General features: G+C 70.1%; 214 protein-coding genes and 3 pseudogenes (1 of these 217 cut by a window edge). 124 read left to right on the top strand and 93 right to left on the bottom strand.

The window, feature by feature from the left end; all coding sequences use genetic code 11:
* Positions 1-305: the 3' portion of a GNAT family N-acetyltransferase gene (locus AC6CCG_RS27400; RefSeq protein ID WP_496657938.1), read on the top strand. It extends 259 nt beyond the left edge of the window; 305 of the gene's 564 nt are visible here — the last part of the coding sequence; its start codon lies beyond the left edge, outside the window; its stop codon occupies positions 303-305.
* 4 nt (positions 306-309) lie between these two features.
* On the top strand, positions 310-897 hold the full coding sequence (locus AC6CCG_RS27395; protein ID WP_496657937.1) for a GNAT family N-acetyltransferase: 588 nt from the start codon (positions 310-312) through the stop codon (positions 895-897).
* Here the strand turns inward: AC6CCG_RS27395 and AC6CCG_RS27390 are convergent.
* Positions 872-1738 (bottom strand): phosphotransferase enzyme family protein, encoded by an 867-nt coding sequence (locus tag AC6CCG_RS27390; protein WP_496657936.1) that lies wholly within the window; start codon positions 1736-1738, stop codon positions 872-874. The genes AC6CCG_RS27395 and AC6CCG_RS27390 overlap by 26 nt on opposite strands.
* 143 nt (positions 1739-1881) lie before the next feature.
* Positions 1882-3162 carry a citrate synthase gene (locus tag AC6CCG_RS27385; protein ID WP_496657935.1) on the bottom strand — a complete coding sequence of 427 codons (1281 nt, stop codon included), beginning with the start codon at positions 3160-3162 and terminating at the stop codon, positions 1882-1884.
* A 244-nt stretch (positions 3163-3406) separates the two neighbouring features.
* Here AC6CCG_RS27385 and rplM point away from each other — a divergent pair, with 244 nt between their 5' ends.
* The 3 genes from rplM to glmM are packed head-to-tail and all read left to right on the top strand — an operon-like array spanning position 3407 to position 5753.
* Positions 3407-3850, top strand: a complete 444-nt coding sequence (rplM, locus tag AC6CCG_RS27380) for a 50S ribosomal protein L13 (RefSeq protein ID WP_496657934.1) — start codon at positions 3407-3409, stop codon at positions 3848-3850.
* Between the two features lie 21 nt (positions 3851-3871).
* A complete protein-coding gene (gene rpsI / locus AC6CCG_RS27375) occupies positions 3872-4387 on the top strand; it encodes a 30S ribosomal protein S9 (RefSeq protein WP_496657933.1) in 516 nt (171 codons plus the stop codon).
* 13 nt (positions 4388-4400) lie between these two features.
* Entirely contained in the window at positions 4401-5753 is a 1353-nt protein-coding gene (gene glmM / locus AC6CCG_RS27370) for a phosphoglucosamine mutase (protein ID WP_496657932.1), read from the top strand.
* Between the two features lie 76 nt (positions 5754-5829).
* Here the strand turns inward: glmM and AC6CCG_RS27365 are convergent, their stop codons facing one another.
* Positions 5830-6549, bottom strand: coding sequence for a putative endonuclease domain-containing protein (locus AC6CCG_RS27365; protein WP_496657931.1), 720 nt, complete (start codon positions 6547-6549; stop codon positions 5830-5832).
* A 268-nt stretch (positions 6550-6817) separates the two neighbouring features.
* A complete protein-coding gene (locus AC6CCG_RS27360; RefSeq protein ID WP_496657930.1) occupies positions 6818-7648 on the bottom strand; it encodes a MerR family transcriptional regulator in 831 nt (276 codons plus the stop codon).
* 89 nt (positions 7649-7737) lie between these two features.
* Here AC6CCG_RS27360 and AC6CCG_RS27355 point away from each other — a divergent pair, with 89 nt between their 5' ends.
* Together AC6CCG_RS27355 and AC6CCG_RS27350 are read left to right on the top strand one after the other, a co-directional pair.
* Entirely contained in the window at positions 7738-8121 is a 384-nt protein-coding gene (locus tag AC6CCG_RS27355) for a nuclear transport factor 2 family protein (protein ID WP_496657929.1), read from the top strand.
* The gene (locus tag AC6CCG_RS27350) at positions 8118-8567 is read left to right on the top strand and encodes a DinB family protein (RefSeq protein ID WP_496657928.1); all 450 of its coding nucleotides are present in this window, start codon (positions 8118-8120) and stop codon (positions 8565-8567) included. The genes AC6CCG_RS27355 and AC6CCG_RS27350 overlap by 4 nt, the downstream gene beginning before the upstream one ends.
* 82 nt (positions 8568-8649) lie before the next feature.
* On the opposite strand, the gene AC6CCG_RS27345 is transcribed toward AC6CCG_RS27350, so the two are convergent.
* Positions 8650-8841 (bottom strand): hypothetical protein, encoded by a 192-nt coding sequence (locus tag AC6CCG_RS27345; RefSeq protein WP_496657927.1) that lies wholly within the window; start codon positions 8839-8841, stop codon positions 8650-8652.
* A gap of 24 nt (positions 8842-8865) precedes the next feature.
* Entirely contained in the window at positions 8866-9834 is a 969-nt protein-coding gene (gene coaA, locus AC6CCG_RS27340; protein ID WP_496657926.1) for a type I pantothenate kinase, read from the bottom strand.
* A gap of 211 nt (positions 9835-10045) precedes the next feature.
* Between coaA and glmS the strand changes: the two genes are divergently transcribed.
* From glmS to AC6CCG_RS27325, 3 genes are all read left to right on the top strand, one after another.
* Positions 10046-11899 carry a glutamine--fructose-6-phosphate transaminase (isomerizing) gene (gene glmS / locus AC6CCG_RS27335; protein ID WP_496657925.1) on the top strand — a complete coding sequence of 618 codons (1854 nt, stop codon included), beginning with the start codon at positions 10046-10048 and terminating at the stop codon, positions 11897-11899.
* A gap of 7 nt (positions 11900-11906) precedes the next feature.
* Positions 11907-12257, top strand: a complete 351-nt coding sequence (locus AC6CCG_RS27330; RefSeq protein WP_496657924.1) for a holo-ACP synthase — start codon at positions 11907-11909, stop codon at positions 12255-12257.
* A 79-nt stretch (positions 12258-12336) separates the two neighbouring features.
* Positions 12337-13851 carry a serine hydrolase domain-containing protein gene (locus AC6CCG_RS27325; RefSeq protein ID WP_496657923.1) on the top strand — a complete coding sequence of 505 codons (1515 nt, stop codon included), beginning with the start codon at positions 12337-12339 and terminating at the stop codon, positions 13849-13851.
* Positions 13852-13975: 124 nt separating this feature from the next.
* On the opposite strand, the gene AC6CCG_RS27320 is transcribed toward AC6CCG_RS27325, so the two are convergent.
* Positions 13976-14386 (bottom strand): hypothetical protein, encoded by a 411-nt coding sequence (locus AC6CCG_RS27320; protein ID WP_496657922.1) that lies wholly within the window; start codon positions 14384-14386, stop codon positions 13976-13978.
* 96 nt (positions 14387-14482) lie between these two features.
* On the opposite strand from AC6CCG_RS27320, the gene AC6CCG_RS27315 reads away from it, so the two are divergent.
* From AC6CCG_RS27315 to AC6CCG_RS27305, 3 genes are all read left to right on the top strand, one after another.
* Positions 14483-15013, top strand: a complete 531-nt coding sequence (locus tag AC6CCG_RS27315) for an EXLDI protein (protein WP_496657921.1) — start codon at positions 14483-14485, stop codon at positions 15011-15013.
* A 104-nt stretch (positions 15014-15117) separates the two neighbouring features.
* Positions 15118-16077: an ATP-binding cassette domain-containing protein gene (locus AC6CCG_RS27310; protein ID WP_496657920.1), complete on the top strand. Its 960-nt coding sequence runs from the start codon at positions 15118-15120 to the stop codon at positions 16075-16077.
* On the top strand, positions 16074-16856 hold the full coding sequence (locus tag AC6CCG_RS27305) for an ABC transporter permease (protein ID WP_496657919.1): 783 nt from the start codon (positions 16074-16076) through the stop codon (positions 16854-16856). The genes AC6CCG_RS27310 and AC6CCG_RS27305 overlap by 4 nt, the downstream gene beginning before the upstream one ends.
* Positions 16857-16862: 6 nt before the next feature.
* Here the strand turns inward: AC6CCG_RS27305 and AC6CCG_RS27300 are convergent, their stop codons facing one another.
* The gene (locus AC6CCG_RS27300) at positions 16863-17747 is read right to left on the bottom strand and encodes an aminoglycoside phosphotransferase family protein (protein WP_496657918.1); all 885 of its coding nucleotides are present in this window, start codon (positions 17745-17747) and stop codon (positions 16863-16865) included.
* Between the two features lie 40 nt (positions 17748-17787).
* Here AC6CCG_RS27300 and AC6CCG_RS27295 point away from each other — a divergent pair, with 40 nt between their 5' ends.
* The 7 genes from AC6CCG_RS27295 (at position 17788) to AC6CCG_RS27265 (ending at position 25978) form a co-directional block, all read left to right on the top strand.
* Positions 17788-18267, top strand: coding sequence for a RidA family protein (locus tag AC6CCG_RS27295; protein ID WP_496657917.1), 480 nt, complete (start codon positions 17788-17790; stop codon positions 18265-18267).
* Between the two features lie 25 nt (positions 18268-18292).
* On the top strand, positions 18293-19741 hold the full coding sequence (locus AC6CCG_RS27290; RefSeq protein ID WP_496657916.1) for a bifunctional ADP-dependent NAD(P)H-hydrate dehydratase/NAD(P)H-hydrate epimerase: 1449 nt from the start codon (positions 18293-18295) through the stop codon (positions 19739-19741).
* A 29-nt stretch (positions 19742-19770) separates the two neighbouring features.
* The gene (gene alr, locus AC6CCG_RS27285; protein ID WP_496657915.1) at positions 19771-20904 is read left to right on the top strand and encodes an alanine racemase; all 1134 of its coding nucleotides are present in this window, start codon (positions 19771-19773) and stop codon (positions 20902-20904) included.
* On the top strand, positions 20904-22103 hold the full coding sequence (locus tag AC6CCG_RS27280; RefSeq protein ID WP_496657914.1) for an alpha/beta fold hydrolase: 1200 nt from the start codon (positions 20904-20906) through the stop codon (positions 22101-22103). The genes alr and AC6CCG_RS27280 overlap by 1 nt, the downstream gene beginning before the upstream one ends.
* 27 nt (positions 22104-22130) lie before the next feature.
* A complete protein-coding gene (locus AC6CCG_RS27275; RefSeq protein ID WP_496657913.1) occupies positions 22131-23198 on the top strand; it encodes a LacI family DNA-binding transcriptional regulator in 1068 nt (355 codons plus the stop codon).
* A 111-nt stretch (positions 23199-23309) separates the two neighbouring features.
* Positions 23310-24941 (top strand): extracellular solute-binding protein, encoded by a 1632-nt coding sequence (locus AC6CCG_RS27270; RefSeq protein WP_496657912.1) that lies wholly within the window; start codon positions 23310-23312, stop codon positions 24939-24941.
* 32 nt (positions 24942-24973) lie between these two features.
* Complete coding sequence (locus AC6CCG_RS27265; protein WP_496657911.1) at positions 24974-25978, top strand: hypothetical protein; 1005 nt, start codon at positions 24974-24976, stop codon at positions 25976-25978.
* Here AC6CCG_RS27265 and AC6CCG_RS27260 read toward each other — a convergent pair whose 3' ends face one another.
* The gene (locus AC6CCG_RS27260) at positions 25979-26602 is read right to left on the bottom strand and encodes a GNAT family N-acetyltransferase (protein WP_496657910.1); all 624 of its coding nucleotides are present in this window, start codon (positions 26600-26602) and stop codon (positions 25979-25981) included.
* Positions 26603-26954: 352 nt separating this feature from the next.
* The gene (locus AC6CCG_RS27255) at positions 26955-27671 is read right to left on the bottom strand and encodes a hypothetical protein (protein ID WP_496657909.1); all 717 of its coding nucleotides are present in this window, start codon (positions 27669-27671) and stop codon (positions 26955-26957) included.
* A 60-nt stretch (positions 27672-27731) separates the two neighbouring features.
* On the opposite strand from AC6CCG_RS27255, the gene AC6CCG_RS27250 reads away from it, so the two are divergent.
* The 13 genes from AC6CCG_RS27250 to groL all read left to right on the top strand — a co-directional run bounded on the left by AC6CCG_RS27250 (position 27732) and on the right by groL (position 39900).
* Positions 27732-29120, top strand: a complete 1389-nt coding sequence (locus AC6CCG_RS27250; protein WP_496657908.1) for a DEAD/DEAH box helicase — start codon at positions 27732-27734, stop codon at positions 29118-29120.
* A gap of 6 nt (positions 29121-29126) precedes the next feature.
* Positions 29127-30071, top strand: coding sequence for a tRNA (adenosine(37)-N6)-threonylcarbamoyltransferase complex ATPase subunit type 1 TsaE (gene tsaE / locus AC6CCG_RS27245; protein WP_496657907.1), 945 nt, complete (start codon positions 29127-29129; stop codon positions 30069-30071).
* Positions 30061-30732 (top strand): tRNA (adenosine(37)-N6)-threonylcarbamoyltransferase complex dimerization subunit type 1 TsaB, encoded by a 672-nt coding sequence (gene tsaB, locus AC6CCG_RS27240; RefSeq protein ID WP_496657906.1) that lies wholly within the window; start codon positions 30061-30063, stop codon positions 30730-30732. The genes tsaE and tsaB overlap by 11 nt, the downstream gene beginning before the upstream one ends.
* Positions 30732-31196, top strand: coding sequence for a GNAT family N-acetyltransferase (locus AC6CCG_RS27235; protein ID WP_496657905.1), 465 nt, complete (start codon positions 30732-30734; stop codon positions 31194-31196). Before tsaB ends, AC6CCG_RS27235 begins: the two co-directional genes overlap by 1 nt.
* Positions 31196-32239: a tRNA (adenosine(37)-N6)-threonylcarbamoyltransferase complex transferase subunit TsaD gene (tsaD, locus tag AC6CCG_RS27230; protein ID WP_496657964.1), complete on the top strand. Its 1044-nt coding sequence runs from the start codon at positions 31196-31198 to the stop codon at positions 32237-32239. The genes AC6CCG_RS27235 and tsaD overlap by 1 nt, the downstream gene beginning before the upstream one ends.
* Before the next feature lie 2 nt (positions 32240-32241).
* Complete coding sequence (locus AC6CCG_RS27225) at positions 32242-33438, top strand: THUMP-like domain-containing protein (protein ID WP_496657904.1); 1197 nt, start codon at positions 32242-32244, stop codon at positions 33436-33438.
* Between the two features lie 193 nt (positions 33439-33631).
* Complete coding sequence (locus AC6CCG_RS27220; protein ID WP_496657903.1) at positions 33632-34714, top strand: family 43 glycosylhydrolase; 1083 nt, start codon at positions 33632-33634, stop codon at positions 34712-34714.
* Between the two features lie 31 nt (positions 34715-34745).
* The gene (locus AC6CCG_RS27215) at positions 34746-34937 is read left to right on the top strand and encodes a hypothetical protein (protein ID WP_496657902.1); all 192 of its coding nucleotides are present in this window, start codon (positions 34746-34748) and stop codon (positions 34935-34937) included.
* A gap of 193 nt (positions 34938-35130) precedes the next feature.
* On the top strand, positions 35131-36246 hold the full coding sequence (locus AC6CCG_RS27210; RefSeq protein ID WP_496657901.1) for a magnesium and cobalt transport protein CorA: 1116 nt from the start codon (positions 35131-35133) through the stop codon (positions 36244-36246).
* Positions 36247-36324: 78 nt separating this feature from the next.
* Positions 36325-37371 carry an aldo/keto reductase gene (locus AC6CCG_RS27205; RefSeq protein ID WP_496657900.1) on the top strand — a complete coding sequence of 349 codons (1047 nt, stop codon included), beginning with the start codon at positions 36325-36327 and terminating at the stop codon, positions 37369-37371.
* Between the two features lie 74 nt (positions 37372-37445).
* Positions 37446-37814, top strand: coding sequence for a hypothetical protein (locus AC6CCG_RS27200; RefSeq protein WP_496657899.1), 369 nt, complete (start codon positions 37446-37448; stop codon positions 37812-37814).
* Positions 37815-37972: 158 nt separating this feature from the next.
* The gene (gene groES, locus AC6CCG_RS27195; RefSeq protein WP_152362995.1) at positions 37973-38269 is read left to right on the top strand and encodes a co-chaperone GroES; all 297 of its coding nucleotides are present in this window, start codon (positions 37973-37975) and stop codon (positions 38267-38269) included.
* Positions 38270-38289: 20 nt separating this feature from the next.
* On the top strand, positions 38290-39900 hold the full coding sequence (gene groL, locus AC6CCG_RS27190) for a chaperonin GroEL (RefSeq protein WP_496657898.1): 1611 nt from the start codon (positions 38290-38292) through the stop codon (positions 39898-39900).
* Positions 39901-39986: 86 nt separating this feature from the next.
* Here groL and AC6CCG_RS27185 read toward each other — a convergent pair whose 3' ends face one another.
* Complete coding sequence (locus AC6CCG_RS27185) at positions 39987-40643, bottom strand: maleylpyruvate isomerase N-terminal domain-containing protein (protein WP_496657897.1); 657 nt, start codon at positions 40641-40643, stop codon at positions 39987-39989.
* Between the two features lie 23 nt (positions 40644-40666).
* Between AC6CCG_RS27185 and AC6CCG_RS27180 the strand changes: the two genes are divergently transcribed.
* The gene (locus AC6CCG_RS27180) at positions 40667-41149 is read left to right on the top strand and encodes an NUDIX hydrolase (RefSeq protein ID WP_496657896.1); all 483 of its coding nucleotides are present in this window, start codon (positions 40667-40669) and stop codon (positions 41147-41149) included.
* Here AC6CCG_RS27180 and AC6CCG_RS27175 read toward each other — a convergent pair.
* Complete coding sequence (locus tag AC6CCG_RS27175; RefSeq protein ID WP_496657895.1) at positions 41146-42612, bottom strand: MFS transporter; 1467 nt, start codon at positions 42610-42612, stop codon at positions 41146-41148. The genes AC6CCG_RS27180 and AC6CCG_RS27175 overlap by 4 nt on opposite strands.
* An 88-nt stretch (positions 42613-42700) precedes the next feature.
* On the opposite strand from AC6CCG_RS27175, the gene AC6CCG_RS27170 reads away from it, so the two are divergent.
* Positions 42701-43087, top strand: a complete 387-nt coding sequence (locus AC6CCG_RS27170; protein ID WP_496657894.1) for a MarR family winged helix-turn-helix transcriptional regulator — start codon at positions 42701-42703, stop codon at positions 43085-43087.
* 7 nt (positions 43088-43094) lie between these two features.
* Here the strand turns inward: AC6CCG_RS27170 and AC6CCG_RS27165 are convergent, their stop codons facing one another.
* From AC6CCG_RS27165 to AC6CCG_RS27135, 7 genes are all read right to left on the bottom strand, one after another.
* The gene (locus AC6CCG_RS27165; protein ID WP_496657893.1) at positions 43095-44594 is read right to left on the bottom strand and encodes a hypothetical protein; all 1500 of its coding nucleotides are present in this window, start codon (positions 44592-44594) and stop codon (positions 43095-43097) included.
* A complete protein-coding gene (locus AC6CCG_RS27160) occupies positions 44591-46033 on the bottom strand; it encodes an AAA family ATPase (protein WP_496657892.1) in 1443 nt (480 codons plus the stop codon). Before AC6CCG_RS27160 ends, AC6CCG_RS27165 begins: the two co-directional genes overlap by 4 nt.
* An 11-nt stretch (positions 46034-46044) precedes the next feature.
* On the bottom strand, positions 46045-46482 hold the full coding sequence (locus AC6CCG_RS27155; RefSeq protein ID WP_496657891.1) for a nuclear transport factor 2 family protein: 438 nt from the start codon (positions 46480-46482) through the stop codon (positions 46045-46047).
* Positions 46483-46525: 43 nt separating this feature from the next.
* Positions 46526-46867: a hypothetical protein gene (locus AC6CCG_RS27150; RefSeq protein WP_496657890.1), complete on the bottom strand. Its 342-nt coding sequence runs from the start codon at positions 46865-46867 to the stop codon at positions 46526-46528.
* A gap of 57 nt (positions 46868-46924) precedes the next feature.
* Complete coding sequence (locus tag AC6CCG_RS27145; protein WP_496657889.1) at positions 46925-47815, bottom strand: GNAT family N-acetyltransferase; 891 nt, start codon at positions 47813-47815, stop codon at positions 46925-46927.
* A gap of 222 nt (positions 47816-48037) precedes the next feature.
* Positions 48038-49462 (bottom strand): glucuronate isomerase, encoded by a 1425-nt coding sequence (uxaC, locus tag AC6CCG_RS27140; RefSeq protein ID WP_496657888.1) that lies wholly within the window; start codon positions 49460-49462, stop codon positions 48038-48040.
* Positions 49459-50523 (bottom strand): LacI family DNA-binding transcriptional regulator, encoded by a 1065-nt coding sequence (locus AC6CCG_RS27135; RefSeq protein WP_496657887.1) that lies wholly within the window; start codon positions 50521-50523, stop codon positions 49459-49461. The genes uxaC and AC6CCG_RS27135 overlap by 4 nt, the downstream gene beginning before the upstream one ends.
* Before the next feature lie 188 nt (positions 50524-50711).
* Between AC6CCG_RS27135 and AC6CCG_RS27130 the strand changes: the two genes are divergently transcribed.
* The 6 genes and pseudogenes from AC6CCG_RS27130 to AC6CCG_RS27105 form a co-directional block, all read left to right on the top strand.
* Positions 50712-51107 carry an alpha/beta fold hydrolase gene (locus tag AC6CCG_RS27130; protein WP_496657886.1) on the top strand — a complete coding sequence of 132 codons (396 nt, stop codon included), beginning with the start codon at positions 50712-50714 and terminating at the stop codon, positions 51105-51107.
* Positions 51104-51562: a hypothetical protein gene (locus tag AC6CCG_RS27125; protein ID WP_496657885.1), complete on the top strand. Its 459-nt coding sequence runs from the start codon at positions 51104-51106 to the stop codon at positions 51560-51562. Before AC6CCG_RS27130 ends, AC6CCG_RS27125 begins: the two co-directional genes overlap by 4 nt.
* A gap of 105 nt (positions 51563-51667) precedes the next feature.
* Positions 51668-53197, top strand: coding sequence for an IMP dehydrogenase (guaB, locus tag AC6CCG_RS27120; RefSeq protein ID WP_496657884.1), 1530 nt, complete (start codon positions 51668-51670; stop codon positions 53195-53197).
* Between the two features lie 31 nt (positions 53198-53228).
* Positions 53229-54332, top strand: coding sequence for a GuaB3 family IMP dehydrogenase-related protein (locus AC6CCG_RS27115; protein WP_496657883.1), 1104 nt, complete (start codon positions 53229-53231; stop codon positions 54330-54332).
* A gap of 13 nt (positions 54333-54345) precedes the next feature.
* Positions 54346-55890 (top strand): FAD-dependent oxidoreductase, encoded by a 1545-nt coding sequence (locus tag AC6CCG_RS27110; RefSeq protein ID WP_496657882.1) that lies wholly within the window; start codon positions 54346-54348, stop codon positions 55888-55890.
* A gap of 87 nt (positions 55891-55977) precedes the next feature.
* Positions 55978-56646: pseudogene (locus tag AC6CCG_RS27105) on the top strand (DJ-1/PfpI family protein); the annotation flags it as partial.
* Positions 56647-57285: 639 nt separating this feature from the next.
* Here the strand turns inward: AC6CCG_RS27105 and AC6CCG_RS27100 are convergent.
* Positions 57286-58293 (bottom strand): GlxA family transcriptional regulator, encoded by a 1008-nt coding sequence (locus AC6CCG_RS27100; protein WP_496657881.1) that lies wholly within the window; start codon positions 58291-58293, stop codon positions 57286-57288.
* Between the two features lie 112 nt (positions 58294-58405).
* Here AC6CCG_RS27100 and AC6CCG_RS27095 point away from each other — a divergent pair, with 112 nt between their 5' ends.
* Positions 58406-59257 carry an NAD-dependent epimerase/dehydratase family protein gene (locus AC6CCG_RS27095; protein ID WP_496657880.1) on the top strand — a complete coding sequence of 284 codons (852 nt, stop codon included), beginning with the start codon at positions 58406-58408 and terminating at the stop codon, positions 59255-59257.
* Positions 59258-59294: 37 nt separating this feature from the next.
* On the opposite strand, the gene AC6CCG_RS27090 is transcribed toward AC6CCG_RS27095, so the two are convergent.
* Positions 59295-60395: an epoxide hydrolase family protein gene (locus AC6CCG_RS27090; RefSeq protein WP_496657879.1), complete on the bottom strand. Its 1101-nt coding sequence runs from the start codon at positions 60393-60395 to the stop codon at positions 59295-59297.
* A 63-nt stretch (positions 60396-60458) separates the two neighbouring features.
* Between AC6CCG_RS27090 and AC6CCG_RS27085 the strand changes: the two genes are divergently transcribed.
* Positions 60459-61418 carry a helix-turn-helix transcriptional regulator gene (locus AC6CCG_RS27085; protein WP_496657878.1) on the top strand — a complete coding sequence of 320 codons (960 nt, stop codon included), beginning with the start codon at positions 60459-60461 and terminating at the stop codon, positions 61416-61418.
* A gap of 51 nt (positions 61419-61469) precedes the next feature.
* On the opposite strand, the gene AC6CCG_RS27080 is transcribed toward AC6CCG_RS27085, so the two are convergent.
* The gene (locus AC6CCG_RS27080) at positions 61470-63395 is read right to left on the bottom strand and encodes an NHL repeat-containing protein (RefSeq protein ID WP_496657877.1); all 1926 of its coding nucleotides are present in this window, start codon (positions 63393-63395) and stop codon (positions 61470-61472) included.
* A 108-nt stretch (positions 63396-63503) separates the two neighbouring features.
* Here AC6CCG_RS27080 and AC6CCG_RS27075 point away from each other — a divergent pair, with 108 nt between their 5' ends.
* On the top strand, positions 63504-63806 hold the full coding sequence (locus tag AC6CCG_RS27075) for a chorismate mutase (RefSeq protein ID WP_496657876.1): 303 nt from the start codon (positions 63504-63506) through the stop codon (positions 63804-63806).
* Between the two features lie 5 nt (positions 63807-63811).
* Here the strand turns inward: AC6CCG_RS27075 and AC6CCG_RS27070 are convergent, their stop codons facing one another.
* Positions 63812-64312: an RNA polymerase sigma factor gene (locus AC6CCG_RS27070; RefSeq protein WP_496657875.1), complete on the bottom strand. Its 501-nt coding sequence runs from the start codon at positions 64310-64312 to the stop codon at positions 63812-63814.
* Between the two features lie 158 nt (positions 64313-64470).
* Here AC6CCG_RS27070 and AC6CCG_RS27065 point away from each other — a divergent pair, with 158 nt between their 5' ends.
* A complete protein-coding gene (locus AC6CCG_RS27065; protein WP_496657874.1) occupies positions 64471-65064 on the top strand; it encodes a YdeI/OmpD-associated family protein in 594 nt (197 codons plus the stop codon).
* A 42-nt stretch (positions 65065-65106) separates the two neighbouring features.
* Here the strand turns inward: AC6CCG_RS27065 and guaA are convergent, their stop codons facing one another.
* Positions 65107-66681, bottom strand: a complete 1575-nt coding sequence (gene guaA / locus AC6CCG_RS27060) for a glutamine-hydrolyzing GMP synthase (protein ID WP_496657873.1) — start codon at positions 66679-66681, stop codon at positions 65107-65109.
* 89 nt (positions 66682-66770) lie between these two features.
* Between guaA and AC6CCG_RS27055 the strand changes: the two genes are divergently transcribed.
* Positions 66771-68429, top strand: a complete 1659-nt coding sequence (locus AC6CCG_RS27055) for an FAD-binding dehydrogenase (RefSeq protein ID WP_496657872.1) — start codon at positions 66771-66773, stop codon at positions 68427-68429.
* Positions 68430-68870: 441 nt separating this feature from the next.
* Here AC6CCG_RS27055 and AC6CCG_RS27050 read toward each other — a convergent pair whose 3' ends face one another.
* Genes AC6CCG_RS27050 through AC6CCG_RS27040 form a run of 3 tightly spaced genes read right to left on the bottom strand, consistent with a single transcriptional unit; the run spans position 68871 to position 71341 of the window.
* A complete protein-coding gene (locus AC6CCG_RS27050) occupies positions 68871-69650 on the bottom strand; it encodes a PspC domain-containing protein (RefSeq protein ID WP_496657871.1) in 780 nt (259 codons plus the stop codon).
* A gap of 36 nt (positions 69651-69686) precedes the next feature.
* Positions 69687-69863, bottom strand: a complete 177-nt coding sequence (locus tag AC6CCG_RS27045; protein ID WP_496657870.1) for a hypothetical protein — start codon at positions 69861-69863, stop codon at positions 69687-69689.
* A complete protein-coding gene (locus tag AC6CCG_RS27040) occupies positions 69860-71341 on the bottom strand; it encodes a PspC domain-containing protein (RefSeq protein ID WP_496657869.1) in 1482 nt (493 codons plus the stop codon). The genes AC6CCG_RS27045 and AC6CCG_RS27040 overlap by 4 nt, the downstream gene beginning before the upstream one ends.
* Before the next feature lie 197 nt (positions 71342-71538).
* Between AC6CCG_RS27040 and AC6CCG_RS27035 the strand changes: the two genes are divergently transcribed.
* The 3 genes from AC6CCG_RS27035 (at position 71539) to AC6CCG_RS27025 (ending at position 74466) form a co-directional block, all read left to right on the top strand.
* Positions 71539-73131, top strand: a complete 1593-nt coding sequence (locus tag AC6CCG_RS27035; protein WP_496657868.1) for an ATP-binding protein — start codon at positions 71539-71541, stop codon at positions 73129-73131.
* Between the two features lie 19 nt (positions 73132-73150).
* On the top strand, positions 73151-73879 hold the full coding sequence (locus AC6CCG_RS27030) for a response regulator (protein ID WP_496657867.1): 729 nt from the start codon (positions 73151-73153) through the stop codon (positions 73877-73879).
* A gap of 83 nt (positions 73880-73962) precedes the next feature.
* Positions 73963-74466, top strand: a complete 504-nt coding sequence (locus AC6CCG_RS27025; RefSeq protein WP_496657866.1) for a pyridoxamine 5'-phosphate oxidase family protein — start codon at positions 73963-73965, stop codon at positions 74464-74466.
* A gap of 70 nt (positions 74467-74536) precedes the next feature.
* Here AC6CCG_RS27025 and AC6CCG_RS27020 read toward each other — a convergent pair whose 3' ends face one another.
* Positions 74537-74806 (bottom strand): GlsB/YeaQ/YmgE family stress response membrane protein, encoded by a 270-nt coding sequence (locus AC6CCG_RS27020; protein ID WP_496657865.1) that lies wholly within the window; start codon positions 74804-74806, stop codon positions 74537-74539.
* A 143-nt stretch (positions 74807-74949) separates the two neighbouring features.
* Here AC6CCG_RS27020 and AC6CCG_RS27015 point away from each other — a divergent pair, with 143 nt between their 5' ends.
* The 6 genes from AC6CCG_RS27015 (at position 74950) to AC6CCG_RS26990 (ending at position 79595) form a co-directional block, all read left to right on the top strand.
* Complete coding sequence (locus AC6CCG_RS27015) at positions 74950-75309, top strand: hypothetical protein (protein ID WP_496657864.1); 360 nt, start codon at positions 74950-74952, stop codon at positions 75307-75309.
* 13 nt (positions 75310-75322) lie between these two features.
* Positions 75323-75769, top strand: a complete 447-nt coding sequence (locus AC6CCG_RS27010; protein ID WP_496657863.1) for an RrF2 family transcriptional regulator — start codon at positions 75323-75325, stop codon at positions 75767-75769.
* A gap of 194 nt (positions 75770-75963) precedes the next feature.
* Positions 75964-77631, top strand: coding sequence for a DEAD/DEAH box helicase (locus AC6CCG_RS27005; protein WP_496657862.1), 1668 nt, complete (start codon positions 75964-75966; stop codon positions 77629-77631).
* A gap of 98 nt (positions 77632-77729) precedes the next feature.
* Entirely contained in the window at positions 77730-78365 is a 636-nt protein-coding gene (locus tag AC6CCG_RS27000) for a hypothetical protein (RefSeq protein WP_496657861.1), read from the top strand.
* Positions 78365-78982, top strand: coding sequence for a hypothetical protein (locus AC6CCG_RS26995; protein ID WP_496657860.1), 618 nt, complete (start codon positions 78365-78367; stop codon positions 78980-78982). The genes AC6CCG_RS27000 and AC6CCG_RS26995 overlap by 1 nt, the downstream gene beginning before the upstream one ends.
* 7 nt (positions 78983-78989) lie before the next feature.
* Positions 78990-79595, top strand: coding sequence for a hypothetical protein (locus tag AC6CCG_RS26990; protein WP_496657859.1), 606 nt, complete (start codon positions 78990-78992; stop codon positions 79593-79595).
* Positions 79596-79602: 7 nt separating this feature from the next.
* Here AC6CCG_RS26990 and AC6CCG_RS26985 read toward each other — a convergent pair whose 3' ends face one another.
* Positions 79603-80835: a phospholipase D-like domain-containing protein gene (locus AC6CCG_RS26985; RefSeq protein WP_496657858.1), complete on the bottom strand. Its 1233-nt coding sequence runs from the start codon at positions 80833-80835 to the stop codon at positions 79603-79605.
* Between the two features lie 121 nt (positions 80836-80956).
* Here AC6CCG_RS26985 and AC6CCG_RS26980 point away from each other — a divergent pair, with 121 nt between their 5' ends.
* A complete protein-coding gene (locus AC6CCG_RS26980) occupies positions 80957-83476 on the top strand; it encodes a UvrD-helicase domain-containing protein (RefSeq protein WP_496657857.1) in 2520 nt (839 codons plus the stop codon).
* A gap of 233 nt (positions 83477-83709) precedes the next feature.
* Here AC6CCG_RS26980 and AC6CCG_RS26975 read toward each other — a convergent pair whose 3' ends face one another.
* Genes AC6CCG_RS26975 through AC6CCG_RS26965 form a run of 3 tightly spaced genes read right to left on the bottom strand, consistent with a single transcriptional unit; the run spans position 83710 to position 87244 of the window.
* The gene (locus AC6CCG_RS26975; RefSeq protein ID WP_496657856.1) at positions 83710-84606 is read right to left on the bottom strand and encodes a DUF2510 domain-containing protein; all 897 of its coding nucleotides are present in this window, start codon (positions 84604-84606) and stop codon (positions 83710-83712) included.
* A gap of 2 nt (positions 84607-84608) precedes the next feature.
* Complete coding sequence (locus AC6CCG_RS26970; RefSeq protein WP_496657855.1) at positions 84609-85478, bottom strand: DUF2510 domain-containing protein; 870 nt, start codon at positions 85476-85478, stop codon at positions 84609-84611.
* A complete protein-coding gene (locus tag AC6CCG_RS26965; protein ID WP_496657854.1) occupies positions 85475-87244 on the bottom strand; it encodes an NAD+ synthase in 1770 nt (589 codons plus the stop codon). The genes AC6CCG_RS26970 and AC6CCG_RS26965 overlap by 4 nt, the downstream gene beginning before the upstream one ends.
* A gap of 261 nt (positions 87245-87505) precedes the next feature.
* Here AC6CCG_RS26965 and AC6CCG_RS26960 point away from each other — a divergent pair, with 261 nt between their 5' ends.
* Positions 87506-88843 (top strand): glutamine synthetase family protein, encoded by a 1338-nt coding sequence (locus AC6CCG_RS26960; protein ID WP_496657853.1) that lies wholly within the window; start codon positions 87506-87508, stop codon positions 88841-88843.
* A 28-nt stretch (positions 88844-88871) separates the two neighbouring features.
* Positions 88872-90137, top strand: coding sequence for a glucarate dehydratase family protein (locus tag AC6CCG_RS26955; protein ID WP_496657852.1), 1266 nt, complete (start codon positions 88872-88874; stop codon positions 90135-90137).
* Positions 90138-90155: 18 nt separating this feature from the next.
* Here the strand turns inward: AC6CCG_RS26955 and AC6CCG_RS26950 are convergent, their stop codons facing one another.
* Positions 90156-90947 carry a maleylpyruvate isomerase family mycothiol-dependent enzyme gene (locus AC6CCG_RS26950; protein ID WP_496657851.1) on the bottom strand — a complete coding sequence of 264 codons (792 nt, stop codon included), beginning with the start codon at positions 90945-90947 and terminating at the stop codon, positions 90156-90158.
* Positions 90948-91137: 190 nt separating this feature from the next.
* Between AC6CCG_RS26950 and AC6CCG_RS26945 the strand changes: the two genes are divergently transcribed.
* Entirely contained in the window at positions 91138-91974 is an 837-nt protein-coding gene (locus tag AC6CCG_RS26945) for an MBL fold metallo-hydrolase (protein WP_496657850.1), read from the top strand.
* Between the two features lie 72 nt (positions 91975-92046).
* On the opposite strand, the gene AC6CCG_RS26940 is transcribed toward AC6CCG_RS26945, so the two are convergent.
* A complete protein-coding gene (locus tag AC6CCG_RS26940) occupies positions 92047-92814 on the bottom strand; it encodes an alpha/beta fold hydrolase (protein WP_496657849.1) in 768 nt (255 codons plus the stop codon).
* 164 nt (positions 92815-92978) lie between these two features.
* On the opposite strand from AC6CCG_RS26940, the gene AC6CCG_RS26935 reads away from it, so the two are divergent.
* Entirely contained in the window at positions 92979-93419 is a 441-nt protein-coding gene (locus tag AC6CCG_RS26935) for a hypothetical protein (RefSeq protein WP_496657848.1), read from the top strand.
* Between the two features lie 57 nt (positions 93420-93476).
* Positions 93477-96434, top strand: coding sequence for a bifunctional [glutamine synthetase] adenylyltransferase/[glutamine synthetase]-adenylyl-L-tyrosine phosphorylase (locus AC6CCG_RS26930; protein ID WP_496657847.1), 2958 nt, complete (start codon positions 93477-93479; stop codon positions 96432-96434).
* 18 nt (positions 96435-96452) lie between these two features.
* Here the strand turns inward: AC6CCG_RS26930 and AC6CCG_RS26925 are convergent, their stop codons facing one another.
* On the bottom strand, positions 96453-96944 hold the full coding sequence (locus AC6CCG_RS26925) for a hypothetical protein (RefSeq protein WP_496657846.1): 492 nt from the start codon (positions 96942-96944) through the stop codon (positions 96453-96455).
* Positions 96945-97048: 104 nt separating this feature from the next.
* Here AC6CCG_RS26925 and AC6CCG_RS26920 point away from each other — a divergent pair, with 104 nt between their 5' ends.
* Positions 97049-98833 carry a glycoside hydrolase family 15 protein gene (locus tag AC6CCG_RS26920; RefSeq protein ID WP_496657845.1) on the top strand — a complete coding sequence of 595 codons (1785 nt, stop codon included), beginning with the start codon at positions 97049-97051 and terminating at the stop codon, positions 98831-98833.
* Between the two features lie 107 nt (positions 98834-98940).
* On the top strand, positions 98941-99603 hold the full coding sequence (locus tag AC6CCG_RS26915) for a VOC family protein (RefSeq protein ID WP_496657844.1): 663 nt from the start codon (positions 98941-98943) through the stop codon (positions 99601-99603).
* A gap of 128 nt (positions 99604-99731) precedes the next feature.
* Here AC6CCG_RS26915 and AC6CCG_RS26910 read toward each other — a convergent pair whose 3' ends face one another.
* Genes AC6CCG_RS26910 through mshA form a run of 3 tightly spaced genes read right to left on the bottom strand, consistent with a single transcriptional unit; the run spans position 99732 to position 102242 of the window.
* Positions 99732-100472: a peptidylprolyl isomerase gene (locus AC6CCG_RS26910; RefSeq protein WP_496657843.1), complete on the bottom strand. Its 741-nt coding sequence runs from the start codon at positions 100470-100472 to the stop codon at positions 99732-99734.
* A gap of 58 nt (positions 100473-100530) precedes the next feature.
* A complete protein-coding gene (locus tag AC6CCG_RS26905; protein ID WP_496657842.1) occupies positions 100531-100998 on the bottom strand; it encodes an NUDIX hydrolase in 468 nt (155 codons plus the stop codon).
* Complete coding sequence (mshA, locus tag AC6CCG_RS26900) at positions 100995-102242, bottom strand: D-inositol-3-phosphate glycosyltransferase (protein WP_496657841.1); 1248 nt, start codon at positions 102240-102242, stop codon at positions 100995-100997. The genes AC6CCG_RS26905 and mshA overlap by 4 nt, the downstream gene beginning before the upstream one ends.
* Positions 102243-102332: 90 nt before the next feature.
* On the opposite strand from mshA, the gene AC6CCG_RS26895 reads away from it, so the two are divergent.
* On the top strand, positions 102333-102869 hold the full coding sequence (locus tag AC6CCG_RS26895; RefSeq protein ID WP_496657840.1) for a hypothetical protein: 537 nt from the start codon (positions 102333-102335) through the stop codon (positions 102867-102869).
* Here the strand turns inward: AC6CCG_RS26895 and AC6CCG_RS26890 are convergent, their stop codons facing one another.
* Positions 102870-103640 (bottom strand): class I SAM-dependent methyltransferase, encoded by a 771-nt coding sequence (locus AC6CCG_RS26890; RefSeq protein WP_496657839.1) that lies wholly within the window; start codon positions 103638-103640, stop codon positions 102870-102872. It lies immediately after the preceding gene.
* Between the two features lie 141 nt (positions 103641-103781).
* On the opposite strand from AC6CCG_RS26890, the gene AC6CCG_RS26885 reads away from it, so the two are divergent.
* A complete protein-coding gene (locus tag AC6CCG_RS26885) occupies positions 103782-104615 on the top strand; it encodes a DUF4097 family beta strand repeat-containing protein (RefSeq protein WP_496657838.1) in 834 nt (277 codons plus the stop codon).
* Here AC6CCG_RS26885 and AC6CCG_RS26880 read toward each other — a convergent pair.
* Together AC6CCG_RS26880 and AC6CCG_RS26875 are read right to left on the bottom strand one after the other, a co-directional pair.
* Positions 104596-107727, bottom strand: coding sequence for an ATP-binding protein (locus tag AC6CCG_RS26880; RefSeq protein ID WP_496657837.1), 3132 nt, complete (start codon positions 107725-107727; stop codon positions 104596-104598). The genes AC6CCG_RS26885 and AC6CCG_RS26880 overlap by 20 nt on opposite strands.
* Before the next feature lie 40 nt (positions 107728-107767).
* Complete coding sequence (locus AC6CCG_RS26875) at positions 107768-108355, bottom strand: transglutaminase-like domain-containing protein (RefSeq protein WP_496657836.1); 588 nt, start codon at positions 108353-108355, stop codon at positions 107768-107770.
* A 63-nt stretch (positions 108356-108418) separates the two neighbouring features.
* On the opposite strand from AC6CCG_RS26875, the gene AC6CCG_RS26870 reads away from it, so the two are divergent.
* The 5 genes from AC6CCG_RS26870 to AC6CCG_RS26850 are packed head-to-tail and all read left to right on the top strand — an operon-like array spanning position 108419 to position 114471.
* The gene (locus AC6CCG_RS26870) at positions 108419-109816 is read left to right on the top strand and encodes a 3' terminal RNA ribose 2'-O-methyltransferase Hen1 (RefSeq protein WP_496657835.1); all 1398 of its coding nucleotides are present in this window, start codon (positions 108419-108421) and stop codon (positions 109814-109816) included.
* Positions 109809-112331: a polynucleotide kinase-phosphatase gene (locus AC6CCG_RS26865; RefSeq protein WP_496657834.1), complete on the top strand. Its 2523-nt coding sequence runs from the start codon at positions 109809-109811 to the stop codon at positions 112329-112331. The genes AC6CCG_RS26870 and AC6CCG_RS26865 overlap by 8 nt, the downstream gene beginning before the upstream one ends.
* 17 nt (positions 112332-112348) lie before the next feature.
* The gene (locus tag AC6CCG_RS26860) at positions 112349-113068 is read left to right on the top strand and encodes an endonuclease/exonuclease/phosphatase family protein (RefSeq protein ID WP_496657833.1); all 720 of its coding nucleotides are present in this window, start codon (positions 112349-112351) and stop codon (positions 113066-113068) included.
* 56 nt (positions 113069-113124) lie between these two features.
* Entirely contained in the window at positions 113125-113583 is a 459-nt protein-coding gene (locus AC6CCG_RS26855) for a pyridoxamine 5'-phosphate oxidase family protein (protein ID WP_496657832.1), read from the top strand.
* A gap of 9 nt (positions 113584-113592) precedes the next feature.
* Positions 113593-114471 carry an alpha/beta fold hydrolase gene (locus tag AC6CCG_RS26850; protein ID WP_496657831.1) on the top strand — a complete coding sequence of 293 codons (879 nt, stop codon included), beginning with the start codon at positions 113593-113595 and terminating at the stop codon, positions 114469-114471.
* Here AC6CCG_RS26850 and AC6CCG_RS26845 read toward each other — a convergent pair.
* Positions 114455-115264, bottom strand: coding sequence for a DUF3626 domain-containing protein (locus AC6CCG_RS26845; RefSeq protein ID WP_496657830.1), 810 nt, complete (start codon positions 115262-115264; stop codon positions 114455-114457). The genes AC6CCG_RS26850 and AC6CCG_RS26845 overlap by 17 nt on opposite strands.
* A gap of 70 nt (positions 115265-115334) precedes the next feature.
* Entirely contained in the window at positions 115335-116756 is a 1422-nt protein-coding gene (proS, locus tag AC6CCG_RS26840) for a proline--tRNA ligase (protein ID WP_496657829.1), read from the bottom strand.
* A 53-nt stretch (positions 116757-116809) separates the two neighbouring features.
* Between proS and AC6CCG_RS26835 the strand changes: the two genes are divergently transcribed.
* Positions 116810-117358 (top strand): P-loop nucleotide/nucleoside kinase family protein, encoded by a 549-nt coding sequence (locus AC6CCG_RS26835; RefSeq protein ID WP_496657828.1) that lies wholly within the window; start codon positions 116810-116812, stop codon positions 117356-117358.
* On the opposite strand, the gene AC6CCG_RS26830 is transcribed toward AC6CCG_RS26835, so the two are convergent.
* Complete coding sequence (locus tag AC6CCG_RS26830; RefSeq protein WP_496657827.1) at positions 117359-118246, bottom strand: LysR family transcriptional regulator; 888 nt, start codon at positions 118244-118246, stop codon at positions 117359-117361.
* Between the two features lie 70 nt (positions 118247-118316).
* Here AC6CCG_RS26830 and AC6CCG_RS26825 point away from each other — a divergent pair, with 70 nt between their 5' ends.
* Positions 118317-119522 carry an MFS transporter gene (locus AC6CCG_RS26825; RefSeq protein WP_496657826.1) on the top strand — a complete coding sequence of 402 codons (1206 nt, stop codon included), beginning with the start codon at positions 118317-118319 and terminating at the stop codon, positions 119520-119522.
* Between the two features lie 29 nt (positions 119523-119551).
* Here AC6CCG_RS26825 and AC6CCG_RS26820 read toward each other — a convergent pair whose 3' ends face one another.
* The gene (locus tag AC6CCG_RS26820; RefSeq protein ID WP_496657825.1) at positions 119552-120112 is read right to left on the bottom strand and encodes a GNAT family N-acetyltransferase; all 561 of its coding nucleotides are present in this window, start codon (positions 120110-120112) and stop codon (positions 119552-119554) included.
* 74 nt (positions 120113-120186) lie between these two features.
* On the opposite strand from AC6CCG_RS26820, the gene AC6CCG_RS26815 reads away from it, so the two are divergent.
* A complete protein-coding gene (locus tag AC6CCG_RS26815) occupies positions 120187-120864 on the top strand; it encodes a PM0498 family protein (RefSeq protein ID WP_496657824.1) in 678 nt (225 codons plus the stop codon).
* Here AC6CCG_RS26815 and AC6CCG_RS26810 read toward each other — a convergent pair whose 3' ends face one another.
* The 6 genes and pseudogenes from AC6CCG_RS26810 to AC6CCG_RS26785 all read right to left on the bottom strand — a co-directional run bounded on the left by AC6CCG_RS26810 (position 120865) and on the right by AC6CCG_RS26785 (position 126143).
* Positions 120865-121665 (bottom strand): HAD family hydrolase, encoded by an 801-nt coding sequence (locus AC6CCG_RS26810; RefSeq protein ID WP_496657823.1) that lies wholly within the window; start codon positions 121663-121665, stop codon positions 120865-120867.
* A gap of 34 nt (positions 121666-121699) precedes the next feature.
* Positions 121700-122242: an MmyB family transcriptional regulator gene (locus AC6CCG_RS26805; RefSeq protein ID WP_496657822.1), complete on the bottom strand. Its 543-nt coding sequence runs from the start codon at positions 122240-122242 to the stop codon at positions 121700-121702.
* Positions 122243-122497: 255 nt separating this feature from the next.
* Positions 122498-122805, bottom strand: a pseudogene (locus AC6CCG_RS26800) (IS3-like element ISMyma3 family transposase); the annotation flags it as partial.
* Between the two features lie 140 nt (positions 122806-122945).
* Positions 122946-124055 carry a sensor histidine kinase gene (locus AC6CCG_RS26795; protein WP_496657821.1) on the bottom strand — a complete coding sequence of 370 codons (1110 nt, stop codon included), beginning with the start codon at positions 124053-124055 and terminating at the stop codon, positions 122946-122948.
* A 403-nt stretch (positions 124056-124458) separates the two neighbouring features.
* Positions 124459-125208 (bottom strand): hypothetical protein, encoded by a 750-nt coding sequence (locus AC6CCG_RS26790; RefSeq protein WP_496657820.1) that lies wholly within the window; start codon positions 125206-125208, stop codon positions 124459-124461.
* Positions 125205-126143 (bottom strand): ABC transporter ATP-binding protein, encoded by a 939-nt coding sequence (locus AC6CCG_RS26785; protein ID WP_496657819.1) that lies wholly within the window; start codon positions 126141-126143, stop codon positions 125205-125207. The genes AC6CCG_RS26790 and AC6CCG_RS26785 overlap by 4 nt, the downstream gene beginning before the upstream one ends.
* A gap of 175 nt (positions 126144-126318) precedes the next feature.
* Here AC6CCG_RS26785 and AC6CCG_RS26780 point away from each other — a divergent pair.
* From AC6CCG_RS26780 to AC6CCG_RS26730, 11 genes and pseudogenes are all read left to right on the top strand, one after another.
* A pseudogene (locus tag AC6CCG_RS26780) lies at positions 126319-126998 on the top strand (response regulator transcription factor).
* A complete protein-coding gene (locus tag AC6CCG_RS26775) occupies positions 126991-128127 on the top strand; it encodes a sensor histidine kinase (protein ID WP_496657818.1) in 1137 nt (378 codons plus the stop codon). The pseudogene AC6CCG_RS26780 and the gene AC6CCG_RS26775 overlap by 8 nt, the downstream one beginning before the upstream one ends.
* 62 nt (positions 128128-128189) lie before the next feature.
* On the top strand, positions 128190-128873 hold the full coding sequence (locus AC6CCG_RS26770; protein ID WP_496657817.1) for a response regulator transcription factor: 684 nt from the start codon (positions 128190-128192) through the stop codon (positions 128871-128873).
* A 1059-nt stretch (positions 128874-129932) separates the two neighbouring features.
* Positions 129933-132122: a helix-turn-helix transcriptional regulator gene (locus tag AC6CCG_RS26765; RefSeq protein WP_496657816.1), complete on the top strand. Its 2190-nt coding sequence runs from the start codon at positions 129933-129935 to the stop codon at positions 132120-132122.
* 330 nt (positions 132123-132452) lie between these two features.
* Positions 132453-133169 (top strand): DUF5819 family protein, encoded by a 717-nt coding sequence (locus AC6CCG_RS26760; protein WP_496657815.1) that lies wholly within the window; start codon positions 132453-132455, stop codon positions 133167-133169.
* The gene (locus tag AC6CCG_RS26755) at positions 133166-134347 is read left to right on the top strand and encodes an HTTM domain-containing protein (RefSeq protein ID WP_496657814.1); all 1182 of its coding nucleotides are present in this window, start codon (positions 133166-133168) and stop codon (positions 134345-134347) included. Before AC6CCG_RS26760 ends, AC6CCG_RS26755 begins: the two co-directional genes overlap by 4 nt.
* The gene (locus tag AC6CCG_RS26750) at positions 134347-135846 is read left to right on the top strand and encodes a phytoene desaturase family protein (protein WP_496657813.1); all 1500 of its coding nucleotides are present in this window, start codon (positions 134347-134349) and stop codon (positions 135844-135846) included. The genes AC6CCG_RS26755 and AC6CCG_RS26750 overlap by 1 nt, the downstream gene beginning before the upstream one ends.
* Complete coding sequence (locus AC6CCG_RS26745; protein WP_496657812.1) at positions 135834-136568, top strand: class E sortase; 735 nt, start codon at positions 135834-135836, stop codon at positions 136566-136568. The genes AC6CCG_RS26750 and AC6CCG_RS26745 overlap by 13 nt, the downstream gene beginning before the upstream one ends.
* A 498-nt stretch (positions 136569-137066) precedes the next feature.
* Positions 137067-138848 (top strand): hypothetical protein, encoded by a 1782-nt coding sequence (locus AC6CCG_RS26740; protein ID WP_496657811.1) that lies wholly within the window; start codon positions 137067-137069, stop codon positions 138846-138848.
* Between the two features lie 119 nt (positions 138849-138967).
* Positions 138968-139768 (top strand): hypothetical protein, encoded by an 801-nt coding sequence (locus AC6CCG_RS26735; protein WP_496657810.1) that lies wholly within the window; start codon positions 138968-138970, stop codon positions 139766-139768.
* A 158-nt stretch (positions 139769-139926) separates the two neighbouring features.
* Positions 139927-140526 carry a hypothetical protein gene (locus AC6CCG_RS26730; protein ID WP_496657809.1) on the top strand — a complete coding sequence of 200 codons (600 nt, stop codon included), beginning with the start codon at positions 139927-139929 and terminating at the stop codon, positions 140524-140526.
* A 219-nt stretch (positions 140527-140745) separates the two neighbouring features.
* Here the strand turns inward: AC6CCG_RS26730 and AC6CCG_RS26725 are convergent, their stop codons facing one another.
* Positions 140746-142077, bottom strand: coding sequence for a peptidoglycan DD-metalloendopeptidase family protein (locus tag AC6CCG_RS26725; RefSeq protein ID WP_496657808.1), 1332 nt, complete (start codon positions 142075-142077; stop codon positions 140746-140748).
* A gap of 448 nt (positions 142078-142525) precedes the next feature.
* On the opposite strand from AC6CCG_RS26725, the gene AC6CCG_RS26720 reads away from it, so the two are divergent.
* From AC6CCG_RS26720 to AC6CCG_RS26710, 3 genes are all read left to right on the top strand, one after another.
* Positions 142526-143266 carry a hypothetical protein gene (locus tag AC6CCG_RS26720; RefSeq protein WP_496657807.1) on the top strand — a complete coding sequence of 247 codons (741 nt, stop codon included), beginning with the start codon at positions 142526-142528 and terminating at the stop codon, positions 143264-143266.
* 641 nt (positions 143267-143907) lie between these two features.
* Positions 143908-146532, top strand: coding sequence for an alpha/beta fold hydrolase (locus AC6CCG_RS26715; protein ID WP_496657963.1), 2625 nt, complete (start codon positions 143908-143910; stop codon positions 146530-146532).
* Between the two features lie 762 nt (positions 146533-147294).
* Entirely contained in the window at positions 147295-148044 is a 750-nt protein-coding gene (locus AC6CCG_RS26710; protein ID WP_496657806.1) for an SDR family oxidoreductase, read from the top strand.
* A 200-nt stretch (positions 148045-148244) separates the two neighbouring features.
* Here AC6CCG_RS26710 and glnA read toward each other — a convergent pair whose 3' ends face one another.
* Both glnA and AC6CCG_RS26700 read right to left on the bottom strand, forming a co-directional pair.
* Positions 148245-149666, bottom strand: coding sequence for a type I glutamate--ammonia ligase (gene glnA / locus AC6CCG_RS26705; protein WP_496657805.1), 1422 nt, complete (start codon positions 149664-149666; stop codon positions 148245-148247).
* Between the two features lie 198 nt (positions 149667-149864).
* A complete protein-coding gene (locus tag AC6CCG_RS26700) occupies positions 149865-150833 on the bottom strand; it encodes a sugar-binding transcriptional regulator (RefSeq protein WP_496657804.1) in 969 nt (322 codons plus the stop codon).
* A 133-nt stretch (positions 150834-150966) separates the two neighbouring features.
* On the opposite strand from AC6CCG_RS26700, the gene AC6CCG_RS26695 reads away from it, so the two are divergent.
* Both AC6CCG_RS26695 and AC6CCG_RS26690 read left to right on the top strand, forming a co-directional pair.
* A complete protein-coding gene (locus tag AC6CCG_RS26695; RefSeq protein ID WP_496657803.1) occupies positions 150967-152286 on the top strand; it encodes an MFS transporter in 1320 nt (439 codons plus the stop codon).
* Between the two features lie 4 nt (positions 152287-152290).
* A complete protein-coding gene (locus tag AC6CCG_RS26690; protein WP_496657802.1) occupies positions 152291-153739 on the top strand; it encodes a sulfatase family protein in 1449 nt (482 codons plus the stop codon).
* Between the two features lie 11 nt (positions 153740-153750).
* Here AC6CCG_RS26690 and AC6CCG_RS26685 read toward each other — a convergent pair whose 3' ends face one another.
* Positions 153751-155124, bottom strand: coding sequence for an FAD-binding oxidoreductase (locus AC6CCG_RS26685; RefSeq protein WP_496657801.1), 1374 nt, complete (start codon positions 155122-155124; stop codon positions 153751-153753).
* 84 nt (positions 155125-155208) lie between these two features.
* On the opposite strand from AC6CCG_RS26685, the gene AC6CCG_RS26680 reads away from it, so the two are divergent.
* The 3 genes from AC6CCG_RS26680 to AC6CCG_RS26670 all read left to right on the top strand — a co-directional run bounded on the left by AC6CCG_RS26680 (position 155209) and on the right by AC6CCG_RS26670 (position 157677).
* On the top strand, positions 155209-155859 hold the full coding sequence (locus AC6CCG_RS26680; protein ID WP_496657800.1) for a PadR family transcriptional regulator: 651 nt from the start codon (positions 155209-155211) through the stop codon (positions 155857-155859).
* A 61-nt stretch (positions 155860-155920) separates the two neighbouring features.
* Positions 155921-156919, top strand: coding sequence for an ATP-binding cassette domain-containing protein (locus AC6CCG_RS26675; RefSeq protein WP_496657799.1), 999 nt, complete (start codon positions 155921-155923; stop codon positions 156917-156919).
* 2 nt (positions 156920-156921) lie between these two features.
* Entirely contained in the window at positions 156922-157677 is a 756-nt protein-coding gene (locus AC6CCG_RS26670; RefSeq protein ID WP_496657798.1) for an ABC transporter permease, read from the top strand.
* Here the strand turns inward: AC6CCG_RS26670 and AC6CCG_RS26665 are convergent.
* Genes AC6CCG_RS26665 through AC6CCG_RS26655 form a run of 3 tightly spaced genes read right to left on the bottom strand, consistent with a single transcriptional unit; the run spans position 157665 to position 159441 of the window.
* Positions 157665-158609, bottom strand: coding sequence for an ATP-grasp domain-containing protein (locus AC6CCG_RS26665; RefSeq protein ID WP_496657797.1), 945 nt, complete (start codon positions 158607-158609; stop codon positions 157665-157667). The genes AC6CCG_RS26670 and AC6CCG_RS26665 overlap by 13 nt on opposite strands.
* On the bottom strand, positions 158606-159007 hold the full coding sequence (locus AC6CCG_RS26660) for a hypothetical protein (protein ID WP_496657796.1): 402 nt from the start codon (positions 159005-159007) through the stop codon (positions 158606-158608). Before AC6CCG_RS26660 ends, AC6CCG_RS26665 begins: the two co-directional genes overlap by 4 nt.
* Positions 159008-159009: 2 nt before the next feature.
* Positions 159010-159441, bottom strand: a complete 432-nt coding sequence (locus tag AC6CCG_RS26655) for a hypothetical protein (protein WP_496657795.1) — start codon at positions 159439-159441, stop codon at positions 159010-159012.
* 219 nt (positions 159442-159660) lie between these two features.
* Here AC6CCG_RS26655 and AC6CCG_RS26650 point away from each other — a divergent pair, with 219 nt between their 5' ends.
* The gene (locus AC6CCG_RS26650) at positions 159661-161127 is read left to right on the top strand and encodes a lysyl oxidase family protein (RefSeq protein ID WP_496657794.1); all 1467 of its coding nucleotides are present in this window, start codon (positions 159661-159663) and stop codon (positions 161125-161127) included.
* 134 nt (positions 161128-161261) lie between these two features.
* Positions 161262-162098, top strand: a complete 837-nt coding sequence (locus AC6CCG_RS26645; protein WP_496657793.1) for a polysaccharide deacetylase family protein — start codon at positions 161262-161264, stop codon at positions 162096-162098.
* Here AC6CCG_RS26645 and AC6CCG_RS26640 read toward each other — a convergent pair whose 3' ends face one another.
* From AC6CCG_RS26640 to AC6CCG_RS26625, 4 genes are all read right to left on the bottom strand, one after another.
* The gene (locus AC6CCG_RS26640) at positions 162099-163868 is read right to left on the bottom strand and encodes an ABC-F family ATP-binding cassette domain-containing protein (protein WP_496657792.1); all 1770 of its coding nucleotides are present in this window, start codon (positions 163866-163868) and stop codon (positions 162099-162101) included.
* Between the two features lie 4 nt (positions 163869-163872).
* Positions 163873-164535, bottom strand: coding sequence for a response regulator (locus tag AC6CCG_RS26635; RefSeq protein ID WP_496657791.1), 663 nt, complete (start codon positions 164533-164535; stop codon positions 163873-163875).
* Positions 164532-165689 carry a sensor histidine kinase gene (locus AC6CCG_RS26630; protein WP_496657790.1) on the bottom strand — a complete coding sequence of 386 codons (1158 nt, stop codon included), beginning with the start codon at positions 165687-165689 and terminating at the stop codon, positions 164532-164534. The genes AC6CCG_RS26635 and AC6CCG_RS26630 overlap by 4 nt, the downstream gene beginning before the upstream one ends.
* A gap of 78 nt (positions 165690-165767) precedes the next feature.
* Positions 165768-166364, bottom strand: coding sequence for a TetR/AcrR family transcriptional regulator (locus AC6CCG_RS26625; protein WP_496657789.1), 597 nt, complete (start codon positions 166362-166364; stop codon positions 165768-165770).
* A 468-nt stretch (positions 166365-166832) separates the two neighbouring features.
* On the opposite strand from AC6CCG_RS26625, the gene AC6CCG_RS26620 reads away from it, so the two are divergent.
* From AC6CCG_RS26620 to AC6CCG_RS26590, 7 genes are all read left to right on the top strand, one after another.
* Positions 166833-167096: a DUF308 domain-containing protein gene (locus tag AC6CCG_RS26620; protein ID WP_496657788.1), complete on the top strand. Its 264-nt coding sequence runs from the start codon at positions 166833-166835 to the stop codon at positions 167094-167096.
* 115 nt (positions 167097-167211) lie between these two features.
* Positions 167212-167700 carry a DUF1707 SHOCT-like domain-containing protein gene (locus AC6CCG_RS26615; RefSeq protein WP_496657787.1) on the top strand — a complete coding sequence of 163 codons (489 nt, stop codon included), beginning with the start codon at positions 167212-167214 and terminating at the stop codon, positions 167698-167700.
* A 76-nt stretch (positions 167701-167776) separates the two neighbouring features.
* Positions 167777-169030, top strand: coding sequence for an MFS transporter (locus AC6CCG_RS26610; RefSeq protein WP_496657786.1), 1254 nt, complete (start codon positions 167777-167779; stop codon positions 169028-169030).
* A gap of 88 nt (positions 169031-169118) precedes the next feature.
* Positions 169119-171113: an alpha-L-arabinofuranosidase family protein gene (locus AC6CCG_RS26605; protein ID WP_496657785.1), complete on the top strand. Its 1995-nt coding sequence runs from the start codon at positions 169119-169121 to the stop codon at positions 171111-171113.
* Between the two features lie 114 nt (positions 171114-171227).
* The gene (locus AC6CCG_RS26600) at positions 171228-172082 is read left to right on the top strand and encodes a phytanoyl-CoA dioxygenase family protein (RefSeq protein WP_496657784.1); all 855 of its coding nucleotides are present in this window, start codon (positions 171228-171230) and stop codon (positions 172080-172082) included.
* Positions 172083-172120: 38 nt separating this feature from the next.
* On the top strand, positions 172121-172492 hold the full coding sequence (locus AC6CCG_RS26595) for a ClpX C4-type zinc finger protein (RefSeq protein ID WP_496657783.1): 372 nt from the start codon (positions 172121-172123) through the stop codon (positions 172490-172492).
* Between the two features lie 3 nt (positions 172493-172495).
* A complete protein-coding gene (locus AC6CCG_RS26590) occupies positions 172496-173755 on the top strand; it encodes an MFS transporter (RefSeq protein ID WP_496657782.1) in 1260 nt (419 codons plus the stop codon).
* Positions 173756-173869: 114 nt separating this feature from the next.
* Here AC6CCG_RS26590 and AC6CCG_RS26585 read toward each other — a convergent pair whose 3' ends face one another.
* Positions 173870-174655 (bottom strand): DUF4191 domain-containing protein, encoded by a 786-nt coding sequence (locus tag AC6CCG_RS26585; RefSeq protein WP_496657781.1) that lies wholly within the window; start codon positions 174653-174655, stop codon positions 173870-173872.
* 44 nt (positions 174656-174699) lie between these two features.
* Positions 174700-175599, bottom strand: a complete 900-nt coding sequence (lipA, locus tag AC6CCG_RS26580; RefSeq protein WP_496657962.1) for a lipoyl synthase — start codon at positions 175597-175599, stop codon at positions 174700-174702.
* Positions 175600-175777: 178 nt separating this feature from the next.
* Between lipA and AC6CCG_RS26575 the strand changes: the two genes are divergently transcribed.
* Positions 175778-176233 (top strand): YybH family protein, encoded by a 456-nt coding sequence (locus AC6CCG_RS26575; RefSeq protein WP_496657780.1) that lies wholly within the window; start codon positions 175778-175780, stop codon positions 176231-176233.
* Between the two features lie 30 nt (positions 176234-176263).
* Here AC6CCG_RS26575 and AC6CCG_RS26570 read toward each other — a convergent pair whose 3' ends face one another.
* From AC6CCG_RS26570 to AC6CCG_RS26535, 8 genes are all read right to left on the bottom strand, one after another.
* Positions 176264-176794: a hypothetical protein gene (locus AC6CCG_RS26570; RefSeq protein WP_496657779.1), complete on the bottom strand. Its 531-nt coding sequence runs from the start codon at positions 176792-176794 to the stop codon at positions 176264-176266.
* Between the two features lie 2 nt (positions 176795-176796).
* Complete coding sequence (lipB, locus tag AC6CCG_RS26565) at positions 176797-177507, bottom strand: lipoyl(octanoyl) transferase LipB (protein ID WP_496657778.1); 711 nt, start codon at positions 177505-177507, stop codon at positions 176797-176799.
* Positions 177508-177550: 43 nt separating this feature from the next.
* Positions 177551-178447 carry a TIGR01777 family oxidoreductase gene (locus AC6CCG_RS26560; protein WP_496657777.1) on the bottom strand — a complete coding sequence of 299 codons (897 nt, stop codon included), beginning with the start codon at positions 178445-178447 and terminating at the stop codon, positions 177551-177553.
* A gap of 7 nt (positions 178448-178454) precedes the next feature.
* Positions 178455-180371: a 2-oxoglutarate dehydrogenase, E2 component, dihydrolipoamide succinyltransferase gene (gene sucB / locus AC6CCG_RS26555; protein ID WP_496657776.1), complete on the bottom strand. Its 1917-nt coding sequence runs from the start codon at positions 180369-180371 to the stop codon at positions 178455-178457.
* Between the two features lie 803 nt (positions 180372-181174).
* Positions 181175-181726 (bottom strand): GNAT family N-acetyltransferase, encoded by a 552-nt coding sequence (locus AC6CCG_RS26550; protein ID WP_496657775.1) that lies wholly within the window; start codon positions 181724-181726, stop codon positions 181175-181177.
* A 5-nt stretch (positions 181727-181731) separates the two neighbouring features.
* Positions 181732-183135 carry a dihydrolipoyl dehydrogenase gene (gene lpdA / locus AC6CCG_RS26545; RefSeq protein ID WP_496657774.1) on the bottom strand — a complete coding sequence of 468 codons (1404 nt, stop codon included), beginning with the start codon at positions 183133-183135 and terminating at the stop codon, positions 181732-181734.
* Between the two features lie 20 nt (positions 183136-183155).
* Positions 183156-183455: a DUF2510 domain-containing protein gene (locus AC6CCG_RS26540; RefSeq protein WP_496657773.1), complete on the bottom strand. Its 300-nt coding sequence runs from the start codon at positions 183453-183455 to the stop codon at positions 183156-183158.
* A 69-nt stretch (positions 183456-183524) separates the two neighbouring features.
* Positions 183525-183956 (bottom strand): Lrp/AsnC family transcriptional regulator, encoded by a 432-nt coding sequence (locus AC6CCG_RS26535; protein WP_496657772.1) that lies wholly within the window; start codon positions 183954-183956, stop codon positions 183525-183527.
* A 124-nt stretch (positions 183957-184080) separates the two neighbouring features.
* Between AC6CCG_RS26535 and ddaH the strand changes: the two genes are divergently transcribed.
* The 5 genes from ddaH to AC6CCG_RS26510 all read left to right on the top strand — a co-directional run bounded on the left by ddaH (position 184081) and on the right by AC6CCG_RS26510 (position 188164).
* The gene (gene ddaH, locus AC6CCG_RS26530; protein WP_496657771.1) at positions 184081-184950 is read left to right on the top strand and encodes a dimethylargininase; all 870 of its coding nucleotides are present in this window, start codon (positions 184081-184083) and stop codon (positions 184948-184950) included.
* Entirely contained in the window at positions 184947-186152 is a 1206-nt protein-coding gene (gene rocD, locus AC6CCG_RS26525) for an ornithine--oxo-acid transaminase (protein ID WP_496657770.1), read from the top strand. The genes ddaH and rocD overlap by 4 nt, the downstream gene beginning before the upstream one ends.
* Before the next feature lie 101 nt (positions 186153-186253).
* A complete protein-coding gene (locus AC6CCG_RS26520) occupies positions 186254-186928 on the top strand; it encodes a TIGR03089 family protein (RefSeq protein ID WP_496657769.1) in 675 nt (224 codons plus the stop codon).
* Positions 186929-186986: 58 nt separating this feature from the next.
* The gene (locus tag AC6CCG_RS26515; RefSeq protein WP_496657768.1) at positions 186987-187328 is read left to right on the top strand and encodes a hypothetical protein; all 342 of its coding nucleotides are present in this window, start codon (positions 186987-186989) and stop codon (positions 187326-187328) included.
* An 11-nt stretch (positions 187329-187339) separates the two neighbouring features.
* Complete coding sequence (locus AC6CCG_RS26510; RefSeq protein WP_496657767.1) at positions 187340-188164, top strand: LLM class flavin-dependent oxidoreductase; 825 nt, start codon at positions 187340-187342, stop codon at positions 188162-188164.
* 3 nt (positions 188165-188167) lie between these two features.
* On the opposite strand, the gene AC6CCG_RS26505 is transcribed toward AC6CCG_RS26510, so the two are convergent.
* Together AC6CCG_RS26505 and AC6CCG_RS26500 are read right to left on the bottom strand one after the other, a co-directional pair.
* On the bottom strand, positions 188168-189334 hold the full coding sequence (locus AC6CCG_RS26505) for a sialidase family protein (RefSeq protein ID WP_496657766.1): 1167 nt from the start codon (positions 189332-189334) through the stop codon (positions 188168-188170).
* Positions 189335-189464: 130 nt separating this feature from the next.
* Positions 189465-190961: a leucyl aminopeptidase gene (locus tag AC6CCG_RS26500; RefSeq protein ID WP_496657765.1), complete on the bottom strand. Its 1497-nt coding sequence runs from the start codon at positions 190959-190961 to the stop codon at positions 189465-189467.
* An 87-nt stretch (positions 190962-191048) separates the two neighbouring features.
* Between AC6CCG_RS26500 and gcvT the strand changes: the two genes are divergently transcribed.
* Positions 191049-192161, top strand: coding sequence for a glycine cleavage system aminomethyltransferase GcvT (gene gcvT, locus AC6CCG_RS26495; protein ID WP_496657764.1), 1113 nt, complete (start codon positions 191049-191051; stop codon positions 192159-192161).
* Positions 192158-192445, top strand: a complete 288-nt coding sequence (locus AC6CCG_RS26490) for a hypothetical protein (RefSeq protein WP_496657763.1) — start codon at positions 192158-192160, stop codon at positions 192443-192445. The genes gcvT and AC6CCG_RS26490 overlap by 4 nt, the downstream gene beginning before the upstream one ends.
* 113 nt (positions 192446-192558) lie before the next feature.
* Here the strand turns inward: AC6CCG_RS26490 and AC6CCG_RS26485 are convergent, their stop codons facing one another.
* From AC6CCG_RS26485 to AC6CCG_RS26475, 3 genes are all read right to left on the bottom strand, one after another.
* Positions 192559-193038 (bottom strand): NUDIX hydrolase, encoded by a 480-nt coding sequence (locus AC6CCG_RS26485; protein WP_496657762.1) that lies wholly within the window; start codon positions 193036-193038, stop codon positions 192559-192561.
* A 50-nt stretch (positions 193039-193088) separates the two neighbouring features.
* The gene (locus AC6CCG_RS26480) at positions 193089-193901 is read right to left on the bottom strand and encodes a DUF899 family protein (RefSeq protein WP_496657761.1); all 813 of its coding nucleotides are present in this window, start codon (positions 193899-193901) and stop codon (positions 193089-193091) included.
* Positions 193902-193976: 75 nt separating this feature from the next.
* Positions 193977-194993, bottom strand: coding sequence for a DUF418 domain-containing protein (locus tag AC6CCG_RS26475; RefSeq protein ID WP_496657760.1), 1017 nt, complete (start codon positions 194991-194993; stop codon positions 193977-193979).
* A gap of 118 nt (positions 194994-195111) precedes the next feature.
* Between AC6CCG_RS26475 and AC6CCG_RS26470 the strand changes: the two genes are divergently transcribed.
* Together AC6CCG_RS26470 and AC6CCG_RS26465 are read left to right on the top strand one after the other, a co-directional pair.
* On the top strand, positions 195112-196248 hold the full coding sequence (locus AC6CCG_RS26470) for a sensor histidine kinase (RefSeq protein WP_496657759.1): 1137 nt from the start codon (positions 195112-195114) through the stop codon (positions 196246-196248).
* Positions 196245-196883, top strand: coding sequence for a response regulator (locus AC6CCG_RS26465; RefSeq protein ID WP_496657758.1), 639 nt, complete (start codon positions 196245-196247; stop codon positions 196881-196883). Before AC6CCG_RS26470 ends, AC6CCG_RS26465 begins: the two co-directional genes overlap by 4 nt.
* A gap of 15 nt (positions 196884-196898) precedes the next feature.
* Here the strand turns inward: AC6CCG_RS26465 and AC6CCG_RS26460 are convergent, their stop codons facing one another.
* Complete coding sequence (locus AC6CCG_RS26460) at positions 196899-197570, bottom strand: winged helix-turn-helix transcriptional regulator (RefSeq protein WP_496657757.1); 672 nt, start codon at positions 197568-197570, stop codon at positions 196899-196901.
* 48 nt (positions 197571-197618) lie between these two features.
* Between AC6CCG_RS26460 and AC6CCG_RS26455 the strand changes: the two genes are divergently transcribed.
* Positions 197619-198038, top strand: coding sequence for a DUF1761 domain-containing protein (locus AC6CCG_RS26455; protein WP_496657756.1), 420 nt, complete (start codon positions 197619-197621; stop codon positions 198036-198038).
* 36 nt (positions 198039-198074) lie between these two features.
* The gene (locus AC6CCG_RS26450; protein WP_496657755.1) at positions 198075-199094 is read left to right on the top strand and encodes a phosphotransferase family protein; all 1020 of its coding nucleotides are present in this window, start codon (positions 198075-198077) and stop codon (positions 199092-199094) included.
* Here AC6CCG_RS26450 and AC6CCG_RS26445 read toward each other — a convergent pair.
* From AC6CCG_RS26445 to AC6CCG_RS26400, 10 genes are all read right to left on the bottom strand, one after another.
* Positions 199087-201192 carry a heparinase II/III domain-containing protein gene (locus AC6CCG_RS26445; RefSeq protein ID WP_496657754.1) on the bottom strand — a complete coding sequence of 702 codons (2106 nt, stop codon included), beginning with the start codon at positions 201190-201192 and terminating at the stop codon, positions 199087-199089. The two genes, AC6CCG_RS26450 and AC6CCG_RS26445, sit on opposite strands and share 8 nt — an antisense overlap.
* 25 nt (positions 201193-201217) lie before the next feature.
* Positions 201218-202297, bottom strand: a complete 1080-nt coding sequence (locus AC6CCG_RS26440; protein WP_496657753.1) for a glycoside hydrolase family 130 protein — start codon at positions 202295-202297, stop codon at positions 201218-201220.
* Positions 202294-203328, bottom strand: a complete 1035-nt coding sequence (locus AC6CCG_RS26435; RefSeq protein ID WP_496657752.1) for a LacI family DNA-binding transcriptional regulator — start codon at positions 203326-203328, stop codon at positions 202294-202296. The genes AC6CCG_RS26440 and AC6CCG_RS26435 overlap by 4 nt, the downstream gene beginning before the upstream one ends.
* Before the next feature lie 10 nt (positions 203329-203338).
* The gene (locus tag AC6CCG_RS26430; protein WP_496657751.1) at positions 203339-204982 is read right to left on the bottom strand and encodes an extracellular solute-binding protein; all 1644 of its coding nucleotides are present in this window, start codon (positions 204980-204982) and stop codon (positions 203339-203341) included.
* An 82-nt stretch (positions 204983-205064) separates the two neighbouring features.
* The gene (locus AC6CCG_RS26425; protein WP_496657750.1) at positions 205065-205697 is read right to left on the bottom strand and encodes a phosphatase PAP2 family protein; all 633 of its coding nucleotides are present in this window, start codon (positions 205695-205697) and stop codon (positions 205065-205067) included.
* 4 nt (positions 205698-205701) lie between these two features.
* The gene (locus AC6CCG_RS26420) at positions 205702-206958 is read right to left on the bottom strand and encodes a glycosyltransferase family 4 protein (RefSeq protein WP_496657749.1); all 1257 of its coding nucleotides are present in this window, start codon (positions 206956-206958) and stop codon (positions 205702-205704) included.
* Positions 206955-207719, bottom strand: coding sequence for an FkbM family methyltransferase (locus tag AC6CCG_RS26415; RefSeq protein WP_496657748.1), 765 nt, complete (start codon positions 207717-207719; stop codon positions 206955-206957). The genes AC6CCG_RS26420 and AC6CCG_RS26415 overlap by 4 nt, the downstream gene beginning before the upstream one ends.
* A 94-nt stretch (positions 207720-207813) precedes the next feature.
* On the bottom strand, positions 207814-208995 hold the full coding sequence (locus tag AC6CCG_RS26410) for a sensor histidine kinase (RefSeq protein WP_496657747.1): 1182 nt from the start codon (positions 208993-208995) through the stop codon (positions 207814-207816).
* Complete coding sequence (locus AC6CCG_RS26405; RefSeq protein WP_496657746.1) at positions 208992-209657, bottom strand: response regulator; 666 nt, start codon at positions 209655-209657, stop codon at positions 208992-208994. The genes AC6CCG_RS26410 and AC6CCG_RS26405 overlap by 4 nt, the downstream gene beginning before the upstream one ends.
* Positions 209654-210880, bottom strand: coding sequence for a sensor histidine kinase (locus tag AC6CCG_RS26400; protein WP_496657745.1), 1227 nt, complete (start codon positions 210878-210880; stop codon positions 209654-209656). Before AC6CCG_RS26400 ends, AC6CCG_RS26405 begins: the two co-directional genes overlap by 4 nt.
* 52 nt (positions 210881-210932) lie before the next feature.
* On the opposite strand from AC6CCG_RS26400, the gene AC6CCG_RS26395 reads away from it, so the two are divergent.
* Complete coding sequence (locus AC6CCG_RS26395; protein ID WP_496657744.1) at positions 210933-212003, top strand: glycosyltransferase family 4 protein; 1071 nt, start codon at positions 210933-210935, stop codon at positions 212001-212003.
* Between the two features lie 110 nt (positions 212004-212113).
* Positions 212114-213847 (top strand): glycoside hydrolase domain-containing protein, encoded by a 1734-nt coding sequence (locus AC6CCG_RS26390; RefSeq protein ID WP_496657743.1) that lies wholly within the window; start codon positions 212114-212116, stop codon positions 213845-213847.
* A gap of 27 nt (positions 213848-213874) precedes the next feature.
* Here the strand turns inward: AC6CCG_RS26390 and AC6CCG_RS26385 are convergent, their stop codons facing one another.
* Entirely contained in the window at positions 213875-215209 is a 1335-nt protein-coding gene (locus tag AC6CCG_RS26385; protein WP_496657742.1) for a family 4 glycosyl hydrolase, read from the bottom strand.
* A gap of 104 nt (positions 215210-215313) precedes the next feature.
* Between AC6CCG_RS26385 and AC6CCG_RS26380 the strand changes: the two genes are divergently transcribed.
* Both AC6CCG_RS26380 and AC6CCG_RS26375 read left to right on the top strand, forming a co-directional pair.
* Positions 215314-216381 carry a carbohydrate kinase family protein gene (locus AC6CCG_RS26380; protein WP_496657741.1) on the top strand — a complete coding sequence of 356 codons (1068 nt, stop codon included), beginning with the start codon at positions 215314-215316 and terminating at the stop codon, positions 216379-216381.
* Positions 216381-217028, top strand: coding sequence for a hypothetical protein (locus AC6CCG_RS26375; RefSeq protein WP_496657740.1), 648 nt, complete (start codon positions 216381-216383; stop codon positions 217026-217028). The genes AC6CCG_RS26380 and AC6CCG_RS26375 overlap by 1 nt, the downstream gene beginning before the upstream one ends.
* A 44-nt stretch (positions 217029-217072) precedes the next feature.
* Here AC6CCG_RS26375 and AC6CCG_RS26370 read toward each other — a convergent pair whose 3' ends face one another.
* A complete protein-coding gene (locus tag AC6CCG_RS26370; protein WP_496657739.1) occupies positions 217073-218038 on the bottom strand; it encodes a helix-turn-helix transcriptional regulator in 966 nt (321 codons plus the stop codon).
* A gap of 56 nt (positions 218039-218094) precedes the next feature.
* Here AC6CCG_RS26370 and AC6CCG_RS26365 point away from each other — a divergent pair, with 56 nt between their 5' ends.
* The 3 genes from AC6CCG_RS26365 (at position 218095) to AC6CCG_RS26355 (ending at position 220046) form a co-directional block, all read left to right on the top strand.
* Entirely contained in the window at positions 218095-218772 is a 678-nt protein-coding gene (locus tag AC6CCG_RS26365) for an alpha/beta fold hydrolase (RefSeq protein ID WP_496657738.1), read from the top strand.
* A complete protein-coding gene (locus tag AC6CCG_RS26360) occupies positions 218769-219197 on the top strand; it encodes a hypothetical protein (protein WP_496657737.1) in 429 nt (142 codons plus the stop codon). Before AC6CCG_RS26365 ends, AC6CCG_RS26360 begins: the two co-directional genes overlap by 4 nt.
* Before the next feature lie 87 nt (positions 219198-219284).
* The gene (locus AC6CCG_RS26355; protein ID WP_496657736.1) at positions 219285-220046 is read left to right on the top strand and encodes an SDR family oxidoreductase; all 762 of its coding nucleotides are present in this window, start codon (positions 219285-219287) and stop codon (positions 220044-220046) included.
* Between the two features lie 78 nt (positions 220047-220124).
* On the opposite strand, the gene AC6CCG_RS26350 is transcribed toward AC6CCG_RS26355, so the two are convergent.
* The 3 genes from AC6CCG_RS26350 to AC6CCG_RS26340 are packed head-to-tail and all read right to left on the bottom strand — an operon-like array spanning position 220125 to position 222839.
* Positions 220125-220325, bottom strand: coding sequence for a hypothetical protein (locus AC6CCG_RS26350; protein WP_496657735.1), 201 nt, complete (start codon positions 220323-220325; stop codon positions 220125-220127).
* Positions 220325-221338, bottom strand: a complete 1014-nt coding sequence (locus AC6CCG_RS26345; RefSeq protein WP_496657734.1) for an aldo/keto reductase family protein — start codon at positions 221336-221338, stop codon at positions 220325-220327. The genes AC6CCG_RS26350 and AC6CCG_RS26345 overlap by 1 nt, the downstream gene beginning before the upstream one ends.
* A 49-nt stretch (positions 221339-221387) precedes the next feature.
* Positions 221388-222839: a glycoside hydrolase family 76 protein gene (locus tag AC6CCG_RS26340; protein ID WP_496657733.1), complete on the bottom strand. Its 1452-nt coding sequence runs from the start codon at positions 222837-222839 to the stop codon at positions 221388-221390.
* A 137-nt stretch (positions 222840-222976) separates the two neighbouring features.
* Between AC6CCG_RS26340 and AC6CCG_RS26335 the strand changes: the two genes are divergently transcribed.
* Genes AC6CCG_RS26335 through AC6CCG_RS26320 form a run of 4 tightly spaced genes read left to right on the top strand, consistent with a single transcriptional unit; the run spans position 222977 to position 227166 of the window.
* Complete coding sequence (locus AC6CCG_RS26335; RefSeq protein WP_496657732.1) at positions 222977-223918, top strand: carbohydrate ABC transporter permease; 942 nt, start codon at positions 222977-222979, stop codon at positions 223916-223918.
* Positions 223915-224841: a carbohydrate ABC transporter permease gene (locus AC6CCG_RS26330; protein WP_496657731.1), complete on the top strand. Its 927-nt coding sequence runs from the start codon at positions 223915-223917 to the stop codon at positions 224839-224841. The genes AC6CCG_RS26335 and AC6CCG_RS26330 overlap by 4 nt, the downstream gene beginning before the upstream one ends.
* 10 nt (positions 224842-224851) lie before the next feature.
* The gene (locus AC6CCG_RS26325; RefSeq protein ID WP_496657730.1) at positions 224852-226123 is read left to right on the top strand and encodes an ABC transporter substrate-binding protein; all 1272 of its coding nucleotides are present in this window, start codon (positions 224852-224854) and stop codon (positions 226121-226123) included.
* Entirely contained in the window at positions 226120-227166 is a 1047-nt protein-coding gene (locus AC6CCG_RS26320) for a glycoside hydrolase family 76 protein (RefSeq protein WP_496657729.1), read from the top strand. Before AC6CCG_RS26325 ends, AC6CCG_RS26320 begins: the two co-directional genes overlap by 4 nt.
* The last annotated feature ends 382 nt before the right edge of the window (positions 227167-227548 follow it).

Raw genomic sequence — 227548 nt, 5'->3', positions numbered from 1 at the left:
CGGTCGGCGTCGTCGGCCTGCTGCCGGTCGACGGTGAGGTTGCCGAGGTGAAGCGGATGTTCGTGCAGCCGGGCGCCCGCAGCCGCGGCATCGCCCGGCGGCTGCTCACCGACCTGCTCGCTGCCGCGGGCGAGCTGGGCTACCGCCGGGTCCGGCTGGAGACGGCGGTCTTCATGACCGAGGCACAGGCGCTCTATCGTTCGCTGGGCTTCCGGGACGTCGCCGCCTACCCGGGTGCCGAGTCCGCGTTGTCCGGCTTCGGCCGGCACGTGATCTTCCTGGAGTGGTCCGGTCGGCGAGAATGACCGGGTGGCCGCGAGTCAGGAGGAGTCCTTGTTCACGAAGTCCCTGGGTGACGATGCCGAACTGAGTCCGCTGGAGCCGTGGCAGGCCGAGGAGCTGCTGGCCCACATGGACCGTGGGCGGGAGTTCATCGGCCGTTACATCGGGCTCGCGCACGCCGTTCGTGATCTTGAGTCCGCCCGCTCCTTCCTGCGCTCGTACGCGGACAAGGCGCGGGACGACACCGGCCGGATCTACGGCATCCGGGTCGGCGGCACCCTGGTCGGCGGCGTGCTGTTCCGGGTGATGGACGTGCCGCAGGGTACGGCCGAGGCGGGTTGCTGGCTGGAGCCGGCGGCGGTGGGCCGCGGCCTGGTCACCCGGGCGTCCCGGATGATCATCGACTGGGCCATCCGGGACCGCGGGATCCACCGGGTGGAGTGGCTGGCCGCGGTCGGGAACACCGCGAGCATCGCCGTCGCGAAGCGGCTCGGCATGGTGCGCGAGGGCGTACTCCGGCAGGTCTATCTGCACCCGGGCGGCGAACGCCTCGACCTCGAGGTCTGGTCCGTCCTCGCGCCGGAGTGGATCAGTCGCGCGACGGGCGGCCGGTGACGGCGGCGGCCAGGTCGAACAGGGTCCGGTCGGCGGTGTGGACGGCGGCTCCGTCGGCGTCGGTGAGCCAGCGGAGTTCGCCCAGGACGCCCAGCCGGGCGAAGGGCAGCAGGAGTTCTTCGTCGGCCGGGTCGAGCGGTCCGCCCGCGGCCAGGTAGTCGCGCCAGACCTGGCCGGGATCCACGTCCTCGTCGGTGTAGGCGAGGTTCGCGACCTCCCAGATCAGCGGGTCGACGCGAAGATCATCGGTGTCGATGATCGCGACCAGGCTGTCCTCCAGATAGAGCTGGTTGCGCGGGTTCAGGTCCCCGTGGATCGGCGCCCGCCCGGCCAGCCGGCCGGACTCGGTCCAGCCGTCGAGTTGTCGATCAAGCTCTTCGATCGCCCGGTCGATCACGCTCACCGGTCCGAGGATGTCGGCGCCCCGGCCGAACCGGTCCAGCACCGCCGGCCGCGCCACGGCCCAGTTCGACCAGCGTGGCTGCTCGTCGATCGAGGTGAAGCCGGGCCGCTGCTCCAGGCCGAGACCGAGGGAGACGCGGTGCATCGCCGCGACGACCGGGATCAGCGCCCGGCTGCGATCCGCGCTGGTCACCGAGAGGCCGGAGAAGCCTTCCACGTAAGGGAAGACGGTCAGGACTCGATCATCGACGACCGGTACGTCCTGATGCTCCGCGGCGACCACGACCGGCGCCGCCTCGGCCCAGGCTCGGACCACCGGGAGTTCGTACGCGACCTGTTCGGCGGTCCGCTCGGACCGCCCGACCCGAAGCACCCGATCATGATCGGAACACTCGATCTTCCAGGTCTGGTTGAGCAATCCCTCGGCCAGCAGACCCACCCGGGTCGCCGGCAGGCCGCGATCCTCGGTACAGAAGGCGAGGACCTGATCCGGGGTCAGCCAGAGGTCCTGCCAGCCCCAGTCGGGTCCGTCGTAGTACTGCGTACCGTCGGGCGAGAGTTCCGCCCGACGCGGGTGCTCGGTCAGCGCTGCCCGATCGGCACGAACTCGCGGGTCCGGTGCCCGGTGTAGATCTGCTTGGGCCGGGCGATCTTCTGCTCCGGATCCGTGATCAACTCCGACCACTGGGCCAGCCAGCCCGAGGTGCGCGGGATCGCGAACAGCACGGTGAACATCTCCGGCGGGAACTCCAGCGCCTCGTAGATCAGGCCGGAATAGAAGTCCACGTTGGGATACAGCTTGCGGGAGACGAAGTACTCGTCCTCCAGGGCGATCTTCTCCAGTTCCTGGGCGATCTTGAGCAGCGGGTTGACCCCGGTCACCTCGAAGACGTCGTCACAGGCCTTCTTGATGATCTTGGCCCGCGGGTCGTAGTTCTTGTACACCCGGTGGCCGAAGCCCATCAGTCGTTCCTTGCCGGCCTTCACACCCTCGATGAAGCCCGGGATGTTGTCGGTGGAGCCGATCCGGCGCAGCATCCGCAGCACGGCCTCGTTGGCGCCGCCGTGCAGCGGGCCGTAGAGCGCGGCGATGCCGGCGGCGACGGCCGAGTACGGGTCGACCTCGGTGGAACCGACCGCACGGACGGCGTTGGCGGAGGCGTTCTGCTCATGATCGGCGTGCAGGATGAACAGCACCTCGAGCGCCTTGACCAGTCGCGGGTCCGCCTTGTACTCCGGCTCGCTCATCTTGAACAGCATGGCCAGGAAGTTGGCCGTGTAGGAGAGGCCGTTGTCCGGGTAGACGTACGGCTTGCCCTGCTGATGCCGGAACGCGAACGCGCCGAGGGTCGGCATCTTGGCGATCATCCGGGTGATCTGCAGCTGCCGGTTCTCGGCGTCGTCGATCTGCACGGCTTCGGGGTAGAACGTGGACAGCGCGCTCACGCCGGCCATCAGCATCGCCATCGGGTGCGCGTCGTAGCGGAAGCCCTGGATGAACTGCTTCAGGTTCTCGTGCACGAACGTGTGGTACGTGACCTCGTGGGTCCACTCGGCCAGCTGGTCGGTGGTCGGCAGCTCGCCGTTCAGCAGCAGGTAGGCCACTTCGAGGTAGGTCGAGGACTCGGCCAGCTGCTCGATCGGGTAGCCGCGGTACTCCAGGATGCCGGCCTCACCGTCGATGTAGGTGATGGCGCTGCGGCAGGAAGAGGTGTTGACGAATCCGGGGTCGTACGTCGCCAGCCCGGGCTGTCCCTCGACGGCGATCTGTTTCAGGTCGGCGGCGCGGATGGTGCCGTCCGTGATCTCCAGCTCATAATCCTTGCCGGTGCGGTTGTCCCGTACGGTGAGCGACTCGGTCATGGCGACAACCTACGCGGGCGTAGCGGCGAGTGGCCAGCGGGGGACGGCGATGTGCGCTGGCTCACTCAGCCCCCGGAGGGCCGCCGAAATCGGCCGTTTTGACCGGCATCGGAGCGGCCGGTAATCTTGACCGCTGTTGCGCCAATGCGCACTCACTTCCTTGCATCATGCACCGGCCGGAAGTCCGGGGGTGCTCGCAGGGATCCTTCAGCAGCACACCAGAGAGAGATTGGCAGGGCGAGGAGTGTCCACGTACAGTCCCAAACCGGGTGAGGTCACCCGTGAATGGCACGTCATCGACGCCGATGACCTCGTGCTGGGCAAGCTCGCCGTGACTGCGGCCACGCTGCTCCGGGGTAAGCACAAGCCGACGTTTGCGCCGCATGTCGACGGGGGTGACTTCGTCGTGGTCGTGAACGCGTCGAAGATCGCGCTCACCGGCAACAAGCGCGAGGACAAGATCAGCTACCGGCATTCCGGCCGGCCCGGTGGGCTCAAGTCCATCGCGTACGGAAAGCTGCTCGACACCGACCCGCGCAAGGCGGTCGAGCAGGCCGTCTGGGGCATGTTGCCGAAGAACCGGCTGTCCCGGAAGTTGATCAAGAAGCTCAAGGTGTACTCCGGTCCGGAGCATCCGCACTCGGCTCAGAAGCCGCAGCCGTACCAGATCACCCAGATCAGCCAGTAAAGACAAGGAAGCTCTTCGACCGTGTCCGAAACCGTGACCGAGAACCTGGACGACGAGGTTCGCCCGTTTACCGAGGGCGACCGCGAGATCGCCTACCGCTCCGAGGCCAACCCGCAGGCCACCGGGCCGACCAGCCGTCCCGCCGTCGTTGCTCCTGGCTCGGCGACCGGCCGGCGCAAGGAGGCCGTCGCCCGTGTCCGGATCGTTCCGGGCAGCGGCACCTGGAAGATCAACGGCCGCACCCTCGAGGAGTACTTCCCGAACAAGGTGCACCAGCAGATCGCCTCCGAGCCGTTCGGCACCGCCGGTGTCGAGGGCTCCTATGACGTGATCGCCCGGGTCCATGGCGGTGGCATCACCGGCCAGGCCGGTGCGGTGCGCCTCGGGGTGGCCCGTTCGCTGAACGCCGTCGACGCCGAGGCCAGCCGGTCCGCGCTGAAGAAGGCCGGCATGCTGACCCGGGACGCCCGGATCAAGGAACGCAAGAAGGCCGGCCTGAAGAAGGCCCGTAAGGCTCCTCAGTACAGCAAGCGCTGACGTCGTCCTCGCGATGGGGCGACTGTTCGGGACCGATGGAGTCCGTGGTCGGGCCAACGAGTTGTTGACCGCCGAATTGGCGCTCGACCTCTCGGTGGCCGCGGCCCATGTCCTCGCGGAGAGCGGTGCCTTCGGTGGGCACCGCCCGTCCGCGGTCGTGGGCCGGGATCCGCGGGCGTCCGGGGAGTTCCTCGAAGCTGCGGTGGTGGCCGGGCTGGCCAGCGCCGGCGTCAATGTGCACCGACTCGGTGTGCTGCCGACGCCCGGCGTGGCGTACCTGACCCGGTCCACGAAGGCCGATTTCGGCGTCATGCTGTCGGCCAGTCACAACCCGATGCCGGACAACGGCATCAAGTTCTTCGCGCGTGGCGGCGAGAAGCTGGACGACGCGGTCGAGGACCTGATCGAGGCCAGGCTGCGGGAGCCGTGGCCGCGGCCGACCGGGGCCGATGTCGGCCGGGTCTGGAACGACACGGCACTGACCGATTCGTACGTCCGGCATCTGGTTCGGACCGTTGCGCCGACCCGGTTCGACGGCATCACCGTGGTGCTGGACTGTGCCAACGGCGCTGCCCATCGGGCCGGCCCGGAGGCGTTCGAGGCGCTCGGGGCGAAGGTGATCCGGCTGCACTCGGAGCCGGACGGCATCAACATCAACGAGGCCTGCGGCTCCACCCACCCCGAAGATCTGCAGGCGGCCGTCGTCGAGCACGGCGCCGACCTGGGGCTGGCCGTCGACGGTGACGCGGACCGCTGCCTCGCCGTGGACGCGGCCGGCGAGGTCGTCGACGGCGACCAGATCCTGGCCGTGCTGGCGCTGGCGTTGTCCGAGCAGGGCCGGCTGGCCGGCAACACCCTGGTCGCGACCGTGATGAGCAACCTCGGCCTGGTCCAGGCCATGCACTCGGCCGACATCATCGTGCAGCAGACCAAGGTCGGCGACCGCTACGTGCTCGAGGCCATGAAGGCCGGCGGGTACGTCCTCGGCGGCGAACAGTCCGGCCACGTCGTGCTGTCCGAGCATGCGACGACCGGTGACGGGATCCTGACCGGCCTGCACCTGGTCCGCCGGATGGCCACCTCCGGCCAGCCGCTGGCGAAGCTGGCCTCCGTGATGACCCGGCTGCCCCAGGTGCTGATCAACGTTCCCGGCGTGGACAAGACCCGCGCCGACTCCGACCCGATCCTGACCCGGGCCGTCGCCGACGCGACCGCCGAACTCGGCACCACGGGCCGCGTCCTGCTCCGCCCCTCCGGCACCGAGTCCCTGGTCCGCGTCATGGTCGAGGCCGAGACCGCCGACCGGGCCACCGCGGTGGCCGAGCACCTGGCCTCGGTCGTCCGCACCACACTGACCCTCACCTGATTCCGGCGCTGCTCGGTCTCCTGATCGCCGGGTGTGACGGTTCCCACCGCGACATCGCGAATCACGGTCGCAACCGTCACACTCGACGCTTCTCGAAGAGGGATCGCCAGAGTGGGGTGAAGGAGGGGTGGGGGCCGGAATAGCCGCGAGCGGTCAGGGCGGCGTGGACGGTGTCGGCGATCTCGCGGGGGTCGACCATCCGGCCGTGCGTGACTCGGATGATCCGGTAGCCGGCCGCCACGGCGGCCTCGTGGCGGGCGATGTCACGGCTCCATTGCAGCGGGTCGGTGCGGTGTTGATCGCCGTCGTACTCGACGATCGTCTGGTACCCCTCGAGGACCAGGTCCATCCGGCCGATCGGTGCAGTTCGGGTGCCGATCGTGGGGTTACAGCGGGGCTCCGGCAGCCCGGCCAGGGTCAGCAGGAGCCGCAGCGCTGTCTCCTTCGGCGAGTCCACCCCGGCCCGGGCCAGGGCCGCCGCGTGCCGGGCCAGCCGGCAGCCCCGACCGGAGGCGTCGGCCGCCACGTCCCGGAGGGTTGCGGGCGTCGCGCGACTCAGCCGGATCAGCCAGTCCGCCGCGGCGACCGCCTCCACCAGGTCGAAACCGGCGCAGGCGGCGACCCAGGCGGCGGGCGGGGTTGCGAGTCGGCGGTGGAACTCGGGGAGGCGTTCGACCCGGCTCAACCGGATGGTGGGGCGCCGGGTCTGGCCGGTGGTTCGGGTCGCGGCCCGGAGCGGCAGGGGGTTGCCGATCTCGATGCCGTGCAGCCAGAGCGCCGTCGTCCCGGTGATCACGGCGTCCGGGGGGCAGCACCAGCAGGGCGGCCGCGGCCCGTTCCGTGAGCGTCGGTTCGTCCGGTCCGCTCGCGTACACGCCACGCTCGAGTCGCCGGAACCTGGTCGGTCGGCCCAGCTGGCGTGGTGTCAGCCCGTGCCGGCGGGCGCTGCGCAAGGTCAGCAAACGAGGCGTTTCCATGCCTCGACCCAACGCCCGGCCCCGATCTCACCGCGACCCCAACCCCGCTCCCGCCGGGCACTTTTCGTGTCGGCGCCGTCCCTTCGGCTAGGCGGTTCTGGGGAGGGAGTAGGCGAGCTCGATGCCGGTGGGGGTGCCGGCCTCGTCGGTGATCCCGACCTGTCGGAGCAGGCCGAGGTTCAGGTCGAGGTCGCGGCGCTCGACCTCCTCGACCAGCGCGATCGCGGCCGGGTGCATGGCGCCCTCCGCCGGATCGGTGCCGGTGAAGGTCCAGGCGGCGACGATCTCCTCCCGCTCCGGCAGCGTGCCGACCTCCACCCGGTGTTCGGGCAGCGCGAAGCCGGGCTCCGGTTCGCGGGCCACCGGCCAGCTCAGCACGAGCTGCACGTGTTCCGGGTCCTGCGCCGAGCGGATCGTGCTCCAGAAGCTGCCCGTCGGCGGGTTGCCGGCAGCGGACAGCGCGTGCCAGAGGAGGGTGAAGGCACCGTTCGCCAACTCGTCGTCGGCCTCGGTGGCGTCCTCACCGGACAGTTCGACCAGCACGCCCGCGTACGGCTGGGCCGGCGCCGGCCGGACCTCGACGCCGACCTCCGTCTCCAGGTCGGCCAGCACCCGCCGGGCCTGCTCGGCCGCGAGGTCCTCGGCCCGGCGGGCAGCCGCGACCCGCTCCCGGTGTGCCTCGAGCAGTCCGGCGGCCCGGTCCGGCGCGGCGACGGCGCCGGCCACCTCGGCCAGCGGTACGCCGGCGTCCCGCAGCGCCTTGACCATGATCGCGTCCCGGAGCTGACCCGCGGAGTAGCGGCGGTAGCCGGAGAAGGGGTCGACCTCGGCCGGGGCGAGGATCCCGCGCTCGTCGTACAGCCGCAGGGCCTTGACGGTCAGGCCGGTCCACTGGGCGAACTCTCCGATGTTCAGCATGATGACTCCATTCTGTCGTCCTGCCTCGAGCGTGCAGGCTCCTCCAGGGGGAGGGTCCACTGTCAGTGCGCCGGGGCATGATGATCGGCATGACGACGCCAGAGCACGCGGCCGGATCCGGTCGCCAGGACACGGTGCAGCGCTACTTCGACGGGTTCCGGCGCAGTGATCATGCGGCGATCCTGGCGCTGCTCACCGACGACGTGATCTGGGACCTGCCCGGCTTCCGCCACCTGCAGGGCAAGGAGGCGTTCGACGGCGAGATCGAGAACGAGGCCTTCAGCGGCAGCCCGACCTTGATCATCGATCGGCTGATCGAGGGCGACGACGCGGTCGTCGCGCTGGGCACGGGGCAGGGCACCTTCGTCGACGGCCGGGTGCACCGGTTCGCGTTCAACGACGTGTTCACGTTCGCCGGCGACAAGATCAGCCGGGTCGAGTCCTATCTGGTGCCGCTGACGAACGCCGGATGAACGAGCATGACCGGGCCGACCTGCTGCACTACCTGCAGGCGCAGCGGGACAGCGTGGTGGCGATCGTGGACGGGCTGGACGAGGCCGGGCTGCACCGGTCGGTGGTGCCCAGCGGCTGGACACCGGCGAGCATGATCATGCACCTGACCGGTGCCGAGCGCTACTGGTGCCACGGGCTGCTGGCGGGCGAGGAGGTCGGCCCGGACCCGGTCGGGATCGGCCCCGTGCAGGCCTATCGCGAACAGTGGGTGCAGTCGGACCGGAGGCTGTCCCGGCTCGCGCTGGACGACCGGCCGCGGGGCCGAGTGCCGCCCGAGCACATCCACCTGTCCGCATCGGTACGGACGGTGCTGCTGCATCTGATCGAGGAGACCGCGCGGCACGCGGGCCACCTCGACGTGGCCCGGGAGCTGATCGACGGCACGACCGGCCTCGGACCCCGCTGATCGTCCGACGGTCGGGCTGGGATCCCTGTCGGGCAAGGGATTCCCGGCGATCACGACGACATCGTCGTGGGCCCGGCCTCGGTCAGCGGGGGAAGGGCAGCTGGGTCTGGACGCCGAAGACCATGAAGAGGACGGCGCTGATCAACAGCATGATCACCGAGATGATCAGCGAGAACAGCACCACGCCGAACGCGGCGAAGAAGCCGAACTTGATCGCGGTGCCGGCGCCGATGATCACCTTGGTCTCGGACGGCGGTTGATACGGGTTGCTCATGGCTGCGACGCTATCGCCTCCCGATCAGACTTTCCGGATTCGTACCCACTTCACTCGGTGGTCGGAATCCTTGCGCAGGATCGCAGTCGCGCGGCCGCGGGTCGGCCGGATGTTGGTCCACAGGTTCGGCCCGTTGATCGTGTCCCAGATCCGGCCGGCCTCCGCGACCGCCTCCTCCTCGGTGAACCGGCCGTACTTGACGAAGTAGGAGCGCGGGTCCTGGAACGCGGTGTCGCGGAGCGACAGGAAGCGCTGGATGTACCAGTCCCGGACGTCGACCGGGTCGGCGTCGACGTACACGGAGAAGTCGAAGAAGTCGCTCACCGCCAGCCCGGTGGTCCCGTCGGCGCGGACCCGGGCCGGCTGCAGCACGTTGAGACCCTCGATGATCATGATGTCCGGGCGCCGGACCACAGCCTGCTCGCCCGGCACGATGTCGTAGGTCAGGTGCGAGTAGACCGGCGCGGTGACCTCCTCCTTGCCGGACTTCACGTCGATCACGAACCGGAGCAGCGCCCGGCGGTCGTACGACTCGGGGAACCCCTTGCGATGCATCAGGCCGCGCCGCTCCAGCTCGGCGTTCGGCAGCAGGAAGCCGTCGGTGGTGATCAGCGTGACCCGCGGATGCTCCGGCCAGCCGGCCAGCAGTTCCCGGAGCAGCCGCGCCATCGTCGACTTGCCGACCGCCACGGAGCCGGCGACCCCGATGACGAACGGCGTCCGGTCCACCGAGAGCCGGAGGAACTCGTTGGTCGAGCGGTAGAGGTTGCCGGTGTGCCGGACGTACTCGCTGAGCAACCGGGTCAGCGGCAGGTAGACCTCGCTGACGTCGATCAGCCGGGTCGGGTCGCGCAGACCCCGCAGCTTCTCCAGGGTCGCCGCGTCGAGGGTGAGTGGGGTGGACGCCGCCAACTCAGCCCAATCGGCCCGGTCGCGCTCCACATAGGGGCCGAGGCCGTTGCCGTTGCCGTTTCCGGTGAACCGCTGAACCACAAGGACGCATTCTGCCGAATCGGCGCCGCCGGTACGAAACCCGGGCACCGGCCGCGGTGCACCGCCGACCGTTCCGCACGGGACTTCCGGCACGGCATTTTCTCCGCCGCGGGACGGCCCGAACTGGGCCGGCGGCCACCGATCGGACCATTTCGGGGCTCCTGCCGCGCGGGCGCGGCTCCGGCGTGGAGTGTCCACTAGCCTGTCGCACATGTGTGGAATCGTCGGATACGTCGGAACCAAGCCCGCCGGCTCGGTGGTGGTCGAGGGGCTGCGACGCCTGGAATATCGCGGGTACGACTCCGCCGGGGTCGCCGTGGTCGACGACGGCGACACCCGGGAGCTCCGCTGCGTCAAGAAGGCCGGCAAGATCGCCAACCTGGACAAGGAACTCGCCGACCACCCGCTGCCGCAGACCGGCCAGGGCATCGGCCACACCCGCTGGGCCACCCACGGCGCGCCGAACGACACCAACGCCCACCCGCACCTTTCCGCCGACGGCCGGGTCGCCGTGGTGCACAACGGCATCATCGAGAACTTCGCGGCGCTGCGGGCCGAGCTGGTCGCCGCCGGGATCCCGCTCAGTTCCGACACCGACACCGAGACCGTCGCCCACCTGATCGGCCGGCTGCTCGAGGAGGGCGTCGATCTGGCGACCGCGATGCGCCGGGTCTGCGTCCGGCTGGACGGCGCGTTCACCCTGGTCGCGGTGGACCGGGACACGCCGGACCTGGTGGTCGGAGCCCGCCGCAACTCGCCGCTGGTGGTCGGCGTCGGAGAGGGAGAGAACTTCCTCGCCTCCGACGTCGCCGCCTTCATCGAGCACACCCGGGACGCGATCGAGCTCGGCCAGGACCAGGTCGTCCAGATCACCTCGGCCGGGGTCACGGTCACCGACTTCGAGGGCCGGCCGGCCGACGTGCGCCCGTACCACGTCGACTGGGACCTGACCGCCGCCCAGAAGGACGGCTACGACTGGTTCATGCGCAAGGAGATCTACGAGCAGCCGGACGCGGTCGCCAACACGCTGCTCGGCCGGCACTCCAAGGAGGGCAAGCTGGTCCTGGACGAGCTGCGGATGTCCGAGGACGACCTGCGCAAGATCGACAAGATCATCATCGTCGCCTGCGGTACGGCGTTCTACGCGGGCCTGGTCGCCAAGTACGCGATCGAGCACTGGACCCGGCTGCCCTGCGAGGTCGAGCTGGCCCACGAGTTCCGCTACCGGGACCCGATCGTCGGGCCGACCACGCTGGTCGTCTGCATCTCGCAGTCCGGCGAGACCGCCGACTCGCTGATGGCGGTCCGGCACGCCCGCGAGCAGAAGGCCCGGGTGCTGGCGATCTGCAACACCAACGGCTCCACCATTCCGCGCGAGTCCGACGCGGTGATCTACACCCACGCCGGGCCGGAGATCGGCGTCGCCTCGACCAAGGGCTTCATGACCCAGCTGGTCGCCTGCTATGTGCTCGGGCTCTACCTGGCCCAGGTGCGCGGCACGAAGTTCGACGACGAGATCGCCGCCACGGTCAGTGAGCTGGAGGGGATGCCGGCCGCGATCCAGTCGGTGCTGGACGACATCGAGCCGGTGATCAAGCTCGCCGAGGAGTTCGCCGACGAGCCGTCGGTGCTGTTCCTGGGCCGGCACGTCGGCTACCCGGTCGCGCTGGAGGGAGCGTTGAAGCTCAAGGAGCTCGCCTACATCCATGCCGAGGGCTTCGCCGCCGGCGAGCTGAAGCACGGTCCGATCGCCCTGATCGATGATCAACTTCCGGTGTTCGTCGTGGTACCGCCGCGCGGTCGTGATCAACTGCACGACAAGGTGGTCTCCAACATCCAGGAGATCCGGGCCCGCGGCGCGCGGACCATCGTGCTCGCCGAGGTCGATGATCAAGCCGTCGAGCCGTACGCGGATCTCATGATCAAACTGCCGAAGGTGTCCACCCTGCTGCAGCCGATGCTGGCCGTGGTGCCGCTGCAGGTGTTCGCCTGCGAGCTGGCCACCCGGAAGGGTCACGACGTCGACCAGCCGCGCAACCTGGCCAAGTCGGTCACGGTCGAGTGAATCGAGCATGATCATCGGGGTCGGGATCGACGTCTGTGACGTGTCCCGGTTCGCCGAGACGATCGAGCGCCGGCCCGGCTTGATCAACCGGCTGTTCACGCCGGCCGAGGCGAAGAAGTCGACCGCCTCGCTGGCCGCGCGGTTCGCCGCCAAGGAGGCCTTGGCCAAGGCGCTCGGTGCGCCGAGCGGGATGATCTGGACCGACGCCGAGGTGGTCACCGACGCGGAGGGGCGACCCTCCTTCAAGATCATCGGTACGGTCGCCGGCCGGGCCGAGCAACTCGGCGTCGGCACCATTCACCTGTCCATCTCGCACGACGCCGGCATCGCCTCGGCCATGGTCGTCTGCGAGTCCTGACCCCGAGCGGACGGATTCGCCGGCGTCCACCCTGGGTACGGGGCGAGGGGACCACTGCAGGCCACGACGGGAGAGGATCGTGTCCAGTCGAGGACCGGAGGCCCGGGGCGGCTTCCGTACGCCGGCGAGGATCACCGGGCTCGCGGTCGCGCTGCTGCTCGCGATCGCCGCAGGCTTGCTGACGGCACCCTGGCCGGTGTCACCGAGCGGTTCCGTCACCGGCACCGACGCCGCGCTCGCCGATCGAGTCCGGGCCCTGACGGCGGGCTCCGGCCGGGTCGGCGTCTCCGTCGCGGTGATCGAGGACGGCCGGCTGCGGACGGCCGGCCTCGGCGACACCGGTACCGGGCGGCCGGTGACCCCGGACACCGCGTTCGAGATCGGGTCGGTGACCAAGCCGTTCACCGCCTCCCTGTTCGCCGACCTGGTCGCCGACGGTGTCGTCGAACCCGACGACACCGTCCGCGAGGTGCTGCCCGAACGGGACTGGCAGCCCGGCGGCGGCGGAGACGCAACGCTGGCCGAACTCGCCAGCCAGCGGTCAGGCCTGCCGCGGGTGCCGGTGACCGCGCGGACGGCCCTCGGGATCGCCGGCTCCACCTTCGGCGGCGGTGAACCGGCCATCGGCGATCCGGAGCAGGTGATCAGCGAGGCCGCGGCCGCACGCCGGTCGGGCGTCGGCGAGTACGCGTACTCCAACCTCGGCTTCGCCTTCCTCGGTCACGTGCTGGCCGAGAAGGCGGGCCGGCCGTATCCGGACCTGCTCCGCGAACGGGTGCTGGGGCCGCTGCAGCTCCGGGCGACGTCGATCCCGACCAGCCAGGACGCGATACCGTCCGATTCGGTCGGCCACGACCGGAGCGGCCGGGTCATCCCCTCCGACGTCAGCACCGGCGACATCCCGGCCGGCGCCGGGGTCTGGTCGACGCCGACCGACCTGGCCACCTTCGGACAGCGTGTCATGGCCGGCGACACACCCGGCCACGATGCGGCCGAGCCTCGCTTCCCGGCCGGCGAGGGGCGGATCGGGTACGCCTGGAACTCGACCCCGACCCCCGACGGCGGCACCGTCGTCTGGCACAACGGCAGGTCCGGCGGCTACACCGCGTTCCTCGGCTTCGACCGGGAGGAACGGCGGGTGGTGGCCGTCCTCAACAACAGCAAGGCCGGCGTCGACGAGGTGGGCATGCAGTTGCTCAGCGGCACCGCCAACGGTCGCGACGATGCCCCGCGGCTGGTCGAGCTCGTGGTCGGGGCCGGGCTGCCGCTCGCCGCCGGAGCGTCGATGCTGGCCGCCTCGCTGGGCGGCTGGTACGGCCGTCGCCGGCGGACGCCGGACCGGGCCGGCCTGCTCGGCACCCTCGGCTGGTCGCTCCTGGTCTTCGCGGTCGGCCGGGCGGCCGGCATGGTCGCACCCGTCGCGATCGCCGGCTGGCTGGTCGGAGCCGCGCTGGCCGGAGCCGCGATCTTCGTCGCCGCGGTCCGCTGGAGGGGGCTTCCGTGGAGCGGGACCCGGCGGTCGCGACTGCAGTGGGCCGGCACAGCGCTCGCGCTCGCGGCCGGTCTCCTGGCGACCGTCCTGGTGATCAGCTGACCGGCTACGGCTTCCGTACGACCTCGAACCGGTCGAGTTCTCGCCAGGAGATGGCGTCGACGGCTTCGTAGACCTCGGTTCGGGGCTCGGAGCACCATGTGATCGGGATCCGTGGCCAATAGCCTTACCCGCTGGCGTCGATCAGCAGGAGGTGGACCGCGATGAATCCCCTGGCCGGACAAGCCTCGTTCCAAGAGTGTGGTCCGTCGTCCGGCAGGGTCAGGGCGGTCAGCAGCTCGGGCGCCAACTCACCGGAGAGCTCGCGCACGGTGTAGACGAGCCGCCCGTCCTTGCGGGTCAGGGGCCCGTCCTCCAGGCACCGGATCGCTCGGGTCGCCACGAAACCTGCCGGTGCCAGTCCACCCTCCACGACATTCGGATGGATGAATCCGTCGCCGTCGCGCGGACAGCGCCCCTCCACCAGCGGCGCAACCTTCGGTGCCGGCCGAGGGTTCCAGGTGGAGATCGGAACGCAGCCGTACGTGATCATGAGCAGGGCGGCGACCAGCCAGCAGCCCCGCAACCTCCGGGCCATGTCACGAGCGTAGATTCGCCGCCTCCGTCGCGTCCGGTTCGAGATCGGATCGACACCTCTTGCGACCTACGCATATGTATATGTATAGTTCTGCGTATGCCGAACAAGACGATCTATGTCTCCGACAGCGACCAGGAGCTCTTCGCCCGGGCTCAGGAGCTGGCCGGGGGCAGTCTCTCGCAAGCCATCACGACCGCTCTCCGACAGTACGTCGAGCTGGAGGAGGGCAAGCTGGAGGGCTTCGAGGAGATCGTCGTCAAGGTCGGCCTCGGCGTCGGTCGCAAGGTCCGGTTCTCCGGGCAGCTGCTGGTCGAATGGATGGACACCACCGCGACCAAGGTGGATACGTACCGGGTCTACCGGAGCCGGACCGGCAAGTTCGTGGTGCACACCGAACGGTCGCCGGAATGGAAGGACCAGTCCGAGAACGCCGAGAAATGGAGTCAGGGCTGGCGGGCGTGGGTCGGCAACCTCAGCGCCAACCAGAGCTGGAGCTTCACCCAGGGCGAGTCGACGCTCGACGTCGTGGACACGCTCGAGGAACTGAAACCCAAGATCCCGGCCAAGCTGTACGACCTGGTCGCGTCGTCCGAAGATCATCCGCTGATCGAGGACCTGGACATCTGAGCTAGGCCGCCACCCCCTACCTACACCGCAACCGAGGGACGACGGGCGCCCTCCGGTCTTCCGAGCCTGCCCACCTCGCACCCACACCTTGAAAGGGCGCAGCCATGCCCACAGCCATCGAGGCCGTCGGCCTCCGCCGCAGTTACGGCGACCTGACCGTGCTCGAAGGGGTCGATCTGACCGTCGCCACGGGGACGATCTTCGCCCTGCTCGGCCCGAACGGTGCCGGCAAGACGACCACCGTCAACATCCTGTCCACCTTGATCACGCCGGACGCGGGGCAGGCCCGGGTGGCCGGCCACGACCTGGCCACCGAACCCGACGCGGTACGGGCCGCGATCGGCGTCACCGGCCAGTTCTCCGCGGTCGACGGGCTCCTCACCGGCGCCGAGAACCTCCGTCTGATGGCCCGGCTGCACCACCTCGACCGGGCCGAGACCGAGGCGACCGTCGCCCGGCTGCTGGAGCAGTTCGATCTTGTCGACGCGGCCAAGAAGGCCGCCGCCACCTACTCGGGCGGCATGCGGCGCCGGCTCGACCTGGCCATGACCCTGGTCGGCGATCCCAAGATCATCTTCCTGGACGAGCCGACCACCGGTCTCGACCCGCGCAGCCGGCGGACCATGTGGCAGATCATCCGGGAGCTGGTCGCCGGCGGCGTGACGATCTTCCTGACCACCCAGTATCTGGAGGAGGCCGACGAACTGGCCGACCGGATCGCCGTTCTTGATCACGGCCGGCTGATCGCCGAGGGCACGGCCGCCGAACTGAAGAGTCGGATCGCCGGCGGGCACCTGCTGCTCCGGTTCGACGACGCCGAGGCGCTCGGCGCGGCGACGGTGGCGCTGGACGGTTCGGTGCCGAATCTCGAGGCGCTCACCCTGCAGGTGCCCAGCGACGGCGGGGTCCGTTCGCTGCGCACGGTGCTGGACCGGCTGGACCGGTCCGGTATCGAGATCGCCGAGCTCTCCGTGCACACGCCGGATCTCGACGACGTGTTCCTGGCCCTGACCGGCCAGCCGAAGGAATCCCTGATCACGAACGAGAAGGAATCTGTCCGATGAGTACGCTCACCTACGCGGCCGCCGACACGATGGCGATGGCCCGCCGCAAACTCCTGCACATCGTCCGCTACCCGAGCATGACCCTGCTGCTGATCGGGATGCCGATCATCTTCCTGCTGCTCTTCGTGTACGTGTTCGGCGGCACCCTCGGGGCCGGCATCGGCGGCAGCCGCGGCGACTACCTCAACTACGTGGTGCCCGGCATCCTGGTGATGGGCGTCGCCGCCAGCGCCCAGGGCGTCGCGGTGTCGGCCGCGATGGACATGTCCGAGGGCATCATCGCCCGGTTCCGGACGATGGCGATCTTCCGGCCGTCGGTGCTCGCCTCGCACGTGATCGGCGGCGTCGTCCAGACGTTGTTGATCTCCGCGGTGGTGATCGGCGTCGCCCTGCTGATCGGCTTCCGGTCGCCGGCCGGGCCGCTGCAGTGGCTCGGCGTGATCGGCGTGATCACCATGATCGGCTTCGCCCTGACCTGGCTCTGCGTGGCCCTCGGCCTGGTCGCCAAGACCGTCGAGTCGGCGAGCAACACGCCGATGCCGCTGACCCTGCTTCCCTTCCTGGGCAGCGGTTTCGTGCCGACCGAGTCGATGCCGCTCGGGCTGCGCTGGTTCGCCGAGTACCAGCCGTTCACGCCGATCATGGAGACCCTGCGCGGCCTCCTCTTCGGCACCCCGATCGGCAACAGCTGGAGCCTCGCGATCGGCTGGTGCCTGGTGATCTCGGTCGGCGGCTTCCTCTGGTCGCGGCACCTGTACCGCCGCGATCCCAGCCGCTGAGCGGTGTCAGGCGGGGAGGAACAGGTCGAGCAGGCGGCGGCAGCGGGGCGGGTCCTCGGTGAGGCCGTGTCGCAGACCCCAGAAGAGGTAGTCGGCGGCCCGGAAGATCACCCAGCAGCGGGCCCGCTCCGCGCGCAGGCCGGCCACCTCGACCACGGTCCGGAGATGATCATGGACGTCCCGGTCGGTCATCTCGTCCAGCCGGCTCCACAGGATCCGGGCGAGGTCGTACTCGATGTCGCCGCGGACCAGCACCGGATCGACGACCAGCCAGGGTTCCCGCTCGCCGGCCAGCACCTGGTCGTAGTGCAGGTCGCCGTTCACGGCCCGTTCCTCGCCCGGTTCGGTGATCAACCGGCCCGTCGCCTCGAGCACGCCGTCGAGGAGGCGGGCCGGGAACGGCCGGTCGAGCCCCTCCCACTCGCGGCCGAACCGTTCGGCGCCGCTGCGGAGCCAGGAAGCCGTCGTCGGTACGCCGTCGGGCGGGTCCACCGCCAACCGCCGCATCACCCCGGCGATGATCGGCACCGCCTCGGCCAGCGGGAGCGAGGAGAGGGAGCGGCCGCCGTCCAGCCGCTCCAGCAGCATCGCGCCCGCGGCCAGGTCGGCCTCGTGCAGCAGTACGGTTCCGCGGCCGGCCCAGAATTCGAGCGCTGCGATCTGGGCGGGGAGATCTTGATCATCGGGCGGGTTCAGCCGGAGCGCGTACGGCAGCCCGTCCCGCCGGACCGGCAGAACCAGAGCGTTGGAGCCGTGCCGGGCCGGCCCGTCGATCGTCAGCCGCAGCCGCCGGCAGGTCTCGGTGATCAACTCCGGGAGCAGGTCCAGCCACTCGGTACCGCCGTGCCACCACCGCGGCATCGCACGGAAGCTCGCCGGGATCTCCACCACGAGGACCACCCTACGGGCACCGCTCGTGCCAGACTGGGCCATGACCTTCGAAGCACGGCTGGCGGAGCTCGGCGTGGAGTTGCCGCCACCCACCACCGCGCCGCCGGGCGTGCGGATCCCGTTCGAGTGGGTCCGGGTCGTCGGCCGGCGATGTCTTCTCAGCGGTCACGGCGCGATCGGCCCCGACGGAGCCCCGGCCGGACCGTTCGGCCGAGTGCCCGACGTGGTCGGCCTGGCCGAGGCGCAGGAGTCGGCCCGGCTGACCGGTCTCGCCATGATCGCCGCGCTCCGCCGAGAACTGGGCGACCTCGACCGGATCGAGGCCTGGTTGTCGATCAGCGGGTACGTCAACGCCGCCGAGGGCTATCCGCAGACCACCGCGGTGATCAATCCGGTGTCGGAGCTGGTGCTGGAGATCTTCGGTGACGTCGGCCGGCATGCCCGCACCGCGATCGGCGTCTCGGCGCTGCCGCTGAACCTCCCGGTGGTGGTCGCCGCGGAGGTGATGCTGAGGTCCTGACGGACGGCGCCACTAGCCTGGGGCCATGGAGCAGCGCGCCTATTCGACCGCGACGGTCCGCGAGGTGGAGCAGGTCGAGATCTCCGCGGTCGGAGCGGAACCGCTGATGCGGCGCGCCGCGGCCGGGGTCGCGGCGGTGGCCCGGCGGGAGTTGATCATGGACCGCAGGCGGGTCTACGGCGCCCAGGTGTTGATCTTGGTCGGCGGCGGCAACAACGGCGGCGACGCGCTCTTCGCCGGGGCGCTGCTGGCTCGCCGGGGCGCCAGGATCCTCGCGGTGAGCTGCATCGGAACGCCGCACGCCGCCGGCCGGGCCGCGCTCGAACAGGCCGGTGGGCGGCTGGTCGCGCTGCCGGACCTCCCGGACCGGAACTGGGATCTGGCGATCGACGGCATCCTCGGCATCGGTGGCCGGCCGGGGCTGCCCGAGCCGGTCGGCGAACTCGCCGGACGCCTTGCGGGACAGGGGGTTCCGGTGATCGCGGTGGACCTGCCGTCCGGGGTGGAGACCGACTCGGGTGCCGTCGGTGACCGCTGGCTGCGGGCGCGCCGTACGGTCACGTTCGGCGCGGCGAAGCCGTGCCACCTGGTCGAGCCCGGCCGGTCCGCCACCGGTGAGCTGACCATGATCGACATCGGGCTCGACTTCACCGCGGCGCGGCCCGAGCTGATCGCCCTCGACGTCGCCGGGCTGGCTGCCCTGTGGCCGTACCCGGGACGACACGTCGACAAGTACGCCCGCGGCGTGGTCGGCCTGGACACCGGTTCGGACCGCTATCCCGGTGCCGGGCTGCTGTCGACGCTCGGCGCGGTCTATGCCGGCGCCGGCATGGTCCGGTTCCTCGGTGCCGACCACCCGACCTCGCTCGTCGGCGCGGAACTGCCGGACGTCGTGTTCGCGCCGGGCCGGGTGCAGGCGCACGTGTTCGGCTCCGGCTGGGGCGACCGACCGGACGGCGCGCGGCTGATCAAGGACGCGCTGGACGCCGGCACCCCGGCCGTGGTCGACGCCGACGGACTGGCCCACCTGCCCGACCGACTGCCGTCCAGCTGGCTGCTCACGCCGCACGCCGGCGAGCTGGCCCGGCTGCTCGGCTGGGACCGCTCCGCGGTCGAAGCCGCACCGATCCGCGCCGTCCGGGCCGGCGCCGAGCAGACCGGCGCGACGGTCCTGCTCAAGGGAGCCACCCAGTTGGTCGCCTCGCCCGACACGGCACCGGTCTGGGTCGCGGTGGCCGGGCCCTCGTGGACCGCGCAGGCCGGCTCCGGCGACGTCCTGGCCGGGATCTGCGGCACCCTGCTCGCGGCCGGGCAGCCCGCGTTCCGGGCCGGCCAGCTCGCCGCCTCCCTGCAGGCGTACGCGGCGGCCCGGCACCCCGGTCCCCGCCCACCGCAGGATCTGGCCCGGCTGCTCCCGGAGACCATCGCCGAGTTGGCCGCAACGGCACGAATCGGGACGGGACGTTCCGGCTGAGCCGGTCGCGGCTGCGGTAGAAAGGATTCGTGGACCATCAGACCGCGAGCGCCGAGATCGACCTCGCCGCGATCCGGCGCAACGTCAGCACGCTGCGCGAACTGGTCGCGCCGGCGGCGGTGATGGTCGTGGTCAAGGCCGACGGGTACGGGCACGGCATGGTCCCCGCTGCCCAGGCGGCTCGCGCCGCGGGCGCCGACTGGATCGGCGCCGCGATCCCCGACGAGGCGCTCGGGCTGCGCGCCGCCGGCGACACCGGCCGGGTGCTCTGCTGGCTGTACGGCCCCGACGAGGACCTGACACCGCTGGTCGCCGCCGACGTCGACGTCTCGGTCCAGTCCACCGACCAGCTGGCCCGGGTCGCCGCGGCCGCCGAGTCGACCGGCCACACCGCGCGGATCCATCTCAAGATCGACACCGGGCTGACCCGGAACGGCTGCGACGCCGCCGACTGGCCGGCCCTCTGCGCCGCCGCCCGGACCGCCCAGGACCGGGGCGGGGTCGAGGTCGTCGCGGTCTGGTCCCACCTGGCCGCCGCCGACGAGCCCGGGCACCCGTCGGTCCCGCTGCAGCAGCAGGCCTTCGACGCCGCGTACCAGGAGGCGCGCGCGGCCGGTCTCGACCCGCAGCGGCATCTGGCCAACTCGGCCGGCGCGATGATCCTGCCGGACACCCGGTTCGACCTGGTCCGGATCGGCATCGCCGCGTACGGCATCGACCCGGCCCCCGGCCTCGCCGCCCTGGCCGGGATCACGCTCACTCCGGCCATGACGCTGCGGGCCCAGCTGGCCAACGTCCACCCGATCGGGCCCGGCGTCTCGATCTCGTACGGCTGCCGCTGGACCTCCACCGAGGACACGGTGGTCGGCCTGGTGCCGCTCGGCTACGGCGATGGGGTGCCCAGGCACGGTACCAACCGGATCGAGGTCGAGGTGGCCGGCCGACGGGCCCCGAACCGGGGCACGATCTGCATGGACCAGTTCGTCGTCGACCTCGGCCCGGACGGCGGCAAGCTCGGCGACGAGGCGGTGTTGTTCGGGCCCGGTACGGCCGGCGAGCCGACCGCCGAGGACTGGGCCGCCTGGTGCGGCACCATTGCGTACGAGATCGTCACCAGGATCGGCGCCCGGGTGCCGCGGCGCTATCGGAACGGTACCGACTGATGCCCAAGCCACGCCCGCAACCGAAGCCGCGTCCGGACCCCGCCCCGGCCCGTCGCGCCGCGACCCCGCCCGCCCGGTCCGGGATCGGGATCGGCGAGGGCCTCGGCCTGCTGGCCGGCTTCGCCGCGCTGGCCGCCGGCGGGATCGCCGCCGGACTGGAACTGGAGCGCCGGTTCGTCAGCAAGCGGATCCACCGTCGCTCCGACCGCGCCGACGAGGACTTCTTCGGGCTGCGCTCCGACGGCCCGATCCTGACCACGGCCGACGGCGTACTGCTGCACACCGAGATCGACGAGCCCGAGCAGGACGATCCGGACCGGCCGACGCTGGTCTTCGTGCACGGGTACGCGCTCAGCCTGGACTGCTGGCACTTCCAGCGGAAGTACTTCCGCGGCCGCTACCGCCAGGTCTTCTACGACCAGCGTTCGCACGGCCGCTCCGGCCGGTCCGACCCGGAGCGCTGCCGGATCCCGCAGCTCGCCGATGATCTTGCCGAGGTGCTGGACGAACTGGCCGGCGACCGGCCGGTGATCCTGATCGGCCACTCGATGGGCGGCATGACGATCATGGAACTGGCCGCGACCCGGCCGGAATGGTTCGGCAGCCGGGTCCGCGGCGTGGCGCTGTTCGCCACGTCGGCGGGGGAGATGGCCGACCACTCGCCGATCCGGGCCCTGCCCGGCCGGGCCTTCTCCCGGATCGCGCCGCCGCTGATGGCGACCCTGAACCGGATCCCGGAACTGGTCGAGAAGGGCCGCCAGGCCGGTTCCGACATCGGCTACGTGGTGACCCGCCGGATGGCCTTCGGTTCCGCCGACCCGCCGGTCTCCTGGATCGAGTTCGTCAGCGAGATGCTCGGCCGCACGCCGCTCGAGGTGGTCGCCGACTTCTATCCGGCGTTCGCCGAACTCGACGAGTACGAAGCGCTCCGGGTGCTCCGGCGGATCCCGACCGCGGTGGTCGGCGGCGTGGACGACGTGATCACCCCGATCGAGCACACCGACAAGATCATCGCGCTGCTGCCCGACGCCGAGGCGCACCGGCTGGAACGCTGCGGCCACCTCGGCATCATCGACCGGCACGCCGAGATCAACCCGGTGCTGGACCGGTTGATCGCCCGATCCCAGGAGCCCACCGATCTTGATCAGGCCCGCGCTCTTGATCAAGAACGCACAGGTGATCAGGAACCGGGCCGGTAAGCGGCGCCGAACGGCGCGACGGCCCCGATGAGCACAGCCGAGGACCGGCGGACCGGCCTGATCCGCAGCGTCGGCCGGACCGGCTCCGCCCGGCTGACCGAGCTGGCCGACGAGTTCGGTGTCTCGATCGCCACCATCCGGCGTGACGTCGAGGAACTGCGCCGGCGCGGCCGGCTGCGTCGCCGGCACGGCTCGGTGGAGCTCGAACCGCACTCGGCGGGCCGGCGGTCGGTGCGGCCGGCGACGATCGGGATGATGCACTCCGACAACCGCTACCTGGCCCTGATCGCCCAGGCCGCCCGGCGCGAGGCCGAACGCCGTGATCACCGGTTCCTGATCGAGCCGGTGGAGACCCAGGCCGACGCGGACCGGGCCGCCCGGGCCTTGACCAAGGCCGGGTGTCTCGGGCTGATCTATGCGCCGCAGTGGCGCAGCGAGGCCGAGCTGGCAGAGCCGACGCCCTGGCTGGACCGGCTGACCGTGCCGGTCGTGCTCGGCGGCCGGGACGTCGATCCCGAGCATCCGCTGTTCCGGCTGGACTCGGTGATCGCCGACCACGCGTATGGCATGCGTCTCGGTCTTGATCATCTTCAGCTGCTGGGCCACCGCCGGATCGTGGCGACGATCCACGACGAGTCGCCGCCGGGCCGACTGCTCCGCCGCTACTTCGTCGACCAGCTCGACCGACGCGGCCTGCCGCAGCTGTTGCCGCCGATGCTGACCCCGCCGCGGCCCAGTCCGGCGGCGCTGGCCCCGATGGTCGACTCCGTGATCATGGCCGAGGCCTCGGCGATCGTCGTGCACACCGACTCCACCGCGCAGGCGCTGGTGCCACTGCTCCGGCGGGCCGGGAGGCGGGTGCCGGAGGACGTGTCGGTGCTGGCGTACGACGACATCGTGACCCCGGGGCCGGACCTGGCGCTGACCTCGATCTCGCCGCCGAAGCACGAGCTCGGCATCGAGGCGGTTGCGCTGCTGCTGCGGCGGCACCGGGTCCGCAGCGCCGGCCTGGACCCGCCACCGGTGGCGCACGTACGGCTGCTCCCGGTGCTGGTGGTACGGACCTCGACCGGCCCCGCTCCCCGTACTCGTTGAGCGATTTGAGCGATCTGGCTCCCGTCGACCGGCCCGGCGTCCTTAGCGTCGGCTCGTGGTGATCACTCGGTTCATGATCACCGGTTCGGTCCGACGGCGAGGAGGCCGCAGATGACACCCGCACCCGAGATCACCCGTCGCGTCCTGCTCGGTGGCGCCGCCGGACTCGCCACGGCCTCGGCCGGTGGCCTGCTGGCCGGCTGTGGCAACAGCGGCGACGCCCCGGGCACGGCTTCGGGACCGGTCCCGTTGCCGGTCACCCAGCCGTACGACGGCGCCGTGCCCGACCTGAAGGGCACCGCCTCGGGCATCCCGGACGGCTACCTCGGCTATCCGGCCGATCCGGCGGCCTCGGTGGCGGAGCGGCCCGGCGCCGGCGGGCCGGTGGTGGCCCTGCTCAGCAGCTACGCGGTCACGCCGACCTCGGCCCCGGCGAACAGGTACCTGGCCGAGCTGAACACCAGGCTGAACGCCGAACTGCGGCTGCAGGTGGTGCCCGCGCCGGACTACGAGGCGAAGCTCGCGACGACGGTCACCGGCAACCAGTTGCCCGACCTGCTGGAGATGCTGCCGACCCAGCCGCAGCTGCCGCAGCTGTTGAAGGCGGTCGCGGCCGACCTGACCGGTCACCTGTCCGGCGAGTCGATCAAGGACTACCCGAACCTCGCCGCCTTCGCGCCGGACATGTGGCGGACGACGATCTTCGGCGGCAGGATCTACGGGCTGCCGGTGCCGCGGCCGATCCAGTCCGGCGTGCCGTTCATCCGGACCGACCTGTTCCAGCAGCGTGGGCTGAATCCTGATCCGCGGAGCTGGTCGGAGTTCCGTGATCTCTGCGCCGCGCTCACCGCGCCGAAGGAGTCCCGGTACGCCCTCAGTCTGCCGCCGATGGCCTATCTCAACGGAGCCCTCGGCGGAATCAACGAGTGGGGCGAGGTGGACGGCCGGTTGGTCCGCTGGCAGGAGACCGAGCAGTACCGGCAGGCGCTGAGCTGGGTGGCCGAACTGGCCAAGGCCGGCTTCCTGCACCCGGACGCGTTCGCCGCCAACGCGACGGTGCTCGGCAAGCAGCGGCTCGTCGGCGGCCAGATCGGGATCCATCCGGACGGCTACTCGGCCTGGGGATCGCTGGCCCGGTTCCTGCCCGAGGGCCGGCAGGAGGTGATCGGCGGGCTCACCGTGCGTGGCTTCGAGGGTGCGACGCCGACGTACGCGATCGGCGCCGGGTCGACCAATTTCACGGTCCTGACCAAGGCCGACGACGACCGGATCGTGGAGCTGCTCAAGATCATGAACTTCCTGGCGGCACCGTTCGGCTCGGCGGAGTTCCTCTATCGCAAGTACGGCAACGCCGGTGATCAGCACACCGCCGAGGGCGACAACCCGGTGCTGACCAAGCGCGGCACCGACGAGATCACCCCGGTCACCGAGGCGCTGGACTATCACCTGGCGGACGGGGTCAAGGTGGCCTACGAAGGGTCGCTGACCAAGATCACCCAGGCCAAGTATGACTTCGCGCGGCAGGCTGAGCCCGGCTATCGGCGCAGCGCCGTGATCGGCCTGTACTCGGAGACGCAGGCCCGCACCGGCAACACGTTCGGCAAGACCTTGACCGACCTGCAGAACGGCGTGATCACCGGACGGAAGACGCTCGATGATCTTGCTGACGCACTGCGTACCTGGAATTCCGGCGACGGCCAGAAGATCAAGGCCGAGTTCGCCGCGGCCCGAGCCGATCAGTAGATCATGATCACGACGAGAGGGAATCTTCGCGCATGCCCCGGTACCGGCACGACCTGACCGAGTTCATCGACTTCCTGCGGGATTGGCTGGCCGGCTACAACCTGGGCGAACCGGGCCGCTACACCCGTCACCTCCGCCGGGAGGGGTACGACAGCGCTGCCGCGGACGCCTACGGCTGCGCCGATGCGGCGAATCTGCTGGCCATGATCGGCGAGCTGCCGTACCGGGCCGAGGAACGGGCGGCCTGGGTGCACAGTCTGCAGAGCTTCCAGCGGCCGGACGGCGAGTTCGTCGACGAGAGCCACTCGCGCTACCACACCACCGCCCACGTGACGGCTGCCCTGGAACTGTTCGATGCGCGACCCCTGCATCGGTTGGAGTTCCTGGCCGAGCTGGCCGACCATGATCGACTGCGGCAGTTCCTGGACCGGCTCGACTGGGATCATCCCTGGCCGGCCTCCCATGACGCGGCCGGTGCGGCGTCCGCGTTGGCGATCACGGGCGAGGTCGGGCCGGACTGGTTCGAGGCCTACTTCGACTGGTTCGACGCCGAGGTCGATCCGGCGACCGGCCTGTGGCGACGTGGCCGGATGCTGCCGGCCGACACCTGGCCCGGCTTCTTCGCGAACCTGGGCGGCTCGTTCCACTATCACTTCGTCTACGACTATCTGAGGCAGCCGTGGCCGGCGGTGGACCGGTTGATCGACAGCTGCCTGATCCTGCTCCACGAATCGGCCGGCCGGTTCGCGCTGGACACGGTCGGCTTCGCCGAGATCGATTTGATCTTCTGCCTCAGCCGGGCCCGCCGGCAGACGGCGTATCGGTTCGACGAGGTGGGCGTCGCCCTGGACCTGCTGGTGGAACGGGTCGTCGCGCTGCTGACCGATCGGGCCTATCGGGATTCGGCCGCGTTCGACGACGTGCACTCGACGTTCGGTGCCGTCTGCGCGCTCGCCGAACTGCAGCGGGCGGTGCCCGGGTCGATCGGCACGCCGGTGCCGCTGCGCCTGGTGCTCGACCGGCGGCCGTTCATCTGATCATGGCCGGTAGTAGGCGCCGACCAGGCCGCTGAGCTCCCGCCAGCCGAGGCTGCGATAGAGCTCCCGGCCCTCGGTCGTCGCCGACAGCACGGCGGTCCGGGCTCCGCTGTCGTACGCGAGCCGCTGCAGTTCGCCCATCACCGCGCGACCGAGGCCGCGGCGCCGGTGCGCCTCCTCGGTGACGATCCGGTCCGGCACCGCGTAGGGCCGGACCAGTCCGGCCTGGCCGGAGGCCGCGAGCTCGCCGGACCGGTCCACCACGCGCACCATGATCAACTCGGGCTCCGCGGTCACCTCGAGCCGGTAGCCGTCCGGCACTGTCGCTGGCTGCTCCGGCTCGAGGTCGCGGGCCATGAACCAGCCGAGGTCGTCCTCGACCCAGCCCGGCCCGAACCGCGGCATCCACTCCTTCGGGTCACCGGCGAACTTCACGCACCCGGACTCCGGCACCGGCCCGGCCAGGATCTCGGCCAGCCGCTCCGGGTCGGACTCGGTCAGCACCCACCGGCACGCCTCCCGCTCGGTCCCCGTCCGGATGAACCAACCCCCGTCGACCGCCTCGGCCGAAGGCGGGCGCCGTGACTTGATCCACCCGGTCACCCAGGCCTCGACGAACCACATGCGCCGGACCCTAACCCCGACTGCCGACACAGGAGATCGCCGAGTGTGGAGTTGGGTACCACCGAGATCGATTTCGACGGTTCGTTTCGTCACACTCGGTGAGTACGGCCCCGCTGCGGAGACGCCGGATTCGTGGGGAAGCGGGTCAGGTTGCTAGAGTGGGGGTCTCCCCGGGACGATTTCCGCTCCTGGGCCATGCGTCCGCCGAGCGCGGACCACCGGTTCTCTCTTCTTCGTGCCCCTGTGGTCGATCGATCGTGTGAGCGAACCGAGCGATCGCCCGCCTATGGGCAGAGAAGTGAGCAGCATCAAGATGTCGAGCACTGCCGCGGGTTCCCGCGCGCGCCCGAAGTCAGCCAAGAACCTCAAGACCAAGAAGGACCGCTGGACCGCCAAGGAGCGGGCCGAACGCGGCCGCCGGCCGAGCCGCCGGCCGGAGCGGGACCAGGGCTTCCGCAGCGAGCGGACCCGGGACGACCGGACCGGCCGCGACGACAACGCTCGCCCGGACAAGTTCCAGGGCGACCGCAAGAGCAACGATCGGTTCCGCGAGGAACGTACCCGCGACGACCGTCCCCAGGGCAGCTGGTCCCGGGACGACCGCGATCGCGGCGACCGCTTCCGGAACAACAGCGACGATCGTCCCCGCGACGATCGCGGCCGCGGCGACCGGTTCCGGGACGACCGGGGCCGTGACGATCGCGGCGGGCGCCGGGACGACCGGTCCGGTGGCGATCGGTTCCGCCGGGACGACCGTCCCCGCAACGACCGCGCCCGCGACGACCGGCGGCCCTTCGACCGCCAGCGCGACGACCGCCGGCGCGACAACCGCTTCGGCGACGATCGCCCCCGCAACGATCGCTTCGGCGATGACCGTCCTCGCAACGACCGGTTCGGTGACGAGCGCCGCCGGGACGACCGGCCGCGCGGTGACCGTTTCCGCGACGACCGCCCGCGCGACGATCGCTCCCGCGACTACCGGTTCGGCGACAACCGGTTCGGCGAGAATCGCTCGCGGCGTGACGATGCCCCTGGCGACCGCTACGGCAACACCCGCGGGCCCCGCCATGATCGCTTCGGCGACCGGGAGCGCCCGGCTCGCCCCGCCGACGAGGCCGACCAGGACCTGATGACCTGGTCCGGTCCCGAGGAGACCGCCGAGGCCGACGCCAGCGGTTCGGGCTTCGCCGACTTCGGGCTGCCGGAGCCGCTGCTCGGCGTTCTGGCCGGCGCCGGGATCAAGGACCCGTTCCCGATCCAGGCGGCGACCATCCCCGACGCGCTGGCCGGCCGGGACGTGCTCGGCCGCGCCCAGACCGGGTCCGGCAAGACGCTCGGCTTCGGCCTGCCGCTGCTGGCCCGTCTCGCCGGTACGTCCTCGCGGCAGCCCCGTGGCCTGATCCTGGTCCCGACCCGTGAGCTGGCGCTGCAGGTGGCGGATGCCATCGCGCCGCTGGCCAAGTCGGTCGGCCTCTCGGTCACGCTGATCGCCGGCGGCATGCCGTACGGGCCTCAGCGGCGTGCCTTCGAACAGGGCGTCGACGTGATCGTCGCCACCCCCGGGCGTCTGATCGACCTGCTCGACCAGGCCATCTGCGACCTCAGCAAGATCCAGATCACGGTCCTCGACGAGGCCGATCACATGGCCGACCTCGGCTTCCTGCCCGCGGTGACGACCCTGCTCGACACGGTGCCGGCGGGCGGCCAGCGGCTGCTCTTCTCGGCCACCCTGGACTCGGGCATCAACCGGCTGGTCCGGACCTACCTGTCCGACCCGGCCACTCACCAGGTCGATTCCGACCGGGCCAGCGTCGCGACGATGAGCCATCACGTCGTGCACGTCCAGCCGAAGGACAAGACGGTGCTGACGGCCGAACTCGCGGCTCGCAAGGGTCGTACGGTGATCTTCGTCCGGACCCAGCGGGCGGCCGACCGGATCGCCGGTCAGTTGCGCGAGGCTGGGGTGACCGCCGGTGCGCTGCACGGCGGCCTGACCCAGGGCGCCCGGACCCGGATCCTGGCCGCGTTCAAGGAGGGCCGGGTCCCCGCGCTGGTGGCGACCGACGTCGCCGCGCGCGGCATCCACGTCGACGACGTGGGCCTGGTGCTCCAGGTCGACCCGCCGAACGGCCCGAAGGAATACCTGCACCGGGCCGGCCGGACCGCCCGCGCCGGTGGCAGCGGAGCCGTGGTCACCCTGGCTCTGCCGCACCAGCGCCGCGAGCTCGATCGGCTCACCCGGCAGGCCGGCGTGAGCGCCACGCCGGTGGTCGGCGAGTCCGGCGATCCGGCCCTGGCCGACGCGACCGGCGCCCGGACCCCGTCCGGCGAGCCGATCAGCGACGCCGACTACCAGCGTCTGATCAGCCCGCCGAAGCCGCCGCGCGGCGCGGGCCGTTCGGGGCAGCGTCCGTTCCGTGGCCGCCAGGGATCCGGGGGCCGCAAGGGCTTCGGCGATCGGCGGGGTTCCGGGGACCGACGCCGCCCGCGCCCAGACGATGCGGCCGCACTACGATGACCGCTGGTGAACGCATCCGTACCTGAACTCGAACTCCGGCAGGCCGATCCCGAGGACGCCGCCGGAATGGTCGAGGTCATCCATGCCGCCTTCGGGGCCCGGCCGCCGCTCGACCCGCCGTCCACGGCGATCGACGAGACGCCGGCCACGGTCGCCGAGGCGCTGCGTCGCGGCGTCGGGGTGTACGCCACCGTGGCCCAGAAGCCGGCCGGCGTGATCTTGATCGGCGGTACGGTCGGGCAGCGGGCCAGCCTGCAACGGGTCTCGGTGCATCCGGCGTTCCAGCGCCACGGCGTCGCGTCGGCCATGGTGCGCGCCGCCGAGGAACTGGCCGCGGCCGAGGGCCATACCGAGGTGGAGCTGTTCGCCCGGGCCGAGTTCCCCGAGCTGATCGAGTTCTGGCGGCATCGCGGTTACCGGGTCGAGCGGGAGGCGCCGCACGGCGTCTACCTGATCAAGCCGCTGCCGGTCGTGATCATGGTCCCGGACGCCGACGCCATGCAGGCGCTGGGCCGCCGGCTGGCCGGTCTGCTGCAGGCCGGCGACGTGATCATCGCCTCCGGCGAACTGGGTGCCGGCAAGACCACACTGACCCAGGGCGTCGGGCAGGGCCTGGACAGCCAGGGCCCGATCATCTCGCCGACCTTCGTGATCTCCCGGATCCACCCGTCCGGGTCCGGCGGGCCCGACCTGGTGCACGTCGACGCGTACCGGATCGGCGGCGAGGACGAGCTCGATGATCTTGATCTGGACTCCCGGGTGGCCGACTCGGTGACCTTGATCGAATGGGGCGAGGGGCTGGCCGAAAGGCTGTCCACCGAGCGGCTGGAGATCGGGATCCACCGGCCGCCCGGCACCGACACCAGGACCGTGCTGCTGCGCGGCATCGGGACGCGCTGGGACGACGCCGACCTGACGGCGCTGCGGGAAGGGGCGAGTGATGCCGACTGAGGCGTACGTGCTCGGGATCGACACGTCGACCGTCGCGACGGTCGGTCTGGCCCGCGGCGGTACGGTGCTCGGCCGCGCCACCGCCCCGGACCGGATGAAGCACGCCGAGCAGTTGATCGGCCTGGTCGACCAGGTCTGCGCCGAGGCCGGGATCGATCCGCGGGACCGGGCCGTGGAACGGCGGCTCGTGGTCGGCGTCGGCCCGGGCCCGTTCACCGGCCTCCGGGTCGGGATCGTCACCGCCCGCACGCTCGGCCTCACTCTCGGCATCGAGGTCCGTGGCGTCTGCAGTCTGGACGTGCTGGCCGCCCAGGCCGTCGCCGACGCCGCACCGGCCGGCGAGTTCGTGATCGCCACCGACGCCCGGCGCCGCGAGGTCTACTGGGCCCGCTACGACACGGCCGGCCGGCGGCTGGCCGGACCGGACGTCGGCCCGCCCGACAATGTGCCGGAACTGCCCTGCTACGGCCCGGCGACCGCGGTCTATCCGGACCGGCTGAACAGCGCCGGACCTGAGTTGATCTTGGACGGCGGGACCCTGGCCGGGACCGGACCGGAGCTGCCCGACGTCGGCCTGGAACCCTTGTATCTCAGGCGTCCCGACGCCGTCGAGCCGTCCCGGCCGAAGTCGGTGCTGGCCACCAACCGGAGGCGCTCGTGATGATCACGATCAGCCCGGCGGGACCGGCCGACCTGGCCGCGATCATGGATCTGGAGCGGGCCGGCTTCGACTCCGGCGAGCAGTGGGGCGAGGCGAGCTGGCGGGACGAACTGTCCGGCGACGGCCGGACCGTGCTGACGGCCGCCGACGATCAGGCCCTCCTCGGCGTGATCACCCTGCGTGCCACGGGTGAGCTCGCCGATCTGCACCGGATCGTCGTCGCCGATGATCATCGCCGGCAGGGGATCGGACGCCGCCTGCTGGACGCGGGCCTGGCGGCGGTCCGCGAGCTCGGGGTGCGGTCGGTGCTGGCCGAGGTCCGCTTCGACAACGAGGCGGCGATCGGGCTCTACCAGCGCAACGGCTTCGAGCAGCTCGGCGCCCGCCCCGACTACTACGGACCCGGCCGGCACGCGTTGATCCTGAAGCGGTACGACCTCGACCTCGACCCTGGAGCGTCATGATGAGTGGCCCGTTGATCCTGGGCATCGAGACCTCTTGCGACGAGACCGGTGTCGGCATCGTGCGGGGCCACGAACTGCTGGCCAACGAGGTCGCCTCCAGCGTCGAGGAGCACGTCCGGTTCGGCGGCGTGGTGCCCGAGGTGGCCAGCCGGGCCCACCTGGAGGCGATGCTGCCGACGCTCGAGCGGGCCTGCGCGACGGCCGACGTCGACCTGACCGAGATCGACGCGATCGCGGTCACCGCAGGCCCCGGCCTGGTTGGTGCGCTGGTGGTCGGGTTGTCCTCGGCCAAGGCGCTGGCGTACGCGCTGAACAAGCCGCTGTACGGCGTCAACCACCTGGCCGGGCACGTCGCGGTCGACCTGCTCGATCATGGTGAGCTGCCGAGCCCGTGTGCCGCCTTGCTGGTGTCCGGCGGACACACGTCGCTGCTCACCGTCGAGGACATGGCCAGCAAGATCACCGAGCTCGGCTCGACGATCGACGACGCGGCGGGGGAGGCGTACGACAAGGTGGCTCGGCTGATCGGGCTGCCGTACCCCGGCGGGCCGCACATCGACCGCGCGGCGGCCGACGGCGATCCGACCGCGATCGCGTTCCCGCGCGGGCTCAGCACCAACCGCGATCTGATCAAGCACCGGTTCGACTTCTCCTTCTCCGGTTTGAAGACCGCGGTCGCCCGCTGGGTCGAGGAGCGCCGGCTGGCCGGGCAGGACGTACCCGTCGCCGACGTCGCGGCGAGCTTCCAGGAAGCCGTCTGCGACGTGCTGTCGGCCAAGGCGATGGACGCCTGCCGAGCGACCGGCGCCACCGACCTGCTGATCGGCGGCGGGGTCGCGGCCAACGGCCGGCTGCGGGCTCTGCTCGCCGAGCGGGCCGCCGAGAACAAGATCACGTTGCGTACCCCGCGACCCGCCCTGTGCACCGACAACGGCGCGATGATCGCCGCCCTCGGCGCCGAGGTGGTGAGCCGCGGGCTGCGGCCGTCCGGCCTCGATCTCGGTGCCGACCCGGGTCTGCCGGTGTCGACGATCGTCGTCTGATCATGGACGCGGCGACGGCGACGGCGCTGACCACCATCGAGGGCGCGGCCGCGATCGAACTGGCGATGGAGCAGGACGACCCGGACAGTCTGGCGGCCGCAACCGCCCTGCGCCGGGCGTTCCGGCCCGACCTGGCCGCCGCCGCGCTGACCCAGGCGTCGCTGTGGCGGGCCGCTCGGCCGAAGCTCGGCGAACTGCTGGATCTGCTGCCCGGTGGGCTGCTGCTGTCGCCGGACGGGCTGCAGCAGGCGTCCCGGGTCGACGTCTCCGGCCACCACGCCGACCGGTTCACCGCGGCCGGAACCCTACGCGTGTTCGATCTGGGCTGCGGCATCGGAGCCGACGCGATCGCCTTCCTGCTGGCCGGGATCTCGGTCGTTGCGGTGGAACGGGACCCGGCGACGGCGATCCTGGCCCGGCACAATCTTGATCTTGCCCGCCGGGTGGCCGACGCCGAGGACCTGACCGCCGAGGTGATCATCGCCGACGTCACCGAGGGCGCGGTCCGGCCCGGTCCGGAGGACGGCGTCTTCCTCGATCCGGCCCGCCGCAACGCCGGCCGCCGGGTCTGGAACCCGGACGACTTCAGCCCGCCGTGGGACTTCGCCGCGGAACTGCTGCGGCGCCCCGGCGCGACCGGGATCAAGCTCGGCCCCGGCCTGCCGCACGACCGGATCGACGACTCGGTCGAGGCCGAATGGCTCAGCTCGGGCGGCGAGGCGGTCGAGCTCGGCCTGTGGAATGGGCCGGGCACCGCGCCCGGCCGCTGGTCGGCGTTGATCATGCCCGAGACCAGGATCGTCCGCGAGCCGGTCCAACTGCCCGTGTCCGGACCGCTCCGGTACGTCTACGAACCGATCGGAGCCGTGATCAGGTCCCGCGCGATCGGTACCGTCGGCATGATGCTCGGCGCCTCCCTGCTCGATCCGCAGGTCGCCTACCTGACCTCGGACGAACTGATCGACACGCCCACTGCCGCGGCCTTCGAAGTGATCAAGGAACTGCCGTACAGCGAGAAGGTGCTCCGGGCCTGGGTCCGCGACAACGGCATCGGCACGCTGGAGATCAAGCAGCGCGGGATCAGCCTGGACCCGGCCCTGCTCCGGGTCCGCCTGAAGCCCCGCGGCCCCGCCTCGGCCACGCTGTTGATCACCCGAACCCCCTCCGGCGCCCGCGCCCTGCACGTCCGTCGCGTCTGACCGCGCTCCAACGCCCGCCCGTCGGCTGCGGAGAGGGTGAGATCGCGCGACGGCGGAGGGCGAGGTCGCTGCTGCGGGTGAGGTGAAGCCGGTGGGCCGTGATGTCCGTGGAGGCGACGGAGGGCTGGTGGTCGGCGGCGCCGCCCGCTATCGTCTCTGCCACGTGGCAGAACCCAGGGGTAGGGAGATGATCATGGATCGACGTCGATCGTGGAAGCGTGCTTGGCTGGCCGGGTTGCTGACCGTGGCCGGGCTGCTGCTCGGGTCGGTGGTGCCGGCCTCCGCGGGTACGCCGGAGCCGCCCGAACCGGTGTTCGCCGGCACGGTCGCCGCCGATCCGGGGGTGATCTTCGCCGACGGCGCCTACTACGCCTTCACGACGGGCGCCGGTGCTCCGTACCTGAAGGCGCCGACGCCCGCCGGCCCGTGGCAGGCCATGGGCCCGGCGCTGACCGGGACCGGCGGCTGGGCGCTGGATGCGCCGATCTGGGCGCCGGACGCGGTCCATGTCGGCGGCGATCGGTACGTGCTCTACTACTCGGCCCGGGTCGACGGGCTGGCCGCGAACCAGCGCTGCATCGGCGTCGCCGTCTCCGAGACCGGGCCCGCGGGGCCGTACCAGCCGACCGACCGGCCGGTCAGTTGCCCGGCCGGTGCCCGCCGGCACGACAACGGCGAGTTGATCAACGCCAGTGATCAGCCGCCGACGCCCAATCCCGGCGACGGGCTGATCGACGCGTCGCCGATCCTGACCGAGGACGGCCGCAGATTCGTGCTGTACAAGACACAGCGGCCGAATCCGCTGACCACGCTGCGGATCGTCGAGGTGGACGCCGGCTGGACCACGGCGATCGCGCCGAGCGTCGAGTTGCAGCGGTACCAGGGCCAGATCGAGAACCCGGCGATGGTGCAGCGGGGTGGCAAGTTCGTCCTGTTCGCATCGAAGTACAACTACCTCAGCTGCGACTACGCGACCGTCTGGTGGCGCTCGAACTCCCCGACCGGCGGGTTCACCTCCGGCCCGGAGCGGAGCCTGCTGACGACGAAGAAGACCGGGGTCTGCGGTCCGGGCGGAGCTGACCCGACGCCGACCGGGACGCCCGGCGAATGGCGCCTGGTGCTGCACGGCTGGGTCTGCCCGGCGCTCTCCACCACGGCCTGTGCGGACGTGTTCCCGCTGCCGGCCGACAAGCGGCGCGTGATCTATGCGGCCACGCTCGGCTGGGGCGCGGACGGCGCGACCCCGGAGGTCAAGCGGTTCCTCGACCCCGCGTGATCATCGGGCCGGCCGTTCCGGGATGTCGATCATGCTGCGCAAGATCGAACTGGTCGACACCATGATCACGAACTCGGGCGGCCGGACCGGCCACCGGCCCGCGGTTGAGCGCCGCGGAGCGCGCCGGGATCGGCCCGTCCAGCCAGGCGGAGCGCGCCGGCTGCGGGACCGGGCGGGCAGCGTGTCGGGGTGTGATCACCGGTTCGGCTTGTTGTCGCGTTGACCTGGGGATACCCTGGCCGCGTAATGGATCGGCGCGTGCGTGCCCCGAGGCGAAGGAGGTGAGGACCATGAGTCCTGGTCAAAGTACCCAGCTCCGTCCTCAGACCGCCTCGGATCCGGCCACCAGCACGGGCGATTGATCAACTCGCCGCGATGCTGGACGTTCGGGTCTGCCGACGCAGCGGGAGTTCCCGATGTCCATTCTTCGGCTTTTCCGGGTTTCCAAGACCCTCACCCATCATGACGGCGCACTGATGCCCGACGACCTCGAACCGACGACCGAACGCCGTGGCGGTGTCGTCGACAACGCGATCTACGTGAACGGCGTCCGGACCAGCAGCCCGGCCAGCCTCGACGAGACGTACGAACTCCTCCGGGAGCGCCGCGGCCTGGCCTGGATCGGCCTGTACCGCCCGACCGAGGACGAGATCCATTCGGTGGCCAACGAGTTCGGCCTGCACGATCTCGCCGTGGAGGACGCGATCACCGCGCATCAGCGGCCGAAGCTGGAACGCTACGGTCACACGCTGTTCGCCGTGCTGCGGCCGGCCCGCTACCTGGACGACGTGGAGCGGGTCGAGTTCGGCGAACTGCACGTGTTCATCGGCCCCGAGTTCGTGGTCACCGTGCGCCACGCCGAGTCGCCGAACCTGGCCCACGTACGGCGTCGGCTGGAGGAGAACCCGGAGCTGCTCTGCCGGGGCCCCGAGGCGATCCTCTACGCGATCTTGGACCAGGTGGTCGACGAGTACGAGCCCGTCGTGGCCGGCCTGGAGAACGACATCGACGAGATCGAAGATCAACTTTTCAACACCGGCGACGAGACCGTGTCCCGACGGATCTACGAACTCTCCCGCGAGGTGATGGAGTTCCAGCGCGCCACCCGGCCGCTGCTCTCGATCCTGAACGCTCTGGAGCGCGGCTTCGAGAAGTACCGCGTCGACGTCGAACTGCAGCGCAACCTGCGCGACGTCCAAGATCACGTGATCAGGATCGTCGAGCGTGCGGACGCCTACCGCGCCCTGCTGCAGAACGCGCTGACCGTGCACGCGACGCTGGTCGGGCAACGGCAGAACGCCGAGATGCAGCACCTGACCGAGTCCAGCCTGGCGCAGAACGAGGAGGTCAAGAAGATCTCCGCCTGGGCCGCGATCCTGTTCGCGCCGACGCTCGTCGGGACGATCTACGGGATGAACTTCGACTATCTGCCGGGCTCCGACTGGATCTTCGGCTTCCCGGTCGCGATCCTCGCCACGCTCGCCACCGCGATCGTCCTCTACCTGGTCTTCAAGCGCCGCCGCTGGCTCTGACGCTCAGCAGATTGGTCTGGGATCGGTGGCGGGGATTGGATCGGGTGGGCAGGCCGTTTCGCTTCTAGATTCGCTCGTGTGAAGACGCGATTCCTGCACAGCGCAGACACCAGACTCGAAGTGAGCGCCCTCTGCCTGGGCGTGATGTTCCTCGGCGTACGGGAGGACGAACGGACCTCGTACGCGATCCTGGACCGGTTCTACGAACAGGGCGGCCGGTTCTTCGACACCTCGAACAACTACGGCGGCTGGACCGAGGCGACCCTCGGCACCCGGTCCGGCGACAGCGAACGGCTGCTCGGCGGCTGGATCGCCAGCCGGAAGGTGGCCGACGAGGTGGTCGTGTCCACCAAGTGCGGCGCCGGCAAGCGCGACCCGGGTCGGCCGCTGTCCATCGAACCGCCGACCAACTACGAGGGCCTGGGCCCGGAGGTGGTCCGGACCCAGTTGACCGGGAGCCTGCAGCGTCTGGGCCTGGACCGGGTCGGGGTCTACCTCGGCCACGTCGACGATCGGGACCGCGACATCACGGAGATCGCCGACACCTTCTCCGCCCTGGTGGACGAGGGCCTGGTCGCGATCCCCGGCCTGTCCAACACGGCGACCTGGCGGCTGGCCGTCGGCCGCCAGCACAGCCGGGTCGCCGGCCGGGCCGAGTTCGGCGCCTGGCAGCAGCAGCACTCGCTCTACTGGCCGGCGCCGGGCGCGGACGAGGCCACCCGGGTCACGCCGGAGGCGGTGGACTACGCCGCGGACCAGCCGGACCTGACGATCATGAGCTACTCGCCGCAGCAGGGCGGTCAGCTGGTCCGGCCCTGGATGCCGTTCTGGGACCCGTACAACCATCCGGGCAGCGAACGCCGGCTGCGGCTGGCGCACCGGATCGGCCACGAACTCGGCGCGACCGCGAACCAGGTCGTGCTGGCCTGGCACCTGGCCGGGGTCCGGAGCACACTGCACTACGTGCCCGGCAGCAGCCAGCACGCCGCGGCCGACCTGCCGGCCCGGCGAGCAGCGATGATCCCGGTGTTCAGCGCCAGCTCGGTGGCCCAGCTGGACGAGGCACTCGGTGCGGTCGACCTGAAGCTCGGTGACGAACACCTGGCCGAGCTGGACACTCCCTGACCCGGGGCTGCGACAGCTGGACCGTTCGCCCGGCAGCGCGGCGGCCCGGCTAGGCTCTGCGCCGGAGGTGGAGCGTGTCGCCGCTGAATGTGCTGTTGGTGGTGCTGTACGTCGCGGCCGGCGTCGCCGCGGCGTGGGAGGCCCGCCGGAAGGGCTATCACGACCTGATCTTCACGATCCTCGGCGTGCTGCTCGGCCCGATCCTGTTGTTGATCATGCTCTTCCTGCCGCCCCGGCCGCTCAAGGTCGGCCAGGCGGTACGGCCGGCGGCGCCCATCGCGCTCGAGGACGGCCGGCGGCTCCGGACCAACCACGTGACCGTCGTCCGGGCCGTCAAGGTGGTCGACGGCGAGCTGGTCTGCCTGATCACCTCGCCGGAGGGATCACGGCACTGGGTCGCCCAGGAAGCCCTGTCCCGGGTCGGCGGAACACCGAAGCGCTGAACGTTCCGTTCGGTCGTTGGCACTCGTCCAGGGTGAGTGCTAATGTCGGATTGGCACTCTCCAACCGAGTGTGCCAACTCAACCGGGGCGGCACCGCGACGACGGCTCGGCTGAGCTATCCCATGCACATACATTTCACCTGTGAAAGGGGTTTGAACGTGGCAGTCACGATCAAGCCGCTCGAGGACCGCATCCTCATCGAGCCGCTCGAGGCCGAGCAGACCACGGCGTCCGGGCTGGTCATTCCGGACACCGCCAAGGAGAAGCCGCAGGAAGGCAAGGTCCTGTCCACCGGACCGGGCCGGATCGACGACAACGGCAACCGGGTTCCGCTGGACGTCGCCGAGGGCGACGTCGTGATCTTCAGCAAGTACGGCGGCACCGAGGTCAAGTACGACGGCAAGGACCTGCTGCTGCTCAACGCGCGGGACATCCTCGCCGTCGTCACCAAGTGATCCGGTAAGGGGACTCAGCTATGCCAAAGATCCTTCAATTTGACGAGGAGGCCCGTCGCTCCCTGGAGCGCGGTGTCGACATCCTCGCCAACACCGTGAAGGTCACCCTCGGCCCCAAGGGGCGCTACGTCGTCCTGGACAAGAAGTGGGGCGCGCCGACGATCACGAACGACGGCGTCACCGTTGCTCGCGACGTGGAGCTCGAGGATCCGTACGAGAACCTCGGCGCTCAGCTGGCCAAGGAAGTGGCGACCAAGACCAACGACGTCGCCGGTGACGGCACCACCACGGCCACCGTGTTGGCGCAGGCGCTGGTGCACGAAGGTCTCAAGGCCGTCGCGTCGGGCGCCAGCCCGGTCGGGCTGAAGCGTGGGATCGACGCCGCGGTGACTGCGGTGGAGGAGCGGCTCCGGGAGAACTCCCGTGAGGTGCAGACCACCCAGGACATGGCCTCCGTCGCGACCATCTCGGCCCGTGACCCGCAGATCGGCGAGCTGATCGCGGAGGCCTTCGACAAGGTCGGCAAGGACGGTGTGATCACCGTCGACGAGTCGCAGACCATGGGCACCGAGCTCGAGTTCACCGAGGGCATGCAGTTCGACAAGGGCTACCTGTCGCAGTACTTCGTCACCGACGCGGAGCGGATGGAGGCGGTTCTCGACGATCCGTACATCCTGATCCACTCCGGCAAGATCAGCTCGATGAACGAGCTCCTTCCCCTTCTGGAGAAGGTCATCGGCGCCTCCGGCACCCTGTTCATCGTGGCCGAGGACGTCGAGGGCGAGGCGCTGTCCACCCTGGTCGTGAACAAGATCAAGGGCACCTTCAACTCGGCCGCCGTCAAGGCTCCGGCCTTCGGCGACCGGCGCAAGGCCATGCTCGAGGACATCGCGACCCTGACCGGCGGTCAGGTCGTCACCCCGGACGTCGGCCTCAAGCTCGACCAGGTCGGGCTCGAGGTGCTGGGCCGGGCCCGTCGCGTGGTGATCAGCAAGGACAACACCACGATCGTCGACGGCGCCGGCTCCAGCGACGAGGTCCAGGCCCGGGTGAAGCAGCTGCAGGCCGAGATCGAGCGCACCGATTCCGACTGGGACCGGGAGAAGCTGCAGGAGCGGGTGGCCAAGCTGGCCGGCGGCGTCTGCGTGATCAAGGTCGGCGCTGCCACCGAGGTCGAGCTCAAGGAGAAGAAGCACCGGATCGAGGACGCCGTGTCCGCGACCCGGGCCGCGATCGAGGAGGGCATCGTCGCCGGTGGCGGCTCCGCCCTCGTCCACGCGGCGCAGGCGCTCGAAGGCGGGCTGGACCTGTCCGGCGACGAGAAGGTCGGTGTCTCGATCGTCAAGAAGTCGCTGGTCGAGCCGCTGCGCTGGATCGCCGAGAACGGTGGCGAGCAGGGCTACGTCATCGCGTACAAGGTCGCCGAGCTGCCCGTCGGGCAGGGCTACAACGCCGCGACCGGCGAGTACGGCGACCTGGTGGGCGCCGGCGTGATCGACCCGGTCAAGGTGACCCGGTCCGCGCTGGCCAACGCCGCGTCGATCGCCTCGCTGCTGCTCACCACCGAGACCCTGGTGGTGGACAAGCCGGAGGAAGAGGACGCGCCGGCCGCTGCCGGGCATTCCCACTGACCTTCGGTCAGAACGCACATCAAGGAAGGGCCCCGGGCCCTCCCCGACGATTACGTCCGGGAGGTGCTCGGGGCCCTTTCGCCGGTCTACCCCAGGATCAGCGGGAGCCGGGCCTCCCATCCGCCCAGGGCTGTCGCTTCGGCGTCGGTCGGCTCCCGTCGCCCGGTGCCGATCAGCAGGGCGTCGGTGTCGGACAGGCTCACCGGAAACGCGGCTCCGGCGAGCTGCTCCAGCATCAGCCGGGTCCTGGCCAGCGCTGCGGGAGGCGGCCCGCCGGCGCCGGGCAGGTGGGCGACCAGGTCGAGGTGGTGCAGGGTCCATTCCAGGACGTACGCGGAGAGGTAGTCGCCGGCGGTGAGCACCTGGTCCTGGGTGCGGACCCGGAGGGCGGGATCGGCCAGTTCGGCCGCGCGGCCGGCCGCCGAGCCGACGTCGTCGAGGTGGTACGTCAGCAGAGCCGGGTCCTGATAGGCGGCGGCCAGCCGGACCGTCAGCGCGTCCAGCGGGTCGGTGCCGGTCGGCGGGGTGTCGCCGACCTCCCAGTAGGTGATCGCGTCGCGGGTCGGCTCCTCGTCCGCGGGTGTGACGAGCGTGATCAGCACGTCCTGGGCGTCGATGATCAAGTGGCAGACGAGGTCCCGGACCAGCCAGCCGGTGCAACCGGACGGCCGGGTGAAGTCCTCGCCGGAGAGCTCGGCGACCGCACCCCGCAGGGCCGTCCACGAGAGTGAGAAGAGGTCCACCGCCACAACACTAGGCTGCTGCCGTGATCGAGGAGCGGGTGCGGCGCAGCGCCAGGGTCCTGCTGGTGGACCCGGCCGAGCGGATCCTGCTCTTCTCCGTGACCGACGACGGCGCGACGCGCTGGTTCGCGCCGGGCGGCGGGCTGGTCGACGGGGAGACGTACCCGGAGGCGGCGGCCCGCGAGCTGTGGGAGGAGACCGGGCTGGCGGTCGACCCCGCCGACCTCGGGCGGGAGGTGTGGCGCGGCCGCCCCTGGGCGTCGGTCCGGGAGGGCATCCCGTACCGGAACTTCCAGCGCTACTTCCTGCTCCGGACGCCCGCCTTCGAGCTCGACACGTCGAGGTTCGAGGCGCTGGAGCGGGCCGCGATCGACGGGCAGCGGTGGTGGACCGTGCCGCAGCTCCGGTCCACCACCGACTGTCTCCGCCCGGCCGGGCTGCCCGACCTGCTCAGCGACCTGCTGAGCGGCGGGGCTCCGGCCGAGCCCGTCCTCGTCTCGGGCTAGACCCGCTCGAGTTCCGGCGTCGGCTCGGGCTCCGGGTCGACCACCGGAGCCCCGCGCCGCGGCAGCAGGGCGATCACCAGGCCGGCCGCCGCCACTGCGAGGGACAGGAACAGGCCTGGCCGGAACTGGGCCAGCATCTCCTGGGCCGACGGTGCCGGGGCACCGTGGCCGCCGCCGACCACCAGCGCCGTCGTCACGGCCAGCACCAGCGCCGCGCCGACCTGGGTGCTGGTCTGCAGCAGCCCGGCGGCCAGTCCCTGCTCGGAGTCCCTGATCCCCGAGGTCGCCTGCACGCTGATCGACGGGAAGCCGAGCGCGAAGCCGATCCCGAGCAGGATCACCGACGGCAGAATGTCGACCAGGTAGTTCGGGCTGGTCCCGACGCGCAGGAACAGGACGTAGCCCAGAGCCAGGGCGCCCAGTCCGACCATGATCAGCTTGCGGCTGCCGATCCGGTCGATGAACCGGTCCGCGAAGGGCGCCGTGAACGCCACCAGCAGGCCGGCCGGCAACAGGGCCAGGGCCATCGACAGCGGCTGCCAGCCGAGCACCGACTGCAGGTAGAGGGTGACGATGAACTGGAAGCTCAGGTACGAGCCGAACAGGGCCACGATGCTCAGATTGGCCCGGGCGACCCAGCCCTGACGCAGGATGCCGAACCTGATCAACGGGTGCCGGACCCTGGTCTCGATCACGCCGAACGCGGCCAGGATCACCGCAGCCAAGGCGAAGCCGCCGATCGTGCGCGGCGCGAGCCAGCCGACCTCCGGTGCCGAGACCAGGGTGTAGACCAAGATCAACATGCCGGCGGGCAGAGTGATCGCCCCGGCAAGATCATGGCCGCCGCCCGGTTCCGGTCGATCCTTGGGTACGAAGATCGCGCCCATGATCACGGCGACCAGGGCGAACGGCACCGAGAACAGGAAGGTCCAGCGCCAGCTCACGGTCGTCATCAGACCGCCGACGATCAGGCCGAGTGAATAGCCGGAGGCGCCGAAGGTGGAGAAGATCGAGATCGCCTTGTTGCGGGCCGGGCCCTCGGCGAAGTTGGTGGTGATGATCGAGAAGCCGGTCGGCGCGGTGAACGCTGCGGCGACGCCCTTGACGAAGCGCATCCCGATCACCAGCAGCGGATCGGAGACCAGGCCACCGATCAGCGACGCCAGCGCGAACACGGTGAGGGCGATCAGGAAGATCCGGCGCCGGCCGAGCAGATCGGCGAGCCGGCCGCCGAGCAGCAGCAGGCTGCCGTACCCGAGCACGTAGCCCGAGACGATCCACTGCAGGGCCGCCGTGTCGAGTCCGAGTTCGTGGCCGATCGAGGGGAGGGCCACGCCGACCATCGAGACGTCCAGTCCGTCCAGGGCCAGCACGACGCTGACCGTCAGGAGCAGGATCCAGCGGCTGCGGGGCCACCGGACGGGTTCCGCGGCGATCGCCGCGGCGGAAGCAGATGAAGTCACGAATCGAGAAGATATATGCGTACGCATCCAATGCGCAAGCATCTTATGAGGTTGCATGTTGTTCTGTTGCGTGGTAGGAATGGGGTTCATGAACGGTGCTGTGGCCGACACAGGTCTGGTTGAGCGTTGGCGCGAGTTGCAGGGCACCTATCTGCGGACATCGATGGCGATCGACCGCGCGCTGACCGCCGAGTACGGCATCGGGCTGAGCGAGTTCGAGGTGCTCGACCTGGTCTGGGAGGCGCAGGATCCGGACCAGCCGTGCCGGATGAAGGATCTCAGCCACCTCACGTCGATGACCCAGAGTGCGTTGTCCCGCGTCGTCGATCGGCTCTACAAGGCCGGGCTGGTGGATCGGATGACCTGCGATGACGACCGGCGAGCGCTGCTGGTCGGGCTGACGGTGGCGGGAAAGAAGCTCCACACCAAGGCGGTCGTGTCACATCGTAACCTGCTCGCCGAGCATCTGGGCTGAACGCCGGTCAGTCCCGCCCGGCCCAGAAGTCGATCATGAACTCGACGGCCTGCCGGGCCGTGGTCGTGACCCGCTCGCCGGCCGTGGCGCCGGAGCCCGGGGCGAGGCCGATCGCCCACCCCCGTTGATCACCGCGACGACGGAGCGCTCGCACCGCGGCAGGGTCCACGGCGTCTGCCCCATGATCACCGCCCAGGACGAGGACCGCGGCCCGGTCGGCCGCGGTACGCGCCACGGCACGGGCGATCCGCTGAGGGAACCCGGTGGCGTCCATGATCACCGCGACGCTGTCCCCGGGCCGGTGCCGGCGGACCAGCTCCCGGATCGCGAGTTCCGCGGCCCGCGAGGCGCTGCCCGAGTCCGTCACCAGGACGACCGCCGCCCGATCCTCCGGTACGGATTCGGCGAGCAGGCCGAGCCGCCGGCGCAGCGACGGAGTCAGGGCACGGCGGAGGGCCGCGGCCGGTAACCGCCGCCGCACCCGAGCGGCCGTGTCGTCGTTGGCCGGTACCCGCCGGGCGAACGCGTTCAGGTCGGCCAGCCGGCGCCGGGCCGCGTCGCCGAGCAGCCGGAGCACCGCTTCCGGGTCGACGTCGTCCAGGCTCGCCCCCGGATAGTCCTGGCCCAGCGCTCGGTCCAGCAGGTCGAGATCAGCGGATTCCGCGACCGGATCGAGCACGTCGGCGAACAGGTAGAGCGCCACCCGATCGTCGGGACGGTCCGGATCGAGGCCGTTCCGCAGCACCGTCAGCCGCCGGTGGAACGCGGTGACCGCGGCGAGCCAGGCCGGCCGCCGCGCGGTCAGCGCCGACCAGGCGGCGGCGAGCCGGCGCCGGCCGGGTTCGTCGAGGACGGCGAGGAGCCGGTGCTGGGCGGACCAGCGCCAGGCGAACTCGTCGGCCAGCTCGTCCAGCTCGAAGACGGCCGGATCGGTCCGGCCGGCCAGCGGCTGCAGCCGGGCCCGGTCCTGGTCGGTGCCGGGACCGCGGTCGCCCTGGCCGGCCAGCGCACCGAAGTACTCCAGGGCCATGATCATCGGCTCGGCCTCGGTGCCGGTCACGGCACTGAGGCGGCGTACCGCGCGATCGACCAGGACGGCCTGGACGGACCGGTGCACCGTGGCGGCGGCGTCGGCGAAGATCGCCTCGGCGGCGGCCGAGTGCCAGCGCCGGCTCGACAGCAGCTGGTACGTCGCCGCGGCCGAGCCGGGGAGCTGGCGCAGCTCGGCCTCCTCGAGCCGGGCCAGGTCGTCCGGATCGGCGAACAGGGTCCGCAGCTCGACCCGTACCGCGTCGTCGACCACCGGCTCGATCTCGGCGAGGACAGGCTCGACGGCCAGCACGTCGTCGACCACGGCGCGCCGCGCGGCGACATGCGGCCGCAGCGCGTCCAGACCGGTGAGCCCGGCCGGATGGCCGTACCTGATCATGGTGCTGACGGCCTGCTCGACGGACCGGCCGTCCAGCACCAGCTCGGCGACCAGATCGACCGCCGGCCGGGAGGTCACGGCGTGCCGGCCTGGCTGGCCGCGCGATAGTTGATCATGGTCCCGGTGCGCCGCCGGACCAGCTGATGCCGCGCCGCGAGCCCCTCCAGGGCGAACTCGACGGCGCCGGCGGCGAGGCCCGGCGTCTCGGCGCCGTCGTTGACGCCGAGCTGCTGCAGCAGCTGGGAGAACCGGGGCACCGTGCCGAGTTGATCGAGCAGCTCTCGCGACCCGGTGTCCGGGCCGGAGTCGACGCTCACGCCGGCATCGATCCGTGTCCCGATGATCGTCAGATCCGCCTCGGTGAGCCGGGCCCGGCAGGTCTGCGCGATCGCGTCGTCCAGCAGGTCGTCCAGCAGGAACCGTTCCTGCTCGAGATCGCCGTCCGGGACGTGCAGCCGCAGGCTTGCGCCGGTCAGCAGCGTGGCCAGGTCCGAGGGCCGGGCGATGGCGTCCTCCTGGCACAGCGAGGCGCGCCGGGCCGCCGAGCCGCCGAGCAGTTCCAGGGCGGCGATACCGAACCGGACGCTGCCTGCCTGCTCCGGGTCGAAGGTCGTGGTGCCGCGGACCGCCCGGGCGAACCGGGCCACGATCTCCACCAGGTAGTCGGGGATCCGCGGAATGAAGAGATTGGAGTCGAGCGGCCCGATCACCGACTGCCGGCGCAGCACCTCGACCTCGTCGTCGAGCGTCGGCGGATAGTGGGTCGTCACCACGCCGGCGAACCGGTCCCGCAACGGAGGGATCAGCCGGCCGTCCTCCTCGTAGTCGACCCGGTCCATGCTCGCCATGATCAGCACATCGAGCGGCAGTCGGCTGGCATCGGCAGCCACGGCGAGCTCGCGGTCGGCCAGCGCGCCGGCCAGGGCGGACTGCACCCGCGGCGGCAGCGCACCAAGATCATCGATGATGATCACACCGCGGTTCATCGCGGCCAGCAGGCCCTGCCCGGCCGCCGGATCATGATCACCGAGCAGGTCGCTCACCGTCGTCGCGGCGGTGGCCCGCACCTCGGCGAGCCGGGCGTCGCGGTGGACCCAGTCCACCGGGGTGTCGTCGCCGTGCTCGGCGAGCAGGTCCTTGGCCCAGCGGCTCTGCGGGTTCATCGGGTGCTCGTGCAGCACGCTGCCCTCGATCACCGGCGCCCACACGTCCAGCAACTCCCGCAGCCCGCGCAGCAGGGTCGACTTTCCCTGGCCCCGGTCGCCGATCACGATCACGTCGTGCAGGGCGAACAGGGACCGCTCCAGTTCCGGGAGCACGGTCGTCTCGAAGCCGATCAGGTCGGGGACGGTGGGCCGGCCCATGCTGAGCTTCGCGACCAGGTTGTGCCGGATCTCGGTCCTGACGCTGTGGTACCGATAGCCGGCACCCCGCAACGCTCCGAGCGTCGTCCGGCCCGGTGGGACCTCGGGGCCGCCAGGCATGCCGTACTCGTCGAATCCCCCGGACATCTCCATGGCGGTGCAGGTTACCCGTCGGAGGCGTCCGGGGCGACGGCCGAGGCCGTACGGCCGCCGAGCGGGGCCCGCCGGGCCACGACCGTGCGGCGCGTGATCAGCCAGCGGCCGTCGATCCGCCGCAGGTCGTCCAGGTAGGTGACCGTGCCCAGCGAGCCGTCGGTGTTCACCCCGAGGCCCTTGGACCGGGCCGCCGCACGGTCCCCGTCGATCGAGTCGATCACGGTGTTGGTGACGAGGTGCGCGAGCGGGTTCGCCGCGCCGAGGGCGAGCGAGGCCTCGATGATCGCCGGGAGCCCGGTCAGCACGCCGCCGCCGAGATCGGAGACGTCGTAACTCACGTCCTCGGCCAGGATCTCGCCGAGCCGTTCCAACTCCCCGTCGTCGACGAGATGCCCGTGCCGGGCGATCACCGTCATGATCGCCAGTTGATCTTCGATCTCCGTCATGGCACCTCCGTCGGTTCGCTGATCACTGCAGGGCGCACCGGCGTCAAGGCTGCCCCAGGTCGTCGGTCCGGCGGCGCCCCTGGACGAGGTTGGCGACGCCGAGCGTCCCGACGCCGGCCAGTCCGGCCAGGACGGCGCCGGCGATCCGGCCGGTGACGCGTTCGTGGCACTCCGCGCCGATCAGCCGGGCGGTGTCGGTGCCGACCCGGTGCTCCCGCGCCTCCCGGGTCACCACGTCCTCGTCGAAGAACAGCGGCACTCCGCAGGAGAGGTCCATCCGGTTCACCTCGGAGGAGTAGTTCGGCGGGATGATCAACAACAGGACTCCGATCAGGACCGCCGCCAGGGCGATCAGGCCGGCCCGGTTCCCGCGCGCTCCGCTCATCGCCGGGAGGCTAGCAGGAGACGGTGAGCCCTGCCGTGGGCCAGCGCCCGACCGGGCTCACCCGGGTCGGATCGCCAGGTTGGCCATGTCGACGACGGCGCGGTAGCCGATCGCCTCGTAGATCTTGTTCGAGGTCGGGTTGGCCTGGTCGGTGAACAGGCACATCCGGGTGCCGGCGGCGAGGCCGCGCGCGGTCAGCTCGGCGACCACGTACGAGGCGATGCCGCGGCCGCGGTGCTGCTTCGGGGTGTAGACCGGTCCGATCCGGCTCACCCCGAAGGCCGGCGGGTTGATCCCGGTCAGGTGCGCGGGTTCGCCGTCGGCGTCGATGAACAGCCAGAACTCGCGGCCGGCCAGGACCTGTTGGCGGACCACCTCGCGGTCCGGGGCGTGACCGAGTTCGGGCTCCCGGCCGCCCTGCTCGGCGGCGTCCCGGCCGAAGGCGTCGCACCAGTCCACGACCAGGTCGTCGTCGGCCGCCTCGGCCGGGCGCAGGGTCCCGGCCCGCGCACTCGGCCGGACCACCTCGCGGCACTCGAACAGCCGGGAGTGCATCGCCACCTCGACGGTCCCGCCCAGGCGCCGTACGGTCTCGTCGGCGACGATCCGGGCCGCGGGCAGGGCGCCGTTGCAGCCGCCCGGATGTTCGCCGCGGTCCAGCAGCGTGGTGGCGAGCAGCCGGGCCGCCTGGTCCGGCATGGGCAGGACGAACATCGGGTGCGGCGGGTGCGGCATCGTCCGCATGGCGACCCCGACCACGTCCGCGCCGTCGGTGACCGTGGCCCACCAGAAGGGCCGATCGGTCGGTTTCGGCTCGCCGGCCGCCCGCTGCCGGACCACCCGCCCGGTGTGTGTGGCGACGACGCTGCCGACCACCGGGTCCGCGGCGAGCACCGGCCCGGCCACGGCGAGGAACTCGGCCGGGTCCTCGTAGAACTGGACGTCCATAGCCGCCGACCCTAATCTCACGCCGGCCGGCCGGCCCAGTGGATTTCGCGGCCTCACAGGCAGGCGCGTGGGAAAGTCGACAACCCGGCCGTTCTGGTCGGATTCTGCGTGGGAAAGTCGACAATCCCACGTGGTGCGGGTCGCCCCAACCCACGCCCGACCGGTCAGTTCCGCAGCGACACGCCGCCGAAACGCCTGCTTGGTGACCGGTCGGCGGATTGGTCAGAGGCGGAAGACGGACTGGGGGATGGTGGTGACCAGGTCGCGGGCGATGGTGTGGGCCTCGGCCAGGTCCAGTTGATGGGTGGCGACCAGCTCGGCCAGGTATGCGGCGTCGGTGCGCCGGGACATGTCGTGCCGGGCCGGGATGGACAGGAAGGCGCGGGTGTCGTCGATGAAGCCGGAGGTCTTGTAGAAGCCGGCGCTGTCGGTGACCGCGGCCCGGTAGCGGCCGATCGCGGCCGGGGTGTCCAGGAACCACCAGGGGGCGCCGGCGTAGACGCTCGGGTAGAAGCCGGCCAGCGGGGCGATCTCGCGGGAGAACGTGGTCTCGTCGACCGTGAACAGCACCAACCGGAAGTTCGGGTCGGTGCCGAAGTCGTTCAGGATCCGGCGCAGCGGTTCGGTGTAGCCGCCGACCGCCGGAAGATCATGGCCGGCGTCGGTCCCGTAGCTGGCCAGCGACGGGGCGTGGTGGCTGCGGTGCACGCCGGGATGCAGCTGCATCACCAGGCCGTCGTCGGCCGACATCGCGGCCAGTTGGTAGAGCAGGTTGCGCCGGTACGCTGCGCCGTCCTCGAGGGTCGCCGTGCCGGCCAGGCCGGCGGCGTGGATCCGCTCCGCCTCGGCGTCGGGCAGCGGCGTGCCCCAGGCGTCGAACGGGCCGTTGTCGGTGGCCGTGGCGCCGTGCTCGATGAAGTAGCGGCGGCGGGCCCGCAGGGCGTCGATCAGTCCCCGGTACGAGTCCGTGGCCGATCCCGCGGCCTCGGCCAGCCGGGCCAGCCGGTCCGGCCAGCCGACGACGCTCGGGTCCAGGTAGCCGTCGGCGCGGAAGGTCGGCAGTACCCGGCCGGTGAACGTCGGGTCGGCGGCCAGCGCCCGGTGCGCGGCAAGATCATCGGCCGGGTCGTCGGTGGTCGCCAGGACCTTGATCCTGAACCGGTCGAACAGCGTCCGGGGCCGGAACGCGTCGCTCTGCAGCAGCTCGGAAAGCTCGTCGTACAAGCGATCCGCGGACTCCTCGCTCGGTCGCACGGTGACGCCGAGGATCTCCGCCAGCTGCGACTCCAGCCAGTACCGGACCGGGGTGCCGGCGAAGACGTACCAGTTCTTGCAGAGCAGCCGCCAGATCTCCCGGCCGTCCGGAGCCGTGCCGTCGGTGCTGCCCCGACCAAGATCACCAAGGCTGACCCCGGTGGCGTGCAGCAGCCGCAGCACGTAGTGATCAGGAGTGATCAACAACTCGGCCGGGTCGCCGAACGGTGCGTTGTCCAGCAGCAGGGCCGGGTCGACGTGCCCGTGCGGGGAGTAGATCGGCGCGTCGGCCACGGGTTCGTACAGCTCCCGGGCCAGGGCCCGGATCGTGGGATCGGCCGGGAACAGCCGATCCGGGTCCAGTTGCAGCGTCGGGGTGGCGGTCTCGGTCACACGCGGTCCTTGTCTCTCGAACTCTCGGCAACAGCAGGCACGGGGGCGGGTCCGGAGGAGGACCGGATGGTCAGGTGGGTCGGCACCAGGGTCAGGCTGCGCCGCGACTGGGCCCGGCCGACCAGGCCCGGATTGATCTGGGACAGCAGCATCGTGGTCGCCACCTGGCCGACCCGTTCGATCGGTGCCGTACAGGTGGTCAACGGCGGATGGCAGAACGAGGCACCGAAGATGTCGTCGCAGCCGACGATGCTCAACTGGCCGGGCACGTCGATGCCGCGGGCCCGGCAGCGTTCCAGCATCCCGATCGCGATCAGGTCGTTGAAGACGATGCAGCCGGTCGCCTCCGCGTTGAGTACGGCCTCGACGGCCGGGCCGCCCGACGTCATGGTCGGCGCGAACGGCCCGAGCCGGACGATCTCCAGCCCCGGCCGGGCCGACAGTTCCTCGGACAGGGTCTTCCAGCGCAGGCCGTTGGAGAAGGAGTTGACCGGCCCGCCGAGGTAGGCCAGCCGCCGGTGTCCCAACGCCAGCAGGTGATCCAGCGCCTGGCGCAACGCGGTCGGGGTGTCGATGACGACCGTCGGCACCGTACCGGCGTTGCGGTTGATCGTGACCATCGGCCGGGTCCGGTGGGTGGCGATGATCTGCTCGTCGGTCAGCCGGGAGGCGGTCAGGATGACCCCGTCGGTCGCCGTCCGCAGCCGGTCCAGCGCCTCCGCCTCGACCTCGGCCGACTCCTCGGTGTCCACCAGCAGCTGGGTGTAGCCGGCCGCCTTCAACTGGTGCTGGGTGCCCCGGATCAGGTCGAAGTAGAACGGGTTGGTGATGTCGGGGACGAGCAGCGCGACGGTCCGGGTCCGGCCCGAGGACAGTGCGCGGGCCTGGGTGCTCGGCACGTAGTTGAGGTCCGCGGCGATCTTCTCGATCCGTTCCCGGGTGCGCGCGTTGACCCGGCCCGGGTTGTTCAACGCCCGGGAGACCGTGGACGCGGCGACACCCGCCGCGGCGGCCACATCGCCGATCGTGGCCGGCCGGTCGGCCCCGCCTGCTTCTGACAACGCCTCGATCCTCCTCGATCCCTCGATCTCGGTGAAGGAACGGTCCCTTCAGATCCCCGCCGGCGCTCGCTGCGCACCTGTGCTTGCACAGGCAGAAAAGCACACTCGGCAACCGGTGACAAACGATTGCCATGACTTGCCACAGTCGGTGCCGCTGAGTTCCGGCCGCGGCACGAGTCGGCTTCCTCATGCAGACCCACACCCTGGCGACCCCCGAGGTCGACCTCGTCTACGACGTGCGCCCCGCCGACTCCGAACACCGCCCGCTGCTGATGATCGGCCAGCCCATGGACGCCGGCGGCTTCACCGCCCTCGCCGCCGAGTTCACCGACCGGACCGTGATCACCTACGACCCGCGCGGGATCGGGCGGAGCGTGCGCAAGGACGGCCGGGTCGACCAGCACCCGGAGGTCCAGGCCCGCGACGTGCACGCGGTGATCGAGGCCGTCGGTGGGCCGGTCGACCTGTTCGCCAGCAGCGGGGGAGCGGTGACGGCACTGGCCTTGGTGACCGCGTACCCGGACGACGTGGCGACCCTGGTCGCCCATGGGCCTCCCTCTATCTCGAACTCCCCGACGCGGTGAACGCCGAGCGAGCCGGCCGGCTGTTCCGCGACGCGTACCAGGCGAAGGGCTTCGGCGCCGGGATGGCCGCCTTCATGGCGGTCACCTCCTGGACCGGCGAGTTCACCGAGGATTTCTTCGCCCGGCCGCTGCCCGACCCGGCGGCGTTCGGGATGCCGGCCGAGGACGACGAGCGGCGCGACGACCCGCTGCTGTCCGACGCGGCGCTCGCGATCGGGACCTACCGGCCGGACGCGGAGGCCCTTGCCGCCGTACCGACGTGGGTGCTGATCGCCGTGGGCGAGGAGTCGGCCGAGGTGCTGACCGGCCGGGCCGCGATCGCGACCGCTCGCCGGCTCGGCCAGGAGGCCGTGGTGTTCCCCAGCCACCACGGCGGTTTCATCGGTGGGGACGGCGGCTGGACCGGCCAGCCGGAGGCGTTCGGCCGGCGGCTGCACGAGGTGCTGGACCACTGATCCGGAGTGGTCGCCGAACGGCGGCGGGGGACCCGTCGACCGCGATTGGGGTCGGCGGGCGCAGGGCACTAGCATGAGGTCCTTACTGCGCGCGAAAGGTGTCTCGTGTCCCAGCCTCCCGGTGATCTGACGGCGGCCGGCGTTCCGAATCCGTTCAACACGCTCGGCCTGACCTTCGACGATGTGCTGCTGCAGCCCGGCCTCAGTGACGTGAACCCGTCCGAGGCCGATACGACCTCGCGGGTCTCCCGCCGGATCTCGATCAAGGTGCCGCTGCTGTCCTCGCCGATGGACACCGTCACCGAGTCGCGGATGGCGGTGGCGATCGCCCGGCAGGGCGGCCTCGGCGTCATCCACCGCAACCTCTCCATCGAGGAGCAGGCGCACCAGGTGGACGTGGTGAAACGCTCCGAGGCCGGCATGGTCGACGAGCCGATCACCATCTCGCCGGACGCGACGATCGGCGAGGCCGACGCGATGTGCGGCCGCTACCACATCTCCGGCGTCCCGGTCGTGGACGCCGACCTGAAGCTGCTCGGCATCGTCACGAACCGGGACATGCGGTTCGAGACCGACCCGACCCGGCTGGTCGGCGAGGTGATGACCAAGATGCCGCTGGTCACCGGCCATGTCGGGATCAAGGGCGACGAGGCGATGAAGCTGCTCGCCCAGAACAAGATCGAGAAGCTGCCGCTGGTCGACGACCAGGGCCGGCTGCGCGGCCTGATCACGCTGAAGGACTTCGTCAAGTCCGACCAGTTCCCGAACGCGTCCAAGGACGACCAGGGCCGGCTCCGGGTGGCCGCGGCGGTCGGCTTCTACGGCGACGCCTGGAAGCGGGCCATGGCGCTGATCGAGGAGGGCGTCGACCTGCTCATCGTCGACACCGCCCACGGGCACTCGCACGGCGTGATCGACATGGTGCGCCGGCTGAAGGCGGAGCGGGCCGCGGCGGGCGTCGACATCGTCGGCGGCAACGTCGCCTCGTACGAGGGTGCCAAGGCGCTGGTCGAGGCCGGCGCGGACGGCGTCAAGGTCGGCGTCGGGCCCGGCTCGATCTGCACCACCCGGGTGGTCTCCGGCGTCGGCGTGCCGCAGGTCAGCGCGATCTACAACGCCTCCCGGGCCTGCAAGCCGGCCGGGGTGCCGGTGATCGGCGACGGCGGGCTGCAGTACTCGGGCGACATCGCCAAGGCGCTGGTCGCCGGGGCCGACACGGTGATGCTCGGCTCGCTGCTGGCCGGCTGCGACGAGAGCCCGGGCGAGTTGATCTTCGTCAACGGCAAGCAGTACAAGGCGTATCGCGGAATGGGGTCGCTCGGCGCGATGGCCAGCCGGGGCCGCCGGACGCCGTCGTACTCGCGGGACCGCTACTTCCAGACCGATGCCGATTCCGATGATCATCTGATCGCCGAGGGCATCGAGGGTCAGGTGCCGTACCGGGGCCCGCTGGCCGCGGTGGCGTACCAGCTGGTCGGCGGACTGCGGCAGTCGATGTGGTACGTCGGCGCGCAGACGGTGCCCGAGTTGCAGGAGCGCGGCACGTTCGTCCGGATCACGTCGGCCGGGTTGCGCGAGTCGCACCCGCACGACATCCAGATGACCGTCGAGGCGCCGAACTACTCCGGCAAATAGCCGCTGCGGCCGTCCAGACCCGAGGAGTTCCATGATCGACATCGGTCGGAGCAAGCGCGCCGAACAGGCGTACGCGTTCGACGACATCGCCATCGTCCCGTCCCGCCGGACCCGTGGTGAGGAAGAGGTCTCGCTGTCCTGGCGGATCGACGCCAACACGTTCGACCACCCGCTGATCGCGGCGCCGATGGATTCGATCATGTCGCCCGCGACGGCGATCGCGGTCGGCCGGCTCGGCGGGCTCGGGGTGCTCAACCTGGAAGGCCTCTGGACCCGGTACGAGGACCCGGAGCCGCTGCTCGAGGAGATCGCGGCGATCACCGACCCGATCGAGGCGACCCGCCGGATGCAGCAGATCTACTCGGCCGAGATCAACCACGAGTTGATCTTGAAGCGGGTGGCCGAGATCAAGGAGGCCGGAGTCCCGGCGGCCGGCGCGCTGTCGCCGCAGAACACCGCCGAATACGCCAAGGCTGTCGTCGAGTCCGGCGTCGACTACTTCGTCATCCGCGGCACCACGGTGTCCGCCGAGCACGTGTCCAGTTCGCGGCAGCCGCTCAACCTGAAGCAGTTCATCTACGAGCTGGACGTGCCGGTGATCGTCGGCGGCTGCGCCACCTACCAGGCCGCGCTGCACCTGATGCGGACCGGCGCCGCGGGCGTGCTGGTCGGCTTCGGCGGCGGCGCGGCGTACACCACCCGGTCGGTGCTCGGCGTCGCCGTACCGATGGCGTCGGCGACCTCGGACGTCGCGGCGGCCCGGCGGGACTACCTGGACGAGTCCGGTGGTCGCTACGTGCACGTGATCGCGGACGGTTCGGTCGGCCGGTCCGGCGACATCGCGAAGGCGATCGCCTGCGGTGCCGACGCGGTGATGGTCGGTTCGCCGCTGGCCAAGGCGGAGGAGGCGCCGGGCCGGGGCTACCACTGGGGCGCCGAGGCCTGGCACGCGGAACTGCCGCGCGGCGAGCGGGCGAAGTTCGACACCGTCGGCACCCTCGAGCAGATCCTGCGCGGCCCGTCCACGGTGCCGGACGGCACGATGAACCTGGTCGGCGCGCTGCGCCGGGCCATGGCCACCACCGGCTACACCGACCTCAAGGAGTTCCAGCGGGTCGAAGTGGTCCTCGGCTGACGCTGTCTCCTCGATGGACGGACGGCTGAACGTCGACCAGCGGGCTGCGGCGCTGGTCGAACTGCCCAAAACGCGGTACGACCTCGTCGTCGTGGGCGGCGGCGTGCTCGGCGCCGGGATCGCGCTCGACGCGACCACCCGCGGGCTTCGGGTGGCGCTGATCGAGGCGGCCGACTGGGCCGGCGGCGCGTCCGGACGGACCGGCAAGATCATGGCGGGCCGCCCGCGGACCCGGACCGAGGATCTGCGCGCGATTCCCGTGCTGCGGCGGGAACGGACCCGGCTGCTGGACCGGCTGGCCCCGCACCTGGTCCGCCGGGTGCCGATGCTGCAGCCGGTCGCCTCACCCTGGGACCGGGTCGCGATCGCCGCCGAGCTGATCGCCCAGGACGCGCCGGTGCCGCGGACCGGCCGGGCCGGGCTGCTGCCCGCGCACCGGCAGCTGCCGCGGCGGGCGGTGCGCCGGATCGCGCCGGCGCTGCGGCCCGAGTTGATCACCGGTGGTGTGCAGTACTTCGAGGCCGAGTGCGACGACGCCCGGTTCGTGCTGGCGCTGGTCCGCACCGCCGAGCTGTACGGCACCACGCTGGCCCACCACTGCCCGGCGTTGGAGTTGATCACCAGCGACGGGACGGTGACCGGCGTCCGGGCCCGGGACGCCCTGTCCGGCGAGGAGTTCTCGATCACCGCGGCGACCACCGTCGTCGCCGCCGGGGCACACACGCCGATGCTGGTGGGCGACCGGATCTCACTGCCCCGGATCGAACGGCAGCGGCGCGCCTACCTGGTGCTGCCGCGGGACCGGATCCGTGCCTCCACCGGGATCCTGCTCGACGATCATGGCATCTCGCTGGTGCCCTGGGGCCGGCACTGGATCGTCGGGCCGACCCGCTCCCCGGTCGGCGACGGCCCGATCCGGCCGTTCGATGATCATGACCGGCGGCTGATCCTGGATGCGGTCAATCCGCAACTGGCCCGGCCGCTCGGTGCCGCCGACGTCGAGGCCGGCTATGCCGGGAGTCATCCGGTGATCACCGACGCGGCCGGTCATGATCGTGATCGCTGGGTCGGCACCGCGCCCGGTCTGGTCACCGCGGTGACGGCCGAGGCGGCCGGCTACCGGGACCTGGCGGCGCGCGCGGTGGACGCCGCCGCCGGGCTGATCGGCGGCCTGGTGCCGAAGCCGATCACTGACCGGGTGCCGCTGCTCGGCGCCGACGGCTACTTCGCCCGCTGGAACCAGCGGCATCTGCTGGCCCGCCGAGCCGGCCTGCACGTGGCCCGGGTGGAGCACCTGCTCCGCCGGCACGGCTCCGCCCTGGACCCGGTGCTCGAGTTGATCATGGACGACCCGGAGCTGGCCCGGCCGCTGCCCGGTGCGGAGGACTACCTGGCCGCCGAGGTCGTCCACGCCGTCACCCACGAGGGGGCGATCACCGTCGACGACGTGCTGCACCGCCGGACCGGCATCGCGTACGAGACGGCCGACGGCGGCCGTACCGCCACGACGGCGATCGCCGACCTGATGGCGCGCTGCGCGACGACCGACCTCGGCTGACCCTCGCGCCGGATCGGCCCGCGATTCGGGCCACCTTGGCCAGGATTCGCGCCACGGGCCGCCGATCGTCTCCCGTCCGGCGGCACGATGATCATGCTTGGAGGCATGCGAACCGGATCGGTGCTCCGTAAGGTCGTCGCCGGGATCGGCCTGCTGGCCGCCGCCCTGGCGCTGCCGGCGGCGGTGCTCGGCGTGGGCGCGGTCGGCTTCGAGCGCTACCGGTACGCCCCACCCGAGCCGCCGCGCTCGGCTCCGGTCGACCCGCCGGCCCACGTCGCCGGTCGGCCCACCGCGGTGGTGGTAGTCGGCAACGGCGGCGCCAACGCAGCCGACGTGCTGGCTCCGTACGAGGTGCTGGCCGCGACCGGCGCCTTCAATCTGTATGTCGTCGCCCCCGAGCGGCGCCCGGTCACCCTGCTGGGCGGGCTGGACGTGATGCCCGACCTCAGCTTCGCCGAGCTGGCCGGCCGGCTCGGCGGCAGCGCGCCGGACGTGACCGTCGTGCCCGAGCTGCCGAACGTCGCGGCCTCCGACCTGCCCGTGGTCGACTGGCTGCGCGGCACGGCGGCCCGCGGCCTGGTGCTCGGCGTGTGTTCCGGCGCCCGGCTGGTGGCCGACGCCGGCCTCCTCGACGGGCGCGAGGCCACCTCGCACTGGTACCGGCTGAACGAGATCGCCCCCAGCCATCCGGAGGTGCGCTGGCGCCGCGGGGTGCGCTACGTCGACACCGGCGACGTGATCACCACGGGCGGTCTGCTCTCCTCGGTCGACGGTGCCCTGCGCGTCGTGGAGCGGCTCGTCTCGGCACAGGCCGCCGCCGACGCGGCCCGGGCGGTGCACTGGCCCTACTACTCTCCGGGCGGCCCGGCCGAGATCCCGATCTCGGAGATCACCTGGCCCGAACGCCTGCTGCACCTGATCAACCTCGGCTACCGGTCCCCGGCGACCACCGTCGGCGTGGTGATCACCGAGGGCGTGGGCGAGCTCGAACTGGCCGCCGCCTTCGGCCCGTACGCCGAGGTCCGCTCCGCCCGCACGCTGGCCATCGGGCCCGAGACCGTACGGACGCGTCACGGGCTGACCTTCCTGCCCCGGGCCGGACTGGACGCGGTCGGGACGACCGGCCTGGTCCTGGTGCCCGGCGGCGGCCGGTCGGCCGACATCGACGCGGCGGCCCGGGCCGGTGCAGTCCCGGTCAGCTACCTGCACAGCGACACCCGGTTCGCCTTCGACCCGGCGCTGGAGACGCTCGCTGCGACCAGCGACGTGCCGACGGCGCGGTGGGCGGCGAAGATCTTCGAGTACGCCCCCGCGGACCTGGAGCTGGACGGGCCGGCGGTCCCGTGGTCGGGCGTGCTGCCGCCGCTGGTGCTGGCGGCCGCCGGCCTGCTCGTCTCAGCCGGCGGGTTCTTGCTGGTCCGGCGTCGGCGCGCCCGCAGAACCGATCATGGCCCGGAACGCGCTCGGGCTCACCTCGTGCCGGGCGACGAACGCCTGCCGCAGGGTCTCGATCGAGCTGAAGCCGCAGCGGCGGGCGATTCCGCCGAGCGGTAGGTCCGTGGTGGCCAGCAGCCGGGTCGCGATCTCCAGCCGGATCCGCCGGACCACGGCGGCCGGGGTCTCGTTCTGGTGTTCCCGGAACAGCCGGCTCAACTGGCGCGGGCTCACGTTGGCGACCGCCGCGAGCGCCGCGACGCTGAGGTCGGAGCTCGGCTCGGCCACGATGTGGTCGATGACCGTGCGGAGCACCGCGTGGTCGGGTCGCCGGGTCGCGGTGAACACGCTGAGCTGGGCCTGGTGACCCGGGCGGTGCAGATAGGTCACCATTCCGCCGGCCACCCAGCGGGCCAGTTCCGGTCCATGATCGTCCTCGATCAGCGCGAGGGTCAGATCCAGCGAAGCGGTGGCGCCGCCCGACGTGGCGATCCGGCCCTGCCGGATGTAGACCGGGTCCGTCTCGACCCGGACCGCGCGGTAGCGCCGCGCCAGGTCGTCGGCGTAGTACCAGTGCGTGGTGACGCGAAGATCATCCAGCAGCCCGGCCTCGGCCAGCACGAACGCGCCCGTACACACCGAGACCACCCGGCGAGCCCCGGCGGACAACCGCTGCACCTCCATGATCAACCGGCGGTCCCGCAGCGCGTCGAGATGGCCCCAGCCGCCCGAGACGATCAACGTGTCCGGTGGGTCGACGAGCTCGGCGAGCCGGAGGTCGACGCTCAGCGACAGGCCTCCGGCCGTGGTGATGGCGGTCCCGTCGACGCTGCCGACCTGGACCCGATAGCCGGGGTCGGCGCCGAGCCGGGTCGCCCAGAGGAGGGCCGAGGTGACGCAGGCGAGGTCGACCAGCTCCGCGCCGTCGTACCCGACGACGAGCACGGTTCGGGGCTCGGCCGTCGACACGGCGCGTGCTCCTCGCGGAGCCGTCTCCTCCCACACGGCACCCATTGTGGCCGGGCCGGGCTCGGCCGAGCGTCCGGGCTAGCCTGGCCGGCGTCGAAAGGAGACGCTCCTCATGCACGTGTTCCTCGCCGGTGCCACCGGCGCCGTCGGCCGCCGGATCGTCGAGTTGTTGATCAAGGAAGGGCATCTGGTCAGCGGCACCACCCGGCGTCCCGAGAAGTCCGGCCTGCTGCGATCCCTCGGCGCCGAGCCGGTCGTCGTCGATGCGTACGACCGCGACCGGTTGCACGAGGTCGTCGCGGCGGCCCGGCCCGACGTGGTGATGAATCAGCTGACCGATCTGGTCGAGTACGACGTCGCGGCCAACGCGAGGCTGCGCCGGGAGGGCACCCGGCACCTGGTCGACGCCGCGCTGGCGGCCGGGGTCCGCCGGTTCGTTCAGCAGAGTCTCGGCTGGATCTACGCGCCCGGGAGCGGCCCGGCCGACGAGGACGAGCCGCTCGATCTGGACGGCGACGAGGCCCGGCGGTCCATGGTCGGCGCCGTCGCCGCGGCCGAGCAGGCCGCGGCGGAGGTGCCCGAGGCCGTCCTGCTCCGGTACGGGCTCTTCTACGGGCCGGACACCTGGTATGCCCCGGCCGGGCTGAAGGCCGAGGAGGCGCGGGCCGGCAGGCTCGTGGCCGGCCGCGACGTGACCAGCTTCCTGCACGTCGACGACGCCGCCGCGGCCGCGGTCCAGGCGCTGCGCTGGCCGAGCGGGCCGGTCAACGTGACCGACGACGAGCCGGCGCCCGGCACCGACTGGGTGCCCGCGTTCTGCCGGGCCGTCGGGTCGCCGGTGCCGGAGACCTCGACGGCCGAGCCCGCCGGCTGGGCGCGCCGAGGGGTGTCCAACCGGAAGGCCCGCGCCCTCGGCTGGACGCCCGTACATCGGTCCTGGCGGGACGGCTTCGCCGCGTTCTGAGCGCCCGGTCGGAGCCGTCGAAGGTGCCCACCTGAGGTCAGAGGCCCGCGAAGAAGGCGGCGATGTCGGTGGCCAGGGCGGCGGGTTGCTCCATCGCGATGAAGTGGCCGCTGCCCGGGTTGTCGGTGCCCCAGTGCCGGACGTCGTTGCCCAATTCGGCGAGCCGGCGGATCCCCGGTGGGCCGCTGTAGAGGCCGGTCGGCGCGGCCTGCTGGCCGCCGGGCCAGACGAAGCGCTCGCTGTTGAACATGAACCAGGACGACGAGGCCGCAGTCTGGGTGAACCAGTAGATCGAGGCGTTGATCAGCAACAGGTCGCGATCGATCGCGTCCTGCGGCTCCGGCACGACGTAGGTGAACTCGTGGAACTTCTGCATCAGCCAGGCCAGCAGGCCGACCGGTGAGTCGTTCCAGCCGTACGCCAGCGTCTGCGGGTAGTGCCGCAGCAGCAGATGATGATCAACGCCCTGTCCGGCCCACTGCTGCATCTGGTCGTGGACGGCCCGCTCCTCGGCGTTCAGGTCCGGCAGCAGGTCCTCGGTCGGCAGCCCGATCCCGCTGTCCAGGTGGACGCCGACCACCTGCTCCGGGGCGGCCTTCGCGGTCTCCTGGGCGACGTAGACCCCGAGGTCACCGCCCTGTACGCCGTAGCGCTGGTGGCCGAGCCGTCGCATCAGTTCCGCCCAGAGCCGGCCGACGTCCGCGACGCCGAACCCGGCCTTCTGCGGCTGGCCGGAGAACCCGAAGCCGGGCACGTGCGGCACCACGACGTCGAACCCCCGCGTGATCAACTCCGGGATCAGGGCGACGAACTCCGCCACCGAGTTCGGCCAGCCGTGGGTGATCAACAACGGCAGCGCGCCCGGGACCCCGGACCGCACGTGCAGGAAATGCACGTCGATGTCCTCGATCGTCGTCACGAACTGCGGGAAGCCGTTCAGTCGGGCCTCCTGGGCACGCCAGTCGAACCCGGTCCGCCAGTACTCGGCGAGCTCGCGCAGGTAGCCGGTCGGCACGCCGCGACGCCAGCCGTCACCGGGCAGGCTGAGCGGCAGCCGGGCGTTCGCCAGGCGGGACTGCAGGTCGTCCAGGTCGGCCTGGGGGATCTCGATGCGGAAGGGCCTGATCTCTGTCGTCATACCGACGAGCCTAGGATTCGTATAGGACGGATCCTGTCCTACACCGTGAGGAGTCTGGAGGCCATGGGCGATCCCTCGGAACGACTCCTGAGCCTGCTGTCGCTGCTGCAGACGCCGCGGGACTGGCCGGGCAGCGAACTGGCCCGCCGGCTCCGGGTCACCACCCGGACCGTACGGCGCGACATCGATCGGCTGCGGGCGCTTGGCTATCCGGTGCGGGCGGCGATGGGGCCGGACGGCGGCTATCGGCTGGTCGCCGGCACCGCGGTGCCGCCGCTGCTGCTGGACGACGAGGAGGCGGTGGCGATCGCGATCGGCCTGCGGATCGCCGCCGGACAGGCCGTGACCGGCATCGAGGAGACGGCGGTACGGGCGCTGGCGAAGCTCGAACAGGTGCTGCCGAAGCGGCTCCGGCGCCGGGTCGGCACCCTGGGCGCGGCCACCGTGCCGTTCAGCCTGCGCACCGACCCGGCGGTGGAGCCGGAGCAGCTGACCCGGCTGGCCGGGCTGGTCGAGAACACCGAGCGGGTCCGGTTCGACTACGTGGCCGCGGACGGTACGTCGACCGACCGGAACGTCGAGCCGCGCAACCTGGTCGCACAGTCCGGCCAGTGGTACCTGCTCGGGTACGACCTCGACCGCGACGACTGGCGGACGTTCCGGGTGGACCGGATCGGCGTCCTGCGGCCGACCGGGCACCGCTTCCGGCCCCGGGAGCTGCCGGACGGGAGCGTCGAGGCGCTGGTCCGCAGCCAGGTGTACGCGCGGGCGCCGGTGTTCCGAGCCGTGGTCTCGCTGGCCGCGCCGCTCGACCGGGTCGCCCGGCTGTTCGGCGGCCGGGACGGGCTGACGCCGGAGGGCGGCGGCTGCCGGTACGTGAGCCACGAGGACACGGTCGAGTTCCTCGCCTTCCGGCTGTTCCGGCTCGACTGCGAGTTCCTGGTGCACGAGCCGCCCGAGTTGATCGACCACCTCCGGCGGCTCAGCGAGCGGGCGCTCAGGGCCGCCGGCCCACCGAGTTGATCAAGCTCCGTCCGAGTTGATCAAGCTTCGGTCCGCGTTGATCAAGGCCGGTCAGGGCAGGTCGATCAGTGCGAGCTCGCGGTTGATCGCGGTCCAGCCGGCGGCTCCGCGGCCGGCCGGGATGATCCGCGGCACGGTGTACCAGTTCGTGCCGATCCCGGAATGGAGCACCTTCGCCTCGGTCAGGCCGGGGCCGAGCTGATACAGCGTGTCACCGAAGTTCGCGCCGGCATAGACCCGGCCGCGATGGGTCGTGATCACTCCGTAGCCGGTCAGCTTGCCCTGCGCGATCACGGTCCTGCGGGCGAGGTCGTACGCGATCCAGGTGCCGGAGGTCCGCTTGTACGACACGTACAGGATCCCGTTCAGTACCGCGACGCTCTGGATGCTCGGCATGCCCGGCAGCGGCGCGATCCGGCCGACCACCTTGCGGGTGATCACGTTGAAGACGGCCACCTCGCTGGTCGGTTCGGTCGGCGGGGTGCCACCGCCGCCCCAGGTGTCGCCGGCGATATAGGCCAGGTCGCCGTCCAGGGCGATCGACGTCAGGCCCTGGTTCTTCAGGATGTCCAGCCGCACCTCGAACGTGCCGGAGACCGGGTCGAGCAGGGTCAGCCCGCCCTGCAACGAGCCGGTCGGCGGAGCGCTCGCGATCAAGATCGTTTCCGACTTCGGGTGCCGCACGACGGACCACGGCCGCTGCTGGCCGTTCAGGATCCGGCCGTAACTGCTGACCTTGCCGGTGTCCGGCCGGAGCAAGATCAACTCGGTGCTGGGGTAGATCGCCGCGATCACGCCGCTGCGCCAGGGGATCATGTCCTTCGGCTCGCCGCCGACGTGGAACCGCCGGCTGGTCCGGCGGTCCGGGTCGTGCACGGTGATCGAGAAGTGCCCGCCGACCGCCACGGTGCCGCCCGGTCCGAGGCTCATCGACTGCAGCAGCTCCGGGCCGGCCGCGTCAGCGTTCTCGACCAGATCGCTGGTCTGCACGGTTCCGGTGGCCGGATCCAGGACGAAGAGCAGACCGCTGCCGCAGGCGCCGATGATCTTGCCGTCCGGCAGCACCGCGACACCGCGGGTCTCGTCGCCGCCCGGGGCCTGGCCGATCACGGCCATCGTGTTACCCTCCCGGCGCAGGATGCTCCCCGTCCTGCGGCCCAGCCCGATCACCGCGCCGTCGGCGTCGAAGGCGAGCGAGTCGATCAGGTATTCGTCGGCGGCCGGCAGGTCGACGAAGCCGGAGCCGTCCCGGTTGATCTCGATCACGCCGTTGCCGACGCCGGCGTACACCTTGCCGTCGCGGACCGCCAGCGAACCGAAGCCGCGGCTCAGCGTGGTGTCGGCCGGCATGATGTCGACCTTCTCGCCGCTGACCCGGTCGATCCGGATCAGATGCGAGGGGATGGTGCCGACATAGACGTACCGGTCGTCGGCGGCCAGCACCCGGGCGTACTGCGAGCCGGCGACCGCCTGGCCGAGGTTGGTCAGCGCACGGGTCGCGGGATCGAACGACCAGACCTCGCCGCGCGGGTAGGTGCCGAGGTAGACCACCCCGTCGGGTGCCGGTGCGGTCTGCCAGGGGATGGTGCCGGTCGGGCCGATCTGGCCGATCGTGGTCGGGGTCCCGGTCGCCGGGTCGTACTCGACCAGGTCGCCGAACGAGTAGGTCCCGATGTAGACCTTGCCGCCCGACAGCCCGGCCGCCCAGGCGCCGTCGCCGCGCTCCAGCGGGACCACCTTGGTCACCGTGCTGGAGGCGATGTCGTACGTGATCACCTTCGGCGGGGTCTGGCCGCGGCTGACGCACCAGGCCGTGCTGCCGTCGGTCGCGAAGCCGACGATGGCCGCGGAGAGCGCCGCCGTCCCGTACAGCTTCGGCGGCTGGGCGGCCGCGGCCGGAAGCGTTCCGGTGCCGGCCAGCGTCGCGCCCGCCAGGGCCGCCAGTCCACCGGTCTTGATCAGCTGACGTCGATCCATTCAGTCACGCTAGAGCCGCCGCGATGTTTCAGCAATACCCAAATTATCGTTTCGGTCATCCGCTATGCAGCCGTTGGGTCGCTGCGGTACGGGACTACGCTGACCCGCGTGACCGATCAGGTGATGACCGAACTCCACCGGCTGCGGGACAGTATCGACAACATGGACGCGGCGCTGGTCCATCTGCTGGCCGAGCGGTTCAAGATCACGCAGCGGGTGGGGGAGTTGAAGGCGCAGTACGGGCTGCCGCCCGCCGATCCGGCCCGCGAGGCCCAGCAGATCAGCCGGCTGCGTGAGCTGGCCGAGGAGGCCAAGCTCGATCCCGAGTTCGCCGAGAAGTTCCTCAACTTCATCGTGGCCGAGGTGGTCCGGCACCACCAGGCGATCGCGGAGCACCACGCGGCCTCCTGAGCCGTTCACGCCGCCCGAGGCGCGGGTACGGGATCGCTCCGCAGCTGGTCGGCGAGCGCGGCGCGGCCGCGTGACAGCCGGGCCTTGATCGTCCCCTCCGGCGCCCCCACCTCGAGGGCCACCTCGGCCACCGACAGGTCACAGAGGTGGTGCAGCACGATCGCCCGGCGCTGCTCGGCGGGCAGGCCGGCCAGGGCGCGAGCCAGCGCGATACCGGTCACGTCCGGCTCCGGCGGGGTCCGCTCCGGCTGCTTGGCCCGGTCCGGCGGGAGCAGGGCCCGCTTCGCCCGGCGCCAGCGCGAGACCGCGAGCCGGTACGCGACCGTGCGCACCCAGGCCTCCGGGGCCAGGTCGGGATCGAGCGAGTGCCGCTTGTCCCAGGCCCGGACGAACGCCTCCTGGACACAGTCCTGGGCCTCGGCGAGGTTTCCGCACATGGCATAGACCTGACCGACCAGGCGGCCGAACGACGTTGTGTAGAAGGCGTCGAACGCTTCAGGATCCATGACCTTCCCCCGCGATTGGCAGGCGTCCGGGCCGAGCGGGGACGAGCGCTGGGGCTTCGCGGCGCGCCTGAGGAACCATGTCTACGCCACGGCTGCATTCGGGTTGTACGTCGAATGCATTTCCGGCGGGCCGTCGCAGCGGTGGCAATATGCGAGCCATGGCTGACCTGGACGTGCTGACGGTGCCGGACCCGGCCGCCTGGCGGGCCTGGCTCGACCGCCATCATGCCGACACCGCCGGGGTCTGGCTGGTGCTGGCCAAGAAGGGCGTCACGGAACCGACCTCGGTGACGTACGAGCTCGGGCTGCTGGAGGCGCTCTGCTACGGCTGGATCGACGGCCACACGAAGAGCCGGGACGCGGCCACCTACCTGCAGCGCTACACCCCGCGGCGGCCGCGGAGCCCGTGGTCGCTGAGCAACACGGAGCGGGTCCGGGCGCTGATCGAGCAGGGCCGGCTGCGCCCGGCCGGGCTGGCCGAGGTGGAGCGGGCGCAGGCGGACGGTCGCTGGGAAATGGCGCTGGCCGGATCGCCGGAGCTCTCCGTACCGGATGATCTTGAGGCGGCGCTGGCCGGCGAACCGCGCGCGGCCGAACTGTTCGCGATCCTGACCAAGGAGAACCGGTTCGCCGTGCTGCACCGGCTCGAGCAGGCCGTCGCCGACCGGGCCGAGCGGCTCGCCGAACTCACCGCGATGCTCGGCCGTGGCGAGACGATCTACCCGCAGCGGCGCCGGCTCAAGGGAAGTTGATCTTGACGTTCGCTGAGCCTGTCGAAGGGCCCAGAACGATGATCATTCCCACTCGATGGTGCCCGGCGGCTTGCTGGTGATGTCCAGCACGACCCGGTTGACCTCGGCGACCTCGTTGGTGATCCGGGTGCTGATCTTCTCCAGCACCTCGTACGGCAGCCGGCTCCAGTCGGCCGTCATCGCGTCCTCGCTGCTGACCGGGCGGAGCACGATCGGGTGCCCGTAGGACCGCCCGTCGCCCTGCACGCCGACCGAGCGCACGTCGGCCAGCAGCACCACCGGGAACTGCCAGATGTCGCGGTCCAGGCCGGCCGCGGTGGTCTCCTCGCGGGTGATCAGATCGGCCTGGCGGAGCAGGTCGAGCCGCTCCCTGGTCACCTCGCCGACGATCCGGATCGCCAGTCCCGGGCCGGGGAACGGATGCCGCCAGACCATCTCCGGCGGCAGGCCCAGCTGCTCGCCGACCTTGCGTACCTCGTCCTTGAACAGGGTCCGCAGCGGCTCGATCAGCCGGAACTGAAGATCATCCGGCAGGCCGCCGACGTTGTGGTGGCTCTTGATGTTGGCCGCGCCCTCGCCGCCGCCGGACTCGACGACGTCGGGGTAGAGGGTGCCCTGGACCAGGAACTCGACGGTGTGCCCGTCGCCGGACTCGGCGCTCGCCACGACCTCCCGGGCGGCGGCCTCGAAGGTGCGGATGTATTCCCGGCCGATGATCTTGCGCTTGGCCTCCGGATCGGTCACCCCGGCCAGCTCGGACAGGAACTGATCCTGGGCGTCGACGACCTTGAGGTCGGTCTTGGTGTGCGCCACGAAGTCGCGCTCCACCTGCTCCACCTCGCCGGCCCGGAGCAGCCCGCCGTCGACGAAGACGCAGGTGAGTTGATCACCGATGGCGCGTTGCACCAGCGCCGCCGCGACCATCGAGTCGACTCCGCCGGACAGCGCGCAGAGCACCTGCTTGTCGCCGACCTCGGACCGGATCCGCTCCACCTGCTCCTCGACGATGTTGGCCATCGTCCAGGTCTGCCGGCAGCCGGCGATGTCGATCAGGAACCGCTCCAGCACCTGCTGGCCGTGCTCGCTGTGCAACACCTCCGGGTGCCACTGCACACCGGCCAGCTTCCGGTCGGTGTCCTCGAAGGCCGCGACGGTGGCCCGCGGCGAGGTGGCGTTGACGATGAATCCCTCCGGCGCCGCGGTGACCTCGTCGCCGTGCGACATCCAGGAGCTCAGCTCGCCGGGCAGCCCGTTCAGCAGCACGCCCGGCGCCTTGACCGTGACCGGCGTGCGGCCGTACTCCCGCATGCCGGTGTGCGCGACCGTACCGCCGAGGGCCTGGGCCATCGCCATGAAGCCGTAGCAGATGCCGAACACCGGCGTCCCGTTGGTCAGCATCGCCGGGTCCAGTCCGGGCGCGCCGGGAGCGTAGACCGAGGCCGGTCCGCCGGACAGGATGATCGCCTTCGGAGCGCGGGCCGTGATCTGCTCCACCGAGGCGGTGTGCGGCATGATCTCGGAATAGACGCCCGCCTCCCGGACCCGGCGCGCGATGAGCTGTGCGTACTGGGCGCCGTAGTCGACGACGATCACCAGGTCATGATCAAACGAGGTCATAGGGTTCGAGGCCTTCTCGGACGTCACCGGTGGGAAGCCGGAAGTCTATCCATCACCCTTCCACCCGAAAACCTGGCAGCATGCAGGGCATGGACGCTGATGTGATCGTGGTCGGCGCCGGCCTGTCCGGCCTGGTCGCGACGGCGGAACTCGCCGAGGCCGGAAAGTCCGTGCTGCTGCTGGACGCGGAACCGATCCAGTCGCTCGGCGGCCAGGCGCACTGGTCGTTCGGCGGGCTGTTCCTGATCGACACCCCGGAGCAGCGCCGGCTCGGTGTCCGGGACTGCGAGGAGCTCGCGCTGGCCGACTGGTACGGCTCGGCCGGCTTCGACCGGGACGAGGACTACTGGCCGCGCAAGTGGGCCGAGTCCTTCGTCCACTTCGCGGCCGGCGACGCGCGCAGCTGGCTGCACGGGTTGGGCGTGCGCTGGTTCCCGCTGGTCCAGTGGGCCGAACGCGGCGGCTACACGACCCCCGGGCACGGCAACTCGGTGCCCCGCTTCCACGTCACCTGGGGCACCGGTCCCGGGCTGGTCGAGCCGTTCGCGAACCAGGTGCTCGCCTCGCCGCGGGTACGGCTCCGGAACCGGCACCGGGTCACCGGGCTGGAGGCCGGCGCCGGCGGGGTCACGGTGACCGGGTCCGTGCTGACGCCGTCCGATGCGCCGCGCGGAGTCCGTACCGAACGGACGGAGGTGGCCGAGTTCGCCTTCTCGGCGCAGGCCGTCGTGATCGCGGCCGGCGGCATCGGCGGCAACCTCGACCTGGTCCGCAAGAACTGGCCGCGCGCCTGGGGCGAGCCGCCGCAGAACATGATCATCGGCGTACCCGACTACGTCGACGGCTCGATGCTCGAGGTCGCCCAGGCCGCGGGCGCCCGGGTGATCAACCCGGACCGGATGTGGCACTACCCGGAGGGCATCGTCAACCACTCGCCGGTCTGGACCCGGCACGGCATCCGGATCCTGCCCGGCCCGTCCTCGCTCTGGCTGGACGCCGAGGGCCGGCGGCTGCCCGCGCCGCTGTTCCCCGGCTTCGACGCCCTGGGCGCGCTGCGGGCGATCACCGCTGCCGGCCACGACCACTCCTGGTTCGTCACCGACGCCGAGACCGTCGGCAAGGAGTTCGCGCTCTCCGGCTCGGAGCAGAACGCCGACCTGACCGGCAAGAACCTGCGCCTGCTGGCCGGCCGGGTCGCGCCCGGCCCGACCCCCGAGGTGCGGGCCTTCCTCGACCACGGCGTCGACTTCCTCACCGCCCAGACCGTGGCGGAGCTGGCCGCGAAGATGAACCAGCTGACCCCGGAACACCGGATCGACCCGGACGGGCTGCGCCAGACGATCGAGCTGCGCGACCTCCAGGTCGGCAGCGGCCTCGGCAAGGACCCCCAGATCACCGCGATCGCCGCCGCCCGGCAGTTCGTCGTCGACAAGCTGATGCGCGTCGCGCCGCCGCACACCCTGCTCGACCGCAAGCATCCCGGCCGAGCCGGCACCGGCGGCCCCCTGGTCGCCGTACGGCTGCACGTCCTCACCCGGAAGACCCTCGGCGGCCTGGAGACCGACCTCGACGGCCGCGTCCTGATCCCGGGCGGCGACGTCCTCCCCGGCGTCTACGCGGCCGGCGAGGCGGCCGGCTTCGGTGGCGGCGGCATGCACGGCTACCGAGCCCTGGAAGGCACCTTCCTCGGCGGCTGCCTCTTCAGCGGCCGCACCGTAGGCCGCTCCCTCGCCGGCGCCCTCGCCTGATCCCGACCTCGACACTGCTCGAAGAGGGATGTCGGGGCGGCGTGGACGGCGACCCAAGCCGCGGGTGGGGCAGCGAGCTGGCGCCGGCGGGAGACGTTCGACCCGACTCAACCGGATCGTGGAGCGGCGGGTCTGGCCGGCGGTTTGGGTCGCGGCCCGGATCGGCAGGGGATCCCCGATCTCGACGCCGTGCAGCCAGAGCTCGGTCCCCCCGGTGATCACCGAGTCCGCGGGCAGCACCAGCAGGGCCGCGGCAGCCCGTTCCGTAAGCGTCGGTTGCGCCGCTCCGCTCTCGCCGGTGAATGTGAGCAAGCCCGCCGAGTGTGACCATTCCTACCGCGACATCGCGATCCGAGGTCGGAACCGCCACAGTCGACGGATGCCTGGACATGGATCAGCCCGGGCCGCGCGTGGCGCGACCCGGGCTGAGGGTGATCGTGGCTAGCTGGAGGAGCTGGATCCGCTGTCCGAGCTGCTCGAGCTGCTGCCCGAGTCGGACGAGCCGGAGTCGGAAGAGCTCGAGTCGCTCGAGCCGGAGTCGTACGAGCTCGACTCGGTGGTGCCGGTCTCGGTCGAGGGCGAGTCGAAGGAGCTGGTCGCGGACGAGTCCTGGTCACCGGAGGTGGAGCCCAGGCTGGACTCGCCGAGGCTGGAGTCGGAGAGGCTCGAGGTCGGCTCCGCGGCCTTGGGCTCACCGGGCTCCGGCGCCGGCGGGAACGGCTCCGGAGCCGGCGGAGTCGGTTCGGGCTGCGGGGTGGGCTCGGGGGTCGGGGTCGGCTCCGGGCCAGGCGGGAACGGTTCCGGCTTGGGGAACGGCTCCGGCTGCGGAGACGGCTGCGGCTGCGGGAACGGGCCGGGCTGGGTGTTCTGCTGCGACTGCTGCTCCCACGGCGCGCCCGAGCTGCCCCAGACCGGGTCGGCGCCCTGCTGCTGCGGCGGCTGGTACGGCGCGTACGACTGCGGCTGCTGACCCGGCTGCGGGCCGTTCACCGACGGGTAGCCGCCGGGCGTCGTGTTCTCCGGTACGGCCAGCGCCATCACGATGTAGACGATCACGCCGACGCCGCCGCCGGTGACCAGGGTGAGCACGACCCAGAGCACCCGGACCAGGGTCACGTCCATGTTCAGGTACTCGGCCAGCCCGCCGCAGACGCCGGCCAACACCTTGTTCGAACCGCTGCGCATCAGGCGCTTCTGCGGGGGCGGGTACGGGTTGCTCATTGAAGTTCTCCTTTGTTCCGGTCGTTGGCCATAGGTCTATTCCCTGCCCCGCGAGAGGGCGAGACCGAGCACGCCGACCACCACCAGGGTCAACGGTCCGGCCACCCGCAGTACGCCCCATTCGATCTTTCCCGCGATCGTCGTCCACAGAGCGAAGACGGCGATCGTGCTCAACAGAAGTCCCGCGATCAACGAAACGACGTCGCGCTTCATCGCGTCACCTCCAGATAACCTTGGTCGAGTTGCAGGTCCAGCGTCAACGTCGGCGCCTTCGGATCCGTCGTCACCGGCACCTCGTCGGCCAGATCGCTGCCGGACTGGTCGCGCCGGTCCAGCACCCGTACGTTCCCGTTGTCGACCCGGTAGCGGACGTTCAGGTTCACCCCTTCGGGCACGTGCACCCGGAGCGTGCCGACGTCCACGTTCGCCTTGACCGTCGTGTTCTTGGTCAGGTCGACCTGGCTGAGGTCGAGCTCCAGCCAGCCGAACTCCTTGACGATCGGCGTGGTCGGCAGGTCGGCCGGCGTCGCGTACACCCGGACGTCGCGGGCCATGTCCTGCACCTGCTGCGCGGCGCCGGCGACCGACACCGCGGCCAGGGCCAGAGCCAGGGCGATGCCGACCGGCAGGATGCCCCGGGCGCGGCCGAGCCAGGTCGCGGCGACCAGCGTGATGCCGACGACGAGCAGGGCGGCGGCGAAGTAGACCGTGGCCGTGATTGGCGCCCCCAGCGCGTCGGCGATACCGAGCCCGGCCAGCACCAGCCCGAGCACGACCACGCCGATCAGCCGCAGCCGGCGGGCCGAGGGACGGTCGGCGGGGCGGGCCGGGGCGACCGGCACCGGCAGCGCCGGCTCGGGGTGATAGAGCCCGATCGGGTCGGGGTTGCTGAAGTACGCGGCCCGGGCCTGCGCGTCGGCGGCCGCCGGATCGGGCTGGGGCTTCGCCCAAGGCGGCTGCTGGAAGTCGGTGGGCGCCGACGACTGGGCCGGGCCGACGGGTTCCGTGTGCCGCGCGGTGCCGGGATCGGCCGCCGGCCGGGCGTGACCGGCCGAGGTCGGCTGCCCGGACGCCTCGGCGACCCGGCGCCGCCAGGCCTCGGCGGCCTGGGCGAACGGGCTGTCCGCGTTCGGGGTCTGCCCGGACTGGCCGGCCGGGTTCGACCGGGTCTGGTCCTGGCCGTACCAGGACTGGGCGTTCGGGTTCTCGGTGTTCGCGTTCTGGGCGTACGGATGCTGGGCGTACGGGGGCTGCGGGCTCTGGCCCACCGGTGGGATGGTCGGCTCGTCGGTCGGCGGACGGCTGTCGTTGCTGCGACCGCGGTGATAGCCGAAGTACCAGATGCCGGCCAGGATCAGAGCCGGGCCGAAGCCGAACGGCAGCAGCGATCCGAACACGCTGATCGAGATCACGCTGGCGACCACGACGATCGCGATCCACGCCTCGCGGGGCACCTTCCGGACCCGTGGCCCGACGAGTTCCTCGAGCTTGGACCGCTCCGAGCCCTGCTCGGGGATGAGCAGCCAGCCGGCCAGGTAGAGCACCAGGCCGACACCGCCGCTGAGCGCGAGCAGGACTCCGCCGATCCGGACCAGCAGCGGGTCGATGCCCCAGTGCGCGGCGATGCCGCCACACAGACCGGTCAGCTTGCGGTCAGCCGTGCTGCGCCGGATCGTCCAGATCGAACCCATGGGGCCATCCTTCCCGGCCTGCGCGTTCGGACCATCCGGGAGCACCCCCAATTCCGCCCGGCTGCCCCCAATCGCTGTCGCCCCCATGACGGCCAGCGGGGTTTAATGGCGGCAGACGGCCCGATGAGTGCCGCGTGCCTGATGCTAGCCGGGTGCCGCGGCCGGCGACAGGGCCAAGACCGATGGCCAAGGAGCCCATGTCCGCGACTGAACCGCGATCGATGCCCGGCCCGGGCGCCCCCGACGCGGACCGCCCCGGGAACGGTCGCCCCCTGCCCTCCGCCGCCGCTCCCGCCGCCGACGTTCCGGTCGACGACGCTGCTGCCGACTCCCCTCAGGCTGCCGACTCCGGTTCCGCTCACGTCGCCACGCCCGGCGCCGAGGCCTCGGCCCAGAACACCCAGCCGGCCGACGCGGCCCTCGGCCCCGATCCCGAAGCCCAGCCCGGCGAGTTCGACCAGACCGTGCCCCCGGCCGGGGACCAGGCCGCGCTCGCCGTACCGACTCCCTCCACATCCGCTGTCCCGGCCGCTCCCGCGCCGCCGGACGTGTCGGAGGAACGGCCCCGGGCCACCCGACTCGCCGGCACGGCGATGCTCGGCGGCGTCTGCGCCGGCCTGGCCCGGCACCTCGGCTGGCCGGTGATGGTGCTCCGGGTCGGCTTCGTGGTCCTGATGTGCATCCAGTTCGTCGGCGTGGTCATCTACGGCCTGCTCTGGCTGCTGCTCCCACCGGAACCGATCCGCGCCGCGCCCGGCCTGGAGTCAGCGGCCCGGAGCGGGATGCGGGATCCGGCCGCGCAGCTCCGCCGGTTCGACTGGGGCGCCATGTTCGCGCTGGTCGCCCTCGGGGTCGGGCTGCTCTGGATGATCCAGATCAGCGGGCTCGGGATGGCCCAGCAGATCTTCTGGCCGGTGCTGTTCGCCTGCGCCGGGGTCGCGCTGGTCTGGCGGCAGGCCGACGTCAGCCGGCAGCGGCAGGCCCTGGCCGAACTGGCCGCCCGGCCGCGGACCGCTCGTTCGGCGGCCCGGGAACGTACCCTGACGACGGTCTCGCTGATCCTCGGCCTGGCCCTGGTCGGCATCGCGTTCGCGCTGGTCCTGGTCCAGCAGGGCAACTTCGAGCAGCTGCCGAACGTGCTCGCGATGACCATGCTCGCGCTGGCGGCGCTGGCGATCGTGCTGGCGCCCTGGCTGCACAAGTCGCGCGCGGAGCTGAACGAGGCCCGGGCGGAGAAGGTACGGGCCGAGACGCGGGCCGACATGGCGGCGCACCTGCACGACTCGGTGCTGCAGACGCTGGCCCTGATCCAGCGACAGGCCGACGACCCGAAGGTGGTGCAGCGGCTCGCCCGGCGCCAGGAGCGGGAACTCCGCGGTTGGCTGTACGACGACGAGACCGAGCAGGTGACCTTCAAGGCGGCGCTGGCCGCCGCGGCCGCCGACGTCGAGGACGACCGCGGCACCCCGATCGAACTGGTCACCGTCGGCGACAGCCATCCCAGCGAGGCGGTGCAGGCGATCGTCGCCGCAGCCCGGGAGGCGATGGTCAACGCAGCCAAGCACTCCGGTGCCGACAAGATCGACGTCTACGCCGAGGTCTTCGACGACGAGCTCGAGGTGTTCGTCCGGGACCGCGGCCAGGGATTCGACCCGTCCGGCGTGGGCGCCGACCGGATGGGGGTCCGGCGCAGCATCATCGACCGGATGGAACGTCACGGCGGCAGCGCCGAGATCCGCAGCGAACCGGGAGACGGCACCGAGGTCCGGCTCAAGATCGACAACCATTGATGATCACCGAAGGATGACGATGACCCAACCACCGAACCCGTCCCAGCCGCAGCGACCCGCTCAGCCCGGATCGCCTTCTCCCCAAGGGCAAGCCGGTCAGCCCGCGCCGGCCCGGCGCCGCGTGGTCGTCGTCGATGATCATGCGATGTTCCGGACCGGCGTCAAGGCCGAGATCGGCCGCGCCGTCGAGGTGGTCGGCGAGGCCGCCGACGCCGACACCGCGATCAAGGTCGTGCTGGCCACCCAGCCCGATGTCGTCCTGCTCGACGTCCACCTGCCCGGCGGTGGTGGGATCGAGGTGCTCCGGAAGGTGCACGAGAAGAACCCGGAGCAGAAGTTCCTCGCCCTGTCGGTGTCGGACGCCGCCGAGGACGTGATCGGCGTGATCCGCGCCGGCGCCCGCGGGTACGTGACCAAGTCGATCGCCGGCAACGAACTGATCGACGCGATCCGCCGGGTGGCCGAGGGCGACGCCGTCTTCTCGCCGCGGCTGGCCGGCTTCGTGCTGGACGCGTTCTCCGGCGCGATCGACATCGCGAGCGTCGACGAGGACCTGGACCGGCTCTCCCAGCGGGAGCGCGAGGTGCTCCGGCTGATCGCGCGCGGCTATGCGTACAAGGAGGTCGCGAAGGAACTGTTCATCTCGATCAAGACCGTCGAGACCCACGTCAGCAGTGTGCTGCGCAAGCTCCAGCTGTCCAACCGGCACCAGCTGACCCGCTGGGCCACCGATCGCCGCCTGGTCTGAGAATTTCTCCGGAGCATGTAGAAACGCGGTGGTGGGCTCCGTTCCCCAGGTGTCAGCAGAGAGACACGACCAGGGAGCCCACCATGAACGCCACCGAGATCGCCGAAGTCCTGAACCATCCGTACAGCCAGGAACTGCTCAGCCGGGACATCACCCGGCTCGCCTACGTCGCCAAGGACGGCACGCCACGGAACATCCCGATCGGGTTCACCTGGAACGGGACCGAGATGGTCGTCTGCAGTCCGAAGAACGCTCCGAAGCTGCACTCGCTGCGGCGCAACCCCGCGGTCGCCTTCACGATCGACACGGAGGTCCACCCACCGAAGATCCTGTTGCTCCGCGGCAACGCCGAACTGGACCCGACCGACGGCATCCCGCAGGAGTACCTGAAGGTCGCGACGACGTACCAGATGACGCCGGAGCAGCGGGTCGAGTGGGAGGCCGGCATCCGATCGCTCTACGCGGACGGCATGGTCCGGATCGTCGTCAGGCCGACCTGGGCGAAGTTGATCGACTTCGAGACGACGCTGCCGACCCCCGTCGCGGAACTGATCGAACGGCAGGCCGCACGGGCTGCGGGGCGGTGACCGGCGGACACAGCAGACCCGGCCGGCAGCAGCCGGCCGGGTGCGATTTCCCCGCGGTGGTGGGGAAAGCTCAGCTGCGGACCGACTTGCGGCCCTTGATCACGCCGTAGATCGCGAGCACGACGAGGCTGCCGGCGAGCGCGAGCAACCAGGTCCAGAGCGAGAAGAAGCCGCTGATCCCGCGGTTGAAGATCAGGTCGCCGAGGAACCCGCCGACGACCGCTCCGACCACGCCGACGACCAGCGTGCTGATCCAGCCGCCGTTGACCCGGCCGGGGAGGATCGCCTTGGCCAGCGTGCCCATGACCAAGCCGACGATGAGGTACGAAAGGATGCCCATGGCCGTGACGCTACCCGCGCCGCGACGGCCGTCCCAGGCCTCGGAGCCGAAATCAGGGGAGCCCGAAGTCCGAACCAGGGAAGACCAGGACGGCCAGTGGTGTCTGGGCTCCTGGTCCGGCCGCCAGCACTAAGCTCGAGGTCATGGAGGTTGCCCACCAGATCGTGCTCTTGATCACGCTGCTGGGCTTCGCTGCGACCTGCGGCGGGCTCCTCGGGCAACTCCGTTCCCGCGATCCCGAGGTCACCGGCGGCATGCTGATCGGCGGCTGGGTGCAGTTGATCGGCTGGGTCGCGCTCTCGGCCTGGCAGCTGATCGGGCTCGCCCCGTACCCCGAACCGTCGAGCCGGTACCTGCAGCCGATCGTCGTCACCGTGATCATGATCCTGCAGTTGATCTTGCTGGCGAAGAACCGGAAGTTCACCTCGATCCCGCGCGGCCTGTGGGGAATTCTCCTCATCATGTCGCTCGCGGAATCGGCGATTGCCGTGATCTGGCAGTAAGGTCTGCGACAGGATGCGCCTCTCAGCCCGAGTCGATTACGCCCTCCGCGCCGCCGCAGAACTGGCCGCCGCGGGGGAACCTCGTACCGTCGATCAGTTGGCCGCCGCCCAGCAGATCCCCGCGAAGTATCTTGAGAGCATCCTCGGCGAGCTGCGCCGGGGTGGCCTGCTGCGCAGCCAGCGCGGCCCGGACGGCGGCTACCGGCTGGCCCGGCCCGCCGCCGAGATCAGCATCGCCGACGTGATCCGCGCCCTCGACGGCGAACTGGCCAACATCCGCGGCAGCCGGCCCGAGCACCTGGAGTACGTGGGCGCCGCGATCACCCTGCAGAAGGTCTGGATCGCCCTGCGCGCCTCGGAGCGGTCGATCCTGGAACAGGTCACCCTGGACCACGTCGCGAAGGCGAAGCTGCCACGGACCGTCGCCAACCTGGCCGACAATCCGGACGCCTGGGTCTGAGGCGATTCGTCGCACCAGCTCCGGCTCGGTAGACTGAAGGTCTTCAACTCGTCGAGTTCCTGCCGCGGGTTGATCGCACGTCGAAGCACCTGGCAGCTGCTCCGTGCGTAATTCGCCGGACACATCCGGCCGGATTGTCGGCGGGACGTACTCACAGATGGTGTAACCCTTTGACCTCCTTCACCCACCTGGGCGTGCCTGCACGCCTGGCCGCCGTCCTCACCGAGCTCGGCTTCGACACCCCGACGCCCATCCAACAGGCCACCCTGCCGGACGCACTCGCCGGGCGGGACGTGCTCGGCCGGGGCCGGACCGGGTCGGGCAAGACGCTCGCCTTCCTGCTCCCCCTGGTCGCGCGGCTGTCCGGCCCGGGCCGCGCCAAGCCCCGCTCCGGGGCGCCGCGGGCCATGATCCTGGCACCGACCCGGGAGCTCGTCGCCCAGATCGACGCCGCCCTGCAGCCGCTGGCCAAGGCGGCCGGGCTCACGTCGCGTACGGTCTTCGGCGGCGTCGGTCAGGGCGCCCAGGTCGCGGCGATCCGGCGCGGCACTGACATCCTGGTCGCCTGCCCCGGCCGGCTCGAGGACCTGATCGACCAGGGCCTCTGCTCGTTGTCCGACATCGAGATCTCGGTGCTGGACGAGGCCGACCACATGGCCGACCTCGGCTTCCTGCCGGCGGTGCGCCGGCTCCTCGCCGACACGCCGAAGAACGGTCAGCGGATGCTGTTCTCGGCGACCCTGGACCGTGCGGTCGACGCCCTGGTCCGGCAGTTCCTGGTCGATCCGCAGGTGCACCAGGCCGATTCGGCCCAGTCGCCGGTGAGCACGATGACGCACCACGTCCTCCAGGTCAGCCGGGAGAACCGGCTGCCGATCTTGGTCGACCTGACCAGCGCGCCGGGCCGGACCGTCGTCTTCACCCGGACCAAGCACGGCGCCAAGGGCCTCGCCCGCAAGCTCAACCGGAGCGGCGTCCCGGCCGTCGAGCTGCACGGCAACCTGAACCAGAACGCGCGGACCCGCAACCTGGAAGCCTTCCACAGTGGGCGTGCGACGACTCTGGTCGCGACCGACATCGCCGCCCGCGGCATCCATGTCGATCATGTGGCGCTGGTGATCCACGCCGATCCGCCGGTCGATCCGAAGGCCTACCTGCACCGTTCCGGGCGTACCGCTCGCGCGGGCAACTCCGGGTCGGTGATCACGCTGGCGACGCCGGACCAGGCGCAGGAGGTACGGCAGCTCACGCGGTCGGCCGGCATCACCCCGACGACCACCAAGATCAACTCGGACCGGCACGCAGTGCTCAGCGAGCTCGCGCCCGGGCCCCGGGTGCTCCAGCCGTCGGCGGACACCCCGGCCGCGCCGAGCCTGCCAGTCGACGAGCAACCGGACGGTCGGTCGGCCGAGGATCGACCGGACGGTCGGTCGGCCGGGGCCGGCAACGGTCGGGGTCGCCGGCGCGGCGGAAGTCGCGGCCGGGCCGGACGGACCGCTGCGGCGGAACGGGAGGCCGAGCACGGGACCGAGACCGCGGAGCGCGGGCGCAGGACCGGGGACCGCCAGAGCAGGATCGCCGGGCGCGGAAGCGGGTCCGCCGGGCGCAACGGCGGGGCCGCTGAGCGTGGCGGCAAGAACGCCGGTCGCGAGGGCAGGACCACGGAGCGTGGCAGCGCGATCGCTGGGCGGGAGACTTCCGCTCGGTCGGCGGGTGGCTCCCGGAGCCGCCGTCGGCGCCGCCCGTCGTCCTCGTCGAGCCCGGCGGCGGCGCCTTCCCACAACTCCGCCGCGCCCTCGAACCACGGTCCTGCGGCGACCCCGACGCACAGCGCCGCGGCGTTCAGCGCGCGTCGGCGCTGAGCGACTCCCGCAGCCGGTGAACCGCCCGGAGCCCGTACCCCGTAACGATTCTGCGGGATCGGGCCCGCGGGCGGCGCGCCCAACTTACGCTTCTCGCCATGGAGTACCTGAGCGCCTCTGCGGGCTTGCGCGCCCAGCGCCCCGGGCCGGGCCGCGGCTGGCTCGCGGTGATGGTCAGCGGCGGCGCGTTGATCATGGCGTCGCTGTTCGTGCTGGCCGGAGCCGTGGGGACGCGACTGGTCACGCCGGCTCCCGTGCCTGGGCCGGCTTCGACCACGTACCGACTGAGTGACAAGGCGGACCGGGTCTCGGTCGAACTGCCGAAGACCTGGTGGGAGGCGACATCGGTCAACGCGGGTCGGGTGGTCAGCGACGACACCGGTGACTGGGTCGTTCCCGATCTCGAGGCCTCCGGCGAATCGCCGCGCTGGCTGTCGGTCTGGATCGACCGGCCCTGGGACGAGGACAGCGCGCTGGCCCGGCAGCACGAGACCTTCGTGACCGAAGGCGGTTGCCCGCCGGACGTCTGCTTCGCCGACACGGCGGCCGAGGTCACGATCGACGGGCATCGCGGGCTGCGGCAGTTGGCCCACTTCGACGACGGTCACCTCGCCGTGCTGACCACCCTGGACACCGGCGACTGGATGATCTTCGTGACCGCCGATGGTGTGGAGACCGCCGACGGTGCGGCCGAGTTGATCACCATCTCGGACTCGATCCGGCTGGTCGGCTGATGAGTACGCCGGGCGCGCGGCTGGCCCCGCGCCGCCGCCGCTGGGGCCGACTGGTGATGGGGATCGGTGCCTGCGTGGTGCTCGTCGGGGTCGTCGCCATGATCATCATCCTGGTCACCGGACAGTCCAACCGGCTGCTCTCGCCACCCTCCGCCGACCCGGAGCTGTTCCACCTGCTCGACCCGGAGGGACGGGTCGCGATCCAACTCCCGACGTCGTGGTGGGACACGACCGGCTTGGACGCCGGCGGCTCGGTCAGCGACGACACCGGTGACTGGCTCGTCGCCGCGCTCTCGGCCGCGAGCGATGCGCCGCGCCGGCTCGCGGTGTGGTTGGACGCTCCGCCGGGCAGCGGGGACGGGCCGACCGGGGCGCACGCCGACTTCCTCGCGGCCACCTGCTCCGACGCCAACAGTTGCACGCCGGACGCGGCCGCCGCCGTCACCGTCGACGGCCGGCCGGGGCTACGCCAGACGCTCCGCTTCGCCGACGGCCACCTCGGAGTGATCACGACCGTCGCCACCGACCAGTGGTTGATCTTCGTCATGGTCGAGGGACCGGACGACGCGGCGGGGGAGTTGCTCATGATCGCCGACTCGGTCCGGCTGATCGGCTGAGCCGGCCATGGTGCCCTCGAGCGCGCCCGTCGGCCGGCCCGGCCCCGGTCGCGGCCGGCTCGCGATCATGATCATCGGCGGCGGGCTGCTGATGGCCGGGCTGTTCCTGCTCACGGCCGCCGTCGCGACCCGGCTCATCGTGACGCCGGACCGGTCCGAGGTGCTCCGGCTCGGCGACGGCGAGCAGCGGGTCTCGGTCGAGCTGCCGCGGTCCTGGTGGGACGAGACCCCCGGCGACGCCGGCGGCAGCCGGACCGACGAGACCGGCGTCTGGGCTGTCCCCGACATCGAGGCGGGCGGTGCCGCGCAACGCTGGCTCTCACTGTGGATCGTGGAGCGGCAGCCCGGCGAACAGAACATCGCCGAGCAGCACGAGACCTACGTCGAGACCAACTGCGAGGAGTTCGGCTGCACGCTGGAGGCGTCGGTTGACCTCCTGGTCGACGGGCAGATCGCCTGCCGCCAGGAGGGCCGGCGCGAGGACGGCTCGCGGATCGTGTTCACCACGATCCAGACCAACCGGTTGATGATCTTCGTCGTGGTCGACGGCGAGGACTCCGCGGCCGGCCTGGCCGAGATCACCAAGATCAGCGACTCGGTCCGGGTCCGCTGACCGCGGCTCAGATCAACGGGCGGAACGGCGACAGCACGGCCTCGGAGAACTTGACCATCAGGTTGCGCCGGTTCCACGACTCCAGGGTGAGCTCGATCGTGTTGGACGAGTCGATCGAGAAGATCTCCTCCATCTGGCGCGCCACCCCGGGATCGAACACCTCGAGGTTGATCTCGTAGTTGCCGAGCAGGCTGAGCCGGTCGATGTTGGCGGTGCCGATGGTGGACCACTGGCCGTCGATGGTCGCCGTCTTCGCGTGCACCATCGCGCCCTGATAGAGGAACAGCCGGACGCCGGCACTGAGCAGCTGGTTGTAGAAACCGCGGGACAGCCAGTCGGCGACGATGTGGTTCGACTCCTTGGGCACGATGATCCGCACGTCCACGCCGCGCCGGGCGGCCCTGGTCAGCGCGGCCAGCATGTCCTCGTCCGGAATCAGGTACGCATGCGTCAGATAGACGTGGTGCGAGGCGCGGTCGATCGCCTCCAGATACATCCCGCGGATCGGGTACACCAGGTTGCGCGGGATGTTGCGGTGGATCCGGATCGTCGGCGTCCAGATCGGCGCCCCGCTGTCGGGCAGGGCCGGCCGGCGGCGGTTGGCGAAGAGGTTCCAGTAGTCGATGAACGCGTTCTGCACGTCCCAGACCATGTCGCCGGTCAGCCGGGCATGGGTGTCGCGCCAGTCCGTGGCGTACAGCGAACCGATGTTGTAGCCGCCCAGGAAGGCGGCTTTGTCGTCGACGACGAGCAGCTTGCGGTGGTCCCGGCCGGAGTTGCGGATGATCCGCAGCGGGCTGGCCACCAGCGGATGCCGGCGCACGTGCAGGTGGCTCGGGAAGCTGAAGAAGCGGCGCGGGACGACCAGGTTGGCGAACTCGTCGAACACGATGTAGACCTCGACGCCCCGGTCGGCGGCGTCGAACAGGGCCTGCTTGAAGGCCTGCCCGACGGCGTCGGACTTCCAGATGAAGGTCTCGAAGAAGACCCGCTCCTTCGCCTGCCGGATCGCGTCGAGCATGTCGGCGTACAGATCCTCGCCGTACGTATAGACCGTCACCTCGGACCCGCCGACCGTGACCGAGCGCGGTGGCAGCCGCGGGAACACCGCCGGCGCCCGCTTCCGCTTCCGCCACACGTCCACGATCCGCAGCCCGATCAAGGTCGCGCCCTGGATCGCGGCGATCACCAACAGGATCCGCCTGATGATGGTGCCGATCCGGAGCCGACCGATCTTCATGGAGACAGAGTAGTGGGGCGTCCCGACAGGCGGACCGGGCACGGAGCGGAGCGGGGATCTGAAGGGGTCGTCCCCTCACCAAATCGCAACTGTCGGTGGCCGGCATTAGTGTGGTGGGGTCATGAACTCCTCGAACTCGGCAGCAGCAGCGGACACCCGGATCGATGTCGTCGCGTCCGCGGCGGAGGAGGTGGCGCGCGCGATGGGCGACGTCCAGGACGACCTGTTCGGCGCGGTGGCGGAGCCGCGGCCGAAGCGGAAGCCGAAGTTCGACCTGGACGCATTGCTGGACGGGCTGAACCCGCCGCAGCGCCAGGCCGTGCTGCACGACGGCGGCCCGGTCGTCGTGGTGGCCGGTGCGGGCTCCGGCAAGACCCGGGTGCTGACCCGCCGGATCGCTTACCTGGTGGGCGAGCGGAAGGTTCACCCCGGTTCGATCCTGGCGATCACGTTCACCAACAAGGCCGCCGCCGAGATGCGGCACCGGGTGATGGACCTGGTCGGCAACCGGGCCAAGCTGATGTGGGTCTCCACCTTCCACTCGGCGTGTGTCCGGATCCTGCGCGCGGAGATCAGCCGGTTCGGCATGAACCGGACCTTCTCGATCTACGACGACGCCGACTCCAAGCGGCTGATGCAGCTGGTGGCTCGTGATCTTGATCTGGATCCGAAGCGGTTCGGTGTCCGGACGATCATGAACTGGGTCTCCAACTGCAAGAACGACCTGGTCGATCACGACTCCGCCCGGGCCCGGGTCAACGGACCGGACGAGGAGCGTTTCCTCGAGGCGTACCAGGAGTATCAGCGGCGCCTGGTCGCGGCGAACGCGCTCGACTTCGACGACCTGATCATGACCACGGTGCACCTGTTCCAGGCCTTCCCGGAGGTACGGGAGCAGTACCGGCGCCGGTTCCGGCACGTGCTGGTGGACGAGTATCAGGACACCAACCACGCTCAGTACGCGTTGATCAGGGAGCTCTGCGGGTCCGAGCTGTCCGCGATCGACGGTCGGCCGGAGCAGCGGGAGGCGGACCCGCCCGAGCTGATGGTGGTCGGCGACTCCGACCAGTCGATCTATGCCTTCCGCGGGGCGACGATTCGCAACATCCTCGACTTCGAGTCCGACTTCGCTGGTGCCAGCACGATCGTGCTCGACCAGAACTACCGGTCCACCCAGACCGTGCTCAACGCGGCGAACGCGGTGATCACCAAGAACGAGGGCCGGCCGGACAAGCGGCTCTGGACCGACGCCGGCGACGGTGATCTGATCGTCGGGTACGTGGCGGACTCCGAGCACGACGAGGCCCAGTTCGTGGCCAGCGAGATCGACAAGCTCAGCGACGACGGCAAGAGCCGGTACGCGGACTGCGCGGTGTTCTACCGGACCAACGCTCAGTCCCGTCCGTTCGAAGAGGTGTTCATCCGGGTCGGGCTGCCGTACAAGGTGGTCGGCGGGGTCCGGTTCTACGAGCGGCGCGAGGTGCGCGACGCGATCGCGTACCTGCGCGCGATCAACAACCGCGACGACGACGTGTCGGTGCGCCGGATCCTCAACGTGCCGCGGCGCGGGATCGGCGACCGGGCCGAGGGTGCGGTCGAGGAGCTGGCCCGGGAGAAACGGATCAGCTTCGGCGAGGCGCTGCGCCGGATCGACGAGATCAACGGTCTGGCGACCCGGTCGGCGAAGCAGCTGCGGCTGTTCGTCGACTTCCTCGACGCACACGAGAAGATGGTGGCCGACGGGCAGCCGGCCGACCAGATCCTGACCAGCGTGCTGACCGAGTCGGGCTACCTGGCCGAGCTGCAGGGCTCGACCGACCCGCAGGACGAGACCCGGATGGAGAACCTGGTCGAGCTGGTCGCGGTGGCCCGAGAGTTCGTCGCCGGGACCGTCGGGGTCGAGGCCGAGCTGGAGCCGGGGGCGCTGTCGGCCGATCTACCGGCCGACTTCGACATCACCGCGGAGCTCGACCTCGCCGGCGGCGCGCCGGAGCCGGACCCGTCGCTGGGCGCCTTCCTGGAACGGGTCGCGCTGGTCGCCGACTCCGACCAGATCCCGTCCACCGACGCCGACGACGCCGGCGTGGTCACGCTGATGACGCTGCACACCGCGAAGGGCCTGGAGTTCGACACGGTGTTCCTGACCGGGCTCGAGGACGGCGTGTTCCCGCACCAGAGGTCGCTGACCGACACGGTCGAGCTGTCCGAGGAGCGCCGGCTGGCGTACGTGGGACTGACTCGGGCCCGGAAGCGGCTCTACCTGAGCCGGGCCGCCGTCCGTGCCGCCTGGGGTGCGCCGCAGCACAACCCGCCGAGCCGGTTCCTCGGCGACATCCCGGACCGGCTGGTCGACTGGCGCCGTACGGAGAGCGCCCTGACCTCCTGGCGGAACACCTCCGCGACCTCCTCCCGGCAGTCCTCGGGCCGGCAGTCCTGGAACTCGCAGCCGACCCGGCCGAGGCCGACCGAGCGCGAGATCCCGTCCCTGGCCCCGGGCGACAAGGTCCTCCACCCGACCTTCGGTCTGGGCAAGGTCGTCGCCACGTCGGGAGCGGACGACAACGCCAAAGCCGATGTGGACTTCGGGTCGGCGGGCCTGAAGCGACTGGCTCTGAAGTACGCGCCGCTGCAGAAGTTGTAGGGGCGGCGCGGCGGGGGCTGGGGAGGTCTGTGCGCCGCGCCCTTGGCCTGCCTCCCCGGGTTGGGACGGACCCGAGCCGAGCGCTGATCAGGATTCGAGTGGGTCGGGATCACCGTGCGGTGGTCTTGATCGCGCGAGGATCCGTGCCCTGAGCTCGTCGAAGGGCAAGGCCCCGGCCACGGCTCTCGTGTCTCGCGCGGCCCTGTGCCGGTTGGCGCGAGGGAACGGGGTGGTCAGTCGACGCGGAGGTCGCGGACGACCTGGTTCAGCTGGTTGGTGAGGCCGGTGTTGCCGATCGGGACGGCGCCGAAGAACATGCCCCAGTTGTCGCCGTCGGGGATGACGAGGAAGATCACCTTGTCGCCGGGGAAGGGGAGGCCGGGCTTGTCGACGGTGATGTCGGCTTCGATCAGCCAGCCCTGCTGACCCGAGATGGTGATCGCTTCGCTGCGGAGGTCCTTCCGGGTCGGGTTGTAGGGCTGATACATGTCCGTCGTGACGCCACACTGCATGATCAACTCCGCGATCGCCTTCGGTTTGCCGGGGAAGTCGGAGCCGAGCAGTCGGCCGACGGCGAGCTGGGCGATCCAGCCGGGGCTGTCGTTCACGCCGAGGTATTGCTGCGTGACGTCGTAGGCGAAGCTCAGCCGCGGTTCGGGGGCGGCGGGCTGGAAGTTGCCGGCGGCCGGGAAGGACAGGTTGCCGCCGTGCACCCGGCCGTCCTCCGGATGCGCCTCGCGTCGGTTCGGATCGCCCAGCGGGCAGGGGCGGTCGCCGTCCGGGCTCGGGCTGGGCGAGACGCTGGTCGGCTCGTCGGTCGGCTCCGAGTCGTCCCAGCCGCTCACGGTCGAACTGGGGTACGTACGGTCGGTGATCGGCGAGCCGGCGGTCGTGGTCCGGAAGATCATGACCGCGGCGATCACGATCACCACGACGAGGACCAGTGCAGCGATGATCAGATAGGCCGCGCGGGAGCGCCCGGGCCGCGGCCCTGCGGGGCCAGGACCACCGGCTCCGGGTCCGGGTTGCCGCGGGTCGGTCGTGGTCTCCGCCGACCAGGAACGACCGTCCCAGTAGCGGTAGGCGCCGGGCTGGCCGCCCGGATCCGGGTACCAGCCGGGAACGGACATGATCAGTTCACCGCCAGCGAGTTCGTGGCGGCGTCCAGCTCGGCGATCAGGTCGTCCCGCTCCATCGGCACCGCGTGGAAGTAGTACGTCCTCGGGGCCGAGTCGACGACGATGATCCGGATCAGCGAGCCCTTGGTCCTCAACTGTGGATGGGAGAACGTGAGCATGGCGTCCAAGCGGGTTGCCGGGGTGGTGCCGATCTTGACCGGCTTCGTCTCGTTCTTCGCGATCGTGACGTCGACGCTGGTGTAGAAGTCGCTGGTGACCAGGCACTGGAGCAGCCGCGAGGTGGCCTCCTCGCCCTTCGGGTCGTCCTCGAAGGTGAGTACGCCGACCTGGGCCGAGGCCTCCCAGCCGAGTTCCTCCCGCATCCGCTGGGTCTGCACCTGCGCATCCCGGCTGTACGGGAAGCGCCGGGTCGCGACCGGCGACTGCCAGCTGACCGGCAGTCGCTTGAACGCCAGCGGCCCGCCGTGCACCAGGTCGTCCCGCGGCGGGTCCGGCAGCTGGTTCGGCGTGGTCAGGTCACAGGCCACCGGGCGGGCGCTCGGGGTACCGCTCGGCTCGGCCGACGACGGTTCCTCGGTCGGACTGGAGTCGTCCCAGCCGCTGACCGACGAGCTGGGCAGGGCGGCGTCGGTGAAGGCACCGCTGGTCTGCCGGGTGAGCACGACGACCCCGGCGACGATGATCAACAAGACGATGACGCCGCCGGTGATCATGGCCGCCAGCCGGCCGCGGCGGGGGCCGGGCGCCTTCCGTACGTTCGCCGTCCAGGTCCGCCCGTCGTAGTAGCGGAGCCGGCCCGGGGTGCCGTCCGGATCCGGATACCAGCCCGGTTGCGGACCGATCCCCGGCGGCCCGGCGCTCATCGGGTGGCCTGCAGGGCCGGATGCTCCTCCCGCCACCCGTTGGTGATCGGCAGCCGGCGGTCCCGGCCGAACGCCTTGAAGGAGATCTTGGTGCCCGGCGGGTACTGCCGGCGCTTGTACTCGGCCCGGTCGACCATCCGCATCACCCGGTCCACCAGCTCGGCGTCGTACCCGGCCGCGATGATCTCGGCCCGGCCCTGATCACCCTCCACGTACTCGGCGATGATCTTGTCCAGCACCTCGTACGGCGGCAGGCTGTCGGTGTCCTTCTGGCCCGGCCGCAGCTCGGCGCTCGGTTCCTTGGTGATCGAGTTCTCCGGGATCGGCGGCTGCTCGCCACGCGCCGCGGCATGATCATTACGCCACTTCGCGAGCCGCCAGACCCACGTCTTGGGCACGTCCTTGATCGGCGCGAAGCCGCCGACCGCGTCGCCGTAGATGGTGCTGTACCCGACCGCGAGCTCGCTCTTGTTGCCGCAGGCCAGGACGATCGACGGGTTGTGCTGGTTGGACTCGGCCATCCAGATCACCGCCCGGATCCGCGCCTGCAGGTTCTCCGCCGCGATCCCGTCGATGTCGATCAAGGAATGGAAGGCGTCCACGGCCGGTGCGATCGGCACGGTCGTGAAGTTCAGCCCGAGCCGCTGGGCGAGATCGGCGGCGTCGGTCTTGGAGTGTTCCGAGGAGTACGCGCTCGGGTTGGAGATCCCGTACACGTTCGCCGCGCCGATCGCGTCGCTGGCGATCGTGGCGACCAGGGTGGAGTCGATCCCGCCGGACAGCCCGAGGTAGACGCGTTCGATCCCGTTCTTGCCGCAGTAGTCGCGCAGCCCGACCACCAGCGCCGAGTAGACCTCCTCCTCGGCCGACAGCCGCGGAAGCCGCGGCGCGTCGACCGGGGTCGCCGGCGCCGGGTAGGCGTCCGTGACATGGTGCCGGCTGATGATCAACTTCTCGGCGCTGGAGACCGTCGGCCCGTCCACCGCTCGGGCGTCGGGCAGATCGAGGTCGGCGATCACGAGATCCTCGACGAACTGCGGCCCGCGGACGATCAACGTACCGTCGGCGTCGGAGATCATCGAGTCGCCGTCGAAGACCAGCTCGTCCTGGCCGCCGATCAGATTGACGTACGCCAGCGCGCAGCCGGCCTCCCTGGCGCGGCGGGACACCAGCTCGCCGCGGGTGTCGTCCTTGTCCCGTTCGTACGGGCTCGCGTTGATCACGGCCAGCAGCCCCGCTCCGGCCTCGGCCGTCGCCGCCACCGGCCCGCCGTCCTGCCAGAGGTCCTCGCAGATCGCCACCGCGACGTCGACCCCGCCGACGGTCAGGACCGCCAGCTCGTGGCCCGGCTTGAAGTACCGGAACTCGTCGAACACCCCATAGTTCGGCAGGTGGTGCTTCGCGTACCGGGCCACCACCTCGCCCCGGTGCAGCACCGCCGCCACGTTCTGCGGATGCCCCTTCTTCGGATGCTCCGGCTCGTCGGTCCGATCCAGATACCCGACCACGACGACGAGCTCGCCGAGCCCCTCGTCGGCGAGCCGGCCCGCGAGCCGGACGACGCTCTGCCGGGACTCCTCGATGAAAGACTGCCGCAGAGCCAGGTCCTCGACCGGGTACCCCGTGAGAGCCGTCTCGGGGAACAGGACGAGCTGAGCCTCCTTCTCGGCGGCGCGCCGAGACCAGTCGAGGATCTTCTCGCCGTTACCCGTGATGTCGCCGACGATGACGTTCAGCTGGGCCAGGGCGATGCGCAGGTTTGCCACGAGCATGAGCCTAATCGGGATCGTGGTTCGTCGGGTTCGGGGATCATCGCGCTGCGCGGTACGGAGGTCTGTGCGCGGGCAACCATCGGCCGCGATGGTCCGGGGAGCCCGCATCGCAGTACTGCGGCAGCGGCACTCAGGCCATCGCGGGCGGATGGTTGTCCGCGCACAGACCCCCAAGACCCCATCGCGGGATCCCCTTTTTCAGGCTTGGCGAGGGTTGTAACGCGTCTGTTACACGGTGGCAGGCAGACTCAGGCTATGGACAAGCAGACCGAGTTCGTTCTTCGTGCGATCGAGGAGCGGGATGTCCGGTTCGTCCGGATGTGGTTCACCGATGTGCTCGGTTTCCTCAAGTCGGTGGCGATCGCACCGGCGGAGCTGGAGGGGGCGTTCAGCGAGGGGATCGGGTTCGACGGGTCGGCGATCGAGGGCTTCGCCCGGGTGTACGAGTCCGACATGGTGGCCCGGCCGGATCCGTCGACGTTCCAGATCCTGCCCTGGCGGGACGCCAACCCGGCGACGGCGCGGATGTTCTGTGACATCACGATGCCGGACGGGTCGCCGTCGTACGCCGATCCGCGGTACGTGCTCAAGCGAGCGCTGCAGCGCGCGGCCGATCTCGGGTTCACGTTCTACACCCACCCCGAGGTGGAGTTCTTCCTGTTCAACGACCCGCTGCACCCGGACCGGCCGCCGACCCCGGTGGACCAGTCCGGCTACTTCGATCACACCCCACAGAGCACCGGCAGCGACTTCCGCCGCCGGGCGATCACGATGCTCGAGCAGATGGGCATCTCGGTCGAGTTCTCCCACCACGAGGGTGGGCCGGGGCAGCAGGAGATCGATCTTCGGTACGCGGACGCCCTGTCCACCGCCGACAACCTGATGACGTTCCGGGTGGTCGTCAAGGAGGTGGCGCTGTCCCAGGGCATCCACGCCTCCTTCATGCCGAAGCCGTTCACCGAGCATCCCGGCTCCGGCATGCACACCCACGTCTCGCTGTTCGAGGGCGACAACAACGCCTTCTACGACGCGAGCGCCGAATACCACCTGTCCAAGATCGCCCGGCACTTCATCGCCGGTCTGCTCCGGCACGCCAGCGAGATCACCGCGGTGACGAACCAGTGGGTGAACTCGTACAAGCGGCTGGCCGGCGGCGGCGAGGCGCCGAACTACATCTGCTGGGGCCGCAACAACCGGTCGGCGCTGGTCCGGGTCCCGATGTACAAGCCGAACAAGGGGGCGTCGGCGCGGGTCGAGCTGCGCTCGCTCGACTCGGCCTGCAATCCGTACCTGGCGTTCGCGCTGACCCTGGCGGCCGGCCTGGCCGGCATCGAGGGCGAGTATCCGCTGCCGGAGGGCGCGGAGGACGACGTCTGGTCGCTGACCGAGCGGGAACGGCAGGCGCTCGGCATCGAACCGCTGCCGCGCAACCTGGACGAGGCCATCCGGGCGATGGAGAACTCGGAACTGGTCGCGGACACGCTCGGCGAGCACGTGTTCGACTTCTTCCTGCGCAACAAGCGGGCGGAGTTCGAGGAGTACCGGCGCCAGGTGACGCCGATCGAGTTGCAGCGGTTGCTGCCGGTGCTCTGATTCTTCTTTCCTACATGGGGGTTCTCGGATGTTGATCAACGATGTCGTCGTCACGCCGATCGCGTTTCGCGACCCGCCCCTGCTGAACTCCTGGGGTGTGCACGAACCGCTGGCGCTGCGCTGCATCGTTCAGGTCGTGCTGGCCGACGGCACCGTCGGCCTCGGTGAGTGCACCGGCGGCACGACCCGTACCGAGGAACTGCTCAAGGTCCGCGAGGCGGTGATCGGCTGCGACGTCTTCGCCACCGGCGAGATCGAGCGGCGGATCGACGCCGTGCTCGGCGACCGGCCGGGCATCGGCGGCGGGTTCATCGGGATGCCGTCCAAGGCCGCGCGGGCGGTGTTCTCGCCGATCGAGGTGGCCTGCCTGGACGCGCAGGGCAAGCTGCTCGGGGTGCGGGTCTGCGACCTGCTCGGCGGCCCGGTCCGGGACGCGGTGCCGTACAGCGCGTACCTCTTCTACAAGTGGGGCGAACATCCCGACCTCGACGGCCAGGGAGTGATCACGGACGACTGGGGCCCGGCGCTCGACCCGGCCGGGGTGGTGGCCCAGGCCAAGATCATGATCGACCGGTACGGCTTCGAGTCGATCAAGCTCAAGGCCGGGGCATTCCCGCCGGACCAGGAGATCGCGGCGATCAAGGCCCTGGCCGAGGCGTTCCCCGGGATGCCGTTGCGGATCGACCCGAACGGCGCCTGGACGGTCCCGACCTCGATCATGGTCGGCGAGGCGCTGGTTGAGGAGCTGGAGTACCTGGAGGATCCGACGCTCGGCCAGGACGGCATGGCCGAGGTGGCCAAGCAGGTCTCGATGCCGCTGGCCACCAACATGTGCGTGATCGGGTTCGAGGACGTGCCGGGCGCGGTCGCGAAGGGCTCGGTCGGCGTGGTCCTCTCCGATCATCACGTCTGGGGCGGCCTGCGGCACAGCCTCGAGCTGGCCGCGATCTGCGAGACGTTCGGGCTCGGCATCTCCATGCACTCCAACTCGCATCTCGGCATCTCGCTGGCCGCGATGACCCATCTCGGTGCGGCGATCCGCAACCTCGGCTACGCCTGCGACACGCACTACCCGTGGAACAGCGAGGACGACGTGATCAAGAACGGGCCGCTGGAGTTCACCGGCGGGACGCTGGCGATCCCGGACGGTCCCGGCCTCGGCGTCGAGCTTGATCACGACAAGCTGGCGGCCCGGCACGAGGATTTCCTTGCCTCCGGTCGAACCAAGCGGGACGACACGTCCTACCTCCGGCGGGTCCAACCGGACTACGACCCGACGCTGCCACGGTTCTGAGCCCGTGTCGGCTCGGGGTCAGGAAAGGACGGGAAGCGCCGGACTGAGGTCGGCGCGCTGCCCGGACGCGCTGACCCGGCCGCCGGCCATCGCCTCGGCCCAGGCGAGCCTTCCGGTGGTCAGCCGGAGGAAGGTGACCGGGTCCGTCTCGACGACGTTCGGTGGCGTGCCGCGGGTGTGGGTCGGTCCCGGCTCGCCGATGCCGCACTGGACGGCGGCAAACGGCGGCACCCTCACCTCGATCGACCGGCCCGGCTGCTGGGCGGCCAGAATCGCTGCCAGGGTACGGGTGCAGGCCGCGACCGCCGGCCTGGGCGAGGCGATCGCCGGCCGGTCCGGCAGCGAGCGGGAAAGATCATCGGCGTGCACCACCAGGTCGACGATCCGGGTCGCGACGAAGTCCGTGGTGCGGCCCGGACCCCGCGGCGTCATGATCACCTTGGGCAGCACGGTGCCGGGCCGCAGTGCCTCGGCGGCCTCCTCGATCGCCGTGCCGAGCCGGGCGACCAACTCGGGGCCGGTGTGGTCGCCGGTCAGTTGCTCGGTCCAGTCCATGATCATCGTCACATCGCGGCGATACCGGCGGACCAGTTCGTGCACAGGTACGGCCGGTTGCCGGGACGGCTGGCGCAGGGCCTCGGTGAGCCGGCTCACGACCCCGACCAGATGCCCCGTCAATGTCCGTACATCCCAGGCGTCGAGGATCGTCGGTCGGTCGAACTCCTCGACGGAGAGTTCGGAGAGCCAGTCCCGGACGATCCGGGCCTGGTCCAGCAAGTGCTGCTCTGGTTGGATTTTCGGGCCGGCCACGGCGGCGACGTTAGCATCAGCCGCGTTCCGGCAACGGCGCGCGGCGTCCCCGGGATCGGCGGTACCTGCGGGTTATAGTCCACCCGACGACGTTCTTCTCCTCCGCTGCGCTCGCCCGAACGCCATCGAGGCGGGCCCGGAAGGAAGTGCGCGGAGCGACGGGGACTTGACGGGTCGGCAGGTGTAGAGAGTGAAGTTGACGGTCTTGGGTGGCAGCGGGGCATGGCCCACTGCCGTCGCGGGCTGCAGCGGCTACCTGGTCCGGCACGAGGACACCACGATCCTCATCGATCCGGGCTACGCGATCTTTCCGCGGCTGCTGGAGGAGTGCCGCGCCGGCGACATCGACGCCGTCTTGATCAGCCACGCGCATCCTGATCACTGCGCGGACCTGAACCCGCTGCTGCGGGCGCGGGTGCTCGGCGACGAACGGCCGCCGGTCCTTCCGGTGTACGCGCCGGAGGGTGCCCTGCAACGCATTCTTGATCTTGATCCGGTACGGGTGGTCCGGCGCGGCGTCGAGCTGAACGCGCTGGCCGACGGCGGTTCGGTCCGGATCGGCCCGATCCGGGTCCGGGCCCGGACGCTGCCGCACCACGCGACGAACCTCGGCTACCGGCTGGAGGCCGAGGGGGACGTGCTGGCCTACACGGGGGACAGCGGCGACTGTGCGGCGCGGATCGAGTTGGCCCGCGACGCCGACGTGTACCTGGCCGAGGCGACCTACGTGGACCAGGTGCCGGGCGGCGACGCCCCGTACCTCTGCACGGTGCGGCAGGTGGCCCGGCAGGCCTCGATCGCCCGCCCGCAGCTGACCGTGCTGACCCACCTGTGGCCGACCGCATCCGCCGATCATGCCTTGGCCACGGCCCGGGCCGAGGGCCTGGAGAGCGTCCAGATGGCCCGGCCCGGTCTGACCGTCGACCTGGCCCGAATCGGGGTCGCCTCACTGCCGCGCCGAGCCGCCGGCGAGCAGGTCCCGCCCGACGCGATCACCGCCCTGCCCCGCCGCGCCCGCCGGATCTGACGTGCCCTGAGCCAGTCGACGGGCCAACCCCCGGTCTGGCTCGCCCTTCGACGAGCTCAGGGGACGTTGTGGTCAGCCGGCGGCCAGGAACCTCGTGATCATCGGCAGCACAAGATCAGGATTCGAGACGACCCGCATGTGCGTCGTGCCGGGCAGGATGGCCAGCTGAGCGTTCGGCAGCGACTGCTTCATCTCGACCGCGTGCTCCAACCGGATGAAGTCGGTGTCGCCGATGATGATCAACACCGGCATGGTGATCCGGGCGAGCTGCTCGGCGGTCCAGGGCTCGAACGCGTGCACAGCCGGCTGGATCCGTTCCAGGAAAGGGAAGAAGTCGTCCCGGTTCGGGGCCACCTCGTCGTAGGCGGCCTTCATGGCGGCGAAGTCGGCCTCGGTCGGCAGCCGCGGCGAGTCCTGCTCGGGTGCCGTGATCTCCGGGTAGTACGCATCGGGATGGAAATGCGCTGCCGCCAGCACGACCCGCCGGACCCGGTCCGGAGCCAGCACCGCGACCTCGGTGGCGGTCAGTCCGCCCAGGCTGTAGCCGAGCAGATCGGCCTGCTTGAGGCCGAGGTGGTCCAGCAGCGCGATCACGTCCTCGGCACACTGCCGGATCGAGAACGGCCGCTCGGGCGCCGCGGCGGTGTGTCCGTGCCCCTGCAGCTCGACGCCGATCACCTTCCGGTCGGCGACCAGGTCCGGCAGCAGCGGGTCGAAGCTCAGCTGAAAGGTGAGCACACCGCCGTGCAGCATGATCAACGGCGGTCCGTCGTGCTCGGCCCCGTGGATCTCGTAGTAGAGGTCGATGCCGTTGACCGAGGCGTACCTGCCCTGCGTCATGAGGTTCCTTCCGTCCGGAGTGTGGCGTCGACGGTATCGACCTCGGCCGGTGGCGGAACTCATCGGCCGTGCCATAGCGATGGGATAGCGCCGCTATAGCGGCCCGGGTGACGGTGGGAGCCGACCGGGCGACCGACGCCCGGATGCGGACAGGAAGGCAACACATGCGCAACGTGATCGGTCGGATCGCGGCCGGGGGAGCGGCGTTGGTCGCGATCTCGGCCATCGCCGTGGTGACGGCACCGCCGAGTTACGCGGAGAGCCGGGGGAGCAACGCCACCGCCCGGCACGGCGCGTACAAGGCCGTCTTCAAGCACTCCGGCCCGGAGGGCGAGACGCTCCAGGTCTACGACGACGCCACTGACGGGTACGCCGCGGTCGCCTACGTCAAGTTCTTCGGCCAAGCGCCGGAGGGCCATATCCCGCCGGTCTGGGACTACGACCGGTTCGTCGTCTCCGACGGCTACGAGAACCTCAACCTGCGCTACGGCGACTCGGGATCGTACGACGTGCCGGAGGGCCGGGGCGTGGAGATCATGATCTGCCGGGGCTACAAGAGCACGCCGGGCGACAACTGTTCGCCCTGGGAGGGCGCGCTCGCCTGACCCTCGACCAGGACCGGCCGGGCCGGGCGCAGCGCTCCCGGCCAGTAGGGTCGGGTTGTGGCACGCATCGAAACGCGCGAGGGGGCGCTGGCGCGGCGCGGCTTCACCGCCGCGGAGTCCGCGGTCAGGATTCTCGGCGGCTGGGACGAGCGGTACGCGCCGCTGCTGGACCTGGTCTCCGGAGCCGCCGACCCGGACCACGCGCTGGCCGCGCTGGACCGGCTGCGGGACGCCGATCCGCAGGTGCTGGACCGGTTGATCGAGCGGCCCGGACCGGCCGGGCGGGCGATCGCCGTGCTCGGTGCCAGCGCGACCCTGGCCAACGACCTGGTCGCCCATCCGGACCGGCTGGACCGGCTGGACGGGCCGGCCGGGCGGGTGCCCGCCGCGGAGCTGCGCGCGGAGTTGCTGACCGCGGTCGGCGCCGATCCGGCGGCGGCGTCGCCGGTCGCGACCGACCTGACCGGTGACGCGCTGCGGACGGCTTACCGGACGGCGGTGCTGCGGATCGCAGCCCGGGACCTGACCGCGGACGACCCGACCGAGGTGGTCGACGACATCGCCGGCGAACTGGCCGACCTGGCTGACGCGACGCTGGAAGGCGCCCTCGCGGTGGCCCGGGCCAAGGTCGGCCCGGATGCCCTGCTGTGCCGGATCGCGGTGATCGCGCTCGGCAAGTGCGGCGCCCAGGAACTCAACTACGTCAGCGATGTGGACGTCCTCTACGTCGCCGAGCCGGCCCTGGACGACGCCGGTGAGCCCATGATCAACTCCGACCGGGCGATCATGATCGCGACCCAGCTGGCGTCCGAGCTGAGCCGGATCTGCTCGGCCCACACGGCGGCCGGGACGATCTGGCCGGTGGACGCCGCACTGCGGCCGGAGGGCAAGGCCGGGCAGCTGGTCCGGACGCTGACCAGTCACCGCGGCTACTACGAGAAGTGGGCCAAGACCTGGGAGTTCCAGGCGATGCTCAAGGCCCGGCCGAGCGCCGGCGACCTGGCGCTGGGCCAGGACTTCGTCGACCTGGTCACGCCGCTGGTCTGGCGGGCCGGCGAGCGGCAGAACTTCATCGCCGACACCCAGGCGATGCGGCGCCGCGTGGTGGACCTGATCCCGGCCCGGGATGCCGAACGGGAACTGAAGCTCGGCGAGGGCGGCCTGCGCGACGTGGAGTTCTCGGTGCAGCTGCTGCAGTTGGTGCACGGCCGGGCCGACGAGCGGCTGCGGACCCGGGCCACGCTGCCGTCGCTGCAGGCGTTGATCGACAACGGGTACGTCGGCCGCGAGGACGGCCGCCGGCTGGACGAGGCGTACCGCTTCCTGCGGGCGCTGGAGCACCGGATCCAGCTCTACCGGCTGCGCCGGACCCATGTGCTGCCGCAGGCCGACGACGATCTGCGCCGGCTCGGTCGCTCGCTCGGGTACGCCGATCCGGTCGCGACGCTGCTGAGCACCTGGCGGTCGTACAGCCGGCAGGTGCGGCGGCTGCACCAGCGGATCTTCTACTCGCCGCTGCTGGATGCGGTGGCCCGGATCCCGTCCTCGGCGCTCCGGCTGACCACCGATGCCGCGGTGGACCGGCTCCGGGCGCTGGGCTATGCGGATCCGGACGCCGCGCTGCGGCACATCGCGGCGCTCAGCCAGGGCGTGTCCCGGTCGGCCGAGATCCAGCGGCAGCTGCTGCCGGCGATGCTCGGCTGGTTCGCGGAGGGGCCCAATCCCGATCATGGTCTGCTGGCGTTCCGGCAGGTGTCGGAGGCGCTCGGCTCCACCCCCTGGTATCTCCGGGCGCTCCGCGACGAGGGCCTGATGGCGGAGCGGCTGGCCCGGATCCTCGCCTCCAGCCGGTACGCGGTGCAGCTGCTCACCCGGTCGCCGCAGACGGTGCAGATGCTGTCCGACGACACCGCCCTGACGCCGCGTCCCGTCGACGATCTTCGGGCCGAGATGCGTGCCGCCGCCGGCCGGCACGAGACGCCGCGGTCCGCCGTCGAGGCGATCCGGGCGATCCGGCGCCGGGAACTGTTCCGGATCGCCGCCGGCGACCTGCTCGACGTGAACGACGTGGACACGGTCGGCGAGGCGCTCACCGATCTGGCGGCGGCGACGATCGACGTCGCCCTGACTGTCGCCCGGAACTCGATCACCGGGCCGGTGCCGGAGATGGCCCTGATCGCGATGGGCCGTTGGGGTGGCCGGGAGCTCTCGTACGCCTCCGACGCGGACGCCATGTTCGTCATGGCCGACAGCGCCGATCCGGAAGCGACCGACCGGGCGGTCGCCGTGATCAGCGCGCTGCGCGACCTGCTGGCCAAACCGGGCGTCGATCCGTCCTTGATCATCGACGCGGCGCTGCGCCCGGAGGGCAAGCAGGGTCCCTTGATCAGATCGCTGTCGGCCTACCAGAAGTACTACCGGCAATGGTCGTCGACCTGGGAGCTGCAGGCGCTGGTCCGGGCCGACGCGCTGGCCGGTGATCATGATCTCGGCCGGGCGCTGCTGGCCGAGATCGATCTTCGGCGCTGGCCGGAGGACGGGCTGACCGACGCTCAGCTGCTGGAGATCCGGCGGCTCAAGGCCCGGGTCGAATCGGAGCGGTTGCCACGCGGCGCCGACCCGGCCAAGCACACCAAGCTCGGCCCGGGCGGGCTGGCCGATGTCGAGTGGACCGTCCAGCTGCTCCAGTTGCAGCACGCCGGCACCGAGCCGTCGCTGAGGACGACCCGTACCCTCACCGCTCTGGACGCCGCCGAGCGCGCCGGGCTGATCCTGGCCGACGACGCGGACGCCCTGCGGCAGGCCTGGCTGTTCGCCAGCCGGGTCCGCAACCAGCTGATGCTGCTGCGCGGCCGTGGCTCCGACTCGCTCCCCTCCGACACCAGGGAACTCGCCGCGCTGGCCCACCTGATGGGCTTCGGCCGCAATGATTCGTCCCACCTCGAGGCCGAGTACCGCCGGCTCACCCGCAGGGCCCGTGCCGTCGTCGACCGCTTGTTCTGGAACAACGCCTGACAGCCGGAACCGGCGCGGTCAGCGGATGCCGTCGGAACCGATGGTGATCTTGGCCTGGTGGGCGCCGGCCGGGCAGTCCGGCCCGTTCGGATGGGTGGCGGCCGCCATCACGGTGGCCTTGCTCTCCGGCTGCCGCTTCATCTCCTTGATCACGACGGCGGTGACGTCGATCGGGCCGGCCGGCAGGCCTTCGATCTGGGCGAAGCCGACCAGGGTCCCGTTGGGTACGGCGCTCGCGGAGCAGGTGGAGTCCGGATCGTCGCCGTCGCAACCCTGGTCGACCGCGTCGGTGCCGGGCCGCAACTCGACCTCGGCCTCCCGGCACGGGTCGCCCTTCCAGCAGACCTCGAGGCGGAGCCCGTCGACCCCCTTCGCGGCGGTCTCGTCGATCGTCACGCTGACCCCGGGGACACTGCCGATCAAGGTGCACGCCTTCGGCTCCATCGCCGCGCACCCGACCAGGGCGACCGCGGCGAGGATCATCCCGGCGATCCCGACTGCGCTGCGCATTGGCCCACCATAGGCGAACTGTCAGTGCGTGTCCGCGCGCGGAGCGGGGCGGGGGACCGGAAGGGGGTCGTCCTCCTTCCCCCGACACTGTCAGACTGGCCGTCATGCCGTTGCCGATTGAGGACTACGCATTGATCGGGGACTGCCGGACGGCCGCGCTGGTGGGGCGGGACGGCAGCATCGACTGGTTGTGCCTGCCCCGGTTCGACTCCGCCTCCGTGTTCGCGGCGCTGCTCGGCACCGAGGAGCATGGTCGCTGGCAGATCGCGCCGACCGGACCGGCCCGGGTGGAGCGGCGCTACCGGGGTGACACGTTCGTGCTGGAGACGACGTTCCACACCGAGTCCGGGGTGGCCCGGCTGACCGATCTGATGCCGATCGGATCGCCGTACCCACAGGTGATCCGGCGGATCGAGGGTGTCTCCGGCACCGTCGAGCTGGCGCAGGACCTGGCCTTCCGGTTCGGCTACGCCGAGGCGCTGCCCTGGGTCCGGCGTACGGCAGGCGGGCTGCTCGCCGCGGCCGGCCCGGACGCCCTGTTGTTGCGCGGTGATCAACTGCCGGTGGCGCGCGGGCACCGGCACCGTGGCGAGTTCCGGGTTGCCGCCGGGGACCGGTACGACCTCACGCTGGCCTGGCATCCCTCGTACCAGCCGCCGCCGGAGCCGGTCGACGTCGACGCCGAACTGGCCCGGACCGAGCACTGGTGGACCTCCTGGGCGGATCGGTCCGACTGCGGCGCCGATCCGCACGACCGCTATCTCGCCCCGGTGCAGCGTTCCTTGCTGGTGTTGCGGGCCCTGACCCACGTCGAGACCGGCGGGATCGTGGCGGCCGCGACGACGTCGCTGCCGGAGGCGTTCGGCGGGCCGCGGAACTGGGACTACCGCTACAGCTGGCTGCGCGACGCCGCACTCACCCTGGAGGCCCTGCTGGCGCACGGCTACTCGGCCGAGGCGGTGGCCTGGCGGGACTGGCTGCTGCGCGCCGTCGCCGGCGATCCGGAGGACATCCAGATCATGTACGGCCTCGCCGGCGAGCGGGACCTGCCGGAACGGGAACTGCCCTGGCTGCCCGGCTACGCCGGCTCGGTCCCGGTCCGGGTCGGCAACGGCGCCGTTGATCAATACCAGGCCGACGTGATCGGCGAGGTGATGGTCGCCCTGGATCTCAGCCTGCGCAGCGGAATCCCGCATCCGGGCCACGCCTGGCCGCTGCAGCGCGCGTTGCTCGAGCGGGCCCGGTCGACCCTCGGCCAACCCGACTCGGGGATCTGGGAGATCCGCGGCGCGCCGCGCCGGTTCACCCACTCGGCGGTGATGACCTGGGCCGCGTTCGACCGTGGTGTCCGCGGCGTCGAAGATCACGGGCTGCCCGGCCCGGTGGCCGAGTGGCGCCGGATCCGTGACGAGTTGCGGACCGAGATCGAACGCGACGGAGTCGATCATGAACGGGGCTGCTTCACCCAGTACTACGGCGGCCGCGGCGTCGACGCAGCCCTGCTGCAGCTGCCGCAGGTCGGGTTCTGCGCGCCGGACGATCCGCGGATGCTGGCGACGGTGGCCGCGATCGAAGGGGAGTTGATCAACGACGGGCTGGTCCACCGGTACCGGACCGAAGAAGGCGTGGACGGCCTGCCGCCGGGCGAGTATCCCTTCCTGGCCTGCTCCTTCTGGCTGGTCGAGCAGTATGCGCGGACCGGCCGGACCAAGGACGCCCAGACCCTGATGGACCGGCTGCTGTCGTTCGCCAATGATCTTGGTCTGCTGAGCGAGGAATACGACCCGGCCGGGCAGCGGCAGGCCGGCAACACGCCCCAGGCCCTGTCCCACCTGGCCCTGGTCCGGGCCGCGGACGCGATCACCGGGCACCATCCGCCGGTCCGTTGATCATGATCCCGTACCGGTCCTTGTAGGGTGCTGATCATGAGATCACCCCACGACGTGCTTCTCCTCCGCTGCGCTCCCCCGACCAACACCGCGGGAACCCCAGAAGCATGACGGCGACGTTCAAGGACCTCTGCATCGACGCACGTGACCCGGTCCGGCTGCAGTCCTTCTGGGCTTCGCCCCTCGGCCTGCGGCCGGAGTCCCGCGGTGCGACCAATCTGCTGCTGACCGGCGATCGTCCGGAGCGTACCGTCTGGGTCAACGAGGTGCCGGAACCGCACTCGGTGAAGAACCGGGTCCATTTCGACATCAACACGGGCTCGATCGAGGAACTGGTCGAGCGCGGCGCCCGCGTCCTTGATCAGCGTCACCCGTGGACGATCATGGTCGATCCGGAGGGCAATGAGTTCGACGCCTTCGTCCGCGAGCCCGATCAACTGGACGGCTACCGCCTCCACGAATTGGCGATCGACGGCACCGACCCGCTGGCCATCTGCACCTGGTGGGGCGAACGGTTCGGGCTGCGGCCGCGGCAGGAGGCCGATCAGCCGGTGTGGGCGATCGAGGGCGGCACCCTGCCCTGCCCGATGGTGTTCGCCCAGGTGCCGGAACCGAAGACGGTGAAGAACCGGGTGCACTGGGACGTCGTCGGCGTCACCCAGGAGTTCCTCGACGCCGGCGCCCGGCTGTTCCGCGAGGCCGACCAGGAGGTCGCCTGGGACCTGCTCGCCGACCCGGAGGGCAACGAGTTCTGCGTCTTCCGCCCCTGAGCCTGTCGAAGGGCTGGTTCGGCCGGTGCCCTGAGCCTGTCGAAGGGCTGGTTCGGCCCGTGCCCTGAGCCTGTCGAAGGGCTGAGTCAGGTGTGCTCTGCCCTTCGACACGCTCAGGGAGCGGCGGTTCAGCGGCCGAGCTTGGCCCGTTCGATCGTCACGCCCAACGCGGGCGCGCCGTCCTCCGGCGTCCCCTCGGCGCCCGGATCGATCCCGCCGGCGGCGATCTTGTCCAGCACAGCGAGGCCCTGTTCGGTGACCCGGCCGAACACCGTGTAGTCCGGGCGCAGCCGGGAGTCCTGGTAGACCAGGAAGAACTGGCTGCCGTTCGTGTCCGGCCCGGCATTCGCCATCGCCAGCGTGCCGCGCGCGTAGTTGCGCCGCTCCGGGGCGCCCGGCCACGGTTCGAGCGCCCGCGCAGAGTCCAGCTCGTCGGCGAAGCTGTAGCCGGGATCGCCCCACCCGGTGCCGAGCGGATCGCCGCACTGCAGCACGGACAGGGCCGCCGGCGGCGTCTGGTACGCGGTCAGCCGGTGACAGGAGGTCTGGTCGAAGTACTTCTGGTGCAGCAGGAACAGGAAGGACTGCACGGTGCAGGGCGCCAGGCTCCGGTCGAGCTCGAGCCGGACGTCGCCGTGCTCGGTCCGCAGCGTCACCCGCAGCGTGCCGCGATCCGGCGTGTGCCGTGGATCCGGCGGCAGCCCGACCCAGGTCGAGTAGGTCTGGTCCGCCAACGGGGTGAAGGCGCAGGCTCCCTTGGTCGGCTCGGTCTCGCCCGGCGGATCGGGCGCCGCCTGGGCCGGCAGCGCGATCGCACTCCCCGCGGCGATCATGATCAAGACAACGAGCCCGCGCAGAACCCTCCGCATGGCGCCCTCCTTTGGACGACGGCTGAACCGCCTCGCAGTCTACGCAGCCGGTCGTCGGTCAGGCGAGGGTTGCGATGGCGCGGGCGAGCAGCTCGGCAAGATCATCGGGGTAGACCTGGTCGGTGGTGGCGGCGAGGTCGGCGGCGGACCACCAGGCGTAGCGGTCGATCGAGGCGTGCTCGATGGCGTCCTGGCCGGCGAAGGTGATCGGGGCGGCGGCGATCCGGACGGCGTAGTAGGTCTGCTGCTGCAGGTAGCGCACGGAGTCGAACCAGAACTCGATGGTGGCCTCGGCGAGCGGGCCGACCAGCCGGTCCGGGGCGGCGGTCAGGCCGACCTCCTCGGCGAGTTCGCGGACCGCGGCCTGGGGCGGGGTCTCGCCGGGTTCGAGGCCGCCGCCCACCGTGAACCAGTACGGTTCCGCGGGCCGGGCGGGATCGAAGCCGTGCAGCAGCAGGACCCGGTCCTCGTCGTCGATCGGCAGCACGCGGACCGCGGTGCGCCGCTGGGTCCGGGCCTCGGTCATCCCCGTGCCGTCCGGTACGCCCGCAGCGTGGCCTCGGCCGAGGCATCCCAGCTGAACCCGCGGGCATGATCGATGCCGGCCCTGCCGAGCCGTACCGCGCGGTCATGATCATCGAGCAGCGAACCGAGCGCGCCGGCCCAGTCCGCCGCACCGTGGCCGGCGACCAGGATGCCGGTCCGCCCGTCGGCCACGGCATGCCGCAGTCCGCCGACGTCGGCGGCGACCACCGGCCGGGTGCAGGCCTGTGCCTCCAGGGCGACCAGGCCGAACGACTCGTTGTGCGAGGGTACGGCGACGATGTCGCTGGCGCAGTACCAGCGGTACAGCTCGAGCCGCTCGGAGTGCGGCCGGAACTCCACGAGTTCGCCCACCTGCAAGGAATCCGCCAGCCCGGGCAGCGTGTCGGCCCAGTCCCGGTCCGGGCCGGACGGGCTGCCGATGATGATCAACTTGAGCCGGTCCCGGCGCCGCGGCTGCTGCTTGATCAACTCGGCGACCGCCCGGATCAGCACGTCCGGCGCCTTGAGCGGCTGGATCCGGCCGACGAACAAGATCACCTCGGCGTCCGCACCGATGTCGAGCAGCGCCCGGGACTCGCGCTGCGAGCACGGATGGAACACGTCGAGATCGACGCCGGGCGGGACGATCGTGATCCGGTCCGGGTCGGCACCGTAATGATCACGAAGTTCGGCGGCCTCCTCGTCGGTGTTCGCCGTCAGGCCCTCGGCAGTCCTGACGATCAAGGACTCGCCGTCGGCCCGCGGTTCCGGCTCCGCCTGTTGATCATCGGCGAGCGCGGCGTTCTTGACCCGGGCCATCGTGTGCATGGTGTGCACCAGCGGCGGGCGTACCGAAGCCGGTTGATCTTGGTCGAGTCGCAGCGCGGCCAGCCCGGACAGCCAGTAGTGGGAGTGGAACAGGTCGAAGCGACCCGCCAGCGGGCGGAGCGAGGCGGCGAACTCGTCGACGAGCCCGGGCAACTGCTCCTTGGCGATCGGCGCCGGGGGGCCGGCGGCGAGATGGCGGACCGTCACCCGTTCGGCCAGCGGCACCACCTCGGGCGTGGCCGGATCGGACCGCCGGGTCATGATCTCGACCTCGACCCCGTGCCGGCCGAGCGCGGTCGCCAGCTCGGCCACGTAGACGTTGAGCCCGCCGGCATCGCCGACACCGGGCGTCGCCAGGGGAGAGGTGTGCAACGAGATCATCGCGACCCGGTCCGGCTTCGGGCTGCTCCTCGGCACGTCACCAGGCTAACGGTGTCAGTGGTACCGCCCACACTGGGGACCAGCAGGTGAGCCAGGGGAGGCGCGCTTGTCGGGAAGGAGTGGGGGATGATCAGCAAACTGCGGCCCGTGCCGGGACAGTTCCGGGCGTTGTGCTGTGTCTGCGGAGAGGTGCGCCGGTTCAGCTCCCGCTACGGCGGCGGCGGACGGATCGACGACCAGGGCCGGCCCGACCAGCGCTGCACCATCGACCTGAAGTGCGACATCTGCCGCCGGCGGACCCGGCACGCCTTCCTGCTCGACTTCTCCGTCCACCAGGACGACGCGGAGCGGAGCAACCCGAGCGTGCCGCCGCACGGCTACGACCCGTTCCAGGCGGCGGCCGAGCGCTGGCCGGACTGGAACTTCACCGAGACCCCGCTGCCCGACGGGATCATCGAGATCATCGACCTGGACCGCCGCGAGGCCTACTTCGACCGGGCCGGCTGGGCCGGGGACGCGATCCGTGGCCTGGCGCACGTGCTGGCCCACCTCGACCTCGGCCACCACGAGCTGTACGAGGCCGGCTTCGGTTCCGACGAACTGGAGGACGAGGCCGAGGAGACCGCGCGGGAACGGCTCTCCGATCCGCGCGGCGGCTGGTGATCATGGACGCTCGGCGACCAGGAGGTACGCGGCGGGAAGCGCGGCCGCCGCCGGGCCGAGGCCGTCGTAGAGCTCCGGCTGCGCGTACTCCTCGAGCGAGCGGATCACGAGTCCGGCACCGAGCAGTGCGGTCACCACCCGGCCGAGGGACCAGACGAAGCTGGTGTGCTCCGGCAGCGGTTCGGTCCGGCCCCAGGTGACCTGAGGCGCCTTGCGCGGATCGCCGTAACCGGCGCGGTACGGCTCGAGGTAGTCGGCCGTCACCTCGAGCCGGCCGGCGCCGCGGACACTCAGCACCTCCCAGAGCGGGTGGTGTTCGCTGATCACCAGCCGGCCGCCGGCGACCAGCCGGTCGGCGACGGTGCCCGCCCAGGCGCCGAGGTCAGGCACCCAGCAGAGCCCGCCGCCGGAGATCAGGACCAAGTCGAAGCCGGTCAGCGCCGGGTCGAGCGCGGTCAGGTCGCCCTCGCGCAGGTCGACCCGCAATCCGAGCTCGGCGGCCTTGGCCCGACCGGTGGCCAGATGGGTCGGTGAGATGTCGACGCCGACGACCTCAGCCGCTCCGAGCTGGGCCAGGCTGAGCTCCTCGTCGCCGACCGAGCAGGCCAGGTGCAGGGTCCGGCGGCCGGTGACGTCGCCGATCGCGGCCAGCTCCCGGTCGTCCAGGGCGCAGCCGCCGGCGCGGAAGAACTCGACCGGCTCGCCGGTCCGCCCCGGGGCGATGGCCTCCCAGTAGGCGCGGTTGCGGCTCGTGATCTCAGCGGTCTCCATCCGGCGACCGTAGGCGTACCGACGCCGGGGCCGCCAGCCGATTTCGGGGTGTCAGCGACCGTGTCAGGCGCGTGTCAGGCGGGTGGCAGGCGGTCCGCCGAGGCTGGTCCCATCAGCGACACCGAGCGAGGAGCAGCCACCATGACCACCTTCAGCACCCCCAGCCCGATCAAGGCCGTCGTCCAGGTCGCCGGGGCCCGCGTCACGATCAACGCGACCGAGCGCACCGACACCGCGGTTCGGGTCGAGCCGATCGATCCCGGCAACCCGAAGCACAACCAGGTCGCCGAGCGGACCACGGTCGAGTTCTCCGTCGGCGAGCTGACGGTCAAGACCCGCAGGGCCGGGGCGAAGGGCGGATCGGTGGCGATCACGATCGACCTGCCGACCGGTTCGAGTCTGGAGTACAGCGAGGCGTACGCGAGTCTGCGGACCGTCGGCCGGCTCGGCAGCACCGAGGTCAACCTGGCCTCCGGCCGGGTCCAGCTGGACGCCATCGAGGATCTCCGGGCCAGCCTGGCCGCCGGTGAGCTCGAGGTCGGCCGGATCTTCGGCCGGGCCGCGATCCAGGGCGGGTCGGCGTCGATCCGGATCGGCGAGGCCGGCGGGGCCGTGAAGCTGATCGGTTCCTCGGGGCCGGTCTGGATCGGCGAGGCGGCCGGCGAACTCGACCTGACCAACAGCAGCGGCGGTTTCGAGATCGGCAGCGCCCGGGCCAGCGTGACGGCGATGGTGGGCGGCGACGCGGTGATCAAGATCGGCCGGATGAGCCAGGGTCACGCGTTCCTGACGAACGCCTCGGGCAACATCGAGGTCGGCGTCGGGGCCGGCTGCGAGGTCCGGCTGGAACGGGCCGAGAGCAAGTACGGGACCGTACGGAACTCGCTCCGCAACGCGGCCACCCCGGCCGCCGACCTGGTCACGGTCGACGCCCGGACCCGCCGCGGCGACATCGTCATCCAGCGGGCCGGCTGAGCGTGGCGTCGGCCAACTCGGCCCAGTCCGCAGCAGCACCTTCCCGCGTCACCTCGGCGAACCGCTCCTCGCCGAGGTGGCGCCGTACCGTCTCCTCGATCCGGTCGGCGTCCGGCCGGGACCGATCCGGCCCCCCGCGCACGGCGACCGCGGACGCGAGCAGCCGGGCCGCCTGTTCGTCGTCCCCGAGCCGCAGGGCGAGGTCGGCGACGCCGACCAGCAGCCGGGCGATCTGAGTCGGTCCGCCCGCCTCGGCCGCCACCTGCCGGGCCGCCAGCCGATGCTGCCGGGACTCCTCGACCTCGGTGGCCAGGTAGCCGAGCAGATCCTGCACCTGCAGCCGGATGTTCGGCCCCTCGGCCGCGTCACCGAGTAACCGGGTGGCGAGCTCGAGTTGCCGTCGGCCCTCGGCGGCGTCGCCGTCCAGGCGGGCCAGTTCGGCCTTGGCCAGGGCGAGCCCGATCAGCGCGTACGGCCAGGTCACGCCCTCGGCACTCCGCTCCGCAATGGCGATCGCCGCGGCCGATGCGGCCGGATCCCCGGCGAGCCGGTACAACACGGCCTGCTGGGTGCGGACCTCGATGACGTCCTCGACGGCGCCGATCTCGGCGAGCACGACGGCAGCCTGGTCGAGCCGGGCGGTGGCGGCGGCGAAGTTGCCGAGCCGGGTCAGGTAGGCGGCCAGCTCGGACAGGGTCAGGTAGGTCCCGAATCGCTCGCCCAGCCGCTGGAACTCGGCCAGCGCCTGCTCCAGCGTCGGCTCCTCGTCGTAACCGGACAGTCCGAGGACCGACCGCATCTTGGCACTCTGCCAGCGACCCATCGCCCGGACCCAGGGGTCGGTACTGTTCAGCAGCGACTCGAACGCCTCCGGCGCCTCCTCGGGTGCGTCGAGCAGTCGCATCAGCGGGGTCGCGAAGTCCAGCAGCGGGTGGATGCCGGCGGCCTGCTGGCTGAAGCGGTAGCCCTTGCGGATCCAGTCCTCGCCGATCGTCTCGTCGCCCGGCCCCGAGGTCAGGAACAGCACGACCATCCCGTACGCGAGCGCTCGGGTGACGTCGGAGACCTCGCCCGGCAGCGATGCCGCCGCGATCAGCAGCGCCTGGCCCTCGCCCCGCCGGCCGCCGAGCCACCAGTACCAGCCGGTCGCCGCGGCGAGCCGCATCGCCGCCTGCGCGTCACCGGCCGCGATCACCCCGCGCAGCGCGGCGCTCAGGTTCTCGTGGTCGGCCTTGAGAACGGCCAGCCACTCCAGTTGCTCGGACCGGCGCAGGTGCGGTTCGGCGGTCTCGGCGAGTTCGGTGAAGTACGCGAGGTGGGCCAGCCTGGTCGCGTCGACCTCGCCGGCCTCGGCGAGCCGGTCGTGCGCGTACTCCCTGATCGTGGTCAGCATCCGATAGCGCGGCGCGTCACCGCCGGCGGTCACCAGCAGTGACTTCTCGGCCAGCGAGGTCAGCACCTCCAGCACCTCGTCCGGCTGGACCGGACCGCTGCCGCAGACCTGCTCGGCAGCCTCCAGCGTCGCGCCGCCGGAGAATACGGAGAGCCGGCGGAGGACGGTGCGCTCGGCGTCACTGAGCAGTTCCCAGCTCCAGTCGACGACGGCGCGCAGGGTGCGGTGCCGCGGCAGGGCGGTCCGGCTGCCGCCGGTGAGCAGCCGGAACCGGTCGTCCAGGCGGTTGGCCAGTTGGTCGATCGTCATCGTGCGTAGCCGGGCCGCGGCGAGTTCGATGGCCAGCGGCATGCCGTCCAGGGCCCGGCAGATCCTGATCATGGTCGCCAGCGTGTGCTCGTCCGGCTCGAAGTCCTGGCGCACCGCGCCGGCCCGCTCCCGGAGCAGCCGGATCGCCGGCGAGGCGACCGCTTCGCGCGGATCGGAGCCGTCGGGCAGCGGCAGCGGTTCGACTCCCCAGAGCGCCTCACCGGTGATGCCGAGCGGCTCCCGGCTGGTGGCCAGGATCCGCAGCCGCCGGCACTCGCCGAGCAGCCGCTCCGCCAACGCCGCGACCGGCTCGATCACATGCTCACAGTTGTCCAGGATCAGCAGCATCTCGCGATCCCGGAGCGCGGTGGCCAGGCCGTCGACCGGGTCCGCCGACGACGCCGTACCGACCAGGGTGTCGCGGAGCCCGAGCGCCGCGATCGCGGTCTGGGCGACGTCGCCGTCGGCACCGATCGGTGCGTACTCGACCAGCCAGACGCCGTCCGGCAGCTCACCCTGCAACTCCAGCGCCGCCTCCGTCGCCAGCCGGGTCTTGCCCGAGCCGCCGGGCCCGATCAGCGTGATCAGCCGATGCTTCGTGATCATGGTCCGCACCGCGGCCAGGTCCGCCTCCCGACCGACGAAGCTGGTCAGGCCGGCCCGCACGTTGGTCTTCCGGCTCTCCTCGCGGCGGCCGAGCTCACCGCGCAGCAGCGAGACGTGCAGGGCCGACAGCTCCGGCGAGGGATCGGCGCCGAGGGTGTCGGCCAGTGCCTCCCGCGTCCGTTCGTACGCGAGCAGGGCCTCGGCGTCCCGGCCGGCGGAAGCCAGCGCCCGGATCAGGGCGGCGACCAGCTGTTCCCGCAGCGGATCCGCGGCGACCGCCTCGGTCAGTTCCGGGATCAGGTCGGCACCGTGGCCGGCCGCGACCTCCGCGACGTAGCGTTCCTCCGTCGCCGCCGCGTGCAGGTTCTCCAGCCGGGTCACCGCCGCGTCGAACGCCTCGCTGTCCTCCAGCCCGACGTCCTGCAGCGGCGCGCCGCGCCACAGGCCGAGCGCCTCCCGCAACAGCCGGACCCGGTCCGACCCTTCCTGCTGGCGGGCCCGGACCAGTAACCGTTCGAACCGTACGGCGTCGACGGATTCGGGGTCGACCGCCAGCCGGTAGCCGCCCGCCTGGCCCTCGATCGCTCCGCCGGGCAGCACCTTGCGGAGGCGGGAAGCCAGCCGCTGCAAGGCGTTCGAGGCGTCGGCCGGCGGGTCCTCACCCCAGATCCAGTCGATCAGGGCGGCCTTGCCGACGGCCCGGCCCGGCTCCAGGGCGAGCGCGATCAGCAGGCCGCGCAGCCGGGCGCCCGGCACGTCGGCGACCGTACCGTCGTCCGCGCGCACCTGAAAGGGACCCAACATGCCGATCTGCACCGGCCGATCCTCCCACGCCCGCGCGCATTCAGAAGTCGCCGGGCAGCCCGCCGTGCCGCAGCCGCAGGATGTCGTCGGTGGACCGGAGCGTCGTGATCACCGACGCCAGCGGAGCGGCATGGAGTCGCGGGTCGTCGCGCTCGCCGAGCTCCGGCCGCACCGGCCAGGCCAGCCGCTCCTCGGTCAGCGAGAACCGGGCGTCCACCGAGCCGGTGTTGCCGCGCGGATCCTGGCGGTGCCAGCCGCCGTCGAGGTGGACCGCGATCAGCCCGTGCACGGTGTACGTGCTGCCGTCATCGGTCAGCCGCTGGTAGCAGAGCGCGGTCGGGATGCCCTGGCCGCGGAGCAGCGCGGCCAGCAGGTGCGACTTCGCGAAGCAGAGTCCGACGCCGTTCGCGAGCGTCTCCGAGGCGGTCACCGAGACCCGGGGATCGCCGGCGTCGAAGGAATGGAGGATCTCGTCGCGGACGTGCTCGCAGGCGGCGCGGGCGAACGCGTGATCATCCGGGTGCGCAGCCCGCAGTTCCTGACCGAGCTCGGCGACCCGCGGATGATCACCGTCGATCACGGCGTCCAGGCCGAGATAGCTCTGCGACGGTTCGGCTGTCAAGATCATCTGCCGAGCCTAACCCCGGAATATCGGCTGACCTCGGTGCCATTCGGCAGGCAAGATGGCCGGGTGTACCTGACCCTGACGACGACCCACCGGCCCGCGACCGACCTCGGCTTCCTGCTGCACAAGCATCCCGAGCGGGTGCAGCAGTTCGAGCAGGCGTTCGGTACGGCCACGGTCTTCTACCCGGAGGCGTCGGAGGAACGGTGCACGGCCGCCCTGCTGCTGGAGATCGACTCGGTGCGGCTGGCCCGTACGGTCGGCCGGGACACGCCGGACTTCAGTCTGGCGCAGTACGTCAACGACCGTTCCTATGCGGCCTCGTCCTTGCTCGGCGCCGCGCTGGCGGACGTGTTCAGCACGGCCCGCGGCGGGCGGTGCCGGTCCCGGCAGGACCTGGCCGATTCGGCGATCCCGTTGGTGATCACGATCCCGGCGCTGCCCTGCCGGGGCGGCCCGGGGATCGCGGTCCGGATCTTCGAACCGCTCGGCTGGCGGGTGACCGCGGAGGCGATCCCGCTGGACGAGGAGTACGAGGACTGGGGCGACTCGCGCTACGTCCGGCTCACCCTGACCGGGACGCTGCGGCTGGCCGAAGCGCTGAACCAGCTGTACGTCCTGCTGCCCGTCCTCGACGAGGCCAAGCACTACTGGCAGGGACCGGACGAGGTCGACAAGCTGCTCCGGTCCGGCGCCGGCTGGCTGGCCGGTCACCCGGACCGGACCATGATCACCAGGCGCTATCTGGGCCGGCGCGGTGCGCTGACCCGGGCCGCCCTGGCCCGGCTGGCCGAGCTGGACGGCGACCGTGAGCAGACCCTCGAACCGGACGTGGAGGAGGAGACCGCCGAACCGGCGGAGCGGCGGCAGCCGCTGAACCAGCAGCGGCACGACGCGATGCTCGCGGTGCTGCGCGACCTCGGCGCGACGTCGGTGATCGACTGCGGCTGCGGCACCGGCCAGTTCCTGACGAAGTTGATCAAGGAACGGTCGCTGACCCGGATCGCCGGCATGGACGTGTCCGCGCGGGCACTGGAGCTGGCCGGGCGGCGGCTCCGGCTGGACCGGCTGTCCGATCGGGAGGCCGGTCGGATCGAGCTGTTCCAGGGCGCGCTGACCTACACCGACGAGCGATTGGCCGGTTACGACGCGGCCGTGCTGATGGAGGTGATCGAGCATCTCGACCCGCCGCGCCTCGGCGCCCTGGAGCGGGTCGTCTTCGGCGACGCCAGGCCGGCCGCGGTCCTGGTCAGCACACCGAACTCCGAGTACAACCCCCACTACGAAGGACTTTCCGGCCTGCGCCATCCTGATCACCGGTTCGAATGGACCCGGGCCGAATTCGCTGCCTGGGCGCAGCGGGTTGCCGCTGATCACGGCTACGGGGTCGCGCTGTCCGGTATCGGCGAGCCGGACGCCGCGCTCGGCGCCCCGACCCAGCTGGCGGTGTTCCGCCGTGGCTGATCCCATGATCGACAACCGGACCGTGATCAACGTCCCGGCGATGGGACTGGTGGTTCTGGTCGGCATCTCCGGCAGCGGCAAGTCGACCTTCGCCCGGACCCACTTCAAGCCGACCGAGGTGATCTCGAGCGACTTCTGCCGCGGCCTGGTCTCCGACGACGAGACCGACCAGTCTGCGACGGCGGACGCGTTCGACGTGCTGAACTACATCGTCGGCACCCGGCTGCGGCGCGGCCTGCTCACGGTCGTCGATGCGACCAGCGTCCAGCCCGCCGCCCGGGCGTCCTTGATCAAACTGGCCAAGGAGCACGACGTGCTGGCGGACGCGATCGTGCTCGACGTCGGCGAGGCGGTGGCGAGCGCGCGGAACCGGGAGCGGCCGGACCGGGACTTCGGTGACCGGGTGATCAACCGGCAGCAGCGCGACCTCGACCGGTCGCTGCGCCGGCTCCGCAAGGAAGGCTTCCGGCGGGTGCACGTGCTGCACGGGACTGCCGAGGTGGATGCGGCGACGGTGGTCCGGGAGCGCCCGTGGAACGACCGCCGTGAGCTGGCCGGCCCGTTCGACGTCGTCGGCGACGTGCACGGGTGTGTCGCCGAGCTCCGTACCCTGTTGGCGGAGTTGGGCTGGCAGCTGGTCCTCGATGATCAGGGCCGGGCCGTCGACGCGTACCATCCGGACGGGCGGATGGCCTTGTTCGTCGGCGATCTGGTCGATCGCGGCCCGGACACGCCGGGCGTCCTGCGGCTGGTGATGGGGATGGTCGCGGCCGGCCACGCGCTCTGCGTCTGCGGCAACCACGAGGCGAAGTTGATCAGGGCGCTGCGCGGCGCGAAGGTGCAGCTGCGGCACGGGTTGGCCGAGTCGCTGGAGCAGCTGGAAGCGGAGCCCGAGGCGTTCCGGGCCGAGGTGCTCGCCTTCCTGGACGGGCTGATCGCCCACTACGTGCTGGACGACGGCCGGCTGGTCGTGGCGCACGCCGGGCTCAAGGAGGCCTACCACGGACGGTCGTCCGGCCGGGTCCGTTCCTTCGCCCTGTACGGCGACACGACGGGCGAGACCGACGAGTACGGGCTGCCGGTCCGCTACCCGTGGGCCCGCGACTACCGAGGCTCGGCCATGGTCGTGTACGGCCACACGCCGACCCCGGAGCCGGAATGGATCAACAACACGATCTGCCTGGACACCGGCGTCGTGTTCGGCGGCAGCCTGACCGCGCTGCGCTATCCGGAGCGGGAGCTGGTCGCCGTACCGGCCGAGCAGGAGTGGTACGAGCCTGCCCGGCCGTTGATCAAGGTCGTCGAGCGGGAACCGGCAGCACTCCGGCTGGACGACGTCCAGGGCACCCGGTGGCTGGAGAGCGAGCACGCGGGCAAGATCAAGATCGACGAGGAGCACGCCGCCGCGGCGCTGGAGGTGATGAGCCGGTTCGCGGTGGACCCCCGTTGGCTGATCTACCTGCCGCCGACCATGGCCCCTGCGGCGACCTCGAAGCTGGACGGGTTCCTCGAGCATCCCGAGACCGCGTTCGAGGAGTTCGCCGCGGCCGGGGTACCGGAGGTCGTCTGCGAGGAGAAGCACATGGGCTCGCGGGCGATCGCGGTGATCGCGCGCGATGCGGCCGCGGCGGAACGCCGGTTCGGGGTGACCGACGGCAGCACCGGGGTCGTCTACACCCGGACCGGGCGGCCGTTCTTCGCCGAGGTCGGCGAGCTCGTGGACCGGATCAGGACCGCCGTGCGGCCGCTGTTCGACGAGCTCGGGACCGACTGGCTGGCCCTGGACGGGGAACTGCTGCCCTGGTCGGCGAAGGCCCTGCCGCTCATCCACGATCAGTACGCGGCGGTCGGCGCGGCCGCCGGAGCCTCGCTGCCCGCGGTGGCTGCCGGGCTCGACGCGGCCGCGCGGCGAGGGTTGGATGTCGCTGCGCTGGTCGACCGGACGGGCCGACGCCGGGCCAACGCCGAGGCCTACCGGAGGGCGTACCGGAGCTATGTCCGGCCGACCTCGGGGCTCACCGGCGTCACCTACGCACCGTTCCAGATCCTTGCCGCAGAAGGGAAGGCGCTGGCCGTCACGGAGTCGCATCGGTGGCACCTCGAGCAGCTGGGCCGGGTCTCGGGCGAGTTGATCACGCCGACCCGGCACCGGTTCGTCGACCTCGGCTCGGCCGAGCAACGGGCCGCGGCGACCCGGTGGTGGCTCGACCTGACCGAGGCGGGCGGCGAGGGCATGGTGATCAAGCCCGTGGCGGCCAGGCGCGGTGTGCAGCCGGGCTTGAAGGTCCGCGGCCGGGAATACCTCCGGATCATCTACGGCCCGGACTACTCCGACGCCTTGGACCTGCTGCGCAACCGGGGCCTGGGCCGCAAGCGCAGCCTCGCGTCCCGGGAGCACGGACTCGGTCTGGACGCGTTGATCACGTTCGTGGCCGAGGAGCCGCTCTGGCGGGTGCACCAGCTCGTCTTCGCGGTGCTCGCGCTGGAGTCCGAGCCGGTCGATCCGCGGCTGTGATCAACTATCCTGAGCCGATGCTTCGGGTCCTCACCTTCAACATCCGGGCCGGCCACGACCTGGCCAACCGGCTCGACCTCGGCCGGACCGCGGACGTGATCGCCGCGGTCCGGCCCGACATCGTCGGCCTGCAGGAGGTGGACCGCCACTTCGACGCCCGCAGTGATCATCGCGACCAGACCGCCGACCTGGCCGAGCGGCTCGGCTGGACCGGCGTGTTCGCCCCGGCGCTCGACCTGGACCCGGCGCCGGGTCGTGATCAACGTCGGCAGTACGGCGATGCGATCCTCACCCCGCACCCCCTGATCGATTTCAGACCGTACCGGCTGGAGAACCTGCCGTCCGACGACGCGGATCTGGAGCAGCGTTCCGTGGCCAGGGCGACCGTCGACGTGGCCGGGCGGCCGGTCGACGTGATCGTGACCCACCTTGATCACGTGTCTGCCGAACAGCGAGCGCACCAGGCCCGGCAGGTCCGCGACCTGGTGACCGGCGACGGACCGGTGATCTTGATGGGCGACTTCAACGCCGGCCCGGACGAGGCGTCGGTCACGACCATTGCGGAGGGTTTGGACGACGCGGCCGCAGAGGTGAACGGCTATCTCACCTACCCCAGCGACGTTCCGGAGCTGCGGCTCGACCACATCTTCGTCCGCGGCCTGCGGCCCGTCGGCGCCGCCGTGCTCGACGTACGTGCCTCCGACCATCGGCCCCTGCTGGTGGAACTCGCCTGGTAGACCGCCGAGTGCCACTGCCTCCTGCTTCAGGACGGCGAATGTTGCAGGATGGGCGGGTGACGATTGAGGAGCCCCGCTCGACCGCGCAGCGCCGCGAGGACACGCTGCACCGGCTGGAACACGATGTCGATCTCTGGGTGGCCACGGCGGAGGCCGCGACCGGGGCGCCGGCGCTGGTGCCGTTGTCGTTCCTGTGGGACGGCGAGGCGATCATGATCGCCACGGTCGCGAGCAGTCCGACCGCGCGGAATCTGACGGCCGGCGGCGCCGCGCGGCTGGCGCTGGGGGAGACCCGTGACGTGATCATGATCGATGTCACGGTCGTCGAGACGGTGCCGGCCGCCGAGATACCGGCCAAGGTCGGGGATGCGTTCGCGGAGAAGGCCGGTTTCGATCCTCGTCAGGACACGGACCCCTTCCTGTACTTCCGTCTCCGGCCGCACCGGATCCAGGCCTGGCGGGAGGCGAACGAGCTGGCCGGGCGGACCTTGATGATCAAGGGCCGCTGGCGCTGAGGAGGGCCCGTGTTCGACGGCTTCGACACCTTCACGATCCAGACCAGCAGGACCACGATCTTCGGCCGGCGCGGTGGCTCCGGCCCGCCGCTGCTGTTGCTGCACGGCATCCCGCAGACGCACCTGATGTGGCGCCGGGTGGTACCGGAGCTGACCGATCGCTTCACCATCGTCGTCACCGACCTGCGCGGGTACGGGGCGAGCGGCCACCCTGCTGGCGACGACGATCATGCCGCCTATGCGATGCGTGAGCTCGCGCAGGACCAGCTCGAGGTGATGGAGCAGCTCGGCTACCCGACGTTCGGCGTCGCCGGCCATGATCGCGGCGCTCGCTGCGCGTATCGGCTGGCCCTCGATCATCCCGACGCGGTCACCGCGCTGGCCGTACTCGACATCGTGCCGACCGCCGATGCGTACGCGCGGGCCGACCGGGACTTCGCCGTCGGCTACTGGGTCTGGTCATTCCTCGCCGCCCCGGCGCCGTTACCCGAGACCTTGATCACCGGCGCCCCGGACTTCTTCGTCGATCACCTGCTGGACAGCTGGGCCGACGACCCGGCCGCGATCGGCGAGGACGTCCGGCCGTTCTACCGGGACCAGTTCCGCGACCCGGCTCGGGTCCACGCCATTTGTGAGCAGTACCGGGCCGCCACGACCCACGACATCGCGCACGACGAGGCCGACCGCCACCGCGGCCTCTCCTGCCCGCTGCTCGCCCTCTGGAGCGAGACCGGCGCGGTCGCCCAGTGGTACGACCCACTGCAGCTCTGGCGTGCCTGGGCCCCTCATGCCTCCGGCGGGCCGGTGCCCGGCGGCCACTTCCTGCCGGAGGAGGCACCGCAGCAGACGGCCACCCTGCTGCGCAACTTCTTCAGCTCGCCGCGCTAGGTCGCCCGAACCGGGCCACCAGGTGCCAGAGCTTCTTGATCACCTGCGGATCGTCGCGACCGGAGCGGGCGGCGACGCCGATGGCCCGAGCGGTGAGTTGATCATGGTCGGCGATGGCCGGGCCGATGATCAAGGGTTCGGGGCCGCGGAAGTCCGGGTGGCGGAGCAGTTCGGCCACCGAGAGGACGCGGCCGGCGGTCCATTCGATCACCGGATGGGCCAGCCGCGCTGCGTCCTCCACCTCGGTGCCGCGGAAGGACGGGTCCAGCACGATCGCCTCGACGTCGCGGTCGAGCAGCACCGGACCGTGGACGTGGGCCTCGATGTAGCTGTCCAGCAGGCCGCCTTCGCTGCTCTCAGTACGGTCCGTGTGCGGGCGGGCGTGGAAGGCGTCGGCGGCGGCGGCAAGATCACAGCGTGCCGCGGTGCCGTAGGCGGTCGGTTCGAAGACCGAGTCGGGGAAGCAGAACGTGGACCGGTCGAGTACCCCCTCGGTGAGCCGCAGGTGGCAGGACCCGAACCGGATCGCGCCGCCGGCGTCGGCCCGGCGATGGTTCAGCGCGCCGTACCGCGGTCGTGACTCCGGCGGTGCGTCGTCGTACGCACCGCCGAAGCTGCGCTGCTCCCAGCGCCAGCGATCGCCGCCGGGGAAGGCGGTCAGGCCGCCGTTGCTGATCTTGGTCTCGAACTGCGAGCGATAGACCCGGTCCTCGGCCAGTCCTTCGATCACCGTACGGTTGCCGACGAGCCGGTCGGGATGGAAGTTCAGCGTGACCCGCAGGGACCGATCCAACGGAGCTCCGCGGCTGGCGCGGGCGACGTGATCAAGGGCCGCCCGCGCCCAACGGCTCGGCTCCGCGGAGTCAGTAGGCACGAGCGGCGATCGCCACCAGATCCGGTTCGGCGGCCGGATCGTCGGTGTCGGGTACGCGACCGTCGGGATGCACCAAGCAGCGCACGGTGACGCCCTGGGCAGCCAGTTCGTCCTCGCCGGTCTCGCCGAGCAGCCGCCACGGGATCCGCGCCCACCCCGACCGGGCCGCCTCGATCGCGTCGCCGACCGTGGCCACCTCGACGGTCCGGTCGTTCCGGAAACGCTCGGCCTCGGCCAGCAGCTGGTCATGATCATCCGCGAGCGCCCGTACGGTGGCGGACACCACGTCGGGCACCGGACATGGCGTCTTGGTGCCGAGCACCCGACGGACCAGGGTCGCCATGCCGTCGACGAGATCGCGCGGCCCGATCTCGATCCGGACCGGGATGCCCTTCAGCTCGTGATCGACGGCCCGGCGCCCGTACGGGAGGTCGGTCCGGTCGTCCAGCTCCACCCGCACTCCGGCGGCGGTCAGCCCGTCCCGCAGCTCAGCGGCGACCGCGGCCGGAGACCCGTCGCCGTCCTTGATCACCGTGATCATGGCCTGGGTCGGCGCGACCCGGGGCGGCACCCGGAGCCCGTCGTCGTCGCCGTGGCACATGATCAGGCCGCCGAGCATCCGGGTCGACGAACCCCAGGAGGTGGTCCAGGCGAGCCGGCTGCGCTGCTCGGCGTCGGTGAAGGTGATGTCGAAGGCACGGGCGAAGTTCTGCCCGAATTCGTGACTCGTCCCGAGCTGCAGCGCCTTGCCGTCGCCCATCATCCCCTCGACGGTCATCGTGTTGACCGCGCCGGCGAACCGTTCCCGGCGGGTCTTCCGCCCCGGGACGACCGGAATCGCGAGCTCGGTGCGCAGGAAGTCCGCGTACGCCTCGTGCAGGATCCGCCGGGCGTAGTCGCGCGCCTCGGCCTCGCTGCCGTGGGCCGTATGCCCTTCCTGCCAAAGGAACTCGGTGGTCCGCAGGAACACCCGCGAGCGCAGCTCCCAGCGCACCACGTTGGCCCACTGGTTCAGCAGCAGCGGAAGATCACGATGCGAGTTGATCCACTTCGCCATGAATTCGCCGATCATGGTCTCGCTGGTCGGCCGGACGATGATCGGCTCCTCGAGCTGTTTGCCGCCGGCATGGGTGACCACGGCCAACTCGGGCGAGAAGCCCTCGACGTGATCGGCCTCCCGGCTCAGGTACGACTCCGGGATGAACAGCGGGAAGTACGCATTGCGGGCGCCGGCCGCCTTGATCCGGGCGTCCATCGCCGCCTGCATCCGTTCCCAGATCGCGTAACCCCACGGTCGGATGACCATCGTGCCCCGGACCGGCCCGTTGTCGGCGAGCTCGGCCTTGGCGATGACATCCTGATACCACTGCGGGAAGTCCTGCGCCCGCGGGGTCAACACGGTTCTGGCCATCGCTCGAGCCTAATCAGGGTTCGCGGCGACGTCCTCCGAATTACGATCGGCCGATGGAGTTGATCTACCTGTACGGGCCGCCGGCGGCCGGCAAGCTCACGGTGGCGACCGAGCTGGCCCGGCGGACCGGGTTCCGGGTCTTCCACAATCATCTGAGCATCGACTGCGTCCGGCCGGTCTTTGACTTCGGGACTGAGCCGTTCTGGCGTCAGGTGCGCTCGATCAGGGAGAACATCCTGGCCGAGGCCGCCCGGACCGGTACGAACGTGATCTTCACGACGGTCTACGCGGGCCCGGCCTCGGAGCCGCAGACCAGCGAGCGGTTCGAGGTGGTGCGGCGCAACGGCGGCCGGGTCCGTCCGGTCCGGCTGATCTGTGATCGGCTGACCGCCGAGTCCCGGGTGACCGATGAGCGCCGGCACGAGCTGGGCAAGCTGGCCACCGTCGACGGATTGCGGCGAGCCTGGGAACAAGACGATCTCGCAGCCGTCATCCCGGACGTGGAGAGCCTCACCTTGGATTCCGCGGTGCTGGACCCCGCGGCGGCCGCGAGCAAGATCATCGAGGCGTTCGGCCTGCCGGTCGCCGCTGTCACTCCTTGATCAGGATCCTGCGGCCAGATGCTCGCGGAACGCCTCGAGCGTCGCGCGAGCACCGGCCGACGGAGCGGGACGGGTCCGCCAGACGACGCCGAGCCGCGAGGTCGCATGCTTGGAGTTGATCTTGAGCCGGACCAGGTCGGTCGGCAGGTCGGCCCGGGAGCTCGTCAGCACGGCCACGCCCAGTCCGCGGGCCGCCAGCGCCCGAGCCGTCGTGGGCAGGGTGACCTCCCAATGGACCGGAGCGGGCAGACCCTCGGCCCGCATCATGGCGTCGTACGAACTGCGCATGCCGGTGCCCGGCGCCAGGCCGACGATCGGCTGATCGAGCAGGTCGGCCGGCGTGATCCTGGTGCGGCCGGCCCACGGGTGGTCGGTGCCGACGGCCGCGATCACCCGCTCCTCGAGCGCCACCCAGGATCCGAGACCCTCCCCGGGCCGGTCCACCCAGGTCGCGACCGCCAGGTCGAGCCGGCCCGCCGCGACGTCCTCCTGGAGGTCGACCGACTTGGCCTCGCGCAGGGTCAGTTCGAGCCCGGGATGGGTCCGGTGCACCTGCTGCAGCGCGTCGAGGAACGCCGGCCAGCCGAGCCCGGCGACGGCGCCGATGCTCACCGCGCCGCGGACCAGCCCGTTGAGCTCGTCGGCCACCGACCGGACCCGGTCGAGCTCGGTCAGCGCCCGCCGGAGTTGATCAAGAACCGGCTCGCCGGCCGGGGTCACCCGGACGCCGCGGGCCGACCGGTCGAACAGCGTCAGCCCGAGCTCGCGCTCCAACAGGGCGACCTGGGCACTGACGCCGGACTGGCTGACGTGCAGCAGTTGCGCCGCGGCTGTGAACGAGTGTTCGTCGGCGACAGCGAGCGCGTACCGGAGCTGGTGTACTTCCATCAGCTCTGATGATAGTAGCCAGCAGAAGTATCTGTTGGACCGATGGCAAGGAGCGGCCGAGGATGGAGCCATGAGAAGGCTCACGGACCGCCGGCTGATCGGCGCCCTCCAGTTCGGCACCGCCACCGTCGAGGGCGTTGTGCTGTCGACGATCGTGCTGCAGGTCGCGCTCGAGCTCGACCTGCCCGCCCCGGCGATCGGGATGATTCTGGCGCTCGGCGCCGCCACCTCGCTGGTCCTCGCGGTGCCGCTCGGTGGCCTGGCCGACCGGCTCGGGCTGAGCCGCGCCGCCGCCCTGTTCGCCGCGGTGATGGCGGTCGCGGTCGCCGGCTATGCGATCACCGACTCGGCAGCCGGGTTCGCCGTCGCGGCCATCGCCTTCGGGATCGCCCAGTCCACCTCGGCGGCGGCCCGTCAGGCGCTCGCCGTCGACGGGGCCGCGCCGGCCGATCGGCTCACGGTCCGCGCCACCATGAACCTGCTGCTCAACGCCGGCATCGGGCTGGGTACGGTGCTCGGCGCAGCGCTGGCAGCCTCCGGTCTCGGCCCGACCACTCGGCTCGCGTACGGCGTCGGGGCGGTGATCATGGTGCTGACCGCGGCCGCGGCCCTCACGCTGCGGCGTCCGGCCCGGGCGGTCCGTCGGAGCGGCTGGGCCGGGACCTTGATCGCACTGCGGGACCGCCGGTTCGCCGCCGCCACCGGCTTCGCGGCGGTGATCCAGCTGACCATGCCGGTGCTGTCGGTGATCCTGCCGATCTGGGTGCTGGAGCAGACCGCAGCTCCGCTCTGGCTGTCCGGCGTGGCGCTCGGCCTGAACACGATCCTGGTGATCATCGGGCAGCGGCCGTACGCAGCGCGGGTGCGGACCACCCGGGCCACGGTGCGGACTGCCCTGATCGCGGCCGGCGGGCTCGGTGTCGCCGGGGCTCTGCTCGCCGCCTCGGGCGCCGTGCGATCGCCGAACGCGGTGGTGGTCCTGATCCTGGCCGGCATCGTCGCCCTGACGGTGGGAGAGGTGTGCGGCGGCATCGCGACCTGGCGGGTCGCCCTCGATCACGTACCGGATGGGGCCGAGGGTCGCTTCCAGGCGGCGTTCTCGATGTCGACCAGCGCCGCCCGGATCGTCGGTCCCGCGGTCGCCCTGCCGCTGGTGATCATGCTCGGCCCGGCCGGCTGGTTGATCCTGACCGCGGTGATGGCCGCCGCCTGCCTCGGCATCGCCGCCCTGGCCCAGGCGCCGGCGCCGCAGGACGCCGCCGCGCCGGCGATCTGACACCGGCTGCCGAACTCACCGGGAGTTGATCACCGAGGTGGCCACTCCTCGCGGAGCAAGGCGTAGCGGAAGCCGTCGTGCCAGGTGCCGTCCCGGTGCAACGCGGTGGCGCGACTGTGCTCCTCGCGCCGCATGCCGAGGCGTTCCATCAGCCGCCAGGACGCGGTGTTGTCGGCGAAGCATCCCGCGTGGACCCGGCGCAGCCGCAGCGAGGTGAAACAGAGCCCGATGGTGGCGCGTACGGCCTCGGTGGCGAAGCCCCTGCCGCCGTGGCCGGGATCGAACATCCACCCGAGTTCGGCCTCGAGCCCCTTGGCCTGCACTGCGACGTCGGTCTGGGCGAAGCCGTCCCGCGGCATGATCATGATGTGGCCGATGATCATGGGGCCGAGCCGCACCACGACGTGGGTGGTGGCGCTCGCCTCGTTGTCCATCGCCCGGCTCAGCTCATCGCGCGTCGTCGGCGCCCAGCCGAGCCAGTGTTGGACCTCGGGCAGCCGCTCGAAGGACCAAAGACCGTCCACGTCGCCGGGTTCGTACGGCCGGAGAGAGAGCCGCTCGGTCCGGACCGGCCAGGCGATCGACGTCACCTCGGCAGGGTAACCGGATGCCGTCAGGAAATCCGGTGGAGTCGGCCGATGGCGTCTGTGACCATCGTGGAGTGATGAACGTGCGGCTGAACGACGCGGCGGTCGCGACCTTCGAGAGGGCCGGCCTGCCGCCGGTCTCGCCTGCGCCGGAACTTGTCCCGGAGCTGCGCGAGATCGTCGCCGCCGGCTTGGTCTGGCACGGCGAGGCTCTGCTGTTTCCGCACAGCTGGGTGGTCAAGGAGAAGTACGCACTCACGCTGGACTTCAGCGGGCGGGCTGGAAGCCATCCGGACCTGACCGGCTGGGAAGCCGACCTGAACAGCTTCCACCTCGACGATGTGGTGCCCGTCCGCGTCGACACGACACCCGACGGCGGCCCCTTGATCAGCGAGCCCGATCAGGTGCTGATGCTGCGGCAGGGCCTGAGGTTCGCCTATGAGGTCGTCCGACTGGCCCGAGAGCTGCCCAACCCGACCTCCGTCCGATGCTTCGTCGGCGCCGCGAGCGACAGCGGCAACTTCCGGTTCCATCGGGTGCGGTGGGGCGAGAGTTGGGCCATTGCCGATCTCGACACGTACACCTTCGGAACACCGAACTTGATCGAGGTCGACAGCGGTCCGCACGACCTCATCTGTGATCACCTCAGCGGTGATCAGGGTTCGTCGACGGGGACCGAGGAGCCCGGCGGCGGATCGCGGGACCGCCCGCCCTCCTACCGGAATTGTCGCCAACGGCGGGCCCGTCGAAGTTGATCATGCCGTCGCGGCGGTCCGCGGCGGGAAGTCCGCGGTGAGCAACTCCGCGACTCCGACACCACAGTCGCCCTCGGCGATCCGACCGCCGGCAGCCCGGACCCAGGACTTCACGTCCTCGTTGGCGTTGGCGACGGTCGCCGACGCGAAGCCGTGCCGGCCGTCCAGCATCGGCTGGTCGTTGTAGCCGTCGCCGAAGGTCAGCACCTCGTGGTGGGCGAACCCGAGGTGTTCGGCCAGCGCGGTCAGGGAGGTGCCCTTGTCGCGGGCCGCGTCGAAGACATGCACGATCGTGCCGTTGGAATTGCAGGCCAGGGCGCTGCCCGCCAGCTGGGGCTGCAGCCACGCGGCCAGGTCCTCGGCTTGCTCGGCCCTCTCGAGGGAGATCGCCCAGATGCCGCGGCGGTGCGCGGTCTCCGCATCGGAGACCCTGCCGACCCAGCCCCGCTGCCGGGTCTGCTCCTCGAGCTCCCGGCACCAGCCCTCGGCGATCGGCTCCAGCTCGGCCCAGTTGGACCGGACCTCGGCATTCCACGGATCGAGCGGTCGCAGCTCCGGATCTGTACCGGCGCCGTCGAGGAGGTGCACCCACCGTTCGTCACCGATCAAGGCCGTGAAGTGCTGCAGCAGGTCGTACTCGCTCAGCAGGTCCACCTGGAAGCCGACCGAGCGCCCTGAGTTGATCACGCAATGCACGCCCTCCCCGGCGATGCGGGCGATCACCTCGGCGAACTCCGCTGCGATGCCGTTGCGATCGAAGATCGTCCCGTCCAGGTCGAAAGCGACGAGTCTGATGGTCACGCGGAGTCCCTTCCACTGCAGAGTCGAACCAAGATCACGCCTCGCCGGCCGCCGCCGCGATCCGCTGCAAGGCTTGCGTCGCGGCTTCGTCGGCGGGCAGATAGAGCAGCAGGTGCTGGGGTTCGTCGACGAACAGGTCGAGCGTCTCGTACGTGAGCCGGACCAGCCCGGCATCCGGATGGTTCAGCCGCACGTAGCCGTGGCGTTCCGGCATCGACAGCGGAGCCGCGATCCGGTCGGCGAACTCGGCTCCGGCGGTCCGCGACATCTCCGCGATCAACGGCTCGGTCTCGTCGCAGGTGTCGAGCCGGAGCTGGGTCGCCACGCGGTCGGCGACCGAGTCCCAGTCCGGGAAGGCGGCCCTGGCGCGGGGATCGGTGAAGACGTACCGGCTCAGGTTGCTGGGCGACGCGTCGAGCATCCCGATGGGCCCGAAGAGGAGGTGGCCGACCGGAGTCGCCGCGATCACGTCGCCGATCCTGTTGATCACCAGCGCCGGAGCCGAGTCCAGCCGGTCGAGAATGAACTCGAGCCGCGGTGGCCTCGTTCCGTCGGCGCCGTCAGCACTGGTCGACACGGCAACTCCTTGTCCTCGCCGAGCTCGAGTATTCGTGAGTTCGAGGACCGAGTGTACGAGACATAGGACGTCTCGTGTTGTTTAGGCGACGCTGCCTAGAGACGCGATCCGGCCGGCGCCCCCGCAGACTGCGTCCGGCATCGGGCTGTGCCGTGCGGCGGCGTCCCAGGTCAGACGCCGTTCGCGGCGGCGGGGCCCAGTGACCGACCCGCCGGTCGATCGGGCAGGGGCGGTTTCACCTAGCTGCGGTGTGGGCGGTCGAGCTCCGCCGCGAAGAAGCTCGCTGCCGCTTTCAAGATCTCGTTCGCCCGGCGAAGCTCGACGACCTCCTTCTTCAACGCCTTGACCTCGGCCGCTTTCTCCGACGTCACCCCTGGCCGCTGACCATGATCAACTTCGGCCCCGGCGGACTCACTTTCGCAGCGCCTCCGCCGACCCGATCCCGAGCTTCGTCGCAACCGCTGTCATGCACTCGAACTCCGACCCGTAGCTGCCCTTGGTCTCGGCAACCAGCCGGGCAGCCCGCTCCCGCAACTCGCGGGGTAAGACGATGGACGTGACATAAGACTTCATCCTTCCAACGAATGAAGTCTCCGGACATCCCGGGGCGGCTCACCGGCCTCGTTGCGAACCTCCTCGGCGCGGCCTACAACCTCGTCCAGCGTCGCCCGGTGATGCACTGGGTTCAGAGGGTCTCCGCCGGCTACTGTTCGCCGGTGAAGGTGACGGTCGCGATCAGGCCGCCGGCGGGGCGCGGCTTGAGGTCGAGTTCGGCGTCGTGGGCGCGGGTGATGGAGACGACGAGGGCGAGGCCGAGGCCGGCGCCGACGTGGTGATCGGACGAGGCGCGGGTACGTCCGGCACCGCGGCGGAACGGGGCGGTGAGTTCGGCGACCTCCTGCGTCGAGAGCTGCGGGCCGGTGTTCTCGACGCTGATTCGCGGGTGTGCGGGTTCGCTGCCGACGCTGATCCAGACGTGACCGTTGTCCGGGTCGTTGTAGACGATGGCGTTGCGCACAAGGTTGCTGACGAGTTGTTCGAGGAGAATGGTGGAGCCGTTGACGTGTCTGACTTCGGTGTCGATGTCGATGGAGACGCCGAATTGATCGGCGAGTTTCGTGTTCGACTCGGTGACGTTTTCGGTGATGAGGGAGAGGTCGACCCGTTCGAATTCGAACTGGGCTGCGTCGATGCGACTGAGGAGGAGTAGAGCTTCGGTGAGTTCGATGGCTCTGTTGTTGGCGGCCTCGATCTCCGCGAGTACCGCCTGAGTATCGGCGCGGGGATCCGCGCGCGCAATCTCCACCAGTGCGCGTGAGGCTGCGAGCGGCGTTCGGAGTTCGTGCGAGGCGTTGGCGGCGAAGCGCTGGTGTTCGCCGATACTGTGCTCGACGTGGGCGAGCATTTTGTCGAAGGCGTCGGCGACCTCGCGGAATTCATCGTCGCGGCCGGCCAGACGGATACGGTGGCTGAGTGAGCCCTCAGTGGTCAGGCGGGCCGCTGTTCTGATCGCTTCAAGTGGGCGCAACATCCGACCCGCCAGGAACCAGCCGCCGAGTACGCCCAAGATGATGAGGCACAGGGGGAGCCATGCCATCACTCGCGCGTAGGCCCAGTAGGTTTCAAAATACTGGTTTGCAAAATAGAGGAACCATCCCTCTGGCGGGGGATTCCCTCCGACTTGAAGGTTTGTATAGCTCAGTAGGGAGAACAGAATGCCGGAAGCCTCCATCGCGGCGACAACGACGAGGACGAGAACGGCGTAGCTGAGCGCGAGCCTGAATCGAGCGCTCCGAGTGGGGCGTCGAGCCACCGTGTACCTCCGTAGTCGAGCCGAACTCGATCCAGTATCCCAGCAGGGCTGCACTATCACCGAGCCCCGGGCCGCCGGATATGACGCTCTCCCACGCTCATCCGTCGATGTTTCCTCTCTGTGTCCACCAGCCAGGATCGCCGCCCCGAGCCCTGCGATCGCAGTTGCGGCTGATTCCGAGTGGTAGCACCGCACTACCCGTATCGGGAAGTTCGCCGCTCTGGCTTGGGCCGTCCTCCTTCTCGGGGATGGCGGCTGCCTCCGAGGGGGTCTGTGCAGGGGGAGCTGGAGTACGGGAGGTGTGGGTGGAGGTGCCGCTCGGTTCGGTCAGCGCGGTCTGGGTAGGCATTCGTTCGGCGGAGGTGGGTTCACCGGACCTGGGCTGAGCGGGGGTGGTTGAGGCCTAGGTGGCGTCGCGGTTCAGGTGACGCAGGTAGCCGAACGTGAGGGGAACGAGTATCCAAAGTCCGGCAGACGTGAGTGCCTGGGCTGCCGAACCATCGCGAGTGAAGAAGTCGAGAACGGCTGACGGCCGGAAATAGCCTGGCACTGGTCCGGGCAGGAGGGCGAGTGGGACTTCGACGACGAGTGCCTGGACGAATACGGCGACGATCGCCAGGGGAACGCTGAGCAGAACGCTGGCCAGTGCGGCGCCGGTCATGGCACCGATCAGCGATGACGCGATCAGTGCGCCGATGGCCGCGGAAAGGTCAGCGAGCTGCCAGGGCGTTCCGGTTATGGCTGAGATCGCAAGCGTGACCGACAGGGAGATCGCGATCACCACGATGGCCGCCGACAACGCGATGACGATCACCGCAATCAATTTCGCGAAGTACGTGGAGAGCCGTCGCGGGTCCAGGAGAAATACGCTGATGATCTCGCGATGCTGCCAGTCGCTCGCGAAGATCAGCACGCCCGCAAGGGATGCCGCGACGCTGACGATCAGTGTCAGAGAGCCGACGGTCGTGGCAGCATCGATCGCGGCTGCTGGTCCGCTCAGTCCGATCAGCACAGACGCGGCGATCAGGCCCGCGCTCACGATGAGGGAAATCAGAAGCAGGATTCTCGTTGACCGGGTGACGAGGAATTTCCACACCTCCAGGGCGGCAAGGTGCAGGATCCGAGGAATGGGTGCCGCACCGTACGTCTTCATCTTGGGCCGCCTGCGGTGGGGATCGGCAGCTCGCCGTTGGTCGACGAGAGGTAGAACCCCTCCAACGCGCGACTTCCACCGGGAATCAATGCGGTGATGAGAATACGGTTCTCGATGGCCATGGTCCCCACGGTGGCGCTGCTGGCGTTCACCCTGAATCTGCACTGATCCAACTCCTCGAACTCGACTCCGCGGCCCCGGAGCGCGACCGTGAAGCTTCCGGCATCTCGGACGGTGACCTCACAGTGTTCGGCGACGGTGAGGTCGGCTGCGGTGGATTCAGCCACGACACGCCCTTCGCTGATCACGACGTACCGGTCGGCGTAGGCCTGGAGTTCCTGCAAGAGATGGCTCGAGATCAGGACAGTCCCGCCGCGGGTGTGGGAGAAGGCGATGATCATCTCTCGCAGCCACCGCGCGCTTTCAACGTCGAGCCCGTTCATGGGCTCGTCGAGGATGAGGAAGCGCGGGTTCCCTATGATCGCAATCGCCATTCCGAGACGCTGCTGCATTCCGAGGGATAACCTGCCGAACGGACGCTTCGCGATACCGGCGAGGCCCATGGATTCGAGGACGCGATGTGCGTCCGCCTCGGCGACTCCGATCATCGCGGCGGCGATTCCGATGGTCTGCTGTACGGTCCGTCCACGATGGTGGGCCGACGGGTCGAGCAGAACTCCCACTTCTTTCCCGGGATCGCGTAAGTCTCGATATCGGGTCCCGTCGAAGGTTGCGTCACCGTGATCGGATCGCGACAGACCGGTGATCAGGCGCATGATCGTGGACTTGCCAGAGCCGTTCGGACCCAGAAGACCCGTGATCGTTCCTGGTGGGCATCCGAAACTCACCGACGTGAGTACCTGTCTCCGTCCGTAGCTTTTTGCCAGGTCGTTGACCTGGATACCGACGCTCTGGCGCCGGCGTGCAGTGTACATGTTCTTCGCCGCCCCTAGATTCGATCAGATGGATGCAACCCATGGGTCTCGGTATCGGCGACGATACTTGGAGAGGTTTTCGATTGCGTAAAAGCGATTTCGAATACCTAGGTAATGGACCGCCCGTGCGGATTCTTTACTAGGACGTGCTGTGCCTCGGGTTAGCGTGTCGAACGTGCGAGTCCTGGTGCTGGAAGACGAGCCGGTCATGGCGAAGGTGATTCGCGACGGCCTACGGCTCGAAGCGATCGCGGCGGACGTGGCTGCGGATGGCGATGCCGCGTTCGAGCTGCTCGAACTCAATGTCTACGACGCCGCGGTGCTCGACCGTGACGTACCTGGTCCTTCGGGTGACGAGGTCGCGGCGGCGATCCTGGCTTCCGGCAAGGGTGTTCGATCCTGATGCTCACTGCCGCGGACCGGCTCGACGACAAGGAGAGCGGGTTCGAACTCGGCGCGGATGATTACCTGACCAAGCCATTTCAGCTGCGCGAACTGGTGCTGCGGCTGCGCGCCCTGTCCCGGCGCACGACGACCGCGGCTCCGCCGATCCGGGAGGTCGCAGGGCTCCGGCTCGATCCGTTTCGTCGAGAGGTGTCGAGGGACGGTCGTCGCGTGACGCTCAGCCGTAAGCAGTTCGCAGTGCTGGAGGTGCTGATGGCCGCCGGCGGCGGCGTTGTCAGTGCCGAGGAGTTGTTGGCGCGCGCCTGGGACGAGCACGCGAATCCGTTCACCAACAGCGTCCGCGTCACCGTGTCGACGCTACGGAAACGGTTGGGCGAGCCATCGCTGATCACGACCGTCCCCGGGGCCGGGTATCGGATCGAGCCGCCGGACGATCATTCCGATGCTTAGTCGCATCACCGGTTCGGCACGGTTCGGTCTTGCGCTGAGCTATGCCGCGCTCACCGTGACCACCGGCGGCGCCCTGATGGTCGTGGTGTTCCTCTTCCTCCTGCGGTACGTGCCCCGGCGCGGCTACTACGTGAACGGTGGTGGTCATTGGGCGCCCGGCCGGACCGATCTGCTGGAGGCCTTCCTGCCCAAAGCGATCGGAACGCTTGGCGTGCTGATCTTCCTCGGTGTGGTCGTCGGCTGGGTGCTCGCCGGTCGAATGTTGCTTCCACTGCGCGAGATCGAGTCCGCCGCACGACTCGCCGCCGAGGGCTCGTTGAGTCACCGCATCGCCTTGACCGGGCCGTACAACGAGTTCCGGCGCGTGGCCGACACCTTCGACATGATGCTGGCCCGGATCGAGCGCACTGTCGGCGAACAGCAAAGGTTTGCGGCCAATGCTTCACATGAGTTGCGGACCCCGCTGGCCATCACCCAGAACGTGATCGAGCTGGCTCGCGTGAACCCTGACCGCGACATCCACATGGTGCTTGCCGAACTGGGGGCGATGAACGCCAGAGCGATCAGCCTGACCGAGGGACTCTTGCTCCTGGCCAAGATCGAACGCCAGCCCATCGAGTTCCAACCTGTCGATCTGGCACTGGTGGTCGAAGAGGCCGCAGAGACGCTTACTCTGATGAACTCGTCCGGCGACGTCTCCGTTCAGCTCACGACCGAGCCGGCCTGGATGACGGGCGCCCCGGTGCTGCTGGAGCAGCTGGTCGCCAACCTGCTCAGAAACGCGGTCGTGCACAACGATGGCGCCGATCCCGTTGTCACTGTCCGGACCGGTGTGGCCACGAATGGGTGCGCGCGAATCACGGTTGAGAACACTGGCGCCCAACTCAGCGAGGAGCAGGTGGCCACGTTCGTCGAGCCGTTTCAGCGCGGCTCGGGGCGCACGCGCACTACCGGGACCCACCAGGTTGGCGCCGGGCTCGGGTTGGCCATCGTCGTCTCCATTGCCCGGGCACACGAGGCTGAACTGACCCTGCGGCCACGGCCCAGCGGCGGACTGGTTGCGACGGTGTGCTTCCCTCCGGCAGTCAGGGGCTCAACGTGGCAAGGCAGGTTGATGACTGGCACCTGACCAGCCCTGATCCGCGTCGTCGCCTCCCAGCGGGTTGAGAGCCGACGTACTATCCTCGCGCTATGCGGGTCCTGGTACTGGAGGACGAACCGTCCCTCGCGAACGCGATCCGGACTGGTTTGCGTTTGGAAGCGATGGCGGTGGACCTCGCCGACACCGGGGATGTGGCACTCGAGTTGCTCGGCTTGAGCAGGTACGACGTGGCGGTTCTCGACCGTGACGTACCGGGCCCCCGGGGAGAGGATGTCGCTCGGGCCATCATCGAATCCGGCACGGGCACGCCGATCCTCATGCTGACCGCCGCTGACCGGCTCGACGACAAGTCGACCGGGTTCGAGGCGGGTGCCGACGACTACCTGACCAAGCCCTTCCATATGAAGGAACTCGTGCTCCGAATTCGGGCCTTGGGTCGACGGTCCGCCCAAGCCGTACCACCGGTGCTGGAGCTGTCCGGCCTCCGGCTCGACCCATTCCGGCGCGAGGTCTATCGCGACGGTCAATACATTGCCCTCACGCGTAAACAGTTCACCGTGCTCCATGTTCTGATGCTGGCCGGCGGGGGAGTGGTCAGCGCCGAAGAACTCCTCGAGCGCGCGTGGGACGGCGATGCAGACCCGTTCACCAATGCCATCCGCGTCACGGTTTCTACCTTGCGGAAGCGTCTTGGGAACCCTTGGATCGTGACAACGGTGCCGGGCGCCGGCTATCGGATCGGTACGGACTCCGGGCCAGCCGGGAACACCTGAGCGTAGACCCGGCACTGAACCCTGCGGGAAAAGCTGCGGTCGCTCGAGGCGAATTCCGCGAGACTGCTGACGTTCTCGGGTCGTGGTGTCGCGACGGGCGATCCCTTCTGCCTGGCTACCTAGGTACGAACGCCCAGAAGGCTAGGTACGAGCGCTTGCCGGGCGGTAAGTCAAGTGCGAGCATCGGATGCAGCGGAGCCAACCTCACGATGATCTTGTGTTCGCAATGTGAATTCTCGACGGTCTCCGCGTGACTGAATTCAAGCCGTACCTTCACGCCGCACAGTTTTATCGCTCCGTCCCCGTACGAGTCGGTATGCCTCGGGAACGCTGCTGCCGATTCGTCACCTGTCTGTAATTGAATAGCGATCTGGAGTCCCGGCCCTGAGACGGATCAGCGGCCCCAGGATTTCCAGAGCAGAACGTGCTCGAGCTACTCGCCGAGCCGGCGGCAACGATGCCGCAGTTGCCCGAGTCCGTCCGTTGGCGAGGAACTCCCTACCTTTCTCGGCCAAGGCGGACCGGGCCTCCTCCAGGGCCAGCCCTCAGCCCCCATCCCTACTCTGAGGGCTGGCCCCTGGCGACAACCAGCCCATCGCGGTCGGTTGGTGACGGATAAACGGCGCATAAAAACTTTTGCTGACGGCCGTTTTACGCAGTCGAAGCTTTACTTGTTGGAGCTAGTGGTCGCCGTAGGGACCTATGCGGGTGGGGACCAGGTGAATAGCAGGCGGTGGCTGCTGGGGTGATGTGAACGCTTCGGGATGCGAATTGCACAGGGCAGGGGAGTTTGTGTTACACGCGACAACGCGTGCTGCGGTACAGCCGGGTCGTGCGCGGTCGGCTGTGCTTGAGCCAGCACGCACGACAACCATGGGGAACAGGCCGACTCGTCCGGGAGGTGGAGCAGCTCCTAGAGCTTGGCTCGGACCGTGCGGTGCCGAAACCACGGAAAGGGCGCGGGAGGCCCTGGAGGTCAGAGGAGTCGTCGCTCTGGTCGGGAAGCCCGGCAGCGGCAAGCGCGCATCACTGGAGCGGATCGTTCCAGCCGGCGAAGTCGTGTTCGACGCGGAACTCTCAGCGTCGGAACGTCGGGAGATCATCTCCCAAGGGGAGATCGCAGAGCACCTCCTCAGCCTTGCCGGCCGACCCCTGGTCGTCGCGGCAAGCCCATCCGCTGCGTTCGACCGGGGCACGATCAGGCGCCTTCTCTGGATGGCACGCGCTGGACGGATCAGGCTGGCCATCCTGGCTCAGGACGACCAGGAACTGCCCGACGAGATCGCGGCCGCTGAGCGGTTCGACATCTCGCCCTTCGATCGAGCCCGCGCCGCAACCGTGTTCGACCACCGATTCGGAGTGCCGCCGTTCGGGCCGACGCTGGACCACCTCCTGGCCCGCACCAACTGCACGTACAGGGTGTTCTGCGACCTCGTGGACGCCATGGCCAGGCGGGGCGCCTTCCTGGAACTGAACGGCTTCCTGGTGGCTCGGCGGATCGATCTCGCCGACGGCGCGCTTGATCTCAGCTCCCGGTATGACTGGTGGCGGCCCGGACCGGAAGCGCCCGCCGGCGCAGCCGACCTGGTGGATCTCGTCGCGCTCACGGGCGGGGCTGATTCCATCGACATCATGGAGATCTTCGGGGTTCGCGCCGTGAAGTATCTGTTGCGCCGCGGCACCCTCAGAATGTCGAGGAGTGAACGCAGGGTGCTGCCGAGTTCAGCCTTGCACGGGCAGACTCTCGCCGCGTCCTTGTCGCTGTCGCGCAAGTTCGAACTCTATTGCTCGTACGGGCAGAAGCTCGTCAGGTCGTGCAGCGATCCCACGACTGCCTTCTCGATGTGGCAGTGGATGACACAGCTCGGTCGTCAACCGGCCTCCGGAATTGCCGCCATCGCTGCGAATCGGGCCAGCGCGACGGGTGCTGATTTCCGGGATTCGTCGGACAAGAATGCAACGTGGAAGATCGCCAAGGCCTTCCGTGCTGCTGAGGAGGATGGCCTCGAGTCGGCCCTCAAGTATGCGCGCGAGGCGAGCGTCGAACCCGCGAATGGGCCGGCGAGATATCTGAGAAGCATTCTCAGTTCCGGAGACTATCTCGGAGCAGAGAGGTACGCCGACGACGGCACTGAACTGCCGCCGGATTTCGTGGGCCATCAATCACTCGTCGACGCACTTGACCTGTTCCGGAACGGGTCGGTCACGGAGGCCGCGACGATCGTGAGGACGCTCAACCTCAAGCGGATGTCGCTCCGGCCGTTGCTCCTCACGGCCTTCATGCGCCTCCAGTTCGCGCACCTCAGCATGGATCAACGGCTGGCCGACCAGGCGGTTCAACTCATTGGGTCCGCAGTCGGCTGGGATCGAGCCACGAATTCTGTGGCTCATTTCGCGGCGGCGCTCAACGATATCGAACAGGGCAAGGTGAACTCGGCGGCTGTTGGTGCGAGCATCTTTCTCGATTCGATCAGGTCTGACACGCGGCACCTGCTCCGAGCACCGGCCGAAGCGATCCAGTCTGTCGGCCTGGGCCAACCGCTGCGTTCTCCTGGCCTTGGAAGCAGCCCAGCCATTCACTCGGCTGTCGACCTGTGTGTCGGGCTGCACAGGTTGGCGGGGCTCAGGGCGTTGCGCAGCGAGTTCGACGAACCCCCAGTGAGGCGAGGGATAGCGGACCAACTGGGCGCGACGAGCCCCGAGCGGGATCCCTTCCTGTACATCAACGTGGCCATCACCGGCGCGGCGCTGGGGGTCGAAGTCCAGCTGGACGTGGCTGAGCGAGCGCTCAACGCGATTGACTCGGTGGGGTTCGTGACGCTGTGGAGGCGCGTCCTCACTGCCTACGGTCTGGGCCAGATCGGTCCCATCGTTGAGGCAGCCGACGAGCTGAACACGCGGGGCTGTTGTCTGGAGAGTCTGCGCATGGCCAGGATCGCCCGCCATCTGCTGCGCCAGCGCGGGGCCCTGTCTGCCTCGGATCGAGAGCGCAGATCGGTGACTGCCCTCGCAACCCCAGCCTGGCTGGCGCCGGCGCCGCCGGCGGGCCCTGAGAGTCCGCGACAACTCACGGCGCGTGAAACCGAGATCGTGGAAATGATCCAAGAAGGGCTCGCGGACGCGAAGATCGCTGCGCTCTTGGGCCTGTCGGTCCGAACCGTCCATGCCCATGTGCGGAACATCCTTTCGAAGCTCGGAGCATCGAACAGGCGTGAAGCGGTCCGAATCTGGGTCAGGCGCCGGCGCTAGCCGAAGATCGTATCGAGGTCATTGCAGGGGTGCGTAGGCAATTCCAGAAGTGCGTAGGTAATGGGAAACGTTGCACGCTGGGCCGTTGGGTGATGGCGATTTAGGATGCGAAAGAATTCTCGTTATTCGGACCCCGGCGTCCCCGGCGATCGCCACGCTGACCTTGGCCGCGCGAGGAATCAGATCAACGCGAGGAATCAGATCAAGGAGCCTCGAACGCCGTAACGTTCGACGCTTGGGTGGGAGTATTCAGTGAAGGACGCAAGAGGGTCGCGTTTGCATGGCCGAGTTGGGCGGCGAACACGGTGGATCAAGCCGACGATCGTGGGCATGCTGGCCGCGTTCACGGCATGGCACATCTTCGCCACGTTCCTGTGGATCGCACCACCGTCGGCGATTCGCAGCATAGTGCCCGGAAATCTGCTTTCCAGCTACATGCTGCCGATGTTCGGCCAGAGTTGGAGCGTGTTCGCTCCCGTGCCGATCAACGGCGATCACCGGCTGGAAGTCCGGGCCAGCGTCGAGACTGCGGGCGAGTCACGCAACACCGAGTGGGTCGACGCGACTCGAGCCGAGCTCTCGATGTTGCAGCGCCATCTGTTCCCGGCCAGAGCCTCCATCATGGCGTCGCAAGTCGCCTCGGACGTCAAGCAGGAATGGGAGAAGCTTTCCGAGGGACAGAAGAAGACGGCAGCGGTGGGATTCTTTCGCGGTGCTGACTGGGAGTCTCGGTTCAAAAGGGATTTAGGAGTCAAGGCGAACCGTCCCCAGACCATTGCGGCTCGTTATGCGAAGGCTGACCACGTCGCCACCGCCTACGCGACTCAGGTCGCCTATGCCATGTGGGGCGACGGTGTGCGGGCCGTTCAGTTCCGGGTCACGAGACAGAACGTCATCCCATTCGAGGATCGCAACGTGCCGGGCGTCAAGCCGCCGGCAGTGCAAATCGTCCCGACCGGCTGGCGCGGCACGATCGAGGAACCAGGACAATCGCGGGAGAGGTTTCGGGAAACCTTCCGACGAGCGGTGTTGGAGTCGGGCCAGTGAAGCGATCATCCGAGGGAAAGACGACGGTGTTCGGTCGCCTGAGATACGCGATCGGTACGTGGATCGGCGGCATCTGGGAGGTCGTACGTGACACGGTGGGGAGAATCGTCTCGTTCTCCTACAGCTGGTTGACCGACGGCAAGCACGCCCTTTATGGACTGGCGGTCGGCCGTGTCGTGCTCGGGGTCACCGGAATCGGTCTGCTCCTGACGAATTTCTCCACCCGATACTACTTCGCCGGCTCCGGTTCGGCCTGGAACGGCGAAGGCGTCGATCCGCTCAGTAGTTTTCCGAAGATCTGGATCTTCAGCCTGTTCCGCACCGTGGCCTTCAACGATGTCGTCTTCACTCTGCTGTACGTCGTGCTGGGCATGCTGGCGGTCCTCGTGATCGTCGGGTTCAAGTCCCGGATCGTCATCCCGGTGTACTTCGTCGGCTGGGTGAGTTTCATTGAGCTCAACGACGCAGTCGGCGACCAGGGCGACAACATGTATCGCATCGTGCTGCTCACCCTGATCTTCACCGACACGTCCGCACGCTGGTCGGTCGACGCCTGGCTCCGGACGCAGCGTCCGAACAGCCGGCTCAATTTCGGGGGACTGCGCACCATTGTCCCCGACTGGGTGAGTGCGACGGTTCACAATCTCGCCCTCGTGTCCATCGCCTGTCACGTGTGTTTCGTCTATGCATCCGGTGCGCTGTTCAAGGCCGGTGGCGAACCGTGGCGAAGCGGCTATGCCATCTACAGTCCGCTGAAGACGATCCGGTTCGGCGTGTGGCCCGAACTCAGTGACCTCGTGCTGGCGTCGGCGCCACTGGTGGCCGCGATCTGCTGGTCCACGATCATTCTCCAGATGATCTTTCCGGTCGCGCTGCTCCATCGTGTCAGCAGGATCATCGTGCTGGCGGGTATTACGGGGTTTCATATCGGCATCGCTGTTCTGATGGGCCTCCCGTGGTTCTCCTTGGCGATGATCGCGATCGACACGATCTTCATCCGCGACGTGACATGGCGGGCCACCGGTGAACTCTTCCGGCGGGGCATCCAGGTCGATCGGCGCAGCGGTGCGGACCTGGATGAGTCGAGTTCCGTGGGGCCGGTCGCGGCTGGCCGACGTACGGCTGCATCAGGCAGGAAGATGGCTCGTCCTACGGCGCCCACCAAGGTCGGCGTCTGATGCGCGGCAGGCTCACACTTCAGCGGCGGGGACTGAGCGGACACGTCAATGTCATCGGGGCGGGTCCCAACGGCCTGGCCGCGGCCGTGGTGCTCGCCCGGGCAGGGATCTCGGTCCGGGTCTTCGAGGCCGAGGACACGCCGGGCGGTGGAGCCAGGACCGAGGAGCTGATCGAACCCGGCACATCACACGACGTGTGCTCGGCAGTTCATCCTTCGGCCTTCGCCTCCGAGTTCTTTCGTCGGTTCGGGCTCACGGAACGGGTCGCGTTCGTGATTCCGGAGGCGTCCTTCGCTCAGGCCAGGCTTGGCTCGGCGGCATGCGTGGCGTACCGCGACCTGGAGCGGACGGCCAGCGAGCTCGGCCGGTCCGGGCTGAGGTGGAAACGGGTGTTCCAGCCGCTGGTCGATGAGGGTCAGGTCCTTGCCGACATGGCGATGGGCGACCCGCGGCTGGCTCTCCGGACGCCTGTCCAAGCGCTCCGTCTGGCGTCGAGCGTTGCCCTCGAGCGTGCCGGGTATCTGCGAGGTGCAGCGGCGGATCTCTTGAGCGGTGTATCGGCGCACTCGGCGCAGCCTCTTTCCAGCGCCAGCGCGGCCGTCACGGGATTGGTGCTGGCCACCTACGGCCACGGCTTCGGATGGCCGATCCCGGTCGGCGGCTCGGGCCGGATCGTCGCTGCAATGGTTGCGGATCTCGAGTCATACGGCGGCGAGATCACGACCGGTTTCCGCGTGTCCGATCTCGACGATCTGCCGCCGGCCGACGCAACGGTGTTCGACACGTCGACACGGGCGATGCTGAGAATCGGTGGTCGAGAGATTCCGGACCGCTACAGCTGGATGGCCGGTCGGCAGGTACCCGGACCGCCGGTCTTCAAGCTGGATCTGGTCCTCGAGGGCCCTATTCCCTGGAGCGACGCCCCGGTTCACGAAGCCGGAACGGTCCATCTCGGTCAAAGCCGCAGCGAGGTCGGGGTGCGGCTCCATGAGGTCCATCACGGCCGGCGGCCCCTCCATCCCTTCATCATCCTGAGTCAGCCGACGACCTACGATCCGACGCGAAGCGCGCGAGGTCGTACGGTCGTGTGGGCCTACGCGCATCTGCCCAAGGGAGACCCCGGCCACGGGGCTGGTCCCTGGATCCGGGACGAGATCGAACGGTACGCGCCAGGATTCCGAGACCTCATCGTGCGGTCTCGGGGCACCGGCCCGGGCGAGCTCGAAGCGAAGAACGAGAACTACGTCGGCGGCGACATCTACTCGGGAGCATTGACTCCTTGGCAGCTGGCCGCCCGGCCGGTGCTGTCGGCGGACCCGTGGCGAGTCGCTGACACCTCACTGTTCTTGTGCTCATCCGCCGCGACGCCCGGTCCGGGGGTGCACGGCATGGGCGGATTTCACGCGGCATCGTCGGTGCTTCGGAACATCTACCGTGACGACCGCATCCCGCCTCTGAAGCCGCGAACGTCGCCCTCAGGCTCCCGGTGGTCATCGTGAACCGGTACTCGCGCGCCAGGCCAAAGCGGAGGGAAGGCCGACGGTCGCTCTCCGGAAGATCGCCACGGCGGGGGCCGTCCGTTCTCACCGTCCTCGGCGTCCTGCTTCTGGTGACTGGTCTCGTATGGGCGGGCTGGATCGGTTACCAGTTCGTCGGGACCAACATTGAGGCACAGCAGGCGTACGAAGAGGGAAAGTCGGAACTTCGCCGGAAATGGGAGAACCCTCCACGTCAGACGAAGAAGAAGGACTCCGCTGAATCGGGTGTGGAGAAGCTGACTGAGGGAAGCGCGTTCGCGCTGATGCGGATTCCGCGGATCGGGCTGATCGACGTTCCCATCCGTTCCGGAGTGGATTCCGACACCCTGGCCAAGGGCATCGGGCACTTCCCGAAGTCCGCTCTGCCGGGCGAGGTCGGCAATTTCGCGGTCGCCGGTCACCGCATCACGCATGGCGAGCCATTCAGCCGGCTCCTCGAACTCAAGCCGGGGGACGAAGTGCTGGTCGAAACGGTCGACCGTATCTTCACCTACCGGATCTATGCAGCCCCGAGTGAACGCACGGTCGCAGACACCGAAACGTGGGTTGTCGATCCGAACCCGCGAGATCCAGGGAAGCCGCCGACCGAAAAGCTGTTGAGCCTGATCACCTGCGAGGATCTCTTTCGCTCACCGGACCGGTCTGTCGGGTTCGCGAAACTGATTTCCGAGGTCGCCAAATGATCGAGGAACGTCTGGCCTGACGTTGACCTAGGTAATGGCGGACGTATGCCTAGGTAAATAGTCCTTTCCGTGATTTTGGTTCAAGAACTGCGAAATATAGCTTCAACCTGAATCGACGGGTGTCGGTGCGAGTGCCGCTGTACCGATACCGCACAGAGGGGAAGCTGATGCGATTGTCGAAATATTGACAGGTCTGTGAGTCGGGGAATGTGAATCCTCGGCTCTCGCAGAGTCAGGTGTTGACCATTAACACGAAGAGGAAAGTATATGGAATCACAGTCGAGTCGAGCCTCCGGGCCACCAGGGCGCCGGAAGGATTCGTCGACTAAGCGGATCGCAGGGTTGGGCAGGGTCAGGAACCGACGCCGCTCGATTCTTCGGTCGCTGACTTCGATCGCTGCAGCAGCCGGATTGGTATCGGTGGGTGCTTTCGGGGGCTCCGTAGCGCCGGCAAATGCGGCTGACCTGAGTGACGATGCGGCTTCGTTCAGTGGAGCCGTGCGCAACTATGGAGCGTTCGCGTCGGCAGGGGCAGTCCTCAACCTCATCAACCTACGCGCCAATGTCGCCGAGAGTGTCGTCGTGGCGAATTCGGCCGGCCTGGCGGATTACGCCGGAACCGGACCTGGTGAGTATGCGGTGCCTCCCGACGTTGCCCAGGACCCTGAGTCCCGAGTGTATGCGCGTGCCGCTCCGGTTGGAGTTGGTGCAATCGGGCTCCCGATCAATATCGTGAAGGCCGAGGCCCGCTCGACCACCAGGATCCCGAACGCAAGCCAGGATCAGAAATGGGGCGATTTGAATGCCGGTCCGCTAGGCAGATTGCAGGGACTCAATGGTAGTGCGGAGTCCCATTGGACCAAGGAGGTGTTGTCCAAGGGTGGGACGCTGGCCAAGGCCGAGCAGAATACCGGCGCTCTGACGCTGATCCCTTCTCTGCCGCTCGTCGACTATATTCCGGGAGTCAACCGCATCTTCCCTGCGCTCAAGGCAAACCTGGGTCAGAACTCCAGTGAGGTGAAACTCGTACCGGCGGCAACGGCAACCTGTCCTGACGCTCTGGCCGTTGAAGCAACGGCGTCATGGAACTTCGCCGATATCAGCGTTCTGAACGACACGGTCGCGATTTCATGGGGCGGAGACGCCGTCGGCGAAGCGGGCACGGTTACAGTGCGCGCCAACGGCCGGCCGGGTGGCGCAAAGGTTGAACAGTCGAAGATGCCGACGATGCTTATCCGTGCATTCGGCCAGAATCTCAAGCTCGATCCCGGCCTGAGTCTCGAACTGAGCGACATCTTTGTCGGCGAGGGCATCGGTGAGGTCCTCAGCATCATCGCCGATGGCCAACTGACCTATGGTGGCACCACAAACGATGTACCGGAGGCGGACGGTACGAGGGCCACGGCGTCCATGAACGGCCTCAATCTTGACCTCAGCCTGATTAATGTCAAGATCCCCTTTACCGGTATTTCCTTGGGATCGGCCGCAAGCGTTGAATTCGGTGTCGAACGGGCAGATCTCGAGGCCACGATGAGCAGTGGCGGTCTGAACGGAGGCCCGAACTGCGACGAAGAGAATGACGAATCCGCCAATGCTGATGCTGATCAGAAGGCTGATGCTGATCAGAAGGCTGATGCTGATCAGAAGGCTGATGCTGATCAGAAGGCTGATGCTGATGCTGGTGTGAATGCGAATGCTGCTGCGTCGGCTGCTGCTTCGGCGAAGGCTGATGATGACAGTAATGCGGCGGCTGAGGCTGCTGCGGAGGCTGCGGCGTCGCCGGAGGCGGAGTCGGCTGCTTCGGCTGCTGCTGATGTGGATGCGTCGGCTGCTGCTGATGCTGCGGCGACGCCGGATGCGTCGTCGAAGGCTTCGGCGGATGTGTCGTCGGAGGCGAATGCGTCGGCGGCTGCTGCGGCTGAGGCGGCGGCGAAGGCGGATGCTTCGGATGATGCGAATGCTGAGGCTTCGGCTGCTGCTGATGCCGATGCTGCTGCTGCGGCGGAGGCTGCGGCGACGGCTGATGCGTCGTCGTCGGCATCCTCGGACGCCGCCGCCGACGCCGATCAGAAGGCTGACGCGGCGTCGAATTCGAAGGATGCGACGTCCGATTCGAGGGGTAATGAGCTCGTGACCTCTTCGAACGGCGATGTCAACCTTCCGAACACCGGCGCTGACATCGGCCTGCTGCAGATCGCCGGTGCGGCGGGCGTGGCCCTGGCCGGCGCCGGAGTTGTCACGGCCGGCCTGGTGCGTCGCCACCGTCAGCGGACTCGGTAGCAAGAGTCGGGTTCAAAGAACGGGCTCGTTGTAGATGAGCCACCCGGTGGGTCGGCCAACGTTCAGGCCGGCCCACCGGGGTTTATCCCTTAAGAGGCAGGAACGATGAGGAGCGAACGTTGAGCAGGAAATTTGGAGTGATCGGCGCCGCTGCAGTGGCGATGGCACTCGTACTGGGAGCGTGCGGGACGACGCAGTCAGCTGCGCCCGATCCGGCAGCCGGTGAGACTGAGGCGACCCGGACGGTGGCACCGGCTTCACCGAGCAAGTCGCCATCACCGAGCAAGTCGCCATCACCGAGCAAGTCGCCGGCGCCGACTCAGGCGAAGCCGAGCCCCGAAGGCAGCTCGACGACCAAGCCACATGAGACCAAGCCGTCTCGGACCACGCAGCCGAAGGACTCGAAGCCGACCGATCGTTCCACCAGGGAGCCCGAGGAGGAGAAGAAGGCGGATCCACGACCTTCGAAGTCTCCTGCGGATCCGTCGGACCGCCGGCGGAGTGTTCCGGAGAAGGAACTGACCAAGGAAGAAAAGGGTACGAATCCCGCCAAGGGGACCAGCTATTGCGACGTGTTCAAACGGCTACTCACTCTCGGCAAGGAGACCGGCTCGCTCACGGAAGAGCAGAACCGGCGTGCGCTCTATTACCGGCTGGCAACAATCCGTGACTCCGTCAAGAAGCTCGCCAGCTACTCCCGTGGAACTGAGAAGAAGACGTGGATCAATCTCGCCGGAAAGTATCAAGTACTCCTGGACTTCTACGACAGCACTGGGCGGCAGAGCGAAACTACCGACAGCGTAGTCCTTCTTGCCGAGGCGTTGGAGGCCAGTGATAAGGCGTTCGGTTCGGTCCGAGAAAAGGTAGCCTCTGAATGCAAGTTGAAGCTGGCGCCGGGACTGCCGAAGAAGAAGAAGTAGTGGCCAGCTACCCGTTGCGGCGCCCTGCAGTCGTGGCCATTCCTCTTATGTTCCTCACCCTTCTCGTGGGGTGCTCGGCGCCGTCCGATCCTCCCACAGGGTCGCCGAGTTCGACGCCAACGGTTGCCTCACCCGCGCCGTCGAGATCGACGGACTCCGTGGCGGCGAAGGTCTTCGCGAAGGGCAAGGGCAAGATCAAGTCTCTCCGGACAGCCCACGTGACCGTGACCGTCAAGGCATCCGGTGTGGACCAGGATTGGAAGTTCGACATTGATCTGAAGTCTGGCGCCTTCCGCGGTTCGATCGATGTCAAATCCAATGCGGTGCCGGTCATGTCTCTGAAGATCGTGCGAGCAAAAGGTTTTACCTGGCTGATGGCACCCGAGAAGTTCTGGACAAGTTCCGGCTATACGGCGGACGGGGCCGCGAAGGCGCGGGGCAAGTACGTCGTCTTCAACGTGACCGAGGGAAATGGGCTCGCAGAACGCTATTCGGTGCAGCGAATCATCCAGGCTGCCGCGAAGATCGAGGAGCAAGATGTCGCAATCGTGCCGGCCGAGTCGGATTCGGCGAAGATCACGTTGGTTGCAAACTCCGGAACGGCGAACGAGGTTCGTCTGGCCTTCAATCGGTCGGATTCTCGGCTCGTGGAACTTCGGAGCGACGTAGGCGGTGTGAAAACGAACCTTCGGCTCTCGAAGCACAATGAGCCGCTGGAAGTGAAGTTTCCGGCGCCCAAGGATGTCCTGCAACCGTAGGAAATGCGGCGCGCAATCGCGAGACGATGAGCGAAGACCTCCAGTTCGGACGGATGGCGACGCCTTCCCCCCCGCGTGGCTGGAGGTCTTCGTGAGTCCCCTTCGGGCGCCATTGACTGCTATCCGCGGAATCATGGAAGCGCGGTTGTGGCGGTAGTGCAGCACCGCCTTCGGCTAAGGCATCCGAACCAGGGCTTGGGGTCAACGACCCGCTGATGGTCAGAACCAGGTCATCGGGTTCTTCATGTCACCGTCCAGCCAGACCATCAGGTGGAGGTGGCAGCCGGTCGAGTAGCCGGTGGTGCCGACGTAGCCGATCACCTCGCCCTGTTCGACTCGCTCGCCGACGCCGACGGTGTAGCGGATGGCGTGGTTGTAGGCGGTGGTGACGTAGCGGCCGTCGACCTTGCCGTGGTCGATGATCAGCCGATTGCCGTAGTCGGACGTGGAGTAGCGCTCCTCGACGCGGCCCTTGTACGGGGCGCGGATGGCGGTGCCGCAGCCGGCTCCGAAGTCGGTCCCGTCGTGCAGCTTCCAGTAGCGCAGCACCGGGTGGAACCGCATCCCGTACGGCGAGGTGATCGGCGCGTCGACCGGGAAGTCGAAGCCGTGCGAAGCCGACGAGTTGGACGACCTCTTCTTCTTCCTGGCCTGCTTCTTCGGCCTGGCCTCGTCGCCGGATTCGGAGCTGCGGTTCGCCCGCTCGGTCTTCTCCCGTGCGGCGGCGGCCTTGCGGGCGACTTCGGCCTTCTCGCGGGCGATCCGTTCCGCGATCCGCTTCTCCACGCTCTCCCGCTCGTTGACCTGCTCCTGGTACTGCTGCTTGTCCGCGGCCAGCTGATCGGACGCGGCAGCCTCGGCGGCCTGCTTCGCATCCAGCAGCGAGGCGACCTCGTCGGCCTCCGACTGGGCCTTGGCCTCCAACTCCCGCTTCAGCACCAGGTTCGCCGCCGCAGCCTGGCGATTGGCCTGGTCCTGCTTCTCGATATCGGTCTGCTTCGCCCGCGCCGCGTTCAACGCACGCTGGGCCTCGGTCAACTCCAAGATCTGGGCATTCGACGTCTCGATCATCGTGTGCGACCACTGCACCCGGGTCTGCAAGTCCGCCAGCGACGTGCTCTCCACCAACAACGCGATCGGCAACAGATTCGTCTGCTGCTGAACCTGCTGACGCACCACCGCGGTCGCCTGCGCCTCCTTGCGGTCCAACTTCAACTGACCGGCCTCCACCGCAGCCTTCGCCGCCTTCAACGCCGCCTGCGACTCCTTCAGCTTCGCCGCCATCCGCTCATCGACCCGCTTGGCCTCGGCCAACTCCGCCTGCGTCCGGGCCAACTTCGCCTGCGCCGCCTCCACCGCAGCCTGCGCCTGCTCCACCGCCGCCACCGCCTGCTGCAACTGCTGGCTGGACTCGTTGAGCTGCTGCTTGGTCTGCTTCAACTGCGCCTCGATCTTGGCCTTCTGGTCATCAAGATCATCAGCGGTCGCCAGACCACCCGGCAACGCGACCACGACAGCGGTCGCCACCACGATCACCAGCCACGCCCGCACACGACGAACCAGCGGCGACCGTGACCGGCAAGGGGGACGACCCCCTGGAACCCCCGCCCCGCTCCGCGAACGGACCGGGACGTTCTCACGTCGCCGAGAGGCGACTCGACCGGCGCCGCCCGCGGCGGACACCTGCTTCGGCCGGGCGAAGCGACCATCACTCTTCGGTGCTTCGCTGTCGCCCGGAACGCCCTTGCGGGCGTAGGGAAGATCCGGAACCACAGCTTTCCCCCAATCACAGATTTTCGAAGGAAACGTCAGCAACCACCCTGACGGCATCAAGGGCACATAGCCCAACCGAACTTCCGTGAATACCTAGGTACTGTGGCGACAATCCATACGCTCCGGTTACAGCACGCACGGTCAACTGGGTATCTCAGAGATGCCGGCAACCTTGCCCGTGGTCGCCAAGGCGAGGCAACAGGTCTCAGGCCGAAGGAGTACGTACATGCCGAACTCCGATCACATCCGTGCCGCCCTGGAACGCACCGTCAACGCAGGGACGGCCCGCATCGTCTACACGGTCGATACTGACTGGTCGCTCCCGAACCGACCCGTGAGCCAAGACCAGGACGGCATCCGGCCGGTCCTGGCGCGGGGCGTCCTGCTCGTTGGAAAAGCGCTCGGCAAGACGCTGTTGCGACTGATCGCGCGCGGCCTCGACTTTCGGCATATGGAGGGCGACGGCGTGCTCGATCTTTCCCGGCGCAGATCGATGGTGGACTTCGGCACCTACGCTCAGCTCCAGGCCTGCGGACAGGAGTGGATGGGACGATGCGGGCAGCCGTTGGACACAATTTCCCCGGATTCAGCCCACGTGGGGTCGCCCCTATGGTTGATGGATCTGCTCGGCGGCGTCACGGCCGCTGGTGAACCAGACGTGCAAGAGCTGCCGGCCCTTCGCCACTTCAGTGCGACGATCAATCTGGCTGATGCATCGGCCGCCGCCCCGGACGGCATGCCAAGCCCTGCGCAGGATCGCTTCGAGACGTTGAACCAGCTCCGGGCTGAGGTCTGGCTGGACGAATCCCACGTCCGAAGGATTCGCTTCGTCGACGGCCGGCGGGCCTACACTCTTGCGCTCAGCGACTTCGGAATCGACCTCTATCACGTTGATTGGAGTCGGCTCCCTTCCTCCGAGGCGTCCAAGGAGACAGGAAGCGGAGCGTGCGGTGGGCGCCGTGAATGACGCCGGACTGCCTAGGTATTCATTCTGTATCGGATAGGTAGTCGAATTTGGGTCTCCTGTGTGCCCTTGGATACTACTGGAGCATTGCATTCCGGCGTTGGAGAATGGGCTCGGAATGCGATTACGCAGCTCGGCTGAGCCTGCTGTGTAGAGGGGGTCGGGGCAGCTCCCCCGCAGTCGGCCGACCCCCTCACTTCTCCATCGACCCGGAAATGGCGTGACTCGCGGCGGCGTCTGGACTGCCGGCGGAACTGGGCGTCGCCATCACCGGCTCTGGGAGGGCTCGGCCCAGCGCTCAACGGCGCCGAATTGGCGCGACGCCCAACGAAATTCCGCCGCGGTGCGCTTCGCCGAGCCAGGCACTCAAACACTGTAGGCATCCGCTCACGCTGCGTCATTTTCTTTACGATCACCACACTCGGAGATTGGTACCGTCCGCGGAGACGCGCACCTGAAGGGTGTGCCGACCTGACGAGCGGGCTGCGACCCGCGATACACAAATCGTGCCAAATCGGCTTCGGGACGCACCGGCACAAGTGCCGGTCCTACGGAGCGCGCTTGCCGATTCTAGAGGAGGAATCATCGTCATGGGCGGAATCGGTACTGGACGTACCCCGCGCGCCATCGGGGTGATCGTGATCATGCTCATCACCATCACGTCGGTCCTGTGGCCAACGACCGCTGCTGCGAAACCGAAGGACGAGGGCCCACCGAACCGATCGGCCGATTCACGAACCTCCGCGGAGGCCGCGCCAGAACGGGACTTCCCGGACCGTAACAATCAGGAGATCGCCGACACCTCTGATCCGATCGCCGATATCACGCCGCGAAGCATCTACGACAAGTTCGGCACGGGGGAGAGGGACAAGTTCAAGATCGGCCGCCCGACTCCGGGCGGATCGGTCACCGGGCCAGCGGTGGACGAGGCTCTGCGTCCGTTCTACGAACAGAAGATCGAATGGGGATCGTGCACGCAATTCCGGATCGGAATGAGCCCTGAGCTCGTTCAGAAATTGTCACAGAAGCGCTATTCCTGTGGCTACGGGATCGTGCCCATGGACTATGACAAGCCGGGCGGTCCGACCGTGGCGGTCGCGTTGACGCGGCTGAGCGTTGGCGATCAGCCGAAGAAAGGCACGATCTTTGTCAATCCGGGCGGTCCGGGAGGATCGGGCATGGGAATGGTCTGGGGCAGCGAGGAACGTCTCTACGAACTCGGGCTGCTCAACGACTACGACGTGATCGGCTTCGACCCGCGGGGCGTGGGGTCGTCTGCTCCTTCGATCCAGTGCATATCCAGCGCCTATTTCGACTTCCTTCGTGAAACCGCTCAACAACCCGAAACGAACATGAGGAACTGTGTCCGGGACACGGCGCGCGGATTCGAGGGGATCGACTCCGCCGAGTTCCTCCGCAACGTGGGCACGAACAACGTCGTCAGGGACCTTGACGTCTTCCGCAGTGCTGTCGGTGATGAGCGGCTCAACTACCTCGGCTACTCCTACGGGACCACCATCGGGTATGCCTTTGCTCAGCGCTTTCCTGAACGAATTCGTACCATGGTCATCGATGCCATCACCAACCCGTTCAAGAACAACCCGGAGGAAGCGGCTCGGTATGGGGACTTCACCAAGAACGACGAGGAAGAGAGTGAAGAGGTCTTCCAGCAGTTGGCTGCCAAGTGCGTAGAGAACGATGGTTTCGAGTTCGAGGGCAGAAAGGTCCCTTGCGCACTCGGTGACGACGCCGATCTGGCAGAGGCTGAGTTCGAGAGGATTGCTTCCATTGCGAAGGATCCGATCTGGAGCTCTGAAATTAAGCGTTGGGTGTTCACCGGTGATTCTGGGTTCGGAGAGATTCGGAATGCTCGGACGATGGCCGAATACAGCGAGTCCTTGTGGCCTGCACTCAATGCGGGGCTCGATGCAGTCAAGCATGGAAAGGATCCTGCGGAGATCCTCCGTTTGGCTGACCGCTACTACGATCGGGCCGCAGATGGAAGCTACCGTGACAATGGAACGGCAAAGCTGATGGTGATCCGGTTCTGCGCAGACCGAGAAAATGAGATGTCGGCTCTCCGGTATTGTCCCGACAGTGATATCAGTGCGCGTGAACCGTTGGCCAAGAACCATCCGATCAAGGCGTTGACGAATATTTTGGCCATCGCCGGAACCTATGACAACGCGACACCGTATTCTGGAGGAGTGATCGCCGCAAAGGCGTCCGGGGCAACGTTGATTTCGGTCGCGTCGAACTCGCATGGCTCCTACATGTCTGGCATCGAGTGCGTCGACCAGTTGACGACGAACTACTTCCGCACGCTCAAGGTGTATCCCACCCCGGGTAAGGCGGGCGTGCCCACGAAGGACATCTACTCGAAGAAGATGATCAGCGACCAATGTCGGGTGGACACGCGATGGCGGCCCCAGCCCAAGATCGCCGGACCTGACTCCATCAGTGCGGGCGAGAATCTGTCCGTCGACGGGTCCGGCCTCACCCGCGGAGGGCTTTACCGGGTTGAGCTCGTCGATGACGCCGGGCGTCCCCGGCTGTTCTCCTCCGAGGATCCCCGTGCGAACGACTCCGGCACGCTGACCGGCACCATCGCCGTCCCGGAGTCCTTCCCCAGCGGCACCTACACAGTTCGGATTCGGGGCATCGAAGACATCACCGAAGTGCTCGAGGACGCCACAGCTCCCGTTCGGATCGTGCCAGCCGCGGACCAGGAAGCCGGCACTGACACGGGCAAGGAGGACACGGGCAAGGAGGACACGGGCAAGGAGGACACGGGCAAGGAGGACACGGGCAAGGAGGACACCGGCAAGGAGGACACCGGCAAGGAGGACACCGGCAAGGAGGACACCGGCAAGGAGGACACCGGCAAGGAGGACACCGGCAAGGAGGACACCGACAAGGAGGACACCGACAAGCGGAAGCGCCAGCCGGAAGACTCCTCTCGCACCTCGGGGAACCCCGAAGGTGACTCCGACGCTGACGACAACGGTGAGCTGCCCAACAGGGGTCAGAGTGGGCAATCGGACGGTGGCGAGTCAGCTACTGCCGACGGAAACTCAGCGGATCCGCGAGAACGACAGGCCGGCGCTCCAAGGGATGAATCCGGTGGCGGTCGAGACGGCCATACCGATTCACCGACGATGACGACGACGCTGCCGAATACCGGAGGGATCTCACCGCTGTTCGCACTCCTAGGTATCGCAGCGGTGGGAATCGGCGCCGCTGCCATGGCTATCGCCCGTCGACACTGACCCTGGTGGGGGGGGGGGGGGGGGGGGGGGGACGGGGAGGANGTCCCGCCGGCGGCGGGACGCCACCAAGCCGAACCCCAGCGGCCGAGAAGGAGCGGCGATGGGATTCAGATCTCGCGGCCGGCACTTGTCACGCATTTCACCCCCCATGGCCCGAATAGAAATTCTTTACGCTGCCGAAACCGGCGTGATGATCTACTGAGAACCATGAGCGTTCGGACCAAGAACGAACGCTCAAGATGCACGAATCGGTGACAGTGGCCACCTGGGGGAGCCACTGCCACCGATTCGTGTCCCTATCGAATTGAATAGCGGCTGGAATCACGCTGAATCCAAGTCTCCACACCACTGGCTCTGCGAAGGTGGTGGACTTGAGAGAGTCGAACGACGAAATTCCAGAACGAACGCGCTCGGGTATTCCCGAGCCGGGTGGCGCTGAGCGACGCCACCGCCCGAATCCGGCCTATGGTGAGGTTCCCCTGCTTCTTGTCACCATCGGTTGGATCGGGCCTTCCCCCGGGGGCCAGCCCCTAAGCCCCCACCCCAACCCCGGGGGCTGGTCCCCTCGGAGGGTCGGCGACTCCGGCTGGCGATCCTACGTCGCAGGCAGTCAGTGGCTCCGTTGCCACGGCTTGGTGAGCACAAGGACGAGGCGTTTCTCGCCGCGGATGACCGGCTCGCCCGCGTGGACAGCTGGGCTACTCCGGTGCCGTTGTCGGGTGGCGACCCGCACTCGAAGAACCTACGAACAGGAGCAGCAGCATGACCCCTCTTCAGGACAAGACCGTGCTCGTCGCCGCCGGCGCCAAAAACCTGGGCGGGCTGATCAGTCGGCAGGCGGCCGGCGCCGGCGCCGATGTCGCCATCCACTACAACTCCGAGGCCACGCGCCCGGTTGCGGACGCGACCTTGGCCGCCGTCGAGGCAGCCGGCCGGAAGGGTGTCATCCTCAGTGGCGATCTGACCCGGCCGGAGAACGTCGAGCGCCTCTTCGCCGAGGCGGAGGCGGCGCTCGGCCCGGTCGACATCGCCGTCAACACGGTCGGCAAGGTGCTCCGGAAGCCGATCGTCGACACCACCGAGGCCGAGTACGACGCGATGTTCGACATCAATGCCAAGGCCGCCTACTTCTTCATCAAGGAGGCCGGCCGGCGGGTCGCCGACGGAGGCAAGGTGATCACGATCGTCACCTCGCTGCTGGCCGCGTTCACAGACGGCTACTCCACCTACGCGGGCGGCAAGTCGCCGGTCGAGCACTTCACCCGCGCCGCCGCCAAGGAGTTCGCCCACCGCGGCATCTCGGTCACCGCTGTGGCCCCGGGTCCGATGGACACGCCGTTCTTCTACGGTCAGGAGACGCCGGAACGGGTCGAGTTCCACAAGTCCCAGGCGATGGGCGGGCAGTTGACCAAGATCGAAGACATCGCCCCGATCGTGAAGTTCCTGGCCACCGACGGCTGGTGGATCACCGGCCAGACGATCTTCGCCAACGGCGGCTACACCACCCGCTGACGCTCCGAGAGCTCGGGGCCGGCGGCCCGAACCGTTGTGGCGGGATCGGAGCAGCCCAGGTCCTCGGCCAACGAAGGATCGACATCGATCAACCGGCCCGCGACAAGCGGAACGGCGGTTGACCGTGAGCCCGCTGCGAGGCAGGGCTCCGGCCAACCGCCGTTCCGGTTGATCTTGGGCGTCGCTAGGCCGCCCACCGATCAGACGTCGTAGTACAACTCGAACTCGTGCGGGTGCGGGCGCAGCCGGATGGCGTCGATCTCGGCCCGCTTCAGCTCGATCCAGGTCTCGATCAGGTCGGAGGTGAAGACGTCGCCGGCCTGCAGGAACTCGTTGTCCGCTTCCAGGGCGTCCAGCACCGAGGCCAGGTCGGTCGGGACCTGGGGCACGGAGGCGTGCTCCTCGGGCGGCAGCTCGTAGAGGTCCTTGTCGATCGGCGCCGGCGGCTCGGTCTTGTTCTGGATGCCGTCGATGCCGGCCAGCAGCAGGGCCGAGAAGGCCAGGTACGGGTTCGACGACGGGTCCGGGCAGCGGAACTCGACGCGCTTCGCCTTCGGGTTGGAACCGGTGATCGGGATTCGCATCGCGGCGGACCGGTTGCGCTGGCTGTAGACCAGGTTGACCGGGGCCTCGAAGCCGGGCACCAGGCGGTGGTACGAGTTCGCGCTCGGGTTGGTGAACGCGAGCAGGGCCGGGGCGTGGGTCAGGATGCCACCGATGTACCAGCGGGCGATGTCGGACAGACCGCCGTACCCGGTCTCGTCGTAGAACAGCGGCTCGCCACCGTTCCAGACCGACGAGTGCACGTGCATGCCGGAGCCGTTGTCACCGAAGATCGGCTTCGGCATGAAGGTCGCGGTCTTGCCGGCGGCCCACGCGGTGTTCTTGACGATGTACTTGAACTTCAGCAGGTTGTCGGCCGTGGTGAGCAGCGTGTCGAACTTGAAGTTGATCTCTGCCTGGCCGGCGGTGCCGACCTCGTGGTGGGCCCGCTCGACGACCAGCCCGGACGCCTCGAGGTGCTTGGTGATCACGTCACGGAGATCGGAGAAGTGGTCGATCGGCGCGACAGGGAAGTAGCCGCCCTTGTACCGCACCTTGTAGCCGCGGTTGCCGCCGTCCTCGATCCGGCCGGTGTTCCAGGCGCCGGCCTCGGAGTCGATCGAGTAGTAGCCGGAGTTCTGCTTGGTCTCGAACCGGACGTCGTCGAAGACGTAGAACTCGGCCTCCGGAGCGAAGAACGCGGTGTCGCCGATCCCGGTGGAGGCGAGGTACGCCTCGGCCTTGCGGGCGATGTTGCGCGGGTCCCGGCTGTACGGCTCCTTGGTCAGCGGGTCGTGCACGAAGAAGTTCAGCGCCAGCGTCTTGGCCTCGCGGAACGGGTCGACGAAGGCCGTGGTCGGGTCCGGCAGCAGGGACATGTCCGACTCGTGGATCTTCTGGAAGCCGCGGATCGAGGAACCGTCGAAGGCCAGGCCCTCGGTGAACACCTCCGGGCCGAAGGAACCGGCCGGCACGGTGAAGTGCTGCTGGATGCCGGGCAGGTCGGTGAATCGGACATCGATGATCTCGATGCCCTCATTCTTGACATAGGCCAACAGGTCGTCGGCTCCTTGGAACATCTGTCCTCCGGTGAGAGTTGTCGGCGGATGGTCGGAGCCCGGCGGGCGCCGACCATCGACCAGGGCTGGACGAGCGGCCGGTGAGTTCTCGCTCGGTGCTCACCGAGGCTAGACATCCGGAATTTCCGTCCAGTTGCGCGATTGTTTCACGGATGTAACAGCCGGGAGTGTCGCCGGCCACCGCGGGTCGGATCGTGATCAGTCCTCGCTGAGTACGTGAGCGAGGGCGTCGTCGATGACCAGGGTGCTGACCAGGCCGGCCCGGATCGCCGCGACGATCGCGTCCCGGCGTTCGGCGCCGCTGCCGGTGGTCAGCCGGACCTCGGCGGCCCGGAGTTGATCAAGGGTGGCGCCGACGATCCGGCGGTCCAACTCGGTGATCACCGGGCAGCCGTCGGTGTCGAGGACCCGGCCGCTGACCTCGCCCACGGCCCCGTGATCGCGCAGCGCCTCCCGGTCGGCTGCGGGCAGCAGGTCGTACACGGCGGAGGAGCCGGATCGCCAGGCCCCGACGGACAGCACCGCCACGTCCAGCCGGTCGCCGCGACCGAGAGCGGCGGCGATCTCGGGCTGTCGGCGCAGGCCGTCCGCGGTCTCGGCGTCCGGGACGACCAGCGGGGCATAGAGGATGTGCGCGGTGCCGCCGGCCGCCGCCGCGACCTCCCGGGTCACCTCGACCGAGCCGGGCAGTCCGCCCGGCGGGTAGATCGCCCCGGACAGCTGGACCACGGTGCACGGCGGCAGCCGCCGCAGCCCGCGCGCCATCGCCGGCGCGGCCCGGCTCCAGGCGAGTCCGATCACGGCGTCCTCGGCGATCAGCCGCTCCAGTTCGGCGGCGACGGCGGCCCCGATGAAGTCGAACGTCGCCTGGGGCGAGCTCGGATGGGCCTCGACGACGATGACGCGGGACAGGCCCCAGCGGTCCGCGACCCGGGTCGACAACTCCTCGTCGACATGGCCGGGCGAGCCGATCTCGATCCTGACCAGGCCGGTCCGCCGGGCTTCCTGGAGCAGCCGCGCGACCTGGAACCGGCTCAGCCCGAGCTCGCGGGCGATGTCGACCTTGGACTGGTCCTCGCGGTAGTAGCGCCGGGCGATGGTCAGCATCAGCGCGGTCTCGTCCGCCCCGTCAGCGGGCGCACCGCCCGGGCCCTTCGCCGTCACCACCGGTTCTCACCTGCCTTCGCTTCGAGTCCACAGTCTGGCGTACGGGGAGCGAGGCCTTGACGGTCCGCTCGCACTCTGCCTAACCTCGTGCACATCTGAGAGTAAGTATCGCTCATATGAGAGTTCGGAGACGATGATGTCCGACACCAGCACCAGCGCCGGCCGGCGGCTCCCGGCTGCCGTGCGGACCAGGAAGGCCCTGACCGCTGCGGTGTCCGGCTCGTTCCTCGAGTGGTACGACTTCAACCTGTTCGGGATCGCCGCCGGGCTGATCTTTCCGCGCATCTTCTTCCCGGGCGCCTCGCCGACCGCGGGCCTGATCGAGTCCTTCGGCGCGTTCGCGGCCGGGTTCGTGATGCGGCCGGTCGGCGCCGTCGTGTTCGGCCACTTCGGTGACCGGATCGGCCGCCGGCGGATGTTGTTGATCACCGTCGCGATCATGGGCGGCTGTACGTTCCTGATCGGGCTGTTGCCGACGTACGGGACGATCGGCGTGCTGGCGCCGATCCTGCTGGTGCTGCTGCGGCTGGTCCAGGGGCTCGGCATCGGCGGCGAGTTCGGCGGCGGTGCCCTGGTCGCGCTGGAGAACGCACCGACCGGCCGCCGTGGCGTGATGGGCAGCGTGCACCAGCTCGGCACGCCGGCCGGACTGCTCGCCGCGACCGGCATCTTCGCCCTGATCCAGCTGCTCCCCGAAGATCAACTGCTGTCCTGGGGCTGGCGGATCCCCTTCCTGCTCAGTGGGTTGTTCCTGTTCGTCGCGCTCTACATCCGACGGGCGCTGCCGGAGACCGAGGTGTTCAGCACCGATGCCGAGCCGACCCGGCGGATGCCGCTGCTGGCCCTGCTGCGGCACCATCCGAAGAACGTGATCCTGGCCGTCGGGGCCCGGCTCGCCGACGCGGTGACGTACAACGTGATCAACGTCTTCGGGATCGCCTTCGCCACCGCGCATCTGGGCATGGACAAACAGTTCATGCTGACCGGCTTCGTGATCGCCGCCGCGGTGGAGATCGCCGTCATCCCGCTGATCGGCGCGCTGTCGGACCGGATCGGGCGGCGGCCGGTCTACGCGTTCGGGATCGTCGTCTGCGGCGTGGTCGGCTTCGGCTACTTCCCGGCACTCGAGTCGGGCAACCCGGTGCTGGCCTGGCTGGCGATCGTGATCATGCTCGCGATCGGCACCGGCTGCATGTTCGCGATCCAGGGCACCCTGTTCGCCGAGATGTTCAGCACGCACACCCGCTACACCGGCATCGGCGTCGCGTACCAGGCGTCGGCCCTGATCGGAGGCGGCCCGACCCCGCTGATCGCGGCCGCGCTGGCGGCGGCCTTCAGCCAGTCCTACTGGCCGGTGGCGATCTACCTCGCCGCGGTCTGTGTGATCAGCCTGGTCTGCATCCTGCTCTCCCGCGAGACCTATCGCGGTTCGTTGACCGAAGAAGGGAACTGATCACGTGACCCGACCTGGCCCGACCCGGCCGAATGTCGTCTTCATCATCACCGACCAGCAGCGGTTCGACACGATCAACGCGCTCGGTCATGATCATGTCGACACCCCGAACCTTGATCGTCTGGTACGGGAGGGCACCTGCTTCACCCGGACCTATGTCAGCGCACCGTCCTGCGCGCCGTCCCGGTCCAGCCTGTTCACCGGGCTCTACCCGCACTCGTTCGGCGTGCTGCGGAACGAGGAGGTGTGGCGGCACTCGTGGGTCGAGCGGCTGGCCGACAGCGGCTACCGGTGCGTCAACGTGGGCAAGATGCACACCCATCCGTGGGAGACGCCGCTCGGCTTCCACGAACGTACCGTGGTCGAGAACAAGGATCGGTTCCACCCGAACGTGCCCTACTACCATGATCAGTGGGACAAGGCGTTGTGGACCCACGGGCTGACCAAGCCGACCCGCGAGGTGCACCGGACCAAGCCCGACTACGCCGAACGGCTGGGCGCCTTCGAATGGGAGCTGCCGGACGACCTGCACTCGGACAACTTCGTCGCCGGTCACGCCCGGTGGTGGCTGGAGACCTACCCCGGCACCGAGCCGTTCTTCCTGCAGATCGGGTTTCCCGGCCCGCACCCGCCCTACGACCCGGTCGACCGGCACCTCGACGCGTACCGCGACCGGGACGTGCCGCTGCCGGTCCGCGACGACGTCGACCTTGATCAACAACCGGAGGCGCTGAAGGAGTTGCGCCGGCACCACCAGGAGAACGATCATGACTCGGTGGTGCACCTGGCCGACCCGACCGAGGAGCAGTCACTCCGGCAGCGCCGGCACTACCTGGCCAACGTGACCCAGATCGACGAGCAACTCGGGTTGATCATGGACGCGCTGGAGGATCGTGGCGTCCTGGACGACACGGTGATCATCTTCACCTCCGACCACGGCGACTGCCTCGGTGATCATGGCCACAGCCAGAAGTGGACCATGTACGAGGCGAGCGTCCGGGTGCCGGCGATCGTCTGGGGTCCGGGCGTCGCGGCAGGGCAGCGGATCGACGCGCTGACCGCGATGATGGACCTCGGACCGACCGTGCTGGAGCTGGCCGGCCTCGAGGTGCCGCACTGGATGGAGGCGCGGTCGCTGCTGCCGGCCCTGCGCGGCGAGCCGTGGGACGGTCGGGAGCACGTCTTCTCCGAGCACGCCCGGGACATGATCTTGACCGGCACCGAGCTGATGACCATGGTCCGCGACGACCGCTGGAAGTACGTCGAGTTCGTCGACTCGGACCAGGGCCAGCTCTTCGACCTGGCCGCGGATCCGGACGAGCTCCGTACCCTCTGGGAGGCGCCGGTCGACTCCGAGGCGGGCCGTGCGAAGGCCCGGCTGGCCGATGTGATCAATCGCTGGCGGGCCCGGAGTGCCTTGCACACGGTGGATTTCTGGCGCGACCACCGCTGACGGCCGGCGGCTCAGGGGCCGAGGATCGCGCCCGGGTTGAGGATGTTGTCCGGGTCGAGGGCGTTCTTGATCTTGCGGGTCAGGGCCATCACGTCGGGGCCAAGCTGATCCGGCAGCGCCGGGCTCTTGGCGCGGCCGACGCCGTGCTCGCCGGTGATCGTCCCGCCGAGCTCGATCGCCAGCGCCATCACTTCGTAGAACGCGATCAGGGCACGGTCCCGGGCCCCTTCCTCGGCGGCGTTGTAGACGACGTTCGGGTGGGTGTTGCCGTCGCCGGCGTGCGCCACGACCGGGATCTCGACCTGGTGCTTGGCGGCGATCTCGCCGATGCCCTCGACCAGCTTCGGCAGCACCGGGACGGGCACGCCGACGTCCTCGAGCAGCAGGGCGCCGCGGGCGTCCAGGGCATCGAAGCAGGCCCGCCGACCGGCGACGAACAGTTCGCCCTCGTCGGCGTCGTGGGTCAGGAAGACGTCCATCGCCGCAGCCTTGGTGAAGGCCTGCTCGATGATCGCGATCTCCGCCTCCCGGGCGCCCTCGGGGGCGTCGGACTGGGCGATCAGCATCGCGGCGGCGTCGCGGTCCAGCCCCATCGGCCGATAGTCCTCGACCGCGTTGATCGAGGTCTGGTCCATCAGCTCCAGCATCGAGGGGCGGAGCGAGCGGCCGATGTCGACGACGGCCTCGGCGGCCGCGACCACGGTCGGGAAGGTGCCGACGATGGTCGAGCGCGGCGGCTGGGCCGGGATCAGCCGGAGGGTCGCGCGGGTGACGATGCCGAGCGTCCCCTCGCTGCCGACGAACAGCTTGAGCAGCGACAGGCCGGCCGAGTCCTTGACCCGCTTGCCGCCGAGCGTGATCGCGGTGCCGTCGGCCAGGACCAGGTCGAGCCCGAGGACGTAGTCGGTGGTGACGCCGTACTTCACGCAGCAGAGACCCCCGGCGTTGGTGGCGATGTTGCCGCCGATCGAGCAGATCTCGTACGAGGACGGGTCGGGCGGGTACCACAGCCCGTGCTCCGCCGCGGCCGCCTTGACCTCGGCGTTGAGCAGGCCCGGCTCCACCACCGCGACCCGGCTGTCGGTGTCGATCTCGATCTTGCGCATCCGCTCCAGGCTGAGCACGATGCCGCCGTCGACCGCCGAGGATCCGCCGGACAGCCCACTACCGGCGCCGCGCGGGACGATCGGGACCTTGTGCGCCGCCGCCCACGTCACGGCCGCCTGCACCTGGCCGGCGTCGGTCGCCCGGACCACCGCGATCGGCGTACCGGCGGACGGATCGCGGGACCAGTCGTGGCGGTAGTTCTCGATCGTCGCCGCCTCCGTGGTCACGACGCCGGGCGGCAATGCGGCGACCAGTTCCTGCAACGGCGACTCGGGCATGGTTTCACGGTACGTCGTCCGTCCCCGGCGCACCGAGACCTGGTCCGCCCAGCGGCACGGCCCGCCTTCACTAGAATCCGCCGCATGGCGAGTGCCGCGGTGACCCGGATGCTCGTCCTCGGCGTCGTCTCGTTGTTCCAGCCGGTCAACGGCTACCAGGTGCTCCGGGAGCTGGGTTCGTGGGCGGTCGAGGACTGGGCCGAGGTGCGGCCGGGCTCGATCTACTCGATGCTCAATTCCCTGTCCAAGCAGGGAATGCTGACCCGGCACGAGCTCACCGAGGCGGACCGCGCGGTGGCCGTCTACGAGCTGTCACCGACCGGCGTCGACGAGTTCCCGGTCCTGGTCCGGCGGGCGCTGGACGGCTCGGCGGGACTGAACCAGGTGATGTTCCAGGTGGGCATGTCGTTCGCTCCGCTGCTGCCGCGCAAGGACGTGGTCGCGGCGATGCGGGGCCGGATCGAGGCGGTGACCCGCTACCGGGACGATCTGCGGTCCAAGATCGGCAACATGAACGTGCCGAGCCATGTCCGGCATGCCCTGACCCTCAATCACACGGTGGTCGAGGCGGAGCTCAGCTGGGTGACCGAGTTCGCCGACATGGTGCAGAACGGGTTCCTCTGGTTCTCCGGTGAGACCGGTGACCCCTGGCAGCCGCCCGAGGACGATGCGGGCTGGGAGATGGTCGAGCAGGCGCGGCGGTACCGGGAGGAGCTGGCGAAGCGGAAGGCGTAAGCATTCAAATTTGACTGTCGGCATTCAAATTTGAATAATTGGATCGAAGGAGGAGCGATCCATGATTCATGCACGCCAACTCAGCCGGACCTTCCTGACCCGTCGCGGTCGCGAGAAGGTCGAGGTCAACGCCGTCGACGGGGTCGATCTCGACGTCGCCGAGGGAGAGATCGTCGGCTTCCTCGGCCCGAACGGGGCCGGCAAGTCGACCACGCTGAAGATGCTCACGACCCTGCTGCGGCCGACGTCGGGCACCGCGACGGTGGCCGGGTACGACGTCGCCAGGGAGCCCGTCCAGGTCCGCCGTTCGATCGGGTACGTCTCCCAGTCCGGGTCGGCCTCCAGCGAGGCCAGGGCCGGCGACGAACTCGTCGACCATGCCCTGCTCTACGGCATCGACCGCGCGACGGCGACCGCCCGGGCCCGCGACCTGCTGACCCGGTTCGACCTGGACGGCATCTGGACCCGCACCGGGCGCAGCCTGTCCGGTGGCCAGCGGCGCCGGCTCGACATCGCCATGGGACTGGTCCACGAGCCGAAGTTGATCTTCCTCGACGAGCCGACCACCGGGCTCGACCCGCAGGCCCGGGCCAACCTGTGGCAGCACATCGCCGCGCTGCGGGACCGGCTCGGCAGCACCGTCTTCCTGACCACCCACTACCTGGACGAGGCCGACGCCCTGTGCGACCGGATCTTCGTCATCGACCACGGCAAGATCATCGCCGCGGACACCCCGGAGGCCCTGAAGTCAGCCGTCCGCGGTGACCTGATCGAGCTGACGCTGGCCGATCCGGGCCGGCTCGGGCCGGCGATCGAGCGATTGCGGGACGTCCCGGGCGCGGTCGAGATCGCGGCGGTCGAGACCACCGTGGCGGCGCGGATCCCGAAGGCCGGCGCGGTCCTGCCCGGGCTGCTGCGTGATCTTGATGCCGACGGCATCGGGCTGGCGGCGGTCGAGGTGCGGCGGCCGACCCTGGACGACGTGTTCCTCACCCTGACCGGGCACTCGCTGCGCGACGACACCGCACCGAGCCCCGAACTCGAAGCCGCAGGAGTCTGATCATGACCTTCTTCCGTGACACGTTCATCGTGTTCCGCCGGCAGTTCCGGCTCGCCGTCCGGAACCCGGCCTGGGTGATCATCGGGATGTTGCAGCCGGTGCTCTACCTGGTCCTGTTCGGCCCGCTGCTGGAGCCGATCGCCGGCCAGCTCGGCACCGCGAACGCGTACACCCTCTTCGTGCCGGGACTGCTGGTGCAGCTGGGCCTGTTCGGCGCGCTGTTCGCCGGCTTCGGGCTGATCGGGGAGTGGCGTGACGGCGTGATCGAGGCCGAACGGGTCACCCCGGCCAGCCGGGTGGCGCTGCTGCTGGGCCGGGTGCTCCGCGACGTGCTGCAGCTGACCGTGCAGGGATTGATCTTGATCGGGCTCGCCTTTGCGTTCGGGCTGCGCGGATCGATCGGCGGGATGCTGCTCGGGCTGGTGTTGGTGATCCTGGTCGGGACGGCCTGTGCCTCGAGCTCGTACGCGCTCGCGCTGGCGACCAAGAGCGAGGACGCGCTGGCCCCGATCCTCAACATGGTCACGCTGCCGTTGCTGCTGCTCAGCGGCATCCTGCTGCCGATGACGCTCGGCCCGGGCTGGCTGCAGACGATCAGCAACGTGCTGCCGACCAAGCACATCGTGGACGGGGTGCGGGCGGTCTTCCGCGGTGACCTGCTCACCGGCCAGACGTTCTGGGGTGTGCTGTGGGCGATCGTCCTCGCCGCGGCGGGGCTCTGGATCGGCACCCGGACGTTCCGCCGTCAGAACGCCTGACCGTCGAGTTCCACCAGGTGTCTCCCCATCGTGGCGGCGATGGGGAGACCGGTCAGGATCTCGACATAGAGGAACTGGCCCTGCGGGTTCAGCTCGAGGAAGTAGAGCGTGCCGTCCCAGCCCTCCTTGAGATCGATCGTCGCGTACGCCAGCCCGAGCGCCGTCATCAACCGCACCAGTGAGGCCTGGACCCCCGCGGGCAGGTCGTACCGTGTCACCGGCACGTCGAGATCGAGCCGGGAGTCCACCGGGCCCGGGTTCCGGCCGCGGTCGAAGGCGACGGCGAGCGCCTCGGTTCCGATCATGGTGACCCGGATGTCGCGCGGACCCTCGACGAGTTCCTGGAAGATCGTCGGCGCCAGCCGAAGTCGATCAAGGTCGGCCCGGTGCCGCTCGTCCCAGCGGGACGTGGCCAGCAGCCGGTCGGCGGGTCCGGTCATCACCTTGTGCACGACCCGCCCGGCGTGGTCGTCGATGAAGGCGGCCGCGTCCACCGGATCGCTGGTGATCAAGGTCTCCGGGATCAGAAGTCCGGCGCGCGGCGCCAGCGCGAGCTGGGCCGGTTTCGTCGCGGCCCGCTGGGCACCGAGCGGGCTGACGGCGGTCGGGCCCTCGGCGAGGCCGTACAGCAGATCGCGCCATTCCGCCGCCGCGAACCGGCGCTGTTCGGTGTCGATGATCGCGGGCGCGACGGTGGCCGCACCGACCCGCCGGGTCCAGACCGCTCCGGCGTCGTCGAGGTCCAGCGCCCGAGAGTCGTCGCTCGCTCGAATCGATCTTCGCAGCCGCGGGCCGGCGTAGTGCAGCGACGCCATCGCTCCCGAACCCGCGGTCCGCCAATCGACGATCTCCACCCGGCCACCGAGCCGTACGATCTCCTGGGAGACCCGCCGGGCGTGAACGTCCGCCGCCGGGGCGAGGATGATGATCAACCTTCGTCCGTGAGGTTCCAGCGACGGGTGTAGTCCCGTTCCAGCTCGCGGTAGGTGGGCGAGGCGAAGGTCGGGCTGACGTCCCGGCGAGCGGCGTAGGGAAACGTGGCCTGGCCGAACGCGTCGCCGGCGAACAGGGCATCGGCGTCCTGAACCGCCAGCACCGAAGCACCTTCCGCGAGGACCAGTTCGACTCGTGCCGCCTCGGCGCCGGGCAGGGGCTCGATCGTCCGGCAGTCCGCCACGTCCGGCGCGGCGAAGTCGACGCAAACCTCCGTCAGCAGGAGTCGGACCCGCCCGGGCGGCGCGCCGATCGCGAGCCCGGTGATGACCACCCGGTCCTGGTCGGGCTCGCCGAGGCGGGGGAGTCGGTCCAGCCACTCTTGATCTTGAGCCATGCTCAGAACCAGATCTCCTCGGCTTCGACGACGTGGGAGTCGTCCCCCTCCGAACCGTGGATCCCGTCGTCGGTCATGTCGTGTTCCAACGGATCCCCGGTCAGCGTCGCGGTCTCGCTGTGGATCGGGATCGTCCAGGTCGTGTGGCTCGAATCGAAGGCGAGGCTCTCTCCGCCACCGCGGGGAAACACCTGGACCCGTCGGAGTTGGGTGATCATCGCCGGATCCTTCACGTCGACCTCGACGACCTCCGAGGACGCGCCGGGAGCCTCCACCCGCCGCAGGTCGGTGATCTCCTCGACCGGGACCCCGATGATGCCGGTCCGGACCGCGAGGTGCACGTAGCCATCGCTCTTGCCGACGGCGAATCCGGTGATGGTGATCGTTTCCGGGGCCTGTTGGAGCCGGCCCAGGAGATCGTCGAGCTCAGTCATCGTTGACTCCGATCAGGGGTGGACCGCAGGTCCCGCCGCCCTGCGCTGGATTCCTCTCCATGGTCCACCAGGAAAGGGGTGCTGTCAGTCGAACCGCGAACTCCGGACCGTCGACCCCGAAACCCCACAGAAATTGTTCGGTTCGGCGTGCAACGGATCCGGTCGCCGGACCGTATCGGTCGTGAGCGGCACGGGGCCGCTCGACATCGAGGGGGTCTGATGACCAGATATCGACTGCGGCGGGCGACTGTGGGCGCCCTGACCGCGGTGGCCATGAGTGCGGGGATCGGTGGAGCGGCGTACGCTCCCGCGGCTGCGGCGCCGAAGGACCCGCAGCTCAAGCTCGAAGCGGCGACCAAGAACATCACTGCGGAGAACTGGGACGGCGAGACCGCCGTCCCGCTCAACCTCTATGCGGTCGCCGGCCCGCGACCATTCGAGATCCGGGCGTACCGGACCTCCTACAGCCGGCCGATCAGTGCCTGGCAGGTGAAGCCGGGCGCCGATCGGCGGATCCCGGAGAGTTCGGTGCCGACGTTCGGCGGCCTGCGGAAGTTCTTCACCGTGCGGATTGTCGACGCGAAGGGGAAGCAGGTCCTGGAGCGCAAGCTCGACTTCTGTCCGAGCGCGTCGGAACAGGTCCGGCGCCGGCCGGACGCACCGGCCACGTCGCCGTATCCGGTCGGGTGCCTGGCGAATCCGTACACGACCGGGGCGGTGTGGGGGATCGAGCGGGGCTTCGCGGTCCGCGCGGTCGACTACCTCGAGACGAAGCTCAAGCCCGGTGCGTACAAGATCACCACGACCATCCCGAAGGGCTACCGGGACCTGTTCGAGATCCCGGCCGCGGCCGCGACCAGCACCGTCAACCTGAAGGTGATCAAGGGCGCCGAGGAGAAGCTGCTGACTCACCGGCGGGAGCGTACGGCGCCGCCGGACCAGCCCGCACCGGTCCGGCCGACCGGCCGTTCCTTGATCACCAAGCCGACCGGGCCGCTGCCCGATCTGCGGTCCCTGCCGGCCTGGGGGATCATGATCGACCGCGGTCGCTATCTCGATTTCTCTGCCACGGTGTGGAATGCGGGACCCTCCCCGCTGGTCGTGGACGGCTTCCGTCAAGATCAGAACGAGGACCTGATGGACGCCTATCAGTACTTCTTCAACAGCTCGGGGAAGCAGATCGGGCATCGCCGGGTCGGCACCATGGAGTGGGACGCACGGGACGGTCACGAGCACTGGCACTTCACCGACTTCGCCCGCTACCGGCTGCTGGACGAGAACAAGAAGGTGGTCGTGCGCAGTCAGAAGGAGGCGTTCTGCCTGGCCAACACCGACGCGATCGACTACACGATCAAGGGCGCGAACTGGAAGCCGGAGAACACCGACCTGCACACGGCCTGCGGCGACCGCTCGTCGATCGGCATCCGCGAGGTGCTGGCCAGCGGCTCCGGCGACACCTACGTCCAGTCGCTGCCCGGCCAGTCCTTCGATCTCAAGGGATTGAAGAACGGCGTCTACTACATCGAGGTGACGGCGAACCCGGAACGGAAGCTGGTCGAGACCAGCACCGGGAACAACACCACCTACCGCAAGGTCACCATCGGCGGCACGAACGGTCATCGCACGGTGAAGGTCGCCAAGATCGGCGTGATCACCGAGCCGCCGCCGGACGGCGAGGAGCACTGAGCGCGTCCAACGCGCGCTGAGCCTGTCGAAGCATGTCCTGAGCCTGTCGAAGGTGCCGAGCCCGATCGGGCTTTGCCCTTCGACAGGCTCAGGGAAACGTGGTCGAACCCATCTCACGGGAGTAGGGTCAGCCCGTGCGTATCCAAGGGTCCGCGCCTGTTTCTGCGGCTGCGGCGTTCGTGCTCGGGATGTCCCTGCTCCTCGGCGCCTGCGGCGGCGCTCCGCCCACCGCCACGGCGCGGTCCGCAGGAGTCGTCTCCGAGGCGTCCGCCGGCCGGCCGGTCGAGCCGCTGACCGTGGCGGCGGCGTCGCCGAAGGCGGCTCCGAGGGCGGCCGCGAAACCGGCTCGGCGGGCGGTCGACTGCAAGAAGCGGAAGTGCATCGCGCTCACGTACGACGACGGGCCGAGCCCGAGGAACACTGCCAAGCTGATCAAGATCCTGAAGAAGCACAAGGCGAGGGCGACGTTCTTCCAGCTCGGCCAGCTGGCCCGGCGGTATCCGAAGCTGGTCCGGAAGGTCCATCAGGCCGGGTCCGAGGTGGCGAACCACTCGTGGGACCACGACTCGCTGAACCGCAAGTCGGTCCGGGGCGCCCGACAGGACCTCAAGCGGGCTTCGGCGGCGCTCGAGAAGGGCTGCCGTTGCCGGGTCAGGCTGATGCGACCGCCGTACGGCGCGACCGACCGGGGCGTGGACAAGGCGGCCAGGAAGGCCGGCCTGGCTGAGATCCTGTGGGACGTCGACACGCTCGACTGGTCCAGCCGCAACCCGAGCAAGATCAAACGCAAGGTGCTGCGCGGGGCGAAGCGGAATCGGATCGTGCTGATGCACGACATCCACCGGACCACCATCGCCGCCCAGGAGGGCATCATCAAGGCCCTGAAGAAGCGCGGCTACACGCTGGTCACGGTGAGCGAACTGCTCGGCAAGCCCAAGGCCGGCAAGCGTTACCCCAAGTCCTGGCGCTGATCAGCTGAGCCGCTCGGCGGTCTCCAGCCACTCCAGCTCCAGCGTTTCCCGTTCGGACGTCAGACCGTCCAGGTCACGCTGGAGTTCGGCCAGCCGCTGGTAGTCCGCGGCGGCCTCGGCCATCTGATCATGAAGCTTGCCGATCGCGGTCTCGGCCCGCTGCAGCCGCTGCTCGATCCGGGCCAGGTCCTTCTTCGTCTGCCGCTCCTCGGCCGCCGAGAGCTTCGGGGCGGGGGCCGATTCCGGCGCCGACTCCGGGACCTCGGCCGTCGCCGGGGCGTTGCGGCGATGATCAAGGTACTGGTCGATCCCGCCCGGGAGCAGGACGCAGCGGCCGTCACCCATCAGCGCGTACGTCACGTCGCAGACCCGCTCCAGGAAGTAGCGATCATGGGTGACCACGATCAGGGTTCCCGGCCAGCGATCCAGATAGTCCTCGATCACCGTCAGGGTGTCGATGTCGAGATCGTTGGTCGGCTCGTCGAGCAGCAGCACGTTCGGCTCCGCGAGCAGGATCCGGAGGAACTGCAGCCGCCGGCGTTCGCCGCCCGACAGGTCGCCGACCCGGGCCATCAGCTTGTCGCCGGTGAAGCCGAAGTCCTCCAACAGCGAGGTCGCGCTGATCTCCTTGCCGGAAGCGAGCTGGGTGACGTTGGCGCTGACCGAGTCCCGGACCCGGTCGTCCTCGGGCAGCTCGCCGACCGTCTGGCTGAGCTGGCCGAGCTGGACGGTCCGGCCGCGCTTGATGGTCCCCGCGTCCGGTTCCCGTTCGCCGGCCAGCAACCGGAGCAGCGTGGTCTTGCCGGCGCCGTTGACCCCGATCAGGCCGATCCGCATCCCGGGCCCGATCGACCAGTCCAGGTTCGTGATCAACTCCCGGTCGCCGACCCGCAGCGCGATCCGGTGCAGGTCGAACACGTCCTTGCCCAGCCGGCTGGTCGCCAGCCGGCTCAGCTCGACGGTGTCCCGGGGCGGCGGCTCGTCCTCGATCAGCACGGTGGCCGCCTCGGTCCGGAACTTCGGCTTCGAGGTGCGGGCCGGCGCTCCGCGGCGCAGCCAGGCCAGCTCCTTGCGGAGCAGATTGGCCCGCCGGGACTCGATCTGGGCGGCCTGCCGGGCCCGTTCGGCCCGGGCCAGCACGTACGCCGCATAGCCGCCGTCGTAACCGTCGACGACGCCGTCGTGGACCTCCCAGATCCGGGTGCAGATCGCGTCCAGGAACCAGCGGTCGTGGCTCACCACGAGCATCGCGGTGCGGCCCTGCTGCAGCGCGCGGAGATGCTCGGCCAGCCAGGCGACCGCCTCGACGTCGAGATGGTTGGTCGGCTCGTCCAGCACCAGCAGGTCGTGGCCGGCCAGCATCAGCCGGACCAGCGCGGTCCGGCGTCGCTCACCCCCGCTCAGTGTCGCGATCCGGGTGTCGAGATCGACGTCGCCGAGCAGGTGCTGCACGATCGAGCGGGTGACCGGGTCGGCCGCCCAGACATGATCATCGGCGCCGCCGACGATCACCGTGCGGACGGTCTCGTCGGGCGCGAAGTCGTCGGTCTGGTGCAGGTAGCCGATCGAGGCGCCGCCGGACCGGGTGACCCGGCCGCTGTCCGGTTCCAGGGTGCCGGTCAGGATGCGCAGCAGGGTGGTCTTGCCGTCGCCGTTGCGGCCGACGACGCCGATCACATCGCCGCGGTCCAGGCCGAGGCTGACCTCGTCGAGCAGGGTCCGGGTGCCGAAGGCGATGCTGATCCGCTCGGCGTTCACGAGGTTGGCCACGGGTTCAGCGCTCCCCGGCCGTGACCAGGCCACTCTCGTACGCGACGACGACCAGTTGGGCGCGGTCCCGGACGCCGAGCTTGCTGAGCAGCCGGCTGACGTACGTCCGCGCGGTGGCCGGGCTGATGAACAGGACGGCGCCGACCTCGTCGTTGGACCGGCCGCGGCCGACCTCGGCCAGCACCTCGCGCTCCCGGTCGGTGAGTTCGGCGACGAGTTCCGGCCGTGCCTTCGGCGACCTGGCGCGGGCGATCTCGGCCAGCACCTTGCCGGTGACCGACGGTGCCAGCAGCGCCGAGCCGGTGGCGACCAGGTGCACCGAGCGGCGCAGTTCGTCGGGCTCGACGTCCTTGAGCAGGAAGCCGGCCGCGCCGGCCCGGATCGCGCCCAGCACGTGCTCGTCCTCGTCGAAGGTGGTCAAGATCACCACCTGGGTCCCGTTCAGCTCCGGGTCGGCGGTGATCATGGTGGTCGCCTCGATGCCGTCCAGCACCGGCATCCTGATGTCCATCAGGGCGACGTCCGGGCGGGTCCGCCGGAGCAGCGCGATGCCGTCCTTGCCGTTGCTGGCCTCGCCGACGATCGAGATGTCGGGATCCCTGTCCAGCAAGGAGATCAGCCCGGTCCGGACCATGGCCTGGTCGTCCACGACCGCGACGGTGATCATGATCCCTCCTCGTCCAGGGGCAGTGATGCGGACACGGTGGTGCCGGCGGACTCGGATCGTACACCGAGGGTGCCGCCGAGGGCCGAGGCGCGTTCGGCCATACCGCGGATCCCGTGCCCGGCTTGGGATCCGCCGGCTCCGACCCCGTCGTCGGTCACTTCGATCCGCAGCACCGGCCCGTCGGTGCGGACCTCGATCGTGACGTGCTCGGCCCGAGCGTGCTTGATCACGTTCGTGGTCGCCTCTTGCACGATCCGGTACGCCACCGCGGACACCCCGCCGGGCAGCTCCGGCGCCGAGATCCGTTGTGTGACGTCGATCCCGGCCTCACGCAGCGTTGCGACGATCCGGTCCAACTCGGCCAGCGTGGCCTCCGGTGCCGTCGGCACCGGCTCATCGGTCCGGCGCAGCACCTTCACCGTGCCGCGCAACTGCCGCAGTGCCTCGGTCGCGGCCCGGCGGACGTTGTGCAGCGAACTGCGGGCGGACTCCGGGTCGTCGGCGACCGCCTCCTCGGCGGAGGCGGCGTGCAGGGCGATCACCGACAGGCTGTGTCCCAGGTCGTCGTGCAGTTCCCGGGACAGCGCGAGCCGTTCGTCGGCGCGCTCCCGTTCGGCCTGGGCCCGAGCCTCCCGCTCCCGGAGTTCGCCGAGGCGGCGCAGTTCCCGTCGGGACCTGGTGCCGTCGCCGAGCGCGATCGCCGCCGCCATCAGAGCCGCCGTCGACACCAGCTCGAAGCCGAGCAATTCGACCGGGTTGCGGCCGTCGCGGAGCTGGAACACGATCGACAAGATGATCATGGCGAGCCCGGTCAGCGCGGCCGCCAGCGAGAGGCCCTTCTCGGCGGCGGAGTAGAGCGCGGCGGCCATCGGCAGCGCGAGCCCGATCGCCGGATAGTCCAAGGTGTAGTAGACGCACATCCCCAGCGCCGTGATGATCAGCACCGGCAGCGGGAAGCGCCGGCGGAACATCAACAGCGCGCCGAAGAGGACCGCGAACAGATAGGCGCCGACGGTCGGCCCGGTGGGACTGGTCCGGTTGGTGGCGACGCCGATCGCGATGACGATCACGACCGCGGCCCCGAGCAGGGCGTCCAGCACCGGCGCGGGCACCTCGGCGGCGCCGCGACGGACGGCATCCCCGGGCGCGTTCACGGGCCGAGTCTAGGGCGTGGCACCGCGCACTGAGCTCGTCGAAGTGCCGGGCCGGATCGGGCCAGCCCTTCGACAGGCTCAGGGAACGTGGTCGACACCACGGTCCTGACGGCGACCCTGCCTGCTCCGGTACGTGAGCAGGCCCTCGACGCCGCGCAGCAGTGTCTCGCCGACGGGCCGTGGATCGGTCAGGCAGCCGGCCGCCATGGCGCCGTCGCGGAGCATGACGAAGTGCCGGGCGGCCGGTTCGGGGTCGATCTTCCCGATCCCGGTGAACAGCTCGATCATCGTGGTCAGGAACCACTCCCGGTGCTCCAGGACGGCCCGGTGGACCGGATGGCCGGGATCGGGATACTCGGCGGCGGCGTTGAGGAACGCGCAGCCGCGGAAGCCTGGTCGCCGCAGGTCGTCGGCGATCGTCCGCGCGACGGCCCGGATCAGGTCGGCCGGCTTGGCCTGCTCGGCCCGAGCCGCCTCCAACCGCGCCCGGATCGCCGCGTCGGCACCGTTCAGATAGGCGACGAGGAGATCGTCCTTGCTGCGGAAGTGCCGGTAGAGCGTGGCCCGGGTGACCTGCGCCTCGGCGATCACGCGGTCGACGCCGACGGCGTGCAGCCCCTCGGCGTAGAAGAGTTCGGTCGCCGTGGTCAGCAGCCGGGTCCGTGCCTCCGACATCCGGTCCTCCCTTCTCGGTGACGGCGGATCGAGACTAGCAGATAGAACGGTCGGTCTTGACAGTGGTGATCAGGTGGAGCATGCTCAGGTGTACTGATCGTTCTGTCTCTTCTGATCGACCTCCTCACCCCGCGAAAGGGGATCCGATGTCCAGCTCGACCGACGCCCTCGAAGGCCAGGGCACCGTCGCCGCGACCGGCGCCGCCAGGGCGCTGCGCAACCTCTACTCCGTCCGCTTCGCCTTCGCGGCGATCTGGGCGGTCCTCGTCTTCGCCCTGGGCCGGACGATCGATCCGGCCACGATCGTGCTGCTGGTGATCTATCCGCTGTTCGACGTCGCGGCCGCGGTGATCGACTTCCGTACCTCGGGGGCGGCGCGGCCCAGCCTGCCGCTCTACCTCAACATGGCCCTCAGCCTGCTCACCGCCGTCGGCCTCGCCTTCGCCGTGAGCTCCGGGATCCCCTGCCGTGCTTCGGGTCTGGGGTGTCTGGGCGATCACCGCCGGCGTCGTCCAGATGATCGTGGCGATCCGGCGCTACCGCCTCGGCGGGCAGTGGGCGATGATCCTCAGCGGCGGCATCTCGGTTCTCGCCGGCACCAGTTTCGTCGTCATGGCGGGCGGTCCGAACGCCTCGCTCACGACGGTCGCGGGCTACGCGACGCTCGGCGGGATCTTCTTCCTGATCTCCGCGATCCGGCTGCATCGGTTGAGCTCGCGCGGGGCGCGTTGAGGATCCGGGACGCCGATACGACCGTGGTCTTGGATTGCCCGACAGCGGTCCGGCCCCGGTCTGCGGGTGGGCGATCCCGGTTCCCTGGGCCGGGGTGCCCGCAGAGACTGAGGCCGTGGACCTTCACCCGATTCATGACGGCGGCGCCGGGCTGACCAAACGCGTCGGTGACCGGGAACGCTCCGATGTCTGTGACGAACTCGCCGCGCACTTCGCCGCGGGCCGGCTGACCGGCGAGGAACTGGACGATCGACTGGCCCGGGCGATGCGGGCGCAGACCGTCGTCGACCTGATCGAGCTGGTCTCCGATCTGCCGCGCCGGGCTCCGGTGGCGTCGGCAACGGTTCCGGGCCCGCAGCCCGGCTCCATTCCGGTTGACCGGACCCTGGCCTGGAACGGCTTCGACGTCATCTGCCTGCTGCTGCTCATCGGCGGGCTGATGGTGTCGGGACTGCTGCTCCTGGTGGCCGGGGCCTGGCAACCGGCCGCCTTCGTGGCGGCGTTGGTCGGGGGCACCGCGGCGGCGGTCGGCGGGGCCGCCGCGATGCACCTCGGCCACCGGGCGATGGCCCGGCACGACCACCGGGTCGCGGCCCGGCGCTGACCCGGTTCGACCCGCGGGCCGGCGATCGAGGGAGGCCGGTTCGCGGATTGTCGGTCCGACTTGTCACGATGTCCGCGTGAACAACGAGGCAGGCCTGCCAGAGACGCGGGGGCGGGGCAGGCTGGCTGCCCTGATCATCAGCCAGGTGTTGGCGGGAGTCGGCGTCGCCAGCGGCATCGCGGTCGGCGGTCTGCTGGCCGAGCGGCTGTCCGGCACGGTCGCGCTGGCCGGCTTCGCGCAGACCTCCTCGGTGCTCGGCGCCGGCCTGTGGGCGATCCCGCTGGCCCGACTGGCCGGCCGTCGCGGCCGGCGCTGGGGACTCGGTGCCGGGTACCTGCTGGCCCTGGTCGGCACGGGCCTGATCTTCCTCGCGGCGGCCGTCCAGTTCGTCCCCCTGCTCTTCGTCGGTACGGCAGCGTTCGGCGCCGCCACCGCCGCCGGCCTGCAGGCACGGTTCGCCGCCGCGGAGGTGGTCGGCGTCCGCTACCGGGCTCGAGCGCTCTCGGTCGTCATGTGGGCGACCACCCTCGGCTCGGTGGCCGGGCCCAACCTCTCCGAGGTCGGCAGTCGGCTCGGCCGCTCCCTCGGGATCGAGCCGCTGACGGGGCCGTACCTCTTCTCCTTGATCGCCTTCGCCGGTGCGGCGATCGTGCTCTCGGTCGGGCTGTCCGGTCGCGGCACCGCGGAAGTCGATCATGATCCGAGCCGGCCCGCGCAGCGGCCGACCGGGCTGGTCCGGGCGATCCGGACCGGTCTGCAGGATCCGCGGACCAGGCTGGCCATCGTTGCCGTGATCTGCTCGCACACGATCATGGTCGGTGTGATGGTGATGACGCCGCTGCACATGACTCATCACGGGATGACCCTCGACCTGGTCGGCCTGGTGCTCAGCATCCACATCTTCGGCATGTACGGCGCGAGCCCGATCATGGGCTGGCTGACCGACCGGCTCGGCGGTGCCGCGGTGATCGGGATCGGCGTGATCATCTTCGCCGGGGCCCTGGTGCTCGGCGGCTTCGCCGACACGACGAGCGGGCCGATCATCTCGCTCGCGCTCGGGCTGCTCGGGCTCGGCTGGTCGGCCGGCATGATCGGCGGGTCATCCCTGCTCGCGGCCTCGGTGACGGATCAGGACCGGGTCTCCCTCCAGGGCGGTACGGACGCGCTGATGAACCTGGCCGCGGCCGGCTCGTCCGCACTGTCCGGGCTGGTGATGGGCCTGGCCGGCTTCCCGGCCCTCAATCTGGTGGCCGCCGTCGTCGGCGTACCGATGGCGGTGCTGGCCCTTCGCGGGGTGCTGGCCCGCCGGGTCGTCGAACCCCGGAGCTGACAGCCGGACCGGCCGTTGCCAGACGGCGTGCGTCGCGCATACGATCCCAGCAATTGCCACGTAGCAAATGACGGTTGGGTGAGGATCCATGCGACGAAGCGTTCCCGTTCTGGCCCTGAGTCTGGTGCTCGGCACCGCCCTCACCGTCCAGGCGTTCCCGGTTCGAGCGGACGAGCCGGAGCTTCCGACGATCACCGTCACCGGAGAGCCGTACTCGATGGCCGACGGCACGACGCCGGGCCGGATCCCGCGCGAGATCGTCGGCGCGAACCATCGCTGGCCCGACGACGGCAAGGGCATGTGGGATCCGGCGGCGAACGCTCCCGTGGGGAACATCGTCGACCTGTCCCGGCGCACCGGGCTCACGGCCGTGCGCTATCCCGGCGGCACCGTGGCCAACCTCTTCGACTTCACCAAGGCGATCGGTCCGCAGTCCGAGCGCGGCTGCCAGACGTCGGGCGGGTTCGCCAACGGCCTGTTCGCGCCGACCGACAGCCGCTTCGGCCCGGACGAGCAGGAGCGCTTCGTCGACGCGATCGGCGGCTCGACGATGATCATGGTCCCGACGATCAACCGGACCGCCGCCGACGCGGCCGACTACGTGGAATACATGAACGTCCGGGCCGACGGCGACGCGAGCAACCCGAACGGGGGCGTGGACTGGGCCGAGGTACGGGCCGCCAACGGGCACCCGGAGCCGTACCGGATCAAGGTCTGGGAGTACGGCAACGAGCCCTACCTGCAGAACCAGCGGTATTGGCGGGCCGTGGACCTGCAGACGCGGATGCGCCAGTTCATCGAGGGCGGCTGGCAGCGCCAGACCGCGGACTCGCTGGCGTACCAGGACAACGACGGACTGTTCTCCGGGTGCGATCTGGCGACCCGCCGGCAGGGCACGGGTGAGCCCGGTCAGACCTACCGGGTGCGCTATGCCCCGATCGCGCTGCCCGGCGACGAGGCCGGCGCGCCCGGGGTCGGTGACGGCCCGATCGAGGCGCCGGTGCTGCGGGTGGGCGGCGAGGAGTGGCGGCTGATCGACGACCTGGCCGGCGCCGGGCCGGACGATGCCGTCTATGCGATCGACCAGGCCGACGGGCGGGTCCGCTTCGGGGACGGGAAGCACGGCAGGGTCCCGCCGGCCGGTGCGGAACTGGCGATCGAGTACACGACCGGGATTCAGGAGGGCTTCCTGGCATTCCGGGACGCGATGAAGGCGGTGGACCCGGGGATCGAGGTGTGCGCCGGCTGGGGCAAGGCCGAGTTCATCGACGTGCTCGGCTCCCGGCCGTACGACTGCCTCGGCGTGCACTCGTACACGACGCCACCGGCCGACGGGACCCCGTTGCGCTATCACAACCTGCAACGGGCGGCGGGCAGCAAGACGGCCGAGCTGGCCGGCTTCCGGGAGCAGTTCGCCCGCTATTTCCCGGACGACGCCGAGCGGCCCGAGTTGATCGTCACGGAGTACGGCACGCTGAACGTCCAGGTCGCTGATCTTGGTGCGATGCTGGCGCACACGCTCTACATGGCCGACCTGGTGGCCGGGCAGTTGGAGAGCGACGTCCGGATCTCGACCAGTTCCAACCTGAACGTGCTCGGCCCGACCGGCGGCGGGCGGCCCAGTTACGGGGAGTTGTTCGGCTCCTCGCCGACCTTCGTGGACACCGGCCGAGCCCGGATGCTCAGCCTGTACGGGCGGATGGCCGGCGGGGTCGTCGTGCGGTCCGGGATCGAGCACAACCCCCGGCTGACCGCCGCGACCGGACCGTACGACGCGCTGCGGGTGGTCGCGAGTTGCCAGGGTGCGCGGACCAAGATCATGGTCCTCAATCGCGATCCGGACCGGCCGCTTCCGGCCAGGATCAAGGTCGCCGGCGCCGCGGAGGGTGATCGGCGGCCGGTGCGGGTGACGACCCTGACCGGTGCGTCGCCGGCGGCGTTCAACACCGAGACCGATCCGGACCAGGTGGCCGCCACGACGACCCGGGACACCCTCGACGGTTCGGCCCTGGACCATGACTTCGGTCCGCATTCGATCACCATGATCGAGATCTCCGGTCTGGACGCGTGCGCTGTGCGCTGAAGTCCGACCGACGGATCGGTGCAGGAAGTCGGTGTCTCGGGCCATGGCCCGGAGCGGGTCGGCGGACCTAGCGTTGATCATGAACGTGATGATCACGAGCCCAGGGGAGGGTTCATGTCGTACGCCACGGTCCCGATCGACGACGAGACTCCGGCGCCGTACCCGGAGGACCTCTACCGGTTCGACCAGCCGGGCCGCTTCGCGGAGAGCGTTGATCAACTGACCGACGCCGACTTCGCCCAGTTCGACGAGCTCGGCTATCTGGCGGTACGCCGGCTCCTCACGCCCGACGAGGTCTCCGGCGTGCTGGACGCCATGGCCGCGGTGCTGGTCGAGCCGGGTGAGGCGATGATCCAGTACGAGGCGTGGGCCGCCGACCGGGTCGAGGCCGCGTCGGGCGATGAGCGGATGGACCTGGTCCGGAAGTTCATGTGGTTCGTCCAGGAGGACGAACGACTGACCGCGCTGGCGAAGAACGACCGGATCCTGTCCGTCGTCAGGCGCCTCTGCGGCACCGAGGACATCACGATGATGCAGGACATGGCGCTGCTGAAGCCGCCGGGCGGCGGCCGGGAGAAGCCGTGGCACCAGGACAACGCGTTCTTCGCCCTCGAGCCCGGCACCCCGATCGTCGGCGTCTGGCTGGCCCTGGATCCGGCGACCCCCGAGAACGGCTGCATGCACGTCATGCCCGGCACTCATCGCGAGGGCCCGGTGGTCCACTTCCGCCGCCGTGACTGGCAACTCTGCGATGAGGACGTCGACCGCGGGCGCGACACCATGGTCCCGTTGCCGCCCGGCGGGGCCCTGTTCTTCCACGGCCTGCTGCAGCACGGCACCCCGGCCAACCGGACCGACCAGCGCCGCCGTGCCGTCCAGCTGCACTACATCCCGGCAGGTACGCCGGAGATCCCTGACCAGCGCCGGCTGGACATCTTCGGCAGCGAAGGCAAGAACGTCACCTGCTGAAAGCCGGAATTGGTTGGTGTCAGGGTTATCCTGACGTCGTGACGGTACGGCGGCGAGGGCGGGACGGGGAGCGGGTGGAGCGGCGGTGTTCGTTCTGCGGGAAGAGCGATGCCGAGGCGGACCGGCTGGTGGCGGGGCCGGGGGCCTACATCTGCAACGACTGCGTCGGGCGGGCGGAACAGTTGCTGGCCAAGGAGCGGGTGGCCTCGTTCATCACGGTGGAGGACTCGTCGGACGAGGAGTTGCTGGCCAGGATGGGGCGGCTCGACGCGTCGCGGGCGCAGGTCGAGCGGGCGGTTCGTGATCATGTCCGGGCGTTGCGGGAGCGCAAGATCAGCTGGGACCGGATCGGGCGGGCGCTCGGGGTGAGCCGGCAGACCGCCTGGGAACGCTTCGCGGACAAGCGCTGACCGGTGCGTGACCGGGGCACGTCCGCCTGGCGGGTGCCCGCCTTCCGCAGGTTGTGGGTGGGGCAGTCGTTGTCGTACGCCGGCGATCAGGTGTCGGCGGTCGCGATCCCGCTGCTCGCCGTGATCCTGCTCGACGCGACCGCAACCCAGCTCGGGCTGCTGACCGCGTCGGCGAAGCTGCCGGTCGTCGTGTTCGGCCTGCTGGTCGGCGTCTGGGTCGACCGGGTCCGGCGACGGCGGCTGATGATCATGGCCGACCTGGCCCGAGCGGTGCTGCTGCTGACGATCCCGGTGGCGGTCGTGACCGGTCGGGCGAGCATGGTGCTGCTCACCGTCGTCGCGGTGCTCGTCGCGTCGTTCGCGGTGATCGGACAGATCGCCGGGTCGGCGTTCCTGCGCAGTGTGCTGCCGGGCGAACGGCTGGTCGACGGCAACGCGCGGCTGACCCAGTCCGCGGCCCTCGCGCGGATCGGCGGGCCCGGCGCGGCCGGCGTGCTGGTCCAGGCGGTCACCGCTCCGGTCGCGATCCTGGTCGACGTGATCAGCTATCTGGCCTCGGCGGCGGCGCTCGGGATGATCAGGCTCGACGAGCCTCGGGTGTCCCGGCCGGGTCGCCGGCACCTGGGTCGTGAGCTGCGGGAGGGGATCGCGGTGATCCTGCGGGAGCCGCTGCTGCGGGCGAGCGCAGCTGCTGCCGCGACGTACAACGGCTGTCTGAGCGCGATCCTCGCGGTGGAGGTGCTCTACCTGTCCCGGGACCTCGGGCTGCCGCCGGCGATGGTCGGGCTGGTGCTGGCCGCGATCGGTCCGGGTGCGCTGCTCGGTTCGGTGCTGGCCGCCCCGGTCGCCCGGCGGTACGGGATCGGGCCGACCATGATCATCGGCTTCGCGACCGCCGGCGTCGCCAACCTGGCGCTGCCGTTGGCGTTCGGGCCGCAGCTGGTCACGATCGCGATGATCATGGTCGCGTCGTTCGGCAGCGGCCTCGGCCAACCGCTCTACAACGTCAACCAGTCCGCGTTGCGGCAGGCGGTCGTCCGGCCCGAGCTGCAGGGTCGGGCGACCGCGACGCTGTCGGTCCTGGTCGGCTGCGCGGCACCGCTCGGCGCGTTCCTCGGCGGGCTGGTCGCCGCCGCGATCGGCACCCGGGCGCTGTTGATCATGGCCGCGACCGGCACCGTCCTGGCCTGTCTGTGGCTGGTCTGCTCACCGGTACGGACCTTGATCGAACTTCCGGCCCTTCGACAGGCTCAGGGCGCGTGAGGGGTGGGCTCAGGGCGCGTGAGGGTCAGTGATCTTCCGGCCCTTCGACGGGCTCGGGGCGCGTGAAGGTCAGCGGACTTCCGGCCCTTCGACGGGCTCAGGGCGCGTGGGGGTTCAGCGGCCCCGCATCGCCTGGCGGACGCCGCGGACCTGCCGCGGGTTCGTCGGCATCGGGCCCTTCGGCGCCGCGATCTTGGGCCGCACCGCGTCCAGCGCGCGGAGGCGCTGCTTGATGTCGGTGATCTGGTGCGGCTGCAGCGTCTTGGGCAGCTTGCGGATGTGGTCGGCCAGCTTGGCCAGCGGGACCTGGCCCTCCTTGTCGCCCATCTGGATGGTGGTCACCTCGACGCCGTACGCGACGCGCTCGTGCTTTTTCACCTCGCTGGCCAGCAGGGCCTTGAGCCGGCCCGGCTCGCCCTCGCCGATCAGCACCAGGCCGCCCGGGCCGAGGGTGCGGTGCACCACGTCGAGTTGCTTGTTGGCGGCGACGGCGGGCTCGGAGACCCACTTCTTGGGCAGCATCTGCAGGGCCACCTCGGCCGATCCGGCCTGGCCGGCGTACCGCTTGTAGGTGGCGCCCTTGGCCCGCTGGACCAGGACGATCATGGCCGCCAGCAGGCCGACCATCAGTCCGAGGATGCCCAGGTAGATCGGCTGGCCGATCAGGAACCCGATCACCAGGCAGACGACGATGCTGCCGACGAACGCCCCGCCGAGCAGGAAGGGCAGCGGCTTGTCGTACTCGTGCGTGAGTTGGTACGCGCGGATGATCTGCCGGATCCGGCCCATGTCGGCCGGATCGGTGCTGTTCTTGCGGCGTTCCTTCTCGGCCCGTTCGGCGGCCTTCGCCTTCTCCTTGGCCTCCTTGGCCGCGGCCCGCGCGCTCTTCGCGTCAGCCATCAACCCTCACCCACATTCTTTCCATGATCATCTCTGTGCCGGGATCATTGCCCCCGGCGGTCCATCGCCTGACGGTACAGCCTTCCGGCCCGGTACGACGAACGGACCAACGGCCCGCTCATCACACCGGCATAGCCGAGCTGCTCGGCCTCGGCCTGCAACTCGATGAACTCCTCCGGCTTCACCCAGCGCTCCACCGGATGGTGCCGCGGGCTCGGCCGCAGGTACTGCGTGATCGTGATGATCTCCGCGCCGGCGTCGTGCAGGTCGCGCAGCGCCTCCGACACCTCAGCCCGGGTCTCGCCCATGCCCAGGATCAGATTCGACTTGGTGACCAGTCCGGCCTCGCGGGACCAGCGCAGGACGTCCAGCGACCTCTCGTACCGGAAACCGGGCCGGATCCGCTTGAAGATCCGCGGCACCGTCTCGACGTTGTGCGCGAACACCTCGGGCCGGGTGCCGAAGATCTGGCCCAGGTAGTCCCGGTTGCCGGAGAAGTCGGGCGCCAGCATCTCGACGCCGACACCGGGGTTGAGCTCGTGGATCTTGCGGATCGTCTCCGCGTAGAGCCAGGCGCCCTCGTCCGGCAGGTCGTCCCGGCAGACGCCGGTCACCGTCGCGTAGCGCAGGCCCATCTTCTGCACCGACTCGGCCACCCGCAGCGGCTCGGCGGCGTCGAAATCGGCCGGCTTCCCGGTGTCGATCTGGCAGAAGTCGCAGCGCCGGGTGCACTGGTCGCCGCCGATCAGGAAGGTAGCCTCGCGGTCCTCCCAGCACTCGAAGATGTTGGGGCAGCCGGCCTCCTGGCAGACCGTGTGCAGGTCCTCCCGCTTGACCAGCTCGCGCAGCTCGGAATACTCCGGGCCCATCTTCGCGGTGGTCTTGATCCACGGCGGTTTGCGTTCGATCGGCACCGCCGCGTTGCGAACCTCGAGCCGCAGCATCTTCCGTCCCTCGGGTGCGATCGTCACCCGGTCAGCCTACTCGGCGGGGCTCCGGGCGGCGCGGGTGAGGCCGGCCGCCAGGGCCCGGCGGACTGCAGAGCGAGTTCAGCGCTCTCACATATCGCCGGCCCAGCACGTCAGAGGGGTCAGACACCGAATCCCCACGAGAGGTGAGCCCATGTCCACGCCGTGTGAGACCGACCAGACCGCGATCCAGCAGTGGGTCGACGAACTGTTGGAAGCAGTCCGAACCAAGAACGCCGCTGTGCTGAGAACGCTCTACGCAGAGGACATCGTCTCCTTCGACGTCCACCCGCCGCTCCAGCACCTGGGCGTCGACGCGAAGCTGAAGAATTGGAGCGACGCGTTCACGGCCTTCGAGACGATCGACTACGACGTCCGAGACGTCACTATCACCGCAGGGGAGGAGCTGGCGATCGGGCACGGGTTCTTCAAGCTCAGCGGCACGCTCGGAGACGGCACGGCGGTCCCGGGCCTGTGGGTGCGCTGGACGGGCTGCTTCCGAAGGCAGGACGGCCGGTGGGTCGTCTTCCACGACCAGGTTTCGGTGCCGTTCGATCCCGCTGCCGGCCGTGCGGCTGTCGAGCTGACACCTCGAACCGTCCAGCCGTGAACCTCAGCGCAGCCCGATCGACCCGGGGCGCTAATCGGCGAGCCGCTGGACGCCGCGGGCGAGGCTGATCGCCCAGGCTGCGGCGCCGAGCAGGATCCACAGGCCCCAGGCCGGGCCGCCGGTGTTCGCCTCGGTCAGGGTGAACCGGTCCGACCGGGGATGTTCGACGCCCAGCCAGTCGCTGGTGATCAGCAGGGCGAACGTGCCGAGGATGAGGATGCCGGCCAGAACGTACTGCAGCAGCGGGAGTCGGCCCGGGTGCCACTGGGCTCCGATCAGCAGCAGTGCCAGGACCGCCGTGCCGATCAGGGCCAGCACGACCACCGCGCTGACCACCAGGAAGAAGCCACGCTCCGCGCCCAGGTCCTCGGGGTCGTTCACCTGGGCCATCGCGTTGAACAGGCCCGGCGCCGTCAGCGGCTCCGCCTCGTCGTCGACGGTCCGGGTGACCGGCACCAGCAGGCCGGCCACGACCAGGCCGAGCTGGACCAGGATCAGGCTGCGCAGGACCAGACGGGTGAGTTCCCAACGGCGCTCGTCCGGCGCCAGGCTGTCGCTCACGGTCAGCTGTTGCCGACCGCGAGTCCGTACTGCACCTGGGAGCGGGCCGGCAGATCCGGAGCCATCGTGTACGGCTCGAAGGCGAGCAACTCCTGCAGCTGGGTGACGGCGACCGCGGCGACCTCGACCAGACTCGGCGGGTACGGCAACTCGGCGGCCATCGAGGTGACGCCGGCGTCGGCGATGCCGCACGGAATGATCTTGTCGTACGCACCCAGGTCGGGGCTCACGTTCAGCGCGAAACCGTGCATCGTGACGCCGCCGGCGACCCGGACCCCGATCGCGCCGAGCTTGCGTTCCGGCCGGCCGTCGCCCGCGGCGAGCCAGGCGCCGGACCGGCCGGGCACCCGGCCCGCGGTCAGGCCGAACTCGGCCACGGTGCGGATCAGCGCCTCCTCGAGCCGGCGGACGTAGTCGACCACCTTGATCGCCTCGGGCAGCTTGACGATCGGGTAGCCGACCAGCTGACCCGGACCGTGCCAGGTGATCTTGCCGCCGCGGTCGACGTCGATCACCGGCGTGCCGTCGGTCGGCCGCTCGATCGGCTCGGTGCGCTTGCCGGCCGTGTAGACCGAGGCGTGTTCGAGCAGCAGCAGGGTGTCGGGCAGCCGCCCGGTCTCGACCTGCTGGCGTACCTCCTGTTGGGCCAACCACGCCTCGGAGTAGTCGATCAGCGTCGAACCGAGCCCCAGCAGGCGTACGTCGAGCGTCATGCGAACCACCCTACGCCGAGCGCCGGGGCGGGGTGGCCATGGATCAGCGGGCGAGCGCGAGGCGCAGGGTCGCGTGGATGTCCGGACCGGCGAAGGTGAAGCCCTCGGCGAGCAGCCGGGCCGGCACGACGTTCATGTCACCGAGCAGCTGTTCGGCCAGCTCGCCCATCCCGCGGCGGATCAGCGGCGCGGGGACCGCGAGCACCCGCGGCCGGTTCAGCTGCCGGGCCAGGGCGTCGGAGAACTCGGCGCTCGTGGTCGGCTCCGGGATCGTCAGGTTGTACGGGCCGCGCGCGCTCGGCGTCGCGACCGCCCACTCGACCGCGCGCAGGTAGTCGGTCAGGCTGATCATCGGCGTCCGCTGCCGGCCGTCGCCGAGCCGGGCGCCCAGGCCGAACGACCAGGGGATCCGGGCCAGGCCGAGCAGTCCGCCGGTCCGGTCCAGGACCGGGCTGGTGCGCAGGATCACGGTCCGGATGCCCGCCTCCTCGGCCGGCTTCGCGGCCGCCTCCCAGGCCAGGATCAGCCGGGACAGGAAGTCGGTCCCGGGCGGACTGTCCTCGGTCGCCGCCGGGTCGCCGGTCTCGGTCCCGTACCCGGAGATCCCGCTGGCCTGCAGATAGACCGAAGGCTTGCGGTCCAGCCGGGCCAGCGCCTGGCTGAGCGTACGGCCGGGATCGACGCGGGACGACTCGAGCAGCCGGCGCCGGCCGGCGGTCCAGGGCCGGTCGGCGATCCCGACGCCGCACAGGTTGATCACCACGTCGACGCCGGCGAACGCACGCTCGTCGACCGTGCCGGCCGCCGGGTGCCAGCGGAACTCGGTGCCGGCGATCGGGTCGGTCCGGACCAGCCGGACGACCTCGTGCCCCTGCTCGGCCAGCCGGACCCGCAGCGCGGTGCCGAGGAATCCGGAGGCCCCGGCGAGCAGGTATTTCATCGTCGGGTCAGAGCCCGAACTCCGAGCCGAAGTCGCCCTCCTCGAGTCGTTCCTTGAGGGTGACCAGGAACCGGGCCGCGTCGGCGCCGTCGACGATCCGATGGTCGTACGACAGCGAGAGGTACATCATGTCGCGGACCGCGATCGTCTCGCCGAGCACCTTGTCGGTCAGCACCACCGGCCGCTTGACCAGCGCGCCGGTGCCGAGGATGGCGACCTGCGGCTGGTTGACGATCGGGGTGTCGATCAGGGCGCCGCGGCTGCCGGTGTTGGTGACCGTGAACGTACCGCCGGCGATGTCGTCCGGGCTCAGCTTGTTGCTCCGGGTCCGGTCGGCCAGGTCGGCGATCTTCTTGGCCAGCCCGGTGATGCTCAGGTCGCCGGCGCTCTTGATCACCGGGACCACCAGGCCCTTGTCGGTGTCGACGGCGATCGAGACGTTCTCGGTCGCCGGGTAGGTCACCGTCTCGGCCTCGGTGTCCAGCGTCGCGTTCAGCTTCGGGTGGATCTTCAGCGCGTCGACGGTGGCCTTGATCAAGAACGGCAGGTACGAGAGCTTGACGCCCTCGCGAGCCAGGAAGTCGTTCTTCACCTTGGCCCGGAGCCGCGAGACGACCGTCAGGTCCACCTCGACGACCGTGGTCAGCTGGGCCGACGTCTGCAGCGACTCGACCATCCGCTTGGCGATGATCTTGCGCAGCCGGGTCATCTTCTCGGTGGTGCCGCGGAGCGAGCTCGGCTGCACCGCGGCGGCCGGGGCGGATGCGGCCGGGGCGGCGGCAGCCGGAGCCTCGGCGGCGGGCTGGGCGGCGGCGGACTTCGCGGCCTCGGCGGCGGCGAGCACGTCCTGCTTGCGGATCCGGCCGCCGACACCGGTGCCCGTGATCGAACCCAGGTCGACCTGGTGCTCCGCGGCCAACTTGCGGACCAGCGGGGTCACATAACCAGGGCCGTCGCCGGTGGTCTCGGTCGTCGGAGCCGGGGCGGCGGGCGGCGAGGCGACCGGAGCCTGAGCCGCGGGAGCCGGGGCCGCGGGAGCCGGGGCGGGGGCCGAGGCTACGGCGGGCTCGGGCTGCGGCGCGGGGGCCGGAGCCTCGGCGGCGGGCTTCGGGGCGGCTGCGGGCTCGGGGGCGGGCTCGGGCTCGGCAGCCGGGGCGGGCTCGGCGGCCGGTGCGGCCGGAGCCGATTCGGCGGCCGGGGCCGGGGCGGCGTCCGCGGAACCGATCACGCCGAGCACGGCGCCGACCTCGACGGTCTCGTCCTCCTTGACCCGGATCTCCAGCAGCGTGCCTGCGGTCGGGGACGGAATCTCGGTGTCGACCTTGTCGGTGGAGACCTCGAGCAGGGCCTCGTCGGCCGCGACGGAGTCGCCGACCTGCTTCAGCCAGCGGCTGACCGTACCCTCCGTGACGCTCTCGCCGAGCGCCGGCAGCGTCACCTCGGTGCCCTGGCCCGCCGCGGCAGGCTGCGCGCCTCCGGTCGGCTGCGCCGGCTGGTCGTCCTCGGCCTGCGGCTGCTGAGCCTGCTCGGTCTGCGGCTGCTGGGCCGAGGTGTCGGTCTGCTCGGCCTGCGGCTGGCTCGGCTGTTCGGCCTGCGGCTGCGCGGGCTGTTCGGCCGGCTGCTCGGCGGGGGCCTCGGCCGCGGGGGCCTGCTGGTCGCCGCCGGCATCGCCACCGGCCTGCTCGCCGGCTTCACCGATCACGGCGAGCACGGCACCGACCTCGACGGTCTCGTCCTCGGCGGCCTTGATCTCCAGCAGCACACCGGCCGCCGGTGAGGGGATCTCGGTGTCGACCTTGTCGGTGGAGACCTCGAGCAACGGTTCGTCCGCCGCGACGGTGTCACCGACCTGCTTCAGCCAACGGGTGACCGTCCCCTCGGTGACGCTCTCGCCCAACGCCGGGAGGGTTACAGAAGTCGACATGATGGATTGAGACTCCTTCAGTACGGTGCTCGGTTCGGGGATCAGCCTAACGCCAGCCGTCTCGGCCCGTGGCGTCGGCCGGAACCGGCGCTCGCCGGGCCTGACAAACCATCACGAGGGTGCTGTCGCCAGAACTCCACAACTCGGCTGCTGGAGCTCGTATCGCGTTCCAGCGTTCGAGCTGTGGAGCTTTCGCGACAGCTCGCCCGCCGGGTCAGCCGTGGACGTGCAGCGGCTTGCCAGCGAGGGGGAGGTGAGTCTCGCGGAGAACCTCGGATTGCGTTCGAGCGCCCCGGCCCCGTCCCGAGCCAGGCCGGGTGATCATGTCGTCGTCACAGAGTCGACGGGGAGGGGCAGGTCGGCGTTCGGCACGATCTCGGGTCGGCGGATGGCCACGAAGGCTCCCTGCTCAGCAGTGCCCCGCGGAAGCTCGGCTGCGGACCGCGTCCGAAGATCCTGCGGTCCTCGCCTCCCAGCCCTCACCGAGTGGACGTTTAGGCCCGCAGCGCGGGGCCAGATCCAGGTCGAAGTGTCCGCTCGGTGGAGACGGAACCTGACCGACCGCAAGATCTCGAGCGGTGAGCGGTGTGCGCCGGGGTGGCGGAGAAAGGGGGCGGCGGAGGAGCGGACGGGTTGGGGCGTCGGTGGAGGATGCACGGCCGGGCGGGGTTCTGCCTGCGAGGGGCTTGGCGGACCGGACGCGATGGTGCGGTGAACGGGCGTCGCGACCCGAGGTCTCTGACGCGGTGCGGCAGTCGCGGTCGGCAGGAACCGCCGTCAGCTCGGCAACAAACTGTTGTTGATCATGAGCCTGGTCGGAGGATCGAGTACAGGAGGGAGTCGCGCCAGGCGTTGTTGGTGAAGACGTGGTCGCGGAGGCGCCCCTCGAGTTCCAGGCCTGCGCGCCGGGCGACCGCGATCGATGCCTCGTTGTCAGGCCCGATCGCCGCGGTGATCCGGTGCAGGTCGAGCGTCTGCCAGGCGAAGTCGATCATGGTGCTGACTGCGTCGGTCGCGTACCCCCGGCCCCAGTGATCAGCCGCGATGGCGTACCCCAGCTTGGCCGCCCGGACGCCGCCCAGAGCAAGCCGGACGAACCCGACCAACGGGGGACCGGCCAGCGGCTCGACCGCCAGGTAGAACTCGACTCGCGGCCGGATCCCCGAGCGGTCGATGATGCCCGCGAGCATCGCCGCTGACTGCTCCCGAGTGCGGCTGTCGAAGGAGAGGAAGTCGGTGACCCGGTCGTCCCCGACGATTCCGGCGACCGCCTCCTCGTCGGCTCCGGTGAACTCGCGCAGCCGAACCGACCGTCCGGGCAGGTCGAGTGTTTCGAGCGATTCCGTTGCGGTCACGGAGGTCAGCCGTGGACGTGCAGGGGCTTGCCGGCCAGGGCGAGGTGGGCCTCGCCGAGGGCTTCGGACTGGGTGGGGTGGGCGTGGATGGCGGCGGCGACGTCCTCCGGGTACGCCTCCCAGGTGGTGATCAACTGGCCCTCGCCGATCAGTTCACCGACCCGGGAGCCGAGCAGGTGGACGCCGACGATCGGGCCGTCGGGGGCCCGGACCAGCTTCACCAGGCCGGCGGTCTTGAGGATCTGGGAGCGGCCGTTGCCGGCCAGGTCGTAGCTGATCGTGACCGCGTCGCCGTACTCGGCGCGGGCGGCCTCCTCGCCGAGGCCGACCGAGGCCACCTCCGGGTCGCAGTACGTGATCCGCGGGATGTCCCGATCCCGGACCGGGACCGGCGAACGATCAAGCTTGCCCTCGGCCACGGCGATCTCCTCGGCGACGAAGATGCCGTGCGCGAAGCCGCGGTGGGCCAGCTGCAGGCCGGCCACCAGGTCGCCGACCGCGTACGTCCTCGGCGTGCTGGCGGCCAGCCGCTCCGAGGTGACGACGAACCCGCGGTCCAGTTCGACCCCGGCCTCCTCGTAGCCGAGCCCAGCCGAGCGAGGCCCGCGGCCGACGGCTACCAGGAGCAGCTCGGCCTCGACGGCGCGGCCGGTGCTGAGGGTGACCCGGACCCCGTGCTCGCCCGCGTCGACCTCGCTGACCGGTGCCCCGGTCAGCGCCGTGATCTTGCGGCGCCGGAACGCGCGCTCCAGGCCGGCCGACAGTTCCGGTTCCTCGTTCGGCAACAGCCGCGGCAGTGCCTCGACGACCGTGACCTCGGTGCCGAAGGAGCGCCAGGCCGACGCGTACTCGACACCGATCACGCCGCCGCCGAGCACGATCGCCGACTGCGGCACGGTGTCCAGCCGGAGCGCGTGATCACTGGTGATCACCCGGCTCCCGTCGATCTCGAGGCCGGGCAGGCTGCGGGCCTCCGACCCGGACGCCAGCACCAGATGGGTGCCGGTGATCACCTGATCGCCGACCTGGACCCGCGGCGGCGCATCCGGGCCCTCGGCCGGGAGCAGCGTCCCGGTGCCGGAGGTCACGGTGATGTCGCGGGACCTGATCAGGCCGGCCAGTCCCTTGTAGAGCCGGGCCACCGTCGCGTCGGCGTACGACCGGACGCCGGCGAGATCGACCCGCTCGAGGATCGTGTGCACCCCGAACTCGGCGCCGTGCCGAGCCGCCTCGGCGATCTCGGCGGCGTGCAGGATCGCCTTGGTCGGGATGCAGCCGCGATGCAGACAGGTGCCGCCGACCTGGTCCTTCTCGATCATGGCCACCGAGAGGCCCAGCTGCGCGGCCCGCAGCGCAGTGGCATACCCACCACTCCCGGCACCCAACACCACGACGTCATAGTTCGCCATGGGCCTCATCCTGACATCCGTCAGAACAGGTTGGAGATCTGCCCGAGCGGGCTGTCGGTGAGCGAGGTGGACCAGATGTCCGGCTCGTCGTCCGGGTCCTGCCGGATCAGCACGGTCGCGACGCCGATCAAGATCAACACCAGCAGGCCGGCCAGCCACATCAACGGCACCCGCCCGCCCTTGGTCTTGGTCGCGGTGCGTTGCTTCGGAGTCGGCCGCTCCGCGTCGAAGGTGGTGCGTCCGGACCAGGACGTACCGTCCCAGTAGCGGAGTCGTTGCGGTGTGCCGCTCGGGTCGGGGTACCAGCCGGGGTCTGCCATGGCCCGGCCAACGCTATCGGTCCCGGGGCGCAACCCGGCAGCGTGCCTCGACCAACCGATGGATCAGCCTCAACCGCGTTCGATCAACCGGGACAGGACGATGATCGACTCGGTCCGCTCCACCGTGTCGTCCTCGCGGATCCGCTCCAGGGCACGCTCCAGATGCTGTACGTCACGGGCCCGGACCCGCAGGATCGCGTCGGCCTGGCCGGTGATCGTGCTGGCGCTGACGATCTCCGGGATCGGCTCCCAGATCCGCAGCAGGTTCTCCGGCGAGATGGTGCCCTTGCAGTGGACCTGGACGTACGCCTCGGTGCCCCAGCCCAGCGCCGCCGGATCGATCATCGCCGTGAACCCGGCGATGGTGCCGTCGGCGACGAGTCGGTCGACCCGCCGCTTCACGGCCGGCGCGGAGAGCCCGACCTCGGCACCGATCTCGGCGAACGTCGCCCGGGCATTGCCGGCCAGCCGGTGAATGATCTGCTCGTCCAGTCCGTCCATGGTCCTACCGTACGACAGCCGCGCAACGAATCGCCGACGTGGGAATCTCTGCGCAATGAACCGATGATCATCAGGCAATGAATGTGGATTGATTGCAGATGTGCCCCGAATCTAGCTTTGGCTCATGACCGATCTGACCCTGGCGCCGCGCCAGACGCCGGAGCGCCGGGCCCGGCTCCGGCGCTACCTGATGACGCCGCCGGAACACTTCGCGGTGAGCTACGCCATCAACCCGTGGATGGATCCGGCGGTGCCGGTGGACGTCGGGCGCGCCCTGGCCGAGTGGCGGACGCTGCGCGACACGTACCGCCGGCTCGGGCACCGGGTGGACGAACTGCCGGCGCCGGCCGGGCTGCCCGACGCCGTGTACGCGGCCAACGGTGCCCTCGTCACGCCGCGGGTGACGGTCGGCGCCCGGTTCGCGTACCCGCAGCGGGCCGCCGAGGCCGCGATCTACGCCGACTGGCTGGACCGGGCCGGGCTGGGACCGGTGGCACTGCCGGCCGAGGTGAACGAGGGCGAGGGCGACCTGCTGCTGGTCGGTTCGGTGATCCTGGCCGGCACCGGTTTCCGGACCACCCGGGCCGCGCACGCCGAGGTGGCCCGGCTGACCGGGCTCGAGGTGATCACGCTCGAGCTGATCGATCCGCGCTTCTATCACCTGGACACCGCGCTCGCCGTTCTCGGCGACGACGAGATCGCCTACCTGCCCGCGGCGTTCAGTCCGGCCAGCCGGGCCGAGCTGGAGCGCCGCTACCCGGACGCCGTCATCGCCGCCGAGGCCGACGCCGCCGTGCTGGGACTGAATCTCGTGTCCGACGGCCGGAACGTGATCATGGCCGAGGCTGCGACCGGGCTCGCACGTGATCTTGAACTGCGCGGTTACGTCCCGGTCCCGGTCGCCATGCCCGAGCTGCTCAAGGGCGGTGGCGGGATCAAGTGCTGCACCCTCGAGATCCGCCGCGCATCCGACCCGGAAGGAATGATTCCATGATCACCGTGACCGACGGAGCCGGCCTGATCGAGCAGGAGCAGCGCCACCTCGCACACAACTACCATCCGCTGCCGGTGGTGATCAGCTCGGCCGACGGGGCCTGGGTCACCGACGTGGACGGCCGGCGCTACCTGGACTGCCTGGCCGCCTACTCGGCGGTGAACTTCGGCCACCGGCATCCGCTGATCATCGACGCCGCGGTACGTCAACTGGGCCGGGTCACGCTGACCTCGCGGGCCTTCCACACCGACCAGCTCGGCCCGTTCGCGCACCGCCTGGCGGCCCTGTGCCGCAAGGAGATGGTGCTGCCGATGAACACCGGCGCGGAGGCCGTGGAGTCCGGGATCAAGGTCGCGCGCAAGTGGGGTCACGACGTCCGCGGGGTTGCCGAGCCGGAGATCATCGTCGCCGGCGGCAACTTTCATGGTCGCACCATCACGGTGATCAGCTTCTCCGACGACCCGGAGGCCCGGACCGGCTTCGGCCCCTACACGCCGGGCTTCACGGTCGTCACGTACGGCGACGCCGACGCGGTCGCCGCGGCCGTCACCGAGCGTACGGTCGCGGTCCTGGTCGAGCCGATCCAGGGCGAGGCGGGCGTGATCATCCCACCGGCCGACTACCTGCCCCGGTTGCGCGAGCTCTGTGACCGGAACCGGATGCTGTTGATCTGCGACGAGATCCAGTCCGGCCTCGGCCGGACCGGCGCGACGTTCGCCAGCGACCATGTCGGCGTGGTGCCCGATCTCTACCTGCTGGGCAAGGCGCTCGGCGGCGGGGTGGTGCCGGTGTCGGCCGTGGTCGGCGACGCCGACGTGCTCGGCGTCCTGCACCCGGGACAGCACGGCTCGACGTTCGGCGGCAACCCGCTGGCGGCCGCGGTCGGCTCGGCGGTGGTCGGGCTGCTGGAGACCGGCGAGTTCCAGCAGCGGGCCGCCGACCTCGGGGTACGGCTTCATGATCGACTGCGGGCGCTCATCGGCTCCGGCGTGACCGCGGTCCGGTGCGCCGGCCTCTGGGCCGGGATCGACATCGACCCGGCGATCGGGACCGGGCGGCAGATCGGGGAACGGCTGCTGGCCCGCGGCGTCCTGGTCAAGGACACCCACGGCTCGACGATCCGGATCGCGCCGCCGCTGGTGATCACCGAGGACGAGATCGACTTCGCGGTTGATCAACTGGCCGCGGCGCTGACGGACTAGAGCGAAGGCGCACTGAGCAAGGCGCAAGTGCCGTGCCGGATCGGACCTTGCCCTTCGACAGGCTCAGGGAGCGAAGCAGCCTACCCTTTAGGCTGGCCGTCGTGACGACGCCAGCGATGATCATGAAGGCCCTGCTCCGGTCCGACGGGGCGCGGCCGCGGGTCACGTACTACGACGAGACGCTGGGCGAGCGGATCGAGCTGTCCGCCATCGCACTGGACAACTGGGTCGCCAAGGCCGCGAACCTGCTGACCGAGGAGTACGACGCCGGACCGGGCACCGTGATCACGCTGCGGCTGCCGGACCGGCACTGGCGCACGCTCTACTGGGCGCTGGCGGTCTGGTCGACCGGCGCCGCGGTGGACCTGGCCGGGACCGGCGACGCGGAGGTCGTGATCAGCACCGACCCGGCCGACCTCGGCGACCGCGGGGTCCTGGTCAGCCTGCCGGTGCTGGCCCGTCGGCATCCCGGCCCGCTCCCGGACGGCGCGCTGGACGAGGCGGCGGAGATCGCCGGCTATCCGGACGTGTTCGTCGCGCCGGCGGCCGCGGCCCCGGACGACCCGGCGCTGATCACCGACGCCGGGACGATGCCGGTCGCCGACCTGGTGCCGGCCGCGGAGTCGGCCCGGATCCAGATCTCCGAGTCCGGGGCCGCCTTCCTGCGCCGCAGCCTGGCCGTCCTGGCCGGCGACGGCTCGCTGGTGCTGATCAACGGCGCCGACTCCGAGACCCTGGCCCGGCGGCTCGCCGAGGAGCGGGTCGACGCAAGCTAGGAGCGTGGTGTCGCGTTGTTCTCGCCCGGCGCTGGGTGACGCGTTCATAATGGGGCGCATGGGTTGGCTCAGACGCGGTGCCGAACGGTTGCGGCGCGGTGCCCGTACGGCACGCGACAACCGCGCGGTCGACGACGCCGTCACCCGGCACCTGACCGAGTTCGCCCGGACCCGGCGCGGCGTGGAGGCCTTCGTCGAGCCGCAGACCTCGGTGACGCAGACCTCGCTGCTCCTCGTCGCGTACGACGGTGAGTGGACCCGCCGCACCATCCCGTCGCCCGAATGGGGCCACGCCTTCGCCGAGCACCTGGAGATTCCGGGCTACGACGCGGCCGTGGTCGGCTACCCGCAGCGGATGCGGGACTACAACAGCCGAATGAAGAAGCGCCCGCCGGCCTGACGCCCTCGATCATGACGGCAACCGAACTGAAGTGCGGCGTGATCCTGCCCGGCGGGAGCGCGACCGAACAGTTGGATCAGGCCGTGCTGGCGGAGAATTCCGGTTGGGACGGGGTCTTCGTCTGGGAGGCCGCCTACGGCGTGGACGCCTGGGGGCTGCTCAGCGCGATCGCCGCGCGAACCGAACGGATCCGGCTCGGCACGATGCTGACCCCGTTGCCGTGGCGGCGGCCCTGGAAGGTGGCCAGCCAGGTGGTGACGCTGGATCAACTGTCGGACGGCCGGGCGATTCTCGCGATCGGGGTCGGCGCCACCGAGACCGACCTGCCGCGGACCGGCGAGGAACTCGACCTGCGTACCCGGGCCGCGATGATGGACGAAGGGATCGACCTGATCCGCGAGCTGTGGGCGGGACGCGGGAGCTATCAGGGGACGCACTACACGTACACGAGCGACCGCGACGACTTGATCGAGGTCGGCCGGCCGGTCCAGGACCGGATACCGATCTGGGTGGTCGGGGTCTGGCCGCGGCCGAAGTCGCTGCGCCGGGTGCTGCGCTGCGAGGGCGTGCTGCCTCAGTTCCAGGATCGATCCGGGCCCGACGAGTTGCGCGCCCTCTGCACGTGGCTGACCGAGCACGGCGCGACACCGGAGCTGGACGTGATCGCGGAGGGCGAGACTGCGGCCGACGATCCGGCCGGTGCGCGCCGCACGGTCGGCCGGTGGGCGGAGGCGGGAGCCACCTGGTGGCTGGAATCGAACTGGGAGCTGCCGCACCACTCGGCCGAGCGCATGCGCCAGGTTCGGGACAGAATCGCCGCCGGCCCGCCGCGCTGAACCTCAGCCCCGGCCCACGTACTCCGTGATGCCGGTGTAGACGCCGACGATCGACTTCAGGTACGGGTCCGAGGTGACCGTGAAGAACCGGGCCGGGCTCAGCGCGACGCTGGACGGGTTGGCCTGGTCGAACGTCGGGGCGCCGTGGATCGCGGCGTCGTAGATCAGGATCTCCTTCTCATCGCCGATCCCGCGTTCCGGATGCCGCAGGATCCGGCCCAGGGTCGGCCGGCCGGAGTTGATCTTGCGGCCCGGATCGCCGTAGGTGAACAGGATGCTGCCGCCGCGCAGGCTCAACTGGTGGTGCGACGAGGCCGGCAGCCCGCTGTCCACGGGGGTGCTCCAACTGCGGCCGCCGTCGTCGGACCAGGACAGGTAGGCGATGTTCCGTGACGTCCGCAGGATCGACAGCAGCGTGCCGTCGCGCAGGACGGACAGGTTGGGTTCCTGGTAGTCCAGGCCGGCGGTCCGGCCGATGAACGCCTCGCCCTCCTTCGGCCAGGTCAGGCCGCCGTCGGTGGACCGGACCACGGTCGCCGGTCCGCTGCCGCCCTCGGGCAGCCTGCCGTACAGGGGCACCAGGAGGTCGCCGTCCGGCAGTTCGACGATGGGACCGTGGGTCGCCGCGTGACCGGCGTAGTAGGCGCCGACGATCACGTCCGACGGGCCGGACATCGCGGTGCCGACCTGGACCGGCTCACTCCAGGTGGCACCGCCGTCGGTGGACCGGGCGACGAAGGTGCCGACCAGGGTGGCCGGCTTGCCGGGGTAGCCGGTCCAGTCGGTCCGGAAGAAGTTCATCAGGATCGTGCCGTCGCGCAGCTGCACCAGCTTGGGATCGCGGTCGTCGATCGCGGTGTCGACGGCGACCCTCGGGGCCGACCAGGTGCGGCCGTCGTCCGAGCTCTCCACGACCAGGATCCGGCCGTCCTGGGCGATGTGGCTGACCGAGTCCCGATAGCCGACCAGCAGCCGGCCGTCGTCGAGCTTGATCATGTCGGGGAAGAACGCCATCCGGCCGGACGGGGCGGACGCGACGATGACCGGGTCGGTCCGGGTGCCGGTGCCCGACGCGGTGCTGGGCTGCGCCTGGGCGGTACGGGCGCCGAGGGCCACGGTGGTGGCGCCGGCGGCGATGGAGGTCAGCAGGGTACGGCGGGGCAACGGCATCTCTGGCTCCCTCGAGGCTGGCCGGACCCGTAGAACCACGGCCGGCGTCCGATGCCACCATGACATCTGGCACGCCGTTCCATGTCAACGAACTGCGCTGGCCTGCTCACCCTCCGGGCGCCCGCCCGGGTCAGTCCTGCATCGCCTCCGCGAGCGCGATCAAGGTCCGGACCGCGACGCCGGTACCACCGGACGGCGTGTACCCGTACGCCTCGCCGGAGTTGAAGGACGGCCCGGCGATGTCCAGGTGGGCCCAGCCGATCCCCTCGGCGATGAACTCGCGGAGGAACGCGGCCGCGGTCAGGGCACCTCCGGCCCGGTCAGTCGCGGTCGACCGCAGATCGGCCACCTTCGAGTCGAGCTTGGCCCGGAACTCGGCCGGGATCGGTAGCTGCCAGAAGGACTCGCCTGCTGCCTCGGCCGCGTCCAGGACCCGGTCCGCGGTCTCGTCGTCGGAGGCCATCAGTCCGCTGACTCGGTTGCCGAGGGCGACCACGCAGGCGCCGGTCAGGGTGGCCACGTCGACGATCAGGTCCGGCTTGTCCTCGCCGGCGCGGACCAGCGCGTCGGCCATCACGAGGCGGCCCTCCGCGTCGGTGTTGCCGTTCTCCACCGTCTTGCCGCCGTACATGGTGAGCACGTCCGACGGCCGGTACGAGGTGTCCGACGGCAGGTTCTCCGCCAGCGCCGCGTACCCGGTGACGGTCACCCGCAGGCCGAGCCGCGCGATTGCCGAGACGGCGGCGAGGACGGCGGCGGCACCGGCCATGTCCGACTTCATCGTGTACATGCTGTCGCCCGGCTTCAGGTTCAGGCCGCCCGAGTCGAACGTGATGCCCTTGCCGACCAGGGCCAGGTGTCCCTTCGCGCCGCGCGGCGTGTAGCCGAAGCGGACCAGCCGCGGCGGCCGGGACGAACCGCCGCCGACCGCCATGATGCCGCCGTAACCACCCTTCTGCAGGGCCTTCTCGTCGAGCACCTCGACGGTCACCCGGGTGTCCCGGACCAGGTTCCGGGCGTCCTCGGCGAGGCTGTCCGGGTAGAGCAGGTTGGGCGGCAGGTTGACCCAGTCGCGGGCCTGCGCGACCGCTCCGGCGATGGTCCGGGCCCGGTCCAGCAGCGGGCCGGTGCCGGACAGCTTGGCGTCGTTGATCACGGTCAGCTGGTCGATCTGGGCCGGCGCGACCTTGCCGGAGATCGGCTGGTAGCGGTAGCTGCCGAGCAGCGCGCCCTCGGCGATCGCCTGCAGGGTCTCGGGATCCTCGGCCGGCAACGCCAGCGCGACCGACAGCGAGGCTTCCTCGGCCAGACCGCCGGCCTGCCGGACCGCGGCACCGGCGAGCTTGCGCAGCCCCTCGGGCGTCGGGTCGCTGTCGCCGAGGCCGATGATCAGCAGCCGCGGGCCGTCGCCGGCGGCGGGCAGGATCGCGGTCCTGCCCTCGTCGGCCTTGGCGCCGACGGAGCGGGCGAGGTCGGTCACCGAGACGCCGTACCGCTTGGTCTGGGCCCGCTCGATCGCTTCCGGTACGGCGATCGCGCCCGAACCGCCCAGCCCGACGATCAGCACGTCACAGCTTCGGGGCAGGGTCTTGGCCAGGTCGATCGACGGCAGGGTGGGGGCGGGCAAGGTGAATCCTTTCGTCGGCAGGAGAACTGCTCGCCTCAGGTTACCGTCGGGGGCGGATCCGCTGGCCCGGTGCGGTAGGTTCGCGACGTGACCAGGGGTGAGATCGATCCGATCCGATCGCCGTTGCACGACCGGCATGTCGCGCTGGGCGCGAAGTTCGCGGAGTTCGGCGGCTGGACGATGCCGCTCGAGTACGCGGGCGCGGGCGTGCTCGCCGAACACGCCGCTGTCCGGGACGCGGTCGGCATCTTCGACGTCAGCCACCTGGGCAAGGCGACCGTGTCCGGGCCGGGTGCGGCCGAGTTCCTGAACCGCTGCCTGACCGCCGACCTGGCCAAGATCACGCCGGGCAAGGCGCAGTACACCCTGCTCTGCAACGAATCCGGCGGGGTCGTCGACGACCTGATCGCCTACCTGCGGTCGCCGGACGAGGTCTTCCTGATCCCCAACGCGGCCAACTGCGCCGAGGTGGTCCGGATCCTCGCCGAGGCCGCCCCGGAAGGGATCACGGTCACCGGCCGACACCAGGACTACATCGTGGTGGCCGTCCAGGGGCCCCACTCGGACGAGGTGCTGCGCAACGCCGGGTTCGAGGCCGGGCACCCGTACATGTCCTTCGTGGTCGCCGATCACGAAGGCGCCGAGGTCACCGTGTGCCGGACCGGCTACACCGGCGAGCGCGGCTACGAACTGGTGGCGCCCTCGTCGGTCGCGCTCTCGCTGTGGGACCGGGTGATCACCGCCGGTGAGCCGTACGGGCTGCAACCGGCCGGTCTCGGGGCGCGGGACACGCTGCGGACCGAGATGGGCTACCCGCTGCACGGCCAGGACATCTCGCCGGTGATCACGCCGGTGCAGGCGCGGCTCGGCTGGGCGGTCGGCTGGAAGAAGGAGACGTTCTTCGGCGCCGAATCCCTGCGTGCGTTGAAGGAACAGGGCCCGGACCGATTGCTGCGCGGGCTGAAGGCGACCGGTCGCCGGCCTGCCCGGCCGGGGATGGACGTGGTGAAGGACGACGCGGTGATCGGTACGGTCACGTCGGCGACCTTCTCGCCCACGCTGAAGACGCCGGTCGGACTGGCCCTGATCGACACCGCTTACGCCGACGGCGACGTGGTCGGGGTCGACGTCCGAGGCCGTACCGAAGAGTTCGTGATCACCAAGCCGCCGTTCGTCACGCCCGGGGTCCGCGAACCGTGAGGAACCGGATCGTCCAGGTGGCGGTGATCATCGTCGGCTTGTTGATCATGGCCTACCCGTTCACGCTCGGCGCGAGCGAGACGCTGACCTGCCGCGGCGAGCCGATGGCACCCGGCTCCGTGTGTCTGAAGGCGGACGGCAGCGAGGCGGAGAGCTACGCCGACCGGCTCTCCAAGGCGGCCGTGGCGCGGCCGATCGTGATCGGCGCCGGCGCCCTGCTCGCCGCCTTCGGCACCTACCTGCTGGTCACCGACCTCCGCCGCAAGCACACCGCCGCGCCCTGACGTTCGGCCAGTCCGCGCCATGGTCGGTTTTTCACGTTGCGTGAAAAACTGGCGCTCTACCAGAGAAGTATCTGTGGTAAAGCGAGAGGAAACCTGGTGAAGTCCGACCGGGATCAGAGGTCGAAGACCGTCGGGGCCTCGAGCGGCAGGGCCAGGTGGATCCGGCGCCGTTCATGATCAGTGATGTCCGGCAGATCCGCGACCGGGAACCAGGCCACAGCGGTCGATTCCTCGTCGCCCACGGCCGGTTCGCCGGAGACCGGGCTGCACCGGAACACCGTGGTGACGAACTGGCATTGATCACCGTTCGGGTAGGTCACCGGCGGATGGGTGGTGATCAACACGACCCGGTCGATCCGCGCCGTGATCGAGATCTCCTCGGTGATCTCCCGCAGGATGCAGGTCGCCGGATGCTCGTCCGGTTCGACGATCCCGCCGACGGAGGCCCACCGCCCGGTGTCGGCGCGGCGGCCGAGCAGGACCCGTTCGGCGCCCGGTTCGCCGTCCACGATCACCCCCGAGACTCCCGGGAGCAGCAACAGTTCGTTGCCGATCTTGGTGCGCAGGCGGGCGATGTATTCGGGCGTCGGCACGAGGTCAGCCTAATCGAACGGCCTGGGATGCCCGGGCCGGCGGTTGTTGATCAATGGCAGGAATGCCCCGAGGCGTCGCCGTGGCTGCCGCAGCCACAAGCGGTCCAGCCGTCCGCCAGTGGGCCGAGGTCGTCGTCGCGGCCGGCCCTGATCCGTGACCACTGCGCGGTCGGGCGGCCGTCGTGCTGGAACTGCCCGCCGAGCTTGCCCCACCGCTGCGGCCAGCCTGCCGGCGAGTCCTCCCAGGTCTCCTGCCGGCCGTAGACGGTGCGGTCGAGCAGCCCGTACGAGGGCGCCATGATCTCGTTGCCGCGGCTGGTGGTCCAGTACGTCTCGAAGACCCGGTCGCCGTCGCGCAGGTAGCAGACCAGGATGCCGAAATGGCGGCCCGCGATCAGCCGGTCCGTCGAGGCGGGCGGCACCGCGTACCAGGGGACGGGGTAGTCCATGAACTCCCGGTACCGGGCGGCCTCCCCGTACGGTCCCTCGGCGAAGACCGCGTAGCTCACGTCCCGCGAGTGCAGGTAGCCGAGCTCGGTGACCTGAGCCGTGGAGAACGTACTGCCCTCGCACTGTTCCCCGGCGGGCCGGCCCGGGTGCCACATGTGGAAGTACGCGATCAACAGGGATCGGCGCTCGAAGACGTCGATCAACGGCACCTCCCCGTCCGGTCCGGTGAGCGGGGTGCGCGGATCGACCTCGACCATCGGCAGCCGACGTCGTGCCGCGGCGATCGCGTCGCCCTCCCGGGTGTGCGCCTTCTCCCACACCAGCAGGTGGTCGACGTCGGCTTGGAACGCCGCCCGGTCGACGATCTCGGGCCGCGCCGCGTTGTGGGGTTCGATCACGGGTCGTTCGGTCATGGGTTCACGCCTTTCAGAGGTTGCCGTCACCAGCTCTACGAAGAGGCGGACCCGATTCGGACAGCGGCGGTGAACTCAGGACGACTCGGCTCGGCGGACCGGGGGCCGGCGCAGCCAGGTGGCCCAGCGCCAGAGCCATTCGATCGGGCCGAACCGGAAGTGGCGCAGCCAGAGGTTCGACCAGATCCCTTGCAGGACGAGGATCACGGCGGCGATGCCGATCACGGTGCCCGTCGGCCAGGTCTCCGGCCGGTCACCGACCAGCCGGCTGATGATCAGGACGAGCACGGTGGCGGTCAGGTAGTTCGTCAGCGCCATCCGGCCGAGCGGGGCGAAGATCGCGCGCAGCGCCGGGCCGAGCCCGGTCCGCAGGAGCAGCAACAGGATGCTGACATAGCCCCCGGCCAGCAGCAGCCCGGCCACGATCGAGGCCGACCCGAGGTCGGGCCGGGTCAGTTGCCACCAGGCCGCCGGCACCGCGCCGACCACGCAGCCCAGGCCCACGGCCAGCGGGACCCGGGTCGATGACTCGAGGCGATCGATGATGCCGTAGCGGACCAGGGCGGCGCCGGCCAGGAAGAGCCCGGCGATCAGGGTGAACCGGCTGTCGCCGATGACGAGTGAGACGCCGACGAGGATCGGCGCGAGCACAGCGACCAGCCGGCGTGGCAGCCACGACGAGGGCAGCAAGATCAACAACCCGAGGATCGCGTACGTGGACAGGATGTCGCCCTGCCAGAGCAGGAAGAAGTGGGCCAGCCCGATCGCCAGGAGCACCAGCAACCGGCGCAGCAGGACGAGCCGCGGGTGACGCGCTCGGGGCCCGGCGGACTCCAGCAGCAAGGAGAAGCCGATGCCGAACAGGACCGAGAAGATCGGGAAGAACCGATGATCGACGAACAGGCCGAGGAAGTCCGGGCCCGTGTTCTGCGGATCGGTGAGGAGCGCCGGGCCCCGGTTGGCGATGGGCTGCACGTTGGCGAGCAGGATCCCGCAGAGCGCGAAACCCCGGATCACGTCCAGGGCGTCGATCCTGCTCCGTCGATCCTGCTCGGGAAGTGTGGCGGTGGGTGAATGACCGGCATGAGGCATGCGGTCGATCCTGATGGCGGGCGCCGCCACCGACATCGGACCGCAGCCCGGATCTCGGCGCCGTGATCGTACTTTCGGTCAGGTTCGCCGACGCCGCCGGCTTTGTAACCTTGGCCTCATGATCAGGTCCGAGCGGCTGACCGACCGTGTGATCGATGCCGGCTTCGGTGTGATCTTTGTTGTGGTGCAGGCCTTCTGGGTCCTCCGGCTCGCGGACAGTTGGGGTGGCCTGTCCTGGCTGCTCGATGTCGGTGTGGCGACGACGGTGGCGGTGATCGCCCTGGCACGACGGCGCGGCCGGGCGATCGCGGCGTACGTCGGCAGCGGAGTCGCGGTGGTCGCACTGGTGATCGCGGCGGTGGCCGGGCTCCCGGCCGAACCGGGTCCCGGCCTGACCCTGGCGCTGGCCGTTCTCACCGGCTCGGCCGTCCGCCGGTTGCCGGGGTCGACCGCGGCCGTCGCCGCCGGGGCCGGGTTGGTCGTGGTCGCCGGCAGCCTGGCCTTCCAGCGCACGGGATCGCCGACCGTGCCGCCGGTGACCGTCCTCGCCGGCCTCGGCTGGCTGGCCTCGGTCGCCGCCGGGCTCGGGCTGCGCCTGCAGGACGAACACCACCGTGCCGCGGCGGAGGAGGTACGCCGGGACGAGCGGCTGAAGCTGGCCCGGGAGCTGCACGACGTCGTCGGTCACCACGTCGCCGGCATCGTCCTGCAGACGCAGGCGACCAAGATCATCCGGCACCGGCAGCCGGCCCGGTTGGACGAGTCCCTGGACGGGATCGAGAAGGCCGGCCGGGCTGCCCTGGACGCGACCCGGCGCGTCGTCGGGGTCCTCCGCGAACCGGACCTTCCGGCCGCCCGCGTGCCGGGACCAGGGCCGTTGGAGGAGCTGATCGAGCGTTTCTCCGGGCTCGGCGCCCCGGTGCGCCTCCGGCTGCCGGACGATCTCCAGGACTGGCCGCCGGAGTTGATCAACACCGTCCACCGGATCGTCCAGGAGTCACTCACCAATGCCGTCCGCCACGCGCCGGCCGCGAAATCGATCATGGTCGAGGTCACTCGGGACCGGCGCATGATCACGGTCGAGGTCGTCGACGACGGGCCGCGGTCGAGCCGGACGGAGCCCGGCGGCTACGGACTGCTCGGCCTCCGGGAACGCGTACAGGCCCTCGACGGCACCCTCACGGCCGGCCCCCGCGGCGGAGTTGGCTGGGCCGTCCAGGCCACCCTTCCGCTCCCGGCCGGAGCAGCCCGGTGACCATCCGGGTGTTGGTGGCGGACGACCAGGCGATGGTCCGCACGGCGCTCCGGCACATCCTGGACGACCAGCCCGACCTGACCGTGATCGCCGAGGCCGGCGACGGGGCCGAAGCCGTGGAACTGGCTCGCCGGCTGCGACCGGACGTGTGCCTGGTGGACATCCGGATGCCACGCCTGGACGGCCTCGAGGTGACCCGGTTGCTGGCCGGCCCCGACGTGCCCGAACCGCTCCGGGTCGTCGTGGTGACCACGTTCGACCTCGACGACTACGTGTACGGGGCGCTGCGCGGCGGCGCGACCGGCTTCGTGCTGAAGGACGCCGGCCCGGGTGTGCTCGTCGAGGCCGTCCGGGCCGCCCACGCCGGCGACGCCCTGGTGTCGCCGTCGGTCACCGTACGGTTGCTGCGCCACCTCGTCGCCCCGGTCCCTGGCTCCGACCACCCCCTGTCCGACCGGGAACTCCAGGTCGCGCGCGCCATCGCCCGAGGCCGGACGAATCAGGAGATCGCCGCCGGACTGTCCATCTCGCTGAGCACCGTGAAGAGCCACCTGACCGCCATCCACACCAAGATCGGCACCCGGAACCGGGTCGAGATCGCGGCCTGGGCCTGGCAGAACCGGCAGGTCGGCTGACCGGGCGGGCGGCGGTCAGCTCCGTACCGGAGCGGCGGTGGTCCGACCCGTAGCGAAGACGGTCCGGAGGATGCGCCGGTCGCCCCTGAACTCGGCCGTCGCGAGGGCCTGCTTGACGGTGAGCCCGCCCGCGGCGAGCGCCACGATGACGTCCGGTGCGGCGGTGAGCAGAGCCTGCGGCTCGTCCTCGGAGCGGACGAAGGCCCGGGGACCGTCCTCGTCCAGGCGCAGCACCATGCGGAAGCCGTCGGTGTCGATGCCCAGTTCGACGGGTGGGCTCGCGGTCACGGCCCGCAACAGCGCGGGCAGGGCGAGCGTCAGCCAGCGCGGCTGGAACGCATCGTCGCCACGGCCCGACGCCAGCAGCGGCGCGCCCCACCGGCCGAGCGCCTCCATCGGTTCCCGAAGGCCCTCGCCCCAGGGGGTGAGCGCATAGGCGACGCCGGCGTCCTGCAGCCTGCGCTCGACGATCCCGTTCTCCTCCAGGGTCCGCAGCCGGGTCGCCAGCAGGTTCGTCGCGATGCCCTCGAGCGAGACCTTCAGTTCGGTGTAGCGCAGCGGGCCGGGGAGCAACTCACGCACGATCAGAAGGGTCCAGCGGTCACCGACGACGTCCAGCGAGCGCGCCAGAGCGCAGAACTGTCCGTAGCTGCGGGAGGCCTTCGCCGCGTGGTTGACTTTCTCCATCACAGTTGATTCTATCAAGCTCCCGTGCGTTCGGCGAAGGAGATCGTGGTGGAGTTGAGCATCAGCTGGTTCGCCGTGGCCGCCGCGATCGTGGTCGGGATGGTGATCGCCTGGGTCTGGTACAGCGACTGGGGACTCGTCGGTGCCGCCTGGCGGAAGCTCACCGGCGTGACCAAGGCGGACTCCGTGAGGGCCGGCAAGGGTCCGTTCGTGATCTTGGTGGGATCGATCATCGTGACGGCCCTCGCCCTCGCCCTCGCCTGCGCAGTCGCGGCGAGGTACTTCGGCGGCGGCTCGCCCCGGATCGAACTGGTCGTCGGGTTCGTGGCCTGGCTCGGCTTCTCGGCCTCCACCCTGGCGCAGCACAACGGCTTCGAGCAGAAACCGGCAAGGCTCACCGTGATCAACTCCGCGTACCAGCTCGTGCTGTTCCTGGGCATGTCCCTCGTGATCGGGCTGCTCCAGTAGCCGTAGCAGCAGCCGCGCCGCTGTTACGGTCGGCGGATGGACCTCACCCCCGAGATCACTGCCTGGATCAGGTCGGAAACGGGTGCCCGAGTGAGCGGCACCCGACCCCTTTACACCTGGCGCCCGGGCGCACCGCAGTTGATCGATCTCGACGACGGGCGGCAGACGGTGCTCCGGCAGGCGCCCGAATCGGTCGGCCGGCATGGCGGTTTCGTCCACGAGTCGGCCGCGATGATCTTGGCCGAGGAGCACCAGGTGTCGGCGCCGCGGCTGATCGCGGTCGACCTCGACGGGTCGGTCGCCGGCCGCCCGGCGCTGCTGATGACGGCGGTGCCCGGGACGAGCCGCATTCCCGGTACGGCAACGCTGGAGCGACTCGAGGCGTTCGGCCGCGGCGCTGCGATGATGACGCGGATCCGTACCGAACCCACAGCGGAGCTGCCGACCGTGACCGGGCCGATCGACGTCGGCGGCGGCGCCGCCGCCCGTCGGCTGGCGGTCCGGTGGGAGGCCGCCACCGAGCCGGAACGGCAGGCGATGGTGGACGACCTGTGCGCCGCGACCGGCTGGGAGCCGGAGCGGGCGCGCCGGACCATCCCGCATCCCGAAGGCGGTCGGTCCCGGCTCCTGGAGGAGGCGGCGGAGCTCCTCGATCGGCATCCCGTGCCGGCCGGTGAGCCGGTCCTGGTCCACGGTGACCTGTGGCAGGGCAACACGATGTGGGACGGCGACCGGCTGACCGCGCTGATCGACTGGGACTCGGCCGGCGTCGGCCACCCGGGCATCGATCTCAGCTGCGCCCGGCACGATGCCGTGCTGTTCTTCGGCGCCGAGGCGGCCGGCCCCGTCCTGGACGGCTGGGCGCGGGAGACGGGGGCGCGGCCGGATCCCGCGACGCTCGCGTACTGGGATGTCCGGGTGGCCCTGAACACGACGGCGGACATGGTGAGGGGGATGGACGTGGCCGAGAGCTACGGCCGGCCGGACGTCACCCCGGAGCTGGCGGCTGCGCGGCGGGACGCTTTTCTCGAGGCCGCCCTGCGGATCCTCAGCTGAGGGGTGGCCGGTCCACGTCGAGGCTGATCGGCGGCTCGGTCCACCGATCCGCGGCCGGGTCGGCAGGGTCGAGGTGCCAGCGGTGGGTCGTCTCGCCGGTCCGCACCTCGATGCCGCCGGTGATCAACTTCAGGCCGGTGAGGTCTGCCGGGCCGAGGGGGAGAGCCGAGGCGAAGAGGGCTTGGGTGCCGACGACGCGTTCGACGGTGCTGGCGCAGGTCTGGTGCGGTGGGTTGTCGGGCGTGACGGCGGTCAGCAGTTCGTCGGCGCCGGCATGCCAACGGGTGAACGGCCGGCCGTCGTCGGTGAGGACGTAGTCGGTCCGGCCCGCCGGGTCGGCGGCGCGGCGGACCCGGGTGAAGTGCGGCAGCAGCATCCGGTCGGTCGCCGGGCGGCCCGGGTCGTCGGTGACCAGAGTGCCGCGGACGTGGGTGATCAGGTCGATGCTGTGCCGGTGGTCGGCGTCGACCAGCACCAGGTCGAGCAGGTAGTCACCGAGTGCCGGCGGGGTCATGATCAACAACCGCCGCAGTGTGACGCCGGCGTAGGCGGCCACCGGCGCCGGGTCGTCCTGGTGCCAGAGCACCTGGACGCCCTCCGGATCCGGCTCCGCGCCGAACGCCACCTGGGCGTCGATGATGCCGAACGCGTCCTCCGTCACCGGGCGGTGCCCGAGCAGCGTGCCCTTGATCGGCGGCTGGCTGATCCGGTCGATCAAGATCGTCGAGTGGGACCAGGTCTGCACGTACCAGGGCCGGTGCAGCGGATTGGTGTACGCGACGCAGCCCGGATCGGCGATCACCCGGGCGCCGTTGATCATGACGTCGATCTCGAGCTTGTCCGGCTGGCCGTGGCCGCCGCCGTGCGGCCCGTACTTGAGGAACACGCAGGTGTCCGGCTCGCCGCCGTCCGTTGCGGTGGGCCGGCGCAGGATCGCGTACCCGCTGTCGGGCAGCACCCGGCGGCGCTCGACCGGCCAGGCCTCGACCGGGCCGGACGCCGGTGCACCGCCGCGGCCGAAGATCAGGTACGTACTGCTGGCCCGGTCGAATCCCTGGCTGAGCGGCGATTCCAGAAACCGATCCAGCGCCGCGGACCGGCAGACCCGGGCACCGCGGACGTAGAGATCGCTGCGCAGCGCGAGGCCGGGAGCCACGGTCAGCTGGGGGTTGCCGTCGTTGAACGCGGGCACGGTCAGGTCGTCGCGGGCGGTCTCGATCGGCGTCAGCAGCATCCGCTCCAGCGTGTCCGCGGCGTCGGTCTCGATGCCGAGCGCCCGGTAGCTCTCGACGGCCGCGAGCACCGCGGTCAGCATGTAGAAGTGGTAACCCGGCGCGCCCTCGTACCACCAGCCGTCCGGCAGCACGCCGTCGGCGAGCTGGTCCCGGATCCCGTGCCGCCGGTCCAGTGTCGCGTACGCCAGCGAGCGATCATCGAGGACGACGGCGAGCGAGGCCAGCCCGGCCAGGTGCCACACCTCGATGTTGTGGGTCCGGTTCATCAGCTGGTCCGCGATCACATCCGCCATCGGCCGGAACAGCTGCTCCATGATCGAAGTCTGTTGATCATGGGTGAGCCGGTCCGCGACCAGCGCATAGCTACGGGCCAGGACGGTGGCCGAGACGGCCTCCTCCAGACTCTGCGCCATCAGCCGGCCCTGGCCGACCTTGTCCCCGTGCAGCGGCAGCCCGCCGTACACCTCGGCCAGCCCGGTCAGGATCTCCACGGCCCGCTCGGCGTCGCGGTCCGCGCCGGTCACGGCGGCGGCCAGCGACGACGCCGCGAGATGATCAAGGAGCCGGTTGTTGCGCACGCAGGCCCAGCCCGAGTCGAACTGCTCGCCGCTGACCTCATGATCGAATTCGGCGCAGTAGTGCCGTTCCGGCTGGGTCTCGTCGAACTGCAACGCGCCGCCGTGCTCGGGGCAGTAGTAGTTGTGGCCCCAGCCGGACAGCCGGTCGGTGACGCCACGGCCGGTCAGCGTCGACGCCAGCGAGGCATCGGCGGCGGCCCGGACCGTCCGCCAGGCGTCGGCGTAGCCGGGATCGGTGTCGCGGCCCGCGAGCGAGAGGTCCAGGGCGTGCAGGAAGAGTGACATGGCAGTAGGGCTCCAGTCGGAATGATCAGCGGTCGGTGGAAGACGAGGCGGGGTCGTCCCGGACGAGCCGGGCCACGCCGATCCGGGAGTCGGCCATGCCGTAGAAGACGTACGGCACACCGTCGATCTCCTCGATCGCGGTGGGGAAGACGACGTTGGGTACGGTCCCGGACCGCTCCTCGTCGGTCTCGGCGGCCAGTAGCGGCTCGGCGGTCCGGCGCAGCACCCGCCACGGCTCGTCGGCGTCCAAGATCATCGCGCCGGCCGCGTAGTTGACCCGCTGCTGCGGCTCGAAGGCGTTGCCGATCTCGCCGGTGACGCCGTGGTGCACGATCAGCCAGCCTTCCGGCACCCGGCTCGGCGGCGGACCACCGCCGATCTTGAGTTCCTCGAAGGCGTACTCGGGTCCGGCGACGTACCGGTGCCCGCGCCAGCGGGTCAGCGCACCATGATCATGAAGCGCCTCGGCCAGCGAGACGAAGGAGATCCAGATCGCCTGACGCGGATCGTCCAGCCACGCCGGCGGCCGGCTGCCCTGCCCGGGCCGGATGTCCTCCAGCTCCCACATCGGCCGGTGCAGCACCGCCAGACTCTCGGTGCCGTCCGGTGCGATGACCGGCTCCGGGAAGAAGACGGTGTCCTTGTTCGGAAAGAGATTGAGGTCGAGGTCGAGGGTGTCGTCGTAGTCGTAGTGGACCGGGCCGAGCCTGGTCCAGGTCCGAAGATCGACCGAGGTGGCCACGGCCGTCCGCGGGCCCAACGGCCCGTACGCGACGTAGGTCATCACGTGCCGGCCGAGTTCGTCGATCCAGGTGATCCGCGGGTCCTCGGTGCCGGCGTTCGCCGCGCCGCGCTCCCAGGAGCGGTCCGGCGCCAGCACCACGCCCTGCCGCTCGACGCCGGTCGGCAGGCCGTCGTTGATGATCACCCGGGCCAGCCCGACCCGGGACACGTTGCCCTCGGCGACCAGGCGGGGGAGCAGGTAGAGCTCGCCGTCGGGACCGCGCCCGCTGCCGGGATTGAGCACACCCTCGACCTCGTTCGGGTCGCCGGGCTGCGGGTTCATGATCACGCCGACCCGTTCCAGCCGGTAGGGAAAGGTCACGCTGTTGCTCCTGGGTGGTCGGGTGGTGGGGCCGTCGAGTCCCGTACCAGCAACTCGGCGGGTGGCAGTTCCGGTCGATCCGGGACCGGTTCGCCGGCCAGCCGGGAGCAGAGCAGCCGGGCCGCCTCGACGCCCCAGCGGACCGGATCGGTGCGGACCGTGGTCAACGGGGGATTGAGGTACTCGGCCAGTTCGATGTCGTCGAAGCCGACGATCGACATGTCCTCGGGGACCCGTACGCCCTCGGACTGCAGGACCTTGAGACCGGCCACGGCCATCGGGTCGGAGCCGTAGACGACCGCGGTCGGCCGGTCCGGCGCGGCCAGCAGGGCGGCCGTGGCCGCGGCGCCCGACGCTGCGGAGAAGTCACCCTGCCGGACCAGATCGGCCGCCAGCCCGGCCCGTTCCATCGCCCGCCGGAACGCCTCCAGCCGGCCCGCGCCGTGAACCATCCGGACGTCGCCGGTCACGTGGGCGATCCGCCGATGGCCCAGCCGCACCAGGTGTTCGACGGACGCGGTGACTCCGTGAGGATCGTCGAGATTGACCGACGGCAGGTCAGTTCCGGGCTGCGGTGGACCGACCAGGACGGCCTCGGCGCCGAGGTCGGCCAGCAGCGCGGGCCGCGGATCGTCGATCCGCAGGTCGGTCAGGAAGAAGCCGTCGGCGCGGTTGCCGGCCAGGTTGCGGTAGGCGTCGCGTTCCGCGTCCGCGTCGGGCACGACGCTGAGCAGCAGGGACCAGCCGCGGGTGCTCAGCACCGACTCGACGCCGGTGATGAACGAGGCGAAGAACGGGTTCGAGTTCAGCACCGACGGGTCCCGGTGCACCACCAGCCCGAGGGTGAAGGTGGTCCGCAGGGACAGCCCGCGGGCGTACTGGTTCGGGATCCAGCCCAGTTCGGCCGCGGCGTCGAGGACCCGCTGCCGGGTGGCCACGGCAACCCCGGGGCGGTTGTTCAGGGCCAGCGAGACCAGGCCCTTGGACACTCCGGCCCGGCGCGCCACGTCCTGGATCGTCACGTTCTGCATAGATGCAGTCTCAGCCACCGTTGCGTACGTCCAGCGCCTGCTGCAGTTCGTCCCGGATGGTGTCGCCGCCGTTCTTCTTCCAGGTGGCGACGGCACCGGCCCATTCCGACACCGGCTTGCGGCCCTGCAGGATGTCGGCCTCGAGGTCCTCCAGGACGCCACCGAGCTGGGCTCCCTTGCGGCTCTGGGTCTGGCTGAACAGGCCGTGCGCCGGGTTGCGGACGCCGTTCGGCACCATCGACTTCATCACGTCGTACTCGAGCTGGACCGCGTCCGCCTTGCCCGGCGCATAGAGCGGCCACGGCCCCTCGGCGAGGTAGCCGAGGCTGAGCGGGGTCTCGATCTTGCCCTTCTCGGTCAGGACCGGGTCGGTGCCCTGGAGCTCGTGGTGGACGCCGGGCGCGCCGAACGACTTGTACAGGTGCTCGGCCGTGCCGAACGGTGCCGCGAGGTAGTTCAGCACGCTGAGCAGGGCCTCGGCCCGGGCCTCGGACCTGATGCTGATCGCGGTGATGTTGTGGCTCGGCGAACCCAGCCAGATCCGGGCCGGTCCGCCACCCTCGGCCAGCGGCGGCGGGTAGGCGGTCACCTCGATCCGGTTCGGCTCGGCCAGCTGGGCGAACCCGTGCCAGGCGCTGAACGTGTCCTCGACGAACGTGGTGGTCCCGTTGGCGATCCAGGTCTTGCGCTGGTTCTGGTCGACGGCGAAGGCATCCGGGTGGACCAGCTTCTCGGCGACCAGCTTCCGGCCCGCCTCCAGCGCCTCCTGCTGCCGTTCGCTCTCGTACGCACTGGTCAGTCGGCCGCCGTCCTCGGCCCAGGCGTTGGGGATCCCGAACATCTGCCGGATGGCCGCCATCGGCACCGCCGCGAGGGCCCAGGTGTTGACCTTGCCGCCGGTCGCCTCCCGGAACAGGGTGTGGCAGGACTCCCAGGAATCGGGCGCGGCGTCGAGCCCGCGCGCGGCCAGCAGATCCTTGCGGACGTACAGGATGCTGCTGAGGGCTGCCCCGCGTGGGATCGGGACGCCGAAGATCTTGCCGCCGTAGACGGTCTGCCGCCAGCTGTCGGTGGGGACGTTGGCCAGGAACGGGTACTTCGCGACGCCGTCGCCGGACAGCAGCGGGGTCAGGTCCACCGCCATCTTGGCCAGCATGGCCGGCAGCGACGGCAGGTCCATAGTGAAGCTGAACAGGTCGGGAAGTTGATCACCCGCCACGGCGGTCTGGAACCGGTCGGTGAAGTCCGCCCGCGGGACCAGCTGTACCGAGAGCGGGAGGCCGAGCCGTTCGTTGAGCCCCTGCCAGAAGGCGTTCCGGCCCACGGCCGGTGGCGGCGGCGAGCCGGACATGGTGAGCGCGGCGACCGGCTTCCCGTCTCCCGGCGGGCCGTCGGTGGCCTTCACCGGGTCGGCCGGGTAGGCCAGGAACGCGTCGCTGACGCCGTCCGCGCCGAGCAGATCGGGTTTCACTCCCTGGTACGGGACGTGGTTCGGCAGCTTGACGGCGTCGTTCTCGGCCTGCGAGCCCTCGGCACCGCCGCGGCCCTCGTTGCTGCAGCCGGCCAGCGCGGGCAGTCCGACGGTGCCGATGGCGCCGGCGGCGACGCCGGTCCGGAGCAGCTGCCGGCGGCTGATGTACGACGACTTCGTCATGATCGGGCTCCCTCGCGCCTGCGTTTAAACCGGTTTAGACGGCAAGGTAGGCGGGCCTGGGGAGCGTTGTCAACACCCCGGTTCAGCCCGCGGCCGACCGGCGTTGCGGAGGAATCAGGCCGAGGGCGCCGCCGAGCAGGAGCGCGACGCCGGTCACGCCGAGCAGTCCGCCGATCAGGTCGCTGAGGTAGTGCTCGGCGAGCACGATGCGGCTACCGCTGACGATGATCACGGCGACGGCGTCGACCAGGAGCACGATCCGGCCCAGGGTGCTCGGGAAGTGGGCCACCATCAACGCGGTGACCGCCACCAGGGCACCGAAGACGATCGCGTGGCCGCTCGGGTAGGTGGAGTTCGGCTGCTGCACCGGTCCGGGGCGCGCGATGATCTCCTGCAGGACCAGGAGGAGCGGGCATGCGGCCAGCACGGCGAGGCAGCGCGGGACGGCTCGCCGGAACGTCGGGCGGTCGGTTCGGGCGGCGCGGACACAGACGATCACGAGCCCGGTCAGGATCACCAGGACCGGTACGGCGCTGCCCAGCTGGGCGAGCTGCGCGGCCACGGTGCCGGGCGGGGCGTAGAGCAGGTCGGTCAGCCGCAGGTCCAGCGGCGGCATGGCGGACCCGCGCTGCAGCAGGCCGGCCGTGATCATGACGATCAGGGCGGTGCCGCCGGCCAGGACCGCGGACAGGCGGGAGGGGTACGCGGGGGTCATGCGGTCAAGCCTGCGGTCGCCGTTCGGCGGAGGCATCGGGGAGGAGCCCGGTGTTTCCCCGGCAGACCGACCGGTACACCTTGTTGATCTTGGTCAGGAAGGTGGTCGGTTCGAAGATCACCCGGTTGACCCGGGCGGCCCGGCAGGCGGCGGCCACCTGTTCCGGAGCATCGGCGAGCTCGACCAGCCGTTCGGTCAGCGCCGACTCTTCTGGACCGTCGGTCAGCAGTCCCGAGCCGCCGGCGGTCCCCTCGGTCAGCCGCGGATCGCAGTGCAGCACCCCGCGGCCGACCAGCACCGCCTCGACGATCGACATCGGCTGGTTGTCGAAGCCGTACGAGGTGAGGGCGAGCAGGTGATGATCATGGAGCAGGTCCGGCACCTCACCGTGCGGCCGGGCGCCGAGGAAGGTGATCCCCTCGACTCCGGTGGCGATCCGCCGGGCCGCGGCGAGCTGCCGGCCGGCGCCGGCCACCGTGACACTGAGCCGGCCGGGCCCGGACCGGCGGATCGCCTCGACGGCAGCCCGGACGAACGGCAGGATCCGCTTCTCCGGGGTGCACCGGCCGAGCCAGATGATCTTGACCGGACGGTACGGCAGCGGCGGCTCGGTCGGCTCCGGTGCTGCCGCGAGCGTGTTGGGCAGCACCTCGACCCGGCCGATCCCGGCTTCCCGCAGCCGGTCGGCCTGATGCGCCGAGGGGGAGATCACCACGGTGGCCCGGCGGGCGATCCGCCAGGTCATCGCGCGGAGCGCCGACTCGCCGGGCCGGTCGGCGAGCCTGGGTGCGGCATCGGACGGCCCGCCGGTGAGCCTGCGATGGAAGCCGGTCACCGCGGCGGCGAGAGCTTGCTGGGCCGGGAAGCGGGTCTGCCAGAAGAACGTGTGCACGGTGTGCACCACCGGCACGCCGAGTTCCTCGGCGACGTCGATCGCGGCCGCCGCCAGCCCGAACTCCGAGTGCAGGTGGACCACGTCGATCCGATGATCACGCAGCCAGCCTCGCATTCGGTCCCGTACCTCGGGGGAGTTCATGATCAACGGGAGTCGCAGCCCGGGCAGCGTGCCGCGGCTCCGGACGCGGAGGACCGGAACGTCCTGCGGCAAGGTCGGTGCCGTCGGTTCCTCGGGAGCGATGATGATCACCGGCCGGCCGGCGCCGGCCAGCACGCGGGCCTGCTCCAACAATGCCGTCTGGGCGCCGCCGAGATAGCCGAGCTGATAGTCGCAGACGATCGCGACTCGCGTCGGCGCCGTCACCGGAGGGCGGCCGGATCGCTGCTGAACAAGTAGTTCCGGCCCGCCGTGGTCACCTCGGTCACCGGGGTCCAGCGGCGGTCGCGCCAGGCCAGCATCGTGTAGCCGCGCCCGCGCAGCGAGGCGGCGACGCCGGCGGCGGTGCGGCCGTACTTGTCCAGGTGCCGGTCCTCGATCTCGAGCAGCAGCAGCGGCCGGTCCCGGGCCAGCACCTCACCGGCGCCGGCCAGCACGGCCGGCTCGAATCCCTCGACGTCGATCTTGAGGAAGGCGACCCGTTCCACCTCCTGTTGCCGGCAGACCTCGTCGACCGTCAGCACCGGCGTGGGCAGGCTGCGCGTTGTGGAGAAGGAGATCCGCCGACCGGGCCGGACCTGGCCCGCCTTCAGGTGGGCCCAGCCGTGGATCGGCAGCCCGAACCGGTACGGCAGCACGAGTTCTTGATCACCGGCGACCGGGCCCAGGGCCGCGCGCCTGATGATCACCTGACTCAGCCGGGTCCGCCGGTGCAGGGTGCTGAGGATCCGGTGCGGCACCGGCAGCGGTTCGAACGCGTACACCCGGCCGGCCGGGCCGACCAGGTCGGCCAGCGGGAACGTGTACAGGCCGTAGCCGGCGCCGATGTCGAAGCAGACGTCGCCGGGCCGGACGAGTTGATCAAGGCCGAGGAGTTCCGGCTCGGCGATGCCGAGGGCGGCGCTCCCGCGGATCACGGCCGCGGCCCCGTTCGGGCGGCGGGTGCGCAACAGCTGGTCGGTGGACATGTCTTCCGAAGCTAGAAGCGGACTGCCGCGGTCCCCATCCCTCCCGGGAGCGCATTCCCGGCCGGCCGGTTCACCCCGCGGAGCCAGCCGCCGTTCAGCTTCGGTGGTCCTGGCTGGTCTGATCCGCCGGGCGGCGGGGGAGTCTGGCCTCCACGCGGAACCCGCCGTCGCCGGTCGGGCCGAGGTGCAGGGTGCCGCCGGCCGCGGTCACCCGCTCGCGCATGCCGGTGAGCCCGTGCCCCGGCGCGGTCGGTCGCACCGGCCGCGGCGGCGCGTCGTTGATCACCTCGATCACCAGGCCGTCGGCGTCGGTGGAGATCCGGACGACTGTGGCCGCGCCGGGCGCGTGCCGGATCACATTGCTCAGCGACTCCTGGACGACCCGGTACGCCGTCGTACCGGCTTCGGCTTCCGGGTCGCCCCGGCCGTCGGTGATCAACTGCACCGCGACGCCGGCCGCTCGGGCGGACTCGACCAGCTTCGGGACGTCGGCCAGGCCCGGCATCGCGGGCGGGGCGGCGCCGCGGAGGACGTCGAGCAGCTGGCGCAGCTCCTGCAGCGAGGCCCGGGCCGAGGCGCCGATGCTCTGGAACTCGTCCACGACGTCGGGCCGGCCCGGATCGAGGCGGTACGGCGCGGTGGCGGCCTGGACCGCGATCACCGACATGTGGTGCGCCACCACGTCGTGGAGTTCGCGGGCGATCCTGGTCCGTTCCTCCAGGACCCGGCGCAGCCCTTCCTCCTCGGCGATTCTGGCCCGGGCGTGATGGCGGTGCAGCTGGAACCGGCCGAGCACGGCGGTCAGCACGGTCACCAGGACCAAGATCACGGCACCGCGGGACACCTCGCCCTCGCTGAACTCGGAGCCGAGCTGGCCGAACGACTCGACGACGAGGGTGATCACCACGGCCGGGTAGCAGAGGCCGGGCCGGGTCGCGAGCGCGACGGCGTAGATCACCGGAAGGTGCGCGGTGGCCTGGATGGCCAGCCAGCTGAACGCCTCGAGCTCGACGTCGGGCAGGAACAGCCGGTCGACCGGCAGCAGCACCAGCAACGACGGCAGCGACAGCGCCCAGCCGAGCACCGGCCGGAACCAGACCACGGCCACCGGTGCGGCGAGACCGGCGCCGACCAAGATCGACACGGGGACGGCGGCGGCGTTCGGTTCGCGGTAGCCGAGCCCGAAGAAGGCCGCCGAGGCGACCAGGAACAAGATCACGGCGATGGCGAGGAACGGCCAGAACGGGATGAACCGGTCGAGGCCGCGGCCGCTCATCGCGCTCCGGGCGTCACCAGCCCGCTCTCGTACGCGAACACGACGGCCTGCGCCCGGTCCCGGAGCGCGAGCTTGCCGAACAGGCGGCCGACGTGCGACTTCACCGTCTCCTCGGCGATGCTCAGTTCCGCGGCGATCTCGGCGTTGGACCTGGCCTGAGCGATCAAGGTCAGCACCTCCAGCTCCCGCGTGGTCAGGGTCCGGAGTCGTCCGGTCAGGGCGCGGTCGGCGGGCCGGCGCGCCGTCATGTCCTCGATCAGCCGCCGGGTGATCGAGGGCGCGAGCAGGGCGTCGCCGGCCGCCACGACCCGGATCGCGGCGACCAGGTCCTCCGGCGGCGAATCCTTGAGCAGGAAGCCGCTGGCGCCGTACCGCAGTGCCGCGTAGACGTAGTCGTCGACGTCGAACGTGGTCAGCACGACGATCTTGGGCCGGTGCCTCGACTCGGGCGCGAGCAGCTGCCGGGTCGCCTCGATCCCGTCCAGCTCCGGCATCCGGACGTCCATGATCACGACGTCGGGCTTGAGCTCGCGGACGGCCCGCACCGCCGCGGCACCGTCGGAGGCCTCGCCGATCACCGTGAGATCGGGCTGGGCCCGCAGCAGCGAGGCGAACCCGGCGCGCACCATCGCCTGATCATCGGCCACCAGTACGGTGATCATGAACGGCCTTTCGGAGTCGGTACGGTCAGCGGCAGCTCGGCCAGGACCCGGAACCCGCCGTCGTCGGTGGGCCCGGCCTGCACCGTACCTCCGATCGAGACGGCCCGCTCGCGCATCCCGGTCAGGCCGTGCCCGCCCGGCCGAGGCTCCGCCGTCAAGGTGGGTGGATCGTTGATCACCTCGACGGACAGCACAACTTGATCACCGGTGACCCTGATCGTGGTGGCCGCTCCCGGAGCGTGCCGGACCACGTTGCTCAGCGCCTCCTGGACGATCCGGTACGCGGCGTACTGCAGGTCGGGTCCGAGGGCGGGCGGCGGGTCCATGATCAACCGGACCGGAACCCGGGCGGCCCGGGTCGACTCGACCAGCTTCGGGAGGTCGGCCAGGGCGGGCGTCGGCGGTGTCGCGCCGCGCAGCACCTCGAGCACCTGGCGGAGCTCCTGCAGGGACTCGCGGGCCGACGCACCGATCGACCGGAACTCCTGATCGACCTCGGCCGAACGTTCCGCGGCGATCCGATAGGGAGCCGTCGAAGCCTGGACCGCGATCAGCGACATGTGGTGGGCCACCACGTCGTGCAGCTCACGGGCGATCCGGGTCCGTTCCTCGAGCACCCGCAGCTGGCTCTGCTCCTCGGCGATCCGGATCGTCGCGTTGCGCCGCTGCAACCGGGTCCGGCCGAGCACCACGGCCAGCACGGTCGCCAGCGTCCAGATCACGCCGCCCTGAATCACGACGCCGGCGCTGTAGCCGAAGCCCTGCGGGATCGCGGAGAGGCCGGCGATCATGGTGATCCCGACCGCCGGGTAGCAGATCGCCCGGGGTGCGGACAACGCGACCAGGTAGATCACGGGGAGATGGGCGGCGAGCTGGTTGGCCAGCCAGGGGAACGGCGTCAGGGTCTCCGGGAACAGCAGCCGGTGCACCGGCAGGAAGACGATCAACGGGATCAGACCGAGCGCCCAGCCGAGCATCGGGCGGTAGCGGGCGACGGCGACCGGGGCGGCGAGCACCAGGGACGCGGGAACGGCGGCGAGACCGTAGCCGAGGCTGAACCCGTACACGGGAAGGTTGAGCAAGACCAGGACCGCGGCGAAGACGGGGAACGGCCAGCGAGGCACCAGCGGCCGGGCGTTCGCGGCCAGGGTGGCGAGCGGGACCCGGACGGCGGCGACCCGGGTCAGGTACCCGCCGACGGCGCCACGCAGGTTGTCCACCACGCCGTTCAGCTTAGGAGGCGGTGCCCGACGCCGCCCTCCTAAGATCGCGTGCGTGAGGTTCTTCTTCGACGCCCGCTACATCCGGACCGACTTCCACGACGGGATCAGCCGGTACAGCACCGAGCTCGGCCGGGCCGTCGCCGCGCAGGCGCCGGTGACGTTCTTGGTCAGCGATCCGGGGCAGCGCGCGTTGTTGCCGGAGGGCGCGGAGACGATCATGCTGCACGGGCCGACGTCGGCGCTGGAACCGTTCACCGCGCTGCGGCTGAACCGGCACCGGCCGGACGTCGTGTTCACCCCGCTGCAGACGATGGGATCGCTGGGCCGCCGGCACAAGTTGATCTTGACGCTGCAGGACATCATCTACTACCGGGACCCGACGCCGCCGACGAACCTGCCGCCGCACATCCGGCTCGGCTGGTGGCTGTTCCATCAGGCCTACTGGCCGCAGCGGCTGGTGCTGGACCGGGCCGACGCGGTGGTCACGGTCAGCGAGACCTCGCGGTCCTACATCGAGAAGTACCGGCTGACCCGGCGCCCGCTCACCGTGGTCAGCAATGCGCCGTCGCCGCTGCTCAGTGTTCCCGAGCCGGGCACGATCGGTCGTGATCTTGTCTACGTCGGCTCCTTCATGCCGTACAAGAACACCGACGTGTTGATCAAGGCGCTGGCCCACCTGCCCCCGGACTTCACGCTGCATCTGGTCAGCCCGATCAAGGCGGACCGGGAGGCGGAGCTGGCCGCCATGATCCCCGAGGGCCGGACGGTGATCTTCCACCGCGGCGTGACCGAGGCCGAGTACCTGGACCTGCTCGGCCGGGCCTATGCGCTGCTCACCGCGTCGAAGGTCGAGGGCTTCGGACTGCCGATCGTCGAGGCGCAGCGGGCCGGCGTGCCGGTGATCTGCAGCGAGACCGACATCTTCACCGAGGTCGCCGGCCCGGAGGCGCTGTTCTTCTCGCCGGACGACCCGGTCGCTCTGGCCAAGCAGGTCGAGACCCTCGACGATCCGTCGGTACGGCAGCGGATCGTCGACACCGGTCGCGCCAACGCCGCCAGGTTCTCCTGGGATCGCAGCGCGACCGTCCTGCTCGACCTGGCCCGTTCCCTCTCCAGCCGGTAGATCCGCCCGGTCAGGGGGTTGTCGGCAGTGGGCCCGGGATGGGAGATTTTCTCCATCGAAGTTGCGGGTTGGGTTACTGCCTGGCATGGCCCTACGTCGAGGAGCGCATCATGTCGAAGTCCTCCCATCGTTTCGCTCGAGCCGTTCTCGCCCTGGCCGGAATCGTCGCCGTGATCAGCGCCCTGGCCACTCCGGCGGGGGCCGAGCCCACCGCCGCGGACAGCAAGCTCGTCACGTACCACGGCTATCGGGTTGCGGTCCCGGCGGCGTGGCCCGTCGTCGACCTGGACCAGGACAAGGCCTGCGTACGGTTCGACCGGCCCGCCGTCTATCTCGGCACGCCCCGCTACCAGGAGACCTGTCCCGCCGACCTCACCGGTCGCGAGGCCGGCCTGCTCATCGAGCCGCTGAACGGCCAGTCCGCGACCCGGCCCGGAGTCGTCCCCGCCAAGGCCGGCACGGCCGTCGCCCCTGCGGCCACCTCGACGAGCGGCACCCTGCAGATCGCGGTCGAGGGTGCCGGGGTGCTGGTGACCGCGGCCCACGGTCCGGGCAACGAGGAGGCCGTACGCACGATCCTCGGCACCGGCAAACTCGTGGCCGGCGGCCGGACGACCACGCTGGACGCCGAGTCGAAGGCGTCCGGGACGGTCCGGCCCACCGCGGCGGTGGTGGCGCCCGGAACGTTCAACGGCAAGGGCTTCGACCAGTGCGCGGCGCCGTCCCAGAGCGCGATGGACACCTGGTGGAATTCTTCGCCGTACAAGGCGGTCGGCATCTACATCTCCGGCATCCAGCGCGCCTGTGCCCAGCCCAACCTGACCGCGACCTGGATCGCCAACCAGCACAACCGCGGCTGGAAGTTCCTGCCGCTGCACGTCGGTCTGCAGGCACCGTGCCGCGGGACCGGGCACATGATGTCGTCCGATCCGGCGACCGCCCGGTCCCAGGGACATCAGGCCGCCGTCGAGTCGGTGACGGCCGCGCAGGCGCTCGGGATCGTGGCCGGCAGCGTGCTTTACAACGACATGGAGGCCTACCCGCGCGGTGGCGCCTGCACGACCGCGGTGATGTCGTTCCTGGCCGGTTGGACCGACGAGCTGCACGCCCGCGGCTACCTGTCCGGCGTCTACTCCAGTGCCGCCTCCGGCATCGCCGACCTCGTCGCGAACTACAACAGCACCACCTATCACCGCCCGGATCACGTCTTCTTCGCCTGGTGGAACAACGTCGCGAACACCGACGGCGGTCAGTACATCCCGGCGAGCTACTGGGCCGACCACCAGCGGATCAAGCAGTACGCGGGCGACGTCCGCGAGACCTGGGGCGGCGTGACGATCGCGATCGACCGCGACTTCTTCGACACCGCGAACGGCGGCCCGCCACCGCCGTGCGCCTCGGTCTCGCTGGACGCCACGGCCTACCCGGAGCTGAAGGCGGGGTCGACCGGCAACCTGGTCAAGGCCGCGCAGTGCCGGCTGCAGACGGCGGGGTCGCTGCCCGACGGTGAGCCCTCCGGCACGTTCGACGCCGCGACCGAGACCGCCGTCAAGACGTTCCAGACGTCGGTCTCGCTGACGGCCACGGGCGTCGTCGACTCCCACACCTGGACCGCCCTGCTGTCGTACGGGTCCAGGCCGACCCTGCGCAGCGGTGCCTCCGGCCCGGACGTCTCGCGGCTGCAGCGCGCGTTGACGGCGGCGCTCGGGCGCACGGTCGGGATCGACGGGTCGTTCGGACCGGTCACCGAACAGGCCGTCGAGGACTACCAGACCTCGCGGAAGCTCGGCGTGGACGGCATCGTCGGTTCGGAGTCCTGGACGGCACTCCAGTCCGGCAGGTAGGCCCGATCAGGGGGCATTGCGGTTGGGTCAGTTGATCAAGACCTGCCGCAGTTCGGGGAGTTCGCCGAGCTGCCGGTCGATGATCAGCCGCGCCTGCCGTACCGAATCGACGAGCGGGTGCAGCGCCAGCGCCCGCACGGCAAGTGCACGGGACCCGGTCCGGGCGGCCTCGATCACGGTCCGTTCGACGTCCTTCATGGTGATCACGACGCCCTGCTGGTACGGCTCCAGGGGATCGGCCGGCAACGGGCGGGGGCCGTCCGCACCGACCTCGCAGGGCACCTCCACGACGGCTTCGTCGTCCAGCCCGGGCAGGGTGCCCTGGTTGGCGACATTGAGCACCAGCCGGGCCGCCCGGTCCCGGGCGATGGCGCGGATCAGGTCCAGCGCGACGCCCTCGTAGCCGCCGCCGGCAAGATCATCGTCGTCCCGGGCGCCGGCTCCGGTGGCCTCGCGTTCCTCGGCCAGGTAGGTCTCCTCGCGGGCCCGCCGGGTCTCCTCCCACCGGCGCAGCGGATCATGATCATCATCGCCGCCGAAGTAATGATCTTGCTGGCGGGCCAGGTATTCGCCGCGGGTCTCGGTCCCGCCGTTGATCGCGGCGATCGCGTCCGCGGTGGAGTACCAGTACCAGAGGTACTCGTTCGGGATCGCGCCGAGTGTGCGCAGCCAGTCGGCGCCGAACAGCCGGCCCTCCTCGACCCGGTCGAGCAGGGGCTCCGAGGCGAGCAGCTCGGGAAGTCGATCAACGCCGTCGACGGTGAGCCGGCGTAGCCAGCCGAGATGATTCAGCCCGGCGTAGGAGAATTCGGCGTCCTCGGGCCGTACCCCGAGCGCGCGGGCCGCGCGGCGGAACAGTCCGACCGGGGAGTCGCAGATGCCGATCACCCGCGTCCCGAGAACCGAGCGGGCGGCCTCGGTGACCATTCCGGCCGGGTTGGTGAAGTTGATCACCCAGGCGTCCGGGGCGACCCGCCGGATCGTCTCGGCGATCCGCAGCACCACCGGGATCGTGCGCAGCCCGTAACAGACCCCGCCGGCCCCGGTCGTCTCCTGGCCCAGCAGGCCGACGTCGAGGGCGGACCTTTCGTCGCAGACCCGGCCGGCGACCCCGCCGACCCGGATCGCCTGGAAGACGAAGTCGGTCCCGGCGACCGCCGCGGCCAGGTCGGTCTCCAACCGGACCGACGGCCCGATCCGGTCCGCGGTCATGGCCTCGATCACGGCACCGATCCGGCGCAGCCGAGCCGCGTCGGTGTCGTACAGGACGAGTTCGTCGATCACCGGCTCCGGGTCGTCGGCGAGGGCCCGGAAGATCAGCGGCACCCGGAATCCGCCGCCTCCGATGATCGTCAGCCGCATCCCGGTCCTCCTCCGCGTGGGTCCATGTCCGGAACGGTAGCGTGGGCGGATCAAGGCCCTTCGACAGGCTCAGGGCGCTGGACACGATCTGGGAAGGAGTCCTGATGGGCGAACCGGAGTTCGACGTGTTCGTCACCGGGACCGTGTTCCTGGACCTGATCTTCACCGGGCTGAGCCGGCCACCGGCCGGCGGCCACGAGGTGTGGACCGACGGCATGGGCTCCAGCCCGGGCGGCGTGGCGAACCTTGCCGTCGCCGCGTCCCGGCTCGGCCTGCGCACCTCGCTGGCGACCGCGTTCGGCGACGACATCTACGGCGAGTACTGCTGGCATGTGCTGGCCGAGCTCGAGGACGTCGATCTCAGCCTGGCCCGCCAGTTCCGAAACTGGCACTCGCCGGTCACCGTCTCGATGGCGTACGACGAGGATCGGGCGATGGTCACCCACGCGCACCCGCCGCCCTCCGGCCCGACCGACCTGATCATCGACCCGCCCGCCACGAAGCTCGCCTACGCCGACATGGCCGCCGAGCGCGCGGCCTGGCTGGACCGGGCGCAGGACCGCGGCGTCAAGGTGTTCGCCGACGTCGGCTGGGACGAGACCGAGGTCTGGGACACCGACCTGCTGAAGTCGCGGCTGGCCGGTTGCCACGCCTTCGTACCGAACGCCGGCGAGGCGATGGCCTTCACCCGGACCGGTTCGCCCGGCGCGGCGCTGGAGGTGCTCCGGGACTGGGTGCCGCTGGCCGTGGTGACCGCCGGCACCGGGGGAGCGTTCGCCGCCGACGCGGAGACCGGCGAGACAGCCTGGGTCCCGTCCCTGTCCGTGCCGGCGCTGGATCCGACCGGCGCCGGCGACGTCTTCCTGGCCGGCCTGATGTTCGGCACCCTGCACGACCTGTCGCTGACCCACCGGCTCCGCTTCGCCGGACTCTGCGCCGCCCTCTCGGTCCGCCAGTTCGGCGGCGCCCTCGCCGCCCCCGGCTGGGCCGACCTGGCCGCCTGGTGGGCCGAGGCCAAGGAATCCGCCCGCTTCGCCCGCGACTACGCCTTCCTGCCCGACCTGATCCCCGCCGGCGAGGGCCGCGAGGTGCGCCGGGCCATGGCGACCATCGGCCTCGGCGAGCTGCTCGGCGACGACGATGATCATGATCACGACTCGGTTCAGCCGTGATGATCATCGACGATCCGGCCGAGGCCGAACTGCACCGGGTGTACGGGCCGTCCGCCGGCCGTACTCCGGCCGAGGCGGCGGCCCTGATGGTGGGCTATCCGGGGCGCTGGTGGGTGGCCGGGGGCTGGGCGATCGAGGCGCAGGGCGGAACCCCGCGGGCGCATGGTGATGTTGATCTGAGCGTGCCGCGGTCGGACCTGGCTCTGCTGCGGCGGCACCTGGCCGGGCGGCTCGACGTCTGGATCGCCGACCGGGGTTGGTTGAAGCCGTTGCCGCCGGACGAGGATCCGGACGGGCCGGCGGAGCGCGTGCTCGCGGACGAGTGCGAGAACCTGTGGACCAGGGCCGGCGGCGGCGAGCCGTGGGAATACGACGTGATCTTGATGGACGGCGACGCCGACGGCTGGATCTTCAAGCGGGACGGCGGGATCCGGCTGCCCTGGCCGGAGCTCGTCCGGACTGTGGACGGGATCGACTACCTGCGCGCCGAGATCCAACTGCTGCACAAGGCGGCCCGCCGGCGCCCGAAGGACCAGTACGACTTCGAGGCCGTTCTGCCGCGGCTCGACCCCGATGCCCGCCGCTGGCTCCGCGCCGCCCTCACCCGAGTCCACCCAGACCATCGCTGGCTGACCGATCTCGAGTGAATTCCCGCCGGGAGTACCCGGCAGAAATTCACCGGGTCGAACGGTCACGGGCGGACCGCCGCGGTCATCCGGGCGGCCACCTCGGTGACAGCAACTCGGAGCTCGGGGCCGCCCTCGACGCGGAACGGGAACGGGATGGCGGAGAGCCACTCGCCGGCGTACATGGCCGGATTGCTGGTGCTGCCGGTCAGCAGGCACCGGCCGCCGTCGTCGAGCGGCTCCAGCCGGCCCATCGGCCCGGTGGTCCACGGCGCGACGTCGGCGTACGGCGCCTCGAAGACGACCCTGGTCGGATACTCCCAACTGCTGCCGAGATGCTGCTCCAGCAGCGCCACCGGATCCAGGTCGGGCGGCGACTGGAACCGGTCGGCCAGGGTCTCGAACCCGGTCACCCGGTCGATCCGGAACGTCCGGACCTCGTCGACGTAGTGCGCCCGGCAGAGCAGATACCAGCGCCCGTTGCGCACCACCACCGCCCACGGATCGACCTCGGTGTCCAGCAGGGTCCCCGACGCCGTCCGGTACGAGAGCCGGGCCCGCCGCCCGGCCGCGACCGCGTCGACGACCGTGGTGACGATCTCCGGATCGGGCCTGGCCGCATCCCGGTCCGGTGCGGTGAGGGCGTTCGCGCGCAGCATCGCCGCCTGCCGGGCGACCCGCTCCGGCAGCGCCCGGAGCAACTTGCCCAGCGCCGAGCCGACGGGATCGGCGGGGTCGGCCGCGGCGTGGTGACCGTCCAGCACCGCCATCACCAGACCGAGTGCCTCCGAGGAGGAGAAGACCAGCGGCGGCAGCCGCAGCCCGCGCCCGACCCGGTAGCCGCCGTAGGGCCCGCGGACCGACTCGACCGGCACTCCCGCCTCGCGCAGGATCGCCACGTAGCGCCGCGCCGCCCGGTCGGTGACCTTCAGTCGTTCGGCCAGTTCAGCGGCCGAGATCCCGGGCCTGGCCTGCAGCAGTTCCAGCGCCAACAAGGCCCGCGCCGTCGGGCTGTCCTCGCGCGTCTTCACAAGGCGAAGCCTAAACAGGAAGCCGAGCGTCCGGAACGGCTTCTAGATTCGCGGCCATGGACATCATCCTCATTCCCGGCATGTGGTTGACCGGCTCGGCGTGGGACGAGACGGCCGATGAGCTCCGGCGGCTCGGGCATCGCCCGACGGCGCTGACCCTGCCCGGCCTCGCCGACGGCCGGACCGACGCGACGCTCGACGATCAGCTGGCCGCCGCGCTGGAGGCCGTCGATGCCACCGACCGGCCGCTCGTGGTGGGCCATTCGGCGGCGAGCACGATGGCCTGGCTGGTCGCGGACCGACGACCCGAGGCGGTCGCCCGGGTCGTGCTGGTCGGCGGTTTCCCGTCGGCCGACGGCGCGGCCTACTTCTCCGTGTTCCCGGTGCAGGACGGCGTGGTGCCGTTCCCGGGTTGGGAACCGTTCGAAGGCCCGGACACAGCCGACCTGGACGCCGCGGCTCGGGACCGGTTGGCGGCCGCGGCGGTTCCGGTGCCCGGCGGGGTCGCGACCGGAATCGTCCGGCTCACCGACGAGCGTCGTTACGACGTACCGGTCACGCTGGTCTGTCCCGAGTTCAGCCCGCAGGACGTGAAGGGTTGGATCGCGGACGGCGACCTGCCCGAACTGGAGCGGGCCCGGGACGTGTCGTACGTCGACCTCGCTTCCGGCCACTGGCCGATGACCAGTTGCCCGGCCGAGCTGGCGAAGGCCCTCGTCGAACCCGTCCGATGACGTACGCGATCGCGACGCTGGAGGCGTCGACCTGGGACCGGTTCGCCGAGCTGGTCGAGCGCAACAACGGGATCTACGGCGGCTGCTGGTGCATCTCGTTCCACACCGACCGGGGCGATCCCGGGCTTGATCACCGCGCGGCCAAGGAGCAGCTGGTCCGGACCGCCCGGGCCCACGCGGCGCTCGTCCTCGACCAGGACGGCGTCGCCCGCGGCCCGGGCCGCGTTGGAAGGCGCGTTGGACCAGATCGCGAGCGCGGCGGCGGCCTGGTCGAGGCGATCTCCGAGGTCACCGACGGTCGCGTCGCGCAGTCACGCTTCCTGTACAGCGGCACCGTCGAACTGCTCGAGCAGTACGACTTCGTCCGCGTCCGCCAGGTCGGCAAGCACGCCTGGATCATGCACCGGGACGTACCGCCCGCCTGAACCGCACGATGCGGTCCGATATTCGTTTGCCCGCGCCGTGCGCGGCCGCGACGATGGCTGCCGGACCGGACGAGCTAAGGGGCGCAGATGAGTCGCGGCACAGTGTTGATCACCGGGGTGGGCCGGCGGCGGTCCATCGGGGCCGGGCTCGCGCTCGGCCTGGCCGAGGACGGCTGGGACCTGGCGCTGAGCTACTGGCGGCCGTACGACGACCGGCTCGGGATGGAGGCCGGCCCGGACGATCCGGCGGCGATCGCCGAGGACTGCCGGGCGCTCGGCCGCCGGGTGGACCTGATCGCCGGTGATCTTGCCGACCCGGCCGTACCGGCGGAGTTGATCAAGGCCGCCGCCGCGCACGATGATCTTGCCGGTCTGGTGCTGTCGCACTGCGAGTCCGTCGACAGCTCGATCCTCACCACGTCACTGGAGAGCTGGGATCGGCACTTCGACGTCAACGCGCGGGCGACCTGGTTGTTGATCAAGGAGTACGCCGAGCGGCTGCCGGTCGTCGATCACGGCGGCGAGGCCCGGGCCCGGATCGTGGCGCTGACCAGTGATCACGTCGTGCACAACCTGCCCTACGGTGCCAGCAAGGGAGCCCTGGACCGGCTGGTGATCGCTGCCGCCCACGAACTGGCCGACCGCGGCGTGCGCGCCAATGTGATCAATCCGGGCCCGATCGACACGGGCTGGATGACCGACGAGATCCGGGCCGCCTGTCTCGCCGGCACCCCGGCCGGCCGGATCGGCACGCCGCAGGACACCGCCAACCTGGTCCGCTTCCTCTTCTCGGACCAGGGCTCCTGGATCAACGGCCAGCTGCTCTCCAGCAACGGCGGCGCCGCCTGACCGGAACGGTCCCTGAGCCTGTCGAAGGGCCAAGCCCCGATGATCGAGGCCCTTCGACAGGCTCAGGGCACAGATTGATCAGGCCTCGTCCGGCTCCAGGCTCATCGGTCCGTAGACCTTCCGCTCGTCCTCGTAGAGGGTGACCGAGCGGACGCCGTCCTCGAACAGGTCCGGATAGGCCTCGCCGAGCCACGACTCGGCGTCGCCCTGCCGCGGGAAGTCCTTGCTGCGGCCCTGAGTGCCGGCCGGCACCGGCTGGTAGGTCCAGTGCCAGGACATCAGGTGAGCCGCTTCGTCGGCGCCGACCGGGCAGTGAGGGCCGGGTCCGTCACGACGGCGTCGCCGAGCGCCTCGTCGATGCCGCGCAGGGTCTCCGCCGAGAGCTTCTTGCCCGCCGCCTCGGCGTTCGCGGTGACCTGCTCGGGGCGCGAGCCGCCGGTGATCGCGGTCGCCACGTTCTCGTTGTTGAGCACCCAGGCGATCGCCAGCTGGGCCATCGTCAGGCCCTCGGCCTCGGCGAGCGGGACCAGCTTCTGGACCCGGGTGAGCAGTTCGTCGTCGTCGACCAGCCGCTTGATGAAGCCGGCTCCGCTGGCCTCGTCGGTCGCCCGGGAGCCCTCGGGCGGCGGCTGACCCGGCAGGTATTTACCGGTCAGGACCCCCTGCGCGATCGGCGAGTAGACCACCTGGCTGATCCCGAGCTCGTACGAGGTCGGCACCACCTCGGCCTCGATGATCCGGTGCAGCGCGTTGTACTGCGGCTGGTTCGAGACGAACGGGAAGCGCAGCTCCCGGGCCAGCGCGTGACCGGCCCGGAGCTGCTCCGCGGTCCACTCGCTGACCCCGATGTAGAGCGCCTTGCCCTGCCGGACCACGTCGGCGAACGCCTCCATGGTCTCCTCGAGCGGCGTGAAGTGGTCGTACCGGTGCGCCTGGTAGAGATCGACGTAGTCCGTCTTCAGCCGTTTCAGCGAGCCGTTGATCGACTCGTGGATGTGCTTGCGGGACAGGCCGGTGTCGTTCGGCCCGCCGGGGCCGGTGGGGAAGTAGACCTTGGTGAAGATCTCCAGGCTCTCCCGCCGCTCGCCGGCCAGCGCCTCGCCGAGGATCGATTCGGCCTTCGTGTTCGCGTACGTGTCCGCGGTGTCGAACGTGGTGATCCCCGCGTCCAGCGCCGCCCGGACACACCGTTCGGCCTGCTCCGCCTCGACCTGCGACCCGTGGGTCACCCAGTTGCCGTAGCTGACCGCCGACACCTTGAGGCCGCTGCGGCCGAGAAATCGAAACTCCATGGCGTCAGCGTGTCACAGGTGCCGGCGGTCGGTGGACCGGCCCGCCCGGCTAGCGCAGCGGGGCGATCTGAGCCTCGGTCGCGCTCTGCTGGGTCGCCGCCGAGATGAAGGCGAGCGGCCCGGCCCAGTGCAGGCCGTACTGGTCGAACCGGTTCCGGTCCTTGGCGTAGGAGGTCTTCGCCTGCTTCACCAGGTAGGTCTGGAACGGCCGGTTCGGCAGGGCGGCGTTGAGCTCGCCGAGATTCCGTACGTAGACGCCCTTGAAGGTCGGGCCGTCTCCGCCGCAGTCCCCCGACTCGCACGGTTCGCGCAGCACGCCCTTCGGGTTGATCCCGGCGTCCCGGGTGGAGGCCGCCGCCAGCTTCTGCGCGGTGCGCAGGTAGCCCCGGTCACCGGTCGCGTCGTACAGCTCGGTCAGCGCGCCGAGCACGATGCCCTGGTTGTAGGTCCAGGTCGGCTGCCCGTTGTTCTGGCAGGCGTCGTCCAGGCCGTCGTTGATCATGTTCCGCGAGTTGATCATGCCGCTGTCGCGGAACCAGGTCCAGTTCTGCTTGGCCCGGTCGAGGAAGCTCGGGTCCTCGACCCGGTTGGCCAGGCTGGCCAGCACCTTGATCATCAGCTCGTTGGTGACGGCGTTCTTGTACTTCACGTTGATGTTCCAGATCACGCCGCCGCCGCAGACGTCGCTCCAGGTGTCCCACATGTACTCGGCGTCGAAGATCGCCGTGTCCAGGTAGCGCTGATCACCGGTGAGGTCGTACGCGCGGATCCAGGCCAGCGCCCACCAGCCGGTGTCGTCGATGTACTCGTTGGTGAAGTTGCCGCCCTGGGCGTCCTTGTTCTTGTCGTACGTGTTCGCGATCACCCACTCATAGCGGTCGTCGCCGGTGGCCAGCTGGTAGTCCAGCACCGCGGTCAGGGCGTTCGCCGAGTTCCACCAGCCTGTGGTCTTCCAGAGCCCGGTGTCCTTGTTGTACAGGCGCATCAGGGCATCCACGGCGCGCTTGGCCGGAGTGCCCCCGGTCTGCGGTTCCTCGACCCCGAACCAGCCGGTGCAGACGATGTCGTCGCGGTTGCCCGCCTTGCCGCAGGCGCGCAGGACACCTTCCTTCCCGTCCACGGTCAGGGCGAACTCGGGCGTGGTGACCGACCGGGAGCCGGCCGGGATGGTCGAGTAGCCGAGCCGCTCGTCGGCGACGGTCGCACCGCCGTCGAAGGAGCGGTCCAGCCACACCTCGTCGGTCGGATCCCCGCTGGAGATCCGGGCCCAGCCGAGGGCGTCGGCGTCGGACAGGTGCAGTTCGATCTGGCGGCCGAAGATCGTGGCGCCGTCGGCCAGCCGATCTTCGGTAGCGGCGAGGGGAACGGCGGCGGTCTCGGCCTCAGCGGGCCGTCTGGTCGTGGCATCCCCCTCGGAGGCGGCCGCCGGTGCGGCGGCGAAGGTGATCATTCCAAGCGTGGCGAGGGCCGCGATCGCGGCGCCAATGGCGCGTCGGGTCATGCCCCGACGGTAGGTCGCCGGCGGACCGTACGTCAAGGATTCATTCCAATTAATATATTCATATTGTTCAGAGGGAGATGAATGGTGTAGGAATAGCCCGCACGCTCACATCCACACCATCTCGGCGAGGGGGCTCGATGGCGTCGATCACCGACGATCCGGTGCGGCTCAGTCCCGCGACTCCGGCTCCGCGCAGGCGGCGCGGCATGACCACCGGACTGCAACAGACCATCAACGGCTGGGCCTTCCTGGCGTTGCCGATCGTGCTGTTCGTCGTGTTCCTGCTGGTGCCGATGGTCGTCGCGGCCGTGCTCAGCTTCTCCGACTACTCGATCGTCGACGAGCTCTCCTGGGTCGGGGTGGAGAACTACGCCAAGGTCTTCGGCGACCCGTTCTTCTGGGTCGCGCTCCGGAACACCGCCTACTACACCGTGATGTACGTGCCGCTCGGCATCATCGTCGCGCTGGCCACGGCGCTGCTGCTGAACCGGAGCAACCGGGCGACCAAGGTGATGCGGACCCTGTTCTACATCCCGGTCGTGTCGTCGTCGGTGGCGACCGCGTCGATCTGGTTCTGGCTGCTCAACCCGCAGTACGGCATCTTCAACGTCGTGCTCGGCTGGTTCGGCATCGACGGCCCGGCCTGGCTGTACGAGTCGCAGTGGGCGATGCCGTCGATCGTCGCGATGAGCGTCTGGGCCGGCTTCGGCGGCAACATGATCATCTTCCTGGGCGGGCTGCAGGGCGTGCCCCGCGATCTCTACGAGGCCGCCCAGCTGGACGGCGCCGGTGCCTGGCGGAGCTTCTGGCACGTCACTCTGCCCGGCATCTCGAAGACCATGTTCCTGGTCTCCACGCTGTTGATCATCGGGTCGTTCCAGGTGTTCGACCAGGCCTTCATCCTGACCAAGGGCGGACCGGGCAACGCCACGGTGACGATCGTCTACTACATCTACGACAAGGGCTTCGGTGCACTCGAGATGGGCTACGCCTCGGCGCTGTCGTTCATCCTGTTCGCGATCATCCTCGTCTTCACCGTGATCAACGTACGGATCAACCGGATGGGAGATCAGTCGTGACCGCGGTCCTCGCAACGCGCCCTGAGCCTGTCGAAGGGCCTCGCCCGAAGCCGGTGCGGCCCGGCAAGATCATCAAGCGGGTGTTGTGGTGGATCGGCGCCACGGCGATCGCGTTCAGCACCGTGATGCCGCTGGTCTGGACGCTGGCGACCTCGTTCAAGCCGGCCAGCGAGGCGCTGAGCAACTACCTGTCGCTGCTGCCGAAGGTGCCGACGCTGGAGAACTACCAGCGGGTCTTCGCCGAGACCCCGTTCGCCCAGTACCTGCTCAACTCCCTGTTCCTCGCCCTGGCCGGCTGCGTGACCAACCTGTTCTTCGGCGGGCTCGGCGGCTACGCACTGGCCAAGCTCAAGTTCCGCGGCCGCAAGATCGTCTTCGGGGCCTTCCTTGCCTCGATGATGGTGCCGGGCATCGTCACCATGGTGCCGGCGTTCCTGGTACTGCGGTACTGGCCGTTGGCCGGCGGCAACGACCTGCTCGGCCAGGGCGGGTTCGGCTTGATCAACACGTACTGGGCGGTCATCCTGCCCGGCGCCGCGGGGCCGTTCGCGGTGTTCTTCATGAAGCAGTTCTTCGAGAGCCTGCCGGACGAGCTGGGTGAGGCGGCCCGGATCGACGGCGCCAGTGAGTTCCGGATCTTCGTCCAGGTCTACCTGCCGCTGGCCGCGGCCGGGCTCGCCGTGCTCGGCGTACTCACCTTCCAGGCGGGCTGGAACGCGTTCCTCTGGCCGTTGATCGTGCTCAACGACCCGTCCATGCTCACCGTTCAGGTCGCCCTGTCCACGTTCGTCAACGACAAGGTGACCGACTTCGGGCCACTGATGGCCGGCACCGTCATGTCCAGCGTCCCGGTCTTGATCATCTTCGTCCTGGCCCAGCGTCACATCATCGAGGGCGTCGCCCATCTGGGCGCCAGCAAATAGGAGTTCAACGATGCGCACCATCAGATCCATCGCGGCGGCGGTCGTCGCCGGCCTGCTCGCCCTGGCCCTGGCGGCCTGCAGCGGCCCGAGCGGCGGCACCACCGGGGGCACCGGGGGAGGCGGGCCCAAGATCAAGGAGGTCACCTTCTGGGGCGGCTGGTCCGGTGACCAGGCCAAGCAGCTGAAGGCGCAGGCCGAGGCGTTCAATGCGGCCCAGACCGACTACAAGGTCACGTTCGTCGCGCAGGAGGAGGTCGAGCAGAAGCTGCTGACCGGCATGGCCAGCGGGCGGGTGCCCGACATCGTGCTCTGGGACCGCTTCAACACCTCGGTCTACGCCGGCAAGAACGCGTTCACCGCGCTGGACGACCGGATCGCCGCGGACAAGATCGATCTCGGCCGGTTCTACGGGCCGGCCGTCGAGGAGATGGTCGTCGACGGCAAGCACTACGGCCTGCCGCTGCTGGTGGACAACCGCTCCCTGTTCTACAACGCGGAACTGTTCGACGAGGCGGGCCTGAAGCCGCCGACGAACTGGGACGAGCTGAAGCAGGCCGCGACCACGCTGACCAAGCGGGACGGCAACAAGTTGACCCGGGCCGGCTTCTCCCTGGACGATCCGGGCCTCTTCAACATGTGGATCCGGCAGGCCGGCGGCAGCATGCTCACCGAAGATCAGACCGCGGTCGCGTTCAACAGCCCCGAGGGCGTCGAGGTGCTCAACTTCTGGAAGCAGCTGCTGGACGCCAAGGTGTACCAGCTCGGCTTCGGCGCCGGCGGCAATGCGTTCGCCGAGGGCAAGGCCGCGATGAAGTACGACGGCCCGTGGGCGCTGGCCGACCTGGACAAGGTGAAGACGCTGAAGTACGGCATCGCCGAACCGCCGGCCGGCCCGGGCGGCGACAAGGCGGCCAACATGGGCGGCTTCGGCCTGATCATTCCGCGCGGCGCGAAGAACGCCGACGGTGCCTGGGCCTTCCTGAAGTGGTGGGCGACCGAGAAGGAGAACGCGATCTCGTTCGGCAAGCTGTCCGGCTGGATCCCGGCCCTGGTCGAGGCTGCCGAGGATCCGTACTTCACCGACAACGAGAAGTACGCCGGCTTCGTCGCCACCATGAAGTACGCGCAGACCCGGCCGACCCTGAAGGGCTACGCGGACATGGAGGGCAAGGCGTTGATCCCGCAGCTGCAGCGGTTCATGTCCGGCGAGATCAGCGCCGAGGAGGCGCTCGCCGAGGCCGAGAAGCGCGGCAACCAGATCCTGGCGGAGCAGCGCAAGTGACCGAACCCACCATGACCACGCCGATCGGCGACCTGGCCGACCGTGCCCAGGACACCCTCGACCGCAACTTCGGCGCACCCTGGCCGCAGCTGTTGCACAACAGCTTTCCGACCGGTGACGACAAGACCTTCAACTACTGGTGGCTGGCCCACGTGATCGACGTCCGGCTGGACGCCCATCTCCGGTCCGGTGATCCCGGCCGGCTGGCCGCGGCGACGGAGACGTACCGCAACATCCTGGAACGCAACGACGGCTCCCTGTTCAACGACTACTTCGACGACATGCTCTGGTACGCCCTCGCCATCCTGAGGCTGCACCGGGCGACCCGCGAGGAGTCGTACCTGGCTGACGCCAGGGCGATCTGGGCGCACGTGGTCGAACACGGCTGGAATGATCATCTCGGGGCCAGCCTGGCCTGGCGGAAACCCCAGCTGGACTACAAGAACACGCCGGCCAACGGGCCCCTGGTGATCTTGTCCTGCCGGCTGGCCGAACTCGCCGACGATCAGCCGTACCTCGACTATGCCCGGCGCGCCTTCGCCTGGCTGACCGAGACGTTGGTCGATCCGGACAACGGGTTCGTCGAGGACGGGATCAACCGGCAGCAGGACGGCAAGATCGACACCCAGTGGCGCTTCACCTACAACCAGGGCCTCTATGTCGGCGCCGCCGTCGAGCTCGCCCGGACCGCCGACGATCCGGCCGCCATGATCAACACGGCCGTCCGGACCGCCGTCACCGCCGTCGACGAACTCACCGAGGGCGGCGTCTTCCGCGACGAGGGCGACGGCGACTGCGGTCTGTTCAAGGGTGTCTACTACCGGTATCTCGGCGTCCTGCTGGACGCCCTCCGCGACACGGAGTCGGCCGAGCTGACGAAGCTGAAGGACTTCGTGATCACCAGCACCGACGCCCTGATCGACTCCACCGACGGCTGCACCCGCCTCGCCGCCAACGACTGGCGCAAGCCCCTCGCCGGACCGATCGACTACTCGACGCAGCTGAGCGCGATCATGGCCCTGGAGTTGCGAGCCAAGCTCTGAACTGGGCGACGGGTGCCGCCGTCGACGCGTGGGTCCGCCGGTCTCGGCGAGGCGGACCAGCCGTGCGCCCGTGCCACCGGGTCGGCTTGCGTGGCGGCACGTCCCAGGCCGACTCGAACAGGCTCGCCGCCCAGCGGCGGATCCCCTCCTGGGGTCGAGACGTGGACGCCCACTCACGGCGCCCTCGGGCACGTGCCTCGGGCGGAGCGCGGACTCTGCGAACCGCCCGTTCGCAACGGCACTTCGTCGAGTGTGACGGAAGCGACCGCCGAGATCGACCCAAAGTCAATTGGTCTAAGCACCTTTGCTGAGGAGTTCGTTCATGGCTTGGGCTGGGGTTTTCAGCTCGAGGGTAGGGCGGGGTCGTTGGTTCAGGGTGTCG

The sequence above is a fragment of the Microlunatus sp. YIM B11417 genome, from assembly GCF_059617205.1.
The sequence above is the reverse complement of the archived record's forward strand: the minus strand, read 5'-3'. Positions and strand labels throughout refer to the sequence as shown.

Coding starts and splice junctions, on each gene's coding strand:
- AC6CCG_RS26470 (WP_496657759.1), top strand. CDS start 195,112: ATGATCAGGTCCGAGCGGCTGACCGACCGTGTGATCGATGCCGGCTTC.
- tsaB (WP_496657906.1), top strand. CDS start 30,061: ATGCCGACTGAGGCGTACGTGCTCGGGATCGACACGTCGACCGTCGCG.
- AC6CCG_RS27235 (WP_496657905.1), top strand. CDS start 30,732: ATGATCACGATCAGCCCGGCGGGACCGGCCGACCTGGCCGCGATCATG.
- AC6CCG_RS27265 (WP_496657911.1), top strand. CDS start 24,974: ATGCCCCGGTACCGGCACGACCTGACCGAGTTCATCGACTTCCTGCGG.
- AC6CCG_RS26880 (WP_496657837.1), bottom strand. CDS start 107,727: ATGTTGGGTCCCTTTCAGGTGCGCGCGGACGACGGTACGGTCGCCGAC.
- AC6CCG_RS26960 (WP_496657853.1), top strand. CDS start 87,506: ATGGACAAGCAGACCGAGTTCGTTCTTCGTGCGATCGAGGAGCGGGAT.
- AC6CCG_RS26915 (WP_496657844.1), top strand. CDS start 98,941: ATGACGGCGACGTTCAAGGACCTCTGCATCGACGCACGTGACCCGGTC.
- AC6CCG_RS26415 (WP_496657748.1), bottom strand. CDS start 207,719: ATGTCCACCGACCAGCTGTTGCGCACCCGCCGCCCGAACGGGGCCGCG.
- AC6CCG_RS26835 (WP_496657828.1), top strand. CDS start 116,810: ATGGAGTTGATCTACCTGTACGGGCCGCCGGCGGCCGGCAAGCTCACG.
- AC6CCG_RS27025 (WP_496657866.1), top strand. CDS start 73,963: ATGAACGCCACCGAGATCGCCGAAGTCCTGAACCATCCGTACAGCCAG.
- AC6CCG_RS27055 (WP_496657872.1), top strand. CDS start 66,771: ATGGACGCTGATGTGATCGTGGTCGGCGCCGGCCTGTCCGGCCTGGTC.
- AC6CCG_RS27295 (WP_496657917.1), top strand. CDS start 17,788: ATGACCTTCGAAGCACGGCTGGCGGAGCTCGGCGTGGAGTTGCCGCCA.
- AC6CCG_RS27275 (WP_496657913.1), top strand. CDS start 22,131: ATGAGCACAGCCGAGGACCGGCGGACCGGCCTGATCCGCAGCGTCGGC.
- AC6CCG_RS27050 (WP_496657871.1), bottom strand. CDS start 69,650: ATGAGCAACCCGTACCCGCCCCCGCAGAAGCGCCTGATGCGCAGCGGT.
- AC6CCG_RS26775 (WP_496657818.1), top strand. CDS start 126,991: ATGCTTAGTCGCATCACCGGTTCGGCACGGTTCGGTCTTGCGCTGAGC.
- AC6CCG_RS26890 (WP_496657839.1), bottom strand. CDS start 103,640: ATGGAGACCGCTGAGATCACGAGCCGCAACCGCGCCTACTGGGAGGCC.
- AC6CCG_RS26535 (WP_496657772.1), bottom strand. CDS start 183,956: ATGGACGGACTGGACGAGCAGATCATTCACCGGCTGGCCGGCAATGCC.
- AC6CCG_RS26685 (WP_496657801.1), bottom strand. CDS start 155,124: ATGCCCGAGTCGCCGTTGCAGGAACTGGTCGCCGCATTGCCGCCCGGC.
- AC6CCG_RS26430 (WP_496657751.1), bottom strand. CDS start 204,982: ATGACGAAGTCGTCGTACATCAGCCGCCGGCAGCTGCTCCGGACCGGC.
- AC6CCG_RS26655 (WP_496657795.1), bottom strand. CDS start 159,441: ATGACTGAGCTCGACGATCTCCTGGGCCGGCTCCAACAGGCCCCGGAA.
- AC6CCG_RS27250 (WP_496657908.1), top strand. CDS start 27,732: ATGACCTGGTCCGGTCCCGAGGAGACCGCCGAGGCCGACGCCAGCGGT.
- AC6CCG_RS27260 (WP_496657910.1), bottom strand. CDS start 26,602: ATGTGGTTCGTCGAGGCCTGGGTGACCGGGTGGATCAAGTCACGGCGC.
- AC6CCG_RS27310 (WP_496657920.1), top strand. CDS start 15,118: ATGCCCACAGCCATCGAGGCCGTCGGCCTCCGCCGCAGTTACGGCGAC.
- AC6CCG_RS26790 (WP_496657820.1), bottom strand. CDS start 125,208: ATGAAGACGTACGGTGCGGCACCCATTCCTCGGATCCTGCACCTTGCC.
- AC6CCG_RS26600 (WP_496657784.1), top strand. CDS start 171,228: ATGTCGTACGCCACGGTCCCGATCGACGACGAGACTCCGGCGCCGTAC.
- AC6CCG_RS26560 (WP_496657777.1), bottom strand. CDS start 178,447: ATGAAATACCTGCTCGCCGGGGCCTCCGGATTCCTCGGCACCGCGCTG.
- AC6CCG_RS27150 (WP_496657890.1), bottom strand. CDS start 46,867: ATGAGCGGAGCGCGCGGGAACCGGGCCGGCCTGATCGCCCTGGCGGCG.
- AC6CCG_RS26910 (WP_496657843.1), bottom strand. CDS start 100,472: ATGCGGAGGGTTCTGCGCGGGCTCGTTGTCTTGATCATGATCGCCGCG.
- groL (WP_496657898.1), top strand. CDS start 38,290: ATGCCAAAGATCCTTCAATTTGACGAGGAGGCCCGTCGCTCCCTGGAG.
- AC6CCG_RS26860 (WP_496657833.1), top strand. CDS start 112,349: ATGCTTCGGGTCCTCACCTTCAACATCCGGGCCGGCCACGACCTGGCC.
- AC6CCG_RS27350 (WP_496657928.1), top strand. CDS start 8,118: ATGAACGAGCATGACCGGGCCGACCTGCTGCACTACCTGCAGGCGCAG.
- AC6CCG_RS27385 (WP_496657935.1), bottom strand. CDS start 3,162: ATGACCGAGTCGCTCACCGTACGGGACAACCGCACCGGCAAGGATTAT.
- AC6CCG_RS27315 (WP_496657921.1), top strand. CDS start 14,483: ATGCCGAACAAGACGATCTATGTCTCCGACAGCGACCAGGAGCTCTTC.
- AC6CCG_RS26380 (WP_496657741.1), top strand. CDS start 215,314: ATGGGCGAACCGGAGTTCGACGTGTTCGTCACCGGGACCGTGTTCCTG.
- AC6CCG_RS26515 (WP_496657768.1), top strand. CDS start 186,987: ATGGGTTGGCTCAGACGCGGTGCCGAACGGTTGCGGCGCGGTGCCCGT.
- AC6CCG_RS26955 (WP_496657852.1), top strand. CDS start 88,872: ATGTTGATCAACGATGTCGTCGTCACGCCGATCGCGTTTCGCGACCCG.
- AC6CCG_RS27080 (WP_496657877.1), bottom strand. CDS start 63,395: ATGGATCGACGTCAGCTGATCAAGACCGGTGGACTGGCGGCCCTGGCG.
- AC6CCG_RS26715 (WP_496657963.1), top strand. CDS start 143,908: ATGCTCATCACCATCACGTCGGTCCTGTGGCCAACGACCGCTGCTGCG.
- AC6CCG_RS27030 (WP_496657867.1), top strand. CDS start 73,151: ATGACCCAACCACCGAACCCGTCCCAGCCGCAGCGACCCGCTCAGCCC.
- AC6CCG_RS26710 (WP_496657806.1), top strand. CDS start 147,295: ATGACCCCTCTTCAGGACAAGACCGTGCTCGTCGCCGCCGGCGCCAAA.
- AC6CCG_RS26460 (WP_496657757.1), bottom strand. CDS start 197,570: ATGGAGAAAGTCAACCACGCGGCGAAGGCCTCCCGCAGCTACGGACAG.
- AC6CCG_RS26505 (WP_496657766.1), bottom strand. CDS start 189,334: ATGCCGTTGCCCCGCCGTACCCTGCTGACCTCCATCGCCGCCGGCGCC.
- rocD (WP_496657770.1), top strand. CDS start 184,947: ATGATCACCGTGACCGACGGAGCCGGCCTGATCGAGCAGGAGCAGCGC.
- AC6CCG_RS26985 (WP_496657858.1), bottom strand. CDS start 80,835: ATGAAGATCGGTCGGCTCCGGATCGGCACCATCATCAGGCGGATCCTG.
- AC6CCG_RS26975 (WP_496657856.1), bottom strand. CDS start 84,606: ATGTCCGTTCCCGGCTGGTACCCGGATCCGGGCGGCCAGCCCGGCGCC.
- AC6CCG_RS26770 (WP_496657817.1), top strand. CDS start 128,190: ATGCGGGTCCTGGTACTGGAGGACGAACCGTCCCTCGCGAACGCGATC.
- AC6CCG_RS26360 (WP_496657737.1), top strand. CDS start 218,769: ATGACGTACGCGATCGCGACGCTGGAGGCGTCGACCTGGGACCGGTTC.
- AC6CCG_RS26680 (WP_496657800.1), top strand. CDS start 155,209: ATGGCGAGTGCCGCGGTGACCCGGATGCTCGTCCTCGGCGTCGTCTCG.
- AC6CCG_RS26390 (WP_496657743.1), top strand. CDS start 212,114: ATGTCGAAGTCCTCCCATCGTTTCGCTCGAGCCGTTCTCGCCCTGGCC.
- AC6CCG_RS27095 (WP_496657880.1), top strand. CDS start 58,406: ATGCACGTGTTCCTCGCCGGTGCCACCGGCGCCGTCGGCCGCCGGATC.
- AC6CCG_RS27210 (WP_496657901.1), top strand. CDS start 35,131: ATGTCCATTCTTCGGCTTTTCCGGGTTTCCAAGACCCTCACCCATCAT.
- AC6CCG_RS27215 (WP_496657902.1), top strand. CDS start 34,746: ATGCTGCGCAAGATCGAACTGGTCGACACCATGATCACGAACTCGGGC.
- AC6CCG_RS26980 (WP_496657857.1), top strand. CDS start 80,957: ATGAACTCCTCGAACTCGGCAGCAGCAGCGGACACCCGGATCGATGTC.
- AC6CCG_RS26345 (WP_496657734.1), bottom strand. CDS start 221,338: ATGGAGTTTCGATTTCTCGGCCGCAGCGGCCTCAAGGTGTCGGCGGTC.
- AC6CCG_RS26830 (WP_496657827.1), bottom strand. CDS start 118,246: ATGGAAGTACACCAGCTCCGGTACGCGCTCGCTGTCGCCGACGAACAC.
- AC6CCG_RS26350 (WP_496657735.1), bottom strand. CDS start 220,325: ATGTCCTGGCACTGGACCTACCAGCCGGTGCCGGCCGGCACTCAGGGC.
- AC6CCG_RS26335 (WP_496657732.1), top strand. CDS start 222,977: ATGGCGTCGATCACCGACGATCCGGTGCGGCTCAGTCCCGCGACTCCG.
- AC6CCG_RS26660 (WP_496657796.1), bottom strand. CDS start 159,007: ATGGCTCAAGATCAAGAGTGGCTGGACCGACTCCCCCGCCTCGGCGAG.
- AC6CCG_RS26605 (WP_496657785.1), top strand. CDS start 169,119: ATGCGACGAAGCGTTCCCGTTCTGGCCCTGAGTCTGGTGCTCGGCACC.
- AC6CCG_RS26825 (WP_496657826.1), top strand. CDS start 118,317: ATGAGAAGGCTCACGGACCGCCGGCTGATCGGCGCCCTCCAGTTCGGC.
- AC6CCG_RS27355 (WP_496657929.1), top strand. CDS start 7,738: ATGACGACGCCAGAGCACGCGGCCGGATCCGGTCGCCAGGACACGGTG.
- AC6CCG_RS26905 (WP_496657842.1), bottom strand. CDS start 100,998: ATGACCGAGGCCCGGACCCAGCGGCGCACCGCGGTCCGCGTGCTGCCG.
- AC6CCG_RS26425 (WP_496657750.1), bottom strand. CDS start 205,697: ATGACCCCCGCGTACCCCTCCCGCCTGTCCGCGGTCCTGGCCGGCGGC.
- AC6CCG_RS26940 (WP_496657849.1), bottom strand. CDS start 92,814: ATGACGCAGGGCAGGTACGCCTCGGTCAACGGCATCGACCTCTACTAC.
- lipA (WP_496657962.1), bottom strand. CDS start 175,599: ATGCTGCGGCTCGAGGTTCGCAACGCGGCGGTGCCGATCGAACGCAAA.
- glmM (WP_496657932.1), top strand. CDS start 4,401: ATGGGGCGACTGTTCGGGACCGATGGAGTCCGTGGTCGGGCCAACGAG.
- AC6CCG_RS26635 (WP_496657791.1), bottom strand. CDS start 164,535: ATGATCACCGTCGCGGTCGTGGACGACCAGGCCATGGTCCGGACCGGG.
- lipB (WP_496657778.1), bottom strand. CDS start 177,507: ATGACGCTCGACGTACGCCTGCTGGGGCTCGGTTCGACGCTGATCGAC.
- AC6CCG_RS27255 (WP_496657909.1), bottom strand. CDS start 27,671: ATGGCGGGGCCCGCGGGTGTTGCCGTAGCGGTCGCCAGGGGCATCGTC.
- AC6CCG_RS26760 (WP_496657815.1), top strand. CDS start 132,453: ATGCTGGCCGCGTTCACGGCATGGCACATCTTCGCCACGTTCCTGTGG.
- AC6CCG_RS27155 (WP_496657891.1), bottom strand. CDS start 46,482: ATGACGGAGATCGAAGATCAACTGGCGATCATGACGGTGATCGCCCGG.
- AC6CCG_RS27220 (WP_496657903.1), top strand. CDS start 33,632: ATGGATCGACGTCGATCGTGGAAGCGTGCTTGGCTGGCCGGGTTGCTG.
- AC6CCG_RS26480 (WP_496657761.1), bottom strand. CDS start 193,901: ATGACCGAACGACCCGTGATCGAACCCCACAACGCGGCGCGGCCCGAG.
- AC6CCG_RS26325 (WP_496657730.1), top strand. CDS start 224,852: ATGCGCACCATCAGATCCATCGCGGCGGCGGTCGTCGCCGGCCTGCTC.
- AC6CCG_RS26895 (WP_496657840.1), top strand. CDS start 102,333: ATGATCAGCAAACTGCGGCCCGTGCCGGGACAGTTCCGGGCGTTGTGC.
- AC6CCG_RS27290 (WP_496657916.1), top strand. CDS start 18,293: ATGGAGCAGCGCGCCTATTCGACCGCGACGGTCCGCGAGGTGGAGCAG.
- AC6CCG_RS27270 (WP_496657912.1), top strand. CDS start 23,310: ATGACACCCGCACCCGAGATCACCCGTCGCGTCCTGCTCGGTGGCGCC.
- proS (WP_496657829.1), bottom strand. CDS start 116,756: ATGGCCAGAACCGTGTTGACCCCGCGGGCGCAGGACTTCCCGCAGTGG.
- AC6CCG_RS26695 (WP_496657803.1), top strand. CDS start 150,967: ATGATGTCCGACACCAGCACCAGCGCCGGCCGGCGGCTCCCGGCTGCC.
- lpdA (WP_496657774.1), bottom strand. CDS start 183,135: ATGGCGAACTATGACGTCGTGGTGTTGGGTGCCGGGAGTGGTGGGTAT.
- AC6CCG_RS26445 (WP_496657754.1), bottom strand. CDS start 201,192: ATGTCACTCTTCCTGCACGCCCTGGACCTCTCGCTCGCGGGCCGCGAC.
- AC6CCG_RS26510 (WP_496657767.1), top strand. CDS start 187,340: ATGACGGCAACCGAACTGAAGTGCGGCGTGATCCTGCCCGGCGGGAGC.
- AC6CCG_RS27045 (WP_496657870.1), bottom strand. CDS start 69,863: ATGAAGCGCGACGTCGTTTCGTTGATCGCGGGACTTCTGTTGAGCACG.
- AC6CCG_RS27360 (WP_496657930.1), bottom strand. CDS start 7,648: ATGCTGAACATCGGAGAGTTCGCCCAGTGGACCGGCCTGACCGTCAAG.
- AC6CCG_RS26540 (WP_496657773.1), bottom strand. CDS start 183,455: ATGGCAGACCCCGGCTGGTACCCCGACCCGAGCGGCACACCGCAACGA.
- AC6CCG_RS26650 (WP_496657794.1), top strand. CDS start 159,661: ATGACCAGATATCGACTGCGGCGGGCGACTGTGGGCGCCCTGACCGCG.
- AC6CCG_RS26885 (WP_496657838.1), top strand. CDS start 103,782: ATGACCACCTTCAGCACCCCCAGCCCGATCAAGGCCGTCGTCCAGGTC.
- AC6CCG_RS27330 (WP_496657924.1), top strand. CDS start 11,907: ATGATCATCGGGGTCGGGATCGACGTCTGTGACGTGTCCCGGTTCGCC.
- AC6CCG_RS26450 (WP_496657755.1), top strand. CDS start 198,075: ATGGACCTCACCCCCGAGATCACTGCCTGGATCAGGTCGGAAACGGGT.
- AC6CCG_RS27345 (WP_496657927.1), bottom strand. CDS start 8,841: ATGAGCAACCCGTATCAACCGCCGTCCGAGACCAAGGTGATCATCGGC.
- AC6CCG_RS27225 (WP_496657904.1), top strand. CDS start 32,242: ATGGACGCGGCGACGGCGACGGCGCTGACCACCATCGAGGGCGCGGCC.
- AC6CCG_RS26385 (WP_496657742.1), bottom strand. CDS start 215,209: ATGCGGCTGACGATCATCGGAGGCGGCGGATTCCGGGTGCCGCTGATC.
- AC6CCG_RS26410 (WP_496657747.1), bottom strand. CDS start 208,995: ATGAGCGGCCGCGGCCTCGACCGGTTCATCCCGTTCTGGCCGTTCCTC.
- AC6CCG_RS27305 (WP_496657919.1), top strand. CDS start 16,074: ATGAGTACGCTCACCTACGCGGCCGCCGACACGATGGCGATGGCCCGC.
- AC6CCG_RS26720 (WP_496657807.1), top strand. CDS start 142,526: ATGCCGAACTCCGATCACATCCGTGCCGCCCTGGAACGCACCGTCAAC.
- AC6CCG_RS26365 (WP_496657738.1), top strand. CDS start 218,095: ATGGACATCATCCTCATTCCCGGCATGTGGTTGACCGGCTCGGCGTGG.
- AC6CCG_RS27040 (WP_496657869.1), bottom strand. CDS start 71,341: ATGGGTTCGATCTGGACGATCCGGCGCAGCACGGCTGACCGCAAGCTG.
- AC6CCG_RS26935 (WP_496657848.1), top strand. CDS start 92,979: ATGCGCAACGTGATCGGTCGGATCGCGGCCGGGGGAGCGGCGTTGGTC.
- AC6CCG_RS26875 (WP_496657836.1), bottom strand. CDS start 108,355: ATGATCTTGACAGCCGAACCGTCGCAGAGCTATCTCGGCCTGGACGCC.
- AC6CCG_RS27070 (WP_496657875.1), bottom strand. CDS start 64,312: ATGGATCCTGAAGCGTTCGACGCCTTCTACACAACGTCGTTCGGCCGC.
- AC6CCG_RS26670 (WP_496657798.1), top strand. CDS start 156,922: ATGACCTTCTTCCGTGACACGTTCATCGTGTTCCGCCGGCAGTTCCGG.
- AC6CCG_RS27145 (WP_496657889.1), bottom strand. CDS start 47,815: ATGGACGTCCAGTTCTACGAGGACCCGGCCGAGTTCCTCGCCGTGGCC.
- AC6CCG_RS26675 (WP_496657799.1), top strand. CDS start 155,921: ATGATTCATGCACGCCAACTCAGCCGGACCTTCCTGACCCGTCGCGGT.
- AC6CCG_RS27170 (WP_496657894.1), top strand. CDS start 42,701: ATGAACGGTGCTGTGGCCGACACAGGTCTGGTTGAGCGTTGGCGCGAG.
- AC6CCG_RS26340 (WP_496657733.1), bottom strand. CDS start 222,839: ATGACCCGACGCGCCATTGGCGCCGCGATCGCGGCCCTCGCCACGCTT.
- AC6CCG_RS26625 (WP_496657789.1), bottom strand. CDS start 166,364: ATGTCGGAGGCACGGACCCGGCTGCTGACCACGGCGACCGAACTCTTC.
- AC6CCG_RS26475 (WP_496657760.1), bottom strand. CDS start 194,993: ATGCCTCATGCCGGTCATTCACCCACCGCCACACTTCCCGAGCAGGAT.
- AC6CCG_RS27130 (WP_496657886.1), top strand. CDS start 50,712: ATGCAGACCCACACCCTGGCGACCCCCGAGGTCGACCTCGTCTACGAC.
- AC6CCG_RS26405 (WP_496657746.1), bottom strand. CDS start 209,657: ATGATCACCGTACTGGTGGCCGATGATCAGGCGATGGTGCGCGCCGGG.
- ddaH (WP_496657771.1), top strand. CDS start 184,081: ATGACCGATCTGACCCTGGCGCCGCGCCAGACGCCGGAGCGCCGGGCC.
- AC6CCG_RS26785 (WP_496657819.1), bottom strand. CDS start 126,143: ATGTACACTGCACGCCGGCGCCAGAGCGTCGGTATCCAGGTCAACGAC.
- glmS (WP_496657925.1), top strand. CDS start 10,046: ATGTGTGGAATCGTCGGATACGTCGGAACCAAGCCCGCCGGCTCGGTG.
- AC6CCG_RS27320 (WP_496657922.1), bottom strand. CDS start 14,386: ATGGCCCGGAGGTTGCGGGGCTGCTGGCTGGTCGCCGCCCTGCTCATG.
- AC6CCG_RS26995 (WP_496657860.1), top strand. CDS start 78,365: ATGAGTACGCCGGGCGCGCGGCTGGCCCCGCGCCGCCGCCGCTGGGGC.
- AC6CCG_RS27010 (WP_496657863.1), top strand. CDS start 75,323: ATGCGCCTCTCAGCCCGAGTCGATTACGCCCTCCGCGCCGCCGCAGAA.
- AC6CCG_RS26750 (WP_496657813.1), top strand. CDS start 134,347: ATGCGCGGCAGGCTCACACTTCAGCGGCGGGGACTGAGCGGACACGTC.
- sucB (WP_496657776.1), bottom strand. CDS start 180,371: ATGTCGACTTCTGTAACCCTCCCGGCGTTGGGCGAGAGCGTCACCGAG.
- AC6CCG_RS27035 (WP_496657868.1), top strand. CDS start 71,539: ATGTCCGCGACTGAACCGCGATCGATGCCCGGCCCGGGCGCCCCCGAC.
- AC6CCG_RS26355 (WP_496657736.1), top strand. CDS start 219,285: ATGAGTCGCGGCACAGTGTTGATCACCGGGGTGGGCCGGCGGCGGTCC.
- AC6CCG_RS26925 (WP_496657846.1), bottom strand. CDS start 96,944: ATGCGCAGCGCAGTCGGGATCGCCGGGATGATCCTCGCCGCGGTCGCC.
- AC6CCG_RS26970 (WP_496657855.1), bottom strand. CDS start 85,478: ATGAGCGCCGGGCCGCCGGGGATCGGTCCGCAACCGGGCTGGTATCCG.
- AC6CCG_RS26435 (WP_496657752.1), bottom strand. CDS start 203,328: ATGCAGAACGTGACGATCCAGGACGTGGCGCGCCGGGCCGGAGTGTCC.
- AC6CCG_RS27160 (WP_496657892.1), bottom strand. CDS start 46,033: ATGGAGATGTCCGGGGGATTCGACGAGTACGGCATGCCTGGCGGCCCC.
- AC6CCG_RS26815 (WP_496657824.1), top strand. CDS start 120,187: ATGAACGTGCGGCTGAACGACGCGGCGGTCGCGACCTTCGAGAGGGCC.
- AC6CCG_RS26990 (WP_496657859.1), top strand. CDS start 78,990: ATGGTGCCCTCGAGCGCGCCCGTCGGCCGGCCCGGCCCCGGTCGCGGC.
- AC6CCG_RS26585 (WP_496657781.1), bottom strand. CDS start 174,655: ATGGCTGACGCGAAGAGCGCGCGGGCCGCGGCCAAGGAGGCCAAGGAG.
- glnA (WP_496657805.1), bottom strand. CDS start 149,666: ATGTTCCAAGGAGCCGACGACCTGTTGGCCTATGTCAAGAATGAGGGC.
- AC6CCG_RS26920 (WP_496657845.1), top strand. CDS start 97,049: ATGCCGTTGCCGATTGAGGACTACGCATTGATCGGGGACTGCCGGACG.
- AC6CCG_RS27110 (WP_496657882.1), top strand. CDS start 54,346: ATGGACGGACGGCTGAACGTCGACCAGCGGGCTGCGGCGCTGGTCGAA.
- AC6CCG_RS26575 (WP_496657780.1), top strand. CDS start 175,778: ATGTCCACGCCGTGTGAGACCGACCAGACCGCGATCCAGCAGTGGGTC.
- AC6CCG_RS27280 (WP_496657914.1), top strand. CDS start 20,904: ATGCCCAAGCCACGCCCGCAACCGAAGCCGCGTCCGGACCCCGCCCCG.
- AC6CCG_RS27015 (WP_496657864.1), top strand. CDS start 74,950: ATGGAGGTTGCCCACCAGATCGTGCTCTTGATCACGCTGCTGGGCTTC.
- AC6CCG_RS27000 (WP_496657861.1), top strand. CDS start 77,730: ATGGAGTACCTGAGCGCCTCTGCGGGCTTGCGCGCCCAGCGCCCCGGG.
- AC6CCG_RS27065 (WP_496657874.1), top strand. CDS start 64,471: ATGGCTGACCTGGACGTGCTGACGGTGCCGGACCCGGCCGCCTGGCGG.
- AC6CCG_RS26375 (WP_496657740.1), top strand. CDS start 216,381: ATGATCATCGACGATCCGGCCGAGGCCGAACTGCACCGGGTGTACGGG.
- guaA (WP_496657873.1), bottom strand. CDS start 66,681: ATGACCTCGTTTGATCATGACCTGGTGATCGTCGTCGACTACGGCGCC.
- AC6CCG_RS27085 (WP_496657878.1), top strand. CDS start 60,459: ATGGGCGATCCCTCGGAACGACTCCTGAGCCTGCTGTCGCTGCTGCAG.
- AC6CCG_RS27020 (WP_496657865.1), bottom strand. CDS start 74,806: ATGGGCATCCTTTCGTACCTCATCGTCGGCTTGGTCATGGGCACGCTG.
- tsaD (WP_496657964.1), top strand. CDS start 31,196: ATGAGTGGCCCGTTGATCCTGGGCATCGAGACCTCTTGCGACGAGACC.
- AC6CCG_RS27115 (WP_496657883.1), top strand. CDS start 53,229: ATGATCGACATCGGTCGGAGCAAGCGCGCCGAACAGGCGTACGCGTTC.
- AC6CCG_RS27090 (WP_496657879.1), bottom strand. CDS start 60,395: ATGACGACAGAGATCAGGCCCTTCCGCATCGAGATCCCCCAGGCCGAC.